The sequence below is a fragment of the Aeromicrobium sp. Root472D3 genome (genome assembly GCF_001426485.1).
Classification (GTDB): Bacteria; Actinomycetota; Actinomycetes; order Propionibacteriales; family Nocardioidaceae; genus Aeromicrobium.
Window position 1 is genome coordinate 408,928 of record NZ_LMET01000001.1, and the last position, 223,606, is coordinate 632,533.

Genomic DNA, 223,606 nt, shown 5'->3' on the forward strand with positions numbered 1-223,606 from the left:
CGCCCTCGACGTCGACCTGGGCCCCGGCGGGGACGGCCGGAGCGGGCTTGGCGGCCCGGGGCAGGCGGATGCCGGCGCGGGAGGCCGCGGCAGCGGCGTCGCCGAAGACCTGGCCGACGGCTCCACCGATCACGACCAGGGCGGTCACGCCCAGGGACGCCTTGAGGAAGCCGCGACGCCCCAGGCCCAGCGGGTGCGCCGCAGCGGCCTTCTCGCGACCGCGGAGGTTGGCGAGCAGCACCAGCAGCGCGCCGAGGGACACGAGCAGCGTGACGACCGAGGGCACCAGCGTCAGCACCCGGCTGGCGGTCGTGGTGCGGTCGATCGCGGCGGCGGCGATGGCGAGCGCACCGAGCAGCGCGACGGCGCCGATCGCGATGCGCGGCCGGCGACGGCCGATGATGCCGGCGACGATCGCGAACAGGGCCAGCGTCGCGACGACCCCGCCGATCAGGACGGCCTTGTCGTTCGACCCGAACTGCCGGATCGCGAAGTCCTTGAGGAACGGCGGCGCGTAGTCGACCGCCCGGTTGCCGACCGACTCGATCGGGGAGGGCACGCCCTGCAGGAGGGCGGCGACCCCGGTGCCCACGGCGACGCCGGACGCGGCGGCGAGGAAGCCGGCGATGGCTCCCGCCCACCAGGGCGCCGCAGCGGCTGCGCGAGTGTCTGTCGTCGTGGTCACACCTGCGGTTCGGCGCACCGTGGGAGGTGGATTGGTGTGTCGGGGAATAAATTTCGAAGAACTTGATGAACGGTACGAACCGCCGCCTTCTACGCTGGTCCGATGAGTGCACTTGAGGGAGTCACCTTTCCGTCCGACAGCTCGACGTCCGCCGCCCGCACCGTCATGGCCGACGCGTTGCGCAAGGCCGATCCGGTGGGTGCCCGGGCGATCGAGAACGAGACGAACTGGCGCCGCAACTACCTGGCGCACTTCCGCCGGTCGGTCGAGGCCGGCGTCGGCGAGGCGGCCGCGGCCCACAGCATCGCGGCCGAGGGCCTGCGCAGCGCCCACGGCCTGATGCGCTTCGACGACCTGCCGCTCGACGAGGCCGTCCGCGGCAGCGCCCTCAAGCAGGCCTTCCACACCCGGACGGTCGAGGGCACCGCCGAGGCCGAGACCGAGCTGACGATCCCCTACCGCGGCGAGCGGCTCGGCGGGGCCGCCCTCGTCGGGCAGCTCGAGACGTGGGTCGCCGCCGGCGTCATCACCCGCTCGGCGGCCGACGCCGTCCGCACCGTGCAGGACAACCCGCAGTGGCTGCGGCTCGAGGGCGACACCGTCGTCGTGCTGGGCGCCGGTGCCGAGATGGGGCCCCTGCGCGCCCTCCTGCGCTGGGGGGCACAGGTCGTGGCGCTCGACCTGCCGCGCGCCGACGTCCAGGAGCGCCTCCGCACCCTCGCGACCGAGTCGGCCGGCCGCACGCTGGTGCCGGCCCGCATCCTGACCAACGGCGACGACACCGGCGCCGACCTGCTGACCGAGCTGCCGGGCATCGCGCACTGGCTCGGCGGCCTCGACGGACGGCTGGTCGTCGGCAACTACTGCTACGCCGACGGAGCGACCCACGTCCGGCTCTCGATGGCGGCCGACGCACTGGTCGAGCACCTGGTCGACGAGCGCGACGACACCGCGCTGGCGTTCCTCGCGACACCCACCGACACGTTCGCCGTCCCGGCCGAGGAGGTGCGGTTCTCCAACGAGCTCTACTCGTCGCGATCGCGGCTCGTGCGCACGCCGCTGCGCCTGGCCAGCGGCGGACGCCTGCTGCAGCGCCACTACCCGCCGGGAGCCGACCCCGGCATCTGCGACGCGCTCGTGCCGCAGCAGGGGCCCAACTACGCCCTGGCCAAGCGGATCCAGCGCTGGCGCGCCACCACGTCACGCGCCGCCGGGACCACGGTGTCGCTCAACGTCGCCCCGGCCACCCGCACACGATCGGTCGTCAAGAACAAGGCGCTGGCCGCCGCCTATGCCGGCTCGCACCGGTTCGGGGTCGAGATCTTCGACCCGGCCACGAGCAACACCCTGATGGCGGCGCTGCTGGTCCACGACCTGCGGGCAGGTGCCGCACCCCAGGCCGAGCCGTGGCAGGACGAAGCCGTCAACGCGGCGCACGGAGGCCTGTGGACCGCGGCGTACGACCCCCGCAGCGCGCTCGGGCTCGCCGCCGTCCTCGGCATCGGCGCCCTGCGCGGCTGACCACTCGCACGGCCGGTCAGTCGACGAAGGTGACCGCCTGGTCGATCGGGGCGCGTGTCGACGTGAACCGGGCCGTGGGGTGGTCGGGATCGGGACGGCCGAACGAGATCCCGCACACGACCCGGCGGTCGTCGGGCAGGTCGAGGAACGCGCGGACGGCCGGCGTCACCTGGGCGATCGCGGCCTGCGCGCAGGTGCCGATGCCGAGCGCCTGGGCCGCGAGCATGAACGAGTCGACGTACAGGCCGCAGTCGATCGCACCGTAGACCCCGAGATCGGCGTCGGTCGTGATGATCGCGACGTGCGGGGCGCCGAAGAACTCGAAGTTCCGCAGCATCTGGGCAGCCGACCCGTCACGGTCGCCCTTCTGCACGCCGACCGCCTCGTACAGCTGCCAGCCGACCTCCTTGCGGCGGTCGCGGTGGACGCCGGTGTAGGCCTCGGGGAACGGGAAGTCGGACGGCGTGGGCTGCCCGAACGTCGCGATGACGTTCTCGACGGCCGCCTTCGACAGCGCGTCCTTGGCCTCCCCCGAGACGACGTGCACGTTCCACGGCTGGGTGTTGCACCACGACGCGGTGTGCTGCGCCGCGGCGAGCAGCTGCTCGATCGTCTCGCGCGGCACCTCGTCGGGCAGGTACCCGCGGCAGCTGCGGCGGCCGGTGAGCAGACGGGTCAGCGTCTCGAAGTCGTCGGTGGGCTGGTCCATGGTGCGTCTCACCGTCCTTCGAAGACGGGCGGGCGCTTCTGCAGGAAGGCGGTCGTGCCCTCGGCGAAGTCGGCAGTGTCGAACAGGCGCACCTGCAGGTCGCGCTCGCGGTCGAGGGCGTCGTCGAGGTGCGGCAGCGTCGCCGCGGCGATCGCCTGCTTCGTCGAGCGGTACGCGACGCCGGCGCCGTGGGCGAGCCGGCCGACGAGGCGGTCGACCTCGGCGGCGAAGTCGTCGTCGGGCACGGCACGGTGCACCAGCCCCGCGGCCGCGGCGTCGGTGGCCGGCAGCCGCTCGCCGAGCAGGGCCATCGCCGAGGCCCGCGCGCGGCCGATCGACGCCGCCACGACGGCGGTCGCGCCGCCGTCCGGCATGAGGCCGATGCTCGTGAACGGGAGCAGGAAGTAGGCCGACTCCTTCGCGATCGTGAGGTCGGCCGCCAGCGCGACCGAGCAGCCGAAGCCGGCCGCCGGACCGTTGACCGCCGCGACGACGGGCACGGGGCTCGCGACGATCGCGCGGATCAGGCGGTTGGCGCGGTCCATCGGCTCGGTGCCGCTGATGGGTCCGTCGAGGCGGGCGCCGGTCGAGAAGCCCCGACCCGCCCCCGTGAAGACGATGACGCGGGTGCCGTCCGGGGCCTGCTCGACGGCATCGGACGCGATGTCGAGCATGACGCCCGTCAGCCCGTTGAGTCGGTCGGGATCGTTCCACGTGATCGTGCGGACGCCGTCGGCGTCGGCGACCAGCACTGCGTCATCCATGACGACAGGCTAGGCGACCCCTGGCCATCGTGACAGCAGTGGTGGCAAGATCACGACATGTCACTCGCGGGAAAGACGATCATCATGTCCGGCGGCAGCCGCGGTATCGGCGAGGCGATCGCGGTGCGCGCCGCCCGCGACGGCGCGAACATCGCCCTGCTGGCCAAGACGACCGAGCCCCACCCTGCCCTGCCCGGCACGATCCACACCGCCGCCGCGGCGATCGAGGAGGCCGGCGGGCACGCCCTGCCCCTGGTCGGCGACATCCGCGACGACGCCTTCGTGCTCGACGCCGTGGCGCGCACGGCCGAGGCGTTCGGCGGCATCGACGTCGTCGTCAACAACGCCTCGGCGATCGACCTGTCGAGCACCCGCGACGTCACGATGAAGAAGTACGACCTGATGAACGACATCAACTCGCGCGGCTCGTTCCTGCTCGCGAAGTCGTGCATCGACCACCTCGAGCGCTCCGACAACCCCCACGTCCTGACGCTGTCGCCACCCATCACGCTCGACCCCAAGTGGTTCAGGACCGCGACGGCCTACACGATCGCCAAGTTCGGCATGAGCCTCGTGACGCTGGGCCTGAGCGAGGAGCTGCGCGAGCTCGGCATCGCCGCCAACTCCCTGTGGCCCCGCACCGCGATCGACACCGCGGCCGTCCGCAACGTCGTCGGCCCGGGGCTCGGCCACCACTCGCGCACGCCGGCGATCATGGCCGACGCGGCGTACGAGATCGTCACGCGTCCGAGCCGCGAGTGCACCGGCAACTTCTTCATCGACGACGACGTCCTCGAGGAGGCCGGGGTCACCGACTTCTCGATCTACCTGAACGGCGGCGAGGAGTCCGACCTCGCCCTCGACTTCTGGGTCGAGCCGAAGGGCCCTCACGATCCGAGCCTGTCGCTGTGAGCGCCGGCCACGTCACCGTCACGCCGTTCCTGTGGTTCGACGCGAACGCCGAGGAGGCGATCGAGCGGTACCTGTCGGTGTTCGACGACGCCGAGCTGCTGAGCGAGCAGCGGCACCCCGACGGTTCGCTGTTCATCGGCGAGATCAGCGTGCAGGGCCAGCGCCTGACGCTCATGAACGGCGGGCCGCGCGTCTGCCTCACCGACGCCTTCTCGCTGGCGGTCGGCGTCGAGACGCAGCAGGAGGTCGACACGATCTCCGACGGGCTGATCGCCGGTGGCGGCCGACAGGGCCGGTGCGGGTGGCTCGTCGACGCCTTCGGGCTGAGCTGGCAGGTCGTGCCGACGGCGCTGCACCGCCTGCTCGGCGATCCCGACCGCGAGGCCGCCGGACGTGCCCAGGCCGCCATGATGGCGATGGACCGGCTCAGCATCCGCGACCTCGAGGAGGCCTTCGCGGCCCGGACGAACTAGTCCCTTCGAGTCAATTTCGAGTGTCGGACGCCGAATTCCCCCGCCTGACCCCATCGCCTCGTACCGTCGGAGGAAGAGGGGAAGGTCTCGACGGCAATGAGCATGGCAGCAGTGGGCACGACGGCAGTGGGCACGACGGCGACGGGCGCGGTCCGATGAGCGTCTACCTGTTCGACATGGAGGGCGACCCCGTGGCCTTCCGCCGCAGCTGGTCCGACCCGCACGTCTTCGACCTGCGCGGTCGCCGCATCGGGTGCCTGCCGTGGGACGACAACGAGGTCGTCGACCTCGACGGACGCTACCTCGGCACCGTCGTCGACGACCGCCTCGTGCGACGCAACGACTCGTGCCAGCGGCCGTGCGCCGAGCTGCCCGCCGACCCGGGCACCGTCGAGCCGACGGGACGCCCGCTGGCGCCGCACTACTTCCCGAACCGCTTCGCGTACGAGGACATCCCGCTCCAGCACCTCGCGTAGCAGCGGCCCGACCGGTCTAGACGTCGCGGATCTCGACGTCCGCCTCGGCACCGATCGCGAGCGTCCGCGCAACGGTGCAGAGCCGGTCCTCGGCCTTCGCGATCGCGTCGGGCAGCAGCGCGCGCGCCCGGTCGCCGTCCTCGCCCTCGGGGAACGCCACGTCGAACCGCATCAGCAGGTCGACCAGGTGGTTGCCGAGCTCGTCGCGGATCTTGTCGGCGCGGGTGTGCACGTCGAACGTCACGGGCTCGGCCCGTCGCGCCACGAGCGGGTCGACCGTCAGCGCGGTGCAGCCGGCCAGCGCGACCAGCAGCAGCTCGACGGGCGTGAAGTCGTCGCTCGAGCCGTCGCCGATCCGCAGGGTCGTGCCGCGGACGTTGGTCGCGGTGTAGCGCGACGGACCCGTGCGCGTCAGCTCGACGCTGCGCTCGGTCTCGCCCGACATCAGTGCGCCTCGGGGGCCGGCAGGCCCAGCCGCTCGACCGCGGCGTCGTGCAGGGCGACGACCGCGCGGCGGACGTCGGCGCGCTCGACGACCGGCCCGGGCCACGGGACGGTCTGCGTCCGGGTCCCGCCGTCCACGACGACGTCCCAGGTGCCGCCCTCGGTGTCGAGGTCGGTCATCGTCGCGGCGGTGGCCGCGGGATCGACGAAGGCGCGCGCGATCGTGAGGTTGTCGTCGGTGTGGTCGTCGTTCATGTGGTGCAGGATCGCCGCGACCACGTCGGGCGGGAAGCTCGTCATGGCTCGACGGTATCGCCCGGCCCCCGGTGCCGGAATCCCCCACGGGCGGGGAAGAAGGTGCGCCGACCGGTCGGCCCCAGGACACTGGGGACATGTCGTCCCCCCGCAGTCTCGTCACTGGTGCCACCGGATACGTGGGCGGACGCCTCGTGCCCCAGCTGCTCGAGGCCGGCCACACGGTGCGCGTCATGGTGCGCGACGAGCGCAAGGCCCGCGCCCACGTGTGGTCGCACGACGTCGAGGTCGCGGTCGGCGACGGCACGAGCGACAGCGACGTGCGCGACGCGATGAAGGACGTCGACGTCCTGTACTACCTGCTGCACTCGATCGGCACGGGCGACGACTTCGGCAAGACCGAGCACGACATGGCCGAGCGCTTCGCCACCGCCGCCAAGGAGGCCGGCGTCAGCCGCATCGTCTACCTCGGCGGCATGATCCCCGAGGGCGAGGAGCTGTCGGAGCACCTCAGCTCGCGCGGCGAGGTAGGCGACGTCCTGCTCGCCTCGGGCGTGCCGACGACGGTGCTGCAGGCCGGTGTCGTGATCGGCTCGGGATCCGCCTCGTTCGAGATGCTGCGCTACCTCACCGAGCGCCTCCCCGTGATGGTGACGCCGAAGTGGGTCAACACCCGCATCCAGCCGATCGCGATCCGCGACGTGCTGCGCTACCTGGTCGGCTCGGCCGACATGCCGTCCGACGTCAACCGGCGCTTCGACATCGGCGGTCCCGAGGTGCTGACGTACCTCGACCTGATGCAGCGCTTCGCCCAGATCTCGGGCCTCCCCAAGCGCCGTGTGCTGAAGGTGCCGGTGCTGTCACCGGGTCTGTCGAGCCACTGGGTCGGCATCATCACCCCGGTCCCCGCGAGCCTCGCCCGCCCCCTCGTCGAGTCGCTGCGCAACACCGTCGTGGCCGGCGACACCGACATCAAGCAGCACGTGCCCGACCCGCCCGAGGGGCTGATCGACTTCGACCGATCGGTCGAGCTCGCGCTGACCAAGATCCAGAGCCTCGACGTGCCGACCAGCTGGTCGTCCGCCGCGACCGCGGGGGCACCCGCCGAGGGCCTGCCGACCGATCCCGACTGGGCCGGCGGCTCGCTGTACCAGGACGAGCGCACCCGCGAGGTCGACGCGAGCCCCGAGAACCTGTGGACCGTGATCGAGGGCATCGGCGGCCGCAACGGCTGGTACTCGTGGTCGCTGGCCTGGTGGGTGCGGGGCGTGCTCGACCGGATCGTCGGCGGACCGGGCCTGCGCCGCGGGCGCCGCAACCCCCGCGACCTCGTGGTGGGCGACGTCGTCGACTTCTGGCGCGTCGAGGAGACCGACGACTCGACGTTCCTGCGCCTGCGGGCCGAGATGCGCCTGCCCGGGCTGGCCTGGCTCGAGATGCAGGTCGGGTCGACCGAGGGCGGGACGACGACGTTCCACCACCGGGCGCTGTTCGCGCCGAAGGGACTCCTCGGCCAGCTGTACTGGTGGTCGATCTACCCGTTCCACGGCATCGTCTTCGGCGGCATGCAGCGCAACATCGCCCGCGCCGCCGAGGCCCTCGAAGCACGGGAGGACTGACCACCGTGGTCGGCACGAGTCCCCAGCAGGCGCGTCACAGCGACCTGCTCAAGCACGGCGCCCGCGTCGGGCTGGCCGCGTACGGCGTCGTCCACCTGATCGTGGCGTGGATCGCGCTGCAGGTCGCCTGGTCGGGCGGGGGCGGGGGCGACGCGAGCAGCGGCGGCGCCCTGCGGACACTCGCGCACCAGCCCTTCGGCCGCACGATGCTGTGGACCACGGTAATCGGCCTGGTCGCGCTGATGCTGTGGCAGCTCGGCACCGCGATCTGGGGCTACGCGACCGAGGACGGCGCCAAGCGCGTGCGCAAGCGCGTCGGCGCTGCCGGCCGCGTCGTCGTGTACGGGGCCCTGGCGGTGTCGGCCGCGAAGATCGCGGGCGGATCGGGCGGAGGATCGGGGGGCGACTCCCAGGAGGAGGGCCTGACGGCCGACCTGCTCGGCGCCCCCGCGGGCCGGACGCTCGTGGCGGCGATCGGCATCGCCGTGTTCGCCCTCGGCGTGCGACAGGTGCACCGGGGTGTCACCGACTCGTTCACGCACGACCTGGAGGGTCCCGCGACCAGCGGCGACTCGGGCTCGGCCGTCATCGTGCTGGGCCGCGTCGGCTACGTCGCGAAGGGCGTCGCGGTCGGCGTCGTCGGAATCCTGTTCGGCTGGGCGGCGCTCGCGTACGACCCCGAGAAGGCCGGCGGACTCGACGACGCGCTCAAGACCGTCCGCGACCAGCCGTTCGGGCCGTACCTGCTCAGCGCCGTCGCGCTGGGCCTCGCGGCCTTCGGGCTGTTCTGCTTCGCCTGGGCCCGGTACCCCCGCACGCGGTGAGCCGCCGTCGACACGCGGCGCCGGCAGGGGCCTGAGCGCTTGCGCCCGACCGCCGATCGCCACAGGATGTCCGGATGGATCTCTTCCGCATCAAGTCCGTCGAACGCTCCATCGCGGAAACCGACGAGCCCGAGACCCGGCTCAAGAAGGAGCTCTCGGCCTGGGACCTGACGGTGTTCGGCGTCGGCGTCATGGTCGGCACCGGCATCTTCGTGCTGACGGGAGAGCAGGCGTACAGCAACGCCGGGCCGGCGATCGTGATCTCGTTCGTCATCGCCGGCATCGTGTGCGGGCTCGCCGCCCTCTGCTACGCCGAGTTCGCGTCGACCGTCCCCGTCGCGGGCAGCGCCTACACGTTCTCGTACGCGACGCTCGGCGAGCTCATCGCCTGGATCATCGGCTGGGACCTCGTCCTCGAGCTGGCCCTCGGTGCGGCCGTCGTGGCCCGCGGGTGGTCGGCCTATCTGCAGTCGCTGTTCGACCTGCCGACGTGGCTCGCCGGCGACGAGGCGATCCCCGACTTCGGCGCGATCGCGATCGTCCTGGCGCTGACGGCGCTCGGCGTCTTCGGCACCAAGCTGTCGGGACGGTTCACGAGCGTCCTGGTCATCGTGAAGGTCGCCGTCGTGACGTTCGTGATCGTGGCGGGCCTGTTCTTCATCAAGGCGTCGAACTACACGCCGTTCGTCCCCGACTCGAAGCCCAGCGAGGGCGGGTCGGGACTCGACTCGACGCTGCTGCAGTCGATCTTCGGTGTCGACCCGACGGTCTTTGGCGTCTACGGCATCATCGCGGCCGCCTCGGTCGTGTTCTTCGCGTTCATCGGCTTCGACATCGTCGCGACGTCGGCCGAGGAGACCAAGAACCCGCAGCGCGACATGCCGCGCGGCATCCTCGGCTCGCTGGCGATCGTCACGGTCCTCTACGCCGCGGTCTCGTTCGTCGTCACGGGCATGCTCAAGTACAGCGACGAGCGCATGAACACCGCCGCGCCGCTCGCCGAGGCGTTCAAGGCCAACGACCTCGACTGGGCCAGCAAGATCATCTCGGTCGGCGCCGTCGCCGGCCTGACGACCGTCGTGCTCGTGCTGATGCTGGGCCAGTCGCGCGTGCTGTTCGCGATGTCGCGCGACGGGCTGCTGCCGGTCGGCCTGGCCAAGGTGCACCCGCGCTTCGGCACGCCGTACCGCATCACGGTCATCACGGGCCTGTTCGTCGCCGTGCTGGCCGGGTTCGTGCCGCTGTCGGAGCTGTCGAAGCTCGTCAGCATCGGCACGCTGTTCGCGTTCGTCGTGGTGTCGGCCGGCGTCATCATCCTGCGCCGCACGCGCGCCGACCTCGACCGTCCGTTCCGCGTGCCGGGCGTCCCGCTGATCCCGATCCTGTCGATCGCGGCGTGCCTGTGGCTGATGGTCAACCTGTCGGTCGAGACGTGGGTGCGCTTCCTGATCTGGCTCGCGATCGGCTTCGCGGTGTACTTCGTCTACGGCTACCGGTCGTCGCGCCTCGGCCGCGGCCTGCGCCAGGCCGAGGTCGACGCCGACGCCGACGTCAACGATGGGCAGTCGCCGTGAAGTGATGCGTCGCGGCGTCGACGATCTGGCCGGGGCTCGCCGCGAGTGTCCCCTCGATCCACGCGGTCACGAGCTCGGCCACGCCACCGATGAACATCGTCGCCGCGAGGTGCCCCTCGACCTCGCTCCAGGCCTGCGGACCGTAGAGGTCGCGGGCCTCGTGCGCCGCCAGCTCGGCGAACTGGCGCAGCAGGCGGGCGCGGTGCGGCCGCAGCGCGTCGATCGACAGCGACTCGACGATCGCGACGCGCCCCCTGCGGGGGTCGTCGGTCAGGATCTGCACGAACGCTCCGATGCCCGCGCGCACGCGCTGCTCGGGGGTGCCCGCCGCGGCCTCGAGCGCCGCGACCGACCGCTCCGCGATCTGCGCCGCGATGTCGTCCATGACCGCGGCGAGGGCGTCGTCGAGCCCCGTGAAGCTCTCGTAGAAGTACCGCTCGGTGAGCCCCGCCTCGGCGCAGACGCGGGTCATCGTGACCTTCGGCCCACCGTCGCGCCCCCACACCTCGAGGGTCGCCTCGACGAGCCTGGCCCTGCGGTCGGCGGTTCGCTGCTCGGCCGACATGCCGCGATACGTCCCTGCCTTGACTGCCATGCCTCGATATTGACAGAGCGTCCTGTCTGAATCAAGATGCCTGTGTGACCCAGACCACTGCAGCACCTCCCCGACGTCGCGGGATCCCCTACGTCGGCCGCACGCTCGACTACGTCCGAGACCCGCTCGCGATGATGCGCACGCAGTACGACGGCTGGGGGCCGGTCTCCGACATCGACTTCATCGGCAAGCGCTGGACGGTCCTGCTGGGGCCCGACGCGTGCGAGGCCGCGCTGCGCAACGCCGACAAGGCCTTCGCCAGCGGCGACGGCTGGGGCTACCTCGTCGGCCCGTTCTTCGACCGCGGGCTGATGCTGCTCGACTTCGACGAGCACCACCGCCACCGGCGCATCATGCAGTCGGCCTTCACGCGCGACCGGCTCGAGGGGTACACGGCCGCCCTGCAGCCCGCCGTCGCCGCAGGACTGGCGCGCTGGCAGCCGGGCCCGGACGTCCGCGCCTACCCCGCGCTGAAGGAGCTGACGCTCGACCTCGCCGCCGAGGTCTTCATGGGCGGGGCCGACCTCGCGACGCCCGACGAGCTCGACCGCGTCAACCGGGCCTTCATCGACTGCGTGCAGTCGGCGACGGCGCTCGTCCGCGCCAACGTGCCGGGCACGCGGTGGGGCCGCGCCCTGCGGAGCCGACGACTGCTCGAGGAGTTCTTCGGGCGTCACCTCGCCGCCAAGCGGGCCACGCCCGGCGACGACCTGTTCTCGGTGCTGTGCCATCTCGAGACCGACGAGGGCGAGCGCTTCAGCGACGCGGACGTCGTCAACCACATGATCTTCCTGCTGATGGCCGCGCACGACACCTCGACCATCACGGTCTCGACCGTCATGCAGCAGCTCGGCCAGCACCCCGAGTGGCAGCGACGCTGCCGCGACGAGGCGCTCGCCCTGCCCGAGCACCCGACCATGGCCGAGCTCGACGGGCTCGTCGCGATCGACCTCGTGATGAAGGAGAGCCTCCGGCTCGTGCCGCCGGTGCCGGTGCTCGCCCGCAGGACCGTCAAGGAGACCGAGGTCATGGGGCACCGCATCCCGGCGGGCCGGCTCGTCGCCGTCATGGTCCACCTGTCGCACCACATGCCCGAGCTGTGGACCGATCCCGAGCGGTTCGACCCCGAGCGGTTCGCCGACGACCGCCGCGACGACAAGGTGCACCGCTACGCCTGGGAACCGTTCGGCGGCGGCGTGCACAAGTGCCTCGGCATGTTCTTCGCGGGCGCCGAGGTCAAGACGATCCTCGTGCACCTGCTGCGCCAGTTCGAGTGGAGCGTCGACCCGGGCTACCGGGCCCCCATGAGCTACGCCTCGCTGCCGTTCCCCAAGGACGGCCAGCCCGTCCACCTGACCCGCCGCTGAACCCACCCACCCCTCTGGAGGACCCATGTCCCGCACGCTCAGCAACCAGGTCGTCGTCATCACCGGCGCCGGTCGAGGCATCGGCCTCGCGACCGCCCGCAGGTTCGCCGCCCAGGGAGCCGTCGTGGTGATCGGCGACCTCGACGACGACGTCGCCGCCAAGGCGGCGCTGCAGGTCGGCGGACGATCCGTCGCCCACGTCGTCGACGTCGCCGACCGCGCGTCGTACGCCCGGTTCGTCGAGCGCGCCCGCGAGCAGGGTCCGATCGACGTGCTCGTCAACAACGCGGGCATCATGCCGCTCTCGCCCCTCGTCGACGAGACCGACGCGGCGACGGACCGCATCCTCGACGTCAACCTGCGCGCCGTCATCACCGGCACCAAGCTCGTGGCGCCCGACATGATCGAGCGCGGCAGCGGCCACATCATCAACGTCGCCTCGGCGGTCGGACGCATCGCGGTCGCGAACGGCGCGACCTACAGCGCCAGCAAGTACGCCGTCATGGGCTTCTCCGAGGCGATGCAGTCCGAGCTCGCACCCTTCGGGGTCGACGTCTCGTGCATCCTGCCGACGGTGGTCGACACCGAGCTGGCCGCCGGCGTCTCGGCCGCCAAGGGCATGCGGGCCGTCCGCCCCGACGAGGTCGCGGCCGCGATCGTCAAGGTCGCGCGGGCGCCCCGCTTCGAGACGTGGGTGCCGGCGTGGAGCAAGGGACTGTTCTACTCGATGAACGTCCTGCCCCGACGGGTGCGCAACGGCGCCGGCCACGCGATCGGTGCCGACGAGGCGCTGCGGGCCGTCGACGTCGAGGCCAGGGCCGAGTACGAGCGTCGCGCCTCGTCGTGACCCGGTGCGCACCGCGCCAGCCCTACGATCAGGTGTCATGGAGCCCTCCAGCACCGGCCTGCCCCGGCCCGCCGTCACGATCGACCACGTCGTCGCGTGGGCGCGCGAGCACTTCGGCGTCGAGGGCCGCGGGGTCGAGCTCGGCAGCCAGCAGGACCGCAACGTCCTGCTCACGGGCGACGACGGCTCGCAACACCTCGCGAAGGTCAGCAACCCGGTCTTCGCACGGGCCGAGATCGAGGCGCAGAACCTGGTGATGCGGCAGCTGTCGGCGCGCGGTCACGCGACCCCGCGACCGGTGCCCTCGCTCGACGGTGACGAGATCGTCACGGTCGACGTCGACGGGGTGCCCCACGCGCTGCGGCTGCTGACCTTCGTCCCCGGTTCTCCCCTGTCGTCCACCGGGGCCCCGTGGCCGGGGACGCTGGCGCAGATCGGCCGGCTGGCCGGACAGGTCGCGACCGCCCTGGCCGACGTCGCCCACCCCGGCCTCGAGCGCGACCTGCAGTGGGACCTGCGGCAGGGCGAGTCCGTCGTGGCCGACCGCCTGGCCCTCGTCGACGACCCCGTGCGTCGTGCGCTGGTCGAGGAGGCGGTGGCCCGCGTGCGCACCCGCCTCGACCCGGTGCGCGACGAGCTCCCGACCCAGCCGGTCCACGGCGACCTCACGACCGACAACCTGGTCGGCGAGCGCGACGTGGTCGGCGCCCTGCAGGTCACGGGCATCATCGACTTCGGCGACGCGATGACGAGCTGGCGGGTCGCCGAGCTGGCCGTCGCCTGCAGCGCCGTGTTCCGTGACGAGCCCGGCCAGCCCCTGGCCGTGCTGCCCCTCGTCGAGGCGTTCGACGTCGAGGTCCACCTGACGGACGCCGAGCTCACGGCACTGTGGCCGCTGGTCGTGCTGCGCGGTGCGACGCTCGTCGTCAGCGGTGCCGAGCAGCTGGCCGTCGACCCCGACAACGCCTATGCGGCCGCGGCACTCGACGACGAGTGGGCGATGTTCGAGGTGCCCGCGGCCCAGGACCCCGAGGTCATGACGGCAGCCATCCGCCTGGCGCTGGGACGCCCCGTCACCGCGCCCCCCGTCCCGACCCTCGCCGCTCCCCTGGTGCCGTCGTTCACGCAGCGCCCGCCCGTCGTCGTGCGGCTGGGGCACGACAGCGACGTGCTGTGGGACGGCTCCTGGCTCGAGGACGGCGGATCCGTCGAGCAGCGGGCGCTGGCCGACGCCGCGAGCGACGGCGCCGCGGTCACGGCCTTCGCCGAGGGACGTCTGACGCGCGCCCCGGCGCTCAGCCGCGACCAACCGGCCACCGTCGCCCTCGGGGTCGACCTGCGCACCGCATCGCCCGTGACCCTGGCCGCGCCGTTCGCCGGCACCGTGACCCGTCGCGACGGGGCCGTCGTCCTGACGGGCCGCGACCACGCCGTCGTCCTGCGCACACCGCAGGCCGTCGTCCCCGACGGTGCGGCCATGAGGGCCGGCGACGCCCTGGCGACCACCGACCGCGCGACGGTCTGGCTCACGGCGGCCGACGCCGTCGTCGACCGGCTCCCCCCGCGGTTCGTCCGCCCGGCGGAGCTGGCGGCCTGGCGCACGCGCGTGCTCGACCCGGCCCCGCTGCTCGGCACCCCGCCGCTGCCGGACGGTGGGCCGGACGACCTGCTCACCCGGCGCACCGGCGCGTACGCGCCGCTCCAGAACCACTACTACACGGCTCCGCCGCAGATCGAGCGCGGGTGGCGCGAGCACCTCATCGACACGACGGGGCGCCACCGTCTCGACATGGTCAACAACGTGACGATCCTCGGGCACGGCCACCCCGAGGTCGCGGCCGCCGCCGCCGACCAGTGGCGGCGCCTCAACACGAACTCGCGCTTCCACTACGCCGCCGTCGCCGAGCTGAGCGAGCGGCTGCTCGCGACGGTGCCGGACGACCTCGACACGGTGCTGCTCGTCAACAGCGGCTCCGAGGCCGTCGACCTGGCGCTGCGCCTGACCGCGGCGTTCACCGGGCGCGACGACGTCCTGTGCGTCACCGAGTCGTACCACGGGTGGACCGTCGCCTCGGACGCCGTGTCGACCTCGACGTCCGACAACCCGCGGGCCGGCGAGACCCGCCCCGCCCACGTGCACGCCGTCGAGCTGCCCAACGCGTACCGCGGCACCCACCGCGGCGCGGGGGCGGGCGAGGCCTACGCCCGCGACGCGGTGGCCGAGATCGAGCGTCTCGCCGCCACCGGCACCCCCGTCGGCACGTGGATCGCCGAGCCGCGCAACGGCAACGCGGGCGCGATCGGCCTGGCGCCGGGCTACCTGCCGCGGGTCTACGACGCGATCCGTGCCGGGGGCGGCGTGTGCGTCTCCGACGAGGTGCAGGTCGGCTACGGGCGGCAGGGCGAGTGGTTCTGGGGCTACGAGGAGCACGGGGTCGTGCCCGACGTCGTCACGATGGCCAAGGCCATGGGCAACGGGCACCCGCTCGGCGCGGTCATCACCCGCGCCGAGATCGCCCGGGCGCTGGCCGACCAGGGGACCTTCTTCTCGTCCGCCGGCGGCAGCACCCTCAGCAGCCGGATCGGCGGGGTGGTGCTCGGGATCCTCGAGCGCGACGGGTTGCAGGAGCAGGCCCGCGTCGTCGGCGCCCACCTGCGGGCGGGGCTCGAGAGCCTGGCCGAGCGGCACGACCTGATCGGCGCCGTCCACGGCCGCGGCCTGTACCTGGGCGTCGAGCTCGTGCGCGACCGCACGACCCTCGAGCCCGCCGCCGAGGAGACCGCGGCGCTGTGCGACCGGTTGCTGCAGCTCGGTGTCGTCGTCCAGCCCACCGGCGACCGGCAGAACATCCTCAAGGTCAAGCCGCCGCTGTGCTTCTCGCGCGAGAGCGCCGACTTCTTCGTGGCCCGCCTCGACGAGGCGCTGGGCGGCTGACCGCGCCCTACGGGAGCAGCGGGTCGATCCGGTACGACGCGGCCAGGCGACCACCCGCGGGGATCATCACGACGCCCGGCTTGTCGCGCAGCTCGCCCGCGAAGTCGATCGGCGCGGCGCCACCGACGCACGGCTCGAGGCACAGCAGGTCGGCACCGTCGGGGCGTGACCAGACGACGAAGACGTCGAACACGTCGTCCCACGTCATGCGCAGGCCCCGGCCCGACGGGGCCAGGTAGCGCAGCCCGCGGCTCACGACGCGGTCCATCACGATCGCGTCGGGTGCGAACAGCGCCGGGTCGAGCCTCAGCGTCGAACCGTCGAACGGCGACGGCTGGTCGCCCGGGAGCACCAGGGTGTGGTCGAGACGGCGGATCGGCGCCGGCTCGGGCGCGTCGAACACCACGACGTGATCGGTCTTGGCGGCGCCCTCCTCGAGGGGCCACGCGAAGGCGGGGTGCGAGCCGATCGAGACCGGCATCGCGCGGTCGTCACCCGTGTTGCGCACCTCGTAGGTCGTGGCGAACCCGTCGTCGTCCACCGCGTAGTGCGCCGTCAGCTCGAAGGCGAACGGGAACCGCTCGCGGGTCTCGTCGCCGTCGCGCAGCACGAGGGTCGCCGACGACTCGTCCGACGTCACGACGTCCCACTCCAGGTCGCGCGCGAAGCCGTGCTGCGTCAGCGGGTGGGTGCGGCCGTCGACCGTGATCGTGTCGTCGGGCACGCGACCGACGATCGGGAACAGGATCGGCGCGTGCCGGCGCCACGCCTCGCCGGCCTGCCAGAGCAGCTCGTGGCCGTCGGGCGCCCGCAGCGAGTGCGGCTCGGCCCCGTGCTCGGAGATCTCGACCGTCGCCCCGGCGCCCCTCAACGTCAGCACGGTCAGAGCCCCCTGGCGTCGTAGGTCTCGCCGGCGTCCTGCGTCGCGGCGAAGATCGCGTCGACCAGCTCGCGGGCCGTGCGGCACCGCAGCAGCTTCATCTGGTCGAGCGGTCCGAGCGGCGCGATCGCGGCGAGCTGCCACAGCGCGTCGACGGGGTCGTCGCTGAGCTGGACGGTGGGCGACCACGCGAGGTCGTCGAACTCGCTGGCCCGCGACAGCGTCCGCCGCACGAGACCCTCGGTCTGGTCGAAACGCTCCTGCAGCTCGTCGTCCCACTCCAGCGGCGGCAGGTCGCGCACGCGCGCCCGGGGATACGGGTCCTCGGACGACCACTCGACGACCTCGATGCGCCGCGTGCCCTCGCCCAGCAGCGCCAGGTAGCCGTCGGCGACCTTCAGCTCGGCGACCTGTGCGATCGTGCCGACGTCGAAGCGCTTCTCGCCGCCGCCGACCTCCTGGCCCCGCTCGATCAGCACGACGCCGAACTCGGCCGGTCCGTCGGGAAGGAGGTCCTGCAGCATCTGCAGGTACCGGGGCTCGAAGACCCGCAGGGGCAGTGGCATGGCCGGGAACAGCACCGAGCCCAGCGGGAACATCGCGATCTCGGCACCGTCGTCCATGCCGCCATCCCATCACGCGGCGGCGCCACGGCAACCCGACGTGGTCGGATCAGGCCAGCGTCCGGACGACCTCGGGCCGTGCGTGGTGCCGGCCCCGCGGGACGATCAGGGGCGTCCCGCTGACCGGATCGGGCACGACCTCGCAGGCCAGGCCGAACACCTCGGTGACGGTCGCCGCGTCGATGACGTCGCGCGGTGCGCCCTCGGCCACGATCGCGCCGCCCTTCATCGCGATGATGTGGTCGGCGTAGCGGCAGGCCAGGTTGAGGTCGTGCAGCACCAGCACGACGGTCTTGCCCGACTGGCGGTTCAGGTCGGTCAGCAGGTCGAGCAGCTCGACCTGGTGGTTGATGTCGAGGTACGTCGTGGGCTCGTCGAGCAGCAGCAGGTCGGTGTCCTGCGCCAGCGCCATCGCGATCCACACCCGCTGGCGCTGGCCGCCCGACAGCTCGGCGATGTCGCGGTGCTCCAGATCGGTCGTGCCGGTCGCCTCGAGGGCTGCCGCGACCGCGACGTCGTCCTCGGCGCTCCAGCGCCGGAACCACCCCTGGTGCGGGTAGCGTCCGCGACCCACGAGGTCGCCGACCGAGATGCCGTCGGGGGCGACGGGCGTCTGGGGCAGCAGGCCCAGCACCTTGGCGACGTCGATGCTCCTCATCTCCTGCACCGACGTGCCGTCGAGCGTCACCTGCCCGCCGCGCGGCGTCAGCAGCCGCGCCAGGCCCCGCAGGAGGGTCGACTTGCCGCAGGCGTTGGCCCCGACGATGACCGTGATGCGTCCGTCGGGGATCTGGACGTCGAGGTCGCGGACGACGTCGGTGTCGCCGTAGGCGAGCGTGAGGTTGTCGGCGCGCAGGTCGTGAGAGGTCATCCGCCGCGTCCTTCCCGGTTGACGGTGGCGAGGAGCCAGATGAGGTAGGGGGCGCCGATGATGCCCGTCACGACACCCGTCGGCAGCGGGGTCGGCAGCGCCTGCTGGGCGACGAGGTCGGCGCCGAGGACGATGACCGCGCCGACCAGCCCGGCCGTCAGGATGCCGCCGGCCGATCCCGTCAGCCGCTGCGCGATCGGGCCGGCGATCAGGGCGACGAACAGGATGGGGCCGGCCACCGCCGTCGAGAAGCCGATCAGGACGATAGACAGCGCGATCAGCACGAGGCGGTTGCGCTCGACGCGCGAGCCCAGCGCGGTCGCGGTGTCGTCGCCGAGCTCGAGGGTGCGCAGCGGGCGCTCGAGCACGAGCGCCAGGGGGATCACGACGACGACGGCGACCAGCAGCGTCCGCAGCTCGCCGGCACCCGACTGGCCGATCGTGCCCGCCAGCCACGTCATCGCCTGGCGCGCCTCGTACAGCTCGGCGCGCGAGACGATGTAGCCGATGATCGCGACCATGAAGTTCGAGACGCCGATGCCGATCAGGACGAACCGGTAGCCCGTGATGCCGTCGCGCCAGGCCAGGACGTAGATCAGCAGGGCGGTCAGCAGCGCGCCGAGCAGCGCCGAGCCGGAGACCGCGGAGCTGCTGGCGTCGAACAGCACGATCGACGACACCGCGAACAGGCTCGCGCCCGACGAGACGCCCACGAAGTCGGGCGACGCCAGCGGGTTGCCCAGCAGCTTCTGGAAGATCACGCCCGAGAGGCCCAGTGCCAGCCCGACGGCCACGCCCGACGCGGCGGTCGGCAGCCGCAGGTCGCGCACGATGAAGTCGGTCGTGGGGTCGTCACGCAGCCCGAGCACCGAGGTGATGACGTCGATCGGCGAGACGTAGTAGCTGCCGAGCATCATCGTGAGCACGAACAGGCACGCGACGACGAGCAGCAGCGCGGCCGTCACGACCGTCGCCCGCCGGCGACGCTGACGGCGCCCGCCGCGGACGGTGGGGACGTCGAGGCTCGTGGGGGTCTCCATCACAGCTCCGCGAGGTTGCGGTAGCGGACGAGCAGGACGAACGCCGGCGCACCGATCACGCCGATCACGACGCCGACCTGCAGCTCACCGGGCGAGACCACGACGCGTCCGACGATGTCGGCGGCCAGCAGGACGACCGGGGTCAGGAACAGGGAGTACGCCAGGATCCAGCGGTAGTCGGGTCCGCAGATCATCCGCGCCAGGTGCGGCACGACCAGGCCGACGAAGACGATCGGTCCGCACGCCGCGGTGGCCGCACCGCACAGGACCGCGACGGTCACGAACATCACGATGCGGGTCAGGCGCACCCGCTGGCCGAGCGCCACCGCGAGGTCCTCGCCGAGGGCCAGCCCGTTCAGGGCGCGGCCCGTGCCGAGCGCCACCAGCAGGCCGACGACCAGGAACGGCAGGGTCTGCCACAGGACCGGGAAGTAGCGGCCGGCCAGCGACCCGACCTGCCAGAACCGCAGCTCGTTGAGGGCCGAGACGTTGGTCATCACGATCGCCGACGTGATCGACGACAGGATCGCGGTGACGGCGGCACCCGCGAGCGCCAGCTTGACCGGCGTCGCCCCCTCGCGTCCGAACGACGCGATGCCGTAGACCGTCACGGTCGCCACGCCGGCACCGACGAAGGCGAACCACACGTAGGTGCTGACCGACTGGGTGCCGAGCACCATGATGCCGAAGACGATGAAGGCTGCCGCGCCGGCGTTGATGCCCATGATGCCGGGATCGGCGAGCGGGTTGCGGGTCACGCCCTGCAGGATCGCGCCGCTGAGCCCCAGCGCCGCGCCGGCGACGATGCCGATCAACGTCCGAGGGACCCGCAGCTCGCGGATGACCGTCTCAGCGGCGTTGCCCGGGTCGTAGTCGGTGAACGCCTTCCAGATCGTCGACAGCCCGACGCCGCGGGCCCCCATCGTGATGCTGAAGAAGCACACCACGGCCAGCAGACCGATCAGCGCGACGAGCCCGGCCGACAGCGCGGCCCGCGACCGATGGGTCGGACGCTGCTCGCCGGCGGGCGCGGAGCGATCGAGGAGGGTCATGACGCCCCACCGTAACTTAGGCGAGCCTCACCAATCCACCACGTCTTCGTCACACGTCGCTCGGCCCGGGTCAGGCGTCGGGGGTCCAGCGGAACCGGTCGACGAGGGGCGCGGCCCCCGGGACTCTCACCAGCAGCACCAGCGCCCCGAGGCCGATCGCGGCACCGGCGACGTTGAAGATCAGGTCGTTGACGTCGGCCAGGTGACCGCCGCCCAGCAGGTTGCCGGTGAGGAACTGCGTCAGCTCGATGGCCGCGCTGATCGCCGTGGAGACGACGATCACGCGCCACCACGGCGGGCGTGCCATGAGTAGGTGGACGAGGATCCCGACGGGCACGAAGACCACGATGTTCGTCACCGCGTCGTTGACCTCGTAGTCCGTGAACGGGGTGACGTACACCTTCCATGCGCTGTGGTGGCGGGGAGCGTCCAGGAAGATCGGGAAGACGGTGTTGGCGACGATGCCGGCGGCGTACACGCAGAGCGCCACGGCGACGGCGGCGCGCGGCGCCGTGAGCCGGCCGCGCCGTGCGAGCCGCCACAGCAGGAACGCCATGGTCGCTGCGGCGACCGGGACGACGATCGGGAGCATCGGGACCTGGCGCATCACGGCGCCGACCCTACTCGACCCCGTGGACGCACGACGCCCCCGGAACCGGCAGGTCTCGGGGGCGTCGTGACGGGTGGGTCAGCCGTACGTGCTCAGGCGTAGATCTCGCCGTTCTTGGCCTTCTCGAGCAGCGAGGCCGGCGGGGTGAACCGGTCGCCGTATTTCTGCGCCAGCTCCTGCGCGCGAGCCGTGAAGGCCTCGACGCCGATCGAGCCGTCGGCGGCCTCGTAGCCGTTGACGTACTGGATCGCGCCACCGTGCAGGGCCGGGAAGCCGATGCCGAAGATCGAGCCGATGTTCGCGTCGGGCACCGACAGCAGTCCCTCGTCGAGGCACTTGATCGACTCGATGCTCATGATGAACGTCAGGCGCTCCTTGAGGTCCTCGAACGACGGCTGCTCGTCGGCGATCGGGAACTGCTCGGCCAGACCGCTCCACAGCCCCTCGCGCTTGCCGTCGACGTACTCGTAGAAGCCCGCGCCCTTGAGGCGGCTCGGGCGGCCGAGCTCGATCATCGTGTCGATGACCTTCTCCGACGCGCTCTCGGGCCATGCCTGGCCGGCCTCCTCGGCGGCGGCCTTCGACTCGTTGCGGATCTTGACCATCAGCTCGAGGTTGAGCTCGTCGCTGAGCTGCAGGACCGGCGCCGGGAAGCCGGCCTGGGTCGTGGCCCGCTCGATGCTGACGGGCGAGACGCCCTCGCCGAGCATGCCGACGCCCTCGTTGACGAACGTGCCGATGACGCGGCTGGTGTAGAAGCCGCGGCTGTCGCCGACGACGATCGGCGTCTTCTTGATGGCCTTGGTGTAGTCGATGACGCGCGCGATGGCCTCGTCGGACGTGTCCTTGCCGGCGATGATCTCGACCAGCGGCATCTTGTCGACCGGCGAGAAGAAGTGGATGCCGATGAAGTCCTCGGGACGGTCGACGCCGTCGGCCAGGATCGTGATGGGCAGGGTCGACGTGTTGGAGCCGAGCAGCGCGTCGGCGTTGACGACCTTCTGCACCTCGCCGAACACCTCGTGCTTGAGCTTGACCGACTCGAAGACGGCCTCGACGACGAAGTCGCAGCCCTCGAGGTCGGCGTAGTCGTCGGTCGGCGTGATGAGCGCCAGCAGGGCGTCGGCCTTCTCCTGCGTCAGGCGGCCGCGCGACACGGCCTTGTCGACGATGCCCTGGCTGTAGGCCTTGCCCTTCTCGGCGGCCTCGAGCGAGATGTCCTTCAGCACGACCTGCATGCCGGCCTTGGCCGAGACGTACGCGATGCCCGCGCCCATCATGCCGGCGCCGAGGACGGCGACCTTCTCGGCCTTCGTGGGCGCGATGCCCTCGGGGCGCGACTTGCCGGCGTTGATCGCGCCGAGGTCGAAGAAGAAGGCCTGCGTCATGTTCTTGAACTGCTGGCCCACGATCAGCTCGACCAGGTAGCGCGACTCGATGCGCGTCGCGGTCTCGAAGTCGACCTGCGAGCCCTCGACCGCCGCGCTCATGATGTTGCGCGGCGCCTTGTAGAGCGCGCCCTTGGTCTGCTTGCGCAGGTTGGCCGGGAAGGCCGGCAGGAACGCGGCGAACTTGGGCGTCGACGGCGTGCCGCCGGGGATGCGGTAGCCCTTGCGGTCCCAGGGCTGGGTCGCGGCCTCCTCGTTGCCGGCGTTGGCCTCGATCCAGGCCTTCGCGGCGGGGATCAGCTCGTCCTGCGTCGCGACGACCTCGTCGACGAGGCCCTCGGCGAGCGCCTTCGACGGCTTGAGCTGCTGGCCCTGGAGCAGGAACTTCATCAGCGCGTCGGAGATGCCGAACATGCGGACCGTGCGGGTCACGCCGCCGCCACCGGGCAGCAGGCCCAGCGTCGCCTCGGGCAGGCCGATCGAGTAGCCGCCGTCGACCGCGATGCGGTGGTGGGCCGCCAGCGCGATCTCGAGGCCACCGCCCAGCGCGGCACCGTTGATCGCCGCGACGACCGGCTTGCCGGACGTCTCGAGCGTGCGCAGGGTCGCCTTGATGGCCTCGACGTTGGCGAACAGCGCCTCGGCGTCGGCCGGCGTCGCCTTCGTCATGAGCTTGAGGTCGCCGCCGGCGAAGAAGGTCTTCTTGGCCGAGGAGACGATGACGCCCGTGACCGAGTCCGGGTCGTCGGCGATCTGCTGGACGAGCCGGTCGACGGCCGCGGCCATCGAGTCGGCGTAGTCCTGGTTCATCGTGTTGGCGCTCTGGTTGGGATCGTCCAGGACGAGGTTGACGATGCCGCCCTCGGCCTCGTATCGCACTGCTTCGGTCATGGGTGTGTCTTTCTGGTCAAGAAGAAGGAGGGTGAGGGGAGGAGGTCAGCGAAGACGCTCGACGACGGTGGCGATGCCCATGCCGCCGCCGACGCACAGCGTCGCGAGGCCGTAGCGCTGGTCGCGACGCTCGAGCTCGTCGACCAGGGTGCCGAGGATCATCGCGCCGGTCGCACCCAGCGGGTGGCCCATCGCGATCGAGCCGCCGTTGACGTTGGTCTGGTCGTGCGGGTAGCCGCCGAGGTCCTTCATGAGGCGCAGGGCGACGGCCGCGAAGGCCTCGTTGATCTCCAGCAGGTCGATGTCGCCGATGCTCAGCCCGGCGCGCTCCAGCGCCTTGAGGCTGGCCGGGCCGGGGCCCGTCAGCATGATCGTGGGCTCGGAGCCCGACACGGCGGCCGAGACGATGCGGGCGCGGGGCTTGAGCCCGTGGCGCTCCCCGGCGGACTCGTTGCCGATCAGCACGAGGGCGGCACCGTCGACGATGCCCGAGGAGTTGCCGGCGTGGTGGACGTGGTCGATCTTCTCGACCCAGTGGTACTTCTCGAGCGCGACGGAGTCGAAGCCGCCCTGGTCGCCGATCTGCGCGAACGAGGCGGGCAGCTTGCCGAGGCTCTCGGCCGTCGTGCCCTCGCGGACGAACTCGTCGTGGTCGAGGATCGTCAGGCCGGAGGCGTCCTTGACCGGGATGACGGAGTTGGCGAAGTAGCCGTTGGCGATGGCCTTGGCGGCCCGTGCCTGCGACTCGGCGGCGAACGTGTCGACGTCGTGGCGGCTGTAGCCCTCGATCGTCGCGATCAGGTCGGCACCGATGCCCTGCGGCACGAAGTCGGTGTCGAACGACGTGCGGGGGTCCATGGCCCACGCGCCACCGTCGGATCCCATCGGAACGCGGCTCATCGACTCGACGCCACCGGCGAGGATCAGGTCCTCCCAGCCGGAGCGCACGCGCGCCGACGCCTGGTTGACGGCCTCGAGGCCCGAGGCGCAGAAGCGGTTGAGCTGCACGCCGGCGACGGTGTCGGGCAGGCCCGCGGCCAGAGCCGCGGTCTTGGCGATGTCGCCGCCCTGGTCGCCGACGGGAGAGACGCTGCCGAGGACGAGGTCCTCGATGCCGTCGGTGTCGAGCGTGGGGTTGCGCTTGCGCAGCTCGTCGACCAGACCGGTGACCAGCGAGATCGGCTTGACCTCGTGGAGCGATCCGGTCTTCTTGCCGCGACCGCGCGGCGTACGGATGGCGTCGTAGACGAAGGCCTCGGTCATAACGGATTCCTTAGAGATGAGTCCCGCAGGTGTGGATGGAGAACAGGTGCCGTCGCGAGGGCGGCACTGTTGATTGTGACACCAACACTGTCAAAGTCCAAGGGTCGGGGTGATGTGCCGCAGGTCACCCGCGCCGGGGGCGGGCCGCGACCACCGCGACGGCCCCGGCGGTCGTGAGGGCCAGCCCCAGCAGCGGGAGGGCGAGCGAGGGGCCGCCCGAGTCGGGCAGCACGGCGCCGTCGTCGGGGGCGCTGCCGCCGTCGTCGTCGGGCGTCGGATCGGCGGCCGGGTCGGAGGGATCGTCCGGCACGGGGACGACCGGGTCGGACGTCGCGGGGTCGGTGACGAACGCGAAGTCCTGGCCCGTGAGGTCCTCGCCCGCCACCGTGATCGTCACGCTGCGCGCCGCACCACCGCTCGTGCCGGCCGGTGCCGCGACGGTCACCCGGTAGGTGCCGGGGGTCAGGGCGCCGAGCCCGAACGTGCCCTCGGCGTCCGTCGTCACCGTGGCGCCGGCGGCGCCCCCGGGGCCGACCGTCACGACGGCGCCGGGCAGGGGGCGGCCGTCGAGCGTCACGGTGCCGGCGACGGAGCCCGTCGCCGCGACCCGGGTGAGGACGACGTCCTGGTCCGGCACGTCGGCCGTGCCGACCGTGACGGGCGACGTCGCGGGGGTCTGGTAGCCCGCCGGCGGGTTCGGCACCGCGAGCACGTAGCCGCCCGCCGGGACGCGCGGCAGGGCGTAGGTGCCGTCGGCGGCCGTCACCGCCCGGTAGGTGGACCCGCCGCCGGTCAGCTCGACCGTCACACCCGCCACCGGGCCGTCGGGCCCCTCGACGACGCCGCTGACGGTCGGCAGGGCCTGCAGCACGAAGTCCTGGTCGGTGACCGGCGTCGTCGCGCCCGCCGGGACCGTGGCCGTCCGGTCGGGGGCGGACAGGTAGCCGGACGGCGCGGTGACCGCGATCGTGTAGTCGGCGGCGTCGGCGTTGTCCTCGAAAACGTAGCGCCCCGCCACGTCGGTCGTGGCGGTGCGGGACGGTCCGCCGGCCACGGGCGTCAGCGTCACCGTCACGCCCTCGAGGGGACCGGACACGGCGCGCACCTCACCGGTGATCGGCACAGGCACGGCCTGCCGCACCGAGAAGTCGGTCACGGCGTCTCCCGCCCTCAGGTCGATCGCGCGGCTGCTGGGGCTCGTCACGAGGCAGGTCGCAGGGACGCCCGACAGCGCGACCCGGTAGCCGTCGCTGGCGGCCACGCCGTCGAAGGCGTAGGTGCCCGACGCGTCGACCGACCGCGTCGCCACGACGGCGCCCGACGCGTCGACGAGCGAGACCGTCGCGCTCGCGAGGGAGCACGTGCCGGTCGTGACCGCGACGGTTCCCGACACGTCCTGCTTCGTGACGGCGAACCACGTCTGGAGGATCGGGAGCCCCGCGCGGCGGGTGAACGTGAACGTCAGCGTGCGCAGCGACGTGGTGGGCTCGAACCAGCCGGTCGCCCCGTCGGAGTCGACCGCGGCGTCGTTGCCCCGCAGGGTCGCCGTCGCCGGGTCCCACGTCGGGACGTCCTTGGGTCGACCCGTGTCGGAGCAGACGCTGCTCGGCCGGGGCGTCGTGTCGCACAGGTTGAAGGCGCTGCGGAAGCCCAGGTCGGCCGTCGTCGCGGCGGTCCCGTCGGCGCGCGTCGCCGAGACCCGGACCTGGTCGGCGTCGACGTCGCCCAGCACGACGGTCCAGCCCTGCGGGGTCGGACGGTCGAACGTGTAGGTCGTCGTCGACGGGGACGACGCGTTGTCGGCCCTGGGCCGCAGGTTGAGGTACGCCTGGTCGCGGCTCGACCCGTACCGCTGGCCCGGCGGGGTGCTCGCGCCGAACCAGTTGGTAGCCCCCGAGGGCAGGGCGACGTCCGCGCGCGAGTCGGACGCGACCGTGGCCTCGGGGAAGCCGAGCGCCGGCAGCTGCATCGTCGTCGCGTAGTCGTTCGTCGACCCCGTCAGCGGCCCCCACTGGGCGAAGCCCGTCGTGGTCGCCGCGGTGGCCGCGACGGCCGATCCCGCCAGCAGTACCGCCATCGCCGCCGCCAGCACACCAGAGCTGCGCATCGTCTCTCCGCCCCCCGAAGCTCCCGAGCTCCGAGCCTAACCTCGTCGGCGCCGGTGGGCCCGTGGAATAAGGTCGGACCCATGACGACGACCCCGGCCGAGACCATGAGCGTCGAGCAGCTCGCGTCGCGCGTCGGCATGACGGTGCGCACCGTGCGGTTCTACGCCGGTCGCGGACTGATCCCGCCGCCGCGCCGCGAGGGACGCAACGGCTTCTACGGCCCCGACCACATCGCCCGGCTCGAGCTCGTCCGCGAGCTGCAGGGCCACGGCTTCACCCTGTCGGCGATCGAGGGCTACCTCGAGAACATCCCGGCGGGCGCGACGCCCGAGCAGGTCGCCCTGCACCGCACCCTGCTGGCACCGTGGATGGCCGATCGTCCCGAGGAGCTCGACCGCGCGTCGCTCGAGCTGCGCGCCGGACGCCCGCTCACCGATGACGACCTCGAGCGGCTCATCGCCCTCGGCGTCGTCGAGCCGACGCCCACCGAGGACGTCTTCCAGGTCGCCCCCGCCCACCTGGCGGTCGGCATCCAGTTCATCGAGACCGAGATGCCGATCGAGGTCGCGCTGGCGGCCCGCAAGATCTTCGACGAGGCCGGCCGTTCGGTCGCTCGCGAGATCACCGAGGTGTTCAAGACCATGTGGTGGCCGACGCTGCGCTCGTCGGGCCGACCGCCCGAGGACATCATCGCCCTGGTCGAGCGCTTCAAGCCCCTGACGGTGCAGGCCCTCGTGACGGCGTACGAGACGGGCGTCGACGAGGCGAAGCGCGAGACGGTGCGCCGCCGGAGCTGAGGCTCAGGCGGTGTCGGGGCCGTCCATCAGACGGCGGGTGATCGCCGTGACGTCGCGATCGAGGGCGTCGACCCGGTGCTCGATGCGGTCGAGGCGCCGCTCGACATGCTCGAACCGCTTGTCGACCTGCTCGAACCGCTTGTCGACCTGCTCGAACCGGCGATCGACCTGCTCGAACCGGCGATCGACCTGCTCGAACCCGGCGGTCATGATCGCGGTCAGTGCGGCGAAGCGGGCGTCGAGGTTCTGGCCGAACAGGCGCACCAGGATGGCCATGAACGCCAGCATGAACGTGAACATGCCGCCGATCGTGGTCCAGGTCTGCGCGTCGTTCATGCGTCAAGGATAGGCACGGCCCCCGACGTCCGGAAGGGGTCGAGGGCCGTGCTGTGGACGCGCGTCAGATGCCGAGTCCGCGTCCGACGATCTCCTTCATGATCTCGGTCGTGCCGCCGTAGATCGTCTGGATGCGGGTGTCGAGGTACGCCTTGGAGATCGGGTACTCGCTCATGTAGCCGTAGCCGCCGTGCAGCTGCAGGCACTGGTCGGCGACCTTCTTCTGCAGCTCGGTCGTCCACCACTTGCCCATCGCGGCGTCCTCGACCGTCAGGGTGCCCTCGTTGAGGCGCGTGATCGACTCGTCGACGAACACCTGCGCGATCTGCGTCTCGGTCTCGAGCTCGGCCATCGTGAAGCGCGAGTTCTGGAACGAGCCGATCGGCTTGCCGAAGGCCTTGCGGTCCTTGACGTACTCGAGCGTCATGTCGACCATCCGGCGGCACGCGGCCGCGGCCACGACCGAGATCGACAGGCGCTCCTGCGGCAGCTTCTCCATGAGGTAGATGAAGCCGTGGCCGGCCTCGCCCAGCAGGTTGGTGCGGGGCACGCGCACGTCGTCGAAGAACAGCTCGGCGGTGTCCTGCGCCTTGAGGCCGATCTTGTCGAGGTTGCGACCGCGCTCGAAGCCCTCGGCGCCCCGCTCGACCACGATCAGCGAGAAGCCCATCGCACCGGCGGAGGGATCGGTCTGGCACACCACGATCACGAAGTCGGCGTTGATGCCGTTCGTGATGAACGTCTTGGAGCCGTTGATGACGTACTCGTCGCCGTCGAGCACCGCGGTGGTCTTGATGCCCTGCAGGTCGGACCCCGTGCCGGGCTCGGTCATCGCGATCGCGGTGATCATCTCGCCGCTGCAGAACTTCGGGAACCAGCGCGCCTTCTGCTCCTCGGTCGCGTGCGACAGCAGGTAGCCCGACACGAGGTCGGTCTGGATGACGAAGCCGATGCCGCTGGCGCCGATGCGGGTGATCTCCTCGGTCAGGATCGCGTTGTAGCGGAAGTCCGTGACACCGCCCCCGCCGTGCTCCTCGGGCATCATGAAGCCGAGCAGGCCCATGTCGCCGGCCTTGGTCCAGATCTCGCGGGGGACGATCGAGTCCTTCTCCCACTGGTCGTGGTGCGGGGCGATCTCCTTCTCGCAGAAGGAGCGGACGGTGTCGCGGAACGCGTCGTGGTCGGAGTCGAAGATCGTGCGCTTCATGAGGTGCCCTTCGTAGGAGTGGTCGTGTCTCGGGGGGCCTGCACGGCGACGCCGTCGGCGATGAGCTGGTCGACGTCGGCGACGCCCCAGGCGGCGAGCGCCTCGGCCGTGCTGGCACCCGCGGTCTCCGGTGCCGTCGTCAAGGTGGCGGGGGTCGCCGAGAACCGCGGAGCCGGTGCCGGCTGGGTGAGCCCGTGGTGCTCGACGTACGTGCCGCGCGCGACGTTGTGCGGGTGCTCGTACGCCTCGGTCAGGCTCAGCACGGGAGCGACGCACGCGTCGGTGCCGTCGAACACGTCGACCCACTCGGCCCGCGTGCGGCTCGCGAAGGTCGAGGTCAGGGTCTCGCGGAGCTCGTCCCACCGGCCGATGTCGTACTGGCCCGGCAGGTCGACCCCCAGGCCCTCGACGAGCGCGGCGAAGAACTGCGGCTCGAGCGGGCCGACCGACATCCACTGCTCGTCGGACGTCTCGAAGACGTCGTAGAAGGGGGTGCCGGTGTCGAGCATGTTGGTGCCGCGACGGTCGCTCCAGCCCCCCGACTGCTGCATCGCGACGATCATCGACATCAGGTGCGCCGTGCCGTCGGTGATCGCGGCGTCGACGACCTGGCCCTCGCCGGTCGAGCGCGCGTGCGTCAGCGCCGCGAGCAGGCCCGTCACGAGGTAGAGCGATCCGCCCGCGAAGTCGCCGACGAGGTTGAGGGGCACCTGGGGCGGTCCGCCGGCCCTGCCGATCGCGCCGAGGGCGCCGGCGACCGCGATGTAGTTGATGTCGTGGCCGGCCGCCTGCGCGAGCGGTCCGTCCTGCCCCCAACCGGTCATGCGCCCGTACACGAGGGCGGGGTTGCGGGCGTGGCAGTCGGCGGGGCCGAGGCCCAGACGCTCCGTGACGCCGGGGCGCAGGCCCTCGATCAGGATGTCGGCGGACGCCACGAGGTCGAGGACCGTCTCGACGCCGCGGGGGTTCTTCAGGTCGATCGCGACCGACGGACGGCCGCGACCCAGGATGTCCTTCTCGGCGGGCCCCAGCTGCAGGGCGTTGCCGCCGGGCCGGTCGACGCGGATCACGTCGGCGCCCAGGTCGGCCAGCAGCATCGCCGCGAACGGTCCGGGCCCGATGCCGACGAGCTCGACGACGCGGACTCCGTGGAGGGGTCCGGACGCGGAGGGGGCGGACTGCGCTGGAATCGTCACACCACTATTGTGACAGTAGTGCTGTCACGGTTGCAAGTGGCCCGTTCACCGTGACGTCCGGACGCGTGACACATCCGCATACCGTCAGTATCTTGATGCGCATGCTCTCCGAACTGTCCTACACGCGCAAGGGATCCGGCGAACCCCTGGTCCTCATCCACGGCATCGGCCACCGGCGACAGGCGTGGGACCCCGTCCTCGAGACGCTCGCGCAGTCGTACGACGTCATCGCGGTCGACCTCGCCGGCTTCGGCGAGTCGCCGGCCTACCCGCTGCAGGCCGCGTACGACATGGACAACGCGTGCGACAACCTGAGCGACAACTTCGCCGCGTGGGGGGTCGACCGGCCGCACGTCGTCGGCAACTCGCTCGGCGGTGCGATCGCCCTCGAGCTGGGCGCCCGGGGGCTCGCCCGATCGGTCACGGCCCTGAGCCCGGCGGGATTCTTCGGCACCGTCAACCGCCTGCAGACCCTGGTGCTGCTGGTCCTCCTGCGCGTCACCAGCCAGCTCCCCGCGTCGGTGCTGCGCTCGGTGTCGCGGTCGTCCGCCGGACGGCGTCTGGCGGGCAGCTCGCTGTACGCGCACCCCGAGCGGTTCACCGCCGCACAGGTCTACGGCGATGCGCTGGCCCTCAAGCACTGCCACGGCTTCGAGCGGACGATCGTCAAGGGCGTCACCTACTCGTTCCGCGAGCACCTCGACGTCCCCACGACGATCGCGTGGGGCACGCGCGACCTGATCCTGCCCTACAGCTCGTCGGCGATCGCCCAGGAGCGCCTGCCCGAGGCGCGGCACGTCGCGCTGCCGCACTGCGGGCACGTGCCGATGGTCGACGACCCGGCGCTGGTCGTGCGGGTCGTGCAGAACACGACCGCCGAGGCCGACGCCGGAATGGCGGCCGACGCAGCGGCGTTGAGCCGGACGTGGAGATCCTCGACAGCGTCGTGATCGGAGCCGGCCAGGCCGGCCTCTCGACGTCGTACCACCTGGCCCGCCGCGGCATCGAGCACGTCGTGCTCGACGGCGACGACGGCCCCGGGGGCGCGTGGCAGCACCGGTGGGACGCGCTGACGATGCACGACGTCCACGGCGTCGCCGACCTGCCGGGCGCCCGGGTCCCCGACCGCGCGGGCGCCGAGCGGGCCAACCGGTTCGTCCCGTCGTACTTCGCCGCCTACGAGGCGCGCTTCGAGCTGCCGGTCGTGCGGCCGGTGCGGGTCGCGCGGGTCGACGACGCGGAGGGCCTGCTGCGCGTGGCGTCGGCCGACGGACGCTCGTGGACGACGCGGACGCTCGTCAATGCGACCGGCACCTGGACGCGCCCCTTCGTCCCGCACGTCCCCGGCATCGCGGCGTTCGCCGGGGAGCAGCTGCACACCGTCGACTACCCCGGCCCCGAGCACTTCCGCGGCCGGCGGGTCGTCGTCGTGGGCGGCGGCGCGTCGGCGGTGCAGTTCATCGGCGCCCTCGCGCCGATCGCCGACACCGTGTGGGTCACGCGCCGCGCGCCGGTGTGGAACGACCGCGACTTCACCCCCGAGGTGGGCCGCGAGGTCGTCGCGAAGGTCGAGGAGCGGGTGCGGCTGGGGCTCCCGCCCCGCAGCGTCGTCAGCGTGACGGGCCTGCAGCTGCGCGAGCAGGAGCGCGAGGCCGAGCGGCTCGGCGCCTACGCCGACCCGCGCCCGATGTTCACGACGATCGAGCCCGAGGGCGTGCGGTGGGCCGACCGGTTCGAGCGTGCCGACGTGATCCTGTGGGCGACGGGCTTCCGCCCCGCGGTCGAGCACCTCGCCCCGCTGCACCTGCGGGGTCCGCTGGGCGGCATCCGGCTCGACGGGACGACGGCGGTGGCCGATCCGCGCGTGCAGCTGGTCGGGTACGGGCCGTCGGCCAGCACGATCGGCGCCAACCGTGCCGGGCGCACCGCGGCGCTGGCGGTGCGCGACCGGCTCAGACGCGCTGCGCCAGCCGGCCTGACACGGTCTGCCACTGGCGCACGCTGACCTCGGCCACCAGGCCCTCGACGACGAACGGGTCGGCGTCCGTCAGCGCCACGGCGTCGGCCTCCGAGTCGGCCTCGAACACCAGCAGCGCCCCGCCCTCGCCGCCGACGTAGGGGCCGGACAGGGCGAGCTCACCCCGCCCCGTCAGCTCGGCGAGGTAGGCGCGGTGGGCCGGACGCGTGGCGTCGCGGGCCGCGTCGGAGTCGGCGACGTAGCGGTAGGTCGTGGCGAAGAGAGGCATGCACCCAGCGTGTCAGGTCGGGCGACGGGCGACGTGCGACGCGTCCAGATCGTGGGCACGCGGGCACCCGAGCAGGCCCAGCGTCCCGTCGAGCTCGTCGACGAGCTGCTCCAGCACCCGGCGCGCTCCCGCCTCGCCCTCGCACGCCAGGCCCCACAGGACCGGTCGCCCGACCATCACGGCGTCGGCGCCGAGCGCCAGCGCCTTCGCGGCGTCCCAGCCGCGGCGGACGCCTCCGTCGACCAGCACGTCGAGTCGCCCGTCGACGGCCTCGACGACCGGACCGAGGGCGTCGGCCCCCGACAGCACGGTGTCGAGCTGACGACCGCCGTGGTTCGACACGACGATGCCCGCCACGCCGGCGTCGACCGCGCGGACGGCGTCCGCGGGGTTCAGGACGCCCTTGAGGACGACCGGCAGGCCGCTGGCCTCGCCGAAGGCCGCGACGTCGTCCCACGACAGCGACGGATCGTGCATCGCGTGCCGCTCGGCCAGCGAGCGCGGGCCCGCGAGACCGTCGACGAACGGCGGGTGGCTCAGCGTGAAGCCGGACCGCTCGGTGCGCTCGCGACGACCGCCGAACGGGAAGTCGACCGTGATGACGAGGGCCTCGTAGCCCCCCTCGCGGGCTGCCGCGACGAGGTCGTGCGACAGGCCGCGGTCGCGGTAGACGTACAGCTGGAACCAGCGGTCGGCCGGCCCGGCGGCCGCCGCGACCTGCCGGGGGTCGGTCGTGGTCTGCGACGACAGCACCATGATCGAGCCGGTGGCCGCGGCCGCGCGCGCCGTGCCGGTCTCGCCGTCGGGGTGCGCCTCGAGCTGGTACGCCATGGGGGCGACGAGGAACGGGTGGGGACGTTCGCGCCCCAGCAGCGTGACCGACGTGTCGCGGTGCTCGACGCCGACCAGCACGCGCGGGAGCAGCGCGAACCGGTCCCATGCCGCGACGTTGTCGCGCAGCGTGACCTCGTCGCCCGCGCCGCCGGCGAAGTAGCCGTGCGCGCCGGGGCCGAGCAGCTCGGCCGCCCGGGCCTCGAAGTCGTGGGTCACGGCAGGTGCCGGGCCAGGAACTCCGCCGTGCGCGGGCTGCGGGGTGCCGTGAAGATCTGCTCGGGCGGGCCCGACTCCTCGATGCGACCGTCGGCCATGAACACGATGCGGTCGGACACCTCGCGGGCGAACGTCATCTCGTGCGTCGCCATGACGATCGTCATGCCCTCGGTCCGCAGGTCGCGGATGACGTCGAGCACCTCGCCGACCAGCATCGGGTCGAGCGCCGACGTGATCTCGTCGAGCAGCAGCAGCCGGGGCTGCATCGCGATCGCCCGCACCAGGGCGACCCGCTGCTGCTGGCCGCCCGACATCGCGTCGGGGTAGGCGCCGGCCCGGTCGGCCAGCCCGATGCGCTCGAGCAGGGTGTGCGCGCGGGCGCGGGCCGTCTCGCGCGACTCGCCACGCGACCTCACGGGGCCCAGCACGATGTTCTGCTCGACCGAGAGGTGCGGGAACAGGTTGTAGGCCTGGAAGACGATGCCGATGTCGCGCCGGACCGCGTCGACGTCGACGCGCGGATCGGTGATCTCGCGACCGTCGAACCAGATGTCGCCGTCGTCGACCTGCTCCAGCAGGTTGAGGCACCGCAGCAGCGTCGACTTGCCCGAGCCGGAGGCGCCGATCAGGCACACGACCTCGCCCTCGGCGATCTCGAGCGAGACGCCCTTGAGCACCTCGTGGTCGCCGAACGACTTGCGCACGGCGTCGGCGCGGAGCACGCCGGTGCCACCCTCGGTCATCAGATTCCGTTCTCGCGGCGCAGCGAGCGCACCGTCAGGTAGTCGGTGAGCCGCGCCAGGGGGATCGTCGCGACGATGAAGAAGCACGCCGCGACGACGTAGCCCGTGAACGCGAACGTGCGGCCCGCGTCGACCTGCGCGACGCGCAGCGCCTCCACCAGGCCGATGATCGACAGCAGGGCGGTGTCCTTCTGCAGCGACACGAAGTCGTTGAGCAGCGGGGGCGTGACGCGACGGACGGCCTGCGGCAGCACGATGTGGCGCATCGTCTGTGCGTACGACAGCCCGAGGGCCCGACCACTGGCCCACTGCGTCGGGTGGACCGACAGGATGCCGGCGCGCAGCACCTCGGCGACGTACGCCCCGTAGCAGAGGGTCAGCGCGATGACGCCCAGCCAGAACAGGCTCGTCGGGGTGCCCGCCAGGTCGAGCGCCGGCACGCCGAAGCCGATCAGGAAGACCACGAGGATCGTCGGCGTCCCGCGGAAGACGTCGGTGTAGACGACTGCGAGGAGCTTGACGGGTGCCAGCGCGGGCGACGGCACGACGCGGATGATCGCGACCGTGATCGCCACGACGAGGATCAGCACCTCGGCGACGAGGAACAGCCGGATGTTGAGCCAGAACGCCTCGGCGACGTCGGGCAGGACGGCCTTCGCGTCGCCGACGTCGAAGTACGTCTGCCGGACGCGGTCCCAGCCCGGGGACTGCAGCACCACGACGGCGAGGCCGCCCAGCACGACGAGCGTCGACACCACCGCCACCGCGGCCCGCGAGCGGGCACGGCGGCGGCGGTAGGCGTCGCGCTCGAGCTGGCGCCGGCTGACACCGGCGCCCGCGGGTGACGTCACTTGAGCTCGGGCACGTCGGTGGCCTGCGTCAGCCACTCCTTCTCGAGCGCGGCGAGCGTCCCGTCGTCGGCCAGGGCGTCGACGGCGAGGCTGACGCACGGCGTCAGGGCGCTGTCCTTGGCCAGCAGCAGGCCGAACTTCTCGGACTCGCCCGTCGTGGGCTGGAACTGCCCGACGATCGTGGCGCCGTCGAGCTCGGCGGACGTCAGGTAGTACGCCGACGGCAGGTCGGCGACGACGGCGTCGACCTGGCCGTTCTGCAGGGCCTGCGCGGCCTTGGTCGTGTCGTCGTAGACCAGGGGGTCGGACGAGGGGGCGATCTGCTTGATCGCCTCGAGGGACGTCGTGGCGACCTGGGCGCCGAGCTTGGCGTCCTTGAGGTCGGCCAGCGTCGTCGCACCGGCGAACGACGAGTCCTTCAGCGTGATGATCGCCTGCGCGGCCGAGTAGTACGGCGACGAGAAGTCGACGGCCTTGGCGCGGTCGGCCGTGATCGAGAACTGGTTGATGTCGACGTCGAACGACTTGGTGCCGGCCTGGACGGCCTGGTTGAAGCCCGCCTTGACCCACGTGACGTCGTCCTTGGCGAAGCCCAGCTTGTCGGCGACGGCGTAGGCGACGGCCCCCTCGAAGCCCTTGCCGTTGGTCGGGTCGTTGTCGACGAACCACGGCTCGAAGGCAGGATCGTCGGTCGCGATCGTGAACGTGCCGGACGTCAGCAGCGGCAGGTCGGCGGGCTTGCAGTCGGACAGCGACGTGGCGGCCTTCGCCGCGTCCGCCGTCGAGTCGCTGCCGGAACCGCCGTCGGAGTCGGCGGGAGCGCAGGCCGCGGTGAGCGCGAGGGCCAGTGCCGCGAGCGCGGTCAGGCCGCGGGAGGAGGAGATGAACATACGGAGAATCGTAGTCTCCGGCCACCGCCCCGGGTCGCGCAGTTCCAGAAGGTGATCAGTCGCCCCGGTCACCCCGCGAGCGGGGTCGCTTGAGCGCCCACGGCTCGAGGTGCTCGTAGCCCTTGACCGACGTGCGGCGGGTGCGACGCAGCCGGTAGTCGTCCGCCCGCTCCCGCAGCCTCTCGGCCAGGTCGGCGTCGACCAGGACGCGACCCGGTCGCGCGATCGACGTCAGGCGCGAGGCCAGGTTGACCGTCGGCCCGAAGACGTCGCCGAGCCGGGCCAGGACGGGTCCGTGCGCCGTGCCGACGCGCACCTCGGGGAACCGGTCGTCGACCTCGGCCCGCTCGACCAGCAGCAGCGCCAGGTCGGCGGCCGCGAACGGGTCGTCGACGGTGTAGAGCACCTCGTCGCCGATGGTCTTGACGACCTGGCCGCCACGCTCGACCACCAGGTCGGTCACGACCCGCTCGAACCACTCGACCATCTCGCCCAGCGCCCGCGTGCTCATCTGCCGGCTGCGCGACGTGTAGCCCACGATGTCGACGAAGCCCACGGTCGTCGAGGACGTCGCACCGTTGGCCGATCCGCGCAGCGCCATGCGGCTGGCCGTCGCGAGCAGGTGCCGGCGCCAGATGTAGCCCTGCACCTCCTCGACCATCGGGATGACCTCGGTCAGCACCTCCAGCGGCGGGTCGTCCTCGCCGTCACCGCCGCTCAGCGACGCCAGCAGCAACCGGGTCTGCCAGTCGGCGAGCCGCGAGAACGAGCGACCCATCGACCGCACGAACTGCGGCATGCGCTCGGGCTCGACGACGCCGAGCTCGGTCAGGCGGCGGGTGATCCGCAGCGCCTCGACGTCGGCGGGCGTGAACGCGACGACTCCCGGGCCGACCTCGGAGAAGCCCAGGTGCCGCCACATCGTGACGGCGTCCTCGAGCTCGACGCCGGCCGCCTCGGCGACCTGCTCCTGGGTCAGCGAGGGCGCGTCGTCAAACAGGTAGGCCGTCGCGACGTCGATCAGCAGGCCCGGGTCGAAGGCGGGCTCGTCAGCGGTCATCGCCAGATGCTATCCCGTCGCCGCCGCCTGCGCGTATGCAACCAGTTGCACATCTGAGGTCGTCGTACTACCGTCCCGGCATGGCCCTCGAGCACGCGATCCTCGTCTCGCTCGCCGAGCGCGCCGCCTCCGGCTACGACCTGGCCCGGCGCTTCGACGCTTCGATCGGCCACTTCTGGAAAGCCAGCCACCAGCAGATCTACAAGGTGCTCGGCCGCATGGAGGCCGATGCCTGGGTCGTCTCCGAGCTCGTGCCGCAGGACGGTCGCCCCGACAAGAAGGTGTACGTCATCACCGCGGCGGGCCGCGACGAGCTCGCCCGCTGGGCGTCGACGACGACCCCGCCCGAGCACCTGCGCAGCGAGTTCGCGGTCAAGCTGCGCGCCCTGCCGTTCGGCGACGCCGCCGCGATCGTCGACGACGTCCGACAGCGCCGGCGTCACCACGAGGCGCAGCTGGCCTACTACCGCGACAGCGCGGCCCGGTTCTACCCGGACCCCGCGTCGCTGCCGACGGACGAGCTCGGCGGGTGGCTGGTCCTCCGCGGCGGCATCCTCGGCGAGGAGACCGGCATCGCGTGGTGCGACGAGATCCTTCAGCGGCTGGGCGGGACCGAGCGGTGAGCGCGCACGCCCACGACCAGCACGCCGACGCCGATCAGGAACGCCGTCACGATCAGCACCGCGTGCACCCAGAAGAACGGCTGCGGCGTGCTGTGCCAGTGCTCGCCGGCCCACGCGCGGTCGTCGTCGGCGATCGCCTTGGCGAAGCGCGGCCAGATCACGACGTTGAACACGCCCGCCACGACGAGGAACTTGGCCGCGGTCTTCGAGATCACCCGGCCATCCCATCACAGGAGCCCACATGAGCCCGTATCCCCACCTGCTGGAGCCGCTCGACCTCGGGCACACGACGCTGCGCAACCGCGTCGTCATGGGATCGATGCACACCGGCATGGAGGACCGCGCCCGGCACCTCCCCGAGCTCGCGGCCTACTTCGCCGAGCGCGCCAAGGGCGGCGTGGCCCTGTCGGTGACGGGCGGCTACGCGCCCAACTGGCACGGCTGGCTGCTGCCGTTCGGCTCGCAGATGACGTCGCGCCGGTTCGCCGACAAGCACCGGATCGTGACCGACGCGGTGCACGAGCACGACGGCAAGATCGTCATGCAGCTGCTGCACGCGGGCCGCTACGGCTACCACCCGTTCAAGCGGGCCGCGTCGTCCAAGCCGTCGCCCATCACCCCGTTCGGCCGCCCCAAGGCCATGACCACCCGCGAGGTCGACCGGACGGTCGACGACTTCGCGGCGTCCGCGGTGCTGGCCCGTCGCGCCGGCTACGACGGCGTCGAGATCATGGGGTCGGAGGGCTACCTGATCAACCAGATGCTGACGGCCCGCACCAACGACCGCACCGACCGCTGGGGTGGCAGCGCCGGGAACCGCATGCGGTTCCCGGTCGAGGTCGTCGAGCGGGTGCGCGAGGCCGTCGGGGCCGACTTCATCGTGATGTACCGGATGTCGCTGCTCGACCTCGTCGACGACGCCCAGAGCTGGGACGAGACCGTCGAGCTCGCCCGACGCGTCGAGGCCGCGGGCGTCTCGATCATCAACACCGGCATCGGCTGGCACGAGGCCCGCATCCCGACGATCGTCACGTCGGTGCCGCGGGCGGCGTTCTCGTGGGTCACCGGCAAGCTGCGGCCCGAGGTGACGGTGCCGGTCGTGGCGTCGAACCGCATCAACACCCCCGAGGTCGCCGAGGAGATCCTGGCGTCGGGGCAGGCCGACCTGGTGTCGATGGCCCGGCCGCTGCTGTCCGACCCCTACTTCGTGCAGAAGGCCGCCGAGGGCCGCGCCGACGAGATCAACACCTGCATCGCGTGCAACCAGGCGTGCCTCGACCACACGTTCAAGAACCAGCGGGCGAGCTGCATGATCAACCCGCGGGCCGGCCACGAGACGACGCTGGTGCTGTCGCCGACCCGCGCGGCCAAGCGCGTCGCGGTCGTCGGGGCCGGGCCGGCGGGGCTCGCGGCGGCCGCCGAGCTCGCGGGACGCGGTCACGACGTCGAGCTGTTCGAGGCGCTGCCCGAGGTGGGCGGCCAGTTCCGGCTCGCGATGCAGATCCCGGGCAAGGAGGAGTTCAGCGAGACGGTCCGCTACTTCTCGCGCCGCCTCGAGCTCGGCGGTGTCGCGCTGCACCTCGGCACCCGGGTCACGGCCGACGACCTCGTGGGCTTCGACGAGGTCGTGGTGGCCACCGGCGTCGTCCCGCGGATCCCCTCCATCCCGGGGATCGACCACTCGTCGGTCGTCGACTACCAGCAGGTGCTGCGCGATCGCGTGCCCGTCGGGCGCACCGTCGCGGTCGTCGGCGCCGGCGGCATCGGCTTCGACGTCGCGGAGTTCCTGCTGCACGAGCCCCACGAGTCGGTCGAGGAGTGGATGCGCCGCTGGGGCGTGACCGATCCGGCACTCGAGCGCGGCGGACTCGCGACCAAGGCGAAGGCACCGGCGAAGCGCCGGGTGCACCTGCTGCAGCGCAAGACGACCGAGCTGGGCAAGGGGCTCGGCAAGACGTCCGGGTGGGTGCACCGCCAGACGCTCAAGGACGCCGACGTCGAGATGCTCAAGGGCGTGACCTACGACCGCATCGACGACGCGGGCCTGCACGTCACGGTCGCCGGCGACGTCCCCGAGCAGCGCGTGCTGGCGGTCGACACGATCGTGCTGTGCACGGGCCAGGACTCCGTCCGCGACCTCGTCGAGCCGCTCGAGTCGCGCGGCGTGACGGTGCACGTGATCGGCGGGGCGGACGTCGCGGCCGAGCTCGACGCCAAGCGCGCGATCAAGCAGGCGACAGAGCTCGCCGCGACGATCTAGGCTGCACCATGATCACCGCTCTGATCGTCCTGGCCGTCGTCGTCGGAATCGTCGGACTCGTGGCTCTCACGGGCCGCTCCGGTGCCGGGGGGCTCTCAGGTCCGGACGACCGCCGCGACCACACCCCGCCCCACCCCGGCGGCCAGGGGCGCTGACGTCCGAAACGCCCCGAGACAGGTCGTCCCCGCGCTACGGTCCCCCCGTGACCGGCACCCGCACGTCCCGCTCCGGCACCGCCGTCGCGTGGGTCCTGTACGTCCTCCAGGTGCTGGGCTCGGCGCTCCTCGCCCTGCTCGCGATCACGTCGGTCTTCATGACCGACTCGTGCGGCAGCGTCAGCGCGGCCGACGAGCCCGCCGTGTGCGACACGTCGTACTTCGGAACGGTGCTGTTCGGGTACTGGATCGCGCTCGCCGTGCTGCTGGTGCTCGTGCCGATCGCGATCGTCCGGTCGTCCCGGCGGGGGCAGGCGGCCTGGGTGCGCGCCCTCGGCGGGCTCGTGCTCGCCGGAGCGCTGACGGTCCTGTTCGTCGTGCTGATGGTCCGCTGACCGCGTCGCCGGTGATACTGGCCCCATGGCCACCCGCATCGTGCTGCTCCGCGCCGTCAACGTCGGCCCGGCCCAGCTGCCGATGGCCGACCTGCGGGCGATCGCGGCCGACCTCGGGGCGACCGACGTCCGCACGTACATCGCCTCGGGCAACCTGGTCGCCGACGTGCCGGGCGACCCGGCGGTGTTCGACCGGGCCCTCGAGCAGGCCGTCGAGCAGCGGTTCGGCTTCTTCCGCGACGTGATCTCCCGGACGCCCGACCAGGTCCGCTCCGCGCTGAGCGCCCACCCGTTCGAGGTGGTCGAGCCGAAGTACTCCTACGTCACCTTCCTCGCGGGCGAGCCGACGGCCGACGCGCTCGAGAAGGCCCGCTCGTTCGAGACCCACGACGACCGGTGGGACGTCGTCGGCGCCGAGATGCACGTCCGGTACGCCGACGGCGCGGGACGCCCGCAGATGAAGGCCGACGCGATCGGCCGCGCGCTCGGTGTCGCCGGCACCGCGCGCAACCTCAACACCGTCCGCAGGCTCGTCGAGCTCGCGGGCTGATGCCCGGCATGCCCCCGCGACGACGGGGTACCTGCCGGCCATGACCCCACTCCGCACGGGACGGTCGACCCGCCCCGACGAAGCGGCGGTGGGTCGCCGATGACCGTCCTGATCATCGCCCTCGTCCTGCCCGCGACCCTCGCGCTCCTATCGCTGGCCCCGACCACCCGGCTCGAGCGGCGCATGGACACCGCGACGGACGAGGACCTGGCGTCGATCCGCCAGGGCAACGAGTCGCCCGTCCACCTGTGGTTCCTGATCGGGTGGGGCGCGACGACGCTCTTCGGTGCGGTGTTCCTGCTGGTGCGGGGGCAGTCGATCGGGTACGCCTGGCTCGGCGTGGCAGCGCTCTGGGCCGTGGCGGCCGTGACGACCCGGCGGCAACGCCAACGCGTGCTGGCCGTGCTGGGCGAGCGCGGACGGGTCGAGCGGACGGCACGCTACCGGGACCGAGCGGCCCTCTCCTACCGCTGGGGCTCGGCCGCCCTGCTCGGCTACGTCGGCCAGCGGTTCGTCCAGTACGCCTACCCCGGGCAACGCCCGGACGGCGCGTCGCTCGCCGTCGGCATCTTCGCCGTCGTCTTCCTGGCCGGCATCGTCGGCTTCGCCGTCGTCCGCACCCGCATGTACCTGTCGGGCGACGACCTCGACGTCCCGGACGTACGCTCGTGAGCGTGGATCCCCTCGACGTCCTCGGCGACCGCACGTGGCTCGTGCTCACGGGCGCGGGCGTCTCGACCGACTCGGGCATCCCCGACTACCGCGGGCCGGGCTCGACGCCCCGCACGCCGATCACGTACCAGGAGTTCGTCCGGACGGTCGAGGGGCGGCAGCGCTACTGGGCCCGCTCCCACGTGGGGTGGACCCGCATGTGGCACGCCGACCCCAACGCGACGCACCACGCCCTCGTCGCGCTGCAGGACGCCGGCCGCCTGACGGGCCTGATCACCCAGAACGTCGACGGGCTGCACGAGCAGGCCGGGCACCGCGACGTGATCGACCTGCACGGCCGCATCGACCGCGTCGTCTGCCTGGGGTGCCACGAGATCACGACCCGCGCCGCGCTGCACGAGCGCCTGACGGCGCTCAACCCCGGGTTCGAGCAGCGCACCGGCGAGCTGGCGCCCGACGGCGACGTCGTCCTGCGCGAGACCGACGACTTCGTCGTCGCGCCGTGCCGCACGTGTGGCGGCGACCTCAAGCCCGATGTCGTGTTCTTCGGCGAGAACGTGCCGAAGGAGCGGGTCGAGCGGTCGTACGCGCTGGTCGCCGAGGCCGAGGCCCTCGTCGTGCTCGGCTCGTCGCTGCACGTCATGTCGGGCCTGCGCTTCGTCAAGGCGGCCCACCAGCGGGGCATCCCGATCGTCATCGTCAACCGCGGGACGACCCGGGGCGACCCGCTCGCCACCCACAAGGTCGACGCAGGCGTGGCCGAGACGCTCGCGACTTCGCTACGGTTCGTCTGACCGCACAGCCTCTCTCGGACGAAGGACTCCCCATGAGCGACTCCACGCCGCCGCCTCCCCCGCCGGGTTACCAGCCCCCGGGCCAGCAGCCGTACGGGCAGCAGCCGCCTGCCTACCAGCCCCCGCCCCCGCCGTACGGCGCCCCGGCCGTCGCCAGCGTTCCCGGCGGCTACCCCGTCTCGTTCCAGTTCGCCTCGCCCGGCAAGATCGCCCGCTGGCGTCCGTTCGTGCACTGGCTGCTGGCGATCCCGCACTTCATCGTGCTCTACGTCCTGCAGATCGTCGCCCAGGTGCTCGCCTTCGTGGCCTGGTTCACGGGCGTCTTCGCCGGCAAGGTCCCGGAGGGCCTGCAGGGGCTCATCATCGCGACGCTCCGCTACTCGGCGCGCACGCAGACCTACGTGTTCTTCATGCGCGAGGAGTACCCGCCCTTCACCTTCGACACCCAGTTCGCCGATCCGGGCACCGACCCGCGCACGCGCGTCGAGGTCGTCCCGGCGATCGAGGGCCGCAGCCGGCTCAGCATCTTCTTCCGGATCTTCCTGCTGATCCCCCACGCGATCGTCTCGTTCTTCCTGGTCATCGCGTTGTACGTCGTCTACATCATCGGCTGGTTCGCCGTCATCATCCTCGGACGCTGGCCGTCGGGTCTCGAGTCGTTCATGGTCGGCTTCATCCGCTGGACGACGCGCTACACCGCGTACGCCTTCCTCGTGACGGACGACTTCCCGCCGTTCGGCTTCGAGTAGCGGCCCCGGGCGGGCGCCCGCGTCAGCTCAGCTGACGCAGGCGCACCGTCTCGGGCAGCTTCGCGAGCTCCTGCAGCACCTCGGCGCCGACCTCGGCGGCGACGTCGGTCAGCACGTAGCCGATCTCGCCGCGCGTCGACAGCGACTGGGCCTCGATGTTGACGCCGTGCTCGCCCAGCAGGCCGTTGATGCGCGCCAGGACGCCCGGGGCGTTGCGGTGCACGAGGGCCAGCCGGTGCTTCGTCGTGTCGGCCGGCAGGTTGATGCCCGGCATGTTGACGCTCAGCGACGTGCCGCCGAACGACGCGTACGAGCGCAGCTTGGACGCCACGAAGCGTCCGATGTCCTGCTGCGCCTCCTCGGTCGAGCCGCCGACGTGCGGCGTGAGGATGACGTTCTTGAGCCCGCGCAGGTCGGACTCGAAGGCGTCGCCCTGCCGCTTGGGCTCGATCGGGAAGACGTCGACCGCCGCGCCGGCGATGTGGCCCGACTCGATGTGCCGGCGCAGGGCGGCGGTGTCGACGGCGATGCCGCGCGACAGGTTGAGCAGCAGGGAGCGCGGCTTCATCTGCCGCATCTCGTCGTCGCCGAACAGACCGGCGTTGCCCGGACGTCCGTCGACGTGCAGGGTCACGACGTCGGCGACCGCGAGCAGCTCCTCGAGCGTCGAGCAGCGCTTGGCGTTGCCGAGCGCGAGCTTGTCGTCGATGTCGAAGAAGACGACCGACAGGCCGAGGGCCTCGGCGATGACCGACAGCTGGCTGCCGATGTTGCCGTAGCCGATGATGCCGAGCGTGCGACCACGGATCTCGTGGCTGCCGGCGGCCGACTTGTTCCACACGCCGGCGTGCATGTCGGTCGACTTCTCGTGCAGGCGGCGCGCCAGCGAGATGATCTCGGCGATCGCGAGCTCGACGACGCTGCGCGTGTTGGAGTAGGGCGCGTTGAACACCGCGACACCGCGCTGGGTCGTGGCGGCCAGGTCGATCTGGTTGGTGCCGATGCAGAACGCACCGATCGCGAGCAGGTCGGGGGCGGCGTCGAGGACCTTCTCGGTGATGTAGGTCGTCGAGCGGATGCCCAGCAGGTGCACGCCCTGGATCGCCTCGATGAGGTCGTCCTCGCCGAGGGCCCCGTCACGGGTCTCGACCTGGAAGCCCTTGCCCCGCAGGAACTCGGCGCCGTCGGTGTGGATGTTCTCGAGCAGCAGCACGCGGACGTCGCCGTCGTCGAGCAGCGCGGTCGGGCTCGATCCGTCGGGACGGTGATCGGTGTTCGTCATGGTCATCATCATCTCTGGTGCCTCCAGTCAGCGGAACTCGGCTGACGTGGGGCCCAGGCGAACGGTCCCAGTGTCGTGTGTGTCGGTGGTTCGCAGCGCTCCCCGGTGGTAGCCACCTCAACGCCAGTCGCGTCTGCTTGCACCGAGTCTAGCGGGACACGCCGGTGAACTTCTCCAGCATCTCGGCGGGGACCTCGCGGTCGAGGTTGGCCAGGCGCACCTGCCCCTGCGCGATGAGCCGACCATCCTGGTCGAGCGAGTCGAGGTGCCACAGCTGCTGGCCACGACCGCGGTGGATCGGGGTCGCGGTGACCGTGATGGTGTCGCCCACCGCCGCCTGCCGGATGAAGTCGGTCGAGTTGTTGGTGCCGACCACGACGCCCCTGCCGTCGAGCCAGATCTGGCCCGCGATGCTCGCGGTCGACTCGTGGACGGCGCAGTAGACGCCACCGTGCGGGATGCCGAACGGCTGGAGGTGCTTCTCGCCGAGCGTGAAGCGGACGACGACCTTGTCGGGACCTGCCTCGACGTGCTCGACGTCGAGCACCCCGTCCAGTCCTGGAATGTCACTCATGGGGCCAGCGTAGGGCGTCCGTTCCTGGGAGCCCTTGAACGGTATACCCCCTAGGGGTATGTTCGGAGTCATGAACAAGCTGATCGCACTCCTCGCGGCGCTGCCGCTCGTCCTCGTCGCGGCCTGCGGCTCGTCCAACGAGTCCGACGCCGGTCACGGCGACGCCGACGTCGCCTTCGTCCAGCAGATGGTTCCGCACCACGAGCAGGCCGTCGAGATGGCCGACATGGCCGAGCGCGCCGACGCCTCGGCCGACGTGAAGGCCCTCGCCGCCCAGATCGAGGCCGCGCAGGGTCCCGAGATCGCGACGATGAAGACGTGGCTCGACGACTGGGACGTCCCGTCGGACCACGCCGGCCACGACATGGGCGACGGGATGATGAGTGACTCCGACATGACCGGGCTCGCGCAGCTCTCCGGGGCCGCGTTCGACCAGGAGTGGCTCACCCTGATGATCGAGCACCACGAGGGGGCCGTCGCCATGGCGCGCACCGAGCTGGCCGACGGCCGGGACGCTCGCGCGCAGAAGCTCGCCCGTCAGGTCATCGCCGACCAGCAGCGCGAGATCGCGACGATGAAGGGGCTGCTCGGATGACCGGCGACCACGCGGCACCCGGCTACAGCGACGACAAGGTCGCGGTGCTCAAGCGCCTCAAGCGCATCGAGGGGCAGGTGCGCGGCCTGACCCGCATGGTCGAGGACGACACCTACTGCATCGACGTCCTGACGCAGGTCTCGGCGACGACCAAGGCGCTCGAGGCCGTCGCGCTGAAGCTGCTCGACGAGCACCTCGCCCACTGCGTCGTCGACGCCGCCCGCGCCGGCGGCGACGAGGCCGACCTGAAGGTCAAGGAGGCGTCGCAGGCCATCGCACGCCTCGTCCGTTCCTAGACCGTCCACCGAGAGGACCCACCATGACCACCGAGACCTACCGCGTCACCGGCATGACCTGCGGCCACTGCGTCACCGCCGTGACCGAGGAGCTCACGGCGCTCCCCGACGTCACCTCCGTGACGGTCGACCTCGTCGCGGGGGGCACGTCCGACGTCACGGTCGAGAGCGGCACGCCCCTCGACCGACAGGACGTCGTCCGCGCCGTCGACGAAGCCGGGTACGCGCTCGCATGAGCACCCTCAGGCTCGACATCGCCGGCATGACCTGCACGTCGTGCGCCGCGCGGGTCGAGAAGAAGCTCAACCGGCTCGACGGCGTCGAGGCCACGGTCAACTACGCCACCGAGAAGGCCACGGTCACCGTCGCCGACGAGGTCGACGTGCAGTCGTTGATCGACACCGTGGCGGCGACGGGGTACTCCGCGAGCCTGCCGACGCCGACGTCGACGCACGAGCAGCACGACGACCTCCACGGCACCTCGTCGATGCGGCGGCGGCTGCGCGTCTCCGCGGCCCTCGCCCTTCCCGTGGCGCTGCTGTCGATGGTGCCCGCCTGGCAGTTCGACCTGTGGCAGTGGCTCGCCCTCGCGCTGGCCACACCGGTCGTGACGTGGGGCGCGTACCCGTTCCACCGGGCCGCCTGGGTCAACCTGCGTCACGGCGCGGTCACGATGGACACCTTGGTCAGCGTCGGCGTGGGCGCGGCCTACGTCTGGTCGCTGTGGGCCCTGTTCGTCGGCGACGCCGGCATGACGGGCATGACGATGCGGTTCTCGCTGCTGCCGTCCGACACGGGGCACGACGAGATCTACCTCGAGGTCGCGGCAGCCGTCACGGTCTTCATCCTCGCGGGGCACTACCTCGAGGCCAGCGCCAAGGTGCGGTCGAGCGCGGCGCTGCGGGCCCTCATGGACCTCGGGGTCCGCGACGTCACGGTGCTGCGCGACGACGGACGCGAGCAGACCGTCGCGCTCGCCGAGCTCGCCGACGGCGACCGCTTCGTCGTGCGTCCGGGCGAGAAGATCGCGACCGACGGCATCGTCGAGAGCGGCACGTCGTCGGTCGACGAGTCGATGCTGACGGGTGAGCCCGTGCCGGTCGACGTGGGCCCCGACGACGTCGTCACGGGCGCGACGGTCAACCACGGCGGACGCCTGGTCGTGCGCGCCACCGCGGTCGGGGACGACACCCGCCTGTCGCAGATGGCCCGGCTCGTCGAGCAGGCCCAGGAGGGCAAGGCCGACGTCCAGCGTCTCGCCGACCGCGTGTCGGCGTGGTTCGTGCCCGCCGTCATCGTCCTGGCGGCGGTGACCCTGGCGGCCTGGGTCGCGACGGGGCACTCGTGGACCGAGGCGTTCACGGCCGCCGTCGCGGTGCTGATCATCGCCTGCCCGTGCGCGCTCGGCCTCGCCACGCCGACGGCCCTCATGGTGGGCACGGGACGCGGCGCCCAGCTCGGCATCCTGATCAAGGGCCCGCAGGTGCTCGAGTCGACCCGCGCCGTCGACACCGTCGTGCTCGACAAGACCGGCACCGTCACGACCGGGGCGATGAGCGTCGTGTCGGTCGACCCGGCCCCGGGCGTCGACGAGGGCGAGCTGCGGCGCGTCGCCGCCTCGCTCGAGCACTCGTCCGAGCACCCCATCGCACGGGCCGTGGCGACGCTGGCCGACCCGGTCGACGTCGTCGACTTCGCCAACCACGCGGGGTTCGGCGTCAGTGGTCTCGTCGACGGTCGGGCCGCGCTCGTCGGACGTCCGTCGTGGCTGCGCGAGCAGGGCGTCGAGGTCACCGCGCCCACGCGCCGCACGGGCACGACCGTCGCCGTCGCCTGGGACGGCGAGCTCCGGGGCACGATCACCGTCGCCGACACGATCAAGCCGACGTCGGCGGGGGCCGTCGCCGACCTGCGCGCCCTGGGGCTGGAGCCCGTCCTGCTGACGGGCGACAACCGCGCCGTCGCCGAGTCGGTGGCCGCCGAGGTCGGCATCGACCGGGTCGTCGCCGACGTCACCCCGGCCGACAAGCTGCGGGTCGTCCGCGAGCTGCAGGCCGAGGGCCGCGCCGTCGCGATGGTAGGCGACGGCGTCAACGACGCCGCGGCGCTGGCCGCGTCCGATCTCGGCATCGCGATGGGCACCGGGACCGACGTCGCGATCGAGGCCTCCGACCTGACGCTCGTGAAGGGCGACCTCGCCACCGCGGTCGACGCCGTCCGCCTGTCCCGCGCGACGCTGCGCACCATCAAGGGCAACCTCTTCTGGGCCTTCGCCTACAACGTCGCCGCGATCCCGTTGGCCGCGCTGGGCTTCCTGAACCCGCTCATCGCGGGGCTCGCCATGGCCTTCAGCAGCGTCTTCGTCGTCACGAACAGCCTGCGCCTGCGCCGCTTCGAGGCCTGAGGACCGCCCCCGACCGGAATACCGGTCGGGGGCGCCGGGTTGCACCCGGCATGACGACCATCGCCCTGACCGGCTCGACCGGCGCCGTGGGCGGCACCGCGGCCCACCTGCTCGCCGACTCCGGCACCTCGGTCCGCCTGCTCGTGCGCGACCCGGCGCGGGCGCCGCACCTCGCCGGTGCCGACGTGCGCGAGGCGACCTACGGGCAGCCCGGCTGCGCCGCCGCGCTCGAGGGCGTCGACACCGTCTTCATGGTCTCGGGCCACGAGGCCGCCGACCGGCTCGACCAGCACCGCTCGTTCGTCGACGCCGCGGTCGAGGCGGGCGTGCGGCAGATCGTCTACCTGTCGTTCGTCGGGGCGTCCGCGACGTCCGGGTTCACGCTCGGCCGCGACCACGGCGCGACCGAGGACCACATCCGGGCGTCCGGTCTCGACTGGACGTTCGTGCGCGACAACTTCTACGCCGAGGTCCTGCCGCAGTTCGCCGACGAGAACGGCGTCATCCGCGGGCCGGCCGGCCGCGGACGCGTCGCCGCGGTCTCGCAGCGCGACGTCGGCGCGGTCGTCGCGCACGTCCTGCTCGACCCCCGCGAGCACGCCGGCCGCACGTACGACCTCACGGGCCCCGAGGCGCTGACGTTCGACGAGGTCGCCACGATCACGACCCGCATCACGGGTCGCCGGTTCTCGTTCGTCGACGAGACGATCGACGAGGCGCGCGCCAGCCGCGCCCACTTCGGCGCACCCGACTGGCAGGTCGACGCCTGGATCAGCACCTACACCGCGATCCGCGACGGCGAGCTCGAGCACGTCAGCGGCGACGTCGAGCGCCTGCTCGGCCGACCCGCGACCTCGTTCGACGAAGCCGTCGCCGAGGCCGGTCTCTGACCGTGTCCCGCGAACTGCGCGAGACGTCTCACGACTGCGGGCATAGCCTGTCACCATGCCTTCCGAGCTCCTGACCGTCACCGGCACCGTCACCTTCCGCGAGCGCATCGCGCTGCCGTCGGGGGCGATCGCCACGATCAAGCTCGTCGACGGCGAGGGCGAGGTCCTCGCCGGCACCGCGATCGAGTCGACGGCGGTGCCGACCGCGTTCACGCTCGTCGCCGACCCGGCGTTCGCGCCCGACCCCGACGAGCTGTTCATCTGGGCCGCGCTGCGCGGCGGAGAGGTCGGCGTGTGGGGGACGACCGACCTCGTCCCCGTCGTCGCCGGCGACGCCACCGACGTGGTGCTGACCAAGATCGAGGACTGACCGGGTGGCCCGAGGCGACGGCGGCCCGACCGTCACGCACCTGAGCGAGACCGAGATCGCCTCCGGCGGACCGCCGATCCTGCGCCGCATCGCCCACATGCTGCGGCCCTACCGCACCAAGATGGTCTTCGTGGCCGTCGCGGTCGTGGTGTCCGCCGCCCTCACCTCCGTCGTCCCCTTCCTGACCAAGGCGATCTTCGACAAGGCGCTGTTCCCGCCCGACGGTGGCGTCCGCACCGAGCTGCTGGCCTGGCTCGTGGCCGGCATGTGCGCGATCCCGATCGTGACCGCGCTGATCGGGATCGGGCAGAACTGGCTGACGTCCACGATCGGCAACTCCGCGATGGCCGATCTGCGCAGCGACCTGTTCGCCCACCTGCAGAAGATGGAGCTGGCGTTCTTCACCGCCACCAAGACCGGGGCGATCCAGTCGCGCCTGGCCAACGACGTCGCAGGCGTCCGGACGGTGCTGACCGACACCGCCACGTCGATCCTGCAGAACAGCGTCACGGTCATCGCGGCGTTCGTGTCGATGATCATCCTGTCGTGGCAGCTGACGCTGCTGACGCTCGTGCTGATGCCGGTGTTCGTCTACGTCCAGCTGCAGGTCGGCAAGCGCCGCCAGCGGCTGGCCCGGCGCACGCAGGAGTCACTGTCGGAGATGACCGCGATCACCGAGGAGGCCCTGAGCGTCTCGGGCATCCTGCTGTCGAAGGTCTTCAACCGCGCCGACTCCGAGGTCGACCGCTACCGCCAGGCCAACCGCGAGCAGACGCGCCTGCAGGTCGACCAGGCCATGACGGGCCGGGCGTTCTTCGCGACCGTCCAGACGTTCTTCGCGATCACCCCCGCCCTGATCTACCTCGTCGCCGGCACGATGCTGCAGGGGAGCAGCGCCCTCACGGCCGGCACCCTGGTGGCGTTCACGACCCTGCAGGCGCGGCTGCAGATGCCGCTGCTGCAGCTCATGCGCGTCTCGCTCGACGTGCAGACGTCGCTGGCGCTGTTCCGCCGGCTGTTCGAGTACCTCGACCTCGAGCCCGCCATCACCGAACGTCCGGGGGCCCTGGCCCTCGACCCGCAGCACCTGCGGGGCGAGATCGAGTTCCGCGACGTCTTCTTCCGCTACCCCGAGCCGCGCAGCCTCAGCGGACCCGTCGGCGGAGACCGCTTCGGCGACACCGGCGTGCGGATCGATCGCGGATCACCCGCCCCCGAGCAGGGATGGGCGCTCGACGGCATCTCGCTGAAGGTCGAGCCGGGCCAGCTCGCCGCGATCGTCGGGCCCTCGGGGTCCGGCAAGACGACCATGACGTACCTGGTGCCCCGCTTCTACGACGTCGACACGGGTGCGGTCCTCATCGACGGCACCGACGTCCGCGACCTGACGATGGGCTCGGTCGCCGAGGCCGTCGGCATGGTCACGCAGGAGCCGTACCTGTTCCACGGGTCGATCCGCGACAACATCGCGTACGCCAAGCCCGACGCGACCGCCGACGAGATCGAGCAGGCGGCCCGCGACGCCAACATCCACGACCGCATCCTGTCGTTCGCCGACGGCTACGAGACCGTCACCGGTGAGCGGGGCTACCGGCTGAGCGGCGGCGAGAAGCAGCGGCTCGCGATCGCGCGCGTCCTGCTGATGGACCCACGCATCCTGATCCTCGACGAGGCCACCTCGGCCCTCGACACCGAGACCGAACGGCTCGTGCAGGACGCCCTCGAGCGGGCGACCCACAACCGCACCACGATCGCGATCGCCCACCGGCTCTCGACGATCCACAACGCCGACGTCATCTTCGGCCTCGAGGACGGTCACCTGGTCGAGCAGGGCACGCACGACGAGCTGCTCGAGCTCGGCGGCCTCTACTCGCGCCTGTACGTCGAGCAGTTCGGGTCGGGCCAGATCGAGGCCCGGTTCACCGACGGCGTCCGCTTCACCGACGGACGCACGATGTGCGACCGCCCGGGCGCCGACGACCGCCGCGCCGACGTCTCGCTGTAGACGTCAGCCCTTCTCGGCCAGCCGCTTCTGGGCGCGGTCGAGGATCGTCGAGACGGTCTTGTTCACGGCGTCGGTCTGCTCCAGTCCCGGCACCGAGTAGAGGACCGACGTCAGCTCGCCGCCCGAGCAGGTCTGGCCCGAGATGCCCGACTCGGTCTCGGTGATCGGGATCGACGTCACGGTCGTCCGCGTGCCCTCGTCGTCGCCGCCGAGCTCGGCCAGCGTCGTGAACGCGTCGCACGCCTGGTCGTCGGTGAACGTGGCCGCTCCCGCGAGCAGCTTCTTGGCCGTCGCGAGGTCCTTCTTGTCGGCCGCGGAACTGACGTCGGTCGACGACTCGAGCTGCTTGACGACGTCGGGCAGCGACTTGGCCCACTCCTTGGCGGGCAGCGTCGTGACCTGGATCAGGGCGCTCGCGGCCTGCCACCGGCACTGGCTGCTGCCGTCGGCGCCCGAGGCGGCGACGACGTCGTCGACGGCCGAACCCGCGAGCTCGCTGCGGTCGGACGCCGTCAGGAGCTTGCAGGCGACCTGCTCGGGGTCGACGGGCGGAGCCGTCTGCGTCGCGCTCGGCGTGGCGCCGGCCTTCGCCTCGGAGCCGTCGGAGCCGCCCCCGCTGCAGGCCGAGAGCAGGACGAGCGAGGCTGCTGCCACCGGGAGCAGGCGCCGGATCACCGAATGAGTCACCCCGCCACTGTAGGAGGCCGCCCACAACCGGCGCGATAGCGTGACGCCCGCGGGCGATCCCTGACGCAGGGGTTCGACCGGGACGACCGAGGAGGATGTTCCACGTGCAACCACGACGCAGGCGGCGGATCACCGGCGCGGTCCTGACCGTCGTGCTGCTCGCTCTCGGGACGGCCGGGGTCGTCGCGGTGCGAGGGGGGCTCGCCGAGCACGGCAACGCCTCGGCGCTGGACGACCCCGACAGCGACTTCGTCCGCGTCACGGGGACCGTCGAGAGGCCGCCCGCCGCGGCCCGGGCGTCGGGCAGGGAGTGGAGCCAGATGTCGGTGCGGTTCACGACCGCGGACGATCGTCGTGTCACGACCATGGTGTGGACGCGCCGCGACGACAAGGACTACGACACGGGGCAGCGCATCGGTCTCGAGTACGTCGCCCAGCACCCCAGCGCGGCGCGCCTGCCGGGCAACCGTGGCGGGGAGCCCGAGCCGTGGAGGACGCTCCTGGTCGGCATCGGCATCGTGGCCGGGGTGATCCTGGTGCCCGCCGGGCTGCTGGCCGAGGCCGTGTCGCGTCGCCGGCGTCGCCGCACGGCTAGCGACTGACCTGCCTCACGTGCGGGCCGGGCGCCACGGTGCCCGGGTGCAGCACCGAGGTCATCGCCTCGACGCCGTCGACCAGGCGCGGGCCGGGCCGCACCACCACGGCGTCGCCGTCGATCGCCCACACCTCGGCGTCCGGCAGCTCGCGCAGCACGAGCTCGGCCTGCTCGGCAGCGCCGTCGAGGCCGAAGCCGCACGGGGCGACCAGGACGACGTCGGGTCGCTCGGCCCGCAGGTCGGCCCACGGCGTCGGTCCCGACGCACGGTGCACGTGCCCGCCCACGCTCAAACCCCCGGCCGCCTCGACCTGGTCGGGGATCCAGTGCCCGCCGGTGAACAACGGCTCGACCCACTCGACGACGGCGACCCGCGGTCGGGGACGCCCGGCCACCGCGGCACGCACCGCGGCCAGCCGGTCCTCCAGGGACGAGATCAGCTCGGCCGCCCGGGCGTCGGCGCCGGCGGCCGCGCCCACCGCGCCGATCGAGGCGAGCACGTCGGCCAGCGAGTGCGGGTCGAGCGTCAGGACGGCCGCGCGGCACCCGAGGTGCTGGAGGGCCGCGTCGACCTGGCCGGTCGGCAGGGCGCACACCCGGCAGAGGTCCTGGCTGAGGATCAGGTCGGGATCGAGCTCGCCGAGGGCCCCCTCGTCGAGCGTGTAGAGGTCACGGCCCGCGGCGACCTGTGCACGCACGTACGCGTCGATCTCGCCCACCGTCATGCCCGACGTGTCGGCGCCACCGACCACGACGCGGTGCCGCGAGCGGGCCTGCGCCGGCTCGTCGCACTCGAACGTCACGCCGACCAGGTGGTCGTCGAGCCCGAGGGCGTAGACGATCTCGGTGGCCGACGGCAGCAGCGAGACGATCCTCATGCCGCGGTGGGGCGTCGCTTCTCGCGCACACGGACCACGACGAACACGACGATGACCAGCAGCACGCCACCGATGACGACCTTCTGGAAGACGTCGGCGTACGGCTCGACGGCGTCCCAGTTCTCGCCGAGGCGGTACCCCGCCACCACGAAGATCGAGTTCCAGATCAGGCTGCCCAACGTCGTGAGGGCGAGGAAGGAGGCGAAGTTCATCTTCTCGACGCCGGCCGGCAGCGAGATCAGGCTGCGGAAGATCGGCACCATGCGCCCGAAGAAGACCGCCTTGCCGCCGTGCTTGGCGAACCAGGCCTCGGTCTTCTCCAGATCGCTGACCTTCAGCAGCGGCACCCTGTCGAAGACCATCACGGCCCGCTCCCGGCCGAAGATCGCGCCGAGCCAGTAGAGGACGACGGCGCCGACGACCGAGCCCAGCGTCGTCGCGATCAGCGCGCCCGTCAGCGAGAACGTGCCCTGGCTGGCGGCGAATCCCGCGAGCGGCAGGATGATCTCGCTGGGGATCGGCGGGAAGAGGTTGTCCATGCCGACCGCGAGGGCCGCGCCGAACAGGCCCAGCCGGTCCATCAGGTCGACGGTCCACCCTGCGAGGCCCGAGTCGGGTGCGTTGCTGGTCGCGGCCATGAGAGTGGTCAGTAGGGTCACGGGCATGAGCGTATCTTCCAGGCTCAATCGGGTGACCCTGATCTGCTGTGCGGTCGCTGTGGCTCTCGTCGCGGCCGCCCTGCTGGTCGACCGCGGTGGATCGACGGGCGCCTCGCCGGGGGCGCGCGCGGTCTCGGCCGCCACGGCACCGCAGGCTCGCGAGGCCAGCAAGGCGCTCGACGTCGTCGCGCCCGCGACGTCGGTCGACGTCTCTCGGCGGCTGTTCACGTCGTCGCCCGTCGCGGTGCTGGCCGATCCGGCCGACCCCGAGGCGCAGCGGGTCGCCATCGCCACCGCCACGTCGCTCGCGGTGCCGGTGCTCGTCGACTCCCCCGAGGCGCCCGCCGAGATCTCGCGCCTGGAGGCCGCGACGGTGCTGACGTTCGGCGCCGCCCAGGACGTCCCCGGCGCCCGCCCGGTCACCGTCGACGACGCGAGCGCCGCGGCCGAGGTCGCCCGACTCGGGGGCGATCGCGCGCCCGACCCGCTCGGCACGGTCGTGCTCACCGCGTCGGCGCAGGACGACGCCGCGGCGATCGCGACCGCGCGGGCCGCCGGGGCCCAGGTCGTCGAGGTGCCGGGCGCGGACCCCCGGACCAGTGACAGCGCGGCGGCCGCGCTGGCGGAGCGGCCCGACGGGCCCGTCATCGCCCTCGGCGCCGCGTTCGACGACGTCGCCTACCCGCTCGCCGTCGTCCGCACGGGCGCCGAGCAGCCGACCGGCGGCTACCTCGCGCTGGGTGACCGCACCTACACCGCGATGTACGGCCACCCGGGCGCGCCGCAGCTCGGGGTGCTCGGCGAGCAGGGCGTGAAGGCGTCGGTCGCGCGGGTCGAGCGCCTGGCCCGCAAGTACCGACGCGTCAGCTCCTCGACCTTCGTCCCCACCTTCGAGATCATCGCGACGGTGGCGTCGGCCTCGGCCGGCAAGGACAAGGACTACTCGACCGAGACGTCCGTCGCGAAGCTGCGACCGCTCGTCGACGCCGCCGAGAAGGCCGGCGTGTACGTCGTCCTCGACCTGCAGCCGGGGCGCACCGACTTCCTGACGCAGGCCAAGCGCTACCGCTCGCTGCTCGAGCGTCCCCACGTCGGGCTGGCCCTCGACCCGGAGTGGCGGCTGAAGCGCAAGCAGAAGCACCTGGTGCAGATCGGCTCGGTGTCGGCCGCGGAGATCAACCGCACCAGCGCGTGGCTCGCCGACCTGACCCGTGAGAAGACGCTGCCGCAGAAGATCTTCGTGCTGCACCAGTTCTCGCTGTCGATGATCAAGGACCGCGGCGACGTCGACACCTCGCACCCCGAGCTCGCGACCGTCATCCACGTCGACGGCTCCGGACCGCAGGGCGCCAAGCAGGACACGTGGCGCACCCTGCGCCGCGACGCCCCGAAGGACGTCGGCTGGGGCTGGAAGAACTTCGTCGACGAGGACTCGCCGATGCTCGACGCGCGTCAGACGTGGCGTCAGGTCAGGCCCCACCCCGACCTGGTCACGTACCAGTAGGGCGCGGGTCGCTCAGCCGAAGAAGTCGCCGGCGGCGACGGCGGGGGGCTCGGCGTCGCGGGCCATCGGCGTGAAGCGCGAGTAGTGACCCTGGAAGCTGACCGCGATCTTGTTGGTCGGGCCCGAGCGGTTCTTGGCGATGATGATGTCGGCCTCGCCGGGACGGTCCGACTCGCCGGCGCCCTGGGCATCAGGACGGTTCAGCAGCAGCACGATGTCGGCGTCCTGCTCGATCGAGCCGGACTCGCGCAGGTCGGAGATCTGCGGCGTCTTGTCGGTGCGCTGCTCGGACCCACGGTTCAGCTGGCTGATGGCCACGACGGGGCACTCGAGCTCCTTGGCGAGGAGCTTGATGTTGCGGGAGAACTCCGAGACCTCGACCTGGCGGTTCTCGACGCGCTTGCCGGACGTCATGAGCTGCAGGTAGTCGATCACGATGAAGCCGAGACCGTGCTGCTTCTTGATGCGACGAGCCTTCGAGCGGATCTCGGGCATCGTCATGTTGGGGCTGTCGTCGACGATGATCGGCGCCGAGTTGACCCGCGGCATGGCCTTGGTGATCGCGTCCCAGTCGCGCTGGTGCATGCCGCCACCGCGCATGTGGCCGATGCTGACGCGTGCCTCGGCCGAGAGCATGCGCATCGCGATCTCGGCGCCCGTCATCTCCAACGAGAAGATGGCGCACGGGATCTGGTGGCGGATCGCGGCCGAGCGGACGAAGTCGAGGCCCAGCGTCGACTTGCCGACACCGGGTCGTGCCGCGACGACGATCATCTGGCCGGCGCGGAAGCCGGTCGTGAACTTGTCGAGGTCGGGGAAGCCGGACGGGACGCCGGTCAGGGTGCCGTCGCGGCCCTGGATCTCCTCGATCTCGTCGATCGTCAGCGGCATGAGCTCGGAGACGAGGCGGTAGTCCTCGGCCTGGCTGGTGCCGTCGACGTCGAGCACCTCGGCCTGGGCGCGGTCGACGATCTCGGAGAGCTCGCCCTCCTGCGCCTGGCCCATCTGCGCGATGCGCTGGCCGACCTGCACGAGGCGGCGCAGCACGGCCTTCTCGCGGACGATGTGGGCGTAGAAGTCGACGTTGGACGCGATCGGCACGGCCTGCACGAGGTCGTGCAGGTACGGCGCGCCGCCGATGCGTCCGACCTCGCCCCGGCGCTGCAGCTCGGCGGCGACGGTGATGGCGTCGGCGGGCTCGCCGCGGTTGGCGAGGTCGACGATGATGTCGAAGACCAGCTCGTGCGCGGGGCGGTAGAAGTCACGGCCCTGGAGGATGTCGGCCGCGGGGTCGATCGCGTTCTTGCTGATCAGCATCGCGCCGAGGACGCTCTGCTCGGCGGCGATGTCCTGCGGAGGGACCCGTCCCGAGGAGGGGTCTTCGCCGGGCCCGGGGCCCGCCTCGTAGAGGTCCGCCACACTCACCGATGGGACCGCCTTTTCTCTGATCGCGCCGTCACTGACTACTGTCGCTGTCGCCACCGACAGGAGCCGACCCGTCACAGTAGGCCCGGTCCTCCGAACGGCCAACACCGTCCTGCACAGGCCCTGTGGGTAACACCTGTGGGCTTGTGGAAAACGCCGAGAGCCATGTGCACAGTCGGTGGACGAACATGTGGACAACAAATGTTTTATTTCACCGAAAGCACCTCTGACCTGCGACGACGGGATTTGTTCGATGTGGAGACAAAATAGTTCCGGACACCTCGTCTTCCACCGGTGCCTGTTCATGGACTTGTCGACAAACCCCGTCACTTCGGCCCCACGTCACCCGTTGGTCACCATCGCGAGGTCGTCGTGACGTGGCTCCGCGACGTCGACCGTCGCATGCTCGCCGTCGCCGTGCCGGCCTTCTTCGCCCTCGTCACCGAGCCCCTGATGCTGCTGGCCGACACCGCGATCATCGGCCACCTCGGCACCCCGCAGCTCGGTGGACTGGCCGCCGCCTCGGTCGTCCTGGGCACCGTGGTGGGCCTATGCGTGTTCCTCGCCTACGGCAGCACCGCGAGCGTGGCTCGGCACCACGGGGCGGGGGACGACCGGACGGCCCTCGGGCTCGCGGTCAGCTCGCTGTGGCTCGCCGTCGGCCTCGGGATCGGCCTCGCCGCGCTCGTCGCCCTCACGGGCCGTCCCCTCGCCGATGCGCTCTCGAGCTCGCAGGAGGTCGCCGGTCACGCCCGTGACTACCTGCTCGTCTCGTCGCTCGGCGTCCCGGCGATGCTGCTGATCCTCGCGGCGACCGGAGCGCTGCGCGGCGTGCTCGACCTGCGCACGCCCCTGCTGGCGACGATCGCGGCCAATCTCGTCAACGTCGCCCTGAACCTCACGCTCGTCTACGGACTCGGCCTCGGGGTGCGGGGCGCCGCCGCCGGCACCGTCATCGCCCAGTGGCTCGCCGCCGCGTGGCTCGTCGCGGCCGTCGTGCGGCGCGCGCGCCCCGTCCGGGCCTCCATCCGGCCGCGGCCGGGCGAGATCCTCGCGGCAGCGACGCAGGGCGTCCCGCTCGTCGTGCGCACCCTCACGCTGCGGGCCACGGTCGTGCTGGCCGCGCTCGTGGCAGCGGGTCTCGGCGACGTCCAGCTCGCGGCCCACCAGGTCGCCGCGACCCTCGTGACGCTGCTGGCCTTCGCGCTCGACGCAGTCGCGATCGCGGGCCAGACCCTGACGGGCGGCGCGCTCGGCGCGGGGGACGCCGCGGGCACGCGGGCCCTCACGCGACGCATGATCGGCTGGGGCGTCGGCACCGGGCTCGTCGCCGGTGCCGTGCTCGCCGCCCTCGCGCCGTGGCTGCCGCACCTGTTCACGTCCGATCCGGCGGTGCGCTCGGCCCTGGTCCCGGCCCTGCTCGTGGTCGCCGCGATCCAGCCGCTGTCGGGTGTCGTGTTCGTGCTCGACGGCGTCCTGATCGGTGCGGGCGACGGCGTGTACCTGGCGATCGCGGGGATCGTGACGCTGGCCGTCTACACGCCCCTGGTCCTCGCGGTGGGGGCGACCGGAGCGGGTTTCACGTGGCTGTGGGTCGCGTACGGCGGGTTCATCGCCGCCCGCCTCGTGACGCTGTGGCTGCGCCAGCGGGGTGACACCTGGATGGTCCTCGGCGCGACCCGTTCGGCAGACTGAGCCGATGGACGACCACGAGTACGCGCCGGGACGTCGGGTGCTGGTGCGCGGCACCCCCGAGCGGGGCGTCGTGCTGCTGTGGCACGGCCGCGGGGTCGACAGCTCGTCGTGGATGGGTCCGCTGGCCGACCGCGTCGCGCTACGGGGCGCGCTGGCCCTCGCACCCGACTGGAGCAGCGAGACGCCCGACGGTGGCCGCTCCGACCTGCTGACGTCCGTCAGGTACGCGCGCGAGCAGGCGTCCGGAGCCGGGCTCGATCCCGATCGCGTCGTGGTGGCGGGCTGGTCGCTCGGTGGGACGGCGGCGACGAGTCTGGCGGTCCACTCCGAGCGCCTCGGCGTCGGGCTCGGAGGCGTCGTGCTGATCGCACCGGCCGACGGGCCGGGTGTCCTCGACGGCATCTCGGGAGGACCGCTCCCACGCACGCTCCCCCGGGGTGAGGGACGCTGCCGCATCGACGTGCTCTACGGGCAGGACGACACGAGCACACCGCCCGACCAGGTCGGCGGCCTCGAGCTGCGCCTGAGGGCGGCCGGGTGGACCACGAGCCTGCAGGCCGTCGCGGCCGACCACGGCGAGATCGTCGGCTGTCGGTACGACGCCCGGCGCGAGGTCTACCGGCCCTCCGACGGGGCGCGCGCCCGGGCCGCCGCCGACCAGGTGGCCGACGTCGTCGCGGCGGCGGTCAGTCGTCCGCCGGCGCCTTCTTCGGCTTCGTGACGAACCCGACCGTCGTCCAGTCGGGCTGCTCGAACTGGGCCGCACCGTAGTTGACCAGGCCGTTGCGCACGGCGACCGTGACCGGGGTGACGGCCAGCGGGATCATCGGGACGTCCTCGAACAGCCACTCGTCGAGCTTGGCCACCCGCTTGATGCGCAGGGCGTCGTCGAGCGTGCCCAGCACGGTGTCGAACCCCGGGCCGATGCGGTCCGGCGCGATGCCGGTGTAGTTCTGGGCCGAGTCGAGCGGGAAGAACAGCGGCTTGGCGGCGGTGATCGGGAACGGGGAGGCCCGGTTCACGAACGTCACGAGGTCGAAGTCGAGCGGGATCACGACGTCGTCGAAGAACGTGGCCGCGGCGGTCGGGCGCAGCGTCACGGTGATGCCGACAGCACGCAGGTCGTCGGCGATCGCGCTGGCCCGGACGTTGTTGGTGGGTGTGTCCTCGGGCACGGGCAGCGTCAGCGTGAGCGGCTCGCCGTCCTTGGCCAGCATGCCGTCGGCTCCCGCGGTGTATCCCGCCGCCGCCAGCAGCTTCTTCGCCTCGGCGGGATCGTGGGCGATCGACGACGTCGAGTCCTGATAGCCCTTCTGGCCGGGCACGAGCAGCAGGCTGCCGAGGGGCGCCGCCGGTGCGCCGAGGGCCTTGGCCGTCGTCGCCGCGATCGCGTCGCGGTCGATGGCGTGGGCGACGGCCCGGCGCACCCGGACGTCCTGCAGCGGTCCGCGACCGCCGTTCAGCGTCACCTGCGACCACTCGACGCCCGCTGCCCGCTGGACCGCGCCGGTGCCGCGGCCGATGCGGTAGGTCGATGCCTGCAGGTCGACGGCGTCGAGCTCGTCGTTGACGTAGGCCTCGGCCTGCAGCTCGGCGTCGCCGACGTTCCAGGTGATCTCGTCGAGCTTGGGCGGGGTGCCCCACCACCGCGGGTTGGGCTTCTGCGTCACGACGCCCGCGTCGGGGTCGATCGAGGTGACGACGAACGGGCCGTTCGACGAGATGGCACGCGTGCGGAAGGCCTGGTTGAACAGCTTCGGCGAGTCCGAGACGTTCGCGGCGAGCCGCGGGTACACGTACAGGGGCCATTCGGCGGTCGGGCGCGAGAACGTGACGGTGTACGAGAACTCGTCGTCGCCGGGCTCGACGGCGGAGATCGCGTCGTAGCCGGCGGTCGAGATGACCTCGTAGGCGTCGTCCGAACCGTTCTGCGCCTTCCAGAACGCGACCATGTCGTCGGCCGTGATCGACGTGCCGCCCTGCCAGACCGCCTTCGGGTTGAGCCGTACCTCGACCGTCAAGGGGTCCTCGTCGACGACCTCGACCGACTCGGCGTAGTCGGGATCGACCTCCCAGCCGCCGTCGGCGGTGATGCGGACAGCACCGCCCGAGGTCGGCGCGAGGATCTCGGCGGCGTCGGAGTCGGCGGCATCGGACTGCAGCGGGTTGAAGTTCGCCGGCAGGGCGGAGGCGGCCAGGCGCAGCGTGCCGCCCTGGCTGACCTCGGCCGCGTCGGCGGACGTCCACGCCGTGCTGGGCAGCTCGGTGACCGGGGCGACGGTGGACGTCTTCGGCGTGGGGGCCGGCTCGTCGTCGCCCCCGGACGTCAGCGAGCAGCCGGAGAGCACCAGGCTCCCGGCCACCAGGAGGGACGCGGCTGCGGCGAGAGGAGAACGCATGGGGATGCGCCACCGACGACGGGCCGGCACCACTGGGCAGAAGCCTCAGGGTGTCGGCCCGTCAGGTGGACTACTTGGAGGCGACCACGTTGAGCTTGACGCGCGCGCTCACCTCGGGGTGGACGCGCACGGACACCTCGTGGGATCCGAGCGACTTGATCGGGTTGCCGACCTCGATGCGACGCTTGTCGACCTTGGCGCCGGCCTCGCCGAGGGCCTCGGCGATGTCGGAGACCGTGACGGCGCCGAACAGGCGTCCGCCCGCGCCGGAACGGACCGGCACGTTGATCGGGTTCGACTCGAGGTTGCCCTTGATGCTCTTGGCCTCTTCGAGGTCGTGGACGGCGTGCGCGTCACGCGCAGCCTTGATCGACTCGACCTGCTTGGCCGCGCCCTTGCTCCACCGGATGGCGAAGTTGCGCGGCAGCAGGAAGTTGCGGCCGTAGCCGTCCTTGACGTCGACGATGTCGCCGGGAGCTCCGAGGTTCGTGACCTCGTGCGTGAGGATGAGCTTCATGTCGATACCCCTTAACGACCGGTGGTCGTGTAGGGAAGCAGTGCCATCTCGCGGGCGTTCTTGATGGCCTTCGCGATGAGACGCTGCTCCTGGACGGTGACACCCGTGACGCGGCGCGCGCGGATCTTGCCGCGGTCCGAGATGAACTTGCGCAGCAGCGCGGTGTCCTTGTAGTTGATGTCGGTGACCTTGGCCGCGGCGAGCGGGTTGCTCTTCTTCTTCGGCTTGCGGACGACTGGCTTAGCCATGTTGCTCCTGTGATTCGTGAATGACGTGAGTGGTTAGAAGGGGGGCTCTTCGGACGCGCCGGAGCTCCCACCCCATGAACCGGATCCACCCTGCGCCGGCTGCGACGACCAGGGGTCGTTCGCGGGTGCCGGTGCGCCTCCGCCGGAGTTGCCTCCGCCGTAGCCGCCACCTGAGGTGTTGCCGCCGCCTCCGCCGGAGTTGCCTCCGCCGAAGCCGCCGCCCCCGCCGCCGGAGCGGTTGGCGCGCGTGACCTTGGCGGTCGCGAAGCGCAGCGAGGGACCGATCTCGTTGACGGTCATCTCGACGCTCGTGCCGCGCGATCCGTCCTGGCGCTCGTAGTTGCGGACGCTCAGCGGGCCCTGGACGATGACCTGCTGACCCTTCTGCAGCGACTCGGCGACGTTCTCGGCGAGCTGGCGCCACGCGGCACAGCGGATGAACAGAGCCTCGCCGTCCTTCCACTCGTTGGTCTGACGATCGAGGGTTCGAGGCGTCGACGCGACGGTGAAGTTGGCAACTGCGGCGCCCGAAGGAGTGAACTTGAGCTCCGGGTCGTCGGTCAGGTTGCCGATGACGGTGATGATCGTTTCGCCTGCCATGTGGCGCAGCCTTTCAGGTGTGTGGGTGTCTGGCTCGAGTGTTCCGCAGACCTGTGACGAACGCGAGGGTTCGCCGTCGGTGCTGTGGACCAGTGATCAGGCCTACTTCACGTCGGGACGTGTGACCTTCGTGCGGACGACGGACTCGTTCAGTCCGAGCTGACGATCGAGCTCCTTGACGGTGGCCGGCTCGGCCTGGAGCGTGACGACGGCGTAGATGCCCTCGTTCTTCTTGTTGATCTCGTAGGCGAGGCGACGCTTGCCCCACACGTCGACGTTGTCGACGGAGCCGCCGTCCTGACGCACGACGTTGAGGTACGTGTCCAGGCTGGGGGCGACGGTACGTTCTTCGAGGTCGGGATCGAGGATGATCATGACTTCGTACGGGCGCAGTGACATTCAGTCTCCTTCGGACTAAACGGCTACGGGGTCTCCGTAGCAGGAGTGGTTGCCGAACAGCAACCGCCCAAGCCTACGGGACCACCGCCGTCCGAGGGAAATCCGCCTCCCGCCCCTCCGGGACTCGCCAGTGGTGCGGACTGGACATTCTGGGACGGCGTGTCTGACCACGACGCACCACTCGGGCAACGGAATGCACCACTCGACGATCAGGCCGGCGGTCATCGGCTGCTGCGGGCCGACGTGTCGCGCGTCATCTTCTCGAGCCGGCGAGCCAGGGCCGCCCGCCCGGTCAGGCTGATGCTCGCGAGCCGCGCCTCGGCGAGCCAGAGGTCGGCGCGCGACCCGACGTGCGGACGTCCGGACGCCCGTTCAGCGTCGCGGACGATCTGGCGCGCCCCGCCGACGATCTCGGTCGCGATGTACCCGTAGCGCTCGAGACCCTCGCGCTGCAGCGCCTTCTCGCGCCGCAGGTCGTCCTGGTGCTGGCCCTTGTCGCGGTGGCCGCTCCCGTCGTACTCCACGACCCGGCGGGTGCCGCGGATGCGCAGGTCGACCCGCGCGACCTCGACACCCGCACGGTTGAGCACCCGCTCCTGGGGGTCGACCGCGAACCCCGACAGCACGTGCAGCAGGCGCAGCATCGTCTCCCACCACGACTCGCTCCGTCCGTCGACGAGCTCGAGTGCCCGCCGCAGCACCCGGACGCCGCGGCGTCCCCGGCGCATCGTCGCGCGGATGTCGGCGACCGTCGTGTGGCCCAGGTGCAGGGCGCTGTCGATCACGGCGACCAGGTCGAGCAGGGCGAGGTGCTCGGACAGCTCGACGATCGTCCACTCGGGCGAGGCGACCGCGACGTCGCCGAGGCGCTGGCGGTGCCCGGGCGGGATGTCGCACCGTCGGACGAAGACGCCCCTGCGGTCGTGGTGCGTCGTGTCGCCGTCGGTGCACGCGACGAGCGGGAACGCGTCGGCCATCGGCATCCACCACTCGCGCAGAAGAGCGGCGGTGACGTGGGTGAACACCGCGTCGTCCGGCAGCACGAGGGCGACGGCGCGGCACGTGGACGCCAGATCGTCCGCGGTGGCCGTCAGCTGGGAGACACCGTGGACGGGGTGGACGTAGAGGGCGGAACGACGCAGCGTCCTGGATGTGTGGCCGGACGCCTCGGCCCGGCTGTGGAGGATGGGGTCCATCCGACGACGCTCGGTCGGGGCAGTGCCACACCGCCAGAGCTCACCGCAGCCCTGTGGGCGGCGCGCGGTCGTGCACACGTCCCCCTTCCACGGCGCCGAGTGGTGCATCCCCGGCATCGAGTGGTGCGTGATGGCCAGACACGCCGTCCCACTTCGTCCACTCCGCACCACTCGCGGATCTGCGGGGGGCGGGGCGGCCTAGGGTGGCGGGATGGAGATCGCGATCACGCACCTGGTGGTCTCGCCGGTGCGCCGCATGGACGGTCGCCCGCGCGACGGCATGACCCTGTACGACGGCGACGAGACGCCGACGACGGTGCGCGTGCGGGCGCACAAGGGCCTGGTCGGCGACCGCTACTTCAACACCCGGTTCACGTACGCGTCCGTCACGATCATCGCGGCCGAGGCGATCGAGCGGCTCGAGGAGCAGATCGCCGGCGACGGCCTCTTCCCCGCGGCCAACACGCCCTTCGATCCCGTGCTGGCCCGGCGCAACCTGGTCACGCGAGGCCTGGACGTCGACGCGCTCGTCCGCTCGACGTTCACGCTCGACGGCGGCCACGGGCCCATCCGGTTCCGGTCGATCACACCGGCCAACCCGTGCGGGTGGATGAACGAGGTCTTCACCCCCGGGGCGCACCAGGCCCTGCGCGGCCACGGCGGCATCCGCTGCGAGCCCCTCGACGACGGGCAGCTCTCGGTCGGACCGGCGCGGGTCACCGACGTCGTGCCGATCCCGCAGGACGAGCTGACCCGCCAGGTGCGCCGCGCCCCGGTGGGCTGACGACTACGGACGGACCGTCGGGTCCTCGGGCCATGCGTGCTTCGGGTACCGGCCCCGCAGCTCCGACCTGACCTGGCGGTACGGCCCCGACCAGAACGACGCGAGGTCGGCCGTCACCGCGGCGGGTCGACGCGCGGGGGTCAGCAGGTGCAGCAGCAGCGGCACCCGTCCGTCGGCGAGCCGCGGGGTCGCGTCCCACCCGAACGCGTCCTGCAGCTTGAGCGACAGGACCGGCTGCTCGGTGCCGGTTTCGCCGTACTCGACACGGGGCGCCGACCCCGTGGGCACGCGGACGCGCTCGGGGGCGAGCTCGTCGAGTCGCCCGGCCGCCGGCCAGGGCAGCAGACGTCGCAGCGCCCCGAGGACGTCGACGCGCGCGAGCCCTGCCTGGGAGCGCACCCGCGCGAGGTCGACGCCCAGCCAGGCGTCGACGTCGGCGAGCAGCGCCTCGTCGCCGACGTCGGGCCACGGCTCGCCGAGCGCGTGGTGCAGGAATGCCATGCGACGGCGCAGCGCGACGGCGGCCTCGCTCCACGGCAGCGCCGCGAGACCGTCGCGCGACAGCCCCTCGGCGACCGCCGCGGCGACGGCGTCCGGTGGCGGCTGGGCGAGCGGGACGGCGGACAGCTCGATGGCTCCCAGCCGCGTGACCCGTCGCGCGACGATCCGTCCGCGCTCCCACACCACCTCGTCGACCTCGTGCCACGATCCCGAGGCGGCGTCGAGCGCGGTGTCCTCGTCGACCGGTGCGGCCGAGCGGATCGTGGCGTCGCGCGTGCCGGGACGACGCTCGACGTCGGCGATCGCGATCCACGGCAGACCCGCCAGGGCCGGGTCGGCGGCGCGGAACGACGCACCGGTTCCCGACACCATCAGGTAGGAGCCGCCACCGGGACGCAGACGGGCGATGCGCCCCGGGTGGGCCAGCGCCACGACGGCACCGACCGCGAGGTCGTCGGTCAGGTCGGTGCGGGCGACGCGTGACGGCACGAGCGACTCCAGGCGCGCGGCGGCGTCCGACCACGAGCGGGCCGCCGGCCCGCCCCGGCGCACCATGCGCAGCGCGGCGACGAGGTCACCGCCCGGGGCGCGGACGTCGTCGTCGAGCAGGGCCACGACCTCGGCGGCGCGCCGCGATCCCGCGACGTCCGCGCCGTCGAGCAGGGCTCGGGCCAGACGGGGGTCGGCGGGCACCTGCGCCATCGCCCGACCGCGCGCCGTGATGGCTCCCGAGTCGTCGGTGGCTCCGAGCGCCGCGAGCGTCTCGTGCGCGGCATCGAGCGCGGCGCGCGGAGGTGCGTCGAGCAGGGCGAGACCGTGACCGTCGGGGTCTCCCCACGCAGCGAGCTCGAGGCAGAAGCCCGTCAGGTCGGCGACCGCGATCTCGGGCGCGGGGTGCGCCGACAGATGGGCGTGGTCGGCGCGCGACCAGCAGCGGTGCACCGCGCCCGGGCCCTCGCGTCCGGCGCGTCCGGCGCGCTGCTCGGCGGCCGACCGGCTGACGCGCACGGTCACGAGCGCCGGCAGGCCACGGGCCTGGTCGGTGCGGGGCTCGCGCGACAGGCCCGCATCCACCACGATCCGCACGCCCGGCACCGTCAGCGACGACTCGGCGACCGATGTCGACACCACCACACGGCGCCGAGGCCCCCGGGTGAGGGCGAGATCCTGCTCGCGGGCCGGAAGACGTCCGTGCAGCGCGACGACGTCGACGTCCGACAGCCCCGTCAACCGCCGCATGACGCCCTCGACCTCGCCGACGCCGGGCACGAAGACGAGCGCGTCGCCGGGGTCGGCGGCGAGCGCCTGCCGGACGGTCGCCGCGACGTGGTCGAGGAAGCGCGGCGGCACTCCCCGGTCCTGACCTCCGGTCGGCAGGACGTCCGCGGGCGGCGGAGCCCAGTGCTGCGTCACGGGGTGCAGCGCCCCCGGGACGTCGACGACCGGTGCGTCGAGCACCGCCCCCATCCGTCCGGCCTCGACCGTCGCCGACATCGCGACGAGCAGCAGGTCGTCGCGCACCGTGGCACGGACGTCGACCAGGAACGCCAGCGTCAGGTCGGCGTCGAGCTGACGCTCGTGCACCTCGTCGAGCACGACCGCCGCGACCCCCGGCAGCTCGGGATCGCGCTGCAACCGCCGCAGCAGCACGCCGGTCGTGACGAACTCGATGCGCGTGGCGGGCCCGACGGCACGGTCGCCGCGCACGGTGTGGCCGACCGTCTCACCGACCTTCTCGCCCAGCAGCCCCGCCAGCCGTCGGGCCGCCGCGCGGGCCGCGATGCGCCGCGGCTGGGTCACCACGACCCGCCCGCCACCCCGTGCCACGAGCGCCGCGACGGCGGGTGGCACGAGGGTCGTCTTGCCGGTGCCGGGCGGCGCCTGGACGACCGCCGTCCCGCGCTCGCGCAGCGCGGTCGTCAGCGCCGACAGCCCGCCCACGACCGGGAGGTCGGGCGGGCTGTCGAGCAGGCGCCGGATCGCGTCGGTGGTCAGAGCTCGGCCGACACCTTCCAGAGGTCGACGCCCTCGGCGTCGCCGGCGAACTCGTCGATCGCGGCGAGCTCGTCGTCGGTGAAGTCGGTCTGCTGCGCCGCGGCGAGGTTCTCGTCGAGCTGCTCGACCGACGACGCGCCGATCAGCGCCGACGTGACGCCGCCGGGCCGCAGGATCCACGAGATCGCCATCTGCGCCAGCGACTGGCCGCGCTTCTCGGCGATGCCGGCCAGGCCCTTGAGCCGCGCCAGGTTCTCCTTCGTCAGCACCGACTCGTCGAAGCTGCTGCGGTCACCGGCCCGCTCGACGGCGTCCGAGCCGAGGTACTTGTCGGTCAGCAGGCCCTGCGCCAGCGGCGAGAAGCCGATCGCGCCCAGCCCGTGCTCGTCCAGCACCGTCAGCAGCCCGCCCTCGACCCAGCGGTTGAGCATCGAGTACGACGGCTGGTGGATGATCAGCGGGGTGCCGAGGTCGCGGGCGATCGCGACGGCCTCGGCGGTCTTCTGCGGCGAGTACGACGAGATGCCCGCGTACAGCGCCTTGCCCTGACCGACCGCGGTGTCGAGCGCCGTGATGGTCTCCTCGAGCGGCGTGGTCGGGTCGACGCGGTGCGAGTAGAAGATGTCGACGTAGTCGACGCTCATCCGCTCGAGCGAGGCGTCGAGGCTCGACAGCAGGTACTTGCGCGAGCCGAGCTTGCCGTACGGGCCCGGCCACATGTCCCAGCCCGCCTTGCTCGACAGGATCAGCTCGTCGCGGTAGGGCTTGAAGTCCGTCCGCATCATGCGCCCGAAGTTCTCCTCCGCCGAGCCGTGCGGCGGACCGTAGTTGTTGGCCAGGTCGAAGTGCGTGATGCCGTGGTCGAACGCGTGGCGCAGCACCTCGCGCTGGGTGTCGAACGGGCGGTTGTCGCCGAAGTTCCACCACAGACCGAGGGAGATCGGCGGCAGCAGCAGACCGGACGTGCCGACGCGGCGGTAGTCGAGCTGCTGGTAGCGGTCGTCGGCCGCGACGTACGGGCGGTGGATGTCGGGCACGGGGTCGGCGTAGTAGCGCTCTTCGGTCATGCCGTCCACGCTAGCCGCGCGGCGATCAGCGCGCGACGGCGAGGAGCGCGGGTCCGTCGTGGCCGTCCCACGTGCCGGTCAGCGTCTCGCCGCCCATCGCCCACGAGTCGTCGCCGACGACCCGCAGCACCTCGATCTCGGCGACCGACGTGACCACCAGCGTCGCCGCGTCGCGGTCGCGGACGTCGACGAGCCCGACGGATCCGACGTCGTCCGAGCTGCCGCTGCCCGTGACGCGCACGGACGGCTCGACCGGTGTGCGGACGCCGTCGGCCTCGCGCTCGACGGACGCCTCGGAGCCGCCGCCGAGGATCGTCGTCGCCAGCGCCGCGGCGTACACCGGGTCGCCGCACGCGTCGTAGACCCAGCGGTGGCCCAGCACCGTGTGCTCCATCTCGGTGATGAGCCACTCGTCGGCGCCGGCCAGCGCCTCCCCGCGGTACGTGACGGGGATCTGCAGGACCGGACCGTCGCCCGACCGCACGAGGAAGGTCTCGATGCCGACCTCGCCGTCGGGGTCGTCGAAGCGGTAGGCGCCGACCTGCTCGAGGCCCTCGTCGTCGCCCGTGAACCATGGCTGGGTCGGCGCCCAGACACGCAGCATCTCGATCTTGGTCGGACGGATGGACGCGGCGTGCAGGAGGGCCATGGGCCCGACGCTAGCGCAGGCGCGTGATCTCGACGCCGACGAACAGCTCGGAGCCGCCCGCGGTCGAGAAGATGCCGCGCAGTGGCGGGCTGTCGCCGTAGTCGCGGCCCTTCGCGACCACGACGTGGCGCGGCCCGGGCGCGACCGCGTTGGTCGGGTCCCAGGCGACCCACTCGCCGTCCCACCACTCGATCCACGCGTGCGACTCGCCCTCGACGGTCTCGCCGACGACGGGATCGGGCGACGGGTGGAGGTAGCCCGACACGTAGCGCGCCGGGATGCCCGCGGCGCGCAGCGCACCCAGGCTGAGGTGCGCGAAGTCCTGGCAGACGCCCGTCTGCGCGGCCCAGGCGTCGGCCGCGGTCGTGGTGACCTCGGTGCTGCCCGGGACGTAGGCGAGGCGCTCGTGCAGCAGACCGACGGCGGCACGGGCGTAGTCGCCCGGTCGCTCGGACGTCGCGCGCAGACCGTCGAGCAGCTCCTGCAGCTCGGCGGCGGGAGCGACCCAGTCGGACAGCACGAGGTACTCGCACCACTCGTCCTGGACGTCGGGGGTCAGGTCGTCCCACCCGACGGCCTGCGGCTTGGGCGGCACCTCCTGCGTGTCGACGATCGACGTCGCGACGACCGTGAGGTCGGAGTGCGGGTCGTGCACCTCGAACGACGTGACCGTCGTGCCCCAGTAGTCGCGGTACTCGTACGACCACGGCGCGGGGGTGATCTCGATGCGCGACCGCAGGACGTACTGCTCCGGCGTCGTCATGGGCGTCATGCGGGCCTCGTTGAAGGACGCCATCGCGCCCTTCTCGTAGTGGTAGCCCGTCGTGTGCTTGATGCGCAGCTGGTAGGTCATACGATCGCTCCTCCGCGCCACGTGTGGATCTCGGACTCGGCGAAGTAGCGGGCCGAGACGGCGTCGCTCGCCGCGGCGCAGCTGCGCTGCAGGCGCTCCATCTCGACCGGCAGGTCGAACACGATGTCGGCGAGCGGACGGTACTCGAGCTCGGTGCGCGCCCGGCCCAGCAGCCGCTGGGCCTCGTCGCTGAAGCCCGAGCGCTGGCCGGACGCGGCCAGGTTGCCCAGGGCCCGCTCGGCCTCGGCCAGCGACGACACGATCGACCGCGGGAACCAGCGGTCGAGCAGCAGGAACTCGGCGGCCTGGCGATCGGCCTCGATGCCGCGGTACGCGCGGATGAAGCTCTCGTAGGCGCCGCACGCCCGCAGCGTCGTCGGCCACGCGACCTGCGGGCCGGACGCCAGAGCGGCGGTCGACAGCAGGCGGGCCGTCATGTCGACGCGCTCGATGCTGCGGCCCAGCATGTAGAAGTGCCAGCCGTCGTCGCGCGACATCGTCGAGTCGGCGATGCCCGAGATCATCGCGGTGCGGTTGCGCACCCAGTTGAACATGTCCGGCGGGCGCATCGCCCGGGCCGTGCTGAGCCCGCGCCACGTCGTGTTGATCGCGGCCCAGATGTCGGTCGAGAGCGTCTCGCGGGCCCGGCGCGAGCTCTCGCGCGCGGCCCCGATGGCCGCGGCGATCGAGACGGGCGACTCGGGGTTGTGCGCCAGCAGGTCGAGCATCATCCAGCGGTTCGGGTGACCCGTGTAGTCCTCGACGCCCATGACCGACAGCAGCTGCTCGCACGACGTGCGCTCGTCCATGCCGGGGTCCTCGATCAGGACCTGCATCTGGACGTCGAGGATGCGCGCGGTGTCGTCGGCACGCTCGAGGTAGCGCCCGATCCAGAACAGCGACTCGGCGATGCGGCTCAGCATGTGGGCTCCCCGTTCGTCGGACCGGTCGTCGCCCGTCCCTGCTGCTGTTGCTGCTGCTCCTGCTCCTGCACGTGGATGTCGCCGACGTCGCCCTCGATGGCCGGGCCGGCCGACTGCGCGATGCCCGAGACCGGTGACGCGCTGGGGGCCATCTCGCCCTCGTCGTCGGGGTCGGTGGGGCGCGCCAGCACCCACGTGTCCTTCGAGCCGCCGCCGCGGCTGGAGTTGACGATCAGCTCGCCCTCCGGCAGCGCGACACGGGTCAGCCCGCCCGGCAGCACGAAGACGTCGTCGCCGTCGTGCACCGCGAACGGTCGCAGGTCGACGTGGCGGGGACGGATGCCGTCCTCGACGAGCGTCGGCACGGTCGACAGCGAGATGACGGGCTGGGCGATCCACGCGCGGGGATCGGTCAGGATCTTGCCGCGCAGCTCGTCGAGCTCGCCCTTCGTTGCGGCGGGGCCGATCACGATGCCCTTGCCGCCCGAGCCGTCGACGGGCTTGAGCACCAGCTCGTCGAGCCGGTCGAGCACCTCTTCGCGCTGGTCGGCCTCGCCCATGCGCCACGTGTCGACGTTGCGCAGGATCGGCTCCTCCGACAGGTAGTACCGGATCAGGTCGGGCACGTACGTGTAGAGCAGCTTGTCGTCGGCGACCCCGTTGCCGACCGCATTGGCGATCGTGACGTGGCCGGCGCGGGCGGCGTTGATGATGCCGGGGACGCCGAGCGCCGAGTCGGGACGGAACTGCACCGGGTCGAGGAACTCGTCGTCGATGCGCCGGTAGATGACGTGCACGGGCTCGAGGCCCTGCGTCGTGCGCATCATGACGCGCCCCGAGCGGCAGACCAGGTCGCGGCCCTCGACGAGCTCGACGCCCATCGTGCGGGCCAGCAGCGTGTGCTCGAAGTAGGCCGAGTTGTAGACGCCGGGCGTCAGGACGACGACGGTCGGATCGCTGACGCCGGCCGGCGCGGCCTTGCGCAGGGCCGTCAGCAGGTGCTGCGAGTACTGCGACACCGGACGGATGCGGTGGTCGGCGAACACCTCGGGCAGCGCCGCCGAGAGGGCGCGACGGTTGGTCATGACGTACGAGACGCCGGACGGCACGCGGACGTTGTCCTCGAGCACCCGGAAGTCGCCGTTGCCGTCGCGGATCAGGTCGACGCCCGCGACGTGCACGCGCACGCCGTTCGCGGGCTCCAGCCCGGCGACGACGCGGTGGTAGTGCGGCGACGTGACGACGGTGTCGCGCGGCACGACGCCGTCGGAGAACAGCTCGCCCGGCCCGTACGCGTCGGCGAGGAACTTCTCGAGCGCCAGCACCCGCTGGCGCACCCCCTGCTCGACGTGGTCCCAGTCGTCGGCCTCGATCAGGCGGGGCGCGATGTCGAGGGGGAACGGCCGCTCCTCGCCCTCGACGCCGAAGGTGACGCCCTGCTCGAGGTACGACGACGCCAGCGAGTCGGCGCGGAGGCGGACCTCGTCGGCGCCCATCGCCTCGAACGAGGTGTGCACCTGCCCGTAGCTGTCGCGCACGTCGGTGCCCTCGAACATCTCGTCGAAACCGGCGACGGGGCCGTAGCCGTCGAAGAGCTCTGAGGTGTCCACGTGCTCACCGTAGGACAGATTCGTCACGGGTGTGTTTCGAGCCCGCCCGCGATGCCGTGGTTCCGGCTACGATCCAGTCAGGATCCACCGTCGGGAGGCGGTCAGCGATGTCGGACGCGAACGTCCTCGTGCTCAATGCGAGCTACGAGCCCTTGCAGCGTGTCTCGATGCGCCACGCGATCAAGATGCTGGTGCGCGAGGTCGCCGTCATCGAGGAGGCCGCCGCCGGCATGTTCGGGCCGTTCCCCGTCCCCAAGGTCCTGCGGCTCGTCCGGTACGTCAAGACCCGCTGGATGCACCGCCGCTCGCACCTGTGCACCAAGGCGGCCATCAAGGCCCGCGACGCGATGTGCGCCTACTGCGGCGGCAAGGCCGAGACGGTCGACCACATCGTCCCCCGCAGCCGCGGCGGCACGCTGACGTGGGAGAACGCGGTGGCGGCGTGCATCCGGTGCAACCACCGCAAGGCCGATCGCACGCCCGCCGAGGCCGGCATGACGCTGCTGGTCGTCCCGCAGCAGCCGCAGTACGCCGTCCCGGCCTGACCTCCGGCGTTCGCGCCCCGGCCCCCGGGGGTTCACGGCACGTTCTCCCGGCGGTGCGAGCGTGCGCCGCATGCCTGCGAGCCCCCGTCGCCCCGTCCTGTCCGCACCCCCGAGCCCCGTGCCCCTGAGGTCCATCCCCCTGCTGTCCTGCCTCGTGCTGCTCCTGACCGTCGTGCTGGGAGGTCCCGCCAGCGCGGCCACCGACTACTCGTCGATCAGGATCAACGAGGTGCAGTCGGATCCCGACGACGTCGTCGAGCTCGTCAACACCGGTGACGCCCCCGTCGACCTCTCGGGACTCGTCCTGCGCGACTCCGAGAACACGGGCACCGGCTACACGATCGCCTCCGGCACCGTGGTGGCCGGCAAGGCCTACGTGGTCCTCGACGTCAACGTCAAGGGATCGGCCGCCGGCACCGTCGGGCTCGGCAAGGGCGACTCCGTGCGCCTGTTCTCCGGCACGACGCTCCTCGACTCGACGACGTGGCCCGCGAACACCCACGCCACGACATGGGCACGATGCGCCGACGGGACCGGACAGTTCAGCGTCACGCCCGCGACCCTCGGCACGGCCAACCAGTGCACGCCCGACCCGCAGAAGGTCCGCCTCAACGAGGTGCGCAGCGACGGCACCGGCCCCGACTTCGTCGAGCTCGTCAACACCGGCACCCAGCCCGTCGACCTGACAGGCTGGAAGGCCGTCGACGCCGATCCCCTCCACACCCCGACGGCGATCGCCCCCGCAGGCACCACGGTCGCCCCGGGCGCCTTCTTCGCGTTCGAGACCGACGCGCTCGTCGGCGGCTTCGGGCTCGGCAAGGCCGACTCCATCACGGTCTCGCTGCCCGACGGCACGGCTGTCGACACGTACGAGTGGACGACCCACCGCACCCCGTCCGCCGTTCGCTGCCCGCAGGGCACCGGCGCGTTCGTGATCTCGCGCGCCGCGACGCCGGGAGCCGCCAACGCGTGCCCCGTGCCGGCGGGCGCCGACCAGCTCAAGATCAACGAGGTCGAGTCCGATCCGGCCGACCTCGTCGAGCTCGTCAACACCGGCGACGCGGCGATCGACGTCTCGGGCTACGTGCTGAAGGACAACGACGACACGCACGCCTTCGCGATCCCGTCCGGGACGGTCCTCGGCGCCGGGGCGGTCAAGTCCTTCGACGTGACCCTCTCGTACGGACTCGGCAAGGGCGACTCCGCACGGCTCTACACACCGGACGGGTCGACGCTGCTCGACGCGACCACCTGGCCCGCCGACACCCACGCCACGACGTGGGGCCGGTGCCCGAACGGCACCGGCGCCTTCACGACGACCGCGTCGACGATCGGCCTGCCCAACCAGTGCGCGGCAACGGCCGACCCGAGGACAGTCATCCGGATCAACGAGGTCGAGTCGAACGGCGACAAGGTCGCCGACTGGGTCGAGCTGACCAACACCGGCACCAGCACGGTCGACGTCTCGGGCTGGAAGATCCTCGACGCCGACCCGTCGCACGCCGCGACGCCCGTCGTCGTCCCCGCGAAGACGACGATCGCGCCCGGCGCGTTCTTCGCGATCTACACCGAGGTCAACCAGTCGCCCGGCTTCGGGCTCGGCGGGGCCGACTCGGCGACGCTCTACCTGGCCGACGGCACGACGAAGGTCGACTCGTACGAGTGGACGACGCACGCCGCCACGACCTACGGACGCTGCCCCGACGGTACGGGCGACTTCCGCACCACCACGACGTCGACCCGTGGGGCGTCCAACGCGTGCAGCCCCGTGCGCCTCAACGAGATCGGCCCCGACTGGGTCGAGCTGGTCAACATCGGCGACACGCCCCTCGACGTCTCGGGCTGGACGCTGAAGGACTCCGGTGACGCCGGCGCCTACACGTTCCCGACCGGCACGACGGTCCCCGCCAAGGGCTACCGCGTCGTCGAGGCCGGCACGTCCGGCTTCGGCTTCTCGCTCGGCGCCGGCGACTCGGTGCGCCTGCTCGGCGCCGACGGGGCCGTCGTCGAGTCGTACACCTGGACCAACCCCGCGGCCGTGACGTACGGACGCTGCAAGGACGGCGTCGGCGACTTCGTCGACACGCGGGCCGCCACCCAGGGCGCCGCCAACGCGTGCCCCGGTCTCGACACCGAGCCCTGGCCCGGCAGCCAGGACGTCCGCACGGCCGACCTCGCGTCGACGTTCACGCAGGACCTCAGCGGCCTGGCCTTCGACCCGGAGGACCCGGACGTGCTGTGGGCCGCGCAGAACAAGCTCGGCACGCTGTTCAAGCTCGTGCGCGACGGGCAGACGTGGGTGCCCGCCACGACCGACGGCTGGGGTGCGGGCAAGACCCCGACGTACCTCGACGGCACCGGCGCTCCGGACACCGAGGGCCTGACGATCGGGCCCGACGGCTTCGTCTACGCCGCCGCCGAGCGCAACAACGCCGCCAGCGGCGTCAGCCGGATGTCGATCCTGCGCTACGCACCCGACACCGCCGACACGACCCTGAAGGCGACCGACGAGTGGAACCTGACGAGCCAGATCCCCGCGGCCGGCGCCAACCTCGGCCTCGAGGGCGTCACCTGGGTTCCCGACTCGTTCCTGGTCGCCGGCGGATTCGTCGACCAGAGCACGAACAAGCCCTACGTCCCGTCCGACTACCCCCTGCACGGCACGGGGCTGTACGTCGTCGCGGTCGAGGACACCGGCGCGCTGCACGCCTTCGCGCTCGACTCGACCGGGGGCACGTCGCACAGGATCGCGACGATCTCGAGCGGCTTCGCGCACCTCGCCGACGTCACGTTCGACGCCGAGCGGCAGCGCCTGTGGGCCGTCACCGACGACACGCACGACGGCAAGACGTCGCTGCTGCAGCTGAAGGGCGGCGTGTTCACCGTCGCGGAGGCCTACGACCGTCCCGTGACGATGCCCAACCTCAACAACGAGGGCTTCGCGCTGGCCCCGCAGTCGCGCTGCGTCGACGGCCTCAAGGAGGTCGTGTGGTCCGACGACGGCGACACCGGCGGGCACTCGATCCGCACCGGCACGATCGCCTGCACGCCGGCGACGACCCCGGTGGAGCCGCAGCCCGAGCCCACGCCGGTCCCCGTCGACCGGGTCGCGCCCGTCGTGACGATCGCGGGCGTCGCAGCCGGACGCCTGTACGTCGGCGACCGACCGGCCGCACGGTGCACCGCGACCGACGAGACGTCCGGCCCCGTGGCCTGCCGCCTCACGACGGTCGTGACGCCCAAGCGCACGACGCTGACGGCCCGCGCGACCGACGCCGCCGGCAACACCGGCACGCGGTCGGTGACGTACCGGACGCTGGCGTACGAGGTGCGCGGCGCCACGTACCGCGGCGGGAAGTTCACGTTGGAGCGCGGCCGCCGCTACACGCTCGACGGCACCGTCGAGGCCTCCGGTCGCGTGCTCGGCCCGGCGCGGCTCGGCACCGTCGCGAAGCCGTCGGCGCGGTTGAAGGACGGTCGGGCGACGGTGCGCGTGCCTCGATCGGCCACGGTCGGCAGCACGTGGAAGATCCTCGTGGTCGAGAAGTCGCGGAGCTACACGATCAAGGTGCGGGTCGCCCGGTAGCCCGCGGACCCGGTCGGGTTGGCTGGGGCGCATGACTGAGATCGTCGTGCGCCCCGCCACCGTGGCCGACGTCGGCGCCGTGCTCGCGCTGTGGACGGTCGGTGCCGAGAACGCCGACCGCCCGTCCGACTCCGCGGCCGATGTCGAGCGACTGCTCGCGCGTGATCCGGAGGCGCTCGTCCTCGCGACGGACGGCGAGGACGTCGTCGGGTCGGTGATCGTCGGGTGGGACGGGTGGCGCTGCCACCTCTACCGGCTCGCGGTGCACCCGTCGCACCGACGGCGGGGCATCGGCCGGACGCTGCTCGAGCACGCCGAGCAGCGCTTCGCCGCCGTCGGCGGCAAGCGGGCCGACGCCATGGTGCTGGACGGCAACGATCTCGGGGCGTCGATCTGGACCGATGCCGGCTACTCGCGCCAGCCCGAGTGGTCGCGCTGGGTCAAGCCCCTCTGACCCACCCCATCAGGCTTGCGTCAGTCCCCCTCGCTTCGCTCACGCTCGGCCGCAAGCGGCCTCCCTGGGGGACGGGAGCAACCGTTCGCCAGGGAGCGCAGCGACCGTGAGGGCGGAGCCCGAGGCGAACTGCTGCCATGAGGGTTGGGTGGACCCCCTCGCTCCGCTCACGGTCGGCCGCAAGCGGCCTCCCTGGGGGACGGAAGTGGCGTGGGTCAGAGGCCCACGGACTCGTAGATGTCGTCGAGGGCGTCGAGGTAGGCGCCCTGGTCGTCGCCGACCTCCCGCTGCACCTCGGCCGACTTCTTCTGGACGACCTCGGCGACCTCCTCGTAGCGGGCGTTCCACTTCTCGGCCTCGATCTGCCAGTAGCCGCACGTGTAGAAGTCGGCCTGGGGCCACTTCAGCTCGCGTCGCAGATGACGCCGCACGGCACGGCTCGCCCGCGCCTCGCCCGCGAGCCACACGTAGCGGTCGGCGTCGGGCAGGTCGCGCGACGTGACGGCCTCGGCGAGGGTCTCGCAGATGTCGGTCTCCTTGGCCACGACCTGCCACGTGACGTCCACGTCGGCCGGGCTCGGCAGCGCGATCTCGTCGCCGGCGTCGGTCAGGACGACATGCACGACGGCCTTCTGCTGCGGCGACAGGCCGCGCAGGATGCGCGCGAGCGCCGGCAGGCCCGTGATGTCGGCGACCAGCAGCTGCCAGGCGACGTCGGAGGGCGCGGCGTACAGGCCGTGCGGCTCGATCAGGCCGACCTCGTCGCCGGGCCGGCAGCGTCGCACCCAGTCCGAGCCGACGCCCTGGTCGTGCAGCGCGATGTCGAGGTCGATCTGCACACGGCCGTCGACGACCCGGTGGTCGGAGATCGTGTAGACGCGGAAGTCGGGCTCGACGGCCCCCTCGGCGTACGAGATGTTCCACGCCTCGTCGATCTGCGGCAGGGCGAGCGCGGACCCGACGGGCGGGATCAGCACCCGGACGTACTCGTCGGGGATGCCGGTGGTCGGGTAGTCGTCCAGGCCCCCCAGGGTCACGGTCGCCAGGTGGGCCGACAGCTGGCGGCTCCCGAGCACGGTCGCGGTGTAGGTCTTCACAGGTGGTGCCTTCCGGGGATGGCTGGCTTGGTAAGGCAAGCCTAACTCATCGGCGTCGGGGATCGGACGTCCCGGGTTGGTAGCGTGGTGCGGTGACGACAGCTTCCCCGCACGGCCCCCTCAGCGTCCGGCCCATCAGCGCCGACGAGCACCTCGACCGCGTGCGCGCGCGCCCGTCGGTCAGCTTCCTGCAGACTCCCGGGTGGGCGGCGGTCAAGAACGAGTGGCGGGGCGAGTCGATCGGCTGGTTCGACGGCGACCGCATCGTCGGCTCCGCCCTCGTCCTCTACCGCCAGCTGCCCCGCGTCAAGCGCTACCTGGCCTACCTGCCCGAGGGCCCCGACATCGACTGGCGCGACGGCGACCTCGACCGGTGGCTGGCCCCGATGGCCTCCCACCTGAAGAAGCAGGGTGCCTTCGGCATCCGCATGGGTCCGCCGGTCGTGACCCGTCGCTGGCACGCCGCCACGATCAAGCAGGCGATCGCCGATCCGGTGCTCGGCACGCTGTCGGACGTCCCGGCCGACGTGCTGGACGACGAGGCGATCGGCGTGGCCACCGCCCTGGCGGGTCTGGGCTGGAAGGAGATCCCCACCGAGGGCGGCTTCTCGGCGGGTCAGCCGAAGTTCAACTTCCAGCTGCCGCTCGCCGGACGCGACGAGGCCGCCGTCCTCGCCGGCATGAACCAGCTGTGGCGCCGCAACATCAAGAAGGCCGCCAAGGCCGGCGTCGAGGTCACGACCGGCACCCGCGACGACCTCGCCGCCTTCCACGCCGTGTACGCCGAGACCGCCGAGCGCGACCACTTCACCCCACGGCCGCTGTCGTACTTCGAGCGCATGTGGGACGCCATGACGGCCGAGGAGGCCGACCGCCTCGTGCTCTACCTGGCCCACCACGAGGGCGATCTGGTCGCGGCGACCACGATGGTGCGCGTCGGCGAGCACGCCTGGTACTCCTACGGCGCCTCGACGACCGAGAAGCGCGACGTCCGCGGCTCCAACGCGATCCAGTGGCAGATGATCCGCGACGCCCTCGCCGCCGGCGCGACGACGTACGACATGCGCGGCATCACCGAGACGCTCGACCCCGACGACTCGCACGTCGGCCTGATCCAGTTCAAGGTCGGCACCGGCGGCGAGGCCGTCGAGTACCTCGGCGAGTGGGACCTGCCGCTCAACCGTGCGCTCCACGCCGGCTTCACCACCTACATGAGGAGGCGGGGATGAGCGGCTTCGAGCTCGACGTCGACGCGGCGCGCTGGCGTCGGTCGATCAGCGCGGTCGCCGAGAGCAGGCCCGGGCTGGTGCCCGTCATCAAGGGCAACGGCTACGGCTTCGGCCGCAGCCTGCTCGCGATGGAGGCGTCCGCGATCGGCGTCACCACGATCTCGGTCGGCACGTACGCCGAGGTGCCCGGCGCGCTGGCGTCGTTCGACGGCGACGTCATGGTGCTGACGCCGTGGCGTCCGTTCTTCACCGACGTCGTGCTCGACGACCGGGTCATCCACACGCTCGGCCGGGTCGGCGACATCGCCGAGCTGGCCGCGACGGCTCCCGGCACCCGCATCCTGCTCGAGGGCGAGACGTCGATGTCGCGCCACGGGCTCGACCGGCACGAGCTCGCCGCCGCCGTCGCGGCGCTCGGCGACCTGCGGGTCGAGGGATTCGCGATCCACCTGCCGCTGCGGTCGATGTCCGGCGGCAACCTCGGCGAGGCCGAGAGCTGGGCCGCGGTGCTCGAGACGTCACAGGTCGAGACGACGGTCCTGTACGTCTCGCACCTGACGACCGCCGAGGTCGCCGCGCTGTCGACGCGACGTCCGCAGCTCGACATCCGTCCGCGCGTCGGCACGTCGCTGTGGCTCGGCGACCTGGGGGCGTTGTCGGTCCGCGCGACGGTGCTCGACTCGCACCTCGTCGCCAAGGGCGAGCACATCGGCTACCGGCAGCGCGCCATGCCGCGCGACGGCACGCTGCTGGTCATCGCCGGCGGCACGAGCCACGGCATCGGGCTCGAGGCACCCAAGGCCTCGGCCGGGGTCGTCGGGCGCGGCAAGTCGCTGGCGAAGGGCGGCCTCGAGGCCGCGGGCCTCTCGCTGTCGCCGTTCACGATCGCGGGCAAGCAGCGCTGGTTCGCCGAGCCTCCGCACATGCAGGCCAGCATGGTGTTCGTGCCCGCCAGCGTGACGGCACCCGAGGTCGGCGACACCGTCGACGTCGCGGTGCGCTTCACCACCGCGACGTTCGACGCCGTCAACCTGCGCTAGGGCGGATGCCTACGCCGCCGGCGGCGGCACGATGGGAGTCGCCGGAGTTGTCGGCGCCGGGGTCGTCGGCTCGGGAGCCGGCGGCTGCGTCGGCGCGGGCGTCGTCGGAGCCGGGGTCGTCGGCTCGGGCTCGCGCGTCTTGCGCGTCTTCTCCGGCTTCGGCTTCTCGGTCTTCTTCGGCGCGGGCGCGACGTAGTTCGTGCCCTTCTCGCTCTGGATGTTGGCCGGAGGCGGGAACGTGCCGCACTCGGAGCCCTGCAGGGCCGCGTCCATGTACGTCTTGAACGTGCGCGCCGGCGTCTGGCCGCCGAAGAACGTCGGCAGCATGTAGCCCTCGAGGTTCTCGTTGCCCTTGCCGCGGTTGTACATCACGGCGGTGGCGAGCTTGGGCGTGATGCCGGCGAACCACGACGACGACACGTGCTGGTCGTCGTCGTTGCCGTCGGTGGCCGCGGTGGCGGTGCCGGTCTTGCCCGCCGTCGTGCAGATCGACGAGGCCAGCGTGCCGCTGCCGGACGTCACGACGCCCCGCATCGCGGCGATGGTGTCGGCCACGACGTCCTCGGGGATCGTCCGGCGGGTCTTGTTCTCGTGCTCGTGCAGGACGCTGCCCTGGTAGTCGGTGACCTTCTGCACCATGTACCACTCGGCGCGCTTGCCGCCGGCGGCCAGCGTCGCGTACGAGTTGGCGATGTCGATCGGGGCGACCTGGTTGGCGCCGAGCGAGATGTTGGCGGTCTTCTCCCAGGTGTCGGTCGTCGCCTTCGGGATGCCGGCCTGGTTCGCGGCCTTCAGCACCTTGTCGGCGCCCTTGGCCCAGTCGCTCTGCATGCCGCCGGCCATCTGGATCGTCAGGTCGACGAAGGCCGCGTTGACCGACTTGGCCGTCGCGGTCGACAGCGGGATGCGTCCGTACGACGATCCGCCGCTGTCGCCCTGGTTCTCGGTCAGGATGTTGCCCTTGTCGTCGCGCAGCGGCGAGTTGCCGTTGAGCACGGTCTTGAGGCTGTAGCCGTCCTCGAGTGCCGCGATGACCGCGAACACCTTGAACGTCGAGCCCGGCTGCGTGCCGAGCATCGCCCAGTTCTGCTCGCTCTTCAGGAAGTCGGGCCCGCCGTACATCGCACGCACCGCTCCCGTGCCGGGCTGCACCGACACCAGCGCGGGGTGCAGCTCGGGGGCACCGGACGGCCGGTTGTCCTTGACGGCCTCGACGGCGTCCTTCTGGTCCTCGTAGTCGAACGTCGTGACGATGCGCAGACCGCCACCCTCGACCTGCGAGGGGCTGAACTCGAGCTTGGCCATCTGCTCCTTGACCGCCGCGAGCAGGAAGCCCTTCGTGCCGCCGAATCGGTTGAGGTCCTTCTTGTCCTTGACCTCGGGCAGCTTGTCGGCGAACTTCGCGGCCTCGTCGGCCGTGATGGCCTTGGACTCGACCATGCCGTTGAGCACGTACTGGAAGCGCGGCATGATGCGCGCCGCGGCGCCCTCGGCGTACGGGTCGTAGTAGCTGGGGCTGTTGATGATCGTGGCGAGCAGCGCCGACTGCGCGTAGTTGAGCTGCGAGGCGGGCTTGCCGAAGTAGTTCTGCGACGCGACCTGGATGCCGTACGAGCCGTTGCCGAAGTAGATCGTGTTGAGGTAGCCCTCGAGGATCTGCTTCTTGCTGAGCTGGTTGTGGATCTTGATCGAGAGGATCGCCTCCTTGACCTTGCGGCTGTAGGAGCGCTCCTGCGTCAGGTAGAGGATCTTGACGTACTGCTGCGTGATCGTCGAGCCGCCACCCTGGATCTCGCCGCTCGTCGTGTTGTCGCGGACGGCGCGCAGGATGCCCTTCAGGTCGATGCCCCGGTTGGTGTAGAACGTGCGGTCCTCGGCGGCGATCGCCGCGGCCTGCATCGAGGCGGGGATCTGGTCGATCGACACGCTCTCGCGGTCCTGCAGCGCGAACTCGCCGAGCTTGTGCTTGCCGTCGGAGTAGTAGACCTGCGTCGTCTGGGTCTGGAAGTCGGCGTTGGCGTCGGGGATCGCGATGGCCCGGTACAGGACGAAGAACGTCAGCGCCGCGGCCAGCACGCCGGCGACCGCGAGGAACGAGAACCAGCGCAGGGTCTTGGTCCACCAGGGGCCGCGGCCGCCGATCTTGCGGCCGACGCCGCCGACGGCTCCGCCCCGGCGTGCCGTCTTCGACGACGCCGTGGTGGTCGATCCTCGCTTGCTCTTCGCCGCGCTCGCGGTGGGCGAGGGGCGCTTTCGCTGTGTTGCCAAGGGTCCGTCTACCTCCATACAGGACCCGTGGTGCGAGTCCGTCGTCGGTCAAGTGTGCCGAACGTACCTGAGAGATGACCAATCGCCGGCACGCCCGTGTCGTGGGTCACGCGACGGGGCGACTAGGCAGACGTGACGTGTCGATGTATCGTCCCGATATAACAAACGAACGACTATGTCAGGGACACGACGATGACACGACGCGGCGCGGCGCTCGAGGTGGCAGTCCTCGGACTGCTCCACGACGCCCCGATGCACGGGTACGAGCTGCGCAAGCAGGTCAACGCCCTGCTCGGGTGGGGTCGCATCCTGTCGTACGGCACGCTCTACCCGGCGCTGAAGGCGCTGGGCCGGGCGGGCTACGTCGTCGCCGACGAGACCGTCGACCCCGAGGGTCGGGGACGTCGGCCGCGCATCGTCTACCAGCTGACGGCCGAGGGCAAGGAGCACTTCGCCCAGGCCCTCGAGGACTCCGGTCCGTCGGCGTGGGACGACGAGACGTTCGGCGTCCGGTTCGCGTTCTTCTCGCGCACCGACGCCGCGTCGCGGGTCCGCATCCTCGAGGGGCGCCGCAGCCGGCTCGAGGAGCGGCTCGAGAACGTCCGTGCCGCGGGCCAGCGCAAGCGGGACCGTGCCGACTCCTACACGTTGGAGCTCCAGCGCCATGGCCTGGAGTCGGTCGAGCGCGAGGTCAGGTGGCTGACCGAGCTGATCGACCGCGAGCGGTCCGGCGGCTACCCCGACACGGACGACGGCACCACCGAGACCAGCACCACCACCGAGAAGTGACATCACCATCAACGAAGGAGAACCCATGGGTTCGATACGCGTAGCAATCGTGGGCGTGGGCAACTGCGCCACGTCCCTCATCCAGGGCGTGGAGTACTACAAGGACGCCGACCCCGAGGGCAACGTCCCCGGGCTCATGCACGTCAAGTTCGGCGAGTACCACGTCAACGACATCGAGTTCGTCGCCGCGTTCGACGTCGACGCCAAGAAGGTCGGCTTCGACCTCTCCGAGGCCACGCAGGCCAGCGAGAACAACACGATCAAGATCGCCGACGTCGCCCCGACCGGCGTCATCGTCCAGAAGGGCAACACGCTCGACGGTCTCGGCAAGTACTACCGCGAGACGATCGAGGAGTCGGACGCCGAGGCGGTCGACGTCGTCCAGGTGCTCAAGGACACCCAGGCCGACGTCCTCGTGTCGTACCTGCCGGTCGGCTCCGAGCAGGCCGACAAGTTCTACGCGCAGTGCGCGATCGACGCCCAGGTGGCCTTCGTCAACGCCCTGCCCGTGTTCATCGCGTCGGACCCCGAGTGGGCCCGCAAGTTCGAGGACGCCGGCGTCCCGATCATCGGTGACGACATCAAGAGCCAGGTCGGCGCGACCATCACGCACCGCGTCATGGCCAAGCTGTTCCAGGACCGTGGCGTCGTGCTCGACCGCACGTACCAGCTCAACGTCGGCGGCAACATGGACTTCAAGAACATGCTCGAGCGCGAGCGCCTCGAGTCCAAGAAGATCTCCAAGACGCAGGCCGTGACGTCGAACATCGACCACGACCTCGGCGCCAAGAACGTGCACATCGGCCCGTCCGACTACGTCCAGTGGCTCGACGACCGCAAGTGGGCCTACGTCCGGCTCGAGGGTCGCGCGTTCGGCGACGTCCCCCTCAACCTCGAGTACAAGCTCGAGGTCTGGGACTCGCCCAACTCGGCCGGCATCATCATCGACGCGATCCGCGCGGCGAAGATCGCCAAGGACCGTGGCATCGGTGGCGCCCTGCTCTCGGCGTCGTCCTACCTCATGAAGTCGCCGCCCGAGCAGCGTCCCGACGACCTGGGTCGCGAGATGCTCGAGAAGTACATCGCCGGCGAGGTCGAGCGCTAGACCGCTGGCTGAGCCACGACGGCGAGGGGCCCGGATCCACGTGGATCCGGGCCCCTCGTCGTCGGCGTCAGTGCTTCGCGGAGGCCTTGCGCGGGATCAGGTGCAGGATCGCGACGACGACCGCGCCGACCACGACGCCGATGACGGCCGAGGAGGCGGTGTTGACGAGCCAGCCGACCGCCCCGCCACCGACACCCTCCTCCCAGTGGTGCACCGTCTCGTACGGCCAGTGCCAGCCGAGCTCGTCGGCGTTGACCAGCAGGATGTGGCCGCCGACCCACAGCATCGCCACGATGCCGACGGTGGCCAGCACCTGCAGGAAGATCGGCATGCCGACGACGAGGCCGCGTCCCACTTTCTGGGCGACCGCCGACGACTTCTTGGCCAGGTGCAGCCCGATGTCGTCCATCTTCACGATCAGGCCGACGGCCCCGTAGACGAGCGCGGTGATCGCGACGGCGACGACCGCCAGGATCAGGGCCCGCGACACGAACGGCTCGTCGGTGACCTCCTTCAGCGCGATGACCATGATCTCGGCCGACAGGATGAAGTCGGTGCGGATCGCGCTGCTGACCATGGTCTTCTCGTGGTCGGCGCCCCCCTCGGCGGCGACCGGCTCGGCCGGTCCGTGGTGCTCGCCGGGGCCGAACTTCTCCCACAGCTTCTCGGCGCCCTCGAACGCGAGGTACGTGCCGCCGAGCATCAGGATCGGCGCCAGCAGCCACTCCGCGTACTGGCTCAGCAGGAGCGCCGCCGGCAGGATGAACACGATCTTGTTGCGCAGCGAGCCCACGGCGATCTTGCGGATGACCGTCAGCTCGCGCGACGGGTCGAAGCCCTGGACGTAGCGCGGGGTCACGGCGGCGTCGTCGACGACGACCCCCGCGGCCTTCGTGCTGGCGCGACCTGCCGCGGCACCGATGTCGTCGACCGACGCGGCGGCGAGCTTGGCCAGCGCCGCGACGTCGTCGAGCAGGGCCATGAGTCCGCCGGCCATCAGGCACGTCCCAGGAGGTTCATGGTGACGAGCCTAGATCACTCCGGCCTCGGCCGAGCGGCCCAGAACGCCGTCAGCGCCTCGGTGGCGTCGGCCTCGGAGAGCGGCCCCCGGTCCATCCGCAGGTCGAGCAGGAACCGGTAGGCCTCGCCGACCTCGGGCCCCGGCGCGATGCCGAGGATCGACATGATCTGGCCACCGTCCAGGTCGGGACGGATCGAGCCGAGCTCCTCGGCCTCGGCCAGCACCGCGATGCGCCGCTCGAGCTCGTCGTACGTGCGCTGCAGGCGCTGCGCCTTGCGCTGGTTGCGCGTCGTGCAGTCGGCGCGGGTCAGGATGTGCAGGCGCTCGAGCTGGGCGCCGGCGTCGCGGACGTACCGCCGCACGGCCGAGTCGGTCCACTCGCCCGAGCCGTACCCGTGGAACCGCAGGTGCAGCTCGATCAGCGACGTGACCTGGTCGATCGTGTCGTTGCTGTAGCGCAGGGCCTTCATCCGCTTGCGCGCCAGCTTGGCGCCCACGACGTCGTGGTGGTGGAACGTGACGGTGCCGCCCTCGACGAACCGCCGCGTCCTGGGCTTGCCGATGTCGTGCAGCAGCGCCGCGAGGCGGATGACCAGGTCGGGCGCCGCGTCGAGCCGGTGCTCGAGCTCGATCGCCTGCTCCAGCACGGTCAGCGAGTGCTCGTAGACGTCCTTGTGCCGGTGGTGCTCGTCGCGCTCGAGGATCAGGGCGGGCAGCTCGGGCAGCACCTGCTCGGCCAGGCCCGTGTCGACCAGCAGCCGGAGCCCCGCGACGGGGTGGGCGCTGGTGACGAGCTTGTCGAGCTCGTCGCGCACGCGCTCGGCCGACACGATCTCGATCCGCGCCGCCATCGCGGTCATCGCGGCGACGACCTCGGGGGCCGCCGTGAAGCCGAGCTGGGCGACGAACCGCGCCGCGCGCATCATCCGCAGCGGATCGTCGCTGAACGACTGCTCGGGCGTCACGGGCGTGCGCAGCAGCCCCGCGTCGATGTCGTCGAGGCCGCCGAACAGGTCGACGAACTCGCGGGACGGCAGCCGGATGGCCATCGCGTTGACCGCGAAGTCGCGCCGCGACAGGTCGCCGTCGAGGGTGTCGCCGAACTGCACCTCGGGCTTGCGGGACCCCTCGTCGTACGCGTCGGTGCGGTACGTCGTGAGCTCGAGCTGGTGCCCGGCCCTGCGCAGCCCGATCGTGCCGAACTCGCGGCCGACGTCCCAGATCGCGTCGGCCCAGTCGGCCGCGATGCGCTCGATCTCGTCGGGGCGGGCCGAGGTCGCGAAGTCCCAGTCGTTGCCGGGACGGCCCAGCACGGCGTCGCGCACGGGGCCGCCGACGATCGACAGCTCGTGGCCCGCCGCGGCGAACAGCTCTCCGAGCTCGGCCAGGAACGGGTGCGCGTCGAGCTCGGCGTCGATCCGGGCCCGTCGGTCTGCGGTCAATGAGGGCGTGGGCACGGGGAGACACTCTACCGCCGGGCCGCGGGCGCTTCGGCCTGTCGGCGGGCCCCGTGCGTCTAGCATGTCCGGGTGAGCAGACGCCGGTGCACGATCCTCGTCGCGCTGCTCCTGACCACGCTGTGCTCCCTCGGCGCCCTGGCTCCGGCCGGCGCGGCCGACGACGACCCCGAGCTCTCGGTCGCGATCACGACGCTCGAGCCGACGCTGCTGGCCCCCGGTCGCGACGTCACGATGACCGGCACCGTCACGAACGACGACGACCACGCGTGGACGTCGGTGCAGGCCTACCTCGTGATCCCCGCGTCACCCTTCACGACCCGGCGCCAGATCGACCAGGCGACGTCCGACGGCCAGGCGTACACGGGCGTCCGCGTCATCGAGGCCGGGACGTTCGACGAGATGGGCGACCTCGCCGCGGGCCAGACCCTGCCGTTCCGGGTCGAGGTGCCCTACGAGCAGCTCGGCATCACGGGTGCGCAGGGTGTCTACCCCGTCGGCGTGCAGATCCTGGCGACCGACGACGAGGGCAACCGCAGCCCCGTCGCGGTCGCGCGCGCCACGACGTTCCTGCCGCTGGTGTCGGACGCCGAGGGATCCGTGCCGACGTCGGTCGCGTGGCCGTTCCTGATGCCCGACCGCCGCGGCGCCGACGGCGACTACACCGATCCGCGGAGCCTGCTGGCCGACGTCGGCCAGGGTGGCCGGCTGCGCAACCTGCTCGACCTCGCCGCCAGCACGCCCGCGGAGGGCTCGACCATCGTGGTCGACCCGGCCCTGCTCGTGGGCGTCGACGACGTCGCGAACGGCCGGCGCGTCGGCGACGACGTCGAGGTGACCGCCGAACAGAAGGCGGCCGCGTCGATCTTCCTGACCGATCTGCTCGACCTCGCCCGTGCCCGCAGCCCGTGGATCCTCGACTACGACCGCCCCGACGTCCTGGCGCTGTCGGCGCACCCCGACCTCGCCGGCCCGCTGCGCGAGGCCGTCGACCAGGCCACCTCGAGCGTCCTCGCGACGTATCAGCTGAGCGGGCGTCGCGTGTCGTGGCCGACACGTGACGGGGTCACCCGCGACCTGCTGACGACGTTGCGCGGCGACGGCGGCGCCCCCGTCATCGTGACGCCGGCGTCGGTGCCCGACTGGGACCGCCGACTGGGGTCGCTCGTCCAGTACGACACCTCCGAGGGCCCGGTCCCGCTGCTGGTCGACGACGTCCGGGACGGGAGCACCCCGGGCGAGGACTCCGCGACGACCCTGCGTCAGCGCGTGCTGAGCGAGGCGGCGCTCGCCACGCTCGAACGGACCATCGACCCCGACTCACGGGTCGACGCCGTCGTGCTCGTCGACCCGCAGTGGGACCCCGGCGCCGACTGGGCGTCGGGCCAGCTCGCGAGCGCGTTCTCGGCGCCGTTCGTGCAGCCCGTGAGCCTCGACGGCCTGCTGACCCGCTCGCTCGCGACGTACGACGGGTCCGTCCCGACGACCGCGAGGGCCCGACCGCTGTCGCGCGCGCAGCTCGTCGCGGCGACCGAGATCCTGCAGAAGGGGCAGACCCTGGGCTCGATCATCGCGCAGAACGACGGCTTCGACGCCTCGTCGGCGCGCGGCGTCGCCGAGGCGCTGGCCGTGCGGTGGCGGCTCGACCGCTCCGAGGCCCTGACGGTCGCCGCGGCGCGGGCCCGGCGCACCGGCGCGACGCTCGACCGCATCACGATCGAGGCGCCGTCGTCGGTGACCCTGTCGAGCTCGAAGGGAGGGTTCCCCCTCACGATCCGCAACGACACCGACGAGGCCATCCGCATCGGCGTCGACCTCGACTCCAGCAATCCCGCACTGGCCATCCCGGCGGTCGATCCCGTCACGATCGCGGCGGGCGAGCGGCGCACCCTGACGGTGCAGATCGACCTGGGCACCCAGCGCACGACGTTCCTGACCGCCGGCCTGGTCACCTCGCAGGGCCAGGACGTCGGTGCGACGACGACGTTCAAGGTGCAGTCGAGCAGCATCAGCACGGTGCTGTGGGTCGCGATGGGAGCCGCCGGCGTCCTGGTGCTGGTCGCGCTGGTGCGCCGCTTCCACCGTCGCCGCACCGGCCGGGGCGGGGTCACCGAGCCCCTCGCGGACGACGATGACTGACCGCTCGATCGCCCGCGCGAGCGCGTGGATGGCGCTCGGCACGATCGTCTCGCGCATCACCGGCTTCCTGCGCGCCGGTCTGCTCGCGGTCGTGATCGGCACCCAGCTGAACGGCGACCTGTTCGACATCGCGAACACGATCCCGAACACGCTCTACATCCTGCTGGCCGGCGGCGTCTTCAACGTCGTGCTGGTTCCCCAGCTCGTCCGGGCCATGAAGAACGACGACGACGGCGGCACCGCCTACGCCAACCGCGTCATCACCCTCGGCGTGCTGGTGCTCGGCATCGGCACCCTCGTGCTGATGGTGCTCACGCCCGTCCTGCTGCGCATCGTCTTCGACGGAGACCTCTTCGAGCCCGAGAGGGCCGCGCAGCGTGACTCGGCCGAGCTGCTGATGCTGCTGTGCCTGCCGCAGGTCTTCTTCTACGGCGTCTTCGTGCTGACCGGGCAGGTGCTGAACGCCCGCGGCCGGTTCGGGCCGATGATGTGGGCGCCGATCGTCAACAACGTCGTGGCCTGCGCCGTCATCGTCACCTACGCGGTGGTCTTCGGGACGAGCAACGGCGTCGACGGCTTCACGACGACGCAGGGCCTCGTGCTGGGGCTCGGCTCGACGGGTGCCATCGCGCTGCAGGCGCTGGTGCTGCTCCCCTACCTGCGGCGGGCCGGTTTCCGGTTCCGGCCGCGGTTCGACTTCCGCGGCGTCGGCCTGCGGCACACCGCGCGGCTCGCCGGCTGGACGCTGCTGTTCATCCTGGTCAACCAGATCGCCTTCATCGTCGTGGCACGGCTCGCGACCAGCGCGACGATCGCGGGTGCGGCCGACGCCCAGAAGGCGGCGGGCTCGACGGTCTACAGCCTCGGCTACCTGATCAGCCAGCTCCCGCACGGCGTCATCACGGTCTCGCTCGCGACCGCCGTCATTCCGACCCTGGCGGCCCTCGCGTCCGACCGCGAGTACGACCGCTTCCGGCTCGAGCTGGGTCGCACGGTCCGCATCGCCCTCGTCATCGTGGCCCCCCTCGCCGTGGCGCTGGCGTGCCTCGGCCAGTCGGCGGCGGCGATCGCGGGTGGCCTGGGAGCCCTCGGGGGTAGCACGCTGGCGATCGGCCACACGATCCAGGCGTTCTCGCTGGCCACCGTCGCCTTCACGGTGCACTACCTGATGCTCCGCGGGTTCTACGCCAACGAGGACAACAGGACGCCGTTCCTGATCCAGGTCGTCATCGCGACCGTCAACGTGGTCGTCGCGATCGTGCTCGTGCACCTCGTGGAGCCCGACCGCGTCGCGATGATGCTGGCCCTCTCGTACGGCATCGCGTACGTCGTGGGGTCGGTGCTGTCGGTGACGCTGCTGTCACGGGCGATCGGGCCCGTCGTCGACCGCGAGATGCACTTCTTCATCCGCCGCATGGTCGTCGCGCTGGTGCTGACGGCCTTCGTGACGCTCGGCGTCGCCGCGGGCCTCGACGCCGTGGGGGTCGAGCCGCTGCGCGCCGTCGGGGGTGCCGTGACGACCGTGGTCGCCGGTCTCGCCGGCCTGGTCACCTTCGTCGCCGCCGCCCGGGTCGTCCGGCTCGACGAGCTGAGCCACCTGCTGACGTCGTTGCGCCGACGCGGCGGCGACTGAGCCCGGTGCTCGCGCCCGATCCGTCTAGCATGGGCTCAGGCACGAGACGGGCGGACGAGAGGTGAGGGCATGACCGAGCGGCGGTCACTGGCCTCCGGTGACGTCCTCGCCCGCCGCTACGAGCTGCAGGACCTCGTCAACGAGCGGCACGGCTCCTCGACGTGGCGCGCCCACGACCAGGTGCTGAACCGCAACGTCGGGCTCGAGATCATCTCGAGCGCCGATCCCCGCGCCGGGCACTTCCTCGACGCGGCCCGCGAGTCGACGTCCGTGACCGATCCCCGGTTCCTGCGGGTGCTCGACCTGATCGAGGACGAGCAGCGCCACCACCTCGTCGTCCGCGAGTGGGCCCGCGCCTTCCCGCTCGACCAGCTGCTGGCGCAGTCGCCCCTGCCCAACCGCCGCGCGGCCACGGTCGTCGCCGAGGTGGCCGAGGCGATGGCCCACGCCCACGAGCACGGCGTCTACCACCGCCGGTTGACGCCCCACCAGGTGCTCCTGAAGCAGTCGGGTGCCGTCCGTGTCGTGGGTCTGGGGGTCGCGACGGCCCTGGCGCCGGTCGGGCGCCAGGACACGCTGTCGGACCTCCAGGCCTACGAGCAGCTCGACGTGCAGGCGATCGGCAAGCTGCTCTACGCGAGCGTGACGGGTCGGTGGCCGGGAGCCGATGTCGACGGCCTGGTCGCCGCGCCTGCCGAGCACGGTCGCCTGCTGCGTCCACGGCAGGTCAGGGCCGGCGTCTCCCGCGACATCGACACGATCGCCGACCGCATCCTCGGCTCCCCCCCGCGTCACCACGAGCCCCCGCTGCGCAAGGCGGCCGACATCGCCCACACGCTGCGGCTGTCGGGCGAGGACGACGACCTCCACGACGACCAGCCGAGCCTCGCGGCCATCTCGTCCCCCGACCTGTTGCGACTCGACCCCGTCATCGTCCCCGGCGGGCCCCCGCCGGGCCTCGAGCCACCGCGCCGGCGTCCGAAGGCGTTCGAGCCGGCACCCCCGACGACGTTCGAGCGCGGCAAGCAGAAGGCGCGCAGGGCCGCGAAGGGCGATCGGGGCCTGGTGCTGCTGGGCGTGGCGGGCGCGCTCGTGATCCTGTCGCTGCTGGGGTTCCTGGTCAGCCGGCAGACCGACCGCGCCGCCGACCCGATCGACGACTCGTCGCCCGTGCGGGTGCTCCCCGTGCAGCGGGCCGTCGACTTCGACCCGCAGGGCGAGGACGGTCGCGAGAACCGTGACCAGGCGCGGCTCGCGATCGACGGGTTGCCGACCACGGGGTGGCAGACGTCGACGTACCTCGGCTCCCCCGAGCTCGGCGGCGTCAAGGACGGCGTCGGGCTCGTCCTCGACCTCGGAGGTCTGCGCGAGGTCGACTCCCTGCGCCTGCGGCTCGCCGGATCACCCACCAGCATCGTGGTCTACGCCGCCTCGGAGGACACCGACCGCACGCCGAGGGTGCGACGGGGCCTGACCGACGTGGCGACGGTCGACTCGGCCGGTTCCGACGCCAGCATCTCGCTGCGCTCGGGCATCGTGACCCGCTACCTCGTGGTCTGGCTGACGTCGCTGCCCGAGGTCGAGCCCGGGGTCTTCCGCGGCGAGATCGACGACGTCGTGGTGCGCGGTCGTTCGTGACCTGCACGCGGGGCGGCCGATGGAATGTCTGGCACCTAGAATTCGTTGACATCCACGCATCCGGTCATCGCACCGGCCACCATCTCACCACCCAGCAGAGGGATCTCCATGAGTGACGACGTTCGCAACCTCATCATCATCGGCTCGGGTCCGTCGGGCTACACCGCGGCCATCTACGCGGCCCGCGCCAACCTCGAGCCGCTCGTGTTCGAGGGCTCGGTGACGGCCGGTGGTGCCCTGATGAACACGACCGACGTCGAGAACTTCCCCGGCTACCCCGACGGCATCATGGGCCCCGAGCTCATGGACAAGCTGCGCGCGCAGGCCGAGCGCTTCGGCGCCGAGCTCGTCACCGACGACGTCACGTCGGTCGACCTGACCGGCGACGTCAAGACCGTCCACCTCGACGACGGCAGCACGTACCGCGCGAAGGCCGTCGTCCTGGCGATGGGCTCGGGCTACCGCAAGCTCGGCGTGGACGGCGAGGACCGTCTGTCGGGCCACGGCGTCTCGTGGTGCGCGACGTGCGACGGCTTCTTCTTCCGCGAGCAGAACATCGTGGTCGTCGGTGGTGGCGACTCCGCCCTCGAGGAGGCGACGTTCCTGACGCGCTTCGCCTCCAAGGTCACGATGGTCGTCCGTCGTGACGAGCTGCGCGGCTCGAAGATCATGCAGGACCGTGCGATCGGCAACGACAAGATCGAGATCGCCTGGAACTCCGAGGTCGCCGAGATCATCGGCGACGACAAGCTCGAGGCCCTCACGCTGCGCGACACCGTGACGGGCGAGACGCGGCGCCTCGACGCGACGGGCCTGTTCATCGCGATCGGCCACGACCCGCGCTCCGAGCTCCTGACGGGACAGGTCGACCTCGATGACGAGGGCTACGTCCTGGTCGAGGCCGGCTCCACCGCGACCAACGTGACCGGCGTCTTCGCCGCCGGCGACCTGGTCGACCACACCTACCGCCAGGCCATCACGGCCGCCGGCACGGGCTGCGCGGCAGCCCTCGACGCCGAGCGCTTCCTCGCCGACATCGACTCCGCGGGCGAGCCCGCCACGGACGTCGCGATGGCGCAGTGGGCGGAATAACCAGCCCTCCCCGACGTTCACCTGTACACAGACCCTAAGGAGCACCCCATGGCAGAATCCACCCTCGCCGCGGTCACCGACGCGAACTTCGACGAGCTCGTCCTCCAGGCCGACGGCCCCGTGCTGGTCGACTTCTGGGCCAGCTGGTGCGGCCCGTGCCGTCAGCTCGCCCCGATCCTCGAGGAGATCGCCACCGAGAAGGGCGAGAAGCTCACGATCCTGAAGATGGACGCCGACGCCAACCCCGTCACGCCGGCGCAGTACCGCGTGACCGGCCTGCCGACCATGAACCTGTACTACAAGGGCGAGGTCGTGAAGTCGATCGTCGGCGTGCGTCCCAAGAGCGCGATCCTGAACGACCTGAACGAGTACACCAGCTGATCCATCGCTGACGACGAAGCCCGGCATCCTGACGGATGCCGGGCTTTTTCGTGTCGCCAGATCAATATGTCGACATCTCTACTTGTTGCTATATCGCTGATCAGGGCGACTTCTTCGGGTCCATCATCTTGACGATGCGCTCGAGGTCGTCGATCGTGGCGAACTCGACGGTGATGCGTCCCTTCGACCGGCCGAGGTCGACCTTGACGCGGGTGTCGTACCGCTCCGACAGCCGGGCGGCCAGATCGGCCAGCCGTGGGGCCGACGCCTTCGCCGACTGACGAGCGGCGGGGCGCTTGGCCGCGTCGGGACCGACCGTGACGATCTCCTCGAGGGCGCGCACCGAGAGCCCCTCGGCCACGACCCGCGTGGCCAGGCGATCCTGGATCTCCGGGTTGGCGACGCTGACCAGCGCGCGGGCGTGGCCGGCCGACAGCACCCCGGCGGCGACGCGGCGCTGCACCGTCGGCGTCAGCTTCAGCAGTCGCAGCGTGTTGCTGATCTGCGGTCGTGAGCGTCCGATGCGGTCGGCGAGCTCCTCGTGCGTGCACCCGAAGTCCTCCAGCAGCTGCTGGTACGCCGACGCCTCCTCGAGCGGGTTGAGCTGCGAGCGGTGCAGGTTCTCGAGCAACGCGTCGCGCAGCAGGTCCTCGTCGGACGTCTCGCGCACGATCGCGCCGATCGTCTCCAGACCCGCCTTGCCGCTGGCCCGCCAGCGACGCTCCCCCATGATGAGCTCGTAGCGGTCCTTGGCGACCTCGCGGACGACGACCGGCTGGAGCAGGCCCACCTCCTTGATGGAGTGGACCAGCTCGGCCATGTGGTCCTCGTCGAACACCTGGCGCGGCTGACGGGGGTTCGCGACGATCTGGCCCAACGGGATCTCGGCGAACCGTGCGCCCTCGATCTCCTTGAGGCCTGACGCCGCGGCGTCGGCCGAGCTGGACGGGATGAGGGACTCGAGCCCCCGGCCCAGTCCGCGACGTGTGCTCATCGGGTGGCTCCCTTGCTCCCGGCCAACGCGATCTCGCGCGCGGCCTCCAGGTAGGACAGCGCCCCGGACGAGGTGCCGTCGTAGGTGATGACGGACTGCTGGTAGCTCGGTGCCTCCGAGATGCGGACCGAGCGCGGGATCGGCGTCGTGATGACCTTCTCGGCGAAGTGACCGCGCACCTCCTCGGCGACGCCGGCCGACAGCCGCGTGCGACCGTCGTACATCGTCAGCAGGACCGTGGTGATCTCGAGCTTGGGGTTCAGGTGGGCTCGGATCAGATCGATGTTGCGGATCAGCTGACCCAGGCCCTCGAGTGCGTAGTACTCGCACTGAATCGGGATCAGCACCTCGCGCCCGGCGACCATCGCGTTGACCGTCAGCAGGCCCAGCGAGGGCGGGCAGTCGATCAGCACGTAGTCGATGCGGTCACCTACCGCCTCGCAGTCCTTGAGGTACGACTGCAGGGCACGGTCGAGTCGTGACTCCCGTGCCACCAGCGAGACGAGCTCGATCTCCGCGCCGGCGAGGTCGATCGAGGCCGGCAGCACCGTGAGCCCGGGGATGTCGGGACACGGCTTGACGAGCTCGTCGAGGTCGACGCCCTCGACGATCGCCTCGTAGACCCCGGGAGTGCCTTCGGAGTGCGGGACGTTGAGGGCCGTCGACGCATTGCCCTGGGGGTCGAGGTCGACCACGAGGACCCGAAGGCCCTTCAGCGCGAGGGCGGCGGCGACGTTGACGGTGGTCGTGGTCTTGCCCACGCCACCCTTCTGGTTCGCGACGACGAAGACCCGTGAGTGCACGGGGCGCTCGAACCGCTGGATCGCCGATGCGCGCTGCAGCAGGGAGACGTGCTGCTGGGCGGCGGCCGCCAGGGGAGTCGAGTCGTCATTCGACGGCACCGGGACGCTGTAGGTGGATGCGGCGGTGGGCGGTGTGCGGCGGGTGGGCTGCTGGTCGTTCATGCCTGCCCCTTCATCGTTTCACGTGAAACATGGCTCACTTGGTGACCTCCACGACGGTGGTCGGCACGTCGCCGTTCTCGTACGTCGTCACCACGATAGACGTCGCGCCGAGGCGGTGGAGCGTGGCCGTCGCGACCTCGACCTCGTCGGCCGCCGACCGGCCCTTCATCGCCAGCATGACGCCGCCGGGGGACACCAGCGGCATGCACCAGCGACCGAGCTTGTCGAGGGCGGCGACCGCGCGGGCCGTGACCACGTCGAACGACGCGGTGACGTCCTCGGCGCGACTGCGCAGCACCTCCACGTTGCTCAGACCGAGCCGGGCGACGACGTCGTCGAGGAACGTGGTGCGGCGCAGCAGGGGCTCGATCAACGTCACGCGGAGGTCCGGCCGCGCGATGGCCCAGACCAGGCCGGGCAGACCGGCACCGGTGCCGACGTCGGCGACGGACGCGCCGTGGGGCACGCGTGGCGCCACGACGGCCGAGTTCATCAGGTGGCGATCCCACAGGCGGGGGACCTCACGAGGACCGATCAGGCCCTTGACCACACCGTCCGTCGCCAGGATCTCGGCGTACTGCTCGGCCAGGTGCATCCGGGACGCGAACACCCCCGCCGCGTGCGGCGGGGGTGTTCCACGTGAAACATCGCCGATCTCCGGGGAGTCGGGGGAGTCAGACATCGGGATGACTACTCACCCGCCGAGTGCACGACGACGTACCGGTGAGGCTCGGTGCCGTCCGAGGAGCTCTCGAGGCCTGCCTCGGCGACGGCGTCGTGCACCACCTTGCGCTCGAACGGCGTCATGGGGTCGAGCGACACCGAGGTCTCGCCACCCTTGACCGACTCGATGGCTGTCTGGGCGATCGCCACCAGCTCGGTGCGACGGGCCGCGCGGAACCCCGCGACGTCCAGCATCAGCCGGCTGCGCTCGCCCGTCTCGCGGTAGACCGCCAGCCGCGTCAGCTCCTGCAGGGCGTCGAGCACCTCGCCGTCACGCCCGACCAGGTGGTCGAGATTGCCTCCGACCACCTCGACCGCGGCGCGATCACCGTCCACGTCCATGTCGATGTCACCGTCAAGATCCGCGATGTCGAGCAGACCCTCGAGGAAGTCGGCGGCGATGTCGCCCTCGTTCTCCAGCTTCGCGGCGTCGGTCATGACGTGCCACCCTTCTTCGGGTCGTCCGTGGGGTTCTTCTTCGGCGTGTTCTTGGGGTCCTGGGCCGTGATGTCCGGCTTCTTCTTCGCCACGGGCTTCTGCTGGGGCTTCTTGGCCGGGTTCGGCTTCTGCTGTCCGTTGCCCGGCTGCGCCGGCTTCTTGCGCTGGCTGCGCGGCTGGTTCTTCGGCTGGGCACGGGGAGCGGGCTTGGGGCCCTCCTCGATCTCGGGCTTCAGCGGGTCCTCCGCGACGTCCTTGCCGCGCTTCTTGTCGCGATCCTGCTTGGCCTTGAACGCCGGCGTGCCGGGCGCGGGGTTGTTACGGATGACGTAGAACTGCTGGCCCATCGTCCAGAAGTTCGACGTGGTCCAGTAGAAGAGCACACCCAGGGGGAAGGCCACGCCGCCGACGGCGAACACGACCGGCAGCACGTAGAGGAGCAGCTTCTGCTGCTGCGCGTACTGACCCGTCATGGCGTCGGCCGGCATGTTCTTGCTCATCAGCTGGCGCTGCGTCGTGAACTGCGTGATGCACATGATCACGACGAGCGACATCGTGATGATCTTGGTCTCGATCTCGCTGCTGCTGACGAAGGTGTCGGCGATGCGGGCACCCAGCAGCACGGCCTCCTTCAGCGACTCGGCGTCGGCGCCGTCGAGGAAGCCGCGCGCTCCCTCAGCGCCGTTCTTGGCGGCCTGGTCGATCACGCGGAACAGCGCGAAGAAGATCGGCATCTGCAGGATCAGCGGCAGGCACGACGCGAACGGGTTGGTGCCCGTCTCCTTCCAGAGCTTCATCTGCTCCTGGGTCAGGCGCTCCCGGTCGTGCTTGTACTTCTGCTGCAGGGCCTTGATCTGCGGCTGCAGCAGCTGCATGTTGCGGCTCGACTTGATCTGCTTGACGAACAGCGGGATCAGCAGCGTGCGGATCGTGATCGTCAGGCCGATGATCGACAGCGCCCAGGTCCACCCGGAGTCACCGGAGAGCCCGACGGTCTCGAAGATCTTGTGCCAGACCAGCAGGATCCCCGACACGGCGTAGTACAGAGGCGTCATGATGGCGCCGCCGATGTCGCCTAGGAAGCCGAACATTGTTCTCCTCTACGTGACTGCGGAACCGGGTCGTAGCCGCCCGCGCTCCAGGGGTGGCATCGCAGGACGCGACGACCCGCGAGCCAGGAACCGCGCACCGCTCCATGAGTCTCCACGGCCTGCAAAGCGTAGGCCGAACAGGTCGGATGGTAGCGGCACACCTGGCCGTACAACGGGCTGATGGCGAATCGGTACGCCCTCAGCATCCAGATCAGGACGATCGCGGGCGGGGAGCCCCGCCTCATCGACACGTCGACCTCACCGGGCACCGGACCGCCGCAGTGCGGCGTCGAGGTGCTCGGCCAGGGTTGCCGACGCGGCGGCGTGGGACGCCGGCAGCGCTCGCACGACGACGCGCGATCCGGGCGGCAGGCTCTCGACGCGGTCGCGCATCAGGTGCCGCAGCCGCCGCTTGACGCGGTTGCGCTCCACCGCCGACCCGACGGCCTTGCTCACGACGAAACCGACGGACGTTGGTCCGTCGGTTCCGGTGGCGCGTGCGCCGAGCACGACATGGGTGACGAGAGTCGGCTGCGAACCCCTGGCGCCACGACGGATCGTGTGCCGGAAGTCCTCGCCGCTGCGCATGCGGTGACCGCGTGCGAGCAACGGCTCAGGCGGACAGCTTGGCGCGACCCTTGCGGCGGCGGTCCGCGAGGATCGCGCGGCCGGCGCGGGTGCGCATGCGAAGACGGAAGCCGTGCTTCTTGGCGCGACGACGGTTGTTGGGCTGGAAGGTGCGCTTGCTCACGATGAATCCTCGGATCTTGGACTGGGCCGTTCGACGGCCACCGCTCGCCCATGATCATCGATGATCATGAGCATGCGGCGGGGGTCGTTCTGGGACGACTAGGCAACGGTACGGGGGTGCCACATCTCGGTCAAACCGACCTGCCTACGCCTTGTGGACGCCCACGTCCAGACGACACGCCGTAGCTTCCCTCGGGCTTGGGGAAAGCCGCTTGTTTGGCACCAGCAACGCTGCTAGCGTCGCCGCTTGACGACTTTTCCACAACCTGGAGACAACCCTCCAGTTCTGATTCACACAGTGTGGAAAACACTGTGCACATTCCCTCGCAGGGACATGTCGGGAGGCATTGCATGCAGGACGGCCAGGACGCCAGCCCCGACGAGCATCTCAACGAGGTCTGGCAACGAGCCGTCGCCACGCTCTCGCCCGGCGCCAAGGTGTGGGTCTACTCCGCCAAGCCGCTGACGCTGCACAACAACATCATGATCGTCGCGGTGCAGGACGACCTGACCCGCGCGCAGCTCGAGTCGCGGGTGCGACCCGCCCTCGAGCACGCCATCAGCACGACGTTGCAGCAGGAGACCCGGCTCGTCGTCACGATCGACCCCTCGCTGATCGACTCGCTCCATAGTCAACAAGACGATTTGTCGATAAACAGACAAGTCGGCGCGTCGACGCAGGAGCAGGAGCCCGACGACGAGGACGACGACAGCGGCGACGAGTTCGTCCCCAGCTGGGCCGAGCGGTCCAGCGCGCCGCCCCGCATCGGCACCGTCGCCGAGGCACGCCTCAACCCCCGCTACCTCTTCGAGAACTTCGTCATCGGATCGTCGAACCGGTTCGCCCACGCAGCGGCCGTCGCCGTCGCCGAGGCACCCGGCAAGGCCTACAACCCGCTCGTCATCCACGGCGAGTCGGGCCTCGGCAAGACGCACCTGCTGCACGCGATCGGCCACTACGTCCTGAACCTCTACCCGTCCTCGCGGGTGCGCTACGTCAACAGCGAGGAGTTCACCAACGACGTCATCAACGCGATCCGCGAGAACCGCACCGCCGCCCTCAAGCGCAAGTACCGAGAGATCGACGTCCTCCTGGTCGACGACATCCAGTTCCTCGAGGGCAAGGAGTCGACGCAGACCGAGTTCTTCCACACGTTCAACGCGCTGCACAACGAGAACAAGCAGATCGTGATGACGTCCGACCGGCCGCCCAAGAACCTGACGACGCTCGAGGACCGCCTGCGCAACCGGTTCGAGTGGGGTCTGACGACCGACGTCCAGCCCCCCGACCTCGAGACCCGCATCGCGATCCTGCGCAAGAAGGCCGCCAACGAGAAGCTCACGGCCCCCGCCGACGTGCTCGAGTTCATCGCCAGCAAGGTGCAGACGAACATCCGCGAGCTCGAGGGCGCCCTCATCCGGGCCACGGCGTTCGCCAACCTGAACGGCACGACGGTCGACCTGCAGCTCGCGCAGATCGTGCTGAAGGACCTCATCGCCGAGGGCGAGGAGCCTGACATCACGGCCGGCATGATCATGGCGCAGACCGCGGCGTACTCCGAGTTCTCGATCGACGACCTCTGCAGCACCAACCGCAGCCGCAACCTGGTGCTGGCCCGACAGATCGCGATGTACCTCTGCCGCGAGCTCACCGACATGTCGCTGCCCAAGATCGGGCAGGAGTTCGGCAACCGCGACCACACCACCGTGATGCACGCCGATCGCAAGATCCGCAAGCTCATGGCCGAGAAGCACGCGGTCTACAACCAGGTCACCGAGCTGACCGCACGCATCAAGCAGCAGGCCCGACAGTCGTGATCCCCGCCCTCCCCGGCACGATCGTGCACAGCTGGGGACGGCCCTGTGGGAAACCGGACGCATTCCGTGGACATCGGGTGTCAGGGTGTGAACGGCATGTGAACGCCGAGCCGACGTCCACAGGAACGTGTAGTTTCACGAGCTCGCGCCGCACAGGTTGTCCACGGGCCGATTCGCCGTCGTCGCAGGGGCTACAGCGGTTGTCCACCGAATCCACAGACGCTACTACGACTACTACTCTTCTCTACATCGACAGCTCCCGCCGAAGTGACGTCCCGAGGTGTGTGTGGACAGCGCACCGTGGCAGGATCAACCACGACGGATCCCGTCCTCGGAAAGGCCCCATCACGTGAAGTTCCGTATCGAGCGCGACACCCTCGCCGACGCTGTCGCGTGGACGGCGCGCAGCCTGCCCAACCGCCCCAGCGTGCCGGTCCTGGCCGGTCTCCTGGTCGAGACGGCCGCCGACGGACTCACGCTCTCGGGCTTCGACTACGAGACCTCGACGCGCGCGACGCTGCCGGCCGAGGTCAGCGCGGACGGCCGGGCCCTCGTCTCGGGCCGTCTGCTCGCCGAGATCGTCAAGTCGCTGCCCGCCAAGCCGGTCGACGTGTCGCTCGAGGGCACCAAGGTGCAGGTCGTGTGCGGCAGCGCCCGCTTCAGCCTGCAGACCATGCCTGTCGAGGAGTACCCGCAGCTGCCCGACATGCCGACCGCGACCGGAACGGTCCGCTCGGAGGACTTCTCCACCGCCGTCGCCCAGGCCAGCGCGGCCGCCGGCCGCGACGAGATGCTCCCGCTGCTGACCGGCGTGCGCCTCGAGCTCGAGGGATCGACGATCTCGCTCATGGCGACCGACCGCTTCCGCGCCAGCCTGCGCGACCTGCAGTGGTTCCCCGAGGCCAGCGACCTGTCGGGCAACGCGCTCGTGCCGGCCCGCGTGCTCAACGAGACCGCCCGGTCGCTGACCGGTGGCGGCGACGTCACGATCGCGGTGTCGTCGGGCGAGTCCGGCGACGGCCTGATCGGCTTCGAGGGCGTCGTCGGCAACGGCACGCGCCGCACGACGACCCGTCTGCTTGAGGGCGACTTCCCGCGCGTCCGTCAGCTCTTCCAGGCCCAGGCCGAGACCGTCGCCTACGTCCAGACCCAGGCCTTCGTCGACTCGGTCAAGCGCGTCGCCCTCGTGGCCGAGCGCAACACCCCCGTCCGGCTGACCTTCTCCGACGGCGTCCTGCTGCTCGAGGCGGGAAGCGGCGACGAGGCGCAGGCCTCGGAGTCCATCGAGGCCACCATCAACGGTGCCGACATCTCGATCGGGTTCAACCCGACGTACCTGCTCGAGGGCCTCGCGGTCATGTCCGAGCCCGTCGTGCACCTGTCGTTCACGCAGCACACCAAGCCTGCGGCCATCTCGGGAGTGCCGGAGATCGGAGCCGACCCCGATGTCGCGTTCCGCTACCTGATCATGCCCGTGCGCCTGCAGAGCTGATCACCGGACACACCCGACCGTCAGGAGCGGACATGCACATCGGACTCGTGGGACTCGGCAAGATGGGTGGCAACATGCGCACCCGCCTGCGCAAGGGCGGCCTCACCGTCGTCGGCTACGACCGCAACCCCGACGTCACCGACGTCGCCTCGCTGGCCGAGATGGTCGAGCAGCTCCCGGCGCCGCGCGTCGTGTGGGTCATGGTGCCCGCCGGCGACATCACCCGCTCGACCGTCACCGAGCTGCTCGACCTGCTCGACGAGGGCGACGTGATCGTCGACGGCGGCAACTCGCGCTGGACCGACGACGAGAAGCACGCCGCGCTGGCCGCCGACAAGGGCATCGGCTACGTCGACTGCGGCGTGAGCGGTGGCGTGTGGGGTCTCGAGAACGGCTACGCGCTGATGGCGGGCGGCACGGCCGACGACATCGCGAAGGTGCAGCCGGCCTTCGACGCCCTCAAGCCCGAGGGCGAGTCGGGCTTCGTCCACGCCGGACGGGTCGGGGCGGGCCACTTCTCCAAGATGGTCCACAACGGCATCGAGTACGCCATGATGCAGGCCTACGCCGAGGGCTACGAGCTGCTCGAGAAGGTCGACATGGTCGACAACGTCACGGCGGTCTTCGACTCGTGGCGCGAGGGCACCGTCGTCCGCTCGTGGCTCCTCGACCTGCTCGTCAAGGCGCTCGAGGAGGACCCGGGCCTGTCGAAGATCCGCGGCTACGCCGAGGACTCGGGCGAGGGACGCTGGACCGTCGAGGCGGCCATCGACAACGCCGTCCCGATGCACACCATCGCGGCCTCGCTGTTCGCCCGGTTCACGTCGCGCCAGGACGAGTCGCCGGCGATGCAGGCCGTCGCCGCGATGCGCAACCAGTTCGGCGGCCACGCCGTGCAGGCCGCCGCCGAGGCAGGTCACGACCCGAAGGACGCCTGAGCCGTGACGACGGGCACCGCATGCACGTCAGCAAGCTGATCCTGCACGACTTCCGTTCCTACTCCGACGTCGAGATCGAGCTCGAGCGCGGCGCCACGGCGTTCATCGGCTCCAACGGCCAGGGCAAGACCAACCTGGTGGAGGCGATCGACTACCTGTCGCGTCTCGACTCGCACCGCGTCTCGAACGACGCCCCCCTGGTGCGGGCCGGCACCGACCAGGCGATCGTGCGGGCCGACGTCGTCAAGGGCGACCGCACGGCGCTGCTGGAGCTGGAGATCACGCCGGGCCGGGCCAACCGTGCCCGGATCAACCGCGGGGCGCTGCCGCGCACCCGAGACCTGGTGGGCGTCCTGCGCACCGTGATCTTCTCGCCCGAGGACCTCGCGCTCGTCAAGGGCGACCCGTCCGACCGGCGCAGGTTCCTCGACTCCCTGCTGGTGCTGCGCACGCCGCGGCTCGCGGGGGTGAAGGCCGACTACGACCGCGTCCTCAAGCAGCGCAACACGCTGCTCAAGTCGGCGCGCGGTCGCCGCAACGTCGAGATCGCGACGCTCGACATCTGGGACGAGAACCTCGCCCGCACCGGCGCCGAGCTCGTCGCCGCCCGCCTGACGCTGCTCGACGCCCTGGCTCCCCACCTGATCGACGCGTACGAGCGGGTCGCCGCGGCGTCCGCCCCGGACCGCCGGATCGTGCTCGCGACGTACCGCTCGTCGGTCGTGCTCGACCCCGAGCTGCGCGACCAGGCCACGATCGAGCGGCTGATCCTCGACGAGATCGAGCGCCGCCGCCGCGACGAGGTCGACCGCGGCATCAGCCTGGTCGGCCCACACCGCGACGACGTCGTCCTGACGATCGGCGACCTGCCCGCCAAGGGCTACGCGAGCCACGGCGAGTCGTGGTCGTTCGCGCTGGCGCTGAAGCTCGCGTCGTTCGAGCTGCTCCGGGCCGACGACGACGACCCCGTGCTGATCCTCGACGACGTCTTCGCCGAGCTCGACCAGGGTCGCCGCGAGCAGCTCGCAGGTCTGGTGGCCGACGCCGAGCAGGTGCTGGTCACCGCGGCCGTCGCCGACGACGTGCCCGATGCGCTGAAGGGGCACCGGTTCAGGGTCGCGGGCGGCGAGGTCGTGCGTGACTGACGACGACCCCCTCGAGCTCGCGCGTCGCATCGCGCAGTCGTACAAGGGTGCGGGCGCCCCGGGCTCCGGCGGCGGGCAGCGCCCCCGACGACGGTCCGGCCCGATCAGGCCGTCGCGCGCCAAGAACGAGGACCCCTCGCCGATCTCCGACCTGCTCGACCAGGTCGTGCGCAACCAGGGCTGGGCCGAGAAGCTCGACGACCAGCGGATCTTCACGGACTGGACGAAGATCGTCGGTCCGGAGGTCGCCCAGCACGCCCAGATCGACGGCTTCGAGGACACCGTGGTGCACGTCCGTGCGACGTCGACGGCATGGGCGACGCAGCTGAAGCTGCTGGCGCCCCGCATCGTCGCCAAGCTCAACGAGGCCCTCGGCGACGGGACGGTGACCCGCATCGACGTGCGTGGTCCGCAGGCGCCCTCGTGGAAGAACGGACCACGATCGATCCGCGGCGCCCGGGGTCCGCGGGACACCTACGGATAGGACCGGTCGCTGGCGAACGGTCGCCAGGGAGGCCGCCTGCGGCCGACCGTGAGCGAAGCGAGGCGATGTACGCAAGCCCTGACGCTCGGGTCCGCCTCTGGCTTCGCCCTCACGGTCGCTTCGCTCCCTGGCGAACGAGGAGTGGTCACGGCGCGCTCCGCTCCCTGGCGAACGGTCGCCAGGGAGGCCGCCTGCGGCCGACCGTGAGCGAAGCGAGGCGACGTACGCGAGCGTGATGCTGGGATTCGCCTCTGGCTTCGCCCTCACGGTCGCTTCGCTCCCTGGCGAACGAGGTGTGCGGTCGCCAGGGAGGCCGCTTGCGGCCGACCGTGAGCGGAGCGAGGCGACCCGACGCAAGCCTGATGGCTGTGGTTCGCCTCGGGCTTCGCCCTCACGGTCGCTTCGCTCCCTGGCGAACGGTCGCCAGGGAGGCCGCTTGTGGCCTGGGGTCCCCCCACCTCCGCTCCCTGGCGAACGACGAGGCGCGGCGGAATCCGACCTCAGTCGTTCGGGGCGGTGGCGGCGGCGGCGATGACGAAGGTCGCGGTGGCGGCGGTGACCAGACCCAGCACCAGCGAGGCCTCGACGAAGCCGTCCCAGCCCGCGACGGGACGGACGCCGATCGCGACCAGCAGCATCATCGCGGCGACGCATCCCACCACGGCGCCTGCCGTGGTGCCGGCGATCGGCGACGCCGGTCCGCGCAGCAGCAGCGCGGCGCCGGCCGTCCACACGAGCGCGACCGCGAGGGCCGCGACGACGTCGGACGGTCGGTGCCAGCCCGCCACGATCGTCGACGCGCCCGTGAGGGTCGTCGCCAGCCCGCCGCCGAGCGCCACCAGGGACCGCCAGGCGCGGGGAGCGACGAGCAGCGAGGCGCCGACGGCGCTCGCGACGACCGTCGTGTGCCCGCTCGGCAGGCTGTTGAGCGTGCCCAGGCCCAGGTCGGGCCGGTCGAGCACGGTGTGCTTGAGCAGCTGGGTCGTGACGTTGGAGCCGGCGATCACGACGACGGCCCCGACCGCCAGGGCGATGCGACCGCGCAGCACCGAGACGACGACGCACGCCGCGACGACCGCCACGATCGCGCCGATGCCGACGTAGCCGAGCAGGCTCAGCACCGTCAGGCGGGTGTCGCGACCCCCCATCACGGTGTGCATCGCGGCGTCGTCCCAGTCCTGTCCGCGCTGCGACTGCAGCGCGACGCGCACCAGGACGACGAGCGTCAGGACCCCGAGGAGCGCAGCGGTGACCGCCGAGGCGGTCGTGTCGCGGCGGACGATCGTGGTGCTCATCCCTCCACGATGCCTCACAGGCCCCAGAACGCGTGTTCCACGTGGAACGCATTCGCCCCTGGGGCCGATCAGGGCATCGGGGACCTTACTGGGACTTGACACCGGGTCCACGACGTCGTCACAGGTGCCGTTACGTGGCTCTGATGGGCACCGTGGCGCGTCGACACGCAGCTCCACATCGGTGGGTATGTCCTCAGACGCACAGAATGGCCCCCTATACTGATGAGGTGACCCAAACTCCAGATCCTGTGTCGTACGACGCCAGCAACATCCAGGTGCTCGAGGGGCTGGAGGCGGTGCGCAAGCGTCCCGGCATGTACATCGGCTCGACCGGTGAGCGCGGGCTGCACCACCTCGTCTACGAGGTCGTCGACAACTCGGTCGACGAGGCCCTCGCGGGGTACGCCTCCCACATCAAGGTCGTGATGCAGGCCGACGGCGGCATCCGCGTCGAGGACGACGGTCGCGGCATCCCCGTCGACGAGCACCCCACCGAGAAGATCCCGGCCGTCACGCTGGTGCTGACGTCGCTGCACGCCGGCGGCAAGTTCGGCGGCGGTGGCTACAAGGTCTCGGGCGGTCTGCACGGAGTCGGCGTCTCGGTGGTCAACGCGTTGTCGACAAAGCTCCATGTCGAGGTCAAGCGCGACGGCTACGTCTGGACGCAGTCGTTCACGTACGGCGAGCCCGACGCCCCGCTCGAGCGCGGTGCCGAGACGAGCGAGACCGGCACGACCACGACGTTCTACGCCAGCGCCGACATCTTCGAGACCGTCGACTACAGCTACGACACGCTCGAGAAGCGCTTCCGCGAGATGGCCTTCCTGAACAAGGGCCTCGAGCTCGTGCTGCGCGACGACCGTCCCGACGTCGAGGGCGCCGACGGCCCCCAGGGCGACGACCGCGTCCGCGACGCACGCTTCCGCTTCGACAAGGGCCTGGTCGACTACGTCGAGCACATCAACGTCGGCAGCAAGGCGCCGATCCACCGCGACGTCATCTCGATCGAGTCCGAGGACGAGTCGAAGGGCCTGTCGCTCGAGATCGCGATGCAGTGGAACGACAGCTTCATCGAGTCGGTGCACACGTTCGCCAACACGATCAACACGCACGAGGGCGGCACGCACGAGGAGGGCTTCCGCGGCGCGCTGACCGCGACGGTCAACAAGTTCGCCACGGCGCAGGGCCTGATCAAGAAGGCCAGCGACAACCTCTCGGGCGAGGACATCCGCGAGGGCCTCACCGCGATCATCTCGATCAAGCTCGAGGAGCCGCAGTTCGAGGGCCAGACCAAGACCAAGCTCGGCAACAGCGAGGCGCGCTCGTACGTGCAGTCCGTCCTCAACGACGAGCTCGGCGCCTGGTTCGAGCAGAACCCCGCCGAGGGCAAGACGATCGTGCGCAAGTCGATCGACGCGGCGACGGCCCGCATGGCCGCCCGCAAGGCCCGCGACCTGGCCCGCAACCGCAAGGGGCTCATGGGTGGCGGCGGCCTTCCCGGCAAGCTCGCCGACTGCCAGTCGCGCAATCCCGAGGAGTGCGAGATCTTCATCGTGGAGGGCAACTCCGCCGGCGGCTCGGCCAAGGGCGGGCGCGATCCGTACGCGCAGGCGATCCTGCCGCTGCGCGGCAAGATCCTCAACGTCGAGAAGGCGCGCATCGACAAGATCCTGCAGAACACCGAGGTGCAGGCCATCATCTCGGCGCTCGGCACCGGCGTGCACGAGGACTTCGACATGGCCAAGCTGCGGTACCACAAGATCGTGCTGATGGCCGACGCCGACGTCGACGGCCAGCACATCTCGACGCTGCTGCTGACGCTGCTGTTCCGCTTCATGAAGCCGCTGATCGACGCGGGTCACGTCTACCTCGCGATGCCGCCGCTCTACAAGATCAAGTGGACCAACGCGCCGGCCGAGCTCGCCTACTCCGACGCCGAGCGCGACGGCCTGCTGGCGGCCGGCAAGGAGGCCGGACGCCGCCTGCCCAAGGAGGCACCGGTCCAGCGCTACAAGGGTCTGGGCGAGATGAACGACTCCGAGCTCTGGGACACCACGATGGACCCGGCCCAGCGCGTGCTGCGCCAGGTGACGCTCGAGGACGGAGCGGTCGCGGACGAGATGTTCACGATCCTGATGGGCGAGGACGTCGAGCAGCGGCGCTCGTTCATCCAGCGCAACGCCAAAGACGTCCGCTTCCTCGATATCTGATCTGACAGGGATCCACTCATGACCGACACCACGCCTCCCCCCGAGCACGACCGGATCGAGCACGTCGAGCTGCAGGTCGAGATGCAGCGCTCCTACATCGACTACGCCATGAGCGTCATCGTGTCGCGCGCGCTGCCCGACGTCCGCGACGGGCTCAAGCCCGTCCACCGCCGGGTGCTCTACGCGATGTACGACGGCGGTTACCGACCCGATCGCGGATTCTCCAAGTGCTCGCGCATCGTCGGCGACGTCATGGGCCAGTACCACCCGCACGGCGACACCGCGATCTACGACACCCTCGTGCGCCTGGCGCAGCCGTGGGTCATGCGGGCGCCGATGATCTCGGGGCAGGGCAACTTCGGCTCGCCGGGCAACGACGGTGCCGCCGCGATGCGGTACACCGAGTGCAAGCTCGCCCCCATCGCGATGGAGATGGTGCGCGACATCGAGAAGAACACCGTCGACTTCCGTCCCAACTACGACGGCCGGTCGCTCGAGCCGACCGTGCTGCCGGCGCGCTTCCCGAACCTGCTGGTCAACGGCTCGGCGGGCATCGCGGTGGGCATGGCGACCAACATCCCGCCGCACAACCTGGGCGAGGTCGCCGACGGTGCGCAGTGGGCGCTGGCCAACCCCGAGGCGTCGCAGGAGGAGATGCTCGAGGCCCTGATGCAGCGCATCAAGGGCCCCGACTTCCCGACCAACGGACTGATCGTCGGCACCCAGGGCATCGAGAACATGTACCGCACGGGCCGCGGCTCGATCACGATGCGCGGCATCGTCGAGATCGAGGAGGACGCCAAGGGCGGCCTGAGCCTGGTCATCAAGGAGCTGCCCTACCAGGTCAACCCCGACAACCTCGCCGAGAAGATCGCCGACCTGGCCATCTCGGGTCGTGTGCAGGGCATCGCCGACGTCAACGACGAGTCGTCGTCGCGCGTCGGACGTCGCCTCGTGGTCAAGCTCAAGCGCGACGCCGTCGCGCGGGTCGTGCTCAACAACCTCTACAAGCACACCGAGCTGCAGAGCAACTTCAGCGCCAACATGCTGGCGATCGTCGACGACGTCCCGCGCACGCTGACGCTCGACGGCTTCATCAGCAACTGGATCACGCACCAGATCGAGGTCATCCAGCGACGCACCCAGTACCTGCTCGACCAGGCCGAGGAGCGCGCCCACATCCTGCGCGGACTCGTCAAGGCGCTCGACGCGCTCGACGACGTCATCGCCCTGATCCGTCGCAGCCCGACGGTCGACGAGGCCCGCGAGGGCCTGATCGCGCTGCTCACGATCGACGAGATCCAGGCCACCGCGATCCTCGACATGCAGCTGCGTCGTCTGGCCGCCCTCGAGCGTCAGAAGATCATCGACCAGCTCGCCGAGATCGAGCTCGAGATCGCCGACTACCGCGACATCCTGGCCAAGCCGGAGCGTCAGCGTCAGATCGTGTCGGACGAGCTCGCCGAGATCGTCGACAAGTTCGGCGACGACCGCCGCTCCCCGATCGTGCCGGCCGACGGCGACCTGTCGATGGAGGACCTCATCCCCGACGAGGAGGTCGTCGTCACGATCACCAAGGGCGGGTACGCCAAGCGCACCCGCACCGAGCTGTACCGCGTGCAGAACCGCGGCGGCAAGGGCGTGCGCGGCGCCTCGCTGCGCGGCGACGACATGGTCGACCACATGTTCGCGACCACGAGCCACCACTGGATCCTGTTCTTCACGACGGCCGGTCGCGTCTACCGCGCCAAGGCGTACCAGCTGCCCGAGGCGGGGCGCGACGCGAAGGGCGGGCACGTCGCCGGGCTGCTGTCGTTCCAGCCCGACGAGGAGATCGCGCAGGTGCTGGCGATCCGTGACTACGAGCAGGCCCCGTACCTGGTGCTGGCGACCCGCAAGGGCCTGGTCAAGAAGACGCGCCTCGAGGACTACAACAGCCCCCGCCAGGCCGGTGTCATCGCGATCAACTTCCGCGACGACGACGACGAGCTGATCGGTGCCGAGCTGGTCACCCCCGACGACGACCTGCTGCTGATCTCGCGCCGCGCGCAGGCGATCCGGTTCCGGGCCGACGACGAGCAGCTGCGGCCCATGGGCCGGGCGACGTCGGGCGTCACGGGCATGAAGTTCCGCGACGACGACTCGATGCTGTCGCTGTCGGTCATCCGTCGCTCGGCCGACGCGCTCGAGCAGGTCGAGGTCCCGGAGGCCGATGAGCTGTTCGTCTTCACCGTCACCGACGGCGGCTACGCCAAGAAGACGCCGATCGACCAGTACCGTTTGCAGGGTCGTGGTGGACTGGGCATCAAGGCCATGCAGATCACCGAGAACCGTGGTGAGCTCGTGGGCGGTCTCGTGCTGGTCGACACCGACGACGTCATCTCGGTGACGGCCAGTGGTCAGGTCACACGCAGCCTCGTCTCCGGCGTCAACCCCACGGGGCGTGGCACGATGGGAGTCAGCTTCGTCAAGTTCAAGGGGGACGATCGGGTCGTGACGATCGCACGCAATGCCGAGGTCCTGCAGGACGAGGCCGTGACCGAGCAGGCCCCCACGGACGAGTCCGTGACCGACGAGGCTCCCACCGACCAGACCGAGACCGACCCGACCGACGAGGGCAGTGACCAGTGACCGAAGAATCGAAGGGGTCGAAAGCCGTGCCCGGATCGGGTGCCGGTGACGCCGCCCCGACGCAGGCGATCCCGCGGATGACCAAGCCCGCGGCCTCTGCCCAGGGCACCCCGGCGGCCAAGGGCACTCCTGCCGCCAAGAGCACGCCGTCGAAGGCAACGCCGTCGAAGGCGACGCCGGCCAAGAAGGCCACGCCGGCGGCGTCCCAGACCGACAAGGGACGTCCGCGCAAGACCGCGGCTCCCACGTCGTCGTCGACCACGTCCGCGTCGTCGCCCGCGGCTCCGGCGAAGAAGGCCGCGTCCGCTCGCCCTGACCAGAAGCGGCAGATCCAGCCCGTCGGCGGTCCGACCGGTCGTCCGCTCACGGCGGCCGACTACGAGCACACGACGAAGGGGTCGCCGGCGTCCACCGCGGTCATCCCGGCCGTCAAGGACCGTCCCGACGACGCGCGCACGTCGCGCCCGGCCGAGACCGTCCAGCCGGGCCCGGGTCGCCGTGCCAGCCTGCGGCTGACGCACGTCGAGCCGTGGTCGGTCACCCGCCTGGCCTTCGCGATCTCGGTCGCCATGATGATCGTCGCGGTCGTCGCGGTCACGATCTTCTGGTTCGTCCTCGACTTCGTCGGGGTCTGGGACCAGATCAACGAGAGCTTCACGACCGTGCTGAGCGACGACACGACGGCCTTCAACGTCACCGACTACTTCGGCGTGGGCCGGGTCGTCGGCCTCACGTTGGTGCTGTCAGCCGTCAACGTCGTGCTGATGACGGCCCTCGCGACGATCGGCGCACACCTGTACAACCTGGCCGCACAGCTCATGGGAGGGGTCGAAGTGACCCTCGCTGAGGACAAGTGAAACGGGTGCGGTAGAGTTCAGGGCTGTTGCGGGCGTATAGCTCAGCTTGGTTAGAGCGCTTCCCTGATAAGGAAGAGGTCCGAGGTTCAAGTCCTCGTACGCCCACGTAGAAGGAGGTCCGATGAAGACTGTCATCGCCTTCAGCATCGCCGCCGCAGGGCTCGTCTGGGCCCTCGGCCGGAGATCCGGAGATGCGCCGCCCGACACCTGGTCGGCTGCCACGGATCGTCTGTGATCCACACCAGCACGGGGCCATGGCGCAATTGGTAGCGCACCTGCTTTGCAAGCAGGGGGTTCGGGGTTCGAGTCCCCGTGGCTCCACCCTCGACATCCCCCGGTCCCTCGGACCGGGGGATTCGTCGTTCCCGGGGCCGGTGCGACGGTCGCGGTTGTGCACAGGATTGTCCCCAGCCGGTGGATGAAATCCCATCGATGTGATTCAGCACGGTCCACAGCCCGGGTTACGCACAGCTGTGTACACACCTGTGGAAAATGACACGGGTGTAGTTCCGCAGGTCAGGCGGCGGATCGCCACCCCAGGAGAGGTGCCAGGACCGTCGCGATGTCGGTCAGGATCTGCTCGTAGTCGGCGTGCTCGAACGTGAACGGGAGCGCGAACGCGACCTCGTCGACGGCCTGGAAGCCGGCGTGTTCCCACAGGCGGTCGGCGATCTGTGAAGAGGTTCCGACGAGATCGGGAGCGAACAGCAGGCGACCGGGCCCCTGCGGCTCACGGGTGCGGTCGAGCCGCGACGCGGCGTACGCCTCGTACCGGGCGGCCTGCTCGGGCGTCGCGGAGTCGGTGGGCACCACGACGAGGCCCTGCGACACCCGGGCGGCGCCTCCGAGCGGGTGCAGCTCGCGGAACCGGTCGATCTGGGCGCGCTGGATGCGGGCGAAGTCCTCGCCGTCGCCCACCAGGTCACCCTCCGCGCGGACGACGCTGCTGGTCAGCAGGTTGAGCCCGGAGCGCGCGGCCCACTCCACCGACGCGAATCCTGCGCCGCCGTACCAGACCCGGTCGGCCAGACCCCGGGCGTGCGGCTGGATGCGCGCCGAGAACGTCTCGATGCCCTGCGTCCCCTCGAACGTGCTGACCCGCTCGCCCCGCAGCGCGTGCAGCAGCCGGTCGACCCGGGCGTACGAGAAGTCCTCGGCGTCGGCGGTGTCGGGGTACAGGTGCGCCTTGATGTCGTCGTAGTGCGTCGGTGGGCCGACGCTGACCCCGGGGTTGAGCCGGCCGCCCGACAGGACGTCGACGGTCGACAGGTCCTCGGCCAGACGGAAGGGGTTCTCGAGCCCGAGCGGGGTGACGGCGGTGCCGAGCTCGATGCGGGACGTGCGCTGCGACGCCGCCGCCAGCACCGCCACGGGCGACGAGATGCCGTGCTGCAGGTGGCGGTGCCGCAGCCAGGCGCTGTCGAAGCCCAGCCGCTCGCCGAGCTCGATGACCTGCAGCGTGCTCTCGTGACCCGGCCCCGGGTCGTGCTCGTCGAACAGGCCGATGGTCAGGAATCCGAGCTTCTTCAACGGACGGTCGGGGGTGCTCACGTCGTCCAGCCTATGGTTCCCGGCACGAATCGCCGCTGACACGTCGGCGAAACGTCCGTGGATCATCCTGAGACCGGCAGCCGCTCGAGGACTGCCCCTCGCCCCCGAGAAGGACCGATCACATGAGCGCGAACCCCGTCCGCCTGCAGGCCATCACCGACGTCGAGGCGTACGTCCCGCCGGCCCCGAGCTGCGTCCCCGGTGAGACACCGGGTGACATCTTCGGCGCGAACGTCTTCAGCAGGACCGTGATGCAGAAGCGCCTCCCGAAGTCGGTCTTCCGGTCGGTCGTCGCCACGATCGACAACTCGGAGGTGCTCGACCCCCAGGTCGCGGACGCCGTCGCGTCGGCCATGAAGGACTGGGCCATCGAGAAGGGTGCGACGCACTACGCCCACGTGTTCTACCCCCTGACGGGATTCACGGCCGAGAAGCACGACGGCTTCTTCGACCCGGTCGGCGACGGGACGGCCCTGGCCGAGTTCGCCGGCAAGACCCTCGTGCAGGGCGAGCCCGACGCCTCGAGCTTCCCCAACGGCGGCCTGCGCAACACCTTCGAGGCGCGCGGCTACACCGGCTGGGACGTCACGAGTCCCGCGTACATCCTGGAGAACCCGCACGGCAACACCCTGTGCATCCCCACGGTCTTCATCTCGATGACCGGCGAGGCGCTCGACCACAAGACGCCCCTGCTGCGGGCCCAGCAGGCCATGGCGGTGCACGCCGAGCGCGTCCTGACCCTCTTCGGGCACACGCCGTCGGCGGTCGTCTCGTACTGCGGTCCCGAGCAGGAGTACTTCCTGATCGACCGTCACTTCTTCGTGGCCCGTCCCGACCTGCTCAATAGCGGTCGCACGCTGTTCGGTGCCAAGCCGCCCAAGGGCCAGGAGTTCGACGACCACTACTTCGGCGCGATCCCCGAGCGGGTGCTCGGGTTCATGGCCGACACCGAGCGCGAGCTGTTCAAGCTCGGCATCCCCGCCAAGACCCGCCACAACGAGGTCGCGCCGGGACAGTTCGAGATCGCCCCGATGTTCGAGGCCGCCAACGTCGGCGCCGACCACCAGCAGCTGCTCATGACGACGTTCAAGACCGTCGCCCGCAAGCACGGCATGGAGTGCCTGTTCCACGAGAAGCCGTTCGAGGGCGTCAACGGCTCGGGCAAGCACGTCAACTTCTCGCTCGGCAACGCCACCGAGGGCAATCTGCTGCTGCCCGGCGACACCCCGCACGACAACGCCCAGTTCCTCGTGTTCTGCGCCGCGGTCATCCGCGCGGTCCACCAGTACGGAGGGCTGCTGCGGGCGTCGGTCGCGTCGGCGAGCAACGACCACCGTCTCGGGGCCAACGAGGCACCCCCCGCGATCATCTCGATCTTCCTCGGCGACCAGCTGGCCGGCGTCTTCGAGCAGCTCGCCAAGGGGCCTGCGACGTCGTCGAAGGGGCGCGGGACGCTGCAGATCGGCGTCGACACGCTGCCGGTGCTGCCGACCGACCCGGGCGACCGCAACCGCACGAGCCCGTTCGCGTTCACGGGCAACCGCTTCGAGTTCCGCGCCCCGGGCTCGCTGCAGTCGGTCGCCGGACCCATGACCACGATCAACGCGATCATGGCCGAGGCGCTCGACCACATCGCGACGAAGCTCGAGACCGCGGTCGAGCTCGGCACCGAGCTCAACGAGGCCGTCCAGGCGCTGCTGACCGAGCTCATCACCGAGCACGGCTCGGTCGTCTTCAACGGCAACGGCTACTCCGACGAGTGGCAGGTCGAGGCGGCCGAGCGCGGACTGCCCAACCTGCGCTCGACGCTCGACGCGCTGCCCGAGCTGATCACGGAGTCGTCGGTGCAGCTGTTCGAGCGCTACGGCATCTTCACCGAGAGCGAGGCGCACAGCCGGTACGAGATCGGTCTCGAGCACTACACGCAGAGCATCATGGTCGAGGCGCTGTCGACGCTCGAGATCGGTCAGACGTCGGTGCTGCCGGCCGCGGTCCGCTACCAGACCGAGCTGGCGACCAACGTCAGCGCGTTGAGGACCGCCGGCCTCGAGCCCGACATGGACCTGCTGCACGAGATCACGTCGGTCATCGACGACCTCCGGGTCGGCATCGGCGCGCTGCGACTGGCGCTGGACGGCGACCACGGCGACGACGGCCTCGCCGAGGCGACGTACGCGCAGTCGGCCCTGCTGCCGGCGATGGCGACCGTCCGCGCCGCGGCCGATGCGCTCGAGGCCGTCGTCGCCGACGACCTGTGGCCGCTGCCGACCTACCAGGAGATGCTCTACATCCTGTAGGCCGATAGCGTCGTGGTGACCGCAGCCACGACCGAGGAGCCCGCATGCCGCAGACCGTCCGAGGAGTCATCGCCCGCTCGAAGGGCGCACCCGTCACCGTCGAGAACATCGTCATCCCCGACCCGGGTCCGGGCGAGGCGGTCGTCGACATCTCGGCGTGCGGCGTGTGCCACACCGACCTGCACTACCGCGAGGGCGGGATCAACGACGAGTTCCCGTTCCTGCTCGGCCACGAGGCCGCCGGCATCGTCGAGTCGGTCGGTGAGGGCGTCACGGACGTCGCGCCGGGCGACTTCGTCGTCCTGAACTGGCGCGCGGTGTGCGGCAGCTGCCGGGCGTGCCTGCGCGGTCGCCCCTGGTACTGCTTCGACACGCACAACGCGAAGCAGAAGATGACGCTCGAGGACGGCACGGAGCTGTCGCCCGCGCTGGGCATCGGCGCCTTCGCCGACAAGACGCTCGTGGCGGCGGGCCAGTGCACCAAGGTCGACCCTTCGGCGTCGCCAGCCGCGGTGGGCCTGCTGGGTTGCGGTGTCATGGCGGGTCTCGGTGCCGCGATCAACACCGGCAACGTGCAGCGCGGCGACTCGGTCGCGATCATCGGCTGCGGCGGCGTCGGATCGGCGGCGGTCGCCGGTGCCCGTCTGGCCGGCGCGGCGAAGATCATCGCGATCGACCTCGACGACCGCAAGCTCGAGTGGGCCACGGGTCTGGGCGCGACGCACACGATCAACCCGTCGGCCGACGGCGACGTGGTCGAGGCGATCCAGGCCCTGACCGACGGCAACGGCGCCGACGTCGTGATCGACGCGGTCGGTCGCCCCGAGACGTGGAAGCAGGCCTTCTACGGCCGCGACCTGGCCGGCACCGTCGTGCTGGTCGGCGTCCCGACGCCCGACATGCAGCTCGACCTGCCGCTGATCGACGTCTTCGGTCGCGGCGGCTCGCTGAAGTCGAGCTGGTACGGCGACTGCCTGCCGTCGCGCGACTTCCCGATGCTGGTCGACCTGTACCAGCAGGGACGCCTCGACCTCGACGCGTTCGTGACCGAGACGATCGGCATCGACGACGTCGAGGCCGCGTTCGACAAGATGCACGACGGCACGGTCCTGCGATCGGTGGTGACGCTGTGAGCGAGCGTCAGCGAGTGAACCATGGGCAATGTGCCGGAGCGTCGCCTGCGTACCGTGCACTCTCCACGGAGGTGACGCTGTGAGCACGGCGAGGGTCCAGAAGGTCGTGACGTCGGGACAGTTCGCGCTCGACGGCGGCAGCTGGGACGTCGACAACAACGTCTGGCTGGTCGGCGACGACGCCGAGGTGATCGTCATCGACGCCCCGCACGACGCCGCACCGATCCTCGACGCGATCGACGGGCGCACCGTGGTCGCGATCGTCCTGACGCACGGGCACAACGACCACATCAACGCCGCGGTCGAGCTGGGCGAGGCCACGGGTGCCCAGGTGTGGTTCCCGCCCGAGGACCGCATGCTGTGGGACGCCGAGCACGACACCGCTCCCGACCAGGAGCTGCACTCGGGGGCGACGTTCGAGGTCGCCGGCACGACGCTGCGGGCGATCCCCACGCCGGGTCACTCACCGGGCAGCACGTGCCTCTACGCACCCGATCTGGGCGTCGTCTTCAGCGGCGACACGCTGTTCAACGGCGGACCGGGCGCGACGGGACGGTCCTACTCGGACTTCCCGACGATCATCGAGTCGATCCGGGAGCGTCTGCTGACGCTCCCGGACGACACGGTCGTGCACACGGGCCACGGCGACGACACGTCGATCGGCGCCGAGAAGCCCCACCTCGACGAGTGGATCACCCGAGGCTCGTGAGGTTCAGCGGCCGCGCGGCCACACCAGCGCGGCCGCAGCCACGCCGGCGGCGAGCACCAGGGCCGCGGCGAACGGACGCTTGTCGGTGTCGGCGACCTTCTCCTGCGCCCGCGCCTTGACGTCGAGCTTGGCCGCGAGGGCGTCGACGGTCTCTCCGAGGTGCTCGCGGGTCTCCTTGATCTCCTGCTCGAGGTCGGAGCTCATCGGGACGTCCCTTCGTGGGTGGAGCCGTGCTTGGCGGTGCCGATGTCGGCCTTGACGCTCTCCACGCGGGCGGCGGGCGGGTCGCCCGCCGTGCTGATGCTGCCCTTGCCGAGGAGTGCGGCGACGCCTGCGGCGGCGAACAGCGCGACCGCGACGATCGCGGCGGCGATCCAGGGCGCCAGACCCTCGGCGATCCCCAGGATGGCCGTGGCGACCAGCGCACCGAGGCCGAACAGGGCGAGCGTCCCGGCGAGGCCGAACAGGCCCGCGCCGACGCCGACCTTCTTGCCGGTGGTGGCGAGGTCCTGCTTGGCCATCTGCAGCTCGTCGCGGATCAGGGTGGAGATGTCCTCCATGGCCTGCGTCATGAGCTGGCCCGTGGACGCCTCGCCGACGGGGGTGCGGTCGTCGCTCACGACGTCCCCATCCCCGGTGCGATCGTCGACGGCTGCTCGTTGGCGTGGTCGGAGGACGACACCTTCTCGGAGACCTTGTCCTTGACGGCGTGCCCGAGATCGGCACCGGCCTGCTTGGCCTGCGCCTGCACGGTGTCGGCGGCGTCCTGCACCTTCGGGTTGTTCCAGGTCCTGGTGGCCTGGGTCTTGATCTGCTCGTAGCGCTCGCGTCCGGCGCGGGAGCCCAGCACGTAGCCGGCTCCCGCGACGGCGAGCATGGTCAGCTTCTTCATGGTGAACCGCTCCTGCATCGTTGTCCGGGGCACGTCCCGTACCCCGTCACGGCGATTTGCCACGTGGTGACGGCGATCGGTCAGGCCGTGGCGCGCAGCTTGAGCGTGACGGAACGACCGCCGGCACGCGCGACGTCGTGCGACTCGGCGAGCTGGGCGCGGGCGAGGTCGACGAGACCGGCCATCTGCGGGGTGACCTCGGCGAGGGTCAGCTCGGTCTCGATGACGTCGAGGTCGAGACCGAACACGTCGCCGAAGATGCGGCGCAGGTAGTCGGTCGCGTGGTCCCAGCCGGCGCGGGGCGTGCCCTCGCCGTAGCCGCCACCGCGAGCGACGACGAGGAAGGCGGGCCGGCTGGCGACCGTGTCGGTGCCGGGCGCGAAGCGTGGGTCGGTGATGAGGGTGTCGATCCACGTCTTGAGGTGCGCCGACACGCCGAAGTTGTACAGCGGCGCCGCGACGACCAGCACGTCGGCGGCCTCGACCTCGTCGGCCAGCCCGGCGGCGACGGCGCGAGCCGCCTCCTGCTCGGGGGTCCACTGCTCGCGCGGCACGAAGCCGGCGAAGGCGGCGGTCGACCAGACGTCGGGTGCGATGGGATCGGCAGCGAGGTCGCGGTGCGTGACGACGGTGTCGGGCCCCTCGGCCTCGACGATCGACGACACGAGGGTGTCGGCGACGGCTCGGGTGACCGAGCCGTCGGTGCGGATGCTGGAGTCGAGCCGGAGGATCGTGGTCATGTCAGGTGCTCCTGGGGTATGGGTGGGTACATATAGTCTTGCACACAGATCATATGTTTCACAGACGATCGCTGATGACGACCATCTCGTAGTCCGGGGCGGATAGGGTGGAGGCATGAGCGAGACGGCCGGCGAGCGCGCGACGGAGACGGTCGACGACTTCGGCCAGGCCCTCGGCTCGTTGCTGCGCCGCTACCTCGACGGGGCCCGTGACGCGGCGGACGCCCTGCCGGGCGGTCCGCGCGGCTTCCAGGTGCTGGTCAACGCGTCGTCCGGCACCGACTGCAGCAACCAGGCCACGATCGCCCATCGGCTCGGCATCGATCGCACGGTCATGACCTACCTCGTCGACGACCTCGAGAAGGCCGGTCTCGTCGAGCGACGACCCGACCCCGCCGACCGGCGAGCGCGGCAGGTGGTGCGCACCGCCGCCGGCGAGGCGACGCTCGACGACGTCCGGCGCCGCATGGCAGCGGTCGAGGACGTCGTGCTGGGCAGCCTGTCGGCCGACGACGCCGTCGCGTTCAGGCGGCTCCTGGTCGCGGCCGCGGTGGGTGCACCGCCCACCGGCCACTCGATGTGCGACGTCGTGGGCGACGACCTCGCGGGAGGCTGCTGACCTAGGGCGTGTCCGCGCCCGCCGGCACGCCCGACCCCATAGCCCAGCGGATCGCGCCCGTCACGACGACACCGCTCGTGCGCACCGCGGTCGCCTCGGTCAGCGGCAGGTACGGCAGCCGCAGCGGCAGCCGGGTCCACCGCGGCATCATCGCGACGGCGGCCGCCGACAGCAGCCCGTACGGTCCACGCAGGGCGAGCGGCACGGGCGGGTGCACCAGGATGAAGCGGGCCGTCCGGCGGGCGGCGGGCGTGCCCTGCAGCTCGGGCCGGTACGACCGCATGACCTCGTCGAGCTCGGCGACGGTGTCGGGCACGTCGACGGCTCCGAGCGCGCGGGCGACGTGGGCCGTGTCGGCGACGTACGCGTCGCGCCCGCCGGCGTCGAGGCGGTGCGCGCCGTACCGGTCGTGGGCCCGCAGGAAGCTGTCGATCTCGGCCACGTGCACCCACCGCAGCAGGTGCGGGTCGGACGCCTCGTACGGGCGTCCGTCGGGCGCCACCCCGTTGATGCGTCCGTGCACGGCCCGCACGATGCGGATCGCGCGGTCGGCGTCCTCGATCGTGCCGAACGTCGTCTCGGCCAGGAAGGTGCTGGTGCGCTGCAGGCGTCCCCACGGGTCGCCGCGGTAGCCGGAGTGCTGGTCGACCGCCGCCATGGCCAAGGGGTGCAGCGACTGCAGCAGCAGCGCCCGCATGCCGCCGACGAACATCGACGCGTCGGAGTGCACACGTTGGATCGCCGAGTCGGGCCCGAACCGTCGCGGCCCCTCCGCGAGGTGGATGCGGTCGCGCCGCGCCGGCCCCTCCTCCCCCGCGACGCGCGCGAAGATGGCTGCCCCGACCCGTTCCTGCGCAAAACTGAACACGTTCACCTGTCGAGTGTCCCCCACGATCCAAGAACCGGCGCCTCGAGCACGCCGGCCCTCGGCACGGGTCAGCCGATCGGGGCGCGCTCGGCGCGGCGGCGCGCCTGCTCGATCGGGTCGGGCACGGGGACCGCCGCGATGAGTCGCTGCGTGTACGCCTCCCGGGGGTGGCTCAGCACCTGGTCGCGCGCCCCGATCTCGACCAGCTCGCCGTGCTGCATCACCGCGACGCGGTTCGCCAGCGTGTCGACGACCGCGAGGTCGTGGCTGATGAACAGGCACGCGAACTGCAGACGCTGCTGCAGCTCCCTGAACAGCTCGAGCACGCGCGCCTGCACCGAGACGTCGAGGGCCGACGTCGGCTCGTCGGCGATCAGCAGGTCGGGGTCGAGCGACAGCGCGCGGGCGAGACTGACCCGCTGCCGCTGGCCGCCCGACAGCTCGTGCGGGAACCGCTCGGCGTACGAGCCGCCGAGCTCGACGCTCTCGAGCAGCTCGGCGACCTTGGCGTCGATCTGCGACGACGTCAGCTCGGTCTGGACGTGCAGCGGCTCGGCGATGCACTGGCCGATCGACATGCGGGGGTTGAGCGACGACGCGGGGTCCTGGAACACGAACCCGAACCGCGAGCGCATCGAGCGCAGCTGGCGGTCGCTGAGGCCCGACACCTGCTGGCCCGAGACGTGGATCGTGCCGGACGTCGGCTGCTGCAGGCCCACCGTCGTGCGACCGACGGTCGACTTGCCGGATCCCGACTCGCCGACCAGGCCCAGCACCTCGCCCTTGCGGATCTCGAAAGAGACGTGGTCGACGGCCCGGAACGGCGGCTGTCCGAAGCGTCCGGCGAACTCGACGACGAGGTCGTCGACCGTCAGGACGACGTCGGTCGTCTCGTCGACCAGCCCGGGACCGTCCGAGCGGCCGAGGTGCGGGACGGCGTCGAGGAGCGCCCGCGTGTACGGGTGCCGCGGGGACGCGAACAGCTCGCGCGACGGCGCCTGCTCGACGATCGTGCCGCGATACATGACGACGACGCGGTCGGCCATGTCGGCCACCACGCCCATGTTGTGGGTGATCAGGACGATCGCGGTGCCGAGCCGCTCGCGCAGCGACAGCAGGAGCTCGAGGATCGAGGCCTGCACCGTGACGTCGAGGGCCGTGGTCGGCTCGTCGGCGATGATGACGTCGGGATCGCAGGCGATCGCCATCGCGATGACGACCCGCTGCTTCTGCCCGCCCGACAGCTGGTGCGGGTAGTAGCCGACGCGCTCCTCGGGGTCGGGCATGCCGACCATCTCGAGCAGCTCGACGGCGCGGGCGCGGGCGGCCTTCTTCGAGATCTTGCGGTGCGCCTGCAGCCCCTCGATGATCTGCCAGCCGACCGTGTAGACCGGGTTGAGCGCCGTGGCGGGCTCCTGGAACACCATCGAGACCCGGTCGCCGCGGATGGGCTGCAGGCTGCGGTTCGACAGCCCGAGCAGGTCGCGGTCGCCCAGGCGGGCCGAGCCGGTCACCTCGGCCGTCGAGGGCAGCAGGCCCAGGACGGCTCGCGAGCTGACGGACTTGCCGGAGCCGGACTCGCCGACGACCGCGACCACCTCGCCCGGGGCGACGTCGAAGCTGATGCCCTTGACGGCCCTGACCTGGCCCGCGTCGGTGCGGAACGACACCGCGAGATCGGTCAGCGACAGCGCCGCGACCCGCTTCTCGCCGGCGTCGGTCCCTGCGTCTGTCCCTTCGCTTCGCTCACGGTCGGCCGCTGGCGGCCTCCCTAGGGACCGGTCGTCCGTGGCACCGTCGAGCGCGGCGAACTCCTGCTCGATCTCGGCCTGGTCGGCCTCGGTCGTGTCGGCGCCGCGGGTGCGCAGCAGCGGGTTGAGGATGTCGTTGAGGCTCTCGCCCACGAGCGTCGCGCCCAGCACGATCAGCACGATCGCCAGACCCGGGAACACTCCCGTCCACCAGATGCCCGACGACGCGTCCGGCAGCGCCTTGTTGAGGTCGTAGCCCCACTCGGCGGCGGCCGACGGCTCGATGCCGAAGCCCAGGAAGCCCAGCCCGGCGAGGGTCAGGATCGCCTCCGACGCGTTGAGGGTGCCGATGACGGGCAGCGACGACGAGACGTTCGAGAAGACGTGCTTGCGCAGGATGCGGGGCGTCCGCACGCCGACGACCTTGGCGGCGTCGACGTACGGCTCGGCCTTGACCGACAGCGTCGCGTTGCGGATCACGCGGTAGTGCTGGGGCACGAAGACGACGGTGATCGAGATGGCCGCCGCGAGGATGCCGCCGATCGCGCTGCTGTTGCCGCCCGACAGGACGATCGAGACGACAATCGCGAGCAGCAGCGACGGGAACGCGTAGAGGGCGTCCATGACGAGCACCAGGACGCGGTCGAGCCAGCCGCCGAGGTAGCCCGAGACCAGGCCGAGCGGCACGCCGACGACACCCGACAGCACGACCGCCAGGACGATGACCTCGACCGCGGTGCGGGCTCCGTAGATGACGCGCGACAGCACGTCGGTGCCGCCGACCGTCGTGCCGAACCAGTGATCGGCCGACGGGCCCTGCTGCGTCCCGAAGACGACGCCGTTGGCGCGGTCGGCGTTGAAGTCGTACGGCGCGAGCCACGGGGCGAAGATCGCCACGAACACGAACAGGAACACCAGGCCGAAGCCCAGCAGGAGCATGAAGCGCTGCAGCCCGTGGGACTGCCGGACGACGCCGGGGACGAATCGAGACATCAGAACCTCACTCGGGGGTCGACGAACGCGACGATGACGTCGATCAGGAAGCTCATCGCGCCGACGATCAGGGCGATGACGGTCACGATGCCCTGCACGGCCAGGAAGTCGCGGCGGATCAGGTACTCCGACAGCTGGTAGCCCAGCCCCTTCCACTCGAAGGTCGTCTCGGTCAGGATCGCGCCGCCCAGCAGCAGGGCGACCTGCATGCCCATGACGGTCACGACCGGCACCAGCGCGTTGCGGAAGGCGTGCTTGTTCATGACGCGTCGCTCGGAGATGCCGCGGGCACGGGCCGCCGTGACGTAGTCCATCCGCAGCGTCTGCAGCAGGTTGACCCGCACGAGCCGCAGGAACACGCCGCCGGTCAGCAGGCCGAGGGCGATCGCGGGCAGCATCGCGTGCTTCAGGACGTCGCCGATCAGCGCGGGGTCTCCCCACAGGATCGCGTCGACGATCATGATGTTGGTGCGCGGGTGGACGTCCTGCAGCGTCAGCTCGGTCGCGATGCTGGCGCGTCCCGAGGACGGCCAGCCGAACGGCGTGAAGGCGAGCTTGAGCAGCAGGCCCACGAAGAACACGGGTGCCGCGTAGACCAGGATCGAGAACAGCCGCAGCAGGACGTCGGGCACCCGGTCGCGGTAGCGGGCCGCGAGGCGTCCGAGCGGGACGCCCACCGCGAACGCCACGACCAGCGACCAGAAGGCCAGCTCGAGCGTCGCCGCGCCGTTGACGACGAGGATGTCCGAGACCTTGCGGTTGTCGGTCAGCGTCGTGCCGAAGTCGCCGCGGAACAGCCCGGACACGTACTCCCAGTACTGCGTCAGGATCGGCCGGTCGAGGCCGGCGTCGGCCTTGCGCTCGGCGATCTGCTCGGCCGTCAGACGTCCGCCGAGCGCGGCCTGGATCGGGTCGCCGATGACGCGCATCAGCACGAACACCATCGTGACGAGCACCCAGATCATCGGCACGAGCAGCGCGAGTCGCACCAGCAGGTAGCGGGCCAGGGGGCTCAGTGGTCCGCGACGCCGGCTCGGTGGACGCGCACCGGCGGGTTCGAGCGGTGCCAGGACTTCGGCGGTCGACATGTGGTCCTCTTCTTCGTGGTGGTCTCATGCCGAGGAGGGGCGGACCCGACGGGCCCGCCCCTCCTCAGGTGGTCACTTCGACAGCGAGGTGAACCGGAACTTGAACGACGGGTCGAGCGTCTCGTCGAGACCCTTGACGCCGTCGACGCCGATCGCGACCTGCGAGCCGGTCAGCAGCGGCAGGTAGGGCACCTGGTCGGCCAGGCGCTCCTGGATCGCGCCCAGCGTCGCCTCGCGCGACGCCTTGTCGGCGTCGGTGCGCTCGCTCTCGAGCAGCTTCGTCATCTCCGGGTCGGCGAAGTCGGAGTCGAGGTCGTTGTAGTGCGAGTTGGTGAAGTTGCCGCTCTTCTCCTTGTCGTACGGGCTGAGGAAGGGCGACAGGTAGTTGTCGGCGTCGGGGAAGTCCGGGAACCAGCCGAGCTGGAACACCGGGTACGCGTCGGCGTTGTACTCCTCGGAGTACGTGACCCACTCGGTCGACTGCAGGTCGACCGTGAACAGCTTGGTCGCCTCGAGCTGACGCTTGACCGCCGCGTACTCCTCGCCCGAGCTCGAGCCGTAGTGGTCGGGGTTGTACTGCAGCTTGATGTCGACCGGCGTCGAGACGCCCGCCTCGTCGAGGAACTGCTTGGCCTTCGTGGCGTCGGGCGCGTCGCCGTAGGCGTCCTTGAACGCCTCGGTCGCGCCGGTCTGGCCGTCCGGGACCATCGAGTACGCCGGGGTGAAGGTGTCCTTGTAGACCTGCGTCGCGATGTCGGCCCGGTCGATCGACGAGGCCATGGCCTTGCGGATCGCGAGCTTCTGCTCCGGCGAGTCGCCGGGCATCGTCTCGAGGTTGAACGTGATGTAGCGCAGCTCGCCGCCGTCGCCGGTGACGACGTTGATGCCGTCGGTCTTCTCGAGGTCGGCGATGTCGGTCGGGGTCAGCGACCGGTACGCGACGTCGATGTCCTTGTTCTTGATGTCGAGCTTCAGGTTCTCGGGCTTGGCGTAGTACTTCATCGTGACCGATGCGGTCTTCGGCTTCCCGTACGTGCCCTGGTAGTCGGGGTTGGCCTTGAACTCGGCGAGCTGGTTCTTGGAGTACTTCGCGATCGTGTACGGGCCGGAGAAGCCGGCGGCCTTGACGGCCGCGTCGTCGTCGAGCACCTTGTCGGCGGGGTAGGTCTCCTCGTCCACGATCGGACCGGCGGACGTCACCAGGATCTGCGGGAACGTCTGGTCGTTCGGCGCGTTGAGCGTGAACGTGACGGTCGAGTCGTCGGTGGCCTCGACGCTCTTCATGGCGCCCAGCAGCGACGAGGGGCCGCTCGGGTCGTTGATCGCGACGATGCGGTTGAACGAGAACGCGACGTCGGAGGCGGTCAGCTCGTTGCCGTTGGCGAACGTCAGACCGGGCTTCATGGTGCACACGTACGTCGTGGGGGTGTCGAAGTCGCACGCCGACGCGGCGTCCGGCGTCGGGTCGGTGCTGCCGGCCGGGAAGTTGAGGAGGTACTGGTAGACCTGCGTCTGGACGTTCAGCGAGCCGTTGTCGTACGAGCCCGCCGGGTCGATCGAGACGACCTTGTCGGTCGTGCCGACGATGAGGCCCGCTCCCGAGTCGCCGTCACCGCTGTTGTTCCCTGCTCCGCAGGCTGCGAGGGCGACCCCGGCCAGTGCGGACACCGCGGCGAGCGCGGTCCCCCGACGGAAGATGGTCATTGGTCTCCTATGAGTCGAGCCACCCACCCGCGGCGGCGACGGTCGTCCACATGATGGGACAGGTGGTCCGCACGCTACACGCGCCGGGACGGGAGGTGCGGTCCGCGAAGATTGCAGTTCGGTGACAGACGCAACCGTCTGCGCCGCGCGCCCATGACGAAGGCCCCCGTAGCGCGAGGCGCTGCCGGGGGCCGTGACCGCGACGCGGGAGAGCGTCGGGTCTCTTCTCGTGTCGTCCGGGTCGGGCTGCCGGGAGAGGTGCCTCGACCCAGGGTCTGGACGGAGGGAGATCCGCACGGACCACGGCGGGAGAGCCGGGATACGACTGAGTTCGTACTCCCATGGTGACGGCTCGGTCGGGGCAGCGGCAGGGACCAATGTCCTCATGATCTTCGGCGAAGGTCGCTAAAGTCGAGACCTCAGGTCCCGTCGACCGTAGGCTGGTACTCAGGGAGTGTGTTCATGCCGGGGAGTGCCAAGGTGGCGTCCGAACGTCTGCGAGGTGTCCTCGAGGCCGTCGCGACGATGTCGTCTGACCTGTCCCTCGAGGGGCTGCTCGACCGGATCCTGCGCCAGGCCGGCGACCTCGTCGACGCCGAGAGCGGCTTCCTCGACGTCCTCGACCGGCGGTCGGACCGGCGGATCGGCACCTTCGCGGCGTACAACGTCCCGGGGGTCGTCGACCAGCAGCACCCCGGACGGCAGCTCCTGGTCGACCTCCTCGAGCAGCCCGACCCGCGGGTGCGGCGCGGCATCGCCGGCAAGGGCGAGGGCAGCGCGTTCATCGGCGTCCCGATCAGGATCCACAACTTCGAGTTCGGCAACCTGTACCTGATCGGCAAGCGGTCGGGCCACGGGTTCACGCACGAGGACGAGGAGGTCGCGCAGGCCATCGCCTCGGCGGCCGGCGTCGTCATCGAGAACGCCCGGCTGCACGAGCGCGGCGGGCGACAGCGCCTGTGGCTCGAGGCGGCCAGCGAGATCACGACGTCCCTGCTCTCGCCGATCTCGCGCCACACCGCCCTGCAGCTCGTCGCCGATCGGGCCCGCCTCGTGTCGGCGGCCGACTTCGTCGCCCTGCTGATGCCCGACACCTCCGACAGCCTCGTCGTCGAGGCCGTCTCGGGACGTCCCGCCGACGGCGTGCTGGGCGAGGCGATCCCGCCCAGCGGCACCCTCGTGGGCGAGGCGGCCCGGCTCGGCCAGACGATCGTCGTGCCCGACACCGAGCTCGACCCGCGGTACCAGCGCCACAAGACCCCGGCCTGGCCCGACCTCGGATCGCTCATGGTGCTGCCGCTGCGCGGCGGCGAGGAGACCGGCGTGCTGATCGTGGGCTGGATGAAGGGCCACCAGACCGACCGGTGGGAGCTCGACCCCGTCGTGCCGCAGGGCTTCGCGAACCAGGCGGCGCTCGTGCTGCAGGTCGCCCGCGCGCAGGAGGACCAGGCGCGTCTCGCGGTCTTCGAGGACCGTGACCGGATCGGCCGCGACCTGCACGACCTCGTCATCCAGCGGCTGTTCGGCATCGGCCTGATGCTCGACAACACGACCAAGCTCATCGCCGAGCCCGCCGCGGTCGAGCGCCTGTCGTCGGCGATCGACGACATCGACCAGACCATCAAGGACATCCGGCGCACGATCTTCGCGCTCAGCTCGACGACGCAGGCCCACGACCTGCGCGCCGAGCTCGAGCTCGTCGTGCACGACGCCGCCAAGCTGCTGGGGTTCACGCCGCACCTCACGCTGTCGGGGCCCGTCGACAGCATGGTCCCCGACGACGTCCGCGACCCCCTGCTGGCGGTGCTGCGCGAGGCCCTGTCGAACATCGTCCGTCATGCGAGGGCGTCCCGCGTCTCTGTGGAGGTGGGAGTCGGTCACGACATCTGTCTCGAGGTCCGCGACGATGGTCGAGGACTGCGACCCGGGTCGCCCGGCAACGGGCTCCGCAACATCCGCGAGCGGGCGGAGCTGCTCGGCGGGACCTGCACCGTCACGGGCGAGGCAGACCAGGGCACGACCGTGTCGTGGACCGTACCGAGGAGATCTTGATGAGTGCCGCACCGATCAGACTGTTCCTGCTCGACGACCACGAGGTCGTCCGCCGCGGGCTCAAGGACCTGCTCGACCAGGAGGACGACATCGAGGTCGTCGGCGAGTCCGGGCTGGCCCAGGACGCCGTCGCCCGCATCCCGTCGATGAAGCCCGACGTCGCGGTGCTCGACGCGCGCCTGCCCGACGGCTCGGGCATCGAGGTGTGCCGCGACATCCGCTCGCTCGACCCCTCGATCGCCGTCATCATCCTGACGTCGTACGACGACGACGACGCGCTGTTCGCCGCGATCATGGCCGGAGCGGCCGGCTACGTCCTCAAGCAGGTGCGCGGCACCGATCTCGTCGAGGCCGTCCGCCGCGTCGCGAGCGGCCAGTCGCTGCTCGACCCGGCCGTCACGCAGCGCGTCCTGCGCCGCATCCGCGAGGGCGAGCCGGCCGAGGACCCCCTGCAGTCGCTGACCAAGCAGGAGCGCCGCATCCTCGACCTGATCGGTCAGGGCCTGACCAATCGGCAGATCGCCGGCGAGATGTTCCTGGCGGAGAAGACCGTCAAGAACTACGTCACGCAGCTGCTCTCGAAGCTGGGCCTGGAGCGACGCACCCAGGCGGCGGTCCTCGTCACCCGTCATGCCGGGATGAACCCGCGCAAGTCGTGACGGCGCGACCGTTATCCTTGGTGGCATGAGCCACGACCAGCACCTGTCCGAGTTCGACCCCGACATCGCAGCGCTTCTCGACGCCGAGCTGCATCGTCAGCAGTCGACGCTCGAGATGATCGCCTCCGAGAACTTCGCGCCCGTCGCGGCGCTCGAGGCGCAGGGCAGCGTGCTGACCAACAAGTACGCCGAGGGCTACCCCGGCAAGCGGTACTACGGCGGCTGCGAGTTCGTCGACCAGGTCGAGACGATCGCGATCGACCGCCTCAAGCAGCTGTTCGACGCGGGCTACGCCAACGTCCAGCCGCACTCGGGCGCGACGGCCAACGCCGCGGCCCTGCACGCCATCGCGACGGTCGGCGACACGATCCTGGGTCTCGACCTGGCCAACGGCGGCCACCTGACGCACGGCATGAAGCTCAACTTCTCGGGCAAGCTGTACAAGCCCGTCGCCTACCACGTGGTGCCCGAGACCGGTCTGGTCGACATGGACGAGGTGCGCTCGCTGGCTCGCGAGCACAAGCCCCAGGTCATCATCGCCGGCTGGTCGGCCTACCCGCGGCAGCTCGACTTCGCGCTGTTCCGCGAGATCGCCGACGAGGTCGGCGCCAAGCTGTGGGTCGACATGGCGCACTTCGCGGGCCTGGTCGCGGCGGGCCTGCACCCCAGCCCCCTCCCCCACGCGCACATCGTCACCACCACGACGCACAAGACCCTCGGCGGTCCTCGCGGCGGCGCGATCCTGACCAACGACGACGAGGTCGCCAAGAAGATGCGGTCCGCGGTGTTCCCCGGCCAGCAGGGCGGCCCGCTCGAGCACGTCATCGCCGCGAAGGCCGTGGCCTTCAAGATGGCCCTCGAGCCCGGCTTCAAGGAGCGCCAGCAGCGCACGATCGAGGGCGCGCAGATCCTGGCGTCGCGCCTGCTGGCCGACGACATGACCGCGGCGGGCGTCAAGGTCCTGAGCGGCGGCACCGACGTCCACCTGGTGCTGGTCGACCTGCGTGACTCCGAGCTCGACGGCCAGCAGGCCGAGGACCGGCTGCACGAGGCCGGCATCACGGTCAACCGCAACGCCGTCCCCAACGACCCCCGTCCGCCGATGGTGACGTCGGGCCTGCGCATCGGCACGCCGGCGCTCGCGACCCGCGGCTTCGGCGCCGAGGAGTTCACCGAGGTCGCCGACATCATCGCCGCGGCGCTGCAGCCCGGCGAGGTCGACCTCGAGGGCCTGCGCAAGCGGGTCACGGTGCTGGCCGAGCGCTTCCCGCTCTACCCGGACGTCACGCCGTTCACGGCGTGACCACCGTGCGCCCCGAGACGAGCAGACCCCCCGTCAAGGCCTGGTTCACGCCCGGCCTGATGGGCCTGCACGTCCTCGGGGTGGTCGCGGTCGTGTTCTGCGTCCTGATGGGCCTGTGGCAGATGGGCGTGTACGACTCGCGCCAGCACGACGAGCAGGCCGACAAGCGCGAGGTGCCGCGCGTCGCGCTGACCGACCTGTGGACGCCCGACACGCCGTTCACCCGCGACCTGAACCACCGGCCCGTGACGGTCGAGGGATCGTTCGCCCCGGCGGACGAGCAGATCTGGGTCACGCCCAAGGAGCTCGACGGACGCGACGGGGCGTGGCTGCTCGCACCGCTGCAGGTCGCCGGCGGCGACACCCTGCTGGTCGTGCGCGGCTGGTCGTCCGAGACCGGCGCCTTGCCGGACGTCCCGGCCGGCCGCGTGGTCGTCGAGGCCGTCCTCGAGCCGGGCGAGCCCGCCGAGGCCGGTGCCCGGTCGTTCGACCCCGACGAGCGGACGATCGGCGCCGTCCGGATCCCCAGCCTGATCAACGAGGTGCCGTACGACCTCTACTCGGGCTTCGCGATCAGCACCGACCCGGCGACCGCCGGGTCCCTCGACCTCGTGCCGCCGCCGCAGCCCGACGACGTCTCGTGGACCGTCGGCCTCAAGAACCTCGCCTACGCGATGCAGTGGTGGGTCTTCGGCCTGTTCGCGGCGTTCATGTGGTGGCGCATGTGCACCGAGACGATCGCCGCCAGGCCCGCGAAGGTAGCCTGAGGTCGTGAAGAATCCTCGCGGTCCGTTGCTTCCGTACCAGGTGCTGGCGACGATCGTCGGCCTGAACCTGATCTTCGTGTTCACGGCCGCGTTCGCCCAACGACTGACCGGCGACGGCTCGTGGTGGAACCGCAACGAGACGCTGATCCTCGTGATCGACCAGGTCCACGGCCTGCTGTTCATGGCCCTGCTCGTGGTGATCGCCGTGCTGGCCACCCGCAACAAGTGGAAGCCCGTCTTCACCATCACGACGATGCTGCTGGCGACGATCCCGTTCGTCAGCTTCTGGGCGGAGCGGCGCACGACCCTCAAGGTCAACGCCGACCACCCCGCGATCGCCTGACGGTCTAGCGGCCCTCGAAGGTCGCCCGGCCGGGGCCGTTCGTCAGGAACGACTCCATGCCGTGCTGCAGGTCGTCGGTGTCGAACAGCTCGGACGCGATCGCGGTCGTGTGCTCGATCGCCTGCGGCACGCCGCCGGCCTCGAAGTGGCGCAGGATGTCCTTCGCCGCGCCGAACGCCTTCGTGGGGCCGACCGCGATCGACCGGACGAACGACAGCACCGCGTCGTCGAAGCCCTCGACCGGGAGCACCCGGTTGACGACGTTCCAGCGCTCCATCGTCGCCGCGTCGTAGAGGTCGCCCGTGAACACGAACTCCTTCGCGCGACCGACGCCGGCCCGCGCCGCGAGCCGCTGCGTGCCGCCCATCGTGGGCGTCAGGCCGATGACCCGCTCGACCAGGCCGAACTTCGCCTTCTCGCTGGCCAGGATGATGTCGCACGCGACCGCGACCTCGAAGGCCCACGTGAGCGTCAGGGCGTGGGCCGCGAAGAACGTCGGGAACGGCATGGCGTCGATCCGGGTCGGCAGCTCGAGCATGCGGTCGTACAGGGCCAGCGTCTCGGCCTTGGTCCTGCGCGCGTGGAACTGGGCGACGTCGACGCCGCCCGAGACGATCTTGCCCTCGGCGCGGATCAGCAGCGCCCGCGGCGGATCGGCCATGACCTCGTCGAGCGCGACGTCGAAGGCGTCGTGCAGCTCGAGGGAGTAGAGGTTGACGGGTGGCTCGCTGAACGTCAGCACCGCGATGCCGCCGTCGACCCGCTCGACCGTGACGCTCATCGACGCACCTCCGCGGGATCGTAGGAGCCGCCCTTGTCGGCGACCGCGGCCCGCAGGGCGAGCAGGGCGCCGACCAGCAGCGTCAGCAGGAACAGGGTGCGCAGGCGGTGGGAGCCCGAGGACGTCGACATGCGCTCACGATAGCCACCGGATCGGTGGACCGCCGCCCCGCCAGCCGCCCGACGGAAGTTGGCCGGACGTGAAAAGATGGGGTCACCACACCGAAAGGATCCCCCCTGTGGCCTCGCAGCTCACCGCGACCTTCTCGACCAACCATGGCGACATCGTCGTGAATCTCTTCCCCGACCACGCCCCCAAGACCGTCGACAACTTCGTCGGCCTCGCCGAGGGCACCAAGGAGTTCGTCGACCCGGCCACCGGCCAGGTCGCGACCAAGCCCTTCTACGACGGGCTCGGCTTCCACCGCATCATCGCCAACTTCATGCTGCAGGGCGGCGACCCGCTCGGCACCGGCACCGGCGGCCCGGGCTACACGTTCGAGGACGAGTTCCACCCCGACCTGCGCTTCGACAAGCCGTACCTGCTCGCGATGGCCAACGCCGGACCGGGCACGAACGGCTCGCAGTTCTTCATCACCCTCGTGCCGACCGACTGGCTCAACCGCAAGCACACGATCTTCGGCGAGGTCGCCGACGACGCGAGCCGCGCCGTCGTCGACACGATCGGCAAGGTCTCGACCGACGGCTTCGACCGTCCGGCGCAGCCCGTCGTGATCGAGAAGCTGACGATCGCCCGCTCCGAGGGCTAGGTCGTGAACCTCCCGGCGGAGGACTATCGCTGCTACAACCACCCGGACCGCGAGGCCTACATCTCGTGCCAGCGGTGCGAGCGGCTGATCTGTCCGGACTGCATGCGAGACGCCTCCGTCGGGTTCCAGTGCCCCTCCTGCATCGCGGAGGGGGCCAAGACCGTCCGCCAGCCGACGACGCTGGCCGGCGGAGCCGTTTCCGGCCGCGAGGGCCGGGTGTCGATGATCCTGATCGGCATCAACGTCGCGGCCTACGTCGCGCAGCTCGCGACCGGCGACCGCGCCGGCGACGTCTACCAGCAGGGAGCCCTGCAGGCGTACGTCACCGCCGACGGCGATTACTGGCGTCTGCTGACCTCGGCCTTCCTGCACGGCAGCATGCTCCACCTGCTGTTCAACATGTACGCGCTGTACCTGTTCGGGCCGTTCGTCGAACGCGCGCTGGGCACGGCGCGATTCGTCGTCGCCTACCTCACGTCGGCCCTCGCCGGCTCGATCGTGGTGTACCTGCTGGCCGATCCGGCGACCGTCACGATCGGCGCCTCCGGTGCCGTGTTCGGGCTGTTCGGCTTGGCCCTGATCTTCCTGCTCAAGGCCAAACAGGACGTCCGCACCCTGCTGGTGCTGCTGGCGATCAACGCCTTCATCAGCGTCGCGGGCCCCAACATCAGCTGGGAGGGGCACCTCGGCGGCTTCGTCGCGGGAGTCGCCCTGGGAGCGGTGTTCGCCTACGCGCCGCGCGACCGCCGCACGCTCGTGCAATCACTGGCGATCGGCGCGCTGTGGATCGTCATGATCGCCGCCTTCGTGCTGCGGACGATGCAGCTCACGCCCTAGCGGCGGGCCGGGGCGCACGTCGTCGTCAACAGCTGTGCACACAGATGTGGATAACTACACCCGTGTAATTCAGCGAGGAGCGGTGGTCACTCCCACTTCATGGCGAAGCCGAAGGCCGCCACGATGAAGCCCATGCCGATCACGAGGTTCCAGTTGCCGAGATCGGCGTACCACTGCAGGAACGACGGGTAGTCGATCGTCTGGCCGTTCAGCACGTAGAACACCACGATCCAGACCAGTCCGATGAGGGCCGAACCGACCATGGCGGGGCCCGCCCAGCGGTTGCCGATCTTCTGGGCCTGCGGGCCCTTGGGGGCCTTGTCTCTCGCCACGACGTCTCCGGTGGGTTGGTGCGGCGCGAGGGCCGCATCGGTGGGTGCTCACGGGTAGCCTAGTCGTCGACCGGGCACGGGAGGAGTGCGGCATGGCCAAGACAGGCACCCACGCGCTGCGCCGACGACCGCTCCTGGTGCTCGGCGTGTTCACCGCGACCGGCCTGCTGTTCGCGGCGGCGTCGATCAGCGCCGACGGCGACGACCTGCGACCGTCCGGCGGTGACGTCGGCTCGCTGCTGCGCGAGCGGTCCGACCGCATCGACTCCCGGCGCGACGACGCGCAGGCGCTGCGCGCCCAGATCGACCAGCTGTCGTCCGGCGTCGGCGGCGACGACCTCGACCGGCTGCGCGAGCGCGTCGACGACCTCGAGCCCGCCACGGGGCTCACGGCGATGAACGGACCCGGCATCCGGGTCACGCTGACCGACGCCCCCCGCACGGGCAAGGATCCCGACATCGATCCCAACCTGCTGGTCGTGCACCAGCAGGACATCCAGGCCTACGTCAACGCGTTGTGGGCTGGTGGCGCCGAGGCGATCTCGCTGCAGGGCCAGCGGCTCATCTCCACCACGGGCATCAAGTGCGTCGGCAACACCGTCGTGCTCGACGGCGTGCCCTACTCGCCGCCCTACGTCATCGAGGCGATCGGCAACGTCGGCGGCATGTACCGCGCGATGGCGCAGTCGCCCGAGACGTCCACGTACGCCGACTACTCGCGCAGCTACGACCTGGGCCTCGAGATCGAGCAGCTGCGCCAGGTCACGGTCAAGGCCTACGCCAACCCCGTGTCCCTGACGCACGCCCGCCTCGCCGGCTGAGTCGGGCCCGACCCCACTCAGCCGCCGGACTCAACCGCCCAGGGTGTCCGGGACGTTCGGGTCGCCGTCGGTGGCCGGCGGCGTGGGTGTCGTCGGCGTCGGGGTGTCGGGCTTGCGCGACACCGTCAGTGTGATGGTCGAGCCGATCGAGACCCGCTGGCCGCTGGTGGGCGACTGGCGGACGACGGTGCCGGCGGGCTCCGTGGAGTTCGGGTCCTCGGTGACCTCGTACTTCAGGTTGAGCTCGTCGAGGGCGTCCTGGGCGTCCTGCTCCATCTGGCCGACCAGGTCGGGGACGGTGGCCTGACCGCGCGAGACGATCAGCTTGACGGTCGAGCCGGCCTCGACCTCGCTACCGCTGAACGGGTCGGTGTTGAGCACCTGGTCGCGCGGGGCGTCGCTGTCCTGCAGCTCCTTGGTGACCTGGAGCCCCAGGCCCTCGAGGGTCTCCTTGGCACGGTCGTACGTGTAGCCGGACAGATTGGGGACGGGGACCGTCTCGGGGCCGGTGCTGACGACCAGGTTGACCGTCGAGCCCTCGTCGAGCTGCGTGTTGGCGGGGGGATCGGTCTCGATGACCTGGCCCTCCTCGACGTCCGCGCTGGCCTGCTCGGTCGTGTCGCCGACCACGAAGCCGTCGTTGGTCAGGGCTCGCGTGGCGGTGTCTACGTCCTGGCCGGTCACGTCGGTGACGGCGACCTGCGTCGGCGGCGGCGGCTCGTCGGAGTCGAACGCCCCGGTGAACCACAGCACGCCGGCGATCGCCGCGATCAGCACGACCGCGAGGGCGCCGATCGCCCACCACTTGCCCGACTTGTCGTCCTCGTCCTCCGGATCGGGGGTGGCGCGGCGCGAGCCGGCGGCGGCGCCGGCAGCCGCGGCCGCGACGACCGGGGCGACCTGCGTCGCACCCGGCACGACCGAGGTCGCCGACGTCGGGGCGTCGACCGAGTGACCCGCCAGGACGCGCTCGAGGTCCTTGCGCATCGCGGCGGCGCTCTCGTAGCGGTCGTCGACGCGCTTGGCGAGGGACTTGGCCACGATGTTGTCGATCGCCTGGCTGACGTCGGGGTTGAGCTGCGACGGGGGCTTGGCCTCCTCGCGCACGTGCTGGTAGGCGACCGACACGGGGCTGTCGCCGATGAACGGCGGACGTCCCGTGAGCAGCTCGTACAGCAGGCAGCCGGTGGAGTAGATGTCGCTGCGGGCGTCGACGGTCTCGCCGCGCGCCTGCTCGGGCGACAGGTACTGCGCCGTGCCGATGACGGCGGCGGTCTGCGTCATGGCCGACGACGTGTCGGCGATGGCGCGCGCGATGCCGAAGTCCATGACCTTGACCTGGCCGGACGGCGTCAGCATGACGTTGGCGGGCTTGATGTCGCGGTGGATGATGCCGGAGCGGTGGCTGTAGTCGAGCGCGCTGAGGATGTCGGCGGTGATCGACAGGGCCCGCTCGGGCAGGATCTTGCGACCGTTCTCGGCGCCGCGCATGATGTCGCGCAGCGTCTGGCCCTCGACGTACTCCATGACGATGTAGGGCACGTGGCTGCCGTGCTTGTCGATCGACTCGCCGGTGTCGTAGACCGCCACGATCGACGGGTGGTTGAGCGCCGCGGACGACTGCGCCTCGCGGCGGAACCGGGCCTGGAACGTGTCGTCGGCCGAGAGGTCGCCGCGCAGCTGCTTGACCGCCACGGTGCGACCCAGACGCAGGTCGCGACCGACGCGCACGTCGGCCATGCCGCCACGACCCAGCAGCCCGCCGAGCTCGTAGCGGTCGCCCAGGCGGACCACGCCGTCGGTGGCCTCGGTGTCGCCGGAATCGGTCATCGTGTCATTCCTTCAATCGCTGCGTTCAGGGGGAGTACGTCGGTCACTTGCCCAGCACCGCTTCCATGACGGACTTGGCGATCGGACCGGCGAGGCGTCCGCCGGCGATCTCGTCGCGGGCGGTGTCGCTGGACTCGACCAGGACCGCGACGGCGACCTCGTTGTCGCCGTCCTTGGCGTACGACACGAACCAGGCGTAGGGCGGACGGTCGGGCGTCGACTGGGCGGTGCCGGTCTTGGCACCCACCTCGACGTTGGGGATCTGCGCCGAGGTCGCGGTGCCCTGCTGGACCGTGCTGACCATCATCTCGCGCAGCTTGCGCGCCGTGGTCTCGCTGACGGCCTCGCTGAGCCGCTCGGGCTGCGTCTTGTCGAGCACGCGCAGGTTGGGCGCGCGCACGGTGTCGATGACGTAGGGCTTCATGACGTCGCCGTCGTTGGCGATGCCCGCCGCGACCATGGCCATCTGCAGCGGCGTCGCCGCCACGTCGAACTGGCCGATGCCGGTCTGGCCGAGCTGCGGCGGCTCGAGCGTCGTGTCGGGGTTCGTGAAGCGGCTGGGGCTGGCGGCCAGACCGTCGATCGGGTCGGTGCCGAAGCCGAACTTGGCGGCCTGCTCGCCGAGCTTCTCCTGGCCGATCTCGAGGGCGAGGCCACCGAAGGCGACGTTGCACGAGACGTTGAGCGCCCGCTCGAACGTGATGGTGCTGCCGCCGCAGTTGCCGCCGTTCTCGTTGGGCAGGGTGTAGCCGTAGCCGGGGAACTTCAGCGTCGTGCCGGCCTTGACCTTGTCGTCGATGTCGGTCACGACACCGTTCTCGAGGGCGGCCGCCGCCGTGATGAGCTTGAACGTCGAGCCCGGGGGCAGCGTCTGCTCGGTCGAGCGGTTGGTCATGGGCTGGTCGTCGTCGGTCGTGAGGTCCTGCCAGGCCTTCTGCACCTCGGTGAAGTCGTGGCTCGCGAGGCGGTTCGGGTCGTACGACGGCTGCGACACCATCGCGAGGACGGCGCCCGTGCGGGGGTCGATCGCCGCGACGGCGCCCTTGGTGTCGTCGCCGAGGCGCTCGAGGCCCTCGGCGGCGGCCTTCTGGGCCAGGGGGTCGATCGTGAGCTCGACGCTGCCGCCCTTGGGCTGCTTGTTCGACACCAGGTCGACGACCCGGTTGACGAACAGGCGGTCGTCGCTGCCCGACAGGACGTCGTTCTGCGTGCTCTCGACGGCGCTGCGACCGTAGATGTAGGAGAAGTAGCCGGTCAGGGGCGCGTACAGGTCGTCGTCGGGGTAGCGGCGCTGGAACTTGTACTCGTCCTTGCTCTTGACGCTCTCGGCGACGGGCTTGCCGTCGACCAGGATCGCGCCGCGGTCGCGGGAGTACTCCTCGTTGATGACGCGGCGGTTGCCGTTCTTGCTGTTGAGCTCGTCGGCCTGCACGAACTGCACGAAGTTGGCGTTGAGGATCAGCGCCAGGAACAGCACGAGGCACGCGACGGCGATGTTGCGGATGGGACGGTTCACGAGATCTTCACCACCTGGGTCTCGTCGTTGCTGTCGAAGGTCGAGATCTCGGGGGCGGGGCGACGCGTCTGGTCGCTGATGCGCAGGAGCAGGCCGATGATGGCCCAGTTCATGACGACCGACGAGCCGCCCTGCGCCATGAACGGCGTCGTCAGACCCGTCAGCGGGATCAGGCGGGTGACGCCGCCGACCACGACGAAGACCTGCAGCGCGAACGAGAACGCGAGGCCCGCGGCCAGCAGCTTGCCGAACGCGTCACGGCACGTCAGCGCGATGCGCAGACCGCGCTCGACGATGAGCCCGTAGATCAGCAGGATCGCCATGAGGCCCGTGAGCCCGAGCTCCTCGCCCATCGAGGCGGCGATGAAGTCCGAGAACGAGTACGGCGTCAGCTGCGGGCTGCCCTGGCCGAGGCCCTGGCCGAGGATGCCGCCGTGCGCCAGCCCGAACAGTCCGTTGATGACCTGGCCGTTGCGGTCGGGGTCGCCGAACGGGTCGAGCCAGGCGTCGAAGCGCACGCGCACGTGGCCGAAGGCGGCGTAGCCGAAGTAGGCGCCGGCGCCGAACAGCAGCCCGCCGACGACGATCCAGCCCGGACGCTCGGTCGACACGTAGAGCATCACGACGAACAGGCCGAAGAACAGCAGCGACGATCCGAGGTCGCGCTGGAAGACCAGGATGCCGACACTGATGAGCCAGCACGCGAGGATCGGGCCGAGGTCGCGCCCGCGCGGCAGGTCGATGCCCATGATGCGCCGGCCGGCCAGCGCGAGGGCGTCGCGCTTGACGACGAGGTAGCCGGCGAAGAAGATCGCGAGGCACACCTTGGCGGCCTCGCCGGGCTGGAAGCTGAAGCCGAACAGGACGACCCAGATGCGGGCACCGTTGATCGTCTGGCCCACGCCGGGGATCAGCGGCAGGATCAGCAGGCCGATCGCCGCGGCGCCGAACGTGTACGTCAGCGTCTGCAGGCGGCGGTGGTCGCGCACCGCGATCAGGATGCCGGCGAAGGCCGCGATGCCGACGGCCGTCCACACCAGCTGGGAGTTGGCGAAGGCGGCCCGGGCGGGATCGATCTGCTGGCGTCCGATGTCGAGCCGGTAGATCATCGCCAGGCCGAGGCCGTTGAGCGAGATGACCAGCGGCAGCAGCACGGGATCGGCGTACGGGGCGACCCGGCGCACGATCAGGTGCGTCGCGATGGCCACGACGATCAGGGCGCCGCCGAGCTTGTAGGTGTCGGCCGGGATCGTGCCCTCGGCGCCCAGGCCCACCGAGGCGTAGGCGGCGATGCCGATGAAGACGGCGAGGAAGGTCAGGAACAGCTCGGCCCCGCGCCGCTTGCGGGGGACCCAGACCGGGGTCGTCATGGGGTCCAGACCGCGGGGGTCGCGGCGGTCGGGGTCGTGGTCGCCGGGGCGGGCGCGGTGGGCGTGGTGCTGGGGCTGGGTGCCGGGGTGGGCGGGGTGATGACGTCGAGCTCCTTGATGGTCTGCAGGGCGTCGGCCTTGCTCGAGGCCTCGATGCCGTCCTCGATCTCGCGACGCTGGAACTCGCTGAGCGACGTCAGCTCGATCTCGGTCGTCTCGTCGACGTGGCTCAGGGTGATGCCGGGGATGTCGGCCTGGACGCCGCGGTAGACCGCGACCTTCCCGTCGACGTCCGAGACGTAGTACTGGGTCTGCGACCACTGGTACGCGAAGTAGCCGGCGGCGGCGAGGATCGCCGCGAGCACGACGAGCCCGGCCGTCCACCGCACCCAGCGCCGCCGGCTAGGCGGTCGGGGGGCGTAGCGCAGCTCCTCGGGGTCGAAGGTCTGCTCACCGTCGGTGCGGGTCGTGTCGGTGCCCGCAGCGGCGTTGCCGGTGCGGGGACGCTGCTGGCTCGCGGCCGCGCCGACGAGCTGCGGCTGGCCGTCGGAGCACGACAGGTGCTCGTCGGGCTCGGTGTTCTTCTCGACGAACTCGGCGATCACGACGGTGACGTTGTCGACGCCGCCGCCCTCGAGGGCCAGGCGGATGAGCTCGGTCGCGGCCATGTCGATCGTCTCGGCGCCGAGGGCACGGGCGATCGCGGGGTCCTCGACCATGTCGGAGAGGCCGTCGCTGCACAGCAGGTAGCGATCGCCCAGCACGGGCTGCACCCAGCTGAGGTCGGCGCCGTTGTCGTCGCGGCCCAGCATCGCGCGCAGGATCAGCGAGCGGTGCGGGTGCGTGCGCGCCTCGGCCTTGGAGATGCGGCCCTCGTCGATCAGGCTCTGGACGAAGGTGTGGTCGGTGCTGATCTGCTGCAGGTCGTTGCCCCGCAGGCGGTAGACCCGCGAGTCGCCGATGTGCGCGAAGGCGAACTTCTCGCCGTCCCACAGCAGGGCGTCGAGCGTCGTGCCCATGCCCTCGACGGCGGGGTCGCGGGCGATGATGTCGGCCAGGCGCTGGTTGGCGTCGATGACGGCCCGGTCGAGGGCGTCGATCGCATCGATGTCGAGGTCGCGGTCGAGCTGGCGGATGACGTGGAGCGTCTCGGACGAGGCGATCTCGCCGGCGGCGGCACCGCCCATGCCGTCGGCGATGACGAGCAGGTGGTCGCTCGCGTAGCCGGAGTCCTCGTTGTCGGCGCGGCGCAGACCCGTGTCGGTCAGGGCGACGTAGCGGTAGCTGAGGGCGGTCATGGACTACTTCTGCAGCTCGACGATGGTCTTGCCGAGGCGCACCTGGATGCCCAGGCCGATCGGGATCGGGGTCGTGATGCGCTGGCTGCCGAGGTACGTGCCGTTGGTCGAGCCGAGGTCCTCGACGAACCACTGCTCGCCGTTGGTCGCGAAGCGGGCGTGACGCGTCGAGACGTAGTCGTCGTCGAGGCGGATCGCCGCGTCGGTGCCGCGTCCCAGCAGGATCGGCCCGTCGCCGAGGGGCACGCTCTGGCCGGCGTTGGGCCCGTCGACGATCTTGAGCGTCGTGGGGTTGCCGCGCGGGGGCTTGCGCGCCTTGGTGCGGCCGACCTTGGCCGGGGCCTTCTGCTTGGCCGGGCGGGGTGTCGACGGGGCCTTGGTGCCGAAGATGTCGGAGCGGATGACCGACACGGCCGACAGCACGAACAGCCACAGGACGGCCAGGAAGCCGAGCTTGATGAGGGTCAGGGTGAGCTCGGACATCACGTCACTTCCGTCATGCGGATGATGATCACGGTGTTGCCCAGCCGGATCTCCGAGCCGTCGGCGACGACCGCGGTGGCGACGCGGTGCCCGTTGAGCACGACGCCGTTGGTCGAGTCGAGGTCGACGATCGTGACGGTGGTCTCGGCGCCGCTCTGGTGGGTCTTGATCTGTGCGTGGCGCCGCGAGATGCCCGGGTCGTCGATCTTGAGGTCGGCCTCGTTGCCGCGGCCGATCACGACACCGGGAGGGCTCAGGGGGTGGCGCATGCCGTTGACCTCGAGGATGACGTCGGCCGACCGCACCGCCGTGTCGGTCATGCGCTGGCCCGCGACGGGCGTGACGGCGGCCGTGGTCTTGCTGCGCACCCGGAAGCGTCCGGTGCTGAGGTCGTTGACCATCGTGAACGTCAGCTCGAACGCGCCGGGCATCGTGTAGCGCTGCTCGACGACGTGCTCCTTGACGAGCGTCTCGAGCTCCTCGGCCAGCGTCGTGCTGAAGGGGTTGAGGCGTTCGAAGTCGGAGGGCGCGAGCTCGACGGTGAAGTCGTTCGGCACCAGCATCCGGTCGCGCGACAGGATGTGCGCGGAGTTGTCGACCTCGCGCTGCAGGGCAGCGGCGATCTCGACCGGCTGCACCGCGCTGCGGAAGGCCCGGGCGAACGCTCCCGTCACGGCACCCTCCAGGCGTTGCTCGAAGCGCTGCAGCACCCCCGCCATCTACGGCCGCCTTCCGATCGGATCAATGATGTTCCCTGCGATGGTATCGGGACTCCCCGAAGTGGCGCCTCATCCGTCGTGACCGGGCGCGGGGGAAACCTATCGGAGATGGCCTGTTAGACTGTGTGACCGGTCCTCAGGGACCATGCGCGGGTGGCGGAATGGTAGACGCGCTGGCTTCAGGTGCCAGTGTCCGCAAGGGCGTGGGGGTTCAAATCCCCCCTCGCGCACAGCACGACGAAGGGCCGGAACCTCAGGGTTCCGGCCCTTTTTCAGTTCTGCAGCAACTGTTCTGTCACACATGGTGCGGGTAGGAGTCGGCGACGCACTGGTTTGCGCGGACTTTCTCAGCCGGGCCCTGACCGGCACGTCGGTCGCGCGCATGGCTGCCGACGCGACGACTGGAATGTGTTCCGTTCCCGGAGGTTGTCGACGGGTCTGATGGTTGTCGCCGTGTCGTCATCGCGTGACCGGCTCTTCGCCGGGGTCGAGCCACCGCGTTGTGTGAACCGGCCCGTAGCCGTCACAGTGCCGAAACGACTGTCTGGACCGCTTCGATGATCGCTGTCACACCGCGGCGTTCTTGATGGGAACTGGCGGAGTAGATGACGAGGTCGCGGCGGATGTCGTCCTCGAGTCGGACGACGCCGACGCCACGCTCAGGCGATAGTGCAAGCATCAGGTCGGTCAGCGGAGCAACTCCCAGGCCGGTCGACGCCAACGTCAGGGTGGCGGCCGTGTCGGTCAGCTCATGAGCCTCGATGGGCTCGAATCCGCGTTTGCGACAGGCAGCCCTGATGGCCTGGCCCCACACGGTGTGCGGAGGTGGCAGGACCCACGGACTGTCGGCGAAGTCCAGGAGCCGCATCCTGCGTCCGGCGCGCTCATCGTCGTGCCGGACGGCGATGCGGAGCTGCTCGGACCGCAGGCTGGTGGGCACCACGTCTGCGGGTTGCTCCACGGGTGCGTCGCCATATGTCAGGCCGAAGGACACGTCGACCCGACGCCGGGCCACGGCGTCTCCGACCTCGTCAAGGTCCACCTCACGACACCTGATCGTCAACCCGGGATGTGTTGCGCGCACGAGGTCGATGACCGGCGCCAGGAGCCCGGCAGCAGTGCTCCCCCAGGTCCCGAGGACGATCTCGTCGCGGATGTCGTCACCGACATCGGTCGCGGCGTCCATCAAGCGTCGTTCCGCGGCCAGCATCGATCTTCCCTCGGACAGCACGATCCGGCCGACGTCTGTGAGCTCGACGAACCGCCCCGCCTTGGCCAGCACCGGACGGCCGACCGTCCGACCGAGAGCGTCCATGTGCTGCGACAGCGCACCGGGGGTGTAGCCCAGCTCGTCCGCCGCAGCCGAGACGGTTCCAAGTCGTGCGATCGCCTCGAGGGAGGAGAGATGGACCATGTTCACCCGCATGGTCAAGGACGGTAGTCGCTCAGAACCCGTCGGCGGTGTCAAGCGACGTTCCGCGGCGACCGAGGACGAAGGCAACCAGCAGCCCTGCGGCGAGCCAGCTCAGTCCCAGCACCTTGGCGTCGGTCGTCGTCTCCCAGAGGGCGTAGCCGAGCAGGCCGCCGCCGATGACCGGCGAGATGCAGTGGGCGAAGATCTTGCGGTCGCTCCCGCCAAGGACTCCGAAGCGGTACAGGACGCTGATGTGCAGCAGGATGTAGGCGGTCAGAGCTCCGAAGGTCACCAGCGTCGTCATCTCGGCGATGTGTCCGACGGCCGTCAGGCCGATGATGATCGAAAGCACCGTCACCACCGTCAGGGCGACGATCGGTACGCCCCTGGTGGACAGCCGAGCGAAGGCGACGGGGAGCTGGCGGTCGCGAGCCATGCTGAAGATGAGCTTGGACGTGGTGGCCTGGGAGACGAGCGTGTTGGCGAAGATGGCCACGAGGGCGGAGATGAGCGTGAAGACCGTCTGGAACCACGGGGACACGGCGACGCCCGCGATGTCGTAGAAGGCTGTGGCGGCCAGGTCCGAGTCGACGTAGGCGTCCGGGGTGGGCACGAAGATGGCCGCGAAGTAGACCTGGGCGATGAACAGCGCGGCGACGAGTCCGAGCACGATCATGGTGGCCCGGGCGACCGTCTCGCCACCTCCCTTGGCTTCCTCGTTGAGGGTGGAGATCGCGTCGAACCCGACGTACGACAGGGCGGCGATGGGGATGGCGCTGAAGACCAGCGACCAGGAGAAGTAGGTCGAGTCGAAGAAGGGCGTGAAGCTCAGCTGCGCGCGACCGGCTGCGACTGCGACGAGCGCGCCGCCGACGAAGACGGAGATCGCGACGAGCTGGATGGCAAGGAAGACGAGGTTCATTCGCGCGGTGATGGAGATGCCGCGCACGTTGATGGCCGCTGCGACGCCGACGAAGGGAACGATCCAGACCCAGGATGGGATCGAGGGGATCTCGCTGTTGATGGCTGCGGCGCCGAAGATGCCCAGCAGCGCCGGCAGCAACAGGTAGTCCAGCAGGATGGCCCACCCGGCGATGAAGCCGATGAGCCGGCCGGTGCCGAACCGTACATAGGAGTACACCGATCCCGCGACCGGGTAACGGGCTGCCATCTCCCGGTAGCTGACAGCGCTGAAGAACATGGCGATCGCCGCCACGAGGTAGACCAGTGCCACCTGGCCCTTGGAGAACTCGAACACCGCGCCGAACACGGCTGCCGGTGCGAGCGGGACCATGTAGATCAGGCCGTAAACGACGACATCGCGCAGGCTCATGGTGCGTTGCAGCGTCTGCTCGTACCCGAGGTCCTGGAGGCGGGTCTCTGCATCTGTGACGGGCGTGCGGGGTGCGTGATCGTGCGTGTCCATCAGATGCTCCTGGAGGTGAGGTTCGAGTCGTGCTGGGCGAGGAAGTCTGAGAAGGCAGTCAGCGTGAGTTCCGGCTGCTCCAGGTGTGGGCAGTGGCTGGCGTTCGGGATGCGGAGGTACGCGGCTCCCGGGATCAGTCGGCGACTCGCGTCGACCACCAGATCAGTGGCTTCGTCGAACTCGCCGTGCAGGACGAGCGCCGGGACGGTGACTCGGTGGAGGTCGGCGTCACGGTCCCACGTCGCGAATGCGCCCACGACGTGGAACTCGGTGGGCCCGATGAGGGAGTAGTAGACGGTGGGGTCGTCGTCGCACGCCGCCAAGGTCGCCTGGAGATCGTCCGGCCAGGGGTCGAGACGACACAGGTGTCGGCGGTAGAACTCCGTGGTCGCCTCCGCGTACTCAGGCGAGTCCGTGGTGCCGGCCTCCTCGTGCGCCGCAAGCGTCTCTCGGACTGGCGCAGGCAGGAGTGATCGCAGTCGCGTCGCCTCGGCGGCCCAGGTGATCATGGACGACGGCGAGTCGGCCAAGATGACGGACCGCAGCCCTGCGCGGGTCTCGATGGCCCACTCGATGGCCAGCATGCCGCCCCAGGACTGGCCCAGGAAGTGGTAGCCGTCGTGGAGGCTGAAGTGGTCGACGAGAGCCTGAACCTCTTGGACGAACAGCGAGACCGTCCAGAAGTCTGCGTCGTGGAGGCGGTCGCGATAGTGGCTCGACCGCCCGTTGCCCACCTGGTCGTACAGGATGACGTCGCGCCCTGTCTTAGCCAGCGCCCTGAGGGGGCGCAGGTAGTCGTGAGTCATCCCGGGGCCCCCGTGGGAAACGATGACCGGGTCTCCTCGACGTTCACCGACAGCGGGCCACAGTTGCGCCCACGTGGAGTGGCCGTCACCCCAGGTGACGACGTGCTCTTGCGGGTCTGACATGGAGCCTCCAGCTCTTCGTGAATGAGGATGTGCGACGTGGGTCACGGTGCGATGAGTATCCCTAGGAGGTCGGACGGGGACCAGCGAGAGATCCTCGCAAGAGTCCTTTAGAGATGCTCAAAGGTGACGTTTCAGCAGGCCTGAGGTGCGTGGTTCACGAACTGTCGCTTGTGCGACGGCGCCTCGGCGGGCGAGGGTCGAACCCCCGACCCAAGGAGAGCTCCAGTGCCACCCGCCGCCTTCCCCGCCCGCGCGTCCGTTGTCATCGTCGGCGGCGGGGTCATGGGTCTGAGCTCTGCTTTCCACCTCGCGCTGGCCGGCGTCGAGGACGTCGTCTTGGTCGAGAAGGGCGCGCTCGGTGAGGGTTCGACATGCAAGGCCGCCGGCGGGGTGCGAGCGCTGTTCTCCGACGAGATCAACATCCGGCTCGGTGAGCGCAGTCTGCGGACGTTCGAGGAGTTCGGCACGCAGTTCGACCAGGAGATCGATCTTCACCAGGTCGGCTACCTCCTGCTGGCCGACAACGACGAGACGATGTCAGCGTTCGAGGAGAACGTGGAGCTCATGACGAGCCTCGGGCTCGCCGCCCGTACGGTGAGTGTCGCCGACGCCAAGAGGCTGTCGCCGCTCATCGCGACCGAGGATCTTGTCGGAGGTCTGTGGTCGCCACGCGACGGGCACTGCACCCCCGAGTCCGTCGTGGCCGGCTACGCGAAGGCCGCGCGGAGAGCCGGGGTGCGCATCCTGACCGGCACGGAGGTGACCGACATCGAGGTCGCTGACGGCAGGGTCGCCGCTGTCCGGACCAGCGCCGGCATGATCGCGACCGACGCGGTCGTGTGTGCTGCAGGCGCGTGGTCGGCCGACATTGCCAGCTGGGCAGGGGAGGACCTTCCCATCGTCCCGCTTCGTCGACAGATCGCAGTGACCGAACCACTCGGGGTCGACCTGACCGGTACGCCCTTCACCATCGACTTCTCGACGATGTTCTACTTCCACGGGGAGGGTCGAGGTCTGCTCATGGGCGCGCCCGAGGCCACGGACTCGGAAGGCTTCGACATCTCGCGTGATCCCGACTGGCTCGAGACCCTCGCAGAATGCATGGATCGCCGTGTCCCGGCGCTCGGCGACGTCGGGCTGCAGAGCGGATGGGCCGGCCTGTACGAGATGACGCCGGACCACAACGCCGTGATCGGATCCTCCGATGTCGTGGAGGGGTTCATCTACGCTGCGGGGTTCTCCGGCCATGGTTTCCTGATGGGCCCGGCCGTCGGTGAGGTCGTGCGTGACCTCTATCTGGGCAAGGAACCGTTCGTCGATGTGTCTCCCATGCACGCGCGCCGCTTTCACAACGCTGGCGAGCGTCCGGAACGCAACATCATCTGACCGTCGACGGTGCTGGAGAGAGGCGCCCGACGTGATGGATCGCGTCCAGCACGGCACGCACGGTCGGGCGCTGTGAAGTCGTCCTTCGCGCGACGAGGAGCAGCCGCCGGCTCAGGACAGGATCGACCAGTCGTCGCATCTCGACAGGGGCGACCGTGTCCGCGACGGCCCGTCGCGGCAGCAGGGTGATCCCGGCGCCGCGTGACACGGTCGCGACGAGTAGAAGCAGGTCATCGGTCTCCCAAGCGACGTCGGGCTCGAACCCCGCAGCGCGACAGGCGTGTCGCGTGGCGGCTCCGCATGCGGTGGTGGACGGCGGCATCACCCACGGCTGGTCCTTCAGGCTGGCCAGCGCGACCCGTCGAGGCAGGTCGGCGTCACAGGCCGAAACCAGGACGAGCGGCTCGGTCAGGACCTCCTCGACGAGGAGGTGCGAGGGCATGGCGACGGGCACATGGTCGTACACGTCGATGAGCGCCAGGTCGACACTGCCGCCGTCGACCTCGTCCAAGCTCTCACCAGGTTCTCGTTCGACGACCGACAGAGCGACCCCAGGAGCAGTCTGTTCGAGGACCTTCTCGGCAGGCAGCAGCAGGGCTGCAGCGCCCGAGGCGATCGTCGCGACGCGGACTCGTCCGGCTAGCTCGCCGCTGAGCTGTGCGATCGTCGACCGGGCGTCGTCGAGCTGACGGGCGAGCTTCTCGGCGTGCTCCAGCAACGAGAGACCTGCGCCGGTCAGGACAGTACCGGTCGCCGTCCGCTCGACGATGGGGGTAGCGCAGTCCGCCTCTAGGGCTGAGATCTGCTGTGACACCGCCGAGGTGGTGATGCCAAGGGACGCGGCAGCCCCCGTAAGACTTCCGTGACGGGCGACGTAGATCAGGGTGATGAGTCGTTGGACCTCGGCACGCGACATGACTGCTCCTTTAATTCTGCTAAACACTCTAGGCCAACACTGTTTAGCACGTCACGGTGAAGGTATGAGACTTTCGCGTGACGTTCTGGACATCCTCGGCCGGCTCGGCGCCGGCGACCCCTTCGACGACGCTGGAGAGCTGCCAGCGGTGTCGCCGGTCGACGCGCAGGAGATGGGCCGACTGTCCGCCCACTCGGCGGACGACGTCACGGAGACTGTCGGCCGGGCACACGAGGCGTACCTGGAGTGGAGGTCGGTCCCAGCGCCTGTTCGCGGCGCACTGGTCCGCGAGCTGGGTGAGCTGCTGCGCGAGCACAAGGACGACCTCGGCGCCCTCGTGTCCATCGAGGCCGGCAAGATCCTCAGTGAGGGCCTCGGCGAGGTGCAGGAGATGATCGACATCTGCGACCTCGCTGTCGGCCTGTCGCGCCAGCTGCACGGCCTCACCATCGCCACGGAGCGGCCCGGCCACCGGATGATGGAGCAGTGGCACCCGCTCGGGGTCATCGGCGTCATCAGTGCCTTCAACTTCCCGGTCGCCGTGTGGTCCTGGAACGCGGCGCTCGCGTTCGTCGCCGGAGACGCCGTTGTGTGGAAGCCGTCCGAGAAGACCTTGCTCACCGCGCTGGCCTGCCAGGCGCTCGCCGAAGAGGCGTGCCGGCGCGTCGGAGCTCCGAACCACCTGTCGCAGGTGGTGCTCGGAACTCGAGAGGTGGGTCAGGCGCTCGTCGACGACCTCCGGGTGCCGCTGATCTCAGCCACCGGATCGACCCGCATGGGCAAGGAGGTCGCTCCGCGTGTCGCGGAACGCCTCGGTCGCTCCCTGCTCGAGCTCGGCGGCAACAACGCCGCGATCGTCGCCCCGTCGGCCGATGTCGACCTGGCCGTGCGCGGCATCGTGTTCTCGGCCGTCGGCACGGCCGGCCAGCGGTGCACGTCTCTACGCCGCCTCATCGTCCACGAGTCGATCAAGGACGATGTCGTCGCGCGCCTGAAGGCCGCGTACGAGACGCTGCCGATCGGCTCGCCGCTGGAGCCGTCGACCTTGGTCGGCCCGCTGGTCGACGAAGCGGCTTTCGAGGGCTTCACCGCTGCCGTCGCTCGCGCCCAGGACGACGGCGGCGTCCTCGTCACCGGTGGTGTCCAGGACCACGACGCCGGCAAGGCAGCAGGAGGCGGCTACTACGTGCAGCCCGCAATCATCGACATGCCGAGCCAGACGGGCGTCGTCAAGGAGGAGACGTTCGCGCCCATCCTCTACGTCCTGACCTACGACACGTTCGACGAGGCGCTGAGCCTCCACAACGAGGTGACGCAGGGTCTGTCGTCGTCGATCTTCACCCTCGACGTCCGCGAGGCCGAGACGTTCGTGTCCGTCGTCGGCTCCGACTGCGGCATCGCCAACGTCAACATCGGCCCCTCAGGCGCCGAGATCGGTGGCGCGTTCGGTGGCGAGAAGGAGACCGGCGGCGGACGCGAGTCGGGCTCCGACGCGTGGCGGAACTACATGCGCCGCACGACCAACACGGTCAACTACTCGACCGAGCTGCCGTTGGCGCAGGGCGTGGAGTTCGTCTGATGCTTGAGCTCATCGACGAATGGGGTCCCGAAAAGGTCGTCATGGTCTCCGACCGGCGCACCGGCATGAAGGGCGTGCTCGTCATCGACAACACTGCCCTCGGCATGGGCAAGGGTGGCACTCGGATGAGTCCCACCCTGACGGTCGACGAAGTGGCGCGGCTCGCGCGCACGATGACCTGGAAGTGGGCCGTCAGCGGTCTGTTCCACGGCGGCGCCAAGGCGGGCATTCGTAGCGACCCTTCCGCGCCGGACAAGGAGGCCGTGCTGCGGGCCTTCGCCCGCAGGCTTGCCAATGAAGTGCCGTCCGAGTACGTCTTCGGGCTGGACATGGGACTGACGGAGAACGACGCCGCGATCATCTCCGACGAGCTGGGACGAGGATCTGCCGTGGGCCTTCCCGCCGAACTGGGAGGTCTCCCCTACGACCAGCTTGGCATCACCGGCTTCGGGGTCGCAGAGGCGACTGATGCCGCTGCTCAGTCCTCCGGACTGACGATGCAAGGCGCGCGCGTCGCCATTCAAGGCTTCGGTGCCGTCGGCGTCGCGGCGGGGCTTCGCCTGGTTGCGCTCGGCGCAACCGTCACAGCCATCGCGACCAGCAAGGGGACCCTCGTGGCACCCGACGGACTCGACGTGGAACGTCTGGTGTCGTTGCGAAACGACGAGGGTCACGGGGACGAGGTGGTCGCGGTCTACGACGACCCGAGTGCTCATCATGTCCCGGATGCGTCGGCAGTTCTCGACGTTCCCGTCGACATCCTGGTGCCGGCCGCCCGCGAGGACGTGATCCATCACGACGTGGCTCGGCGCACGACCGCCCAGCTGGTCGTCGAAGGAGCGAACATGCCAACGACCCCCGAGGCGCGTGCCATCCTGCACGAGCGGGGCGTGATCCTCGTCCCCGACTTCATCGCCAACGCGGGCGGCATCGTGGCCGCCGCCTTCTCGATGGACGCCCGCCACTCGGCGTTCGCAACCGACCCCGACCGTGTCTTCGCCTCGGTGTCAGCAACGATGCGCAGCAACACGCGCACTGTTCTCGACGAGAGCGCACGAACCGGCTCTGCCCCGCACGAAGCCGCCTGGGGCCTGGCCCAGGACCGGGTCCGGACCGCAATGACCTTGCGCGGACAGGTGACGGGGGAAGCGCGATGAGCGTGACGCAGACTGAGCTCCGAACTCGCTTTGCCGCGAGCCTCTCGGAGTTGTACGGCAGCGAGGTACCCGCCTACAACACGCTCGTCGAGGTCTCCCAGGAGGTCAACGCCGAGGTCCTGGCGAAGCGCCCTGATGCCGAACGACTCGGCACGATCGAGCGGGTCACCGCGGAGCGGCACGGTGCCATCCGTGTCGGCACACCTCAGGAGCTCGCCGAGGTGGGCAGGGTGTTCGGTGCGTGCGGCATGTACCCGGTCGGCTTCTACGACCTGCGGGAGGCCGCGCCACCCATCCCCGTCGTGTCGACCGCGTTCCGGCCCGTCGACAGGGCTGAGCTGGCGGTGAACCCGTTCCGGGTGTTCACGTCGATGCTCGTGGTCGACGACCGGCGGTTCTTCGACGAGAGCACGGAGAACGATCTGCGCGAGTTCCTCGAGGCTCGACGGATCTTTCCCGACGAGCTCCTGGGGCTGGCCGATCGGATGGAGCGTGACGGGTCGCTCGAGGAGGCACACGCGGACAGGTTCATCGAGCTGGCGACTGCGGCTTTCGCCCTGTCTCCCGAACCCGTGGACCGGGCTTGGTACGAGCGGCTGGAGGCCATCTCGAGCGTCGCGGCGGACATCGGCGGGGTGTCGTCGACCCACATCAACCACCTCACGCCACGCGTTCTCGACATCGACGCGCTCTACGAACGGATGACGGCTCGAGGTGTCGAGATGATCGATCGCATCCAAGGGCCGCCGCGCACTTCCGACGACGAGCCGGACGTCCTGCTACGGCAGACCTCGTTCCGTGCGCTCGCTGAACCGCGCGCGTTCCGCGAGTCCGATGGATCGGTCGTCAGAGACTCCTTGAGTGTCCGGTTCGGCGAGGTCGAGCAGCGGGGCGTTGCGTTGACGCCGGCGGGACGAGAGCTGTACGACCTACGTGGGCTGGACGCCTTGCCGCGCACCGACGAGGCCCTGCACGCCGCAGACCTCGCCTACTACGCGCGGTCGGCGGCCGGAGAGCTGCAGCCGATCGTGTATGAGGACTTCCTGCCGAAGTCGGCTGCCGGGATCTTCGCGTCCAACCTCACCGGGGATGGCCGGTCGGACGCCTCGCAACGCGCCTCGCGGCGCGACGCGTCATGGCTGCGTGACGTGCTGGGTCGCGAGCTGTACGACCCGTACGCGCTGTACGAGGCAGAACGCGCTGGTGACTGAGGAAGGCGTGAACTCCGGCGGCGAACGGATGGTGGTCGTCGTCGGAGACACCCTGCTGGCGTCGCGGCTGTGTGCGTCGGTGCAGGCCGAGCCTGGGTTCAGCACCACCCACCTCGTTGCTCCGTGCGACTCGACGCTCCTGGTGGCACTGGCGCAAGAAGGAGTGGAGGCGGTCGTCATCGCAGTCCACGAGGACGTTGCCGCGCTCCGCCACGCCTTGGTCGTAGCCGACGCTGATCCACATCTTCAGACGATCGTCACGGTCTTCGACCAGACCATGAAGGAGCGCCTTGGACAGCTCTGGCCGCACCTCGAGATCGTGTCGCCGGCGGAGATCGTGGCCCCCAGCCTCGCTGGTCCATGCGTGCTGCCGGGAGCACTGGCGGCGTGGACGGACGGCGATCGTCCCTACGTCCTCTCCGACCCGGTCGATGGACCCAGAGAGCTGGTTCGTCCACCGTCAGTCTGGCCGAAGGGGGTTGCCGGTCTGCGGGATCGTCTCCGACAAGTCGTCCTCGGGGCACACTTGGGACAGACCACCAGCACGCGGATGCTGGTGGTGGGAACGGGTGGGGTGGGTGTTGTTCTTTTCGCGGACTTTGTGTGGCTCATCAGCATGGGTGTGCCGCCGGCAGAGGCGTTCTTCGATGCAGCCCGCGTCGTCTCTACGGTGGGGCCGGCGGTGGCGCATGGTGGCGATGCCTACATGGTGTTTGCGGGACTGGCGATGCTGGCGACGATCGCATTCAGCGCCGTGCTGACGGCGGGTTTCATCGAGAGGTTCCTCGAGCCGCGAGTCCTCAGTTTGTTCGGGTCACGACGCCCCCCACGATCGGGTCACGTCGTCGTGATCGGGATGGGTCAGGTCGGCTTGCGGCTGTGTGTCGAGCTCAGGCGCCTCGGTATCCGGGTCATAGGCCTCGAACGCGACTCGCGCGCTCCTGCCCTGCGGGTCGCGCAAGCCCTCAAAGTCCCAGTTGTTCACGGGCACGGGACCGACAGGCAGACGCTTGAACGGCTCAGTTGTAAGGGCGCGAGGGCCATTGCGACGGTCGGCTCGGACGATCTGGACAACATCGCAGTTGCCGTCAGCGTCAGCGCACTCGTTCCTCACGTACCTGTCGTGATCCGCGCCGGCGAGCATGAGGTCATCGCGCGCCCACGATCCTTCGAGGGGCTTGGGCACCTCCGTGATGTGGCAGACCTAGCTACTGTTTACGTGCGGGCTCGCTTGATGGGGCGCGACGTCGACCTTGTGGCAACGGACGGTGAGACCACCTACCTGATCGTCGGTACGCGGTGTGTCGAGACGGTGCGCCGCGACCCCAAGCTCGGTTGCAGGCACGAGATGCCGCAGGTGGCCACGGCGCGACAGTAGGAGTGGTTCTCGCGAAATGGAGACCGCCTACCGCAGTCACCAGGCGCTCAGGCGTTCCGACGCTGACGAGGCAACATTCGCTGGTGTTTGAGCACCTGACTTGGAAGTTCTCCCACGTTTACGCGCACGAATCCCCCCTCGCGCACAGGAACGACGAAGGGCCGGAACCTCAGGGTTCCGGCCCTTTCTCGTCGCGGTGCAGCGACCGGAACGTGTTCCACGAACCCGCGATGGACGATGGCGGCGCGCCCCGACGACCGACACCCCGATCGGACGGAGACGTCCGAACGGGGTGACGGTCGAGTGGGGGCGGTTGTCAGCTGAAGTCGAGCACGATGCGTCCACGCACCCCGCCGCCGGCCAGCAGCTTGTGGGCCTCCGCCGCCTGCTCGGCCGGGAAGGTCGTGGCCACCCGCAACGTCAGCGTGCCGTCCTCGGCCTGCTGACGGAGGCGGTCGAGCTTGTCGGTGTGGCCGACGGCGGACGAGACGAAGATCGGGTGCACCGAGATGTCGCGGTCGGTCGGACCGTCCCACCCGCGGATGGTCACCAGCGCCCCGCCGTCCTTGATGGCCGCGAGCGTCTGGTCGATCTGCACGGAACCGTCGGCCAGGCCGTCGACGCCCTCGGGCACGGCGGCGCGGATGGCGGCGGCCACGTCGTCGCCGCGGGGGACGACGATGTCGGCGCCCAGGTCGCGGACGAGGTCCTCCTCGCCCTCCTTCGCGTCGGCGACGACGCGCAGGCCGTCGGCCTTGGCCAGCTGCACGACGAATCCGCCGAATGCGCCGACCGCGCCGGTGACGGCGACGGTCCCGCCGGCCGGGACGGCCATCTCGTCGAGGGCCAGGCGCGCGGTGAGCGCGTTCATGAGCAGGGTCGCCGCGGCTGCGTCGTCGGCACCGGCGGGTGCGGGGACGACCTGCTCGGCAGGCAGCACGATCTGGTCCTGGTAGGCGCCACGCGTCTCGCTGAGGGGAGCGACGACGGCGATCACGCGGTCGCCGACCGCGAACCGGTCGACACCCGGCCCGATCGCGTCGACGACGCCGGACAGGTCCATGCCAGGGACGTGCGGCCCGGGCGGCACCTCGCCGTCGCGGTAATAGGCACCGCGGATCATCGCGGTGTCGGTGGGGTTGACGGTCGCGGCGTGGACGCGGATGCGGATCTGGCCGTCCTGCGGATCCTGCACAGGAAGGTCGAGCACCTCCAGGTCGTCCTCGTCGCCGGGCATGGGCACTCCGATGGCTCGCATGTCCGGTGCAACTCGGCCTGCACGATGCCTATTCCGGACAAGTGGTCGGCTCGGTGCGCGAGGACCGGCTCACACGGCGAGGTGAAGGCCTCGACCGCCACACCCAGGTCGACGGGGTGTGCCGTGACCGGCGACGTCGACGCGTACCGACTGGCGTCTCAGCTGGTCGCCTCGAAGGCGCGAACCATCTGCGCACACGCGCGGTCGAGGTAGGCACGGAGGTGTCGTGCAGCCTCTTCGACGTCGCCGCTCTCGATGAGCTCGCAGATCGTCACGTTGTCGGTCAGGTAGGGGTCGTGGAAGTCCTTCAGAGGAGTCATGACATGGAACGCGAGACGCTGCTCGGCGAGCAGCTGACTCATCGTCGCGTCGAGGCGACGGTTGCCGGCCAGACCCGCTATCGCGAGGTGGAAGTGCATGTTCGCGGTGCCGAGCCCCCGCCAGTCCTCTGCCTCCGCGGCTGAGAGCCCCTCGGTCACGGCCAGTCGGATCTTGCTCTTCTGAGCCTGGGTGTGCCGTTCGGTCTGGGCGAGCGCCGACGTCTCCAGCATCGTGCGGAACTGGTAGATCGACGTGACGTCGTCCGCGGTGAGCTCGCGGACGAAGACCCCCCGGTTCATCTCGTGGACGAGCAGCTTCTCGTGCGCCAGGATGCGGAACGCCTCGCGCAGCGTGTTGCGTGACACCGACATGGCGGCGGCGAAGGCTTCTTCCGACAGGCGCGTGCCGGGGACGATGCGTCCCTCGATCAGATAGCCCCGGAGCACGTCGACGACGCGCTCAGCGGTGCTCGCCGCGACGGGCGCAGGCCTGCCCGCGAACAGGTCCGCCACGACGTCGAGGCCGTGGGTCTGAGTCATGTGAGGTCCTGTCCTGAGAAGATTCCCGCAGCGTAGCGCGGATCGCTCAACAAATCACCCGTTTTCAGCCGCCGCTTTATTGCCGTGATGTTAAGGAGTTTCAGGGGCGTTAAAGGTCAAGTAAAAGGATTGCAGAATGTGTGAACAATCCGTATCGTCCTTCGTACTGTGGTCGAGGCCACACCCACCCAGCCTCCTTGGCTCGACATCGAAGGACTGAACATGAACGTTTTCGCTACGACTGACGGGGGTCGGGGACGGGCAGCGCTGCGTCGAAGGACCAGCAGGACCTCCCTCGCGCTGGTCGCTGTCGGCGGGATCCTCACGCTCGCCGCCTGTGGTGGGGGCTCTGACTCTGCGAGCTCCGGCTCCGGATCCGGAGGCAGCGTCGATGTCGCCGAGTACAAGGCCGGTGCCGAGGAGGCCATGAAGCCCGTCGAGACGTTCGACGGCCCGACGGAGGGCCCGGCGGCTGCCGCCGGCAAGAAGGTCGTCTTCATCACCTGCGGCTTCGAGGCCGAGGGGTGCAACCTCCCGGGCAAGGCCGCCAAGGAGGCCGGAGACGCACTCGGCTGGGACGTCACGGTCGTCGACGGCAAGTTCGATCCTCGCATCTACTCGCGGGCCATCCAGAACGCCATCGACTCGAACGCCGACGGCATCATCATCGACGCCATCGACGCCGACGCCATCTCCGGGCCGCTCAAGGCCGCTCGCGCCAAGGGCATCGTGGTGGGCAGCTACGACTCCCTGAACGAGGTCAGCGACACCAGCGTGTCGTACGACGTGCAGGCCAGCACCGAGAAGCAGGGCAAGGCCATGGCCGACTACATGATCTGGAAGACCGATGGGAAGGCCAAGGCCTTCATCCTGAACGCGCCGGAGTTCAAGGCCCCCTTCGCCTGGACCGAGACCGCTGAGAAGGCGATCAAGGACTGCTCGTCGTGCGAGATCACGGGCTCGCAGAAGTTCACCGCCGGTGACGCGGCGACCCGTCTCCCGCAGCTCACGGTGTCGTCCGTCCGCCAGAACCCCGACACGAACGTCATGATCGCCTCGTACGACGCCGCGATGCTGGCCAGCATCCCCTCGATGCAGAGCGCCGGCATCCTCAAGGACGTGAAGGTCGGGACGTTCAACGGCATCAGCGCCGCGATGGACCTGATCCGCAAGGGTCAGCTCACGGCGTCGGTGGGAGGCGCGATGGAGTGGGGCGCCTGGGCGTCGATGGACAACATGAACCGCATGCTCGCCGGCGAGGAAGCCGTCGAGCAGAACGTCCCGGTGCGGCTCATCACCGCCGAGAACGTCGACACCATCGACCCGAGCGGTCCGTGGACCGGTGACATCGACTTCCGGGCCGAGTACAAGAAGATCTGGGACGGGGAGTAGCACCAGATGCCCTCGACGCGCACGGCAGCCATCCAGATCCGTGGTCTCAGCAAGACGTTCGGCGCCACTCGCGCCCTCAGCAACGTCTCGATGGAGGTCGCACCGGGCAGCATCCACGCACTGATCGGGCTCAACGGGTCCGGCAAGTCGACGCTGGTCAAGGTTCTGTCCGGCTTCTACGCGGCGGACGAGGGCGACGTCTCGATGGGGGAGGTGGTCTTCGTCCACCAGGACCTGGGCCTCCTCCCCTCGTTGACCGTGCTGGAGAACTTCAGCATCGGCCGACCCATGGCCATGAGACGTGGACAGATCGACCGCAGAGCCGAGGAGGAGCGGGCCCGTGCGGCCCTGGCCGAGTTCGGGCTCGAGCACACCGTCCGCCAGCAGATCTCGTCGCTCACCCAGGCTCAGTGCGCCATCATCGCGATCGCGCGGGCCCTCGACCGGTCCGCGTCGGGCGACGTCGCCGCCCTCGTGCTCGACGAGCCCACCTCGGCCCTGCCGAGCCACGAGATCGAGATGCTCGCCGCGGCCATGAGGACGTACGCGGACCGTGGGATCGGCATCGTGTTCATCACGCATCGGCTGCAGGAGGTCGTGGACCTCGCGGACACCCTCACCGTGCTGCGCAACGGGCAGCTCGTCTACTCCGGACCGACCGAGGGGACATCGATCCCCGGCATGGTCGAGATGATGGTCGGCGACGCACCCACCCGCGTCGAGGCCGAGTGGACGCCCCCGGTCAGGACGGGTGAACCGGTCCTGGAGGCTCGCGCGATCGTCTCCGACACGCTCGACCGGCTCGACCTGTCGGTCTACTCCGGTGAGATCCTCGGCGTCTTCGGCATGACCGGCAGCGGGCTGGAAACCCTCGGGTCGGTCCTGTCCGGACGCGAAGCGGCAGCAGGCGGCACGGTCCAGCTCGACGGCTCCCCCCTCGTGGCCAACAGCCCGCGCGTGCAGACGATCGGTTACGTCCCGAGCGACCGACCGCGGCGGGGCGTCCTCCCCGGCCTGAGTGTCAGGGAGAACATCTCCATCCGCTCCCTCAAGGGCACGCTGTCTCGCGGGCAGATCTCACGCCGGAAGGAGGTTGCCCTCGCCCAGCGGTGGGCCGAGGACCTGCGCATCAAGCCCAGCGACGCGAGCGTCCCGATCCTGACGCTCAGCGGCGGCAACCAGCAGAAGGCCATCCTGGCGCGTTGGCTCGCCGTGGACCCCCGGGCGATCGTCGCCGAGGAGCCGACGCAGGGCATCGACGTCTGGGCCAAGACCGAGATCCTGCACCGCCTGCGCGGCGCCGCCGAGAACGGGGCAGCCGTGCTCCTGACCGCGGTCGAGCCCGAGGAGATCCTCGACTTCTGCGACCGCGTCGTCGTCCTGCGCAAGGGCCGTGTCGTCCTCGACGAGCAGCGGTCCGACCTCACCATCACTGACATCCTCAGTGCGATGCACTGACCCTGAACCCTCCGGAGACGAGAACATGGCACGCACAGATGCAGCCGCGCAGACGGCCGGCACCAGCACGAGCGGCAGGGCCGCGTTCCTGACCGAGCTACCCCGCTTCGGGATGGTGGGGCTGCTCGTGATCATCGTCGTGGTCTTCAGCGTGCTGAGGCCCGACTCGTTCGCGACCACCGACAACATCCGGACGGTCCTCGTCGAGAGCGCGGTCCTGACGATCCTCGCGCTGGCCGTCATGATCCCCTTGATCGCCAACGACTTCGACCTGTCGGTAGCCGCGCAGCTGGGGTTCGCGTCGATCCTCGCGGCCGGCCTGCCGGGCAAGCAGGGCCTCTCGGTCCCGCTCGTCATCCTGGTCGTCCTGGCAGTCGGTGCCGTCATCGGCATCATCCACAGCGTCCTGATCGTCATGTTCGAGCTCCCGTCGGTCGTCGTCACCCTGGCCACCAGCACGGTCCTCGGCGGAATCGTCCTCTGGTACACCGACGGAGCCGTCCTGTACGAGGGAGTGCCCGCCTCGCTCACCGACCTGGGTCAGAAGGACGTCGTGGGCGTGCCGCTCCCGATCATCTACATGGTCGTGGTCGCCGCCGTCCTGTGGTTCATCCTGGAGCGCCGACCGTGGGGTCGTTACCTGTACGCCGTCGGCAGCTCACCGGTCTCGGCGCGTCTGGCCGGCGTCAACGCCCCGCGGGTGCGTGCCACCGCGCTCATCGCCTGCTCGGTGCTGGCAGCACTGGCCGGCCTGATCCTCACGGCCCGGATCGGATCGGGCAACCCCTCGATCTCGAATGCGTACTTCCTGCCGGCGTTCGCCGCCGCCTTCCTGAGCCTGGCCGCGTTCAAGCTCGGCTTCTTCAACCCGCTCGGAGTCGTGCTGTCGGTCTACCTGCTCGCCATCGGCGTCAACGGTCTGACCCTCCTGGGAGCCCCGTCCTGGGTCGAGCCGGTGTTCAACGGTCTCGCCCTCATCATCGCGATCGGTCTCGCCCGACTCTCCGTCGGCAAGTCCCGCAAGCTGTTCAGCGGCGTCTGACACACCACGAGCCAAGGAGCACGACACATGTCCAACACGACACCACGTCCGGACCGCACCGACGTCCTGGTCATCGGCGCAGGACCCTCGGGCGCCATCGCGACGAGCCGCTTGGTCGCGGCGGGGTTCGGGGTCGTCTGCCTGGAGCAAGGCGACTGGACGAGGCGCTCCGAGTTCACCGGCGCCACGAAGGACTGGGAGCTGTCCGCCCAGCGGGACTGGCACCCGAACCCCAACGTCCGCAACCGCCCTGCCGACTACCCCATCGACGTCACGGAGTCGGACGTCAACCCGCTGATGTACTCCGGTGTGGGCGGAAGCACCATCCTGTACGGCGCCCACTGGGTGCGCTCGCTTCCGTCCGACTTCCGTGTCAGGACCCTCGACGGTGTCGCCGACGACTGGCCGATCTCCTACGAGGACCTGCAGCCGTACTACGAGCAGATGGACCAGGAATTCGGCATCTCCGGACTGGGCGACGACCCGACGTACCCGGACACCGCGGCACCTCCGCTGCCCCCGTTGCCGATCGGCCGCATCGGCCTGCGTGCCGCACAGGGCATGGACGCGCTCGGCTGGCACTGGTGGCCCGCACCCAACGCGATCGCCTCCCGCGGGTACCGCGGGCGGGACGCGTGCATCCGTCGCGGCACCTGCCAGACCGGATGCCCCGAGGGTGCCAAGGCGTCAGCCGACATCACGCACTGGCCGTCCAACATCGAGAAGGGCGCTCGTCTCGTCACCGGCGCCCGGGTCAGCGAGATCACCGTCGACGAGAACGGGCTCGCCAATGGCGCGGTCTACATCGACCGCGACGGCGTCACCCATCACCAGAGGGCTGACGTCGTGATCGTGGCGGCCAACGGCGTCGGGACGCCGCGTCTGCTGCAGATGTCGACCTCGGCGCGCTTCCAGGACGGCCTCGCGAACTCGTCCGGCATGGTCGGTCGCCGGCTCATGATGCACCCGTACGCGGCCGTCAACGGGCTGTACGACGAGGATCTCGAGAGCTGGCTGGGGCCCGCGGGCCAGTCGATCGTCTCGACCCAGTTCTACGAGACGGACCACAGCCGGGGGTTCGTGCGGGGAGCCAAGTGGCAGGTCATGCCCGCCGGCGGTCCGCTCGGCAACAGGTCCGGGTACGCCGGCCTCCCGGGATCGGACGAGAGCGGCGACCCGCTCGCCGGCTGGGGTGAGGACTTCCACCACCAGGCCCGCAAGAGCTTCGGACGCTCGTTCGAGTGGGGCATCATCGCCGAGGACCTGCCTGACGCGGAGAACCGCGTCGTGCTGTCGGACTCGCTGGTCGACTCCGACGGCCTCCCGGCACCCAAGATCCAGTACCGGTCCAGCGAGAACACCCGCAAGCTGCTGGAGTTCCACGTCGCCCGCGCCCGCGAGGCGCACGTCGCTGCCGGCGCCGTCGAGACGCACGCGACGCCGCTCATGCGTGACTGCGGCTGGCACCTCCTCGGGACGGCGCGCATGGGCGACGACCCGTCCGACAGCGTCGTGGACACCTACGGACGCACCCATGACGTCCCCAACCTGTTCGTGATGGACGGCAGCACGTTCGTGACGTCGTCGGGCATGAACCCGACCGCGACGATCGCCGCCCTGGCGCTGCGCTCGGTCGAGCACCTCATCCAGAACCGACGCGAGCAGAAGGTCTCCGCATGACACGACTCGACCTCACCCTCGGCCTCTCGGGAAACCAGCGCGAGACCTACGGCCAGATCGCGGACGTCCTCATCTGCGAGGCCGACGGGATGCCCTCGGCCACCCAGGTCGAGGTGCACACCCGGTGGATCGACGAGGCGCTCCGCCTTCGTCCGGACCTGCGCGAGGGACTCGACGCCGCCCTCGAGCTCGTGCGCACGGCGCCGGACGTGCGTCAGGTGCTGGGAAGACTCGCCGTCGATCACCCCGACGTGTTCACGGCTCTGGGCACCCTCACGGCCGGCGCGTACTACATGGACGACCGGGTGCGCGAGCTGATGGGCTACCCGGGCCAGGAGGAACGGCGGCTCGTCGACGACACCTCCGAGTACCTCGACATGCTCGAGCGGGTCGTCGAGCGAGGCCCCGTCTACCGACCTACGCCGTCCTGATCCCCTCATCGCACCCCACCCCACCTCACCGCAACGAAAGGGCACCTCTGTGTCGACCAGCAAGCGCGTAGCCATCGTGACCGGAGCCGCGTCGGGCATCGGCAGGGCCGCAGCCGTCGAGCTCGTTGCTCGAGGGCTGGACGTGGTCGTGGCCGACCTCGACGGCGACGGGGCGGCCCGGGTTTCCGGCGAGCTGTCCGAATCCGGTGTCGCCCACGCCGTTCAGGTCGACATGTCCGACGCATCCCAGGTCGAGCGACTCGTCGACGAGACGGCAGCCACGTTCGGTCGTCTCGACGTGGTGGTCAACAACGCCGGCGTCCAGCGGTCCGGAGCGGTCACCGAGTTCGCCGAGAGCGACTGGGACCTCCTGCTCGGGATCAACCCCAAGTCCTGCTTCCTGTCCGCCAAGTACGCCGTTCCCCTGTTGAGGCAGAACGAGACCGGCGGGTCCATCGTCAACGTCTCGTCCATCGCCGGGCTCAAGGGAGGCCCGGGGCAGACCGCTTACTCGGCCTCCAAGGGCGCGATCGTGGCGTTCTCACGCGCACTCGCCGTCGAGCTCGCCAGCGACTCCATCCGCGTCAACTGCCTGTGCCCAGGGTGGGTCGACACCCCGTTCAACGAGCCGGCCATCGAGTTCATGGGAGGACGGAGGAAGCAGGACGAGATGATCGCCGCGACCGTCCCTCTCGGACGGCAGGGGCGTCCCGAGGAGATCGCCCGCACGATCGCGTTCCTGGCTCTGGACGACTCGGCATACATGACGGGTCAGGCGCTGGTCGTCGACGGAGGTCAGATCTGATGGGCATCACGCTGCCTCAGGCCATGGCCGTCATCCAGGCGGGTCTGCACCGGGCTGCCGAGCGCGACGTGCCGTCGTGCTTCGCGATCGTCGACGCCGGAGGCAATCTCCTGGCGTTCGCGGCCCACGAGGACGCCATGCTGGCGTGCCGCGAGCTGGCGATCAACAAGGCCTACACGTCCCTGTCGCTGCGGTGTCCGTCCGGCGCCCTCGATGGAGCCGTGCAGCCCGGTGGCCCGTTCTTCGGGCTCAACACCGCCCTCGGCGCGCGTCCGCTGGTCACGTTCGCCGGTGGTCGTCCGCTCGGCACGCCCGTCGTCGCGGCGATCGGTGTCTCCGGAGGAACGCTCGAGGACGACGACGACATCAGTGCAGCCGTCGTGGACGCGTACGACGCGCTGCAGGCGGACGACGGCGCATGACCCCCCGCATCGACGTCAACAGCGATCTCGCCGAGGGGTTCGGTCGATGGTCCTTCGACACCGATGACGACCTGTTGACCATCGTGTCGAGCGCGAACGTCGCGTGCGGCTTCCATGCCGGCGACCCCTCCACGATCCGTCACGCCCTCGAGCTCGCGGCGTCGAACGACGTGGCCGTCGGCGCCCACGTCGGCTACCCCGACCTGCAGGGGTTCGGACGACGTCGCATGGACATGGATCCTCGCGAGCTGACCGACGCCGTGATGTACCAGGTCAGTGCGTTGTCGGGCTTGGCGCGCGTGGCCGGGACGCGTGTCCGATACGTCAAGCCGCACGGCGCCCTCTACAACACCGTCGTGGACTCGTCGACCCAGGCGCGTGCCGTGGTGGAGGCGATCGTCGAGCTGGACCCCGGCCTGGCGGTCATGGGTCTGCCGGGCTCGGAGCTGTTGCGCTTCGCCGGGGACGCAGGCCTGGCCACGATCTCCGAGGCGTTCGCCGACCGGGCCTACCTGTCGGACGGGTCGTTGGTCCCGCGATCGGTGAAGGGTGCGGTGTTGCACGACGTGGACGCCGTCGTGGAACGTGTCGTGCGCATGGTGACCGACGGCGTGGTCGAGACCCTCGACGGCTCGGTCCTCGAGCTGAGCCCGGACTCCTACTGCATCCACGGCGACTCGCCCGGCGCGGTGACGATGGGTCGCAGGATGACCGCCGCCCTGCGCGACCGCGGATACGAGATCTCCCATCTCTTTGCGGCGACGCCGTGAAGTTCTCGCCCTGCGGCACGCACCACCTCCTCGTCGAGAGCGACTCGCTCGACGAGGTGCTGAACTGCTTCGCGACGCTCGAGTCCGATCCGCCCGAGGGTGTCCTCGACCTCCTCCCGGCGGCTCGGACGGTGCTCGTCGAGTACGACCGTGACCGGACCACCTACGACGCCCTGAGCTCCGCCATCGCCGGCACACAGATCCGCCGACGGACCGACCGGGGCGCCCCGGCGACCGAGATCCCGGTCCGCTACGACGGCGAGGACGTCGCCTTCGTGCAGGACTTCTTGGGGTTCACCCGCGACCAGCTCGTGGAGTGGCACACGGGACAGACGTGGAGAGTCGCGTTCACCGGCTTCGCCCCAGGATTCGGGTACATGGTGGGCGATCTGGAGGACCGCCCCGTCCCACGTCTCGAGGAGCCGCGCGTGGACGTGCCGGCGGGCGCCGTGGCACTGGCCGGGGAGTTCACCGGCATCTACCCGCGCAGCTCCCCGGGCGGGTGGCGCATCGTCGGTCACACCGACGCCGTTCTGTGGGACTTGCGCACGGAACCTCCAGCCCTCTTGGTGCCGGGCGGCCTGGTGCAGTTCGTCGAGGTGCCATGACGAGCATGACCGTCGTGACCCCGGGCCCCTTTGCCACCGTCCAGGACCTGGGTCGCCGTGGGTACTCGCGCTACGGGGTCGGCCGCTCCGGCGCCGTCGACCGCACGAGCTTCGCCCTCGCGAACCGATTGGTCGGCAACGCCCCGGAGGCGGCTGCGCTCGAGGTCACGATGGGCGGACTGTCCGTCCTCGCGCACCACCACCTGTACGTCGCGGTGACGGGAGCCGACGCCTGTGCCCGGGTCGACGGCGTCCTCGTGGGTCACCACACCGCCTTCGTCGTCGAGGCCGGTCAGATCCTGACCTTGGACACGCCGACGGTCGGGGTCAGGACCTACGTCGCGGTCCGGGGCGGGATCGGCGTGGACGCCGTCCTCGGCTCGCGCTCCACCGACACCCTCGCCGGGCTCGGGCCCGAGGTGCTGCGGCCCGGCGCCGTGCTGCCCGCCGGCAACCTGAGCGGGCGGTTCCCGTCGACCGACTTCGCGCCGGTCGCGACCCCGACCGCCGGGCACCTGACGGTCGACTTCAGGTGGGGCCCGAGGGACTCGTGGTTCACGGCCGACGCCCTAAGCACCCTGTGCGCGGGCGACTGGCGGGTCGACGCCGCGAGCAATCGCGTCGGCGTGAGGTTGCAGGGCCCACGCATGGCCCGTGCCCGCCACGAGGAGCTGCCCAGCGAAGGCGTCGCGACCGGCTCCATCCAGGTGCCGCCAAGCGGTCCCATCGTCTTCCTGGACGACCACCCCGTCACGGGCGGCTACCCGGTCGTCGGTGTCGTGGACAGGGCGTCCCTCGACCGCGTGGCCCAGGTGCGCCCCGGACAGGTCATCCGCTTCCGACCCGTCGACCGGACGTCACGTCGCCGGCAACACCCCGAAAGGACCCGCCCATGACCGTCCTCGGCGCCACGAAGGATCCCTTGGCCGACGCACGGACGCAGCTGTCCCGTGCGGTCGACGTACTCGGATACTCACCGGGCATGTTCGACATGCTCGCGACCCCGCGCCGCGAGCTGACGGTCAGCGTGCCGCTGCGGCGGGACGACGGCTCGGTCGAGCTGCTCGTGGGCCACCGGGTGCAGCACAACTTGTCGAGGGGCCCGTCGAAGGGCGGCCTGCGGTACAGCCCCGACGTCACGCTCGACGAGGTCCGGGCGCTCGCGATGTGGATGACGTGGAAGTGCGCGCTCGTGGACGTGCCGTACGGAGGGGCCAAGGGGGGCGTGCGCTTCGATCCGCGCCTGTACTCGCGCGGGGAGCTCCAGCGCATCACCCGGCGCTACACCTCCGAGATCATGCCGATCATCGGTCCGTCCCAGGACATCCCCGCGCCCGACATCGGGACCGACGAGCAGACGATGGCGTGGATGATGGACACCTATTCCGTCAACAGCGGACACACCGTCCTGGGAGTCGTCACCGGCAAGCCCGTCGCTCTGGGGGGTTCCCTCGGTCGGGCCAGCGCGACCTCTCGCGGCGTGGTCCACGTCGCCCTGGCGGCGATGCGCCACCGAGGCCTGCAACCGGTCGGCGCGACGGCCGCGGTCCAGGGGTTCGGCAAGGTCGGTCGCGGAGCGGCACGCTTCCTCGCCGAGGCCGGCGTCCGGGTGGTCGGGGTCAGTGACCAGTACGGCGCGGTGCACGCGCCGGAGGGTCTCGACGTCCCCGCCCTCGAGGCCCACGTCGACGCGACCGGCAGCGTCGTCGACTTCGGTGCCTCCGAGGCCCTTCCAGAGGGTGGCGACCTGCTGTTCCTCGACGTGGACCTCCTGGTCCCCGCGGCGGTCGAAGGCGTGATCGACGAGACCAACGCGCACCGCGTCGGGGCTCGCGTCATCGTCGAGGGCGCCAACGGTCCCACGTCGCCGGCGGCCGACGACATCCTCGGGGCCAACGGGCAGCTGGTCGTCCCCGACATCCTGGCCAACGCGGGCGGTGTCATCGTGTCGTACTTCGAGTGGGTGCAGGCCAACCAGGCGTACTGGTGGTCCGAGAAGGAGGTCGAGCAGCGCCTCGAGGAGCGCATGGTGCGGGCGTGGGAACGAGTCCGAGACCACGCCGCGAGGCACGACATCCCTCTGCGTCTGGCCGCCACGTCGATGGCCGTCGAGACCGTGACCACGGCCCACCTGGCCCGCGGCCTCTACCCGTGAGACCGCGTCAGCGGACGGCCGAGACCTCGCTCTGCGGGCGACCCTGCAGCAGGGCCCAGTCGGCCGAGACCTCGGCGGCCGTGCGGACGAGCGCGGGCAGGTAGACCTGCGTCAGGGTCTCGACGCTGGTCTCGGCCGCGTTGACCGTCACGTTCATGGCCGAGACGGTGCGACCGGACGCGTCGCGCACTGGCACCGCCACGGACCTCACGCCCGGGGCCAGCTCCTCGTCGGCGAGGGCCCACCCCTGCTCGCGGATCGTCGCGAGCTGCCCGCGCACGCGGTCGACGTCGACGGACGGCACGGCCACGCCGGGGGCGCGGCTGGGGATGCGCAGGGTCGTGTCGAGCGCGTCGGCGTCGAGGGCCGCCAGCAGCACCTTGCCCTGCGACGTCACGACGGCCGGAAAGCGCGTGCCGATCTCGACCCGGATCGCGATGATCTTCGGCACGGCGACCCGCGCGACGTAGACGATGTCGGACCCGTCGAGCTGCGTCATCGAGGTCGACTCGCCGGTCGTGCGGACGAGGTCCTCCATGTGGGGGCGCGCGACGTCCCACAGCCCGGTCGAGCCGACGTACGCCATGCCGAGGCGCAGCACCTTCGGCGTCAGGTCGTACGAGCCACCGGTCACGCGGACGAACCCGAGCTCGGCCAGCGTCAGGAGCAGGCGACGGGCGGTGGGGCGGGCCAGGTCGCTCGCGGTCGCGATCTCGCTGAGGCTCATGGCCCGTGCGGCCGATCCGAGGCACTCGATGACGTCGAGCCCTCGAGCGAGTGCCTCGACGAAGTCAGCGCCCTCGCCCCGCTTGGCCACAGGTCATGCCTTCCGTCCCGGATGTGAGCGTCATTCTCGCACGGCACCGCGCCCTCGACGCCCCCGTGCGATGATCCCGGGCATGACGAGCCAGCCGGGGTACGACGCGCTCGCAGGCGCCTACGACGACGCCTTCCCGCAGGGGTACGCATCGGTCCTCGAGCGCCACGCCGTCGCGGCCTTCGTCGCGGAGGCCGCGGCGGGCCCGGACGGCACGATCGTCGACGTCGGGTGCGGCACGGGCCACGTCACGAGCGACCTCGTCGCCGCCGGGCTCGACGTCGTGGGTGTCGACCCGTCGGCCGGCATGCTCGCGATCGCCCGGCACAGCCACCCGCACGTGCGGTTCGTCGAGGGCGACGCGACCCTCGCCACGCTGGCCGACGACGGCCCGCTCGCCGGGGTGCTGGCGCGGTTCAGCCTGATCCACGTGCACCCCGACGACGTCCGGGCGGTCGTCGACGCGTGGGTGCGGCGGTTGCGGCCCGGCTCGCGGGTCGTGGTCGCCTTCCAGTGCGCCGACGACGCATCAGGACCGGTCGCCGAGTTCGACCACCGCGTCGCGCGGGCGTGGCGCTGGCACCCGGACGCGATGGTCGACCTGCTCACGGCGGCGGGCCTGACCGAGCGGTGGCGCCTCGTGGCGCAGCCCGACGGAGAGCGCCGGTTCGCCGAGTGCCACGTGTCGCTCGAGCTGGCGTGACCCCTACTGCCCGAGGTGGCGGTCGATCCACCCGATGACGTCGGCGGTGACCTCGTCGCGGTTGGTCTCGTTGAGGATCTCGTGGCGCCCCTGCGGGTAGAGGACGACCTCGACGTCGCTGACGCCGGCGTCGCGGTAGCGGGTCGCGAGCAGCTCGATCAGCTCGCCACCGCCGGCCAACGGGTCGTCGGTGCCGGACGCCAGCAGGATCGGCAGGTCATGCCGGATGCCCGCGAGCGCCGCCGGATCGGCGAGCCGCTCGGTGCCGCCGAACAGCGACGGGAGCGTCTCGGCCGGCAGGTCGAACCCGCACAGCGGATCAGCGACGTACGCGTCGACCTCGGCCTCGTCGCGCGACAGCCACTCGTAGCCCGTGCGGTCGTCGAACGGCGCGTTGAACGCGCTGAGGTCGCCGACGGGTCCGTCACCCATGCCCGCGGCGAGGACGTCGAGCGCCGTCGAGCCCGACAGGACGACCGCGTCGTACAAATCGGAGCGCTCGAGCAGCACGTGCTGCGTCGCGAACGACCCCATCGAGTGGCCGAACAGGACGAGCGGCAGGTCGGGGTGCTGATCGCGCAGCTGCTCGCCGAGCTGGACGACGTCGGCCTGCAGGCCCGCGAAGCCCGGCGTGCCGAAGTCGCCCGGTGCGGCGTGGATCGAGCGGCCGTGCCCGCGGTGGTCGGCCGCGTGCACGTGGTAGCCAGCTGCGTTGAGCGCGACGGCGAACCGGTCGTACCGGGCGGAGTGCTCGGCCAGGCCGTGGGCGACCTGCACGACACCACGGGCGTCCGTGCCCTCGGGCAGCGGCCACGCGTACGTCGCGATGTCGATGCCGTCCTGGCGTGAGCTGAAGGATCCGTCGAGGTGCGTCATGCGTCCAGCGTGCCAGACCCGACGGACCACCCGTCGTCCGTCAGAGGCGGTTCAGCACCGTGACCATGTCGTCCTCGGTGTCGCTGCCGATCTTCTCGAAGACCAGCTTGACGATGGGGGTCGCGAGCTTGGCGGCGCCGCTCATCTCGATGACGGCCTCGTACGTGATCTCGCTGCCCGAGCCCGACGGCACGACGGTGATCGTGTCGGTCGTGGTGGCGCTGTCGTTCTTGCCGGCGAAGACGACCTTGGAGTCGGTGAGCTCCTCGAGGGTGTACTCCAGCTCGGTCGAGACGCCCGCGATCTTGGACGTGTTGTGCCAGCGGCTGCCGACGGCGACCGGTCCGGCGTCGATGCGGTCGCACTTCTCGGTGCCCGGGTCCCACTCCTCGGCGTGCGAGAAGTCCTTGAGGTAGTCCAGGACGGTGGCGGGGGAGGGCTCGACGGTGAAGGTGCGGCTGATGGTTGTCATGACGATGGCGTACCCGAGGACGATCGGATCAATCCGCCGCAGCCGCTATCGTCGGCGCATGTCACTCGTGCTCCTCGAAACCGACGGTCCCGTCCGCCTGCTGACGCTGAACGCCCCGGAGCGTCGCAACGCCCTCGACTGGCCGCTGCTCGACGAGCTGGCCGAGGCCGTCCGCGCCGTCGCGGCGGATCGCGACGCCCGCGCTCTCGTCGTCACGGGAGCCGGCAAGGGCTTCTGCGCCGGGGCGAACCTGGCCAACCTGTTCGGCGACCTCGACCGTCCGACCGACCAGATGCGCGACCACCTCATGAAGGTCTACGCCTCGTTCCTCGGGCTGCGCGACCTGACGATCCCGACCGTCGCCGCGGTCAACGGCGCGGCGATCGGCGCCGGCCTGAACGTCGCGCTCGCGTGCGACGTCGTGGTCGCCGGCCCCCACGCGGGCTTCGGCCCGACGTTCGCCGAGATCGGCCTGCACCCCGGCGGCGGGTGCAGCTGGATGCTGACCGAACGCATCGGCCGCGGGCGGGCGACCGCCGCCCTGCTCGAGGGGGCGGTCATCGGCCCCGACGAGGCGCTGCGCATCGGCCTGGCCGACCGGTCGACCGACGACGCCCTGGCGTACGCCCTCGGGCTCGCCCACCTCTACGCGGAGCGCGAGCCCGTGCTCATGGCGGACATCAAGCAGTCGGTGCGGATCGCGTCGACGTCCGACCTGCCCACCTCGCTCGACTACGAGTCGCGGCGGCAGGCCGAGTCGATGCAGAACGAGCGCTTCCGCACGTTCATGCGGCGATTCGCCGACTAGGACAGGCCTGCGGCGTACTCGGCCTGGCCGAGGTGCTTCAGGTCGTCGCCGATCACGCTCACGAGTCGCGCGGCCAACGTCACCGGCGGGTCCCATCCCTCGTCGACGACGCGGTCGAGGTCGCCCTCGTCCAGTCCGGAGACGTAGCGCTGCGTGGCAGCCGTGACCTCGCGGGCGTAGCCCGTCAGCAGCTCTGCGGTGGGCCGGACCGCGTCGACCTCGTCGGGCGTCTGGCCGTAGCCCGTCGCACCGGCCTCGAACGGCAGGCCGAACCGGTCGACCCAACCACTCGCGAACCACACCTGCTCGGTGCCTGCGGCGTCGGCGACGTGGTCGTCCTGCACGCGCAGCAGGTGCCACACGAGCCACCCGACGGTGTTGGCGCCGGGCGCGACCCGGCGCACGAGATCGGCGTCGGACATCGGCTCGACCAGCGCGACGACGTCGTCGCCGATGCGGCCGAAGGTGTCGCCCAGGACGTCGGCGACCGAGCTCACGACCCGGGCCACTCGCCGGTGGCGCGCTCGAACGTGCGCGCTCCCTGGCGCTGGATGACGGTCTTGACCGCCGAGTAGATGGCTCCCTGGATCACCGCGGCGAGCAGGATCTCCTTGAAGTCGTACTCGGACTCCAGCGGGCCGGGCGGGTCGACGCCGTCGCCGGCGCTGACCTGCTTCCAGACCTGCTTGAAGATCGCGCTCGCGATCAGGCCGCCCGCAATCGAGCTGACGATGCCGACCGGGCGGTAGAGGATCTTGGCCGACGTGCTGGGGGCTGCGCCGGGTGCTGTCTTGGCGTTCTTGGCTGCCATGCGGATCAGGCCTTCGCGAAGACGTCGGTGAGGGTGGCGTTGAACGCGTCGAGGTCGTCGGGGTTGCGCGACGTCACGAGGTCCCACCCGTTGGCGGGGCAGTGGAACACCGTCTCGTCGACCCACGAGCCACCGGCGTTGGTGATGTCGGTCGACAGGGACGGGAACGACGTGAGCGTCTTGCCCGGCAGCACGCCGGCCTCGACGAGGGCCCACGGGCCGTGACAGATCGCCGCGACGGGCTTGCCGGCGTCGATGAACGCCTTGACCATCGCGACCGAGGCCTCGTCGCCGCGGACGTTGTCAGCGTTGACCGTGCCGCCCGGGATGACGAGAGCGTCGAAGTCGGCGACCGAGGCCGCGTCGACCGTCAGGTCGGGGTCGAAGGTGTCGTCCTTGTCGACGTCGCCGACCATCGACTGCACCGGCGACTTCTCGGGCGCGATGAGCGTGGGCGTGCCACCCGCGTCGATCACGGCCTGCCACGGTGACGTCAGCTCGGCCTTCTCGACGCCGACCTGCGACGTGAGGAAGGCGATCGTGCGGCCGGACAGCTTCTGGTTCGAATCGGTGCTCATGGTGCCTCCTGATGACATGGGGACGTCGCGCACGCGACGCTCCCCGAGCGTCGCGGTCGCGACGGGGACGTTCAGCTGGCGATCTTCTCCTGGCGGGCCATCGCGGCCCGCTCGCCCTCGGTCAACCCGCCCCAGACGCCGTACGGCTCGCGGACCGCGAGAGCGTGCTGGCGGCAGCGCTCGATGACGGGGCAGCGCAGGCACAGCTGCTTGGCAGCCTGCTCGCGTCGCTCGCGCTTGGCGCCTCGCTCGGCTTCGGGGGAGAAGAAGACAGAGCTGTCGACGCCCATGCAGGCGCCCTCGTACTGCCATTCGTACGCGTCCATCATGGGACCGGGGAGGCGGTTGACGTTGACCATGGTTCCTTCTTTCCCCGAATTGAACGGGATCAAACCTCGAATTCAGAATGTGTTCGAAACTTACTCAGAACTTGTTCAGAGCGCAAGGCCCTGAACAAGTTCTATGCTGAGCACATGTCGAACCCCGAGAGCGTCGAGGCCTCCGAGGCCGACGAGACGGGGCGTCCCGTCGGCGCGATCGTCTGGAACGTCGGCTCCGTGGCCGAACGTCTCGGCATCTCCCCGTCGACCCTGCGCACGTGGGAGCGCCGGTACGGCGTCGGCCCGACGCACCGCACCACCGGTGGCCACCGCCGGTACACCGAGACCGACATCCAGCGCGTCACGCTCGTGCAGGCGCTGATCAGTCGCGGCGCGCCGCCGATGGAGGCTGCCCGCGTCGCGCAGGCCGTCGCCGCCGACGGGCTGGAGGCCGCGCTGCTCGAGGCCTCGATCGACGACCACGGTGCCGACCTCGACCACGGGCAGATCATCGACGGCATCATCCGCGCGGCGCGCGACTACGAGCCCGATCGCGTCGGCGCCCTCGTGGGCGGAGCGCTGCGCCGCGACGGAGTCAACGGCGCGTGGTCGGGCGTGATCGCGCCGGCGCTCATCCGCATCGGCGAGGAGTGGTCGAACGGGCGGCTCGGCATCGAGGTCGAGCACATCGCGAGCGAGGTCATCGTCGGCGAGCTGCGCGCCTACACGCGGGCCGCGGGACGCCTCGACTCCAGCGGCCCGACGATCGTCCTGGCCAGCGCCGAGAGCGACCTGCACTCGATGCCGCTCATCGCGCTCGAGGCCGGGCTGGCCGAGGCCGGGCTCGCGTGCCACGTGCTGGGGGCCCAGTTCCCCGCCAAGGCCCTGGCGAGCATGACCGCCAACCTGCGCCCGACCATCGTGTTCGTCTGGGCGTCGCTGCCGCGCGAGGAGGACGACGACATGTGGAAGGTCGTGACCGCGATGGTCCCGCCCACCACCGCGATCCTCGGCGGCCCGGGATGGCCCCAGCGGCCGGACGCGCGAGGGCACGCGACGATCAGCGTCAGCCTCGAGTCGACGGTCGCGCGCATCACCTCGCTCGTCGGCTGAGCGCACCTACCGGCCGGTAGCCGGACGGCTAGATTGGGGCCATGACCGAACCCCGCGTGCTCGTCGAGGTCGACGGACCGATCGCCCACGTCACGCTCAACCGTCCCGACAAGCTCAACGGCATCGACCTCGACACGATCGACGAGCTGATCGCCGCCGCCGACCGGCTGCGCTCCGACCGCGCCGTCCGCGCGGTCGTCCTGCGCGGGGCGGGACGCTCCTTCAGCGCCGGCCTCGACTTCGGGGCCGCGTTCGCCGACCGGAACCGGGTCAAGAAGTTCTTCATCGCGGGCCCGCGCGCCCTCAACCGCTTCCAGCGCGTCAACCAGGTCTGGCGCGAGCTGCCCGTCCCGGTCGTCGCGGTGCTGCAGGGTCACGTCTACGGCGCGGGTCTCCAGCTGGCCTCGTGCGCCGACTTCCGGTTCACGACGCCCGACGCGACCTGGGCGATCCTCGAGGCCAAGTGGGGCCTCGTGCCCGACATGGGCGGCACCGTCCCCTTCAGCGAGCTGCTGCCGGCCGACGTCCTGATGCGCCTGGCCATGACCGGCGAGACCTTCTCGGGCACCCGCGCCGCCGAGCTGGGGCTCGCCACCGAGGCGACCGACGACCCCCTGGCGTCCGCCCTGGCGCTGGTCGAGCAGGTCCTCGAGCGCTCGCCCGACTCGGTCGCCGCCACCAAGCAGCTCGTCTACGGCACGCGCCGGGGCAGCCTGCGCTCGGCGTGGCGCCTCGAGCGCAAGCTGCAGGCCGCGATGTTCAAGGCCCGCAACACCGCGATCGCCCGCAAGGCCGGTGCCGCGAAGCAGAAGCCGGAGTTCGGCCCGCGGACGTTCGGCTGATTCCTCGTCCACGTCTCCGGTTGCTAGGGTTCCGGACGTGACTGATCACAACGAGCCGTCCAAGAAGGTCGCCAACCAGTACGAGCGCGACTACGACTACACCGCGTACTGGGACAACCGCGACTACGAGAACGGTGCCGAGCACATCGCCATCCGGCGCCTGCTCAAGGGCAACCACTACCGCAAGGCCGCCGACATCGGTGGCGGCTTCGGTCGTCTGTGCCTGCTGCTGCGCACGTTCTCCGACGAGGTGACGCTGGCCGAGCCGGCCGCGACGCAGCTCGAGGCCGCCAAGAAGGTGCTCGCGGGCACCGACGTCAGGCAGGTCCAGATGCAGGCCGACGACCTGAAGTTCGCCGACGGCGAGCTCGACCTGGTCACGATGGTGCGCGTCATGCACCACATCCCCGAGCCGTCCGCCGAGTTCGCCGAGATCTCGCGCGTCCTCGCGCCGGGTGGCACCGCGATCATCGAGGTCGCCAACTACGGGCACTTCATGAACCGCCGCCGGCACAAGAAGCAGGGCACGCCGCTGCCCGTCGAGCCGGTCGACATCCGTCAGACCAGGGCCGACGAGCCCGATGCGATCGCGTTCGTCAACCACAACATCGACACCGTCGTGGGCCAGCTCGCCGCCGCGGGTCTCGTGCTCGACAGCAAGCTGTCGGTCTCGAACCTGCGCAGCCAGCGGGTCAAGAAGGTCCTGCCCAAGAGCGTCATGCTCGCCGCCGAGCGCATCAGCCAGAAGCGCCTGGCCAAGAGCGACTTCGGCCCCAGCATCTTCCTCAAGCTCCGCAAGAGCTGAACGCCTACCGCACGGTCGCCCGGACGGGCACGGCCGAGGTCGAGGTCCGGCGCTCCCGGTTCCTCGCCGTCGTCACCCGTGTCGACGACGAGGCGCAGGCTCGCGACGTCATCGCGTCCGTCCGGCGCGAGCACCACGACGCACGGCACCACTGCAGTGCGTTCGTGATCGGCGCCGACGCGTCGCTGCGTCGCTCGAACGACGACGGGGAGCCGGCGGGGACGGCCGGCGCCCCGATGCTCGAGGTGCTGACCCGGCGTGACGTCAGCGACGTCGTCGCCGTCGTGACCCGGTGGTTCGGCGGCACGCTGCTGGGTGCCGGCGGACTGGTCCGCGCCTACGGCGACGCGGTCGGCCTGGCGCTCGACGCGGCCGGGACGCGTCAGCGTCGCCTGCTGCACACGATGCGCGTCACGGCCCCGGCGGCGGAGGCCGGCGCCCTCGACCACCGCCTGCGGGCCATGGGCGAGGTGTCGGACGTCGAGTACGGCACCGAGGTGGTCTTCACGGTCGGCGTCCGTGACGCCGCGCGGTTCGCCGAGGACGTCGCCGGTGCGAGCGCGGGACGCGCGACGGTCGAGCCGTCCGGCACCTCGTGGGTCGACGTCTAGCGTCCTCCTCCTCCGTCAGTCCCTGTCCTCCCACCAGTCGCGCGCGGCGACGGCGGTGTCGGGGTAGTCGCTGAACACCGCGTCGATGCCGGTGTCGAAGAAGGCCTGCAGCTCGCCGAAGATGTCGCCCTTGGCGTTGGGGTCGACGCCGTTGCGGAAGTCGGCCGGCAGGAACTGGTTCTCGTCGCGGAACGTGTAGACGACGACCTTCAGGCCCGCACGGTGCGCGTCGTCGACGACCGACGTGGGCTGGGCGAGGAAGCCCGCGGCGTCGCGGGGGATCACGCTGTTCTTCTCCGGCCCGAGCCAGTCGGCGTAGGTCGCGACCCGGCGGAGCCCGGCGGGCGACATCAGGTCGGCGTACGTCCGCGGATCGCCCTGGGCGACCAGGTCGTACGGCGCGCCCGTCGCGGACGTCAGCTGCACGAGCTTGACCTTGGTCTCGCGCGACAGCTGCCGCAGGTTGCTCGTCTCGAACGACTGGATGACGACCTTCGAGCGCTTCGAGTCCAGGCCGGCCAGGCGCAGCGACCTCAGCAGCGGGCGCTCGAGCGGCAGGCCGATCGACCGGAAGTACGTGGGGTGCTTGGTCTCGGGTGCGACGCCGATCGTGCGGCCCCGGGCCCTGCCCTCGCGCCGGACGAGGTCGAGGATCTCGTCGAACGTCGGCACCTGGAAGCGTCCGTCGTAGCGGGTGTTGCCGGCGCGGACGCCGGGGAGCCGCTCCTTGGCGCGCAGCGTCCGCAGCTCGCGCAGCGTGAAGTCCTCGGTGAACCAGCCCGACACGGCGACGCCGTCGATCGTCTTGGTCGTCTTGCGCTGGGCGAACTCGGGGTGGTCGGCGACGTCGGTCGTGCCGCTGATCTCGTTCTCGTGGCGCGCCACCAGCACGCCGTCCTTGGTGCTGACCAGATCGGGCTCGATGTAGTCGGCGCCCATGCGGATCGCCAGCTCGTACGCGGCCAGCGTGTGCTCGGGTCGGTAGCCCGACGCGCCGCGGTGCGCGAACACCGTGACGGGCTGGGCGTGCTGCGGCGGCTCGGCGTGACGGCGGTCGATCGCCGGTGCGGTCTGGGCGCCGGCGGGCACCGTGGTCAGGCCCGTGGCGAGTGCTGCGGCCCCGATGACGTGGGCGGCGCGGCGGACGTGCGGCGTGATCGTTCCCGTGGAGAGGAGTGTCATGTCTCCAGAGCACGCGTGGCGGGTGACGACCGCGTGGCCGTGACCCCGCCATCAGGTGAACAGTCCGCCACCCCGCGGGGGCGGTGGGGGAGGGGTCAGCGTGCCACGCGGGTCGCGACCAGGGTCGTCGCGCGCGTGGTGCCGTTCTCGTCGGGGTCTGCCGTCATCGCCGAGGCGATGGAGGCCTGGCCGACGGTGCACCGGGTGGCCACGGTCTGGCCGTCGATCAGGCGCGTGGTCGCCGTGAGGGGAATCGTCGCGAAGGCGTACTGCAGGTCGTCGGTCTTGATGATCGACTGCTTGACGCGGGTCAGCACGGCGCCGTCGACCGCGATGTCGCACGTGATCGTCGTGGACTTGATCGACCGCACCGTGACCTGGCTCTGCAGCAGGTTCAGCCCCGCCTGCGCCGGAGTCACGACGTACTTCACGAGAGACCCCGGGTTGAGGTTCAGCGACACGTTCCGCGCCGGGTCGGGCACGACCTGCGTCATGGGGACGTTCGTCAGGTGGTCCTGCGTGCTCTGCTCGACGGCCTGCAGTCCGATGCTGTTGGCCGCGATCTTCCGACCGCCGACGCTCGCGTCGGCGAGATCGGCTCCGGTCACGCTCCCGTCGGCCAGGTCGGCCCCGCCGAGGCTGTTGTCGGCGACCTCGGTGCCGTTGACCGAGCCGTCCTGGATCTCGGAGGACCCCACGGAGCCGGCCCGCAGCTTGGAGGCGACGACGGCGTTCTTCTTGATCTGCGCCGTGCCGACGCTGTTGCGGGCCAGCGAGCCGGCCGCGAACGCCGTGCTGCCCAGGGCCGTGAACAGCAGCACGCAGGTCAGCACGAACGACACTCCTCGGCGACGACGGTTCGAGGAGCAGGAGCAGCGGCAGTCAGGGGTCACGCGGAGATGCTAGACGGCCTGTCACGGTGGCCGTCGACCGCCTGTGCCCGCTACAGCGCGCCGAGGCGCGTCAGCACGTCGCGGACGTGCTTGAGCGCGTTCTTCTCGTTGAGCCCCGTCGTGTCGTCGAAGTAGAGCCCGTCGCCGATCAGCTGGATCGTGCGGGCCAGCGACTCGTCCTCGAGGTGCTCGAGCAGCACCGCGAACCACCACTCGCGCAGGTCGCCCAGGGCGTCCGACGCCCGCGAGTCGTTGTCCTGCGCGATGCGGCTGGCGGCGATCAGGGCGCGGTCGAAGTCGCTGCCGGTGTTGATCGACGTCGTGAGGTAGAAGTCGACGGGGCCCTTCGTGGCCGTGCGCATCTTCTCGACGTCGGCCCGTCCCTGCTCGCGCAGGCGGGCCAGCATGCCGTCGACGAGCTCGTCCTTGCTGTGGAAGTGGTAGAGCAGCCCGCCCTTGGACACCTGGGCGGCCGACGCGACGGCGTCGAGCGTGGCCGAGCGGCTGCCGGCCGAGACGAGCAGCGTCTCGAAGGCGTCGAGCAGGCGATCCCTCGTCGAACGCTCGGTGGCCGCCATGCGCTCACCCTACAGAGAGCGACGTCACGCCACGGATGGTCCGTACTATACCGGCTGGACGGTATAGTGGACCGGACGACAACTCACCGTGAGGAGGACGACATGACAACGATCGACAGCACCACCGGAACCATGCACGCGCACAGGGCCGGACCCCGCGAATGGGCGGCGCTGGCCGTGCTGATGCTGCCGGTCCTCATGGTGTCGGTCGACAACACCGTGCTGAGCTTCGCGCTGCCGGCCATCAGCGTCGACCTCACGCCCACCGGCACGCAGCTGCTGTGGATCGTCGACCTGTACGCGATCATGCTCGCGGGGCTGCTGATCGCCATGGGCTCGATCGGCGACCGGTTCGGACGTCGTCGCCTGCTGCTGATCGGCACGGTCGGCTTCGGTGCCGCCTCGCTCGTCGCGGCCTACAGCCAGAGCGCCGAGATGCTGCTCCTCGCACGGGCCCTGCAGGGCGTCTTCGGCGCGACGCTGATGCCGTCGACGCTGTCGCTGATCCGCAACGTCTTCCACGACCCGCGCGACCGCCGGCTCGCGATCGCGTCGTGGGCCGCGATGTTCTCGGGCGGCGCGGCCCTGGGCCCCGTGCTCGGCGGATGGCTGCTCGGCCACGCGTCGTGGGGCTCGGTGTTCCTGATCAACGTCCCGATCGTGATCGTCCTGGTGCCCCTGGCGCTGGCGCTCCTGCCCGAGTCGCGCGACCCCGCGCCGGGCCCGCTCGACCCGTTCGCGATCGTCCTGTCGCTGCTCGCGATGCTGCCGCTGGTCTTCGGCATCAAGAACCTCGCCGAGCACGGCCTGACCGACCTGACGATGACGGCGTTCGCGGTCGGCATCATCGCCGCCTGGGCGCTGGTGCACCGGCTGCGCACCAGCGCGTCGCCGATGATCGACCTGACGCTGTTCGGCAACCGGGTCTTCAGCGGCGCGATCGTCGCGAACCTGCTGAGCCTCATGGGCCTGACGGGCTTCCTGTTCCTCGGCGCCCAGCTGCTGCAGCTCGTGCTCGGGCTGTCGGCGATGGACGCCGCGCTCGTCCTGCTGCCGGGCCTCGTCGCGACCGTCGTCGCGGGATTCGTGGCGGTGCGACTCGCCAACGTCGTCAGCATCCGCTCGCTGGTGACCGCGAGCTTCGTCGCCTCGGCGACCGGCTACGCCATCACGGCGCTGACGGAGGTGCCGAGCGTCGTGTCGGTCGCGGTCGCGTTCACCGTGATGGGGGTCGGCATCGGCATGGCCGAGACGCTGACGAACGACGTCATGCTGTCGAGCGTCCCGTCGTCCAAGGCAGGGGCGGCGTCGGCGATCTCCGAGACCGCCTACGAGATCGGCGCGGTGCTCGGCACGGCGGTGCTCGGCACGGTGCTGACGTCGACGTACCGCTCGCACCTGACCTACCCCGCGATGCTGCAGTGGGGTGAGCGCGAGGGCGCCTTCGAGACGCTCGGCGGCACCGTCGAGGTCGCCAAGTTCTACCCCAACGAGGTCGGCACGGGCCTGCTCGACTCGGCGCGCGAGGCCTTCGACCTCGGCGTCCAGTACACGTCGGCCGCCGCGATCGTCATCGCCCTGCTGGCCGCGCTCGTCAGCTGGCGCACCCTCAAGCACGCCTGAGGATCCGGGCGCTCAGGAGGGGTGGAGCGACTCGAGCTCGCGCTGGACGTGCTGGCGGGCCGGGTTGTCGCGGCTCGCGGTGCGCCACAGCGAGCTGACGCGGCGCTGCGGCGTGGGGTCGACGACCTCGACGACCCGCACCCGGGAGGGCAGCGGCTCGCGCCCGAGCCGTGGCACCAGGGCGACCGCGACACCGTGCTCGACCATCGAGATGTGCGTCGCGTACGAGCCGTCGAAGAAGCGGATGTCGGGGCGCTCGCCGTGCATCGCGAACATCTGCACCAGCCACTCGTGGCAGATCGTGCCGGCCGGCGTCGTGATCCACCGGTCCGCCAGCAGGTCGAGCGGCGTCACGGACTCCTCGAGGGCGAGGCGGTGGTCCCACGGCACGAGCACGTCGGCGACGTCGACCAGCAGCTGGTGCCGGTCGAGCGTCGGCGGGACGTCGAGCGGCAGGGTGTTCCAGTCGTGGACGATCGCGAGATCGGCCCCGCCCCGCTCGACCAGCGTGACGGTCTCGCGCGGATCGGACTCGACGACCGTGACGTCCAGCTCGGGCGCGGTCGACCTCAGCCGGGCCAGCAGGGGTGCCACGACCCCGCGGGACGCCGTCGAGAACGCCGCGATGCGGAACGTCCCGCGCGGCGACGTCGCGGCCCCGCCGACCGCGATGTGCTCGACCTGCTCGAGATCGGCGAGCAGCGTCGTGCCGCGCTCGGCCAGCAGACGCCCCCGCTCCGTGAGCACGACGCTGCGGCCGACCCGCTCCAGCATCGGCGTCCGGCTCTGCCGCTCGAGCTTCTTGACCTGCTGCGAGACCGCGGACGGCGTGAGGTCGAGCGCCGTGGCCGCCGCGACGATGCTGCCGTGGTCGCGGACGGCGACGAGCGCCCGCAGGGCGACGATGTCGATCATCGGTGAGTCACCATGAAGGAACCGTACCGGGTTGTCGGTAGAAGACATCGCTGGTGCTTCATGGTTGCAGCGACGACACTGGTGTCATGTCGCTCAAGCACAGTCTCCTGGCCGTCGGCGTGATGCTGCTGTGGGGCGCCAACTTCGTCGTGATCGACGAGGGCCTCGACGGGGTCCCGCCGCTGCTGTTCCTCGCGATGCGGTTCGTGCTCGTCGCGATCCCCCTGGTGTTCTTCGTGCCGCGCCCCGCCGCGTCGTGGCAGGCCGTCGTGGCGGTCGGGACGTTCATGAGCCTCGGGCAGTTCAGCCTGCTCTACGTCTCGCTCGACCTCGGCATGCCGGCGGGCCTGGCCTCGCTGGTGCTGCAGGCGCAGGTCATCTTCACGATCGTGATCGCCGCCGCGGTCATCAAGGAGGTGCCGACGAGGCGCCAGGTGGTCGGGGCCGCGATCGGCACGGCCGGACTCGTGCTGGTCGTCGTGGCGCACGGGGCGTCGGCGCCCGTCCTGCCGGTGCTGGTGATCCTCGGCGCGGCGCTGTCGTGGGCCACGGGCAACGTCATCGCTCGGGCCGCGGGCGTCCAGTCGGGGTTCTCGATGGTCGTCTGGTCGGCACTCGTGGTCCCGGTGCCGGCCTTCGCCCTGTCGCTCGTGGTCGACGGCGGCGACGAGGTCGTGCGTGCCCTGGGCGACCTGTCGGGCGTCGCGGTCGCCAGCACGGTCTACACCGCGGTCGGCGCGTCGCTGATCGGCTACGGCATCTGGAACTCGCTGCTGGCCCGCTACCCGGCCAGTGCCGTCGTGCCGTTCGTCCTGCTGGTGCCGGTCGTCGGCATCGCGACGGCGTGGGTCGTGCAGGACGAGGTGCCGTCGGGGCTCGAGGTCGTGGGGGGTGTCGTGATGCTGGTGGGCGTCGCGGCCGCGACGATCAGCCGTCGGGCCCGCACCGTCACGCCAGCAGCGCCGCTCGCGCCATCCGGGCCAGTCGGGACGCCATCGACGACTCGCTGATGCGCGCGCTGTGCGGCGTCGAGTTGATCAGCCCGAACGTCGCCTGGACGGCGGCCCGCGCCTCGGCGGCGTCGAGGTCGTCGCGCAGGTGCTGCACCGTGTCGACCCAGATGTCGATGTAGGCCAGCTGCAGCGCACGGACGTCGCGGCGTCCGTCGGCACCGAGGTTGGCCCACTCGCGCTCCTGGATCACGATGAGGGCGCGGTGCCCGAGGGCGAACTCGATGTGCCAGTCGATCAGCGCGGTGAGGGCGTCGTCGGCGTTCCTGGCGTTCTCCGAGCGCGACCGTCCCTGCTCGAGCAGGCGCTCGCTGATCGCGATGAGCGACTGCGTGAGGACGTCGTTCTTGCCGGCGAAGTGCTTGTAGAGGGCGGGGCCCGAGATGCCGCAGGCGCTGCCGATGTCGTGCACCGACACGCCGTGGAAGCCGCGCTCGGCGAAGAGGGTCGCGGCGGTGTCGAGGATCTGCTCGCGCCGGGTGGTCGTCACGGCACCAGTCTAGCGGCCTGAGGTTAACAACTGTTAACCTCAGGTCATGCGTGAACTCGTCGACCAGCTGCGCGAGCGGCTCGCCATCGTCCGGCAGGGCGGCAGCGAGGCCGCCCGCACCCGGCACCTCGCCCGCGGCAAGCTGCTGCCCCGCGACCGTGTCGACCGACTGCTCGACCCCGGATCGCCGTTCCTCGAGATCGGCGCCCTCGCCGCGTACGGGATGTACGGGGGAGACGACGACTACGCCGTGCCGAGCGCCGGCGTCATCGCCGGCATCGGCCGGGTCAGCGGACGCGAGTGCGTCGTCGTCGCCAACGACGCGACCGTCAAGGGCGGCACGTACTTCCCGATGACGGTCAAGAAGCACCTGCGGGCCCAGACGATCGCGCGCGAGAACCACCTGCCGTGCCTCTACCTCGTCGAGTCCGGCGGCGCGTTCCTGCCGATGCAGGACGAGGTCTTCCCCGACCGCGAGCACTTCGGCCGCATCTTCTTCAACCAGGCGCAGATGTCCGCGATGCGCATCCCGCAGGTCGCCGCGGTGATGGGCTCCAGCACGGCCGGCGGCGCCTACGTCCCGGCGATGAGCGACGAGACCGTCATCGTCAAGGAGCAGGGCACGATCTTCCTGGCCGGGCCGCCCCTCGTGAAGGCCGCGACGGGCGAGGTCGTGACGGCCGAGGCCCTCGGCGGCGGCGACGTCCACGCGCGGACGTCCGGCGTCGTCGACCACCTGGCCGACGACGACGAGCACGCGCTGCAGATCGTCCGCTCGATCGTCGGGACGTTCGAGCGTCCGACGTCCGAGCCCCCGCCGCACGAGCCCGTCCCGCCGCGCGAGGACCCCGAGACCCTCTACGACGTCGTGCCGGTCGACGGCCGCAGGCCGTACGACGTCCGCGAGGTGATCCGCCGCGTCGTCGACGACTCGCGGCTGCACGAGTTCAAGCCGCTCTACGGCGAGACGCTGGTGTGCGGCTTCGCGCGCATCGAGGGCTACCCCGTCGCGATCGTGGCCAACAACGGCATCCTGTTCAGCGAGTCGGCGCTCAAGGGCGCGCACTTCGTCGAGCTCGCCAACCAGCGCGGCGTCCCGCTGGTGTTCCTGCAGAACATCACGGGCTTCATGGTCGGCCAGGAGTACGAGAACCGCGGCATCGCCAAGGACGGCGCGAAGCTCGTCACGGCGGTCGCGTCCTCGGTCGTCCCGAAGTTCACGGTCGTGATCGGCGGCTCGTACGGCGCCGGCAACTACGGCATGTGCGGACGCTCGTACGACCCGCGGTTCCTGTGGATGTGGCCCAACGCCAAGATCTCGGTGATGGGCGGCGAGCAGGCCGCGGCCGTGCTGGCGACCGTCCGGCGCGACGGCATGGACCAGCGCGGCGAGGAGTGGTCGGCCGAGGACGAGGCCGCGTTCCGCGCCCCGATCCGCGAGCAGTTCGACGACCAGGGATCGGCGTACTACTCCAGCGCCCGGCTCTGGGACGACGGCATCATCGACCCCGCCGACACCCGTCGCGTCCTGGCCATGGGCCTGCAGCTCGCGACGGCCGTTCCGACGCCGGAGCCCCGCTTCGGCCTGTTCAGGATGTGAGCCGCATGCCCTCTCCGTTCTCCTCCGTCCTGGTCGCCAACCGCGGCGAGATCGCCCGCCGGGTGATCCTCGCGTGCCGCGAGGCGGGGCTGCGCAGCATCGCGGTCTACTCCGACGCGGACGCCGACGCGCCCTACGTCCGGCTCGCCGACGACGCCGTCCACCTGGGCCCCACGCCGGCGTCCGAGTCGTACCTGTCGATCGAGCGGCTGCTCGCCGCCGCGGCCGAGTCGGGGGCCGAGGCGGTGCACCCCGGCTACGGCTTCCTGTCGGAGCGTTCGGCCTTCGCCCGCGCGGTCGTCGACGCGGGCCTGGTCTTCATCGGCCCGACCGCCGACGTCATGGACGCGATGGGCCGCAAGGACCGTGCGCGTGCGATCGCCGAGCGCGCGGGCGTGCCCGTGACCCCCCAGTTCGAGATCGGCTCGGTGCCCGACGACGCCTACCCGGTGCTGGTCAAGGCGGCCGCGGGCGGCGGTGGCAAGGGCATGCGCATCGTCCGCGAGGCGTCCGGCCTGGCCGACGCGATCGAGGCGGCCGGCCGCGAGGCGGCGTCGGCGTTCGGCGACGACACGCTGCTGGTCGAGACGTACGTCGAGGCCGGTCGCCACGTCGAGGTGCAGGTCTTCGGCGACACCGCGGGCACCGTGGTCCACCTCTTCGAGCGCGACTGCTCGGTGCAGCGACGGCACCAGAAGGTCGTCGAGGAGGCGCCCGCGGTCGGGCTGACCGACGAGCTGCGGCGCACGCTGCACGAGTCGTCGGTCGCCCTGTGCCGCGAGGTCGGCTACACCGGCGCCGGGACGGTCGAGTTCCTCGTCGCCGACACGCCGGACGGCCAGCGCGCGTACTTCCTCGAGATGAACACGCGCCTGCAGGTCGAGCACCCCGTCACCGAGGAGATCACGGGTCTCGACCTCGTGCAGTGGCAGCTGCGCGTCGCGGCGGGCGAGCCCCTGCCGCTGACGCAGGACCAGATCGTCGCGACGGGCCACGCGATGGAGGTGAGGGTCTACGCCGAGGACCCGTACGCGGGCTTCCTGCCCCAGGCCGGCCACGTCGACGCCGTCGCCTGGCCCGAGGGGGTGCGCGTCGAGACCGACCTGACGGCCGACGCCGTAGTCTCGACGGCGTACGACCCCATGCTCGGCAAGATCGTGGTGCGGGGCGACGACCGCGAGTCCGCGCGCCTGGCGATGGTGTCGGCGCTCGACGACACGGGCGTCTTCGGCATCACCACGAACGTCGGCTTCGTGCGGCGACTCGTCGCGAGTGCCGAGTTCGCCGAGGGGCGGATCCACACGGCGTGGCTCGACGGCGACGCGTCCGCCGACCTGCTCGCGGCGCCGTCGGTGCCCGAGGCCGCCGTGCGGGCGGCCGCCCGCCTGTGGTCGACGTACGACCTCGACGAGCGCGACCACGTCTTCGGCAGCGTCGACGGCTGGCGCTCGGGTGGCGAGCCCGCGCCGCTCTCGATCGTCCTGACCGACGAGTCGGGGCACCGCTGGACGTCCCGCCTGCGGCCCGACGAGCTCGCCGACGGGGGAGAGCTCGCGGTCGTCGACCGTGACGCCGTCACGATCGCGTGGGAGGGGCAGGTCTGGGCGCTCGAGCTGCCCGATCCGATGCGCGGCGGGCACCGGCGGGGCGCCGCGACCGACGCCGACGTCGTCTCGCCGATGCCCGGCACGGTGCTGCGCGTCGACGTCGCCGAGGGGGAGTCGGTCGAGCTGGGCCAGCACCTCGGCGTCGTCGAGGCGATGAAGATGGAGCTGCCGCTGACGGCCCCCTACGACGGCACGGTCTCGTTCGTCGGCGCCGCCGTCGGCGACCAGGTGCCGATCAAGCACGTCCTCTTCACCGTGGACCCGCTGTGACCGCCCCCCACCCCCGCGACCAGGACCGCGAGTGGTGCGGTGTGGACATTCTGGGACGGCGTGTCGGACCAGTCCGCACCACTCGAAGCCGGGTTCGCACCACTCGAGGAGGAGCCGCATGATCAGGCCCACGACCGTCCGCGACGAGTCGCTGCCCGGGGCGGTGACGATCTACGAGGTCGGCCCGCGCGACGGGCTGCAGAACGAGAAGGCGGTCGTGCCCGTCGAGGTCAAGGCCGAGTTCATCGGTCGCCTCGTCGCGGCGGGCCTGCCGGTCGTCGAGGCGACGAGCTTCGTCCACCCGCGGTGGGTGCCGCAGCTCGCGGACGCCGCCGAGCTCGTGGCGCGCCTGCCCCTCGACGGCCCGACCCCGTTGCCCGTCCTGGTGCCGAACGAGCGCGGTCTCGACCGGGCGCTCGCGGCGGGCGTCCGTCACGTCGCGATCTTCGCCAGCGCCACCGAGACGTTCGCGCGCAAGAACCTCAACTCGACGCTCGACGACCAGCTCGCGATGTTCGAGCCCGTCGTGGCGCGCGCCCGCGCCGCGGGTCTCGACGTCCGCGCGTACGTCTCGATGTGCTTCGGCGACCCGTGGGAGGGTGCGGTCGCGACCGAGCAGGTCGTCTCGGTGGGGCGACGGCTGCTCGACCTCGGCGCGTCGCAGCTGTCGCTGGGCGACACGATCGGCGTCGGCACGGCAGAGCACGTCCAGGCGCTGGTGCGGGCGTTCGGCGAGGCGGGGACGGACGTGGGATCGCTCGCGATGCACTTCCACGACACCTACGGCCAGGCGCTCGCGAACGCGTACGCCGCCCTGCAGGTCGGCGTCACGACGTTCGACGCGTCCGCGGGCGGCCTCGGCGGGTGTCCGTACGCCGAGAGCGCGACCGGCAACCTCGCGACCGAGGACCTCGTCTGGATGCTCGACGGCCTCGGCATCGAGCACGGCGTCGACCTGCCGTCGCTGGTGGCGACGAGCGTCTGGATGGCCGAGATCCTGGCCAAGGAACCGGCGAGCGCCGTCGTCCGTGCCCTCCGCTGACCATGCGCTGACCCTGCGCTGACCCTCCGCTGACCCGCGAGTGGCGCAGAACTGTTGATTCTCGCGACTGGAGCCAACCATCGTGCGCCACTCGCGCTCCGTCCACAGGCTCGCGCCAGGGGCGGGCCACGGGCTCATGAGCATGGTGGGGTGGAGGGATGAGCCAGGACGCCGCCGGTGCCCCCTCCCGGCAGAATCTTCGGACGGGCGGCTACCACACGCCGACCCACACGGTCTTCATGGACGTGGACGACGCCGGAGACCTGGCGAAGACCTGCCGCGCGGTCCAGCAGGCCCTCCCCGCCGACGCGATCTTCACGCACCTCACGAGCGCCAGCCTGCGCGGATGGCGGCTCCCGCGCACCCGCTCGGTGCCGATCGTCGCCGTCAGCGACGCCGACTTCGCCCACCTGGACCGGCGGGGCGTGTACGTCAGGCGGTGCGACGTGCCCCGCCGGCACCGGTCGTCCCTGCGCGGTGTGCGGATCGCGTCGGCGGAGTGGACGATCGTCGAGCTCGCGGAGGACCTCGGGCTCATCGACCTGGTCGCGGTGATCGACGGCGCGCTGCAGGCGGGCGAGACGTCGGTCGAGCGCCTGCGAGACGCCATCGTCCCGGGCCGCCGTGGTGCCCGGACGTTGCGCGATGCCCTGCCGCTGGCCGATCGCCTCAGCGAGTCGTGGTGGGAGTCGGTGCTGCGCCTGGCGCACCAGCTGTCGGGTGTCCCGGTCCGATCACAGGTCGAGGTGCGCGACGGGGAGGGACGTCTCGTGGCCCGTACCGATCTGCAGATCGTCGGCACGGCGAGGCACCCCGAGTACGACGGCGCGGGGCACCGGTCGCAAGAGACCCATCGCCACGACCTCAGGCGCGACAAGGCGCTCGCCCGCCTGGGTCAGGAGAGGTACGGCTACACGTCGGTCGAGCTCGTCGAGTCGCCACTGCTGGTCGTCCGCGACGCCGAGGACGCGCTGGGGTGGCCGTACGACGCGGGGCGAGCCAAGCGGTGGCTGGCCGAGCTCGACCGCTCGTCGGTCTCCGCGCCCGGGTGGTCTCGCCTCGACCGGCGACTCCGGCGCTTCGTCCGCGACACCCCGCCCCGTCGCAAGCGCCCCGCGAGTGGCGCAGAATTGTTGCCTCGGCAGTCCTGAACCAACAGTCCTGCGCCACTCGCGGTCAGGAGCGGCGGTCAGGAGCGGCGGCGGTCCTTGAGCTCGTCGGACGCGAACGAGCCGATCTGCCACGTGGCCCAGGCGTCGCTCGACCCGCCGACCGCACCGCCGAGGAACGGCACGCGACGGCCGATCATGGTGACGGCTCGACGTCCGGCGGTGCGTCCGACCAGCTCGGCCGTGACCTCCCTCGACAGCCGCTCGTCCAGCACCGGGTCGTGCACCGGTGAGGTCGCGAGCGCCATCGGCGACGACGGCAGGCGGTGCTTCTTGACCAGGGTCTTGACCGCGTCCTCGCCGAGCATGCACGCCAGGATCGCGTTGCGGACGCGCGGGTCGTGCAGGTCGTAGCCGCGCAGGTGGGCGATCCCCGCGACCAGGTGGCACTGGACGATCGTGACGCCCGCGACGTTGGCGGGCACCGCCAGCGCAGCGGTGGCGAGGCCGCCGAGGTTCGTGACGAATCCCTGCGCCGCCGCGAGGCTCGTGTGCGTCTTCATGAGGCTCGAGATGGCCTTCTCGACGTCACCGTCGGCGTCGACGAGACGGCTGTCGGCGGCCGCGGCCGCCGAGCGCAGCGGCCCGATGCCGTCGATGGCCCGGTCGAGCACGGTGCGGACGTACCCGGACGCGACCTTGGGCGCCAGCTTCGAGCCGGCGGAGGTGGCAACACTGCGTCTGAGTCCCATGCGTCCAGCATAGGAGCGATGCCCCGCCCCGGCCCCTCGAGCGCAGAACCCCACGGACCGCGGGCCGGACGCCTACGCTGACCCCATGGGCCGACCGTTCTCCGAGCGCGTCGCGCACGACGACTGGCGGCACGCGGCGCGGCGGTGGACGCACGACACCCTCGCGGCCCGCGGCATCGAGGTCACCGGACCCGTCGAGCAGCCCCGCATCCGCCCCTGGTCGACGCAGCTCACGGTGCCGACCGACGCGGGACGCATCTGGTTCAAGGCCAACTGCGCCTCGATGGCGTTCGAGCCGGCGCTGCAGGTCGAGCTGGCCCGCCTCGCGCCCGACGCGGTCGACGCTCCCGTCGCCGTCGACGTCGATCGTGGCTGGATGCTGACGCTCGACCGCGGCGCGACCCTCGGCGACACGAGCGACCCGACCGCGGACGACTGGCGGCGGGTCCTCGGGCACGCCGCCCACCTGCAGCGGACCGCGGCCGGTCACGGCGAGGCGCTGATCGCCACGGGCCTGCCCGACTGCCGTCCGTCGACCGTCGTGGGCCGGTTCGACCGCTTCGTCGAGGTGCTCGCCTCGCTGCCGGACCAGCACCCCGCCACCATCCCGGACGATCTGCGCACGCAGCTCGAGGGCGCCCGACCGCGCGTCGTCGACGCCGTCGCCGAGCTGCAGGAGTCGTCGCTGCCGACGACGTGGCAGCACGGCGACCTGCACCCGTGGAACGTCTTCGCGGCCAACGGCCACTTCTTCGACTTCGGCGACGGTCAGTGGGCGCACGCCGCCGAGCTGCTGTGCGTGCCCGAGGCATGGATCGCCCAGTCCGACGGGACGCTGTCGTGGTCCGACGTGCTCGCGGCGTACGGCGACGTGTGGGGCGTCGAGCCCGACGACCTCGCGGCGCAGCTGCGGGCCGCGTCGTGCACGCAGGCGGTCAACCGGACGCTCGTGTGGTGGGGCTGCCTGCAGGAGGCGACCGCCGCCGAGTGGACGCAGTGGGGCGACAGCGTCCTGCACCACCTGACGCGGGTGCTCGAGCCGTGACCCGCACCCCGCTGCCGCCGACGCCCTGGGTGTTCGACCCCGACCAGTGGCCCGACGACGACTGCGTCGCCTCGGGCGCCGACCTCGCCCCCAGCACCCTGGTCGAGGCCTACCGACGGGGTGCGTTCCCGATGCCGCACGACCGCGAGCTGCTGTGGTGGTCGCCGATGGAGCGGGGCGTGCTCGTGCCGTCCGACCTGCGGGTCAGCCGGTCGTTGTCGCGCTCGGTGCGCCGTTTCACCGTGACGGTCGACGAGTCCTTCGAGGAGGTCATCGACGCGTGCGCCGACCCGTCGCGACCCGGGTCGTGGATCGACGGGCCGATCCGCGAGGCGTACGTCGAGATGCACCGTCTGGGGTGGGCGCACTCGGTCGAGACCCGCAGCGCCGACGGGACGCTCGTGGGGGGCCTCTACGGCCTGAGCATCGGGGCCCTGTTCGCGGGCGAGTCGATGTTCCACCGCGCGACGGACGCCTCGAAGGTCGCCCTCGTCGAGCTGGCCCGGCGGGTCGGTGACGGCGGACTGATCGACACGCAGTGGAGCACGACCCACCTGGAGTCGCTGGGCGTGACGCAGTGGCCGCGCGACGTGTACCTCGCACGCATCGAGGAGCTCGTCGACGCCGCCCCGCCTCCCGGATGGGCCTGATATCACGGCGGAATCGGCCCGGCGCACGGCGGGGTGGGCGCCCGGGGCGGGGATCGCGTTCCTAGACTGAATGACGAAAACACCCCCACTCACAAGGAGCTTTTGTGGCTATCTCTCGCAACGACCTCGTCGCTGCCCTCGCTTCGAAGGCCGGCACCAGCAAGGCCGACGCCGACGCGGTTCTCTCGTCCTTCAGCGAGATCCTCCTCGACTCGGTCGCCAAGGGCGAGAAGGTCTCGATCCCCGGCATCCTCTCGGTCGAGCGCGTGGCACGCGCGGCCCGCACCGGTCGCAACCCCTCCACGGGCGAGACGATCGACATCCCCGCCGGCTTCGGCGTCAAGGTCAGCGTCGGCTCGCGCCTCAAGGCCGCCGCCAAGTAGACCTGCACGACCCTGCAGCGCCATCGGACCCGATCCGGTGGCGCTGTTGCCGTCTGTGTGAGGATCAGCCATGGCCACGCCGTACCACCGTCTCGCCCGCGAGACCCCGGCGTACGCCTGGTGGAAGCTGCCCGTGGCGGCGCCGGTCATCGTCGTCTTCTACTTCGGGCTGACGATCCTGCTGGTCGTCGCGGCGGCCGTCTGGTTCGCGGCGTCGAGCTCGTCGGGATCGCTCGACGGCTGGTTCGACGCGGTCGGCGACCTCGACACCGCGCACCTCGACTACTTCGTGCTCGACCTGCTGAGCATCGCGCTGCTGATCCCCGCGGTGCTGCTGGGCGTGCTGGCCACGGGCCCGCGTCCGGTCGGCTACCTGTCGTCGGTCGCAGGACGTCTGCGCTGGCGCTGGCTGGGGCTCACGGCCGTCGTCGCGACGGTCGTCACGGTCGTCACGATCGGAGGCTCGCTCGTCGTGGGCGAGGTGACCGACCCGTCCGAGGTGTCGACCCCGGCCGCGATCGACCCGAGCACGGCGTGGGCGCTGCTGGCGATCCTGCTCGTCGTCCCGCTGCAGTCCGCCGCCGAGGAGTACCTCTTCAGGGGCTACCTGATGCAGCTGGTGGGGTCGTGGACGAGGTTCGCGATCGTGCCGGTCGTCGTCACGACGCCGCTGTTCGTCGCGGGGCACGGGTACGGCCTGTGGGGGCTGCTGGACGTCGGGCTGTTCGGTCTGACCGCGGCGGTCCTGACGATCCGCACGGGCGGTCTCGAGGCCGCGATCGCGGCGCACGCCGCCAACAACGTCGTGCTGTTCGCGCTCGACGCGGTCGGCGTGATCTCGGCGACCGACGACACCGGCGCCGGGCCCCTCGACCTCGTGCCGACGATCGTCTCGAGCGTCCTGCTCGTCGTGACGATCGAGTGGCTGGCACGCCGGCGGGGCGTCCAGCGCACGCGCGACCCCATCCCCGACCCACCGCCGCCCCTCGCGCCGATGTGGCCGCCACCGCCGTACGCGATGGTCTGGCACCAGCCCGTGCAGCCGGTCGCCCCGGGCCCCGCGCTGCACCCCGACACCCCGGACTACCCGGGGGAGCTACCCCCGGGGTGGCGCTGAGGCGCTTCGGTCGGGCTAGGAGACGGTCGGGCGTCCGGCGGCCTCCCACGCCTCCATGCCACCCGCGACGTTCGTGACGTCGTGGCCCTGCGCGTGCAGCCACTGGGTCGCGCGGGCCGACCGGCCTCCCAGGTGGCACACCACGAGGGTGCGCACCGAGGGGTCGAGCTCGCCGACGCGGGCCGGGATCTCGCCCAGCGGGATGTGGACGGCGCCGTCGATGTGCCCGGCCGCCCACTCGTGCGGCTCGCGGACGTCGAGGACGACGAGGTCGTCGGGGATCGTCGCCGGGATCGCGTCGATCTCGGTGGTCGGGACGGTCGAGTCAGTCATGGGACCATCGTCCTCCTCTGGCCGAAATGGGCCTCGGGGAGGGTCTAATCCGTCACAGGAGTAGCAATGACCCCCCTGGAGTAGTTACTTTGGACCAGAAGCGTTTCAGGATCCGTGGTGAGATGGAGCCTGAAGAACTCGACGGGACGAACCGGAGACGGAAGGACGGTGGCGCAGATGATGTCGCACGACACCGTCCGCCTACCGTTCGAGCCCTCCACGCCGGGCATCGCCCGCACCCGTCTGGCTGCCTTCCTGACGCGGCAGCACGCGTCCAACGAGGTCATCGACGACGCGCTCATCGTGATCAGCGAGATGATCGCCAACGCCGTCAGCCACGGCGTCCCCGCCGAGGACGGCGCGATCGAGATCTCGTGGTCGATCAACGGCGACCTGCTCGAGCTCAGCGTGCTCGACGGTGGCGTCGGAGGCCACCTCAAGCCGATCGACTTCGACGAGGACTCGCTGAGCGGTCGCGGTCTCGCGATCATCAACCGTGTCGCCGACCGCTGGTGGGTCGACATGTCGAAGGGCACTCGCGTCAACGCCGAGCTCGCCCTCACGACGCACTGACGACCGGCCGAGCGGCTCAGCCGTCGCCCGTTAGACTCGCCCGTCATGGGCAAGAAGTCGCGAATCAAGACTCGTACCGACGGCACGAAGGCTGCCAAGAAGGAGCGCATGCCGTTCGTGGCGCGCACCTTCGAGGGCTTGCCGTCCGAGGAGGACTGGGTCGCGCTGCGCGAGTTCGTCCCGGCCGGTTCGGCCACGATCACGCTGAAGGACGGCGAGACCGTCCGCGTGTGCTCGATGCTGCCGGGCAACGGCGCCGGCATCCGCCGACAGGACGGCGAGACGTGGATCGGCCTGCAGGTCGCCCACAACTTCGGTGACATCAGCCGCGACCTCGCGCACGTCATCGAGCTCGCCCGCAGCACCGAGCCCGGCAGCCCCGTCCGCATGACCGATCCCGGCGTCGGTCCGCGTCTGCAGGACATCATCGCGCCCGACTCGACGTTCGACGTCGTCGTGCACGACGGCTTCGACTACTGGGTCGAGGGCGTCGAGGACAACGACGGCGTCGCCGAGGCGCTCGCCGAGGCCAACGACACGATTGCCCCGACGGTCCACCTCGACTCGGTCGACGGCGCGTACTGGACCGAGATGGGACCGCAGCGGTTCCTGCGCTGGGTCATGACGCACGACGAGACCGCGCTGCTCAACGCGCTGGCCCGGCTGCACGCCGCCGACGACGACACGCTCGGCGAGGGCACCAAGCTGATCGGTCACTTCCGCGCGCACGGTCTGCTCGTCCCGGTGTGGGAGTTCGAGCACGACGCCGACGCGCTCGAGCAGCCGGCGACCGCGTTCGCCGAGCGTCTGGCAGCCGCGCTGGCCGACGACAGCCCGCTGACGTCCGCCGAGCGGGCCGCGAAGGGCTCGCTGATCAGCCGCCAGGTGCAGGTCTGACGTTCGGCGGTCCTCGCGTCAGTGGCGGGATTCGATCCGCCCACCCGGCTCGACGGCGGCGTCGAACTCGTCTCGTGCTGCCGTCCAGCTCGGATCGGACGGGTCGAGCGCGCTGCGCAGGTAGGCGGTCGTGAGGCGCTGCACGACGGCGACCCGTTCGGGGTCCTCGTCGGTCGTCTCGGCGACCTCGTGACCCGGGATGCCGCCCAGCGAGTGCTCGCCGCCGAACAGTGTCAGCAGGTCCGTCGCGCCGGGGCTCAGCTCGTAGGCGTCCGTCATCCACTCGGGTCCGCGGGCGGTCAGGGGTGAGTCGTCCCGGTCGCCTGCCACGACGAGCGTGGGTGTGGTCAGCGACGCGAACGACGGACGCATGAACGGTAGGTGCGTGCTCGCCCAGGGCGACAGGTCGTCGCCGGTGCCGGCCGTCGCCAGCAGGACGCCGGCCGTGACGCGTGCGTCGGAGAGGTCGTCGCCGGGTGTCCCGTCGGCGTCGAGCACCCGGGCGCCGAGCAGCTCGCCGACGCTCTGGGCGCCCCAGGAGTGCCCGGCCGCAGCGATGCGCGAACGGTCGACCCGCCGCGCCAGGCCCGGCACGGCCGACTCGACGGTGTCGAGCTGGTCGAGCACCCGGCGGAGGTCGTCGACCCGGGTGCGCCAGATGTCGGCGAACCCCGGGTCGTCCATGCGGGTGCCGAGCCGGCGAGAGTCGAGGTGCGTGGGCTGGACCACCACGAATCCGCGCGACGCCCAGAATGCCGTGAGGGGTGCGTAGCCGTCGTGCGACCAGCCGTTCCCGTGCGAGAACAGCACGATCGGAAGGTCGGTGCCGGTGACGGGGGCGGACACCCGGACGTGCAGGTCGCGTGAGCGGCCGGGCGCCTCGAGGACGACGGGGGCGACCGAGACGACGGGGATCGGCGGTCCGGTGAGGGCGTCGAGGCGGTGGACGATGCTGGACATGGTGGGCCCTTCGAGTGGTCCGCTGTGGCAGGATATAAGTGGAACGTTGTTCCACAACTATACGGAACAGTGTTCCGGATATCAAGACGACCTGGAGGATCGACGATGACGAGTGCGTCCGAGGCATCCATGTCGTCTCCGCGGGCCAAGCGCGTCGACGCGTTCCGCAACGAGCAGAAGCTGCTCGAAGCCGCTGCCTCGGTGTTCGTGGCCTCCGGGGTCGACGCCCCCGTCCGGGCGGTGGCGGCCGCCGCCGGCGTCGGCGTCGGCACCATCTACCGTCACTTCCCGACCAGGGCCGAGCTGGTCGTCGCCGTCTACCGCCACCAGGTCGACGCGTGCGCCGAGGCCGGGCCGAGGCTGATGACATCATCCGCGTCGCCGGAAGCCGCGCTGCGTGCGTGGCTCGACCTGTTCGTCGACTTCCTGGTCACCAAGCACGGCCTGGCGGCGGCCCTGCAGGACGAGAAGGTCGGCGCCGCCCTCCACCGGCACTTCGTCGACCATCTCGTCCCGGTGTGTGCTGACCTGCTCGCAGCCGCCGCCGACCATCCTCCGGGTGGCGCCGGTCCGACCGCGTACGAGGTGCTGCGCGGCATCGGCAATCTGTGCATCGGTGCTGGCAGCGACCCGCAGTTCGACGCGCGCCGAGTCGTCCGGGCCTACGTCTCAGGGGTCCTGGCGGAGGCCCGCCGGGAATGACCGGGGCCGCACGTCGTTGACGCCTGTATGACTTCTCTCGACTTCGGACCACTCGTCCTCGGCGGCAACACGTTCGGCTGGACGTCCTCGCCGTCCGAGAGCCACGCCGTGCTCGACGCCTTCGTCGACGCGGGCGGACGCTCGATCGACACCGCGGACGTCTACTCGGTCTGGGTGCCGGGCAACACCGGCGGCGACTCCGAGCGGATCATCGGCGACTGGTTGGCGTCCCGCGGACGTCGCGACGACGTGTCGATCGCGACGAAGGTGTTCTCGCTGCCCGACCGTCCGGGCCTGTCGCCCGACAACGTCCGGGCCGCCGTCGACGAGTCGCTGACGCGTCTGCGCACCGACCGGATCGACCTCTACTACGCGCATCGCGACGACCAGGACGTCCCGCAGGAGGAGTACGTCGGCGTGTTCGACGAGCTCGTGACGGCGGGCAAGGTCGTCGAGGTCGGCGCGTCGAACTTCGACGCCGGGCGCCTGCGCAGCGCCGTCGAGGTCGCCGACGGTGCCGGTCAGGTGCGCTTCACCGTCGCGCAGGACCACTTCAACCTCGTCGAGCGCGACTACGCCGAGACGCTGGCCCCGACGGTCGCCGAGCTGGGGATCGTCGAGCTGCCCTACTACGCGCTCGCCTCGGGCTTCCTGACCGGCAAGTACCGACCGGGCACGTCGGTCGACTCGACCCGCGCCGAGGGCGCCGCCGCCTACCTCGAGGACGACCGCAACGTCGCGCTGCTCGAGACCCTCGACGCGATCGCCGCCGACCACTCGGTCGGCGTCACGGCGGTGGCCCTGGCCTGGTTGCGCCAGCAGCCGACCGTCGCGGCGCCCGTCGCGAGCGCCCGCACGGTCGAGCAGCTCGCCGCGCTGGTGGCGTCGTTCGACCTGACCCTCACCGACGAGGAGCTCGCCCGCCTGGCCTGAGTCAGTCGCGGTCGATGGGGCACGACATGCAGCGGGGCCCGCCACGCCCCGAGCCCAGCTGGTCGCCACTGATCGTGATGACCTCGATGCCGTGCTCCTCGAGCCGCGCGTTGGTCTGCTCGTTGCGCTCGTAGGCGACCGCGAGCCGGGCGTTGATCGCGAGGGTGTTGTTGCCGTCGTCCCACTGCTCGCGCTCGGCGGTGACGGGGTCGAGACCGGTGTCGATCTGGTGGAGCGTCTCGATGCCCATCGCGGCGGCGGCCCCCGCGAAGAACGAGGTCTCGGCGCCGATGACGAAGCCGTCGTCACCCCACGTCAGGGGGACGGAGCGCAGGGTGTCGGACATGGTCGGGTAGATCACGACGGTGTCGACGTCGACCATCGTCACGATCGTGTCGAGGTGCATCGTGGCGCGCTCCTGCGCGATCGGCACCGCCAGCACGGTGTGCGCGAGGCCCTCGGACAGCACCTGCTGCGCGAACCGCTCGAGACCGGCGGGGGTCGTCCGCTCGCCGATGCCGACCGCGATGACGCCGGGTGAGAGCTCGAGGACGTCGCCGCCCTCGAGGTGCTCCAGGTGGGGACCATGGACGATCGGGGTGCCGGCGAACCGCTCGTGGTGGCGGTAGATCAGCCCGGTCAGCTGCGTCTCGCGCACCCGCGCGGGCATCGCGAGGCTCGTGACGGCGACGCGGTCGCGCAGCCACACCGACGAGTCGCGGGTGAACAGCAGGTTGGGCAGCGGGTTGATGAGGAAGTCCTCGGGCTGCATCAGCTGGTGCGCGGCGCTGCCGTCGAGGTGCACCTCGTCGTTGCGCAGGCCGGCCATCAGCGTCTCGGCCAGCTGCGCCGGATCGGCGTCGGCGAGCTTCGCGCCGATCAGTGCCTGCAGGCTCGGGCCGACGAACAGGCCCTTGAGCGTGCTGTCGATGATCTCGTCGCGGGCGGCGTCGATCGCGAGGGTCTGCGTCAGCAGCTCCGTCAGGTACAGCACCTCGACGTCGTGGTCGCGCAGGGCCTGCGCGAACGCGTCGTGCTCCTCCTGCGCGCGGCCGAGCCACGGGATGCCGTCGAACAGCAGCTGGTCGTTGTTGCGCGGCGTCAGCCGTCCGAGCTCGGGCCCGGGACGGTGCAGCATGACCGTGCGCAGGCGTCCGACTTCACTGTCCGCTCCGAGAGGCATGACGACAGCCTAGTGAGGGGTGGGGTCGTCAGTAGATCTCCTCGTAGTTGGACGCCTTCACGGTGAACGCCTCCGACTCGACGTCCGTGTGTCCGGTCCGTTTGATCACGAAGGTGCGGGTCGCCCTCAGATAGACCTTCTCGGCACGAGCTCGGCTCGCCCGGTAGCGCTTGAGTGCCCCGGCCTTCTTGGCCTTGCTCCCGTGGGCCGCCTTGACGGCCTTCTTGTAGGTCCGCTTCGCTGAGGCGTTGGACTTCACCAGTGTGGCCCGTGCGGTCTTGAGCTGCTTCTTCGTCTTCGGGGTCTCCACCCGTGACTCGACGGTCGTGTGGACGGTTCGCTGCGACGAGCCGGCCGCGGTCAGGTACGCGGCGCTGACGTAGCGGTCGCGCGGGACGCTGAGCACCGTGGTCAGCTGGACGGATCCGGACATCAGTCCCTTGAGCTCGCGCGTCTCCGTGTAGCCCATCTCGACGCCGAAGGTGTAGGACCCGGACAGTCGGTGCTCGCTGCTGGTCGAGGGTGTGATCGCAGCGAACGCGCAGATGCGCGACGTGGTCGAGCCGGAGCCGTCCGGCTCGACGATCGCCGCTCGCACGACGAGCCCGGTCACGCCTGGTCCGTCCACGGAGCTGGCACGCCACTGGTAGAGCTGGGCCGCGCCGTCGAGGTCGGCGGCGCAGGCCCGTCCGACGATCTGACGCACCGCTGCGTCAGTGGCCGGGCCGGTGGCGATGTCGGGCTCGCGGATGCCCGCGGCGGCCGTCAGGATCGAGTCGCGGGTGACGCCGGTGCTGCCGTTCGCCGCCGCCGGACCGGAGACTGCTGCGGTCGCGACCAGCAGACTGGTCGTCAGGAGGGCGATCGACGACATGGTTCGGTGCACGGGTGCTCCTTCGTTGTCGGGCCGCGCGGCCCACCACAGTGTGACGGTCGACCCGGTCATCGTCGGTCGACGGGGTGACACGTGCGACTGCGTGGGACGTGGTGGCCAGGTCACCCGACGGGGGCCCAGCCGACGTCGGTCGAGATGACGGTGGTGGGCGCGCTGGCGCTGACCGCGGCTGCGCTCCTCGTGGCGCCCGCGGGTGCGGCGCCTGCGGGCACGTCGGCGATCGCCGCCCGGTAGGCGGCCTTCGCCCGCGCACGCCGCACGTCGTAGGACTTCTTGGCAGCGACCCTCTTCCGCTTGCTCCTGCCGGCCTTCTTGCGGGCCTTGGCGTACTTGGTCCGCGCGTTCTTGAGCGCGGCGTCGTACGTCCTCCTCGCGGCGGCCAGCTCGGCGGCCGTGCGGGGCGTCGACGTCGGGGCGGGCGTGGACGGCGACGGCGTCGGCGTGGACGGGGTCGGCGTCGGCGTCGGCGTCGGCTCGACGCTGACCGACGTCAGCGACACCTCCAGCACCCCCGAGTCCGAGACGTCGACGGGCGTCGACACGTGCACGTCGCCCGACAGCGTCGAGGTGTGCAGCGTCCGCGCCCCGTCGGCGGCGTCGACCGGCAGGCCGCTGACGACGACCGACCCGTCGAGCTGGTCGCCGTCGGAGGTGGGGGCCAGTGCGACGGTCGCCAGCGACCGGGTCTGCACGCTGTCGGTGCGCGTCAACGAGACGTCGATCAGCACGCCCGTCACGGACGCGTCGGCGGGCGTCGGGTAGGCGGTGTAGTCGACGAGATCGCCGCCGACCGACACGGCGCTCGCGACGATGTCCCGCACCAGGCGGTCCAGCTTCGCCTCGGCCGTGGCGTCGGGTTCGGTCGCGCGGAGCCCGGACGCGGCCTCGAGCACCATCGCGCGGGTCACGGACGTCATGGCAGGGGGTCCACCGGCGGCGCCGTCTGCGACGCCACCTCGACGGCTCCCTGGTCGACCTCGGCGGCGGACACCTTGACGGGTGCGACGGCGACGGCTAGTGCGAGCCCGCTCGCCGACAGCATGAGCAGGGGACGCGTGATGAGACGGTTCATTCTTCTCCCAAGGAATGAGGCCGCGAACGGCAGACGAGCCACGACTCCCGGGGTGGCCCACGACCATGATCCACCAGATCGCGCGCTCGGGGGCACATCCGCCCAAAGTCGCACCCCTGCGGACGGTCGCGCCTCGAGCACGCGCTCGAGGCGGGACCGTCCGCAGGTGACAGGTCAGAACAGCAGGTTGCTCTGCTCGGCCTTCGCCGTGAAGGGTCGGGTCTCCGTGACCGTCTTGGTCTTCCTGACGATCTTGTAGCCGGCGATGGCGTACCGATAGGTCGCCTTGGCGGCCTTCTTCTTGGCCGAGAAGCTCTTCTGCGCGGCCTTCTTCTTGGCCTTGCTGCTGCCGGCCTTGGCCAGGGCCTTCTTGTACGACGTCTTGAGTGCCTTCAGCTTCTTGTCGTACTTCTTCTTGGCGGCCTTCTTCTGCGTGGACGTCTTCTTGTCCTTGACCTTCGTCGACGTGCGCACGGTGCTCGTCTTGCTCGCGGCCCCGCTGGCGGAGTACGTGCTGCCGGTGACAGCCGTGAAGTTGGGGATGGTGTTGATCGCAGAGACCGACACGTCCCCCGACAGTGTCGTCTGGGCCTGTGCCGGCGACGAGCTCGTCGTGATCGACAAGGTGGCCTGGCCGCTGAGCGTGAACCCGGGTGCGGTCGGCGCGATGACTCCCACCACGCACTGACGGATGGGCTGTCCGGACAAGCTGACGAAGCCGCTGATGGAGACGCCGTCCGCCGTCGCGCTGGGGGTGACCGCGGCGACCGACGTGACGAACAGGCCGTTCTCGGTGGTGGTGATGCTCTCGCCCGTGGTGAGCGCGCACTCGCGGCTCAGGATGTCGCGGGCCGCCGTTCGCGTCGCCGCGGCCGTCGCATCGACGCGAGCGGCTGCGGCGAGCGAGAGGACCGCGTCGCGGGTGATGCCGGACGGCGTCGCGGCGGTGGCGGGTGCGGCGACCAGGGCGACCGAGCCGATGGCCAGTGACGCGACGGCGATCACGGACCGGGAGAGCAGGGATGAACGCATGAGGCTCCTAGGAGGTGACGTGGGTCACTCGACCCACCGACGATCATGCGCTTTCCGTTGCGTTGCCGGGCCAGAACGCCGGAAGGTCATCCGGACGAGCCATGTCGGGTGGTCAGCCCGGGTACCCCGCCTCAGAGCCCGGTCTGCGCGGGCGGGGCGGGGGCCGTGCGCTTGGCCACGACGGTGAAGTCGCTGAACTGCGTGACCGCGCTCGTCCGCGTCCGCGTCACCAGGCGAGGGGCGACCGCCTTGGCGTAGGTCGTCCGGGCCGCGACGATCCTGGCGCGGTAGGCCCTCTTGGCGGAGGCCTTCTTCCGGGCGCTGCCGTCGGCCTTCTCGACCGCCTTCTTGTAGGCCTTCCTGGCCTTCTGGGCGCTCGCGTCGTAGGTGTTCCGCGCCCTTGTCCTTGCGTTGGCCGTGGGCTCGACCCTGACCCGGTCGGTGGTCGTCGTGGTCACCGTCCTGGAGGCCCTCCCCGTCGCGGTGTACGAGAAGCCGTCGCTGAATCGTGTCGCATTCGTGAGGACGATGACCGACACGTCGCCGGACAGGGGCACGGACGGTGCCTGCTGGATCGAGTCGCCGGCGACGACGTCCAGCGTCGCGGTGCCTGTCAGCGTGGCGCCGTCGGCGGTGGGCGCCACGAGGCCCAGCGCGCACTCGCGCAGGACGGTGAGGCCGTTGCGGACCTCGGCGTCCAGGTAGACGCCGTCGACCCCGGCGATGGGCGTGACGGCCCGGACGAAATTCACGTCGGCGACGTCGACGGACTCGCCGGAGGCCAGGCCGCACTCGCGGGTCAGAACCTGGGCGGCCGCCGTGCGGGTCGTCCGTGACGGCGCGCTGGCGTCGGCACGAGCTGCGGACGCCAGCGACAGGACGGCGTCGCGGGTCGTGCCGGACGGGGTGGCGGCGGTCGCGGGAGCGACGGCCAGGGCGGCTGAGGCGACCGACGACGAGGCGACGGCGATCAGGGCTCGGGACAGCAGGGATGAACGCATGGTGCTCCTTGGGAGTGTGGTGGGCCGCACCGGCCCACCGCCCAGCATGCGGTCGACCCGCCGGTGGGTCCGCCGGATGGGCAGAACTCATCCCAAAGGACCAGCCGAGGTGGTCACGATGGTCCCGGACGCGACGATCCCGCCCGACGCGCGGCGCGGGGCGGGATCATCGGGTGCGACGCAGGAGTCGACGTCTCCTGACTCCGACACCGAATCCGAGGACGGCGGGCGATCGCGCCGGCCTCGAGTCGGCAGCAGGATCGCCATGAGCGTTCCGTCAGACGGCGTCGCGGTAGTCCAGCGTCCCGCTCATCGACCACGGGGTGCGCGCGGTGTAGGTCTCCACGCGATCGACGGCCCGTGACGTGGGCGCGATCGCGCGGGCATAGGCCTTCTTCGCGGCAGCAGTCTTCCGGGCCAGGACCTTCTTGGCCTTCTTGGTCTTGCCGGCCTTCTTGAACGTCTTCTTGGCGGTCTTCACGGCCTTGTCGTACTTCTTCTTGGCGGCCTTCTTCGCCTGAGCGCTCTTCGGCGTGGTGACGACGTCGCGCACCGTGCGCTGAGCCGGGGTGAGCTTGCTGGTCGACCCGGACGAGGTCAGGCTCGCGTCGGCGAACTCGGTGACCGTGGTGAACGTGGGCGTGCTGACGACGTACTCACCGTTCAAGGAGCCCGTGACGGTCTTGAGCGGGTCCAGGGACGACGACTGACCGTCGGGGACGTCGGACGTGACGGCGAACGAGTAGGAGCCGTCGAACGTCGTGGACTGCTCGGACACGAGGAAGGCGAAGTTGCAGGTGCGCTCGTACACCGACTGGTCGTCGTCGAGGTTGATGTCGGCTGACACGAGGGCGGCCACCGGCCCAGCACCCGAGTCGAGGACGTTCAGAAGGACGACGTCGGAGTTGAGCGAGACGCTCTGGCCCGACACGTTGCACGTCTGGTCGGCCAGGGCCTCCATGGAGTCGATCAGGTCGTCCTCGGCGGCGAGGTCCGCGGTCGAGAACGTGCCGGGGCCGAGGTCGGCGACTGCTCGTGCGGCTGCGGCGCTGACGGTGCTCTCGGTGCTGGCTGAGGCGGGCATGGCCAGGGCCGTGGCTGCGACGGCGAGAGTCGCGGTCGCCGCTGCGACGCGAACGAGGTGGGGGATGGGCATGATGACCTTTCGAGGCGGGAGCGGGACGGCTCGGTCAAGGATGGACGGCCTGTCTCGTTCGCGAGGGGTTTTGCCTGGAAATGGGCCTTTCGGGCTAGGCCCGAACACGACGATCCCGCCCGAGCGGGCGCTCGGGCGGGATCGTCGGTGCTGCGGGTCAGCGCAGGCGGAGGTCCTGCGTCGTGAACGTGAACGCCGTCGTCGACGTGTTCGCGTTCTCGGTCACCACGATCGTCAGGGTGCCGGCCAGGGCGCGGTGGAGCGTGGCCTTGGCGGCCTTCTTGCGCGCCGCGTAGGCCTTGCGGGCGGCTGCCTTCTTGCTGCTGCTCCCGTCGGCCTTCTTCAGTGCCTTCGAGAGCTTGGCCTGCGCGGTGTCGATCGTCCGGTTGTAGGCCTTGTAGGCCGCCCGCTTGCGCTCGGTGCTCTTGGGAGTGACCACGCGCGAGGACGTCGTCGTCCTGGCCTGGGTCACCGTGACGTTGCCCGAGGCGGTCGCGATCCCGTAGCCGTACGAGAGGTCGGTGACCGGGGCGGTCACGTAGACGTCTCCTGAGAGCGTGTAGTCGTGGCTCGTCGGTGCGGCGGCGCTGGAGCTGAACTGCTGCTCGGCGAGCGTCGCAGTCCCTGACATCGTGCTCGACGACTTCTCGGTGGCGAAGCCGGCGAACGTGCAGGTCCGGCTGGGACCGTCGGCCGGATCGACGAATGCCTCGGCGATGAAGCCGTCGACGCCCTCGGGCTGGTTCGTGGTGCGCAGCTCGATGTCGCGTCCGTCGTCGACGCCGATGCCGCAGATCTTCTCGACGAGGGCGAGGTTGCCGTCGGCGAACCGGTTGTCGTTGCGGATCTGGTCGGCGACGGTGAGCACGGCCTCGCGGCTCGTGCCGGTCGTGGTGTCGGCCGACGCGGGTGCTGCGGCCAGGGCGACGGAGCCGATGGCCAGTGACGCGACGGCGACGGCCGAACGGGTCAGGAGGGATGAGCGCATGGTGGTCCTTCGGGAGTGAGGTGTCGGGGTGCGGTGCATGGCGGTGTCAGCCGACGATCGACGGGCCGGTCGACACCGAGAAGCGGCGGGCGTCGGCCGCGGCCGAGCGCGTCTTGACGAGCTTGTAGTCGGCGATCGCGTACGAGTACGACGACTTCACCGCGGAGCGGCGCGACAGGTAGGCCGCCCGGGCGACGGCCTTCTTCGTGGGGCTGCCGTGGGCCCGCTTGACGGCCTTCGCGTACGACTTCTTCGCGGCCTTGATGCGCTTGACGTACGTCCGCTTGGCCGCCTTCTTGGCCGCCTTGCTCTTCTTGTCGGCGATCTTGGTGACCGTCAGCACGCGCTGCCCGTTCGGGGCCGTCACGAGACCATTCGCCTCGGCGCCCGCGAAGCTGAAGGAGCTGGTCGCCTCGGTGGCGGGCGAGACGAAGACGTCGCCGGAGAGGCGGGACGTCACGGTGCTCGTGGTGCCCTGGCCGAAGGGGAAGTCGGTCAGGCGCACGGTCGAGGTCGTGACCTCGAGGTCGCCCGTGAAGGTCGTCCCCGATCCGAGCGGTGCCACGGCGGCGAACGTGCAGGTGTCGAGGTTGCCGAACGGGAAGCCCGTCGGTCCCTCGACGTCCTCGGCCGACTGACGCAGGACGGTGACGGTGAGTCCGTCGACGCTGTCGGGCGTGGCGACGGGCTGCCCGAAGACTCCGAACGTGTCGCTGCCCAGGGGCCCGCACGCCTTGGCTGCGAGCGCAGCCAGCTCGGGGGTGCCGTTCTGGGGCGAGCCGTCCTCCGGGTCGGCGCGCAGGCTGCTGGCGGCCGCGAGGACGTCCTCGCGGGTGATGCCGTTCGCCGTGGCGGCGGTGGCCGGCGCGGCGACGAGGACGGCCGAGCCGATGGCCAGCGAGGCCACCGCGATCACGGACCGGGACAGGACGGACGAACGCATGGTGCTCCTTGGGAGTGAGGGGGCCGACCGGCCCGTCGTCCAGCATGCGCGAGATCTGCTGCGGCTGCGGGCTGGACTGTGAAGACCATCACATCGGACTAGTCGGCGTGGCCCGTCCGGGTGCGGACGAAGCGATCCCGCCCCGGCCAGCAGGCCGAGGCGGGATCGGGGGAGTTGGATCAGCCGAGGTTGTTGTTGCGGCCGCTGGCCGTCAGGTTGAACGGCGTGGACTGGGTGACGGTCTTGGTGTTGGTGACGTAGCGGTAGTTCCAGACCGCGTAGTCGTACTTGACCTTCGTCTCCGCCCGCTTGGCCAGGTAGGCCTTCTTCGCGGCGGCCTTCGTGGCCGAGTTGCTGCCGGCCCGGTCGAGCGCCTTGGCGTACGCCTTCTTGGCCTTGGCGATGCGCTTGTCGTACTTGGCCTTGGCAGCCCGCTTCTCGACCTTGGACTTGTGGTCCCAGATCTTGCGCTGGTCGGTCACGGTCTTGGACGTCGTGGCCGCCCCGGCAGCGGTGAAGTCGACGGCGGAGTAGTTGCTGAAGAACTCGTTCGAGTCTCGCGTGATGCTGGTCGACACGAACGCGTTGCCGGACAGCTGTCCGGTGGTGGAGTCGTCCGCCGCAGCGGTCGCGATGATCGGTCCCTCGGTGTCCGCGGGGCGGGGGGTCAGCGTGAGCGTCGCCTGGCCGCTGAGCTTCGCGTCCTTGTCGGCGGTCACGACCAGTCCGAAGTTGCAGTACCGGTGCGTGTAGTCGCCTCCCTCGATGTTCTCGTGCAGCTCGACCGAGACGATCGCGCCGTCCGCCCCGCTGTTCTGCTTGAAGAAGTTGAAGTACGCGCCGTGCGGGTAGAGGTCGTTCGTCGTCGTGTAGCCGCAGACCGTCTCGGTCAGCTTGTCGAGGGCCGCCTGCTCGGCTTCGGTGTAACCGCCGCCGTTGGACTGGTAGCTGCGGGCCGCGTCGAGGACCGAGACGATGGAGGCGCGGTCGATTCCGGCCGGTGTGGCGGCGGTGGCGGGGGCTGCCGCCAGGGTGACCGAGCCGATGGCCAGGGTCGCGACGGCGACGGCCGCGCGGGAGAGGATCGAAGTGCGCATGGAGCTCCTTGGGAGTGCTGGGAGGCCGGGCGACCTCTCGCGCATTCTTGCGGTGTTCACACGTTCGTAACCTGGCATTCGGCACAAGTCATCCGAAGTGACTAGGCGGGTGATCCGTCCGGGCCCGGTTCACGGTTCGCGATTCGGCCCCGCGACCCGCTGTCGTCCCCTACCGTTGCGCCCCGGGGCCTCGACCGTCGTCGTCCCGAGGAGAGGTCGTCGTCATGCTGAAGGTCCGGGGCCGGGTCGCCCGCCGTCTGTCCACCGTCGCCCTGGTCGGTGCCCTCGCGGCCGGACTGCTGACGGCGCAGGCGTCCTCGGCCGTCGCGGTCTCGACCGGCTCGATCCAAGGCACCGTGAGCTCGGGTGCGTCCGGCTTCGACGCGTCGGAGGTGCTGGTCACCGCCTACGAGCTCGAGGACGACGAGTGGGTCGAGGCGGGCTACGGCTGGTCCGACGGTGATGGCCGCTACTCGGTCGACGGCCTCGCCGCCGGCGACTACCGGCTGGAGTTCTACGACTACTCCGACACGACCGCCACCGAGTACTGGGACGACGTGACCGACATCGAGGACGCGGACGACGTCGCGGTCGGCGCGGCTCAGGTCGTGACCGGCAAGGACGCGGTCCTGGCGCAGGCCCTGCCCATCGGCAGCTCGCGTGAGCCGTCGGTCTCCGGCGCACTGACGCCGGGATCCGTCCTGACGGTCGACCCGGGCGCCTGGGTGCCCGGTGACGTGCAGGTCTTCTACGAGTGGATGCTCAACGGCGAGGAGGTCGAGGGAGCCTACGACCGGACGTTCGCCCTGACGGCGCAGCACGTGGGCGTGCCCGTGGCGGTGCGGGTGACGGTGTGGAAGCCGGGATACCGCTACGAGACGCGGACGCTGCACGCCGGCGCCGTCGGACTGGCGACGCCGACCGGCCTGGACGTCGCGGTGTCTCCCGCGGGTGCGACGTTCACCTGGAACGTCGTGCCCGGGGCGACGGACTACCGGCTGACGATGCAGGGACGGACGCGCACCTACGGCGGCAGCACCGGTGGCCGGACGTCGATGACGTTCTACGCCGGATCGCTCGAGCCGGGGCGCACCTACACGGCGTCGGTGGAGGCCACTGCGTCGACGCGTCCGGTCTCATCGGTCCCCGCCACCGTCACGTTCACCACTCCGGCGATGCCCGCGGCCACGAAGCTCCGGACGTACGAGAAGAAGGCACGCTCGAGCGGCGTCGCGTGGCCGGCCGTGGAGGGCGCTCGGCGCTACGAGATCACGGTCTGGTCGAAGGGCAGGAAGGCCAGGACGTTCAAGACCGTGAACCGGGGACGGGTGCTGCGCGGGCTGAAGCCGGCCACGAAGTACTACGTCCGTGTCACCTCCTTCTCGGCCGACGACCTCTCGCGCTCGGTGAGCAGGAAGTGGACGTTCACGACGCGCAAGAAGTAGGCGCACGGAACTGTGGCGGTCGCCGCACCCCGTGCGTTACCTCGCGGACACCCGACCTGCGTACGCTCGTGCGTGTGGACTGGAACGACTACGACGCTGCCCTCTTCGACCTCGACGGCGTGATCACGCCGACGGCGGAGGTGCACATGCGCGCATGGGCCCAGATGTTCAACGACTTCCTCCGTGAGCGGGGTGTCGACGAGCCCTACACGGACGCCGACTACTTCACGTACGTCGACGGAAAGCCCCGGTACGACGGCGTCAGGTCGTTCCTCGCCTCGCGCGACATCGAGCTGCCCGAGGGCGACGCGTCCGACCCGGCGTCGGCCGAGACCGTCGCGGGCCTGGGCAACCGCAAGAACGACGACTTCGAGCAGATCCTGCAGACCGAGGGCGTCAAGCCCTACCCCGGCTCGGTCGCCCTCGTCGAGGCGCTCGAGAAGCGCGGCACGAAGATGGCGATCGTCTCGAGCTCGCGCAACGCCGCCGCCGTCCTGACCGCCGCCGGCATGATCGAGCACTTCCCGGTCATCGTCAGCGGCAAGGAGGCCGGCGAGCGCGGCCTGCCCGGCAAGCCCGCGCCCGACACGTTCCTCGCCGCCGCCGACGACCTCGGCGTGCCGAAGGAGCGGGCCGTCGTGTTCGAGGACGCGCTCTCCGGCGTCGCCGCCGGGCACGCCGGCGACTTCGGCCTGGTCATCGGCGTCGATCGCGGCGTGGGCGCCGACCAGCTCACCGAGCACGGCGCCGACGTCGTCGTGTCCGACCTCGACGAGCTCGTGGACGGTGCCGACGCATGAGCCCCTCGCACATCGCGCCGCAGGTGCACGACTTCCTCAACCGTTCGCGCTACCCCGTCGACGAGTGGGCGCTGGTCGAGAGCCACATCGACAACGACGACCTCGGCACCACCGAGACGCTGTTCAGCGTCGGCAACGGCTACCTCGGCCTGCGCGGCAACGTCGACGAGGGACGCGACTCGTTCACGCACGGCACGTTCGTCAACGGTTTCCACGAGACGTGGCCGATCCAGCACGCCGAGGAGGCCTTCGGCTTCGCGCGCGTCGGCCAGACGATCGTCAACGCCCCCGACGCCAAGGTCATCCGCCTCTACGTCGACGACGAGCCGCTGCTGCTGCCGATCGCCGACCTCGTCGAGTACGAGCGTCGTCTCGACTTCCGCACCGGCGTCATGTCCCGCGACATCCTCTGGCGGACGCCCGGCGGCAAGCGCGTGCGCATCCGGTCGCGGCGCATGGTCTCGTTCACGCAGCGCCACCTCGCGGTGCTGACGTTCGAGGTCACGATGCTCGACGACTACGCGCCCGTCGCCATCTCGTCGCAGATCCTCAACCGCCAGGACGGCGAGGACGAGTACCACGTCCGCTCCAAGGCGATGGGCGAGGGCGTCGACCCGCGCAAGGCCGGTCAGATGAACCACCGCGTCCTGCGTCCGCAGAGCAACTGGGGCAACCTCGCCGACGGTCGCGTCGCGCTCGGCTACCAGTGCACCGAGAGCGGCATGACGATCGCGGTCGCCGCCGACCACCGTCTCGAGACGGCCAACAACTACACCAAGCGCATCCAGACCGACGACGACCTGGCCAAGATGACGTACCGCATCGACGCCGAGCCGGGTCAGCCGATCGTCCTGACCAAGCTCGTCAGCTATCACACGTCGCGCGGCGTGCCGTCGCGCGAGCTGCTCGACCGCTGCCGTCGCACGCTCGACCGCGCGCACGACGAGGGCCTCGACCAGCAGTTCGACGACCAGCGCGCCTGGCTCGACGGCTTCTGGGAGCGCTCGGACGTCGAGATCCCGGGTCAGCCCGAGGTGCAGCAGGCGACCCGCTGGAACCTCTTCCAGATCGCGCAGGCCTCGGCCCGCGCCGAGGGCACCGGCATCCCCGCCAAGGGCGTCACGGGATCGGGCTACGGCGGGCACTACTTCTGGGACACCGAGATCTACGTCCTGCCGTTCCTGACGTACACGACCCCGCGCGCGGCCCGCAACGCGCTGCGGTTCCGCTACACGCTGCTCGACGCGGCGCGATCGCGTGCCAAGCAGCTCGCCCAGCACGGGGCCCTGTTCCCGTGGCGGACGATCAACGGCGAGGAGGCCTCGGCCTACTACGCGGCCGGCACCGCGCAGTACCACATCGACGCCGACATCTCCTACGCGTTGAGCCAGTACCTGGCGGCCACCGGAGACCTCGACTTCCTCACCCGCGAGGGCGTCGACATCCTCGTCGAGACCGCGCGCATGTGGGTCGACCTGGGCTTCTGGCGCGACGAGGACGACGGCACGTTCCACATCCACGGCGTCACGGGCCCGGACGAGTACACGACGGTCGTCAACGACAACCTCTTCACCAACGTCATGGCCCGCTTCAACCTGAGCCGCGCGGCCCAGGCCGTCCGTGACCTGGCCGCCCGCGACGGCATCGAGTACGAGCGGGTCGTCGAGCGCCTCGGCCTCGCGATGAGCGAGGTCGACGAGTGGGAGCGCGCCGCCGCCGACATGGCCGTCCCGTACGACGAGCACCTCGGCGTCCACCCGCAGGACCAGCACTTCCTCGAGCGCGAGGTGTGGGACCTCGAGCACACGCCGCTCGACAAGCGTCCCCTGCTGCTCAACTACCACCCGCTGGTGATCTACCGGTTCCAGGTGCTCAAGCAGGCCGACGTCGTGCTGGCCCTGTTCCTGCAGGGCGATCACTTCACGCCCGAGGAGAAGCGCGCCGACTTCGAGTACTACGACCCGATCACGACGGGCGACTCGACGCTGTCGGCGGTCGTGCAGTCGATCATGGCGGCCGAGGTCGGCTACCACGACCTGGCGCTGCGCTACTTCCTGTCGGCGCTGTTCGTCGACCTCGCCGACCGGCACCGCAACACGTCCGACGGCGTGCACGTCGCGTCGACGGGCGGCGTGTGGAGCGCGCTGGTCAGCGGGTTCGGCGGCTTCCGCGACCACGGCGGCGTGTTCACGATCGACCCGCGCCTGCCCGAGGCGTGGGAGTCGCTGACGTACCGGTTGACGCTGCTCGGCACGCGGGTGCGCGTCGCGGTGCTGCCCGACCGCGTCGACCTCGAGGTCGAGGACGGCGCCGAGGCGTCGCTGGTCGTGCGCGGCCACGCCGTCACGGTGCGGGCCGGCGCGCCCGTGTCGGTCGCGCTGGACGGTCAGGGCCCGCGGCTCGAGGGCGAGCCCGCACCGGTGCCCGGACGTCGTCGCGCCGACGGCACGATCATCGCCGCCATCGTCCCCGGCACGTGATCCCCGGCCGGTCGCCGGGGTGAAAAGAGAGGTTCCTGTGATCTTTCGAGACACGCATGGAACGATCTAGGGGTGATCACCGTGATGTGGAAGACCGCTGCCGGCGAGACGGGCGAGGTTCAGCTGTCCGGCGACGACAAGTGGACGTTCGGCCGCACGGGTGGCGCCGACGAGCCCACGGTCGGTGTCGACCACCCGCTGGTCAGCCGCACGGCCCTGGTCATCCGTGACTCCGGGCCCGGCCCGGTCGTCTTCCGCGGTCAGCGCGACAACGGCGCCAAGGTCTCGCTCGTCAGCGTCATCGGCTCGGTCACGTGGCTCGACGAGGGCACGGCGGGCAACCTGACGGCCGAGGAGAACCGCGTCGAGCTGAGCCTCGACGGCGAGGTGCTCGTGACGGTCGACGTCGAGTTCGACCAGCGCGGCTCCGTCGTCGAGCGTCAGCAGGCCGACGAGCGGTAGCGCCCCCGCATGAGCACGACGACCACCGACGTCATCGTCGTCGGCGCGGGCGTCGTGGGTGCGTCGACGGCACTCGAGCTCGCCCGCTCGGGCCGCTCGGTGCACGTCGTCGACAAGGCCGCCGGTCCCGGACACGGCTCCACCAGCGCGTCGAGCGCGATCGTGCGGTTCAACTACCCGACGTGGGACGGCGTCGCGGCCGCCTGGGAGTCGCGGTTCCGCTGGGACGAGTGGGAGGACCACCTCGGCGTGCGTCCCGCCGACGGTCTCGCGACGTTCAGGCGCTGCGGCATGGTGTTCCTCGACGTCGACATCCTGCCCGCCCGGCTGCAGGCCGAGCTGTTCGACCGTGCCGGCATCCCGTACGAGGTGTGGGGCCCCGACGACCTCGAGCGGCACCTGCGGGGGTTGGACGCGGGACGGTTCTGGCCGCCCAAGCCCGTCACGTCCGACGCCTTCTTCGACGACCCAAGCGGACGGCTCGGCGGGATCTTCACGCCCGACGCCGGCTTCGTCGACGACCCCCGGCTCGCCGCCGCGAACCTCGCCGAGGCCGCGGCGCACCACGGCGCGACGTTCTCGTTCCGGCGCACCGTGACGGCGATCGGCCGGGCCGGCGACGACTGGCAGGTGACGCTCGACGACGGACGTCGCCTCGTCGCGCCGGTCGTCGTCAACGCCGCGGGCCCGTGGTCGTCCCGCGTCAACGAGCTCGCCGGCATCGGCGACGACTTCACGGTCGCCGTCGCACCGATGCGCCAGGAGGTGCACCAGGTGCCGACGCCGCAGGGTCTGGGCGACCACCCGCCCGTCCTCGCCGACGCCGACATCGGCATCTACCTGCGGCCCGACTCCGGAGGCCACGTGCTGGTCGGCGGCACCGAGCCCGAGTGCGATCCGCTCGACTGGATCGACGACCCCGACGCGTCCGACCCCCTGCCGTCGCGCGAGCGCTTCGACGCCCAGGTGCTGCGGGCCGCACGACGCCTGCCCGACCTCGCGGTGCCGCACCGCGTCCGCGGCATCACCGGCGTGTACGACGTCGCGACCGACTGGACGCCGATCTACGACCGCACGGCCGCGGACGGCTTTTTCGTGGCGATGGGCACGAGCGGCAACCAGTTCAAGAACGCCCCGCTGGTCGGCACGCTGATGCGGGCCCTGGTCGACGGGGTGCAGGCCGGCGTCGACCACGACGCGGAGCCGATCACCGTCACGATGCCGCACACGGGCCATGTCGTCGACCTCGGCGCGTTCAGCCGCCGACGCGCCCTCAACGCCGACACGTCGGGGACGGTCTTCGGCTGACACCTGCCGCTATCGTCGGGAGCATGGTCTCCAAGCGCCCAGGGTTCTCACTCGGTCTGCCCAAGGCAGAGCTGCACGTCCACCACGTCGGGTCGGCGTCGATGCGGACGGTCGCGGAGCTGGCTCAGCGACATGCCGGCAGCACCACGGTGCCCACCGACGACGAGGGGCTGGCGGACTACTTCACGTTCACCGACTTCGGCCACTTCGTCGAGGTGTACCTGTCGGTCGTCGACCTGCTCCGCACCCCGGAGGACCTCTGGACGCTGACGCACGACGTCGCCCGCGACCTCGCGGCGCAGAACGTCCGCTACGTCGAGCTGACGTGCACGCCCTACACGTCGATCGCGGTCGGCATCAGCGCCGAGGCGTACTGCGAGGCCCTCGAGGACGCCCGCCGTCGCGCCGAGGCCGACTTCGGCATCACGATGCGGTGGATCTTCGACATCCCCGGCGAGTCGGGCGTCCCCGCAGCCGACGTCACGCTCGACACCGCGCTGCGCCTGCAGCCCGACGGTCTCATCGGCTTCGGTCTCGGCGGGCCCGAGGTCGGCGTGCCGCGTCCGCAGTTCAAGCCGCACTTCGACCAGGCGCGGGCCGCGGGCCTGCACTCGATCCCGCACGCGGGGGAGTCGACCGGCCCGCAGACCATGTGGGACGCGATCGAGTCGCTGGGTGCCGAGCGCATCGGCCACGGCATCGTGGCGGCGCAAGACCCCGCCCTGATGGCGTACCTCGCCGAGCACGGCATCCCGCTCGAGATCAGCCCGACGTCCAACGTCCGCACCCGGTCGGTCGGCTCGATGGACGAGCACCCGCTCGCGACCCTCGTCGAGGCGGGCGTGCCGGTGTCGATCAACTCCGACGACCCGCCGATGTTCGGCACGACGCTCAGCGACGAGTACGAGGTCGCCCGCAACCTGCTGGGCCTGACCGACGCCGGCGTCGCCGAGCTGGCCCGCGCGGGCGTCCGCCAGTCGTTCGCGCCCGACGACGTCAAGGCCACGATCCTCGGCGAGATCGACACCTACGTCACGCCCTGACCCCCGCCGCGCGGCGGGCGGTGGCTGGGCGACGTGTCAGGGCCCCTGATACGTCGCCCAGTCACCGCGATCCGGCCAGGACGACCTAGGCGGGCTTGGGTGCGACTGGCACCCGGACGAGGAGGACGCCGGGCTGCACGTGCGCCCGGATGACGGTGCCCTCGCCGACGGGGTCTCCGTCGAGCTGCATCGGCATGGGCTTCTCGGCCTTGATGACGACGGTGCTGCCGGTCAGCCGGTCGAGACGCTCGTTGGTGCGCTTCTGACGTCCGACGACGCGCACGATGATCGCGAGCCAGCCGATGAACCGCTTGGGCGCGATGACCACGACGTCGAGCTTGCCGTCGTCGATCTGGGCGTCGGGCAGCAGCGGGATGCCGCCCTGCAGGAAGCCGACGTTGCCGACCACGACGGTGCGCGCGCGGAACTTGCGGTACTCGCCGTCGTCGACCTTGATCTTGACCTTCATCGCCGGGAACCGGGCGGCCTTCACGCCGCTGACGAAGTACGCGAGCCAGCCGACCTTGCTCTTGAGCTGGTCGTTGACGCCCGTCATGATCGCCGCGTCCATGCCGAGGCCCGCCATGACGAGGAACGTCGTGCTGGTGCCCGAGTCGGTCTCGAGGTTCGACAGGTCGATCGCGCGGTCCTGGCCGCCGAACACGACGTCGAGCGCGTCGCGGGTGTTGAGCGGGATGCCGAGGTTGCGTGCCAGCAGGTTGCCGGTGCCGTGCGGCAGGATGCCGACCGCGACGCCGGTGCGGGCGACCTCCTCGCACACGGCGCGCACCGTGCCGTCACCGCCGGCCGCGACGATCAGGTCGGCGTCGGCCTTGAGGGCCGCGCTGGCCTGGCCGTGCCCGGGATCCTCGACCGTGGTCTCGAACCACAGGGGCTCGTTCCAGCCGGAGATCTCGGCGACCGCGCGCACGCGGCTCTTGAACTCCTCGACGTCGCCGACCTTCGACGGGTTGATGACGACCGCGGCCCGCCTGCGTCCCGTGCCCGTGATGACCGCGAGCTCGTGCGGCAGGCGGGTGCGGCTGCTGACGACCAGCACCCACAGCCCGATCGTCACGAACATGCCGAATGCGAGACCGCCCACGACGTCGCTGAAGTAGTGCACGCCGAGGAACACGCGGCTCGCGCCGACGCCGATCGCCAGCAGCGTGAACACCGTGATCAGGATGCGCCGGCGCCACCCGCGCCCGGTCAGGACGATCGCGACGAGGATCGCGACGGTGAAGAACATGGCCGCGCCGGCGGAGTGGCCGCTCGGGAACGAGTAGCCGCCGATCTCGTACAGCGGCTCGTCGAACGACGGACGCGTGCGGGTGAACGCCAGCTTGAGCAGCGCGTTGCCGCCGATCGCGGCGACACCGCTCAACACGACCCACACCGCCACGGCGCGTTCGCGCTGCCACAGCGCGTAGAGCGCGATCAGCACCAGCACGACGGCGGCCGACAGGTTGCTGAAGATCACGGCGACCGCGTCGAGGAACGAGACGAGCCCGGGGTGGCCGGCCGTGACGTCGTAGGCGCGGTCGGCGACGTCCAGGTCGAGACGCATGACGGCCCGGGTGTCGGTCGCGACGGCGACGGCGAAGAAGGCGAAGACGACGGCGGGGACGGCGACGAGCCACGTGATGACGGACGGTCGGCCGGGCTCGGCGCGACGCAGGTCGAACGACATGGCTCCTCCTCAGGGGTCGGTCAACTCTAATGGACCCGGAGACGCTCTCGTGCCGGACGATAGGCTGGCGACGTGATCGACGCCCGCCTCCTGAGAGACGACCCTGACGCCGTGCGCGCTGCCCAGCAGCGCCGCGGTCTGCCCACCGACGTGGTCGACGAGCTCGTCGCCGCCGACGAGCAGCGCCGATCGTCCATCGTGGCCTTCGAGGCCCTGCGCGCCGAGCAGAAGAACCTCGGCAAGCTGATCCCGAAGGCGCAGGGCGACGAGAAGCAGCAGCTGCTCGCCCGCACCAAGGAGCTCAGCCAGCAGGTCAAGGCCGCCGAGGCGGCCCAGGCCGAGTCGGGCGAGACGTTCGACCGCCTCATTCGCACGCTGCCGAACCTCGCGTCGCCCGAGGCCCCGCAGGGTGGCGAGGACGACTTCGTCGTGCTCGAGACCATCGGCACGCCGCGCGACTTCGCGGCCGAGGGCTTCGAGCCGCGCGATCACCTCGAGCTGGGCCAGATGCTCGGCGCGATCGACGTCGAGCGCGGCGTCAAGGTCAGCGGCTCGCGCTTCTACTTCCTGACGGGCGTCGGCGCGCAGCTCGAGCTGGCCCTGACGCAGCTCGCGATGAGCAAGGCCGCCGAGTGGGGCTTCACGCCGATCATCCCGCCCGCGCTGGTCAAGCCCAGCGCGATGGAGGGCACCGGCTACCTGGGCCAGGGCGCGTCCGACGACGTCTACTACCTCGAGAAGGACGACCTCTACCTGGTCGGCACGTCCGAGGTCGCCCTGGCGGCGTACCACTCCGACGAGATCCTCGAGGCCGAGTCGCTGCCGCGCCGCTACGCCGCGTTCAGCCCCTGCTACCGCCGCGAGGCGGGCTCGTACGGCAAGGACACCCGCGGCATCTTCCGCGTCCACTGGTTCGACAAGGTCGAGATGTTCGTCTACACGACGCTCGAGGAGTCGTACGCCGAGCACCAGCGCATCCTGGGATGGGAGAAGGCGTGGCTCGACGCCCTCGAGCTGCCGTACCGCGTCATCGACGTCGCCTCCGGAGACCTCGGGCTGTCGGCGATCCGCAAGTTCGACTGCGAGGCGTGGATCCCGACGCAGGGCAAGTACCGCGAGGTCTCGTCGGCGTCCAACACGACCGAGTTCCAGGCGCGCCGCCTCGACATCCGCGTGCGGGGCGAGGAGTCGACGACGCCGGCCGCGACGCTCAACGGCACGCTGTGCGCCATGACGCGCACGATCATCGCGATCCTCGAGAACGGGCAGCAGCCCGACGGCTCGGTGCGTCTGCCGGCCGCTCTCCACCCCCTGCTGGGCGAGCTCCTGAGGCCGATCGCGTGAGCGAGCGCCAGCGAGCGAGCCACCAGGGCTGCATCGTGAGCGGGCGTCGGTCATGACCTGGGTCCCCAAGCTCGTCGCCCTCGACGTCGACGGCACGATCGTCAACGGCGACAACGAGCTCAGCGACGTCGTGCGCGACGCCGTCGTCGCGATCCGCGACGCGGGCATCGAGACCGTCATCTCGACGGGCCGCGCGATCTCGGGCGTCATGGACACGGCAGCCAAGCTCGGCTTCACCGACGGGCTCGCGGTCGCGAGCAACGGCGCGGTCGTGTTCACGTACGACCCGGTCGAGGTCGTCCACTCGGTCACGTTCGACGCCGCCGACGCGGTGCGCCGCGTGCTGCAGGAGGTGCCCGACGCGATCGTCGCGGTCGAGCAGGTCGGCTCGGGCTTCCGGGTCAACCGGCCGTTCCCCGAGACCGAGTTCGCGGGGCAGTTCGTGATCGACGACGTCGAGAAGCTCATCGCCGAGCCCGTCACGCGCGTCGTCATCCGCTCGACCGATCACACGCCGGCCGAGTTCACCGCGATCGTCCACGACCTCGGCCTGACGGGCACCAACTACTTCATCGGCTACTCGGCGTGGCTCGACCTGGCGCCCGAGGGCGTCTCGAAGGCGTCGGGCCTCGACGTCGTGTGCGAGCGCCTCGGCCTGACGGCGGCGGACGTGCTCGCGGTGGGCGACGGCAACAACGACCTCGAGATGCTGCAGTGGGCCGGCCGTGGCGTCGCGATGGGCCAGAGCCCCGACGCGTTGAAGGCCGTGGCCGACGCCGTCACCGGCTCGATCGACGAGGACGGCCTCGCCCAGGAGCTCACGAAGTACCTCTAGCCCCCCGCCCCCGGTTTCCCAGGAGAACCCCGGAATCGGACGTCGCCGAGCCGCAGCTTCCCGTGTTCACCTGGGAAGCTGCGGGGGCGCGACCCCACCGGGGATCAGCCGGGCAGGAAGCTGAGGCGCACCTGGCGGTTTGGGTTGTCGACGTTGGTGTCGACGAGGCACACCGACTGCCACGTGCCGAGCGTCAGGCGTCCGCCCAGCACCGGCACCGTCATCGACGGGGCCACGAAGGCCGGGACGACGTGATCGCGTCCGTGCCCCGGCGTGCCGTGCTGGTGGACCCACCGGTCGTCGCGCGGCAGCAGGTCGTCGAGCGCCGTCAGCAGGTCGTCGTCGCTGCCGGCGCCGGTCTCGATGATCGCGACCCCAGCGGTGGCGTGCGGCACGAACACGTGCAGCAGCCCGTCGCCCCGATCGCGGCAGAAGTCGGCGCACTCGCGGGTCAGGTCGCGCACGACGGCCGAGCCACCCGTGCGGACGTCGATCGTGATGCTGTCCATCAGGTCACGCGAAGCGGCTGGACTCGAGCTGGTCGAAGCAGTCGAGCACGGCATCGACGGACGGGATCGCCCGCGTGGCGCCCGGGGCCGAGGTGGGGTTGAGCTTCTGCTCGCGGGCCCGGCGCAGGTGGCGCTTGACGGTGGACGTCGAGCAGTCGAGCCGCTCGGCGAGCTGGTGGCACGTGTCCTTCGGGAAGGCGTGCCGTGCGGCCATGACGGCCTCGTGGCTGACGGGTCCGCCGCCGACGCGCGCCGCACCGTACGGGGTCGCGGACGACTGCTGGATCTCGATGCCGAGCTGGCGACGGATCGCTGCCCGGTCGTCCTCGGTGGTGCAGGCCGCGAAGCCCGAGACGTCGACCTCGACGACCGCGCGGTACAGGCACGTGACCAGCAGGGGGCAGCCGGCGCACTGACGGTGCGCGGACGCACGCTTCAGGGTCAGGCTCTCCCAGTCGGCGGCGCTGAGCTCAGTGCGGGACGGCGGCGTGTGCAGGCGCTCGTCCAGGTAGACCTCCGGCACCGAGGCGCACGGGGGGGTGACGACGTCGACCGTGGCGGTCATTGGGGGCTCCCTCTTGCAGTCATTTCGCCGAACGTGATGGAGACCACCGGCGACACTCCTGCGCCGGACGCCTGTCACGTTCGGGGNTTGCTGTCGTTTGGACCCGGCAGGGCCAGTCGCATGGTCTGCAGCTGTGACTGGGCCTGCACCTGCTGTGCGTAGAGCGCCGCCTGGATGCCGTGGAACAGCCCCTCGAGCCAGCCGACCAGCTGGGCCTGCGCGATGCGCAGCTCGCCCTCACTGGGCGACTCGCCCTCGAACGGCAGGCTCAGGCGCTCGAGCTCGTCGACCAGCTCGGGGGCCAGGCCGTCCTTGAGCTCCTCGATCGACTGCAGGTGGATCGTGCGCAGACGGCTGCGACTGGCGTCGTCGAGCGGCGCGGCCTTCACCTCGTCGAGCAGCTGGCGGATCATCGCGCCGATGCGCATGACCTTCGCGGGCTGCTCGACGAGCTCGCCCAGGGGCGTGCCGGTGTCGTTGCCGGTGCCGGGCAGGGTGACGGACTGGCCGTCGGGGCCGATGACGTCGGGGTGCGGCTCGCTCATGCGCTCCACCCTAGTCAGCGGCGACGACGTCACAACGTGAGCAGCACCTTGCCGGTGTGGGTCGAGTCCTCGAGCTCCTGGTGCGCGGCGCGGACGTCCTCGAGCGGATACGTCGCGTGGACGATCGGGCGGACCGTGCCGTCGGCGACCAGCGGCCACACCTGCGCGACCATCGCTGACACGATCGCCGACTTCTCCGACACCGGGCGCGCCCGCAGCGACGTCGCCATGACGGCGGCCCGCTTGGTCAGCAGTGCGCCGAGGTTGAGCTCGGCCTTGACGCCGCCCTGCATGCCGATGACGACGAGCCGTCCGGCCGTGTTGAGGGCCGCGACGTTCGAGGCGAGGTACTTGCCGCCGATGATGTCGAGGATGACGTCGGCGCGCAGGTCGGCGGCCTTCATCTCCTCGACGAAGTCCTGCTCGCGGTAGTTGATGGTCAGGTCGGCGCCGAGCTCGCGGCAGAACGCCGCCTTCTCCTCCGAGCCGACCGTGACGACGACCGTGGCGCCGAACGCCTTGCCGAGCTGGATCGCCATCGTGCCGATGCCGCTGCCGCCACCGTGGACGAGCAGCGTCTCGCCGTGCTGCAGCTTGCCCATCATGAAGACGTTCGACCAGACGGTCGCGGCGACCTCCATGAGCCCCGCGGCCTCGGTCAGCGTCACGCCGTCGGGCGCGATCGCGACCTGCCCGGCAGGGACGGCCACGTACTCGGCGTAGCCGCCGCCGCTCAGCAGCGCGCACACGTGCTCGCCCGGCTGCAGGTCGGTGACGCCGTCGCCGACGGCCACGATGTCGCCCGAGCACTCGAGCCCCAGGACGTCCGTCGCGCCGGGCGGCGGATCGTAGTGTCCCTGCCGTTGCAGCAGGTCGGCCCGGTTGACGCCGGCCGCGGTGACGCGGATCAGCACCTCGCCGGGGGCCGGCTCGGGGGTGGGGCGGTCGACGACCTGGAGGGCATCGACGCCGCCAGGTGTGGGAGCAGTGACTGCGCGCATCTCATGAACGGTAACGGGCCCCTGTCAGGCCGGACCTGACAGGATGGTCGTCATGCGTGTCGCCGTCGTCCAGCTCGCTGCCGAGATCGACTCGCGGGGCAACCGCGAGGCGGTCGTCCGGCAGCTCTCGACGCTGGGCGCCGACGACGACCTCGACCTCGTGGTGCTGCCCGAGGCGACGATGCACGACTTCGGCTCGACCGACCACGACCTCTCGGCCGTCGCCGAGCCGCTCGACGGCCCGTTCGTCGCGATGCTGGCCACCGAGGCCGTCCGCCTGGGCGCCACGGTCGTCGCCGGCATGTTCGAGCGCGTCGACGGGGCGCTGCCGTTCAACACCCTCGTCGTCGTCGGCCCCGACGGCGCCCTGCGCACCTCGTACCGCAAGATCCACCTGTACGACTCGTTCGGCTACAAGGAGTCCGAGCGGCTCCTGCCGGGCGAGGTCGAGCCCGTGGTCGTCGACGTCGACGGACGCCGGGTGGGCCTCATGACCTGCTACGACCTGCGGTTCCCCGAGCTGGCGCGGGCCCTCGTCGACGCCGGCGCCGAGACGCTCGTCGTCCCGGCCGCGTGGGTCGCCGGCGACCACAAGCTCGACCACTGGCGCACGCTGCTGCGCGCGCGGGCCATCGAGAACACCGTGCACGTCGTCGCGGCGGCGCAGGGTGGTGAGCGCTACACGGGCCATTCCTTGGTCGTCGATCCGTGGGGCTCTATCGTGGTCGAGGCCGATTCGGACGACCGGATCATCCGGGCGGACGTGCTGGCCGACGAGGTCGCCCGCGCCCGGGACGTCAACCCGTCGCTCGCCAACCGGAGACTTGCCCGTCAAGGGAGGACGCCCAGCTCATGACCCAGACCGCCCAGGGTGGACGCCGGCGCCTCGACGCGTCGGTGCCGCCGGAGTACGACGTCCCGACGCGCCAACCGCGCATCGAGTCGGCCCGTACGGTGCGGCTCATCATGGTCGGCGTCTTCGGCCTGTGGGTGGTGGGCGTCGCGGGTGCGTTGACGTCGGTCGTCGCGGTCGGCGCGCCGTCGTGGCTGCAGCGTCCGTCGGCGGCGCTGCTGATGGTCGTGTTCGCGGTGGGCCTGACGCACCGCGGCGGCGGCCACATGCGCATCTGGCTGCCCATCACGGCAGCACTCGGCGTGGCCGCGGTGGTGGTCGAGACCAACGTGCTGCTGGCCTCGGCCGCCGCGCTCACGGCGATCCTGTCCGCGGTCTGGGCGGTGCTGGTGACCCGCCCGGCCGACTCGCTCGTCGCGGTGCTGCGCGAGTTCGGCCTGACGATCGTCGTCGCGCTCAGCGGCACCGTCGCGGTCGCGGCCTGGAACGCGCCGGTGAACTACCAGCGCTTCAACCTGATGGTCATCGCGATCGCGCTGGGCCTGGCCATCACGCTGGTCTGGAACCTGGGGGCGGGCCTGCATGGTCTCGGCAAGCAGAACCTGGCGATCCTCGCGGGCGCGGCCGTGCTGCTGCTCCTGCTGCTGGCCTACAGCAGCTTCGTCCGCTCGCACGGCTCCGACATCCTGGTCGACACCTTCAGCGACCTGGTGGGGTGGATGCGCCGGACGTTCGAGGGCGTCCCCCGGCCGGTCGAGGTGTTCATCGGCTTCCCGGCGCTGATCGTGGGCGTCTCGCTGCGGTCGAAGCGGCGCGACGGCTGGTGGGTGCTGGTGTTCGCCGTCATCGGCACCGCGGTGCTCTCGACGTCGCTCGTGACGCCCGGCGCGTTCCCGACCTACATCGCCCTGTCGACGCTCTACTCGGCCGTGCTGGGCCTCGGTGTCGGTCTGCTCGCGCGGCACTACGCGATGCGTCAGGGCTCGGCCCGGGCGGCTCGCGCGATCGAGGAAGTCGTCCGCGTGGAGCCTCCCCGTTTCGCTCCGCTGAAGTAGAACCGGTGGCGTGCACCGGCCCCAACGGTGCGATAATCGTTCTCGGCGCAGCACCTCGCGGGGTGCCGCCGCCAGGAGGGGTGCCGGAGCGGCCGATCGGAAGCGCCTTGAAAGCGCTCGCTGGCAGCGATGTCAGCCGCGGGTTCGAATCCCGCCCCCTCTGCCGGTCGAGACGACGGGGCCCGGGCTCGCGTGGCCCGGGCCTCGTCGTCGTCGCGGCCCTCGTGCAGCACGTGACGGTCGCTCGGGCGACAATGGTGGCGATGTCCCAGCCCACTCCCGGTCCGTCCGCCAGCCCCTCGACGACCTACCGTCTCGACCGCCGTTACGTCCTGACGTCCGTCGGCGTCCAGCTGATCGGCGCGGGCGTCGCGGCGATGCTCGCCTTCCTGGTGTGGGAGTGGATCGGCCTGCTGGCGGTCGTCCTGCTGCTCAACGCCGTCCGGGTGCTGGTGCTGCCGCCGACGGTCGTGCGCGCCGACCCCGAGGGCGTCCGCCTGGGTGGCCCCGTGAGCGCCCGGCCCGTGCACGTGCGGTGGGCGGACGTCGAGGACGTCAGCATCGGTCGGGGCGAGCTGGTGTTCACGCGGTCGGACGGTGGCTCGGTCGTCTTCTCGCTGGTGCACCTGGGTTCTCGGGCCAACACCTTCGCGCGGGACGTGTACGACCGGCTCAACGTCGCCAACGGCTACACCCGCTTCGACCCCGAGGCCTGAGCGCGCCGAAGCACCCCGGCCCCTGTGAGGGCGGCATCGATCCGTGCGAACCGCGGTCGAATGACGAGCCGATTCGTCGTGGGCCGCGGACGGTCGCTATCCTGTTCCGGTTGCACGTTTCGGCGTGCTGCGGGGAGGTGTCGCATAGTGGCCTAGTGCGCCCGCCTGCTAAGCGGGTTGAGGTTTAAACCTCTCGCGAGTTCAAATCTCGCCACCTCCGCCCCGCAGAGACACGAAGAAGCCCCCGACAGGTTCGCGCCTGTCGGGGGCTTTTCCGCGTGTAGCCTCACGGTTCGTGAAGGACGAACGGCTCGACGAGTGGCGCAGGCGCAGCCGTGAGGTCTTCACGATCGCCTGGCCGATCGGTCTGATGATCAGGCTCGTCCGGCACGTCTTCGACATCGACGGCACCTGGGCGTACGTGGTCCAGCTCGTCGTCGGCGCCGGCGTCGTCGTCAGTGGCCTCGCGTGGGCCATGACGGTCGCGCTGCTCCGTAGACGGAGCGCCCCGCCCGTGGCCGAAGTGGGCGGCGAGAAGCCGACGTCCGTCCAGACGGTTCGCGTCGCCCCTCCGAACTCACTGGTCTTCGTCATGGACGACCGAGTGGGCGAGATCCCCGACGACTGCGGCGCAGCGCCGGTGGTCGCGACGTCGTCGTGCGTGGTGGTGGGCACGCTGGCAGAGATCGACGGCGAGACGGAGGTGCGCCTGTCGGGGCCGGACGACTTCGCCGGCGCCGAGGGACTGACCATGGCGTGGTCGGGAACGATCGACACGGCCGGTGCCCTCGAGGTCACCACGTCGCACGCCGACGTCCTGGCGTCCATGCAGCTGCAAAGGGCCGGGCGCGTTCGCGTCGCCGTCTGGACCAACGACCGCCACCAGCCGGATGTGGTCTGGATCGTCGTCGGCTGAGAGCACACTGGGCCCATGCGCATGCTGAAGCGGACGACCTGGGCCGCCCTGCCCGTCCTGGCGATGCTGACGCTCGCGGGGTGCTCCGAGCTGATGCCGACGCAGACGTTCGACCAGCGCAAGGGGACGACGCGGGTCGCCGAGCTGATCGACCAGAAGGGCGACGCCGTCCGGCCGGTGACGCTGAAGACGCCCACGAGCGACTTCTACCTGCACATGGACTGCATCGGTGACGACGACGCCGAGATCGTCGTCGCGATCAGCGGCGTGGGCGAGGGGGCGGTCCCGTGCTCGTCCGACAGTGGCGGCGGCCCGGGGCTCATCGGGTTGACCAAGGTCGAGGGCGACCCGATCTCGACGTTCGACGTGACGGTCAGCGTCCCGAAGGGCGCCCGGTGGTCGGCGGCCGTGGACGTCAAGCCGGTCGGGTGACCCGCTCTCAGGCCCGGTCGGTCGCGACGGGGTAGATCGATGCCAGCAGCCCGGGGCCCTCGTCGGTCGACAGGTCCCAGAGCCGGCTGAGCGGAGCGACCACGACGAGC

The 223,606-nt window shown here is 70.8% G+C and carries 224 protein-coding genes, 5 tRNA genes and 1 pseudogene (2 of these 230 running past the window's edge); 119 read left to right on the forward strand and 111 right to left on the reverse strand.

All coding sequences use genetic code 11. The annotated features are described in order from the left end of the window. Positions 1–685, reverse strand: partial view of a molybdopterin-dependent oxidoreductase gene (locus ASD10_RS02025; RefSeq protein ID WP_056603866.1) — the start only. The gene continues 881 nt to the left of window position 1, outside the view; only the first 685 of its 1,566 coding nucleotides appear in the window; the start codon lies at positions 683–685; its stop codon lies beyond the left edge, outside the window. Between the two features lie 102 nt (positions 686–787). Between ASD10_RS02025 and ASD10_RS02030 the strand changes: the two genes are divergently transcribed. Beyond that, positions 788–2,206, forward strand: coding sequence for a hypothetical protein (locus ASD10_RS02030; RefSeq protein ID WP_056603869.1), 1,419 nt, complete (start codon positions 788–790; stop codon positions 2,204–2,206). A gap of 16 nt (positions 2,207–2,222) precedes the next feature. On the opposite strand, the gene ASD10_RS02035 is transcribed toward ASD10_RS02030, so the two are convergent. Beyond that, on the reverse strand, positions 2,223–2,915 hold the full coding sequence (locus ASD10_RS02035; RefSeq protein WP_056603872.1) for a nitroreductase: 693 nt from the start codon (positions 2,913–2,915) through the stop codon (positions 2,223–2,225). An 8-nt stretch (positions 2,916–2,923) separates the two neighbouring features. Beyond that, positions 2,924–3,679 (reverse strand): enoyl-CoA hydratase, encoded by a 756-nt coding sequence (locus ASD10_RS02040; protein ID WP_056603875.1) that lies wholly within the window; start codon positions 3,677–3,679, stop codon positions 2,924–2,926. A 57-nt stretch (positions 3,680–3,736) separates the two neighbouring features. Here ASD10_RS02040 and ASD10_RS02045 point away from each other — a divergent pair, with 57 nt between their 5' ends. From ASD10_RS02045 to ASD10_RS02055, 3 genes are all read left to right on the forward strand, one after another. After that, positions 3,737–4,591 carry an NAD(P)-dependent oxidoreductase gene (locus ASD10_RS02045; RefSeq protein ID WP_056603878.1) on the forward strand — a complete coding sequence of 285 codons (855 nt, stop codon included), beginning with the start codon at positions 3,737–3,739 and terminating at the stop codon, positions 4,589–4,591. Next, positions 4,588–5,064, forward strand: coding sequence for a VOC family protein (locus ASD10_RS02050; RefSeq protein ID WP_056603881.1), 477 nt, complete (start codon positions 4,588–4,590; stop codon positions 5,062–5,064). The genes ASD10_RS02045 and ASD10_RS02050 overlap by 4 nt, the downstream gene beginning before the upstream one ends. Positions 5,065–5,219: 155 nt before the next feature. Beyond that, entirely contained in the window at positions 5,220–5,540 is a 321-nt protein-coding gene (locus ASD10_RS02055) for a hypothetical protein (protein WP_056603884.1), read from the forward strand. A 16-nt stretch (positions 5,541–5,556) separates the two neighbouring features. Here the strand turns inward: ASD10_RS02055 and ASD10_RS02060 are convergent, their stop codons facing one another. Both ASD10_RS02060 and ASD10_RS02065 read right to left on the reverse strand, forming a co-directional pair. Next, positions 5,557–5,985: an OsmC family protein gene (locus tag ASD10_RS02060; protein ID WP_056603888.1), complete on the reverse strand. Its 429-nt coding sequence runs from the start codon at positions 5,983–5,985 to the stop codon at positions 5,557–5,559. Continuing rightward, a complete protein-coding gene (locus ASD10_RS02065; RefSeq protein WP_056603892.1) occupies positions 5,985–6,284 on the reverse strand; it encodes a DUF2470 domain-containing protein in 300 nt (99 codons plus the stop codon). The genes ASD10_RS02060 and ASD10_RS02065 overlap by 1 nt, the downstream gene beginning before the upstream one ends. A gap of 92 nt (positions 6,285–6,376) precedes the next feature. On the opposite strand from ASD10_RS02065, the gene ASD10_RS02070 reads away from it, so the two are divergent. From ASD10_RS02070 to ASD10_RS02080, 3 genes are all read left to right on the forward strand, one after another. Beyond that, positions 6,377–7,858 (forward strand): SDR family oxidoreductase, encoded by a 1,482-nt coding sequence (locus tag ASD10_RS02070; RefSeq protein ID WP_056603896.1) that lies wholly within the window; start codon positions 6,377–6,379, stop codon positions 7,856–7,858. Positions 7,859–7,863: 5 nt separating this feature from the next. Continuing rightward, positions 7,864–8,682 carry a DUF1206 domain-containing protein gene (locus tag ASD10_RS02075; RefSeq protein WP_056603900.1) on the forward strand — a complete coding sequence of 273 codons (819 nt, stop codon included), beginning with the start codon at positions 7,864–7,866 and terminating at the stop codon, positions 8,680–8,682. Between the two features lie 74 nt (positions 8,683–8,756). Then, the gene (locus ASD10_RS02080) at positions 8,757–10,256 is read left to right on the forward strand and encodes an amino acid permease (protein WP_056603904.1); all 1,500 of its coding nucleotides are present in this window, start codon (positions 8,757–8,759) and stop codon (positions 10,254–10,256) included. Here the strand turns inward: ASD10_RS02080 and ASD10_RS02085 are convergent. Next, positions 10,234–10,851, reverse strand: coding sequence for a TetR/AcrR family transcriptional regulator (locus ASD10_RS02085; protein ID WP_056603907.1), 618 nt, complete (start codon positions 10,849–10,851; stop codon positions 10,234–10,236). The two genes, ASD10_RS02080 and ASD10_RS02085, sit on opposite strands and share 23 nt — an antisense overlap. Before the next feature lie 44 nt (positions 10,852–10,895). Between ASD10_RS02085 and ASD10_RS02090 the strand changes: the two genes are divergently transcribed. From ASD10_RS02090 to ASD10_RS02100, 3 genes are read left to right on the forward strand one after another with little or no spacing between them, the layout of a single operon-like run. Further along, the gene (locus tag ASD10_RS02090) at positions 10,896–12,218 is read left to right on the forward strand and encodes a cytochrome P450 (protein WP_056603910.1); all 1,323 of its coding nucleotides are present in this window, start codon (positions 10,896–10,898) and stop codon (positions 12,216–12,218) included. Positions 12,219–12,243: 25 nt separating this feature from the next. Then, complete coding sequence (locus ASD10_RS02095) at positions 12,244–13,065, forward strand: SDR family oxidoreductase (RefSeq protein ID WP_056603913.1); 822 nt, start codon at positions 12,244–12,246, stop codon at positions 13,063–13,065. Positions 13,066–13,102: 37 nt separating this feature from the next. Continuing rightward, positions 13,103–16,000, forward strand: a complete 2,898-nt coding sequence (locus ASD10_RS02100; protein ID WP_056603917.1) for an aminotransferase — start codon at positions 13,103–13,105, stop codon at positions 15,998–16,000. 7 nt (positions 16,001–16,007) lie between these two features. Here ASD10_RS02100 and ASD10_RS02105 read toward each other — a convergent pair whose 3' ends face one another. The 9 genes from ASD10_RS02105 to ASD10_RS02145 all read right to left on the reverse strand — a co-directional run bounded on the left by ASD10_RS02105 (position 16,008) and on the right by ASD10_RS02145 (position 26,725). Continuing rightward, complete coding sequence (locus tag ASD10_RS02105) at positions 16,008–16,880, reverse strand: aldose 1-epimerase family protein (protein ID WP_162248816.1); 873 nt, start codon at positions 16,878–16,880, stop codon at positions 16,008–16,010. Positions 16,881–16,882: 2 nt separating this feature from the next. After that, positions 16,883–17,503: an LON peptidase substrate-binding domain-containing protein gene (locus ASD10_RS02110; protein ID WP_197984332.1), complete on the reverse strand. Its 621-nt coding sequence runs from the start codon at positions 17,501–17,503 to the stop codon at positions 16,883–16,885. A gap of 49 nt (positions 17,504–17,552) precedes the next feature. After that, on the reverse strand, positions 17,553–18,374 hold the full coding sequence (locus tag ASD10_RS02115; protein WP_056603920.1) for an ABC transporter ATP-binding protein: 822 nt from the start codon (positions 18,372–18,374) through the stop codon (positions 17,553–17,555). Further along, positions 18,371–19,414 carry an iron chelate uptake ABC transporter family permease subunit gene (locus tag ASD10_RS02120; RefSeq protein ID WP_056603923.1) on the reverse strand — a complete coding sequence of 348 codons (1,044 nt, stop codon included), beginning with the start codon at positions 19,412–19,414 and terminating at the stop codon, positions 18,371–18,373. The genes ASD10_RS02115 and ASD10_RS02120 overlap by 4 nt, the downstream gene beginning before the upstream one ends. Further along, positions 19,414–20,466: an iron ABC transporter permease gene (locus ASD10_RS02125; protein WP_056603926.1), complete on the reverse strand. Its 1,053-nt coding sequence runs from the start codon at positions 20,464–20,466 to the stop codon at positions 19,414–19,416. The genes ASD10_RS02120 and ASD10_RS02125 overlap by 1 nt, the downstream gene beginning before the upstream one ends. Positions 20,467–20,536: 70 nt before the next feature. Continuing rightward, a complete protein-coding gene (locus ASD10_RS02130; protein ID WP_235501900.1) occupies positions 20,537–21,073 on the reverse strand; it encodes a VanZ family protein in 537 nt (178 codons plus the stop codon). Positions 21,074–21,168: 95 nt separating this feature from the next. Further along, the gene (locus ASD10_RS02135) at positions 21,169–23,355 is read right to left on the reverse strand and encodes a 3-hydroxyacyl-CoA dehydrogenase NAD-binding domain-containing protein (protein ID WP_056603929.1); all 2,187 of its coding nucleotides are present in this window, start codon (positions 23,353–23,355) and stop codon (positions 21,169–21,171) included. Positions 23,356–23,400: 45 nt separating this feature from the next. After that, positions 23,401–24,618, reverse strand: coding sequence for an acetyl-CoA C-acetyltransferase (locus ASD10_RS02140; protein ID WP_056603933.1), 1,218 nt, complete (start codon positions 24,616–24,618; stop codon positions 23,401–23,403). Positions 24,619–24,742: 124 nt separating this feature from the next. Beyond that, on the reverse strand, positions 24,743–26,725 hold the full coding sequence (locus tag ASD10_RS02145; RefSeq protein ID WP_157432409.1) for a collagen binding domain-containing protein: 1,983 nt from the start codon (positions 26,723–26,725) through the stop codon (positions 24,743–24,745). Between the two features lie 81 nt (positions 26,726–26,806). Between ASD10_RS02145 and ASD10_RS02150 the strand changes: the two genes are divergently transcribed. After that, positions 26,807–27,523 carry a MerR family transcriptional regulator gene (locus ASD10_RS02150; protein WP_056603939.1) on the forward strand — a complete coding sequence of 239 codons (717 nt, stop codon included), beginning with the start codon at positions 26,807–26,809 and terminating at the stop codon, positions 27,521–27,523. A 3-nt stretch (positions 27,524–27,526) separates the two neighbouring features. On the opposite strand, the gene ASD10_RS02155 is transcribed toward ASD10_RS02150, so the two are convergent. The 3 genes from ASD10_RS02155 to ASD10_RS02165 all read right to left on the reverse strand — a co-directional run bounded on the left by ASD10_RS02155 (position 27,527) and on the right by ASD10_RS02165 (position 30,262). Next, positions 27,527–27,859 (reverse strand): hypothetical protein, encoded by a 333-nt coding sequence (locus tag ASD10_RS02155; RefSeq protein WP_056603942.1) that lies wholly within the window; start codon positions 27,857–27,859, stop codon positions 27,527–27,529. 64 nt (positions 27,860–27,923) lie between these two features. After that, a complete protein-coding gene (locus tag ASD10_RS02160) occupies positions 27,924–29,066 on the reverse strand; it encodes an acyl-CoA dehydrogenase family protein (RefSeq protein WP_056603945.1) in 1,143 nt (380 codons plus the stop codon). Further along, positions 29,063–30,262 (reverse strand): CaiB/BaiF CoA-transferase family protein, encoded by a 1,200-nt coding sequence (locus ASD10_RS02165; RefSeq protein ID WP_056603947.1) that lies wholly within the window; start codon positions 30,260–30,262, stop codon positions 29,063–29,065. The genes ASD10_RS02160 and ASD10_RS02165 overlap by 4 nt, the downstream gene beginning before the upstream one ends. Before the next feature lie 101 nt (positions 30,263–30,363). Between ASD10_RS02165 and ASD10_RS02170 the strand changes: the two genes are divergently transcribed. Further along, a complete protein-coding gene (locus ASD10_RS02170) occupies positions 30,364–31,212 on the forward strand; it encodes an alpha/beta fold hydrolase (RefSeq protein ID WP_200938112.1) in 849 nt (282 codons plus the stop codon). Beyond that, complete coding sequence (locus ASD10_RS02175; protein ID WP_056603950.1) at positions 31,188–32,267, forward strand: FAD-dependent oxidoreductase; 1,080 nt, start codon at positions 31,188–31,190, stop codon at positions 32,265–32,267. The genes ASD10_RS02170 and ASD10_RS02175 overlap by 25 nt, the downstream gene beginning before the upstream one ends. On the opposite strand, the gene ASD10_RS02180 is transcribed toward ASD10_RS02175, so the two are convergent. Genes ASD10_RS02180 through ASD10_RS02205 form a run of 6 tightly spaced genes read right to left on the reverse strand, consistent with a single transcriptional unit; the run spans position 32,215 to position 37,102 of the window. Beyond that, positions 32,215–32,508, reverse strand: a complete 294-nt coding sequence (locus tag ASD10_RS02180; protein ID WP_056603951.1) for a YciI family protein — start codon at positions 32,506–32,508, stop codon at positions 32,215–32,217. The genes ASD10_RS02175 and ASD10_RS02180 overlap by 53 nt on opposite strands. Before the next feature lie 12 nt (positions 32,509–32,520). Next, positions 32,521–33,558, reverse strand: a complete 1,038-nt coding sequence (locus tag ASD10_RS02185; protein WP_056603954.1) for an alpha-hydroxy acid oxidase — start codon at positions 33,556–33,558, stop codon at positions 32,521–32,523. Next, the gene (locus ASD10_RS02190; RefSeq protein WP_056603957.1) at positions 33,555–34,301 is read right to left on the reverse strand and encodes an amino acid ABC transporter ATP-binding protein; all 747 of its coding nucleotides are present in this window, start codon (positions 34,299–34,301) and stop codon (positions 33,555–33,557) included. Before ASD10_RS02190 ends, ASD10_RS02185 begins: the two co-directional genes overlap by 4 nt. Then, entirely contained in the window at positions 34,301–35,152 is an 852-nt protein-coding gene (locus tag ASD10_RS02195) for an amino acid ABC transporter permease (protein ID WP_056603961.1), read from the reverse strand. Before ASD10_RS02195 ends, ASD10_RS02190 begins: the two co-directional genes overlap by 1 nt. Beyond that, a complete protein-coding gene (locus tag ASD10_RS02200; RefSeq protein WP_056603964.1) occupies positions 35,149–36,042 on the reverse strand; it encodes an ABC transporter substrate-binding protein in 894 nt (297 codons plus the stop codon). The genes ASD10_RS02195 and ASD10_RS02200 overlap by 4 nt, the downstream gene beginning before the upstream one ends. A gap of 55 nt (positions 36,043–36,097) precedes the next feature. After that, on the reverse strand, positions 36,098–37,102 hold the full coding sequence (locus ASD10_RS02205; RefSeq protein WP_056603967.1) for an adenylate/guanylate cyclase domain-containing protein: 1,005 nt from the start codon (positions 37,100–37,102) through the stop codon (positions 36,098–36,100). An 80-nt stretch (positions 37,103–37,182) separates the two neighbouring features. On the opposite strand from ASD10_RS02205, the gene ASD10_RS02210 reads away from it, so the two are divergent. After that, positions 37,183–37,725: a PadR family transcriptional regulator gene (locus ASD10_RS02210; protein WP_056603970.1), complete on the forward strand. Its 543-nt coding sequence runs from the start codon at positions 37,183–37,185 to the stop codon at positions 37,723–37,725. On the opposite strand, the gene ASD10_RS02215 is transcribed toward ASD10_RS02210, so the two are convergent. Next, complete coding sequence (locus tag ASD10_RS02215) at positions 37,698–37,940, reverse strand: SCO4848 family membrane protein (RefSeq protein ID WP_056603973.1); 243 nt, start codon at positions 37,938–37,940, stop codon at positions 37,698–37,700. The genes ASD10_RS02210 and ASD10_RS02215 overlap by 28 nt on opposite strands. Positions 37,941–37,966: 26 nt before the next feature. Between ASD10_RS02215 and ASD10_RS02220 the strand changes: the two genes are divergently transcribed. The 7 genes from ASD10_RS02220 to ASD10_RS02245 all read left to right on the forward strand — a co-directional run bounded on the left by ASD10_RS02220 (position 37,967) and on the right by ASD10_RS02245 (position 43,300). After that, complete coding sequence (locus ASD10_RS02220; protein WP_056603977.1) at positions 37,967–39,985, forward strand: NADPH-dependent 2,4-dienoyl-CoA reductase; 2,019 nt, start codon at positions 37,967–37,969, stop codon at positions 39,983–39,985. An 8-nt stretch (positions 39,986–39,993) separates the two neighbouring features. Next, positions 39,994–40,140 carry a hypothetical protein gene (locus ASD10_RS18600; RefSeq protein ID WP_157432410.1) on the forward strand — a complete coding sequence of 49 codons (147 nt, stop codon included), beginning with the start codon at positions 39,994–39,996 and terminating at the stop codon, positions 40,138–40,140. A 47-nt stretch (positions 40,141–40,187) separates the two neighbouring features. After that, positions 40,188–40,535, forward strand: coding sequence for a hypothetical protein (locus tag ASD10_RS02225; protein WP_056603980.1), 348 nt, complete (start codon positions 40,188–40,190; stop codon positions 40,533–40,535). Positions 40,536–40,560: 25 nt separating this feature from the next. Then, a complete protein-coding gene (locus tag ASD10_RS02230) occupies positions 40,561–41,085 on the forward strand; it encodes a DUF1697 domain-containing protein (RefSeq protein ID WP_056603985.1) in 525 nt (174 codons plus the stop codon). 99 nt (positions 41,086–41,184) lie between these two features. Then, positions 41,185–41,757: a hypothetical protein gene (locus ASD10_RS02235; protein WP_056603988.1), complete on the forward strand. Its 573-nt coding sequence runs from the start codon at positions 41,185–41,187 to the stop codon at positions 41,755–41,757. A gap of 2 nt (positions 41,758–41,759) precedes the next feature. Then, positions 41,760–42,551, forward strand: a complete 792-nt coding sequence (locus ASD10_RS02240) for an NAD-dependent protein deacetylase (RefSeq protein WP_235501734.1) — start codon at positions 41,760–41,762, stop codon at positions 42,549–42,551. A 32-nt stretch (positions 42,552–42,583) separates the two neighbouring features. Continuing rightward, positions 42,584–43,300 (forward strand): DUF4389 domain-containing protein, encoded by a 717-nt coding sequence (locus ASD10_RS02245; protein WP_056603995.1) that lies wholly within the window; start codon positions 42,584–42,586, stop codon positions 43,298–43,300. 22 nt (positions 43,301–43,322) lie between these two features. Here the strand turns inward: ASD10_RS02245 and serA are convergent, their stop codons facing one another. Both serA and ASD10_RS02255 read right to left on the reverse strand, forming a co-directional pair. Next, the gene (gene serA, locus ASD10_RS02250; protein WP_235501735.1) at positions 43,323–44,582 is read right to left on the reverse strand and encodes a phosphoglycerate dehydrogenase; all 1,260 of its coding nucleotides are present in this window, start codon (positions 44,580–44,582) and stop codon (positions 43,323–43,325) included. 148 nt (positions 44,583–44,730) lie between these two features. Further along, entirely contained in the window at positions 44,731–45,156 is a 426-nt protein-coding gene (locus ASD10_RS02255) for a PaaI family thioesterase (RefSeq protein WP_056603998.1), read from the reverse strand. Between the two features lie 70 nt (positions 45,157–45,226). Here ASD10_RS02255 and ASD10_RS02260 point away from each other — a divergent pair, with 70 nt between their 5' ends. From ASD10_RS02260 to ASD10_RS02290, 7 genes are read left to right on the forward strand one after another with little or no spacing between them, the layout of a single operon-like run. Then, positions 45,227–45,751, forward strand: a complete 525-nt coding sequence (locus tag ASD10_RS02260; protein WP_056609795.1) for a DUF305 domain-containing protein — start codon at positions 45,227–45,229, stop codon at positions 45,749–45,751. Beyond that, positions 45,748–46,047 carry a metal-sensitive transcriptional regulator gene (locus ASD10_RS02265; protein ID WP_056604001.1) on the forward strand — a complete coding sequence of 100 codons (300 nt, stop codon included), beginning with the start codon at positions 45,748–45,750 and terminating at the stop codon, positions 46,045–46,047. Before ASD10_RS02260 ends, ASD10_RS02265 begins: the two co-directional genes overlap by 4 nt. Positions 46,048–46,070: 23 nt before the next feature. Continuing rightward, positions 46,071–46,283 carry a heavy-metal-associated domain-containing protein gene (locus ASD10_RS02270; RefSeq protein ID WP_056604004.1) on the forward strand — a complete coding sequence of 71 codons (213 nt, stop codon included), beginning with the start codon at positions 46,071–46,073 and terminating at the stop codon, positions 46,281–46,283. Then, complete coding sequence (locus ASD10_RS02275) at positions 46,280–48,451, forward strand: cation-translocating P-type ATPase (RefSeq protein ID WP_056604007.1); 2,172 nt, start codon at positions 46,280–46,282, stop codon at positions 48,449–48,451. The genes ASD10_RS02270 and ASD10_RS02275 overlap by 4 nt, the downstream gene beginning before the upstream one ends. Positions 48,452–48,501: 50 nt before the next feature. Beyond that, entirely contained in the window at positions 48,502–49,341 is an 840-nt protein-coding gene (locus ASD10_RS02280) for an SDR family oxidoreductase (RefSeq protein ID WP_056604010.1), read from the forward strand. 55 nt (positions 49,342–49,396) lie between these two features. Beyond that, on the forward strand, positions 49,397–49,711 hold the full coding sequence (locus tag ASD10_RS02285; protein ID WP_056604014.1) for a YbaY family lipoprotein: 315 nt from the start codon (positions 49,397–49,399) through the stop codon (positions 49,709–49,711). A gap of 4 nt (positions 49,712–49,715) precedes the next feature. After that, complete coding sequence (locus ASD10_RS02290) at positions 49,716–51,716, forward strand: ABC transporter ATP-binding protein (protein ID WP_200938113.1); 2,001 nt, start codon at positions 49,716–49,718, stop codon at positions 51,714–51,716. Between the two features lie 3 nt (positions 51,717–51,719). Here the strand turns inward: ASD10_RS02290 and ASD10_RS02295 are convergent, their stop codons facing one another. Beyond that, positions 51,720–52,403 (reverse strand): hypothetical protein, encoded by a 684-nt coding sequence (locus ASD10_RS02295; RefSeq protein WP_157432411.1) that lies wholly within the window; start codon positions 52,401–52,403, stop codon positions 51,720–51,722. Positions 52,404–52,507: 104 nt separating this feature from the next. Between ASD10_RS02295 and ASD10_RS02300 the strand changes: the two genes are divergently transcribed. Next, on the forward strand, positions 52,508–53,005 hold the full coding sequence (locus ASD10_RS02300; protein ID WP_157432412.1) for a DUF3592 domain-containing protein: 498 nt from the start codon (positions 52,508–52,510) through the stop codon (positions 53,003–53,005). Here the strand turns inward: ASD10_RS02300 and ASD10_RS02305 are convergent. Beyond that, complete coding sequence (locus ASD10_RS02305; protein WP_056604023.1) at positions 52,995–53,876, reverse strand: ABC transporter substrate-binding protein; 882 nt, start codon at positions 53,874–53,876, stop codon at positions 52,995–52,997. The two genes, ASD10_RS02300 and ASD10_RS02305, sit on opposite strands and share 11 nt — an antisense overlap. Beyond that, positions 53,873–54,541 carry a DedA family protein gene (locus ASD10_RS02310; RefSeq protein ID WP_056604026.1) on the reverse strand — a complete coding sequence of 223 codons (669 nt, stop codon included), beginning with the start codon at positions 54,539–54,541 and terminating at the stop codon, positions 53,873–53,875. Before ASD10_RS02310 ends, ASD10_RS02305 begins: the two co-directional genes overlap by 4 nt. Between ASD10_RS02310 and ASD10_RS02315 the strand changes: the two genes are divergently transcribed. Then, positions 54,540–56,039, forward strand: a complete 1,500-nt coding sequence (locus ASD10_RS02315; RefSeq protein WP_082555973.1) for a hypothetical protein — start codon at positions 54,540–54,542, stop codon at positions 56,037–56,039. The two genes, ASD10_RS02310 and ASD10_RS02315, sit on opposite strands and share 2 nt — an antisense overlap. 12 nt (positions 56,040–56,051) lie before the next feature. Here ASD10_RS02315 and dnaB read toward each other — a convergent pair whose 3' ends face one another. Next, positions 56,052–57,464, reverse strand: coding sequence for a replicative DNA helicase (dnaB, locus tag ASD10_RS02320; protein ID WP_056604032.1), 1,413 nt, complete (start codon positions 57,462–57,464; stop codon positions 56,052–56,054). Positions 57,465–57,836: 372 nt separating this feature from the next. Between dnaB and ASD10_RS02325 the strand changes: the two genes are divergently transcribed. Together ASD10_RS02325 and ASD10_RS02330 are read left to right on the forward strand one after the other, a co-directional pair. Next, positions 57,837–59,159 carry an MATE family efflux transporter gene (locus ASD10_RS02325; protein WP_056604035.1) on the forward strand — a complete coding sequence of 441 codons (1,323 nt, stop codon included), beginning with the start codon at positions 57,837–57,839 and terminating at the stop codon, positions 59,157–59,159. 4 nt (positions 59,160–59,163) lie between these two features. Beyond that, a complete protein-coding gene (locus ASD10_RS02330) occupies positions 59,164–59,880 on the forward strand; it encodes a dienelactone hydrolase family protein (protein WP_056604037.1) in 717 nt (238 codons plus the stop codon). On the opposite strand, the gene ASD10_RS02335 is transcribed toward ASD10_RS02330, so the two are convergent. The 6 genes from ASD10_RS02335 to ASD10_RS02360 all read right to left on the reverse strand — a co-directional run bounded on the left by ASD10_RS02335 (position 59,846) and on the right by ASD10_RS02360 (position 64,518). Beyond that, positions 59,846–61,558: an ABC transporter family substrate-binding protein gene (locus tag ASD10_RS02335; protein WP_157432414.1), complete on the reverse strand. Its 1,713-nt coding sequence runs from the start codon at positions 61,556–61,558 to the stop codon at positions 59,846–59,848. The two genes, ASD10_RS02330 and ASD10_RS02335, sit on opposite strands and share 35 nt — an antisense overlap. 70 nt (positions 61,559–61,628) lie before the next feature. Continuing rightward, a complete protein-coding gene (gene rplI / locus ASD10_RS02340) occupies positions 61,629–62,075 on the reverse strand; it encodes a 50S ribosomal protein L9 (RefSeq protein WP_056604042.1) in 447 nt (148 codons plus the stop codon). 11 nt (positions 62,076–62,086) lie between these two features. After that, positions 62,087–62,323 (reverse strand): 30S ribosomal protein S18, encoded by a 237-nt coding sequence (rpsR, locus tag ASD10_RS02345; RefSeq protein ID WP_056604045.1) that lies wholly within the window; start codon positions 62,321–62,323, stop codon positions 62,087–62,089. 33 nt (positions 62,324–62,356) lie between these two features. Further along, positions 62,357–62,923: a single-stranded DNA-binding protein gene (locus ASD10_RS02350; RefSeq protein WP_056604048.1), complete on the reverse strand. Its 567-nt coding sequence runs from the start codon at positions 62,921–62,923 to the stop codon at positions 62,357–62,359. A 102-nt stretch (positions 62,924–63,025) separates the two neighbouring features. Beyond that, the gene (gene rpsF / locus ASD10_RS02355; protein WP_056609800.1) at positions 63,026–63,316 is read right to left on the reverse strand and encodes a 30S ribosomal protein S6; all 291 of its coding nucleotides are present in this window, start codon (positions 63,314–63,316) and stop codon (positions 63,026–63,028) included. Positions 63,317–63,543: 227 nt separating this feature from the next. Then, the gene (locus ASD10_RS02360) at positions 63,544–64,518 is read right to left on the reverse strand and encodes a hypothetical protein (RefSeq protein WP_056604051.1); all 975 of its coding nucleotides are present in this window, start codon (positions 64,516–64,518) and stop codon (positions 63,544–63,546) included. Between the two features lie 211 nt (positions 64,519–64,729). Here ASD10_RS02360 and ASD10_RS02365 point away from each other — a divergent pair, with 211 nt between their 5' ends. Next, on the forward strand, positions 64,730–65,302 hold the full coding sequence (locus tag ASD10_RS02365) for a molybdenum cofactor biosysynthesis protein (RefSeq protein WP_200938114.1): 573 nt from the start codon (positions 64,730–64,732) through the stop codon (positions 65,300–65,302). 3 nt (positions 65,303–65,305) lie between these two features. Here the strand turns inward: ASD10_RS02365 and hrpB are convergent, their stop codons facing one another. The 6 genes from hrpB to ASD10_RS02395 are packed head-to-tail and all read right to left on the reverse strand — an operon-like array spanning position 65,306 to position 72,900. After that, positions 65,306–67,744 (reverse strand): ATP-dependent helicase HrpB, encoded by a 2,439-nt coding sequence (gene hrpB, locus ASD10_RS02370; protein WP_235501737.1) that lies wholly within the window; start codon positions 67,742–67,744, stop codon positions 65,306–65,308. Between the two features lie 50 nt (positions 67,745–67,794). Then, complete coding sequence (mgrA, locus tag ASD10_RS02375; RefSeq protein ID WP_056604055.1) at positions 67,795–68,865, reverse strand: L-glyceraldehyde 3-phosphate reductase; 1,071 nt, start codon at positions 68,863–68,865, stop codon at positions 67,795–67,797. A gap of 25 nt (positions 68,866–68,890) precedes the next feature. Beyond that, the gene (locus ASD10_RS02380) at positions 68,891–69,514 is read right to left on the reverse strand and encodes a hypothetical protein (RefSeq protein WP_056604058.1); all 624 of its coding nucleotides are present in this window, start codon (positions 69,512–69,514) and stop codon (positions 68,891–68,893) included. Positions 69,515–69,524: 10 nt separating this feature from the next. Further along, positions 69,525–70,367 carry a transglutaminase family protein gene (locus tag ASD10_RS02385; RefSeq protein WP_056604061.1) on the reverse strand — a complete coding sequence of 281 codons (843 nt, stop codon included), beginning with the start codon at positions 70,365–70,367 and terminating at the stop codon, positions 69,525–69,527. After that, positions 70,364–71,290, reverse strand: a complete 927-nt coding sequence (locus tag ASD10_RS02390) for an alpha-E domain-containing protein (protein WP_056604064.1) — start codon at positions 71,288–71,290, stop codon at positions 70,364–70,366. The genes ASD10_RS02385 and ASD10_RS02390 overlap by 4 nt, the downstream gene beginning before the upstream one ends. Next, positions 71,284–72,900: a circularly permuted type 2 ATP-grasp protein gene (locus ASD10_RS02395; RefSeq protein WP_235501738.1), complete on the reverse strand. Its 1,617-nt coding sequence runs from the start codon at positions 72,898–72,900 to the stop codon at positions 71,284–71,286. Before ASD10_RS02395 ends, ASD10_RS02390 begins: the two co-directional genes overlap by 7 nt. A gap of 107 nt (positions 72,901–73,007) precedes the next feature. On the opposite strand from ASD10_RS02395, the gene ASD10_RS02400 reads away from it, so the two are divergent. From ASD10_RS02400 to ASD10_RS02410, 3 genes are all read left to right on the forward strand, one after another. After that, positions 73,008–73,445, forward strand: coding sequence for an HNH endonuclease (locus tag ASD10_RS02400; RefSeq protein WP_056604067.1), 438 nt, complete (start codon positions 73,008–73,010; stop codon positions 73,443–73,445). 70 nt (positions 73,446–73,515) lie between these two features. Further along, entirely contained in the window at positions 73,516–77,031 is a 3,516-nt protein-coding gene (locus ASD10_RS02405) for a lamin tail domain-containing protein (protein ID WP_082555974.1), read from the forward strand. Between the two features lie 31 nt (positions 77,032–77,062). Further along, complete coding sequence (locus ASD10_RS02410) at positions 77,063–77,485, forward strand: GNAT family N-acetyltransferase (protein ID WP_056604073.1); 423 nt, start codon at positions 77,063–77,065, stop codon at positions 77,483–77,485. A 215-nt stretch (positions 77,486–77,700) separates the two neighbouring features. Here ASD10_RS02410 and ASD10_RS02415 read toward each other — a convergent pair whose 3' ends face one another. Next, complete coding sequence (locus ASD10_RS02415; protein WP_056604075.1) at positions 77,701–78,582, reverse strand: siderophore-interacting protein; 882 nt, start codon at positions 78,580–78,582, stop codon at positions 77,701–77,703. Between the two features lie 92 nt (positions 78,583–78,674). On the opposite strand from ASD10_RS02415, the gene ASD10_RS02420 reads away from it, so the two are divergent. Both ASD10_RS02420 and ASD10_RS02425 read left to right on the forward strand, forming a co-directional pair. Next, positions 78,675–79,811, forward strand: a complete 1,137-nt coding sequence (locus tag ASD10_RS02420) for a peptidoglycan bridge formation glycyltransferase FemA/FemB family protein (protein WP_056604078.1) — start codon at positions 78,675–78,677, stop codon at positions 79,809–79,811. Then, entirely contained in the window at positions 79,808–80,851 is a 1,044-nt protein-coding gene (locus ASD10_RS02425) for an alanine racemase (protein WP_056604081.1), read from the forward strand. Before ASD10_RS02420 ends, ASD10_RS02425 begins: the two co-directional genes overlap by 4 nt. A 9-nt stretch (positions 80,852–80,860) precedes the next feature. Here ASD10_RS02425 and ASD10_RS02430 read toward each other — a convergent pair whose 3' ends face one another. Further along, entirely contained in the window at positions 80,861–83,119 is a 2,259-nt protein-coding gene (locus tag ASD10_RS02430; RefSeq protein WP_056604085.1) for a transglycosylase domain-containing protein, read from the reverse strand. A 192-nt stretch (positions 83,120–83,311) separates the two neighbouring features. Between ASD10_RS02430 and ASD10_RS02435 the strand changes: the two genes are divergently transcribed. Both ASD10_RS02435 and ASD10_RS02440 read left to right on the forward strand, forming a co-directional pair. Continuing rightward, entirely contained in the window at positions 83,312–83,908 is a 597-nt protein-coding gene (locus ASD10_RS02435; RefSeq protein WP_056604087.1) for a PadR family transcriptional regulator, read from the forward strand. Between the two features lie 25 nt (positions 83,909–83,933). After that, positions 83,934–85,013, forward strand: a complete 1,080-nt coding sequence (locus ASD10_RS02440; RefSeq protein WP_056604090.1) for an inositol-3-phosphate synthase — start codon at positions 83,934–83,936, stop codon at positions 85,011–85,013. 67 nt (positions 85,014–85,080) lie between these two features. Here ASD10_RS02440 and ASD10_RS02445 read toward each other — a convergent pair whose 3' ends face one another. Beyond that, positions 85,081–86,010, reverse strand: coding sequence for a DUF808 domain-containing protein (locus tag ASD10_RS02445; protein ID WP_056604094.1), 930 nt, complete (start codon positions 86,008–86,010; stop codon positions 85,081–85,083). A 38-nt stretch (positions 86,011–86,048) separates the two neighbouring features. Then, positions 86,049–87,491 (reverse strand): CCA tRNA nucleotidyltransferase, encoded by a 1,443-nt coding sequence (locus tag ASD10_RS02450; RefSeq protein WP_235501739.1) that lies wholly within the window; start codon positions 87,489–87,491, stop codon positions 86,049–86,051. Positions 87,492–87,563: 72 nt separating this feature from the next. Between ASD10_RS02450 and ASD10_RS02455 the strand changes: the two genes are divergently transcribed. The 5 genes from ASD10_RS02455 (at position 87,564) to trxA (ending at position 94,374) form a co-directional block, all read left to right on the forward strand. Beyond that, positions 87,564–89,630, forward strand: coding sequence for a DUF6049 family protein (locus ASD10_RS02455; RefSeq protein ID WP_056604100.1), 2,067 nt, complete (start codon positions 87,564–87,566; stop codon positions 89,628–89,630). Beyond that, positions 89,623–91,263 (forward strand): murein biosynthesis integral membrane protein MurJ, encoded by a 1,641-nt coding sequence (gene murJ / locus ASD10_RS02460; RefSeq protein WP_056604103.1) that lies wholly within the window; start codon positions 89,623–89,625, stop codon positions 91,261–91,263. The genes ASD10_RS02455 and murJ overlap by 8 nt, the downstream gene beginning before the upstream one ends. 69 nt (positions 91,264–91,332) lie before the next feature. Next, positions 91,333–92,901, forward strand: coding sequence for a protein kinase family protein (locus ASD10_RS02465; protein ID WP_056604106.1), 1,569 nt, complete (start codon positions 91,333–91,335; stop codon positions 92,899–92,901). Between the two features lie 108 nt (positions 92,902–93,009). Further along, positions 93,010–93,993 (forward strand): thioredoxin-disulfide reductase, encoded by a 984-nt coding sequence (gene trxB / locus ASD10_RS02470; RefSeq protein WP_056604108.1) that lies wholly within the window; start codon positions 93,010–93,012, stop codon positions 93,991–93,993. Positions 93,994–94,041: 48 nt separating this feature from the next. After that, complete coding sequence (gene trxA / locus ASD10_RS02475) at positions 94,042–94,374, forward strand: thioredoxin (RefSeq protein WP_056604111.1); 333 nt, start codon at positions 94,042–94,044, stop codon at positions 94,372–94,374. A gap of 100 nt (positions 94,375–94,474) precedes the next feature. Here trxA and ASD10_RS02480 read toward each other — a convergent pair whose 3' ends face one another. The 8 genes from ASD10_RS02480 to rpmH all read right to left on the reverse strand — a co-directional run bounded on the left by ASD10_RS02480 (position 94,475) and on the right by rpmH (position 99,336). Continuing rightward, positions 94,475–95,368, reverse strand: coding sequence for a ParB/RepB/Spo0J family partition protein (locus ASD10_RS02480; RefSeq protein ID WP_056604114.1), 894 nt, complete (start codon positions 95,366–95,368; stop codon positions 94,475–94,477). Continuing rightward, complete coding sequence (locus ASD10_RS02485; protein WP_082555978.1) at positions 95,365–96,333, reverse strand: ParA family protein; 969 nt, start codon at positions 96,331–96,333, stop codon at positions 95,365–95,367. Before ASD10_RS02485 ends, ASD10_RS02480 begins: the two co-directional genes overlap by 4 nt. Positions 96,334–96,367: 34 nt before the next feature. Further along, positions 96,368–96,943, reverse strand: coding sequence for a 16S rRNA (guanine(527)-N(7))-methyltransferase RsmG (gene rsmG, locus ASD10_RS02490; protein ID WP_369797545.1), 576 nt, complete (start codon positions 96,941–96,943; stop codon positions 96,368–96,370). Positions 96,944–97,023: 80 nt separating this feature from the next. Continuing rightward, the gene (locus ASD10_RS02495) at positions 97,024–97,494 is read right to left on the reverse strand and encodes a R3H domain-containing nucleic acid-binding protein (protein ID WP_056604120.1); all 471 of its coding nucleotides are present in this window, start codon (positions 97,492–97,494) and stop codon (positions 97,024–97,026) included. Beyond that, entirely contained in the window at positions 97,491–98,585 is a 1,095-nt protein-coding gene (yidC, locus tag ASD10_RS02500) for a membrane protein insertase YidC (protein WP_056604123.1), read from the reverse strand. Before yidC ends, ASD10_RS02495 begins: the two co-directional genes overlap by 4 nt. Then, positions 98,570–98,830: a membrane protein insertion efficiency factor YidD gene (gene yidD, locus ASD10_RS18210; protein ID WP_082556243.1), complete on the reverse strand. Its 261-nt coding sequence runs from the start codon at positions 98,828–98,830 to the stop codon at positions 98,570–98,572. The genes yidC and yidD overlap by 16 nt, the downstream gene beginning before the upstream one ends. Positions 98,831–98,843: 13 nt before the next feature. Continuing rightward, positions 98,844–99,194: a ribonuclease P protein component gene (gene rnpA, locus ASD10_RS02505; RefSeq protein ID WP_056604126.1), complete on the reverse strand. Its 351-nt coding sequence runs from the start codon at positions 99,192–99,194 to the stop codon at positions 98,844–98,846. Positions 99,195–99,198: 4 nt separating this feature from the next. Then, positions 99,199–99,336, reverse strand: a complete 138-nt coding sequence (rpmH, locus tag ASD10_RS02510; protein ID WP_056210619.1) for a 50S ribosomal protein L34 — start codon at positions 99,334–99,336, stop codon at positions 99,199–99,201. 350 nt (positions 99,337–99,686) lie between these two features. Here rpmH and dnaA point away from each other — a divergent pair, with 350 nt between their 5' ends. The 5 genes from dnaA to ASD10_RS02535 all read left to right on the forward strand — a co-directional run bounded on the left by dnaA (position 99,687) and on the right by ASD10_RS02535 (position 105,212). After that, positions 99,687–101,153 (forward strand): chromosomal replication initiator protein DnaA, encoded by a 1,467-nt coding sequence (gene dnaA / locus ASD10_RS02515; protein WP_056604129.1) that lies wholly within the window; start codon positions 99,687–99,689, stop codon positions 101,151–101,153. Positions 101,154–101,502: 349 nt separating this feature from the next. Beyond that, positions 101,503–102,645, forward strand: coding sequence for a DNA polymerase III subunit beta (gene dnaN, locus ASD10_RS02520; RefSeq protein WP_056604132.1), 1,143 nt, complete (start codon positions 101,503–101,505; stop codon positions 102,643–102,645). A 32-nt stretch (positions 102,646–102,677) separates the two neighbouring features. Next, positions 102,678–103,583: a phosphogluconate dehydrogenase (NAD(+)-dependent, decarboxylating) gene (gnd, locus tag ASD10_RS02525; protein ID WP_056604135.1), complete on the forward strand. Its 906-nt coding sequence runs from the start codon at positions 102,678–102,680 to the stop codon at positions 103,581–103,583. A 20-nt stretch (positions 103,584–103,603) separates the two neighbouring features. After that, the gene (gene recF, locus ASD10_RS02530) at positions 103,604–104,728 is read left to right on the forward strand and encodes a DNA replication/repair protein RecF (RefSeq protein ID WP_056604138.1); all 1,125 of its coding nucleotides are present in this window, start codon (positions 103,604–103,606) and stop codon (positions 104,726–104,728) included. After that, complete coding sequence (locus ASD10_RS02535) at positions 104,721–105,212, forward strand: DUF721 domain-containing protein (protein WP_056604141.1); 492 nt, start codon at positions 104,721–104,723, stop codon at positions 105,210–105,212. Before recF ends, ASD10_RS02535 begins: the two co-directional genes overlap by 8 nt. A gap of 500 nt (positions 105,213–105,712) precedes the next feature. Here the strand turns inward: ASD10_RS02535 and ASD10_RS02540 are convergent, their stop codons facing one another. Continuing rightward, positions 105,713–106,507: a phosphatase PAP2 family protein gene (locus tag ASD10_RS02540; protein WP_056604144.1), complete on the reverse strand. Its 795-nt coding sequence runs from the start codon at positions 106,505–106,507 to the stop codon at positions 105,713–105,715. Between the two features lie 206 nt (positions 106,508–106,713). Here ASD10_RS02540 and gyrB point away from each other — a divergent pair, with 206 nt between their 5' ends. The 5 genes from gyrB (at position 106,714) to ASD10_RS02565 (ending at position 112,526) form a co-directional block, all read left to right on the forward strand. Beyond that, complete coding sequence (gyrB, locus tag ASD10_RS02545; protein ID WP_056604146.1) at positions 106,714–108,717, forward strand: DNA topoisomerase (ATP-hydrolyzing) subunit B; 2,004 nt, start codon at positions 106,714–106,716, stop codon at positions 108,715–108,717. Between the two features lie 18 nt (positions 108,718–108,735). Beyond that, entirely contained in the window at positions 108,736–111,348 is a 2,613-nt protein-coding gene (gyrA, locus tag ASD10_RS02550; RefSeq protein ID WP_056604149.1) for a DNA gyrase subunit A, read from the forward strand. A gap of 26 nt (positions 111,349–111,374) precedes the next feature. Further along, positions 111,375–112,205, forward strand: coding sequence for a DUF3566 domain-containing protein (locus ASD10_RS02555; RefSeq protein WP_235501741.1), 831 nt, complete (start codon positions 111,375–111,377; stop codon positions 112,203–112,205). A 30-nt stretch (positions 112,206–112,235) separates the two neighbouring features. Next, positions 112,236–112,310 (forward strand) — tRNA-Ile (locus ASD10_RS02560). A 143-nt stretch (positions 112,311–112,453) separates the two neighbouring features. Then, positions 112,454–112,526, forward strand: a tRNA-Ala gene (locus ASD10_RS02565). A gap of 195 nt (positions 112,527–112,721) precedes the next feature. Here the strand turns inward: ASD10_RS02565 and ASD10_RS02570 are convergent. After that, a complete protein-coding gene (locus tag ASD10_RS02570) occupies positions 112,722–113,756 on the reverse strand; it encodes an LLM class flavin-dependent oxidoreductase (protein ID WP_056604152.1) in 1,035 nt (344 codons plus the stop codon). A gap of 122 nt (positions 113,757–113,878) precedes the next feature. Between ASD10_RS02570 and ASD10_RS02575 the strand changes: the two genes are divergently transcribed. The 3 genes from ASD10_RS02575 (at position 113,879) to ASD10_RS02585 (ending at position 117,895) form a co-directional block, all read left to right on the forward strand. Next, positions 113,879–116,053 (forward strand): glutamine synthetase III, encoded by a 2,175-nt coding sequence (locus ASD10_RS02575; protein WP_056604155.1) that lies wholly within the window; start codon positions 113,879–113,881, stop codon positions 116,051–116,053. Positions 116,054–116,097: 44 nt separating this feature from the next. Then, positions 116,098–117,186 (forward strand): S-(hydroxymethyl)mycothiol dehydrogenase, encoded by a 1,089-nt coding sequence (locus ASD10_RS02580; RefSeq protein ID WP_056604158.1) that lies wholly within the window; start codon positions 116,098–116,100, stop codon positions 117,184–117,186. 79 nt (positions 117,187–117,265) lie between these two features. Continuing rightward, positions 117,266–117,895, forward strand: a complete 630-nt coding sequence (locus tag ASD10_RS02585) for an MBL fold metallo-hydrolase (protein WP_056604162.1) — start codon at positions 117,266–117,268, stop codon at positions 117,893–117,895. A 3-nt stretch (positions 117,896–117,898) separates the two neighbouring features. On the opposite strand, the gene ASD10_RS02590 is transcribed toward ASD10_RS02585, so the two are convergent. The 4 genes from ASD10_RS02590 to ASD10_RS02605 all read right to left on the reverse strand — a co-directional run bounded on the left by ASD10_RS02590 (position 117,899) and on the right by ASD10_RS02605 (position 119,527). Beyond that, entirely contained in the window at positions 117,899–118,099 is a 201-nt protein-coding gene (locus ASD10_RS02590; protein ID WP_056604165.1) for a DUF3618 domain-containing protein, read from the reverse strand. Further along, positions 118,096–118,515, reverse strand: a complete 420-nt coding sequence (locus tag ASD10_RS02595) for a phage holin family protein (protein ID WP_200938116.1) — start codon at positions 118,513–118,515, stop codon at positions 118,096–118,098. Before ASD10_RS02595 ends, ASD10_RS02590 begins: the two co-directional genes overlap by 4 nt. After that, positions 118,512–118,787 (reverse strand): hypothetical protein, encoded by a 276-nt coding sequence (locus tag ASD10_RS02600; protein ID WP_157432415.1) that lies wholly within the window; start codon positions 118,785–118,787, stop codon positions 118,512–118,514. Before ASD10_RS02600 ends, ASD10_RS02595 begins: the two co-directional genes overlap by 4 nt. A gap of 80 nt (positions 118,788–118,867) precedes the next feature. Continuing rightward, a complete protein-coding gene (locus tag ASD10_RS02605) occupies positions 118,868–119,527 on the reverse strand; it encodes an FMN-dependent NADH-azoreductase (protein ID WP_056604170.1) in 660 nt (219 codons plus the stop codon). A gap of 115 nt (positions 119,528–119,642) precedes the next feature. On the opposite strand from ASD10_RS02605, the gene ASD10_RS02610 reads away from it, so the two are divergent. After that, the gene (locus ASD10_RS02610; protein WP_056604172.1) at positions 119,643–120,146 is read left to right on the forward strand and encodes a MarR family winged helix-turn-helix transcriptional regulator; all 504 of its coding nucleotides are present in this window, start codon (positions 119,643–119,645) and stop codon (positions 120,144–120,146) included. A 1-nt stretch (position 120,147) separates the two neighbouring features. On the opposite strand, the gene ASD10_RS02615 is transcribed toward ASD10_RS02610, so the two are convergent. From ASD10_RS02615 to ASD10_RS02630, 4 genes are all read right to left on the reverse strand, one after another. Continuing rightward, positions 120,148–121,020 (reverse strand): oxygenase MpaB family protein, encoded by an 873-nt coding sequence (locus ASD10_RS02615; RefSeq protein WP_056604174.1) that lies wholly within the window; start codon positions 121,018–121,020, stop codon positions 120,148–120,150. Between the two features lie 62 nt (positions 121,021–121,082). Continuing rightward, entirely contained in the window at positions 121,083–123,758 is a 2,676-nt protein-coding gene (locus ASD10_RS19580) for a dipeptide ABC transporter ATP-binding protein (RefSeq protein WP_082555980.1), read from the reverse strand. Beyond that, positions 123,758–124,846 (reverse strand): ABC transporter permease, encoded by a 1,089-nt coding sequence (locus ASD10_RS02625; RefSeq protein WP_056604176.1) that lies wholly within the window; start codon positions 124,844–124,846, stop codon positions 123,758–123,760. The genes ASD10_RS19580 and ASD10_RS02625 overlap by 1 nt, the downstream gene beginning before the upstream one ends. Positions 124,847–124,918: 72 nt before the next feature. Continuing rightward, positions 124,919–126,550, reverse strand: a complete 1,632-nt coding sequence (locus ASD10_RS02630) for an ABC transporter substrate-binding protein (protein WP_056604179.1) — start codon at positions 126,548–126,550, stop codon at positions 124,919–124,921. A gap of 525 nt (positions 126,551–127,075) precedes the next feature. On the opposite strand from ASD10_RS02630, the gene ASD10_RS02635 reads away from it, so the two are divergent. Genes ASD10_RS02635 through ASD10_RS02655 form a run of 5 tightly spaced genes read left to right on the forward strand, consistent with a single transcriptional unit; the run spans position 127,076 to position 131,674 of the window. Further along, on the forward strand, positions 127,076–128,602 hold the full coding sequence (locus ASD10_RS02635; protein ID WP_162248817.1) for a GAF domain-containing sensor histidine kinase: 1,527 nt from the start codon (positions 127,076–127,078) through the stop codon (positions 128,600–128,602). After that, on the forward strand, positions 128,602–129,261 hold the full coding sequence (locus tag ASD10_RS02640; RefSeq protein WP_056604183.1) for a response regulator transcription factor: 660 nt from the start codon (positions 128,602–128,604) through the stop codon (positions 129,259–129,261). Before ASD10_RS02635 ends, ASD10_RS02640 begins: the two co-directional genes overlap by 1 nt. A gap of 25 nt (positions 129,262–129,286) precedes the next feature. Beyond that, a complete protein-coding gene (gene glyA, locus ASD10_RS02645) occupies positions 129,287–130,564 on the forward strand; it encodes a serine hydroxymethyltransferase (RefSeq protein WP_056604185.1) in 1,278 nt (425 codons plus the stop codon). Continuing rightward, on the forward strand, positions 130,561–131,331 hold the full coding sequence (locus tag ASD10_RS02650) for an SURF1 family protein (protein ID WP_056604187.1): 771 nt from the start codon (positions 130,561–130,563) through the stop codon (positions 131,329–131,331). The genes glyA and ASD10_RS02650 overlap by 4 nt, the downstream gene beginning before the upstream one ends. 4 nt (positions 131,332–131,335) lie before the next feature. After that, positions 131,336–131,674, forward strand: a complete 339-nt coding sequence (locus ASD10_RS02655; RefSeq protein ID WP_082555981.1) for a DUF3817 domain-containing protein — start codon at positions 131,336–131,338, stop codon at positions 131,672–131,674. A 4-nt stretch (positions 131,675–131,678) separates the two neighbouring features. On the opposite strand, the gene ASD10_RS02660 is transcribed toward ASD10_RS02655, so the two are convergent. Then, positions 131,679–132,455, reverse strand: a complete 777-nt coding sequence (locus ASD10_RS02660) for an enoyl-CoA hydratase/isomerase family protein (protein ID WP_056604190.1) — start codon at positions 132,453–132,455, stop codon at positions 131,679–131,681. Next, entirely contained in the window at positions 132,452–132,586 is a 135-nt protein-coding gene (locus tag ASD10_RS19480) for a hypothetical protein (RefSeq protein ID WP_255355092.1), read from the reverse strand. Before ASD10_RS19480 ends, ASD10_RS02660 begins: the two co-directional genes overlap by 4 nt. A gap of 107 nt (positions 132,587–132,693) precedes the next feature. Here ASD10_RS19480 and ASD10_RS02665 point away from each other — a divergent pair, with 107 nt between their 5' ends. Both ASD10_RS02665 and ASD10_RS02670 read left to right on the forward strand, forming a co-directional pair. Further along, positions 132,694–133,224, forward strand: coding sequence for a peptidylprolyl isomerase (locus ASD10_RS02665; RefSeq protein ID WP_056604193.1), 531 nt, complete (start codon positions 132,694–132,696; stop codon positions 133,222–133,224). A 3-nt stretch (positions 133,225–133,227) separates the two neighbouring features. Further along, on the forward strand, positions 133,228–134,061 hold the full coding sequence (locus ASD10_RS02670) for a rhomboid family intramembrane serine protease (protein WP_056604196.1): 834 nt from the start codon (positions 133,228–133,230) through the stop codon (positions 134,059–134,061). Between the two features lie 86 nt (positions 134,062–134,147). Here ASD10_RS02670 and ASD10_RS02675 read toward each other — a convergent pair whose 3' ends face one another. After that, complete coding sequence (locus ASD10_RS02675) at positions 134,148–134,393, reverse strand: cell division protein CrgA (RefSeq protein ID WP_056604199.1); 246 nt, start codon at positions 134,391–134,393, stop codon at positions 134,148–134,150. A 92-nt stretch (positions 134,394–134,485) separates the two neighbouring features. Here ASD10_RS02675 and ASD10_RS02680 point away from each other — a divergent pair, with 92 nt between their 5' ends. Continuing rightward, positions 134,486–135,214 carry a DUF881 domain-containing protein gene (locus tag ASD10_RS02680; RefSeq protein ID WP_056604202.1) on the forward strand — a complete coding sequence of 243 codons (729 nt, stop codon included), beginning with the start codon at positions 134,486–134,488 and terminating at the stop codon, positions 135,212–135,214. A gap of 30 nt (positions 135,215–135,244) precedes the next feature. Here the strand turns inward: ASD10_RS02680 and pknB are convergent, their stop codons facing one another. The 6 genes from pknB to ASD10_RS02710 are packed head-to-tail and all read right to left on the reverse strand — an operon-like array spanning position 135,245 to position 142,430. Beyond that, on the reverse strand, positions 135,245–137,044 hold the full coding sequence (gene pknB, locus ASD10_RS02685; RefSeq protein ID WP_056604206.1) for a Stk1 family PASTA domain-containing Ser/Thr kinase: 1,800 nt from the start codon (positions 137,042–137,044) through the stop codon (positions 135,245–135,247). A 43-nt stretch (positions 137,045–137,087) separates the two neighbouring features. Then, a complete protein-coding gene (locus ASD10_RS02690) occupies positions 137,088–138,560 on the reverse strand; it encodes a penicillin-binding protein 2 (protein ID WP_056604209.1) in 1,473 nt (490 codons plus the stop codon). After that, positions 138,557–139,930 (reverse strand): FtsW/RodA/SpoVE family cell cycle protein, encoded by a 1,374-nt coding sequence (locus ASD10_RS02695; RefSeq protein WP_056604212.1) that lies wholly within the window; start codon positions 139,928–139,930, stop codon positions 138,557–138,559. The genes ASD10_RS02690 and ASD10_RS02695 overlap by 4 nt, the downstream gene beginning before the upstream one ends. Continuing rightward, positions 139,927–141,228, reverse strand: coding sequence for a PP2C family serine/threonine-protein phosphatase (locus ASD10_RS18605; RefSeq protein WP_056604215.1), 1,302 nt, complete (start codon positions 141,226–141,228; stop codon positions 139,927–139,929). Before ASD10_RS18605 ends, ASD10_RS02695 begins: the two co-directional genes overlap by 4 nt. 3 nt (positions 141,229–141,231) lie before the next feature. Beyond that, positions 141,232–141,711 (reverse strand): FHA domain-containing protein, encoded by a 480-nt coding sequence (locus tag ASD10_RS02705; protein ID WP_056604218.1) that lies wholly within the window; start codon positions 141,709–141,711, stop codon positions 141,232–141,234. Then, entirely contained in the window at positions 141,711–142,430 is a 720-nt protein-coding gene (locus ASD10_RS02710; RefSeq protein ID WP_056604220.1) for a DUF3662 and FHA domain-containing protein, read from the reverse strand. The genes ASD10_RS02705 and ASD10_RS02710 overlap by 1 nt, the downstream gene beginning before the upstream one ends. A 147-nt stretch (positions 142,431–142,577) precedes the next feature. Between ASD10_RS02710 and ASD10_RS02715 the strand changes: the two genes are divergently transcribed. Continuing rightward, positions 142,578–142,660: transfer RNA gene (locus ASD10_RS02715), tRNA-Leu, on the forward strand. Between the two features lie 293 nt (positions 142,661–142,953). Here the strand turns inward: ASD10_RS02715 and ASD10_RS02720 are convergent. Genes ASD10_RS02720 through ASD10_RS02730 form a run of 3 tightly spaced genes read right to left on the reverse strand, consistent with a single transcriptional unit; the run spans position 142,954 to position 146,199 of the window. After that, positions 142,954–143,856: a LysR family transcriptional regulator gene (locus tag ASD10_RS02720; protein WP_056604223.1), complete on the reverse strand. Its 903-nt coding sequence runs from the start codon at positions 143,854–143,856 to the stop codon at positions 142,954–142,956. 19 nt (positions 143,857–143,875) lie between these two features. Further along, positions 143,876–145,270: an APC family permease gene (locus tag ASD10_RS02725; RefSeq protein ID WP_056604226.1), complete on the reverse strand. Its 1,395-nt coding sequence runs from the start codon at positions 145,268–145,270 to the stop codon at positions 143,876–143,878. Then, a complete protein-coding gene (locus tag ASD10_RS02730; RefSeq protein WP_082555982.1) occupies positions 145,270–146,199 on the reverse strand; it encodes a proline iminopeptidase-family hydrolase in 930 nt (309 codons plus the stop codon). Before ASD10_RS02730 ends, ASD10_RS02725 begins: the two co-directional genes overlap by 1 nt. 225 nt (positions 146,200–146,424) lie before the next feature. Between ASD10_RS02730 and ASD10_RS02735 the strand changes: the two genes are divergently transcribed. Beyond that, a complete protein-coding gene (locus ASD10_RS02735) occupies positions 146,425–147,585 on the forward strand; it encodes an FAD-binding oxidoreductase (protein WP_235501742.1) in 1,161 nt (386 codons plus the stop codon). Here the strand turns inward: ASD10_RS02735 and ASD10_RS02740 are convergent. Then, complete coding sequence (locus ASD10_RS02740; RefSeq protein WP_056604232.1) at positions 147,578–148,501, reverse strand: LysR family transcriptional regulator; 924 nt, start codon at positions 148,499–148,501, stop codon at positions 147,578–147,580. The two genes, ASD10_RS02735 and ASD10_RS02740, sit on opposite strands and share 8 nt — an antisense overlap. A 64-nt stretch (positions 148,502–148,565) precedes the next feature. Here ASD10_RS02740 and ASD10_RS02745 point away from each other — a divergent pair, with 64 nt between their 5' ends. From ASD10_RS02745 to ASD10_RS02760, 4 genes are read left to right on the forward strand one after another with little or no spacing between them, the layout of a single operon-like run. Further along, complete coding sequence (locus ASD10_RS02745; protein ID WP_056604235.1) at positions 148,566–150,080, forward strand: aldehyde dehydrogenase family protein; 1,515 nt, start codon at positions 148,566–148,568, stop codon at positions 150,078–150,080. Next, positions 150,080–151,237, forward strand: a complete 1,158-nt coding sequence (locus tag ASD10_RS02750) for a Glu/Leu/Phe/Val dehydrogenase (protein WP_056604238.1) — start codon at positions 150,080–150,082, stop codon at positions 151,235–151,237. Before ASD10_RS02745 ends, ASD10_RS02750 begins: the two co-directional genes overlap by 1 nt. Beyond that, positions 151,234–152,448 carry a VOC family protein gene (locus ASD10_RS02755; RefSeq protein WP_056604241.1) on the forward strand — a complete coding sequence of 405 codons (1,215 nt, stop codon included), beginning with the start codon at positions 151,234–151,236 and terminating at the stop codon, positions 152,446–152,448. The genes ASD10_RS02750 and ASD10_RS02755 overlap by 4 nt, the downstream gene beginning before the upstream one ends. Next, positions 152,441–153,826 carry an NAD(P)-binding protein gene (locus ASD10_RS02760; RefSeq protein ID WP_162248818.1) on the forward strand — a complete coding sequence of 462 codons (1,386 nt, stop codon included), beginning with the start codon at positions 152,441–152,443 and terminating at the stop codon, positions 153,824–153,826. The genes ASD10_RS02755 and ASD10_RS02760 overlap by 8 nt, the downstream gene beginning before the upstream one ends. Before the next feature lie 316 nt (positions 153,827–154,142). On the opposite strand, the gene ASD10_RS02765 is transcribed toward ASD10_RS02760, so the two are convergent. Together ASD10_RS02765 and ASD10_RS02770 are read right to left on the reverse strand one after the other, a co-directional pair. Further along, complete coding sequence (locus tag ASD10_RS02765) at positions 154,143–155,063, reverse strand: NADP-dependent oxidoreductase (RefSeq protein ID WP_200938117.1); 921 nt, start codon at positions 155,061–155,063, stop codon at positions 154,143–154,145. Positions 155,064–155,242: 179 nt separating this feature from the next. Further along, on the reverse strand, positions 155,243–155,944 hold the full coding sequence (locus ASD10_RS02770) for a GntR family transcriptional regulator (protein ID WP_056604250.1): 702 nt from the start codon (positions 155,942–155,944) through the stop codon (positions 155,243–155,245). 426 nt (positions 155,945–156,370) lie between these two features. Between ASD10_RS02770 and ASD10_RS02775 the strand changes: the two genes are divergently transcribed. Genes ASD10_RS02775 through ASD10_RS02825 form a run of 11 tightly spaced genes read left to right on the forward strand, consistent with a single transcriptional unit; the run spans position 156,371 to position 166,707 of the window. After that, on the forward strand, positions 156,371–157,336 hold the full coding sequence (locus ASD10_RS02775) for a sugar ABC transporter substrate-binding protein (protein WP_056604253.1): 966 nt from the start codon (positions 156,371–156,373) through the stop codon (positions 157,334–157,336). Between the two features lie 6 nt (positions 157,337–157,342). Continuing rightward, positions 157,343–158,794: a sugar ABC transporter ATP-binding protein gene (locus ASD10_RS02780; RefSeq protein WP_056604255.1), complete on the forward strand. Its 1,452-nt coding sequence runs from the start codon at positions 157,343–157,345 to the stop codon at positions 158,792–158,794. A 25-nt stretch (positions 158,795–158,819) separates the two neighbouring features. Beyond that, positions 158,820–159,836, forward strand: a complete 1,017-nt coding sequence (locus tag ASD10_RS02785; RefSeq protein ID WP_056604257.1) for an ABC transporter permease — start codon at positions 158,820–158,822, stop codon at positions 159,834–159,836. 27 nt (positions 159,837–159,863) lie between these two features. After that, entirely contained in the window at positions 159,864–161,516 is a 1,653-nt protein-coding gene (locus ASD10_RS02790; RefSeq protein WP_056604260.1) for a GMC family oxidoreductase, read from the forward strand. Further along, positions 161,513–161,947: a hypothetical protein gene (locus ASD10_RS02795; protein ID WP_056604263.1), complete on the forward strand. Its 435-nt coding sequence runs from the start codon at positions 161,513–161,515 to the stop codon at positions 161,945–161,947. Before ASD10_RS02790 ends, ASD10_RS02795 begins: the two co-directional genes overlap by 4 nt. A gap of 49 nt (positions 161,948–161,996) precedes the next feature. Continuing rightward, positions 161,997–162,752 carry an SDR family NAD(P)-dependent oxidoreductase gene (locus ASD10_RS02800; RefSeq protein WP_056604266.1) on the forward strand — a complete coding sequence of 252 codons (756 nt, stop codon included), beginning with the start codon at positions 161,997–161,999 and terminating at the stop codon, positions 162,750–162,752. After that, complete coding sequence (locus ASD10_RS02805) at positions 162,752–163,174, forward strand: heme-binding protein (RefSeq protein ID WP_056604269.1); 423 nt, start codon at positions 162,752–162,754, stop codon at positions 163,172–163,174. The genes ASD10_RS02800 and ASD10_RS02805 overlap by 1 nt, the downstream gene beginning before the upstream one ends. Then, complete coding sequence (locus ASD10_RS02810) at positions 163,171–163,944, forward strand: LamB/YcsF family protein (protein WP_056604272.1); 774 nt, start codon at positions 163,171–163,173, stop codon at positions 163,942–163,944. Before ASD10_RS02805 ends, ASD10_RS02810 begins: the two co-directional genes overlap by 4 nt. Then, the gene (locus ASD10_RS02815) at positions 163,941–164,552 is read left to right on the forward strand and encodes an allophanate hydrolase subunit 1 (RefSeq protein WP_056604273.1); all 612 of its coding nucleotides are present in this window, start codon (positions 163,941–163,943) and stop codon (positions 164,550–164,552) included. The genes ASD10_RS02810 and ASD10_RS02815 overlap by 4 nt, the downstream gene beginning before the upstream one ends. Before the next feature lie 5 nt (positions 164,553–164,557). Beyond that, positions 164,558–165,448, forward strand: coding sequence for a biotin-dependent carboxyltransferase family protein (locus ASD10_RS02820; RefSeq protein ID WP_235501743.1), 891 nt, complete (start codon positions 164,558–164,560; stop codon positions 165,446–165,448). Next, positions 165,445–166,707 carry a Glu/Leu/Phe/Val dehydrogenase gene (locus ASD10_RS02825; protein ID WP_056604280.1) on the forward strand — a complete coding sequence of 421 codons (1,263 nt, stop codon included), beginning with the start codon at positions 165,445–165,447 and terminating at the stop codon, positions 166,705–166,707. Before ASD10_RS02820 ends, ASD10_RS02825 begins: the two co-directional genes overlap by 4 nt. 7 nt (positions 166,708–166,714) lie before the next feature. Here the strand turns inward: ASD10_RS02825 and ASD10_RS02830 are convergent, their stop codons facing one another. Beyond that, positions 166,715–167,524, reverse strand: coding sequence for an IclR family transcriptional regulator C-terminal domain-containing protein (locus ASD10_RS02830; RefSeq protein WP_056604284.1), 810 nt, complete (start codon positions 167,522–167,524; stop codon positions 166,715–166,717). Positions 167,525–167,606: 82 nt separating this feature from the next. On the opposite strand from ASD10_RS02830, the gene ASD10_RS02835 reads away from it, so the two are divergent. Further along, positions 167,607–168,227, forward strand: coding sequence for a trans-aconitate 2-methyltransferase (locus ASD10_RS02835; RefSeq protein WP_157432418.1), 621 nt, complete (start codon positions 167,607–167,609; stop codon positions 168,225–168,227). 3 nt (positions 168,228–168,230) lie between these two features. Here the strand turns inward: ASD10_RS02835 and ASD10_RS02840 are convergent, their stop codons facing one another. Then, positions 168,231–169,103, reverse strand: coding sequence for an alpha/beta fold hydrolase (locus ASD10_RS02840; protein ID WP_056604290.1), 873 nt, complete (start codon positions 169,101–169,103; stop codon positions 168,231–168,233). A gap of 40 nt (positions 169,104–169,143) precedes the next feature. Beyond that, on the reverse strand, positions 169,144–169,575 hold the full coding sequence (locus ASD10_RS02845; RefSeq protein ID WP_056604293.1) for an SRPBCC family protein: 432 nt from the start codon (positions 169,573–169,575) through the stop codon (positions 169,144–169,146). A 58-nt stretch (positions 169,576–169,633) separates the two neighbouring features. Between ASD10_RS02845 and ASD10_RS02850 the strand changes: the two genes are divergently transcribed. Then, entirely contained in the window at positions 169,634–170,383 is a 750-nt protein-coding gene (locus ASD10_RS02850) for an enoyl-CoA hydratase (protein WP_056604296.1), read from the forward strand. Here ASD10_RS02850 and ASD10_RS02855 read toward each other — a convergent pair. The 4 genes from ASD10_RS02855 to ASD10_RS02870 form a co-directional block, all read right to left on the reverse strand. Beyond that, positions 170,380–170,880 carry a DUF664 domain-containing protein gene (locus ASD10_RS02855; RefSeq protein ID WP_056609815.1) on the reverse strand — a complete coding sequence of 167 codons (501 nt, stop codon included), beginning with the start codon at positions 170,878–170,880 and terminating at the stop codon, positions 170,380–170,382. The two genes, ASD10_RS02850 and ASD10_RS02855, sit on opposite strands and share 4 nt — an antisense overlap. Beyond that, on the reverse strand, positions 170,877–171,194 hold the full coding sequence (locus ASD10_RS02860; RefSeq protein WP_056604299.1) for a DUF4235 domain-containing protein: 318 nt from the start codon (positions 171,192–171,194) through the stop codon (positions 170,877–170,879). The genes ASD10_RS02855 and ASD10_RS02860 overlap by 4 nt, the downstream gene beginning before the upstream one ends. Before the next feature lie 5 nt (positions 171,195–171,199). Beyond that, entirely contained in the window at positions 171,200–171,772 is a 573-nt protein-coding gene (locus ASD10_RS02865; protein ID WP_056604302.1) for a type 1 glutamine amidotransferase domain-containing protein, read from the reverse strand. Between the two features lie 71 nt (positions 171,773–171,843). Further along, positions 171,844–172,131 carry a WhiB family transcriptional regulator gene (locus tag ASD10_RS02870; protein ID WP_056604305.1) on the reverse strand — a complete coding sequence of 96 codons (288 nt, stop codon included), beginning with the start codon at positions 172,129–172,131 and terminating at the stop codon, positions 171,844–171,846. Positions 172,132–172,245: 114 nt separating this feature from the next. Here ASD10_RS02870 and ASD10_RS02875 point away from each other — a divergent pair, with 114 nt between their 5' ends. From ASD10_RS02875 to ASD10_RS02890, 4 genes are read left to right on the forward strand one after another with little or no spacing between them, the layout of a single operon-like run. Further along, on the forward strand, positions 172,246–173,205 hold the full coding sequence (locus ASD10_RS02875; RefSeq protein ID WP_056604308.1) for a MerR family transcriptional regulator: 960 nt from the start codon (positions 172,246–172,248) through the stop codon (positions 173,203–173,205). Between the two features lie 41 nt (positions 173,206–173,246). Further along, entirely contained in the window at positions 173,247–174,047 is an 801-nt protein-coding gene (locus ASD10_RS02880; RefSeq protein WP_056604311.1) for a crotonase/enoyl-CoA hydratase family protein, read from the forward strand. A gap of 37 nt (positions 174,048–174,084) precedes the next feature. Next, a complete protein-coding gene (locus ASD10_RS02885) occupies positions 174,085–174,852 on the forward strand; it encodes a bifunctional 2-polyprenyl-6-hydroxyphenol methylase/3-demethylubiquinol 3-O-methyltransferase UbiG (protein ID WP_056604314.1) in 768 nt (255 codons plus the stop codon). Continuing rightward, the gene (locus tag ASD10_RS02890) at positions 174,849–175,463 is read left to right on the forward strand and encodes a YigZ family protein (RefSeq protein ID WP_056609816.1); all 615 of its coding nucleotides are present in this window, start codon (positions 174,849–174,851) and stop codon (positions 175,461–175,463) included. The genes ASD10_RS02885 and ASD10_RS02890 overlap by 4 nt, the downstream gene beginning before the upstream one ends. Before the next feature lie 15 nt (positions 175,464–175,478). Here the strand turns inward: ASD10_RS02890 and ASD10_RS02895 are convergent, their stop codons facing one another. The 3 genes from ASD10_RS02895 to ASD10_RS02905 all read right to left on the reverse strand — a co-directional run bounded on the left by ASD10_RS02895 (position 175,479) and on the right by ASD10_RS02905 (position 178,116). Further along, positions 175,479–176,645: a glycerophosphodiester phosphodiesterase gene (locus ASD10_RS02895; protein WP_082555986.1), complete on the reverse strand. Its 1,167-nt coding sequence runs from the start codon at positions 176,643–176,645 to the stop codon at positions 175,479–175,481. Positions 176,646–176,740: 95 nt separating this feature from the next. After that, a complete protein-coding gene (locus ASD10_RS02900) occupies positions 176,741–177,538 on the reverse strand; it encodes a hypothetical protein (RefSeq protein WP_157432419.1) in 798 nt (265 codons plus the stop codon). A 50-nt stretch (positions 177,539–177,588) separates the two neighbouring features. Then, positions 177,589–178,116: a TetR/AcrR family transcriptional regulator gene (locus ASD10_RS02905; RefSeq protein ID WP_056604320.1), complete on the reverse strand. Its 528-nt coding sequence runs from the start codon at positions 178,114–178,116 to the stop codon at positions 177,589–177,591. 102 nt (positions 178,117–178,218) lie between these two features. Here ASD10_RS02905 and ASD10_RS02910 point away from each other — a divergent pair, with 102 nt between their 5' ends. Further along, positions 178,219–179,739: an MFS transporter gene (locus tag ASD10_RS02910; RefSeq protein WP_056604323.1), complete on the forward strand. Its 1,521-nt coding sequence runs from the start codon at positions 178,219–178,221 to the stop codon at positions 179,737–179,739. Positions 179,740–179,751: 12 nt separating this feature from the next. On the opposite strand, the gene ASD10_RS02915 is transcribed toward ASD10_RS02910, so the two are convergent. Continuing rightward, on the reverse strand, positions 179,752–180,654 hold the full coding sequence (locus tag ASD10_RS02915; RefSeq protein ID WP_056604325.1) for a LysR family transcriptional regulator: 903 nt from the start codon (positions 180,652–180,654) through the stop codon (positions 179,752–179,754). A gap of 86 nt (positions 180,655–180,740) precedes the next feature. Between ASD10_RS02915 and ASD10_RS02920 the strand changes: the two genes are divergently transcribed. Next, positions 180,741–181,664, forward strand: coding sequence for an EamA family transporter (locus tag ASD10_RS02920; RefSeq protein ID WP_056604328.1), 924 nt, complete (start codon positions 180,741–180,743; stop codon positions 181,662–181,664). Here the strand turns inward: ASD10_RS02920 and ASD10_RS02925 are convergent. Then, complete coding sequence (locus tag ASD10_RS02925) at positions 181,603–182,154, reverse strand: TetR/AcrR family transcriptional regulator (RefSeq protein WP_056604331.1); 552 nt, start codon at positions 182,152–182,154, stop codon at positions 181,603–181,605. The genes ASD10_RS02920 and ASD10_RS02925 overlap by 62 nt on opposite strands. A 46-nt stretch (positions 182,155–182,200) precedes the next feature. Between ASD10_RS02925 and ASD10_RS02930 the strand changes: the two genes are divergently transcribed. The 4 genes from ASD10_RS02930 to ASD10_RS02945 all read left to right on the forward strand — a co-directional run bounded on the left by ASD10_RS02930 (position 182,201) and on the right by ASD10_RS02945 (position 187,824). Continuing rightward, positions 182,201–183,754 (forward strand): carboxyl transferase domain-containing protein, encoded by a 1,554-nt coding sequence (locus tag ASD10_RS02930; RefSeq protein WP_056604334.1) that lies wholly within the window; start codon positions 182,201–182,203, stop codon positions 183,752–183,754. 5 nt (positions 183,755–183,759) lie between these two features. Beyond that, entirely contained in the window at positions 183,760–185,631 is a 1,872-nt protein-coding gene (locus ASD10_RS02935; protein WP_056604337.1) for a biotin carboxylase N-terminal domain-containing protein, read from the forward strand. A gap of 118 nt (positions 185,632–185,749) precedes the next feature. Then, positions 185,750–186,673, forward strand: a complete 924-nt coding sequence (locus ASD10_RS02940) for a hydroxymethylglutaryl-CoA lyase (protein ID WP_056604340.1) — start codon at positions 185,750–185,752, stop codon at positions 186,671–186,673. A gap of 158 nt (positions 186,674–186,831) precedes the next feature. Then, positions 186,832–187,824, forward strand: coding sequence for a hypothetical protein (locus ASD10_RS02945; protein ID WP_056604343.1), 993 nt, complete (start codon positions 186,832–186,834; stop codon positions 187,822–187,824). Between the two features lie 38 nt (positions 187,825–187,862). Here ASD10_RS02945 and ASD10_RS02950 read toward each other — a convergent pair whose 3' ends face one another. Continuing rightward, entirely contained in the window at positions 187,863–188,534 is a 672-nt protein-coding gene (locus ASD10_RS02950) for an EcsC family protein (protein WP_056604346.1), read from the reverse strand. Between the two features lie 85 nt (positions 188,535–188,619). Between ASD10_RS02950 and ASD10_RS02955 the strand changes: the two genes are divergently transcribed. The 4 genes from ASD10_RS02955 (at position 188,620) to ASD10_RS02970 (ending at position 191,729) form a co-directional block, all read left to right on the forward strand. Then, complete coding sequence (locus ASD10_RS02955) at positions 188,620–189,579, forward strand: phosphotransferase (protein WP_056604349.1); 960 nt, start codon at positions 188,620–188,622, stop codon at positions 189,577–189,579. Next, complete coding sequence (aat, locus tag ASD10_RS02960) at positions 189,576–190,229, forward strand: leucyl/phenylalanyl-tRNA--protein transferase (RefSeq protein WP_235501744.1); 654 nt, start codon at positions 189,576–189,578, stop codon at positions 190,227–190,229. Before ASD10_RS02955 ends, aat begins: the two co-directional genes overlap by 4 nt. 110 nt (positions 190,230–190,339) lie before the next feature. After that, positions 190,340–190,612 (forward strand): HU family DNA-binding protein, encoded by a 273-nt coding sequence (locus tag ASD10_RS02965; protein WP_199906980.1) that lies wholly within the window; start codon positions 190,340–190,342, stop codon positions 190,610–190,612. Between the two features lie 70 nt (positions 190,613–190,682). Next, positions 190,683–191,729, forward strand: a complete 1,047-nt coding sequence (locus ASD10_RS02970; protein WP_056604354.1) for a CPBP family intramembrane glutamic endopeptidase — start codon at positions 190,683–190,685, stop codon at positions 191,727–191,729. A gap of 15 nt (positions 191,730–191,744) precedes the next feature. Here ASD10_RS02970 and ASD10_RS02975 read toward each other — a convergent pair whose 3' ends face one another. Then, positions 191,745–192,062: a rhodanese-like domain-containing protein gene (locus tag ASD10_RS02975; protein ID WP_056604357.1), complete on the reverse strand. Its 318-nt coding sequence runs from the start codon at positions 192,060–192,062 to the stop codon at positions 191,745–191,747. A 177-nt stretch (positions 192,063–192,239) separates the two neighbouring features. Here ASD10_RS02975 and ASD10_RS02980 point away from each other — a divergent pair, with 177 nt between their 5' ends. After that, positions 192,240–192,635, forward strand: coding sequence for an ATP-binding protein (locus tag ASD10_RS02980; RefSeq protein ID WP_056604360.1), 396 nt, complete (start codon positions 192,240–192,242; stop codon positions 192,633–192,635). Between the two features lie 45 nt (positions 192,636–192,680). Continuing rightward, on the forward strand, positions 192,681–193,532 hold the full coding sequence (locus ASD10_RS02985) for a DUF5926 family protein (protein ID WP_056604363.1): 852 nt from the start codon (positions 192,681–192,683) through the stop codon (positions 193,530–193,532). 18 nt (positions 193,533–193,550) lie between these two features. Here the strand turns inward: ASD10_RS02985 and ASD10_RS02990 are convergent, their stop codons facing one another. Next, positions 193,551–194,492, reverse strand: coding sequence for a chlorophyllase (locus ASD10_RS02990; RefSeq protein ID WP_056604365.1), 942 nt, complete (start codon positions 194,490–194,492; stop codon positions 193,551–193,553). Positions 194,493–194,621: 129 nt separating this feature from the next. On the opposite strand from ASD10_RS02990, the gene ASD10_RS02995 reads away from it, so the two are divergent. Then, positions 194,622–195,194, forward strand: coding sequence for a TetR/AcrR family transcriptional regulator (locus ASD10_RS02995; RefSeq protein ID WP_235501745.1), 573 nt, complete (start codon positions 194,622–194,624; stop codon positions 195,192–195,194). Positions 195,195–195,221: 27 nt separating this feature from the next. Then, entirely contained in the window at positions 195,222–196,127 is a 906-nt protein-coding gene (locus ASD10_RS03000; protein ID WP_056604378.1) for an aldo/keto reductase, read from the forward strand. A gap of 1 nt (position 196,128) precedes the next feature. On the opposite strand, the gene ASD10_RS03005 is transcribed toward ASD10_RS03000, so the two are convergent. The 10 genes from ASD10_RS03005 to ASD10_RS03045 all read right to left on the reverse strand — a co-directional run bounded on the left by ASD10_RS03005 (position 196,129) and on the right by ASD10_RS03045 (position 205,494). Continuing rightward, positions 196,129–197,310, reverse strand: a complete 1,182-nt coding sequence (locus tag ASD10_RS03005) for an arginine deiminase (protein WP_056604380.1) — start codon at positions 197,308–197,310, stop codon at positions 196,129–196,131. 28 nt (positions 197,311–197,338) lie between these two features. Continuing rightward, positions 197,339–198,196, reverse strand: a complete 858-nt coding sequence (locus ASD10_RS03010; RefSeq protein ID WP_157432421.1) for a hypothetical protein — start codon at positions 198,194–198,196, stop codon at positions 197,339–197,341. A 110-nt stretch (positions 198,197–198,306) separates the two neighbouring features. Next, entirely contained in the window at positions 198,307–199,122 is an 816-nt protein-coding gene (locus tag ASD10_RS03015) for a hypothetical protein (RefSeq protein ID WP_056604383.1), read from the reverse strand. Then, on the reverse strand, positions 199,119–199,277 hold the full coding sequence (locus ASD10_RS18610) for a hypothetical protein (RefSeq protein WP_157432422.1): 159 nt from the start codon (positions 199,275–199,277) through the stop codon (positions 199,119–199,121). The genes ASD10_RS03015 and ASD10_RS18610 overlap by 4 nt, the downstream gene beginning before the upstream one ends. A gap of 174 nt (positions 199,278–199,451) precedes the next feature. Then, complete coding sequence (locus ASD10_RS03020) at positions 199,452–200,309, reverse strand: hypothetical protein (protein ID WP_157432423.1); 858 nt, start codon at positions 200,307–200,309, stop codon at positions 199,452–199,454. Positions 200,310–200,440: 131 nt separating this feature from the next. After that, on the reverse strand, positions 200,441–201,310 hold the full coding sequence (locus ASD10_RS03025; protein ID WP_056604386.1) for a hypothetical protein: 870 nt from the start codon (positions 201,308–201,310) through the stop codon (positions 200,441–200,443). Between the two features lie 277 nt (positions 201,311–201,587). Continuing rightward, positions 201,588–202,466 carry a hypothetical protein gene (locus tag ASD10_RS03030; RefSeq protein ID WP_056604387.1) on the reverse strand — a complete coding sequence of 293 codons (879 nt, stop codon included), beginning with the start codon at positions 202,464–202,466 and terminating at the stop codon, positions 201,588–201,590. Positions 202,467–202,623: 157 nt separating this feature from the next. Then, positions 202,624–203,454: a hypothetical protein gene (locus tag ASD10_RS03035; protein WP_056604390.1), complete on the reverse strand. Its 831-nt coding sequence runs from the start codon at positions 203,452–203,454 to the stop codon at positions 202,624–202,626. Between the two features lie 46 nt (positions 203,455–203,500). Further along, on the reverse strand, positions 203,501–204,397 hold the full coding sequence (locus tag ASD10_RS03040; protein WP_056604394.1) for a hypothetical protein: 897 nt from the start codon (positions 204,395–204,397) through the stop codon (positions 203,501–203,503). Positions 204,398–204,576: 179 nt separating this feature from the next. Beyond that, the gene (locus ASD10_RS03045) at positions 204,577–205,494 is read right to left on the reverse strand and encodes a hypothetical protein (protein ID WP_056604397.1); all 918 of its coding nucleotides are present in this window, start codon (positions 205,492–205,494) and stop codon (positions 204,577–204,579) included. 224 nt (positions 205,495–205,718) lie between these two features. Between ASD10_RS03045 and ASD10_RS03050 the strand changes: the two genes are divergently transcribed. The 6 genes from ASD10_RS03050 (at position 205,719) to ASD10_RS03075 (ending at position 213,032) form a co-directional block, all read left to right on the forward strand. Continuing rightward, a complete protein-coding gene (locus ASD10_RS03050; RefSeq protein ID WP_056604400.1) occupies positions 205,719–206,939 on the forward strand; it encodes a hypothetical protein in 1,221 nt (406 codons plus the stop codon). A gap of 74 nt (positions 206,940–207,013) precedes the next feature. Then, on the forward strand, positions 207,014–207,739 hold the full coding sequence (locus ASD10_RS03055; protein ID WP_056604402.1) for an HAD family phosphatase: 726 nt from the start codon (positions 207,014–207,016) through the stop codon (positions 207,737–207,739). Beyond that, positions 207,736–210,219: a glycoside hydrolase family 65 protein gene (locus tag ASD10_RS03060; RefSeq protein WP_056604405.1), complete on the forward strand. Its 2,484-nt coding sequence runs from the start codon at positions 207,736–207,738 to the stop codon at positions 210,217–210,219. The genes ASD10_RS03055 and ASD10_RS03060 overlap by 4 nt, the downstream gene beginning before the upstream one ends. A 72-nt stretch (positions 210,220–210,291) precedes the next feature. Further along, complete coding sequence (locus tag ASD10_RS03065; protein ID WP_056604407.1) at positions 210,292–210,681, forward strand: hypothetical protein; 390 nt, start codon at positions 210,292–210,294, stop codon at positions 210,679–210,681. Between the two features lie 9 nt (positions 210,682–210,690). Beyond that, positions 210,691–211,989, forward strand: coding sequence for an FAD-binding oxidoreductase (locus ASD10_RS03070; protein WP_056604408.1), 1,299 nt, complete (start codon positions 210,691–210,693; stop codon positions 211,987–211,989). A 23-nt stretch (positions 211,990–212,012) separates the two neighbouring features. Next, on the forward strand, positions 212,013–213,032 hold the full coding sequence (locus tag ASD10_RS03075) for an adenosine deaminase (RefSeq protein ID WP_056604410.1): 1,020 nt from the start codon (positions 212,013–212,015) through the stop codon (positions 213,030–213,032). 85 nt (positions 213,033–213,117) lie between these two features. Here ASD10_RS03075 and ASD10_RS03080 read toward each other — a convergent pair whose 3' ends face one another. Further along, the gene (locus tag ASD10_RS03080) at positions 213,118–214,725 is read right to left on the reverse strand and encodes a phosphatase PAP2 family protein (RefSeq protein WP_056604414.1); all 1,608 of its coding nucleotides are present in this window, start codon (positions 214,723–214,725) and stop codon (positions 213,118–213,120) included. A 72-nt stretch (positions 214,726–214,797) separates the two neighbouring features. On the opposite strand from ASD10_RS03080, the gene serS reads away from it, so the two are divergent. Both serS and ASD10_RS03090 read left to right on the forward strand, forming a co-directional pair. Then, complete coding sequence (gene serS / locus ASD10_RS03085; RefSeq protein ID WP_056604415.1) at positions 214,798–216,069, forward strand: serine--tRNA ligase; 1,272 nt, start codon at positions 214,798–214,800, stop codon at positions 216,067–216,069. Between the two features lie 52 nt (positions 216,070–216,121). Further along, on the forward strand, positions 216,122–216,904 hold the full coding sequence (locus ASD10_RS03090) for an HAD family hydrolase (RefSeq protein ID WP_056604417.1): 783 nt from the start codon (positions 216,122–216,124) through the stop codon (positions 216,902–216,904). Positions 216,905–217,008: 104 nt separating this feature from the next. On the opposite strand, the gene ASD10_RS03095 is transcribed toward ASD10_RS03090, so the two are convergent. The 4 genes and pseudogenes from ASD10_RS03095 to ASD10_RS03110 all read right to left on the reverse strand — a co-directional run bounded on the left by ASD10_RS03095 (position 217,009) and on the right by ASD10_RS03110 (position 219,524). After that, positions 217,009–217,413 carry a YjbQ family protein gene (locus ASD10_RS03095; protein WP_056604418.1) on the reverse strand — a complete coding sequence of 135 codons (405 nt, stop codon included), beginning with the start codon at positions 217,411–217,413 and terminating at the stop codon, positions 217,009–217,011. A 4-nt stretch (positions 217,414–217,417) separates the two neighbouring features. Then, complete coding sequence (locus ASD10_RS03100) at positions 217,418–217,978, reverse strand: WhiB family transcriptional regulator (protein ID WP_056604423.1); 561 nt, start codon at positions 217,976–217,978, stop codon at positions 217,418–217,420. An 87-nt stretch (positions 217,979–218,065) separates the two neighbouring features. After that, positions 218,066–218,523, reverse strand: a pseudogene (locus ASD10_RS03105) (bacterial proteasome activator family protein); the annotation flags it as partial. 29 nt (positions 218,524–218,552) lie between these two features. Beyond that, positions 218,553–219,524 carry an NAD(P)H-quinone oxidoreductase gene (locus ASD10_RS03110; RefSeq protein ID WP_056604425.1) on the reverse strand — a complete coding sequence of 324 codons (972 nt, stop codon included), beginning with the start codon at positions 219,522–219,524 and terminating at the stop codon, positions 218,553–218,555. 52 nt (positions 219,525–219,576) lie between these two features. Between ASD10_RS03110 and ASD10_RS03115 the strand changes: the two genes are divergently transcribed. From ASD10_RS03115 to ASD10_RS03145, 7 genes are all read left to right on the forward strand, one after another. Beyond that, on the forward strand, positions 219,577–220,380 hold the full coding sequence (locus ASD10_RS03115) for a carbon-nitrogen hydrolase family protein (RefSeq protein ID WP_056609824.1): 804 nt from the start codon (positions 219,577–219,579) through the stop codon (positions 220,378–220,380). Next, complete coding sequence (locus ASD10_RS03120) at positions 220,377–221,432, forward strand: hypothetical protein (RefSeq protein WP_056604428.1); 1,056 nt, start codon at positions 220,377–220,379, stop codon at positions 221,430–221,432. The genes ASD10_RS03115 and ASD10_RS03120 overlap by 4 nt, the downstream gene beginning before the upstream one ends. Positions 221,433–221,506: 74 nt before the next feature. Further along, positions 221,507–221,595, forward strand: a tRNA-Ser gene (locus tag ASD10_RS03125). A gap of 100 nt (positions 221,596–221,695) precedes the next feature. Continuing rightward, positions 221,696–222,148: a PH domain-containing protein gene (locus ASD10_RS03130; protein ID WP_157432424.1), complete on the forward strand. Its 453-nt coding sequence runs from the start codon at positions 221,696–221,698 to the stop codon at positions 222,146–222,148. Between the two features lie 133 nt (positions 222,149–222,281). Further along, positions 222,282–222,368: transfer RNA gene (locus tag ASD10_RS03135), tRNA-Ser, on the forward strand. Between the two features lie 75 nt (positions 222,369–222,443). Beyond that, positions 222,444–223,064, forward strand: coding sequence for a hypothetical protein (locus ASD10_RS03140; protein WP_056604436.1), 621 nt, complete (start codon positions 222,444–222,446; stop codon positions 223,062–223,064). A gap of 15 nt (positions 223,065–223,079) precedes the next feature. Then, complete coding sequence (locus tag ASD10_RS03145) at positions 223,080–223,496, forward strand: hypothetical protein (RefSeq protein ID WP_056604440.1); 417 nt, start codon at positions 223,080–223,082, stop codon at positions 223,494–223,496. A gap of 7 nt (positions 223,497–223,503) precedes the next feature. Here ASD10_RS03145 and ASD10_RS19000 read toward each other — a convergent pair whose 3' ends face one another. Next, positions 223,504–223,606, reverse strand: the end of a protein-coding gene (locus ASD10_RS19000; RefSeq protein WP_056604447.1) for a hypothetical protein. 467 nt of this gene lie beyond the right edge of the window; only the last 103 of its 570 coding nucleotides appear in the window; the start codon falls outside the window, past its right edge; the stop codon is at positions 223,504–223,506.

Excerpts from the sequence above, each read along its gene's own strand:
- ASD10_RS02720 (WP_056604223.1), bottom strand. The coding sequence starts at position 143,856 with ATGCGGGTGAACATGGTCCATCTCTCCTCCCTCGAGGCGATCGCACGA.
- ASD10_RS02745 (WP_056604235.1), top strand. The coding sequence starts at position 148,566 with ATGAGACTTTCGCGTGACGTTCTGGACATCCTCGGCCGGCTCGGCGCC.
- ASD10_RS03110 (WP_056604425.1), bottom strand. The coding sequence starts at position 219,524 with ATGCGCGCAGTCACTGCTCCCACACCTGGCGGCGTCGATGCCCTCCAG.
- ASD10_RS02575 (WP_056604155.1), top strand. The coding sequence starts at position 113,879 with ATGAGCGCGAACCCCGTCCGCCTGCAGGCCATCACCGACGTCGAGGCG.
- ASD10_RS02640 (WP_056604183.1), top strand. The coding sequence starts at position 128,602 with ATGAGTGCCGCACCGATCAGACTGTTCCTGCTCGACGACCACGAGGTC.
- ASD10_RS02495 (WP_056604120.1), bottom strand. The coding sequence starts at position 97,494 with ATGACCGACGCCGCGAAGCTGGAGAACGAGGGCGACATCGCCGCCGAC.
- ASD10_RS02775 (WP_056604253.1), top strand. The coding sequence starts at position 156,371 with ATGAAGCCCGTCGAGACGTTCGACGGCCCGACGGAGGGCCCGGCGGCT.
- ASD10_RS02255 (WP_056603998.1), bottom strand. The coding sequence starts at position 45,156 with ATGAGTGACATTCCAGGACTGGACGGGGTGCTCGACGTCGAGCACGTC.
- ASD10_RS02150 (WP_056603939.1), top strand. The coding sequence starts at position 26,807 with ATGACGACGACCCCGGCCGAGACCATGAGCGTCGAGCAGCTCGCGTCG.
- ASD10_RS03075 (WP_056604410.1), top strand. The coding sequence starts at position 212,013 with ATGGTCTCCAAGCGCCCAGGGTTCTCACTCGGTCTGCCCAAGGCAGAG.
- ASD10_RS02635 (WP_162248817.1), top strand. The coding sequence starts at position 127,076 with ATGTCGTCTGACCTGTCCCTCGAGGGGCTGCTCGACCGGATCCTGCGC.
- rplI (WP_056604042.1), bottom strand. The coding sequence starts at position 62,075 with ATGAAGCTCATCCTCACGCACGAGGTCACGAACCTCGGAGCTCCCGGC.
- ASD10_RS02940 (WP_056604340.1), top strand. The coding sequence starts at position 185,750 with ATGATCAGGCCCACGACCGTCCGCGACGAGTCGCTGCCCGGGGCGGTG.
- ASD10_RS02235 (WP_056603988.1), top strand. The coding sequence starts at position 41,185 with ATGACCGTCCTGATCATCGCCCTCGTCCTGCCCGCGACCCTCGCGCTC.
- ASD10_RS02425 (WP_056604081.1), top strand. The coding sequence starts at position 79,808 with ATGAGCGGCTTCGAGCTCGACGTCGACGCGGCGCGCTGGCGTCGGTCG.
- ASD10_RS02880 (WP_056604311.1), top strand. The coding sequence starts at position 173,247 with ATGACCGAACCCCGCGTGCTCGTCGAGGTCGACGGACCGATCGCCCAC.
- ASD10_RS02220 (WP_056603977.1), top strand. The coding sequence starts at position 37,967 with ATGAGCCCGTATCCCCACCTGCTGGAGCCGCTCGACCTCGGGCACACG.
- ASD10_RS02125 (WP_056603926.1), bottom strand. The coding sequence starts at position 20,466 with ATGACCCTCCTCGATCGCTCCGCGCCCGCCGGCGAGCAGCGTCCGACC.
- ASD10_RS02840 (WP_056604290.1), bottom strand. The coding sequence starts at position 169,103 with ATGACGCACCTCGACGGATCCTTCAGCTCACGCCAGGACGGCATCGAC.
- ASD10_RS02100 (WP_056603917.1), top strand. The coding sequence starts at position 13,103 with ATGGAGCCCTCCAGCACCGGCCTGCCCCGGCCCGCCGTCACGATCGAC.
- ASD10_RS02440 (WP_056604090.1), top strand. The coding sequence starts at position 83,934 with ATGGGTTCGATACGCGTAGCAATCGTGGGCGTGGGCAACTGCGCCACG.
- ASD10_RS02245 (WP_056603995.1), top strand. The coding sequence starts at position 42,584 with ATGAGCGACTCCACGCCGCCGCCTCCCCCGCCGGGTTACCAGCCCCCG.
- glyA (WP_056604185.1), top strand. The coding sequence starts at position 129,287 with ATGAGCCACGACCAGCACCTGTCCGAGTTCGACCCCGACATCGCAGCG.
- ASD10_RS02845 (WP_056604293.1), bottom strand. The coding sequence starts at position 169,575 with ATGACAACCATCAGCCGCACCTTCACCGTCGAGCCCTCCCCCGCCACC.
- ASD10_RS18600 (WP_157432410.1), top strand. The coding sequence starts at position 39,994 with ATGATCACCGCTCTGATCGTCCTGGCCGTCGTCGTCGGAATCGTCGGA.
- ASD10_RS02795 (WP_056604263.1), top strand. The coding sequence starts at position 161,513 with ATGACACGACTCGACCTCACCCTCGGCCTCTCGGGAAACCAGCGCGAG.
- ASD10_RS03070 (WP_056604408.1), top strand. The coding sequence starts at position 210,691 with ATGAGCACGACGACCACCGACGTCATCGTCGTCGGCGCGGGCGTCGTG.
- ASD10_RS02660 (WP_056604190.1), bottom strand. The coding sequence starts at position 132,455 with ATGAGCGTCACGGTCGAGCGGGTCGACGGCGGCATCGCGGTGCTGACG.
- ASD10_RS02910 (WP_056604323.1), top strand. The coding sequence starts at position 178,219 with ATGACAACGATCGACAGCACCACCGGAACCATGCACGCGCACAGGGCC.
- ASD10_RS02725 (WP_056604226.1), bottom strand. The coding sequence starts at position 145,270 with ATGGACACGCACGATCACGCACCCCGCACGCCCGTCACAGATGCAGAG.
- ASD10_RS03080 (WP_056604414.1), bottom strand. The coding sequence starts at position 214,725 with ATGTCGTTCGACCTGCGTCGCGCCGAGCCCGGCCGACCGTCCGTCATC.
- ASD10_RS02765 (WP_200938117.1), bottom strand. The coding sequence starts at position 155,063 with ATGCCCGGCGACGAGGACGACCTGGAGGTGCTCGACCTTCCTGTGCAG.
- ASD10_RS02130 (WP_235501900.1), bottom strand. The coding sequence starts at position 21,073 with ATGCGCCAGGTCCCGATGCTCCCGATCGTCGTCCCGGTCGCCGCAGCG.
- ASD10_RS18610 (WP_157432422.1), bottom strand. The coding sequence starts at position 199,277 with ATGAACCGTCTCATCACGCGTCCCCTGCTCATGCTGTCGGCGAGCGGG.
- ASD10_RS02200 (WP_056603964.1), bottom strand. The coding sequence starts at position 36,042 with ATGTTCATCTCCTCCTCCCGCGGCCTGACCGCGCTCGCGGCACTGGCC.
- ASD10_RS02740 (WP_056604232.1), bottom strand. The coding sequence starts at position 148,501 with ATGTCGCGTGCCGAGGTCCAACGACTCATCACCCTGATCTACGTCGCC.
- ASD10_RS03040 (WP_056604394.1), bottom strand. The coding sequence starts at position 204,397 with ATGCGTTCGTCCGTCCTGTCCCGGTCCGTGATCGCGGTGGCCTCGCTG.
- pknB (WP_056604206.1), bottom strand. The coding sequence starts at position 137,044 with ATGACCGATTCCGGCGACACCGAGGCCACCGACGGCGTGGTCCGCCTG.
- ASD10_RS03045 (WP_056604397.1), bottom strand. The coding sequence starts at position 205,494 with ATGCGCACTTCGATCCTCTCCCGCGCGGCCGTCGCCGTCGCGACCCTG.
- ASD10_RS03020 (WP_157432423.1), bottom strand. The coding sequence starts at position 200,309 with ATGCGTTCATCCCTGCTCTCCCGGTCCGTGATCGCCGTCGCGTCACTG.
- ASD10_RS02365 (WP_200938114.1), top strand. The coding sequence starts at position 64,730 with ATGGAGATCGCGATCACGCACCTGGTGGTCTCGCCGGTGCGCCGCATG.
- ASD10_RS02875 (WP_056604308.1), top strand. The coding sequence starts at position 172,246 with ATGTCGAACCCCGAGAGCGTCGAGGCCTCCGAGGCCGACGAGACGGGG.
- ASD10_RS02390 (WP_056604064.1), bottom strand. The coding sequence starts at position 71,290 with ATGCTGAGCCGCATCGCCGAGTCGCTGTTCTGGATCGGGCGCTACCTC.
- ASD10_RS02820 (WP_235501743.1), top strand. The coding sequence starts at position 164,558 with ATGACCGTCGTGACCCCGGGCCCCTTTGCCACCGTCCAGGACCTGGGT.
- ASD10_RS02315 (WP_082555973.1), top strand. The coding sequence starts at position 54,540 with ATGAGCGTATCTTCCAGGCTCAATCGGGTGACCCTGATCTGCTGTGCG.
- ASD10_RS02860 (WP_056604299.1), bottom strand. The coding sequence starts at position 171,194 with ATGGCAGCCAAGAACGCCAAGACAGCACCCGGCGCAGCCCCCAGCACG.
- ASD10_RS02770 (WP_056604250.1), bottom strand. The coding sequence starts at position 155,944 with ATGACTCAGACCCACGGCCTCGACGTCGTGGCGGACCTGTTCGCGGGC.
- ASD10_RS03030 (WP_056604387.1), bottom strand. The coding sequence starts at position 202,466 with ATGCCCATCCCCCACCTCGTTCGCGTCGCAGCGGCGACCGCGACTCTC.
- ASD10_RS02305 (WP_056604023.1), bottom strand. The coding sequence starts at position 53,876 with ATGAGGATCGTCTCGCTGCTGCCGTCGGCCACCGAGATCGTCTACGCC.
- mgrA (WP_056604055.1), bottom strand. The coding sequence starts at position 68,865 with ATGACCGAAGAGCGCTACTACGCCGACCCCGTGCCCGACATCCACCGC.
- ASD10_RS02985 (WP_056604363.1), top strand. The coding sequence starts at position 192,681 with ATGGGCAAGAAGTCGCGAATCAAGACTCGTACCGACGGCACGAAGGCT.
- ASD10_RS02280 (WP_056604010.1), top strand. The coding sequence starts at position 48,502 with ATGACGACCATCGCCCTGACCGGCTCGACCGGCGCCGTGGGCGGCACC.
- ASD10_RS02190 (WP_056603957.1), bottom strand. The coding sequence starts at position 34,301 with ATGACCGAGGGTGGCACCGGCGTGCTCCGCGCCGACGCCGTGCGCAAG.
- ASD10_RS02110 (WP_197984332.1), bottom strand. The coding sequence starts at position 17,503 with ATGGACGACGGTGCCGAGATCGCGATGTTCCCGCTGGGCTCGGTGCTG.
- ASD10_RS02785 (WP_056604257.1), top strand. The coding sequence starts at position 158,820 with ATGGCACGCACAGATGCAGCCGCGCAGACGGCCGGCACCAGCACGAGC.
- ASD10_RS02400 (WP_056604067.1), top strand. The coding sequence starts at position 73,008 with ATGTCGGACGCGAACGTCCTCGTGCTCAATGCGAGCTACGAGCCCTTG.
- ASD10_RS02080 (WP_056603904.1), top strand. The coding sequence starts at position 8,757 with ATGGATCTCTTCCGCATCAAGTCCGTCGAACGCTCCATCGCGGAAACC.
- ASD10_RS02155 (WP_056603942.1), bottom strand. The coding sequence starts at position 27,859 with ATGAACGACGCGCAGACCTGGACCACGATCGGCGGCATGTTCACGTTC.
- ASD10_RS03005 (WP_056604380.1), bottom strand. The coding sequence starts at position 197,310 with ATGCCTCTCGGAGCGGACAGTGAAGTCGGACGCCTGCGCACGGTCATG.
- ASD10_RS02540 (WP_056604144.1), bottom strand. The coding sequence starts at position 106,507 with ATGAGCACCACGATCGTCCGCCGCGACACGACCGCCTCGGCGGTCACC.
- yidD (WP_082556243.1), bottom strand. The coding sequence starts at position 98,830 with ATGAGGCGGGGCTCCCCGCCCGCGATCGTCCTGATCTGGATGCTGAGG.
- ASD10_RS02145 (WP_157432409.1), bottom strand. The coding sequence starts at position 26,725 with ATGCGCAGCTCTGGTGTGCTGGCGGCGGCGATGGCGGTACTGCTGGCG.
- ASD10_RS02405 (WP_082555974.1), top strand. The coding sequence starts at position 73,516 with ATGCCTGCGAGCCCCCGTCGCCCCGTCCTGTCCGCACCCCCGAGCCCC.
- murJ (WP_056604103.1), top strand. The coding sequence starts at position 89,623 with ATGACTGACCGCTCGATCGCCCGCGCGAGCGCGTGGATGGCGCTCGGC.
- ASD10_RS02055 (WP_056603884.1), top strand. The coding sequence starts at position 5,220 with ATGAGCGTCTACCTGTTCGACATGGAGGGCGACCCCGTGGCCTTCCGC.
- ASD10_RS03000 (WP_056604378.1), top strand. The coding sequence starts at position 195,222 with ATGACTTCTCTCGACTTCGGACCACTCGTCCTCGGCGGCAACACGTTC.
- ASD10_RS02825 (WP_056604280.1), top strand. The coding sequence starts at position 165,445 with ATGACCGTCCTCGGCGCCACGAAGGATCCCTTGGCCGACGCACGGACG.
- ASD10_RS02485 (WP_082555978.1), bottom strand. The coding sequence starts at position 96,333 with ATGAACGACCAGCAGCCCACCCGCCGCACACCGCCCACCGCCGCATCC.
- ASD10_RS02265 (WP_056604001.1), top strand. The coding sequence starts at position 45,748 with ATGACCGGCGACCACGCGGCACCCGGCTACAGCGACGACAAGGTCGCG.
- ASD10_RS02930 (WP_056604334.1), top strand. The coding sequence starts at position 182,201 with ATGCGTGAACTCGTCGACCAGCTGCGCGAGCGGCTCGCCATCGTCCGG.
- ASD10_RS02630 (WP_056604179.1), bottom strand. The coding sequence starts at position 126,550 with ATGACCATCTTCCGTCGGGGGACCGCGCTCGCCGCGGTGTCCGCACTG.
- ASD10_RS02410 (WP_056604073.1), top strand. The coding sequence starts at position 77,063 with ATGACTGAGATCGTCGTGCGCCCCGCCACCGTGGCCGACGTCGGCGCC.
- ASD10_RS02730 (WP_082555982.1), bottom strand. The coding sequence starts at position 146,199 with ATGTCAGACCCGCAAGAGCACGTCGTCACCTGGGGTGACGGCCACTCC.
- ASD10_RS02120 (WP_056603923.1), bottom strand. The coding sequence starts at position 19,414 with ATGGAGACCCCCACGAGCCTCGACGTCCCCACCGTCCGCGGCGGGCGC.
- ASD10_RS03095 (WP_056604418.1), bottom strand. The coding sequence starts at position 217,413 with ATGGACAGCATCACGATCGACGTCCGCACGGGTGGCTCGGCCGTCGTG.
- ASD10_RS02970 (WP_056604354.1), top strand. The coding sequence starts at position 190,683 with ATGGCCACGCCGTACCACCGTCTCGCCCGCGAGACCCCGGCGTACGCC.
- ASD10_RS02850 (WP_056604296.1), top strand. The coding sequence starts at position 169,634 with ATGTCACTCGTGCTCCTCGAAACCGACGGTCCCGTCCGCCTGCTGACG.
- ASD10_RS03050 (WP_056604400.1), top strand. The coding sequence starts at position 205,719 with ATGCTGAAGGTCCGGGGCCGGGTCGCCCGCCGTCTGTCCACCGTCGCC.
- ASD10_RS02065 (WP_056603892.1), bottom strand. The coding sequence starts at position 6,284 with ATGACGAGCTTCCCGCCCGACGTGGTCGCGGCGATCCTGCACCACATG.
- ASD10_RS02580 (WP_056604158.1), top strand. The coding sequence starts at position 116,098 with ATGCCGCAGACCGTCCGAGGAGTCATCGCCCGCTCGAAGGGCGCACCC.
- ASD10_RS02135 (WP_056603929.1), bottom strand. The coding sequence starts at position 23,355 with ATGACCGAAGCAGTGCGATACGAGGCCGAGGGCGGCATCGTCAACCTC.
- ASD10_RS02060 (WP_056603888.1), bottom strand. The coding sequence starts at position 5,985 with ATGTCGGGCGAGACCGAGCGCAGCGTCGAGCTGACGCGCACGGGTCCG.
- gyrB (WP_056604146.1), top strand. The coding sequence starts at position 106,714 with ATGGCCCCCTATACTGATGAGGTGACCCAAACTCCAGATCCTGTGTCG.
- ASD10_RS02780 (WP_056604255.1), top strand. The coding sequence starts at position 157,343 with ATGCCCTCGACGCGCACGGCAGCCATCCAGATCCGTGGTCTCAGCAAG.
- ASD10_RS03025 (WP_056604386.1), bottom strand. The coding sequence starts at position 201,310 with ATGCGTTCATCCCTGCTGTCCCGAGCCCTGATCGCCGTCGCCTCGTCG.
- ASD10_RS02995 (WP_235501745.1), top strand. The coding sequence starts at position 194,622 with ATGTCGTCTCCGCGGGCCAAGCGCGTCGACGCGTTCCGCAACGAGCAG.
- ASD10_RS02805 (WP_056604269.1), top strand. The coding sequence starts at position 162,752 with ATGGGCATCACGCTGCCTCAGGCCATGGCCGTCATCCAGGCGGGTCTG.
- recF (WP_056604138.1), top strand. The coding sequence starts at position 103,604 with ATGCACGTCAGCAAGCTGATCCTGCACGACTTCCGTTCCTACTCCGAC.
- ASD10_RS02945 (WP_056604343.1), top strand. The coding sequence starts at position 186,832 with ATGAGCCAGGACGCCGCCGGTGCCCCCTCCCGGCAGAATCTTCGGACG.
- ASD10_RS02330 (WP_056604037.1), top strand. The coding sequence starts at position 59,164 with ATGGACGACCACGAGTACGCGCCGGGACGTCGGGTGCTGGTGCGCGGC.
- ASD10_RS02360 (WP_056604051.1), bottom strand. The coding sequence starts at position 64,518 with ATGGACCCCATCCTCCACAGCCGGGCCGAGGCGTCCGGCCACACATCC.
- ASD10_RS02975 (WP_056604357.1), bottom strand. The coding sequence starts at position 192,062 with ATGACTGACTCGACCGTCCCGACCACCGAGATCGACGCGATCCCGGCG.
- ASD10_RS02915 (WP_056604325.1), bottom strand. The coding sequence starts at position 180,654 with ATGATCGACATCGTCGCCCTGCGGGCGCTCGTCGCCGTCCGCGACCAC.
- ASD10_RS02095 (WP_056603913.1), top strand. The coding sequence starts at position 12,244 with ATGTCCCGCACGCTCAGCAACCAGGTCGTCGTCATCACCGGCGCCGGT.
- ASD10_RS02045 (WP_056603878.1), top strand. The coding sequence starts at position 3,737 with ATGTCACTCGCGGGAAAGACGATCATCATGTCCGGCGGCAGCCGCGGT.
- serA (WP_235501735.1), bottom strand. The coding sequence starts at position 44,582 with ATGACGAACACCGATCACCGTCCCGACGGATCGAGCCCGACCGCGCTG.
- ASD10_RS02210 (WP_056603970.1), top strand. The coding sequence starts at position 37,183 with ATGGCCCTCGAGCACGCGATCCTCGTCTCGCTCGCCGAGCGCGCCGCC.
- gyrA (WP_056604149.1), top strand. The coding sequence starts at position 108,736 with ATGACCGACACCACGCCTCCCCCCGAGCACGACCGGATCGAGCACGTC.
- ASD10_RS02285 (WP_056604014.1), top strand. The coding sequence starts at position 49,397 with ATGCCTTCCGAGCTCCTGACCGTCACCGGCACCGTCACCTTCCGCGAG.
- ASD10_RS02170 (WP_200938112.1), top strand. The coding sequence starts at position 30,364 with ATGCTCTCCGAACTGTCCTACACGCGCAAGGGATCCGGCGAACCCCTG.
- ASD10_RS02350 (WP_056604048.1), bottom strand. The coding sequence starts at position 62,923 with ATGGCAGGCGAAACGATCATCACCGTCATCGGCAACCTGACCGACGAC.
- ASD10_RS02085 (WP_056603907.1), bottom strand. The coding sequence starts at position 10,851 with ATGGCAGTCAAGGCAGGGACGTATCGCGGCATGTCGGCCGAGCAGCGA.
- ASD10_RS03145 (WP_056604440.1), top strand. The coding sequence starts at position 223,080 with ATGCGCATGCTGAAGCGGACGACCTGGGCCGCCCTGCCCGTCCTGGCG.
- ASD10_RS02600 (WP_157432415.1), bottom strand. The coding sequence starts at position 118,787 with ATGAAGAAGCTGACCATGCTCGCCGTCGCGGGAGCCGGCTACGTGCTG.
- ASD10_RS02610 (WP_056604172.1), top strand. The coding sequence starts at position 119,643 with ATGAGCGAGACGGCCGGCGAGCGCGCGACGGAGACGGTCGACGACTTC.
- ASD10_RS02180 (WP_056603951.1), bottom strand. The coding sequence starts at position 32,508 with ATGCCTCTCTTCGCCACGACCTACCGCTACGTCGCCGACTCCGACGCG.
- ASD10_RS03035 (WP_056604390.1), bottom strand. The coding sequence starts at position 203,454 with ATGCGCTCATCCCTCCTGACCCGTTCGGCCGTCGCCGTCGCGTCACTG.
- ASD10_RS02385 (WP_056604061.1), bottom strand. The coding sequence starts at position 70,367 with ATGACCTACCAGCTGCGCATCAAGCACACGACGGGCTACCACTACGAG.
- ASD10_RS02040 (WP_056603875.1), bottom strand. The coding sequence starts at position 3,679 with ATGGATGACGCAGTGCTGGTCGCCGACGCCGACGGCGTCCGCACGATC.
- ASD10_RS19580 (WP_082555980.1), bottom strand. The coding sequence starts at position 123,758 with ATGTCTCGATTCGTCCCCGGCGTCGTCCGGCAGTCCCACGGGCTGCAG.
- ASD10_RS02980 (WP_056604360.1), top strand. The coding sequence starts at position 192,240 with ATGATGTCGCACGACACCGTCCGCCTACCGTTCGAGCCCTCCACGCCG.
- ASD10_RS02895 (WP_082555986.1), bottom strand. The coding sequence starts at position 176,645 with ATGACACTCCTCTCCACGGGAACGATCACGCCGCACGTCCGCCGCGCC.
- ASD10_RS02070 (WP_056603896.1), top strand. The coding sequence starts at position 6,377 with ATGTCGTCCCCCCGCAGTCTCGTCACTGGTGCCACCGGATACGTGGGC.
- ASD10_RS02905 (WP_056604320.1), bottom strand. The coding sequence starts at position 178,116 with ATGGCGGCCACCGAGCGTTCGACGAGGGATCGCCTGCTCGACGCCTTC.
- ASD10_RS02205 (WP_056603967.1), bottom strand. The coding sequence starts at position 37,102 with ATGACCGCTGACGAGCCCGCCTTCGACCCGGGCCTGCTGATCGACGTC.
- ASD10_RS02625 (WP_056604176.1), bottom strand. The coding sequence starts at position 124,846 with ATGTCGACCGCCGAAGTCCTGGCACCGCTCGAACCCGCCGGTGCGCGT.
- ASD10_RS02990 (WP_056604365.1), bottom strand. The coding sequence starts at position 194,492 with ATGTCCAGCATCGTCCACCGCCTCGACGCCCTCACCGGACCGCCGATC.
- ASD10_RS02160 (WP_056603945.1), bottom strand. The coding sequence starts at position 29,066 with ATGAAGCGCACGATCTTCGACTCCGACCACGACGCGTTCCGCGACACC.
- ASD10_RS02705 (WP_056604218.1), bottom strand. The coding sequence starts at position 141,711 with ATGTCCGAGCTCACCCTGACCCTCATCAAGCTCGGCTTCCTGGCCGTC.
- ASD10_RS02835 (WP_157432418.1), top strand. The coding sequence starts at position 167,607 with ATGACGAGCCAGCCGGGGTACGACGCGCTCGCAGGCGCCTACGACGAC.
- ASD10_RS02445 (WP_056604094.1), bottom strand. The coding sequence starts at position 86,010 with ATGGCCGGCGGACTCATGGCCCTGCTCGACGACGTCGCGGCGCTGGCC.
- ASD10_RS02140 (WP_056603933.1), bottom strand. The coding sequence starts at position 24,618 with ATGACCGAGGCCTTCGTCTACGACGCCATCCGTACGCCGCGCGGTCGC.
- ASD10_RS02605 (WP_056604170.1), bottom strand. The coding sequence starts at position 119,527 with ATGACCACGATCCTCCGGCTCGACTCCAGCATCCGCACCGACGGCTCG.
- ASD10_RS02710 (WP_056604220.1), bottom strand. The coding sequence starts at position 142,430 with ATGGCGGGGGTGCTGCAGCGCTTCGAGCAACGCCTGGAGGGTGCCGTG.
- ASD10_RS02310 (WP_056604026.1), bottom strand. The coding sequence starts at position 54,541 with ATGCCCGTGACCCTACTGACCACTCTCATGGCCGCGACCAGCAACGCA.
- ASD10_RS02810 (WP_056604272.1), top strand. The coding sequence starts at position 163,171 with ATGACCCCCCGCATCGACGTCAACAGCGATCTCGCCGAGGGGTTCGGT.
- ASD10_RS02755 (WP_056604241.1), top strand. The coding sequence starts at position 151,234 with ATGAGCGTGACGCAGACTGAGCTCCGAACTCGCTTTGCCGCGAGCCTC.
- gnd (WP_056604135.1), top strand. The coding sequence starts at position 102,678 with ATGCACATCGGACTCGTGGGACTCGGCAAGATGGGTGGCAACATGCGC.
- ASD10_RS03120 (WP_056604428.1), top strand. The coding sequence starts at position 220,377 with ATGACCCAGACCGCCCAGGGTGGACGCCGGCGCCTCGACGCGTCGGTG.
- ASD10_RS19480 (WP_255355092.1), bottom strand. The coding sequence starts at position 132,586 with ATGTCGACGTCCTCGGGCTCCCACCGCCTGCGCACCCTGTTCCTGCTG.
- ASD10_RS02680 (WP_056604202.1), top strand. The coding sequence starts at position 134,486 with ATGGCCAAGACAGGCACCCACGCGCTGCGCCGACGACCGCTCCTGGTG.
- ASD10_RS02260 (WP_056609795.1), top strand. The coding sequence starts at position 45,227 with ATGAACAAGCTGATCGCACTCCTCGCGGCGCTGCCGCTCGTCCTCGTC.
- ASD10_RS03115 (WP_056609824.1), top strand. The coding sequence starts at position 219,577 with ATGCGTGTCGCCGTCGTCCAGCTCGCTGCCGAGATCGACTCGCGGGGC.
- ASD10_RS02275 (WP_056604007.1), top strand. The coding sequence starts at position 46,280 with ATGAGCACCCTCAGGCTCGACATCGCCGGCATGACCTGCACGTCGTGC.
- ASD10_RS02935 (WP_056604337.1), top strand. The coding sequence starts at position 183,760 with ATGCCCTCTCCGTTCTCCTCCGTCCTGGTCGCCAACCGCGGCGAGATC.
- ASD10_RS02270 (WP_056604004.1), top strand. The coding sequence starts at position 46,071 with ATGACCACCGAGACCTACCGCGTCACCGGCATGACCTGCGGCCACTGC.
- ASD10_RS02380 (WP_056604058.1), bottom strand. The coding sequence starts at position 69,514 with ATGGCCCTCCTGCACGCCGCGTCCATCCGTCCGACCAAGATCGAGATG.
- ASD10_RS03130 (WP_157432424.1), top strand. The coding sequence starts at position 221,696 with ATGTCCCAGCCCACTCCCGGTCCGTCCGCCAGCCCCTCGACGACCTAC.
- ASD10_RS02465 (WP_056604106.1), top strand. The coding sequence starts at position 91,333 with ATGACCGAGCGGCGGTCACTGGCCTCCGGTGACGTCCTCGCCCGCCGC.
- ASD10_RS02870 (WP_056604305.1), bottom strand. The coding sequence starts at position 172,131 with ATGGTCAACGTCAACCGCCTCCCCGGTCCCATGATGGACGCGTACGAA.
- trxA (WP_056604111.1), top strand. The coding sequence starts at position 94,042 with ATGGCAGAATCCACCCTCGCCGCGGTCACCGACGCGAACTTCGACGAG.
- ASD10_RS02590 (WP_056604165.1), bottom strand. The coding sequence starts at position 118,099 with ATGAGCTCCGACCTCGAGCAGGAGATCAAGGAGACCCGCGAGCACCTC.
- ASD10_RS02950 (WP_056604346.1), bottom strand. The coding sequence starts at position 188,534 with ATGGGACTCAGACGCAGTGTTGCCACCTCCGCCGGCTCGAAGCTGGCG.
- yidC (WP_056604123.1), bottom strand. The coding sequence starts at position 98,585 with ATGTTCGGCTTCCTAGGCGACATCGGCGGCGCCATCATGACGCCTCTG.
- ASD10_RS02435 (WP_056604087.1), top strand. The coding sequence starts at position 83,312 with ATGACACGACGCGGCGCGGCGCTCGAGGTGGCAGTCCTCGGACTGCTC.
- ASD10_RS02335 (WP_157432414.1), bottom strand. The coding sequence starts at position 61,558 with ATGCGTTCTCCTCTCGCCGCAGCCGCGTCCCTCCTGGTGGCCGGGAGC.
- ASD10_RS02695 (WP_056604212.1), bottom strand. The coding sequence starts at position 139,930 with ATGACGACCCCGGTCTGGGTCCCCCGCAAGCGGCGCGGGGCCGAGCTG.
- ASD10_RS18605 (WP_056604215.1), bottom strand. The coding sequence starts at position 141,228 with ATGACCGCCCTCAGCTACCGCTACGTCGCCCTGACCGACACGGGTCTG.
- ASD10_RS02865 (WP_056604302.1), bottom strand. The coding sequence starts at position 171,772 with ATGAGCACCGATTCGAACCAGAAGCTGTCCGGCCGCACGATCGCCTTC.
- ASD10_RS02030 (WP_056603869.1), top strand. The coding sequence starts at position 788 with ATGAGTGCACTTGAGGGAGTCACCTTTCCGTCCGACAGCTCGACGTCC.
- ASD10_RS03100 (WP_056604423.1), bottom strand. The coding sequence starts at position 217,978 with ATGACCGCCACGGTCGACGTCGTCACCCCCCCGTGCGCCTCGGTGCCG.
- ASD10_RS03015 (WP_056604383.1), bottom strand. The coding sequence starts at position 199,122 with ATGACGTCCGTGACCCGCGCGATGGTGCTCGAGGCCGCGTCCGGGCTC.
- ASD10_RS02955 (WP_056604349.1), top strand. The coding sequence starts at position 188,620 with ATGGGCCGACCGTTCTCCGAGCGCGTCGCGCACGACGACTGGCGGCAC.
- ASD10_RS02920 (WP_056604328.1), top strand. The coding sequence starts at position 180,741 with ATGTCGCTCAAGCACAGTCTCCTGGCCGTCGGCGTGATGCTGCTGTGG.
- ASD10_RS02750 (WP_056604238.1), top strand. The coding sequence starts at position 150,080 with ATGCTTGAGCTCATCGACGAATGGGGTCCCGAAAAGGTCGTCATGGTC.
- dnaA (WP_056604129.1), top strand. The coding sequence starts at position 99,687 with ATGCAGGACGGCCAGGACGCCAGCCCCGACGAGCATCTCAACGAGGTC.
- ASD10_RS02115 (WP_056603920.1), bottom strand. The coding sequence starts at position 18,374 with ATGACCTCTCACGACCTGCGCGCCGACAACCTCACGCTCGCCTACGGC.
- ASD10_RS03060 (WP_056604405.1), top strand. The coding sequence starts at position 207,736 with ATGAGCCCCTCGCACATCGCGCCGCAGGTGCACGACTTCCTCAACCGT.
- ASD10_RS02790 (WP_056604260.1), top strand. The coding sequence starts at position 159,864 with ATGTCCAACACGACACCACGTCCGGACCGCACCGACGTCCTGGTCATC.
- ASD10_RS03090 (WP_056604417.1), top strand. The coding sequence starts at position 216,122 with ATGACCTGGGTCCCCAAGCTCGTCGCCCTCGACGTCGACGGCACGATC.
- ASD10_RS02230 (WP_056603985.1), top strand. The coding sequence starts at position 40,561 with ATGGCCACCCGCATCGTGCTGCTCCGCGCCGTCAACGTCGGCCCGGCC.
- rpsR (WP_056604045.1), bottom strand. The coding sequence starts at position 62,323 with ATGGCTAAGCCAGTCGTCCGCAAGCCGAAGAAGAAGAGCAACCCGCTC.
- trxB (WP_056604108.1), top strand. The coding sequence starts at position 93,010 with ATGAGTGACGACGTTCGCAACCTCATCATCATCGGCTCGGGTCCGTCG.
- ASD10_RS02480 (WP_056604114.1), bottom strand. The coding sequence starts at position 95,368 with ATGAGCACACGTCGCGGACTGGGCCGGGGGCTCGAGTCCCTCATCCCG.
- ASD10_RS02035 (WP_056603872.1), bottom strand. The coding sequence starts at position 2,915 with ATGGACCAGCCCACCGACGACTTCGAGACGCTGACCCGTCTGCTCACC.